Annotated in this window: 98 protein-coding genes, 2 tRNA genes and 1 pseudogene; 53 read left to right on the top strand and 48 right to left on the bottom strand. The window is 34.1% G+C overall.

All coding sequences use genetic code 11. The features are described 5' to 3' along the window. Positions 1-128 precede the first annotated feature (128 nt). Together GKZ86_RS20275 and GKZ86_RS20270 are read left to right on the top strand one after the other, a co-directional pair. A tRNA-Phe gene (locus GKZ86_RS20275) sits at positions 129-201 on the top strand. Positions 202-205: 4 nt separating this feature from the next. After that, positions 206-291: transfer RNA gene (locus tag GKZ86_RS20270), tRNA-Leu, on the top strand. 372 nt (positions 292-663) lie between these two features. Here GKZ86_RS20270 and GKZ86_RS20265 read toward each other — a convergent pair. Beyond that, the gene (locus GKZ86_RS20265) at positions 664-3,378 is read right to left on the bottom strand and encodes a S8 family serine peptidase (RefSeq protein WP_154784875.1); all 2,715 of its coding nucleotides are present in this window, start codon (positions 3,376-3,378) and stop codon (positions 664-666) included. A gap of 565 nt (positions 3,379-3,943) precedes the next feature. Here GKZ86_RS20265 and GKZ86_RS20260 point away from each other — a divergent pair. After that, positions 3,944-4,774, top strand: a complete 831-nt coding sequence (locus GKZ86_RS20260; protein ID WP_154784874.1) for a M57 family metalloprotease — start codon at positions 3,944-3,946, stop codon at positions 4,772-4,774. Positions 4,775-4,953: 179 nt separating this feature from the next. Here GKZ86_RS20260 and GKZ86_RS20255 read toward each other — a convergent pair whose 3' ends face one another. Both GKZ86_RS20255 and GKZ86_RS20250 read right to left on the bottom strand, forming a co-directional pair. Continuing rightward, positions 4,954-5,829, bottom strand: a complete 876-nt coding sequence (locus GKZ86_RS20255) for an AraC family transcriptional regulator (RefSeq protein ID WP_154784873.1) — start codon at positions 5,827-5,829, stop codon at positions 4,954-4,956. Between the two features lie 302 nt (positions 5,830-6,131). Then, positions 6,132-6,497 carry a DsrE family protein gene (locus tag GKZ86_RS20250; protein WP_154784872.1) on the bottom strand — a complete coding sequence of 122 codons (366 nt, stop codon included), beginning with the start codon at positions 6,495-6,497 and terminating at the stop codon, positions 6,132-6,134. A gap of 237 nt (positions 6,498-6,734) precedes the next feature. Here GKZ86_RS20250 and GKZ86_RS20245 point away from each other — a divergent pair, with 237 nt between their 5' ends. The 6 genes from GKZ86_RS20245 to GKZ86_RS20220 all read left to right on the top strand — a co-directional run bounded on the left by GKZ86_RS20245 (position 6,735) and on the right by GKZ86_RS20220 (position 13,299). Continuing rightward, positions 6,735-7,823 carry an NADH:flavin oxidoreductase gene (locus tag GKZ86_RS20245; protein WP_154784871.1) on the top strand — a complete coding sequence of 363 codons (1,089 nt, stop codon included), beginning with the start codon at positions 6,735-6,737 and terminating at the stop codon, positions 7,821-7,823. 140 nt (positions 7,824-7,963) lie between these two features. Continuing rightward, positions 7,964-8,845: an AraC family transcriptional regulator gene (locus GKZ86_RS20240; protein WP_154784870.1), complete on the top strand. Its 882-nt coding sequence runs from the start codon at positions 7,964-7,966 to the stop codon at positions 8,843-8,845. A 154-nt stretch (positions 8,846-8,999) separates the two neighbouring features. Beyond that, positions 9,000-9,671 carry a DsbA family protein gene (locus tag GKZ86_RS20235; RefSeq protein ID WP_154784869.1) on the top strand — a complete coding sequence of 224 codons (672 nt, stop codon included), beginning with the start codon at positions 9,000-9,002 and terminating at the stop codon, positions 9,669-9,671. A 104-nt stretch (positions 9,672-9,775) separates the two neighbouring features. Next, positions 9,776-10,420, top strand: coding sequence for a CoA pyrophosphatase (locus tag GKZ86_RS20230; RefSeq protein ID WP_154784868.1), 645 nt, complete (start codon positions 9,776-9,778; stop codon positions 10,418-10,420). A 159-nt stretch (positions 10,421-10,579) separates the two neighbouring features. Beyond that, the gene (locus GKZ86_RS20225; RefSeq protein WP_154784867.1) at positions 10,580-11,149 is read left to right on the top strand and encodes an NAD(P)H-dependent oxidoreductase; all 570 of its coding nucleotides are present in this window, start codon (positions 10,580-10,582) and stop codon (positions 11,147-11,149) included. 398 nt (positions 11,150-11,547) lie between these two features. Continuing rightward, positions 11,548-13,299, top strand: coding sequence for an alkaline phosphatase (locus GKZ86_RS20220; protein WP_154784866.1), 1,752 nt, complete (start codon positions 11,548-11,550; stop codon positions 13,297-13,299). A gap of 154 nt (positions 13,300-13,453) precedes the next feature. On the opposite strand, the gene GKZ86_RS20215 is transcribed toward GKZ86_RS20220, so the two are convergent. Together GKZ86_RS20215 and GKZ86_RS20210 are read right to left on the bottom strand one after the other, a co-directional pair. Further along, on the bottom strand, positions 13,454-15,214 hold the full coding sequence (locus tag GKZ86_RS20215; protein WP_154784865.1) for an alpha-keto acid decarboxylase family protein: 1,761 nt from the start codon (positions 15,212-15,214) through the stop codon (positions 13,454-13,456). 1 nt (position 15,215) lies between these two features. Next, positions 15,216-16,934, bottom strand: a complete 1,719-nt coding sequence (locus GKZ86_RS20210) for an FAD-dependent oxidoreductase (protein ID WP_154784864.1) — start codon at positions 16,932-16,934, stop codon at positions 15,216-15,218. Between the two features lie 998 nt (positions 16,935-17,932). On the opposite strand from GKZ86_RS20210, the gene GKZ86_RS20205 reads away from it, so the two are divergent. Continuing rightward, positions 17,933-18,283: a carboxypeptidase-like regulatory domain-containing protein gene (locus GKZ86_RS20205; RefSeq protein ID WP_255460125.1), complete on the top strand. Its 351-nt coding sequence runs from the start codon at positions 17,933-17,935 to the stop codon at positions 18,281-18,283. 81 nt (positions 18,284-18,364) lie between these two features. Here the strand turns inward: GKZ86_RS20205 and GKZ86_RS20200 are convergent, their stop codons facing one another. From GKZ86_RS20200 to GKZ86_RS20185, 4 genes are all read right to left on the bottom strand, one after another. Next, positions 18,365-18,943 carry a hypothetical protein gene (locus tag GKZ86_RS20200; RefSeq protein ID WP_154784862.1) on the bottom strand — a complete coding sequence of 193 codons (579 nt, stop codon included), beginning with the start codon at positions 18,941-18,943 and terminating at the stop codon, positions 18,365-18,367. Positions 18,944-19,627: 684 nt separating this feature from the next. Next, a complete protein-coding gene (locus GKZ86_RS20195) occupies positions 19,628-20,461 on the bottom strand; it encodes an SDR family oxidoreductase (protein ID WP_154784861.1) in 834 nt (277 codons plus the stop codon). Between the two features lie 44 nt (positions 20,462-20,505). Then, positions 20,506-21,303 carry an AraC family transcriptional regulator gene (locus GKZ86_RS20190; protein ID WP_154784860.1) on the bottom strand — a complete coding sequence of 266 codons (798 nt, stop codon included), beginning with the start codon at positions 21,301-21,303 and terminating at the stop codon, positions 20,506-20,508. A gap of 102 nt (positions 21,304-21,405) precedes the next feature. Beyond that, a complete protein-coding gene (locus tag GKZ86_RS20185) occupies positions 21,406-21,795 on the bottom strand; it encodes a DoxX family protein (protein WP_154784859.1) in 390 nt (129 codons plus the stop codon). 393 nt (positions 21,796-22,188) lie between these two features. Between GKZ86_RS20185 and GKZ86_RS20180 the strand changes: the two genes are divergently transcribed. Both GKZ86_RS20180 and GKZ86_RS20175 read left to right on the top strand, forming a co-directional pair. After that, complete coding sequence (locus GKZ86_RS20180; protein ID WP_228526631.1) at positions 22,189-23,241, top strand: alpha/beta hydrolase; 1,053 nt, start codon at positions 22,189-22,191, stop codon at positions 23,239-23,241. Positions 23,242-23,310: 69 nt separating this feature from the next. Beyond that, the gene (locus GKZ86_RS20175) at positions 23,311-24,063 is read left to right on the top strand and encodes an MBL fold metallo-hydrolase (RefSeq protein ID WP_154784858.1); all 753 of its coding nucleotides are present in this window, start codon (positions 23,311-23,313) and stop codon (positions 24,061-24,063) included. A 60-nt stretch (positions 24,064-24,123) separates the two neighbouring features. Here GKZ86_RS20175 and GKZ86_RS20170 read toward each other — a convergent pair whose 3' ends face one another. The 5 genes from GKZ86_RS20170 to GKZ86_RS20155 all read right to left on the bottom strand — a co-directional run bounded on the left by GKZ86_RS20170 (position 24,124) and on the right by GKZ86_RS20155 (position 27,497). Beyond that, a complete protein-coding gene (locus GKZ86_RS20170; RefSeq protein WP_154784857.1) occupies positions 24,124-24,972 on the bottom strand; it encodes a helix-turn-helix domain-containing protein in 849 nt (282 codons plus the stop codon). Positions 24,973-25,143: 171 nt separating this feature from the next. Continuing rightward, complete coding sequence (locus GKZ86_RS20165) at positions 25,144-25,947, bottom strand: AraC family transcriptional regulator (RefSeq protein ID WP_154784856.1); 804 nt, start codon at positions 25,945-25,947, stop codon at positions 25,144-25,146. A gap of 80 nt (positions 25,948-26,027) precedes the next feature. Continuing rightward, entirely contained in the window at positions 26,028-26,816 is a 789-nt protein-coding gene (locus tag GKZ86_RS20160; protein ID WP_317173645.1) for an SDR family NAD(P)-dependent oxidoreductase, read from the bottom strand. Then, complete coding sequence (locus GKZ86_RS25635; RefSeq protein WP_317173644.1) at positions 26,707-27,048, bottom strand: SDR family NAD(P)-dependent oxidoreductase; 342 nt, start codon at positions 27,046-27,048, stop codon at positions 26,707-26,709. The genes GKZ86_RS20160 and GKZ86_RS25635 overlap by 110 nt, the downstream gene beginning before the upstream one ends. Before the next feature lie 71 nt (positions 27,049-27,119). Beyond that, a complete protein-coding gene (locus GKZ86_RS20155) occupies positions 27,120-27,497 on the bottom strand; it encodes a VOC family protein (RefSeq protein WP_154784855.1) in 378 nt (125 codons plus the stop codon). A gap of 696 nt (positions 27,498-28,193) precedes the next feature. Between GKZ86_RS20155 and GKZ86_RS20150 the strand changes: the two genes are divergently transcribed. The 7 genes from GKZ86_RS20150 to GKZ86_RS20120 all read left to right on the top strand — a co-directional run bounded on the left by GKZ86_RS20150 (position 28,194) and on the right by GKZ86_RS20120 (position 37,301). Then, on the top strand, positions 28,194-29,561 hold the full coding sequence (locus tag GKZ86_RS20150; RefSeq protein ID WP_154784854.1) for a heme-binding protein: 1,368 nt from the start codon (positions 28,194-28,196) through the stop codon (positions 29,559-29,561). Positions 29,562-29,646: 85 nt separating this feature from the next. Further along, positions 29,647-31,365 (top strand): alpha-keto acid decarboxylase family protein, encoded by a 1,719-nt coding sequence (locus GKZ86_RS20145; RefSeq protein WP_154784853.1) that lies wholly within the window; start codon positions 29,647-29,649, stop codon positions 31,363-31,365. 46 nt (positions 31,366-31,411) lie between these two features. Next, the gene (locus GKZ86_RS20140; protein WP_154784852.1) at positions 31,412-33,406 is read left to right on the top strand and encodes a hypothetical protein; all 1,995 of its coding nucleotides are present in this window, start codon (positions 31,412-31,414) and stop codon (positions 33,404-33,406) included. A gap of 20 nt (positions 33,407-33,426) precedes the next feature. After that, positions 33,427-34,944 (top strand): ferritin-like domain-containing protein, encoded by a 1,518-nt coding sequence (locus tag GKZ86_RS20135; protein ID WP_154784851.1) that lies wholly within the window; start codon positions 33,427-33,429, stop codon positions 34,942-34,944. Positions 34,945-34,960: 16 nt separating this feature from the next. Beyond that, entirely contained in the window at positions 34,961-35,548 is a 588-nt protein-coding gene (locus tag GKZ86_RS20130) for a hypothetical protein (protein WP_154784850.1), read from the top strand. Further along, positions 35,538-36,449 (top strand): DUF692 domain-containing protein, encoded by a 912-nt coding sequence (locus tag GKZ86_RS20125; protein WP_154784849.1) that lies wholly within the window; start codon positions 35,538-35,540, stop codon positions 36,447-36,449. Before GKZ86_RS20130 ends, GKZ86_RS20125 begins: the two co-directional genes overlap by 11 nt. Positions 36,450-36,461: 12 nt before the next feature. Further along, a complete protein-coding gene (locus GKZ86_RS20120; protein WP_154784848.1) occupies positions 36,462-37,301 on the top strand; it encodes a DNA-binding domain-containing protein in 840 nt (279 codons plus the stop codon). A gap of 350 nt (positions 37,302-37,651) precedes the next feature. Here the strand turns inward: GKZ86_RS20120 and GKZ86_RS20115 are convergent, their stop codons facing one another. Further along, positions 37,652-39,547 (bottom strand): FAD-dependent oxidoreductase, encoded by a 1,896-nt coding sequence (locus GKZ86_RS20115; protein ID WP_154784847.1) that lies wholly within the window; start codon positions 39,545-39,547, stop codon positions 37,652-37,654. Positions 39,548-39,919: 372 nt separating this feature from the next. Between GKZ86_RS20115 and GKZ86_RS25630 the strand changes: the two genes are divergently transcribed. Further along, the gene (locus GKZ86_RS25630) at positions 39,920-40,279 is read left to right on the top strand and encodes a DDE-type integrase/transposase/recombinase (RefSeq protein WP_154784846.1); all 360 of its coding nucleotides are present in this window, start codon (positions 39,920-39,922) and stop codon (positions 40,277-40,279) included. Positions 40,280-40,329: 50 nt separating this feature from the next. Here GKZ86_RS25630 and GKZ86_RS20105 read toward each other — a convergent pair whose 3' ends face one another. Next, the gene (locus GKZ86_RS20105) at positions 40,330-42,006 is read right to left on the bottom strand and encodes a lipopolysaccharide assembly protein LapB (protein WP_154784845.1); all 1,677 of its coding nucleotides are present in this window, start codon (positions 42,004-42,006) and stop codon (positions 40,330-40,332) included. Between the two features lie 543 nt (positions 42,007-42,549). Here GKZ86_RS20105 and GKZ86_RS20100 point away from each other — a divergent pair. The 5 genes from GKZ86_RS20100 (at position 42,550) to GKZ86_RS20080 (ending at position 56,035) form a co-directional block, all read left to right on the top strand. Further along, positions 42,550-43,422, top strand: a complete 873-nt coding sequence (locus GKZ86_RS20100) for a tail fiber protein (RefSeq protein ID WP_194632609.1) — start codon at positions 42,550-42,552, stop codon at positions 43,420-43,422. A 10-nt stretch (positions 43,423-43,432) separates the two neighbouring features. Beyond that, a complete protein-coding gene (locus GKZ86_RS20095; RefSeq protein WP_154784843.1) occupies positions 43,433-51,988 on the top strand; it encodes a LamG-like jellyroll fold domain-containing protein in 8,556 nt (2,851 codons plus the stop codon). Between the two features lie 66 nt (positions 51,989-52,054). Continuing rightward, positions 52,055-52,963: a hypothetical protein gene (locus GKZ86_RS20090; protein WP_154784842.1), complete on the top strand. Its 909-nt coding sequence runs from the start codon at positions 52,055-52,057 to the stop codon at positions 52,961-52,963. A gap of 2 nt (positions 52,964-52,965) precedes the next feature. Then, positions 52,966-53,349: a hypothetical protein gene (locus GKZ86_RS20085; protein WP_154784841.1), complete on the top strand. Its 384-nt coding sequence runs from the start codon at positions 52,966-52,968 to the stop codon at positions 53,347-53,349. A gap of 1,417 nt (positions 53,350-54,766) precedes the next feature. Beyond that, complete coding sequence (locus GKZ86_RS20080) at positions 54,767-56,035, top strand: hypothetical protein (protein ID WP_154784840.1); 1,269 nt, start codon at positions 54,767-54,769, stop codon at positions 56,033-56,035. On the opposite strand, the gene GKZ86_RS20075 is transcribed toward GKZ86_RS20080, so the two are convergent. Beyond that, positions 55,994-56,278: a hypothetical protein gene (locus GKZ86_RS20075; protein WP_154784839.1), complete on the bottom strand. Its 285-nt coding sequence runs from the start codon at positions 56,276-56,278 to the stop codon at positions 55,994-55,996. The two genes, GKZ86_RS20080 and GKZ86_RS20075, sit on opposite strands and share 42 nt — an antisense overlap. A 1,228-nt stretch (positions 56,279-57,506) precedes the next feature. Here GKZ86_RS20075 and fabD point away from each other — a divergent pair. The 14 genes and pseudogenes from fabD (at position 57,507) to GKZ86_RS20005 (ending at position 116,404) form a co-directional block, all read left to right on the top strand. Then, positions 57,507-59,771 carry an ACP S-malonyltransferase gene (fabD, locus tag GKZ86_RS20070; RefSeq protein WP_154784838.1) on the top strand — a complete coding sequence of 755 codons (2,265 nt, stop codon included), beginning with the start codon at positions 57,507-57,509 and terminating at the stop codon, positions 59,769-59,771. An 11-nt stretch (positions 59,772-59,782) separates the two neighbouring features. Beyond that, a complete protein-coding gene (locus GKZ86_RS20065) occupies positions 59,783-64,915 on the top strand; it encodes an SDR family NAD(P)-dependent oxidoreductase (protein ID WP_154784837.1) in 5,133 nt (1,710 codons plus the stop codon). Beyond that, a complete protein-coding gene (locus GKZ86_RS20060) occupies positions 64,896-70,271 on the top strand; it encodes a beta-ketoacyl synthase N-terminal-like domain-containing protein (RefSeq protein ID WP_154784836.1) in 5,376 nt (1,791 codons plus the stop codon). The genes GKZ86_RS20065 and GKZ86_RS20060 overlap by 20 nt, the downstream gene beginning before the upstream one ends. A 5-nt stretch (positions 70,272-70,276) precedes the next feature. Then, positions 70,277-82,609 carry an SDR family NAD(P)-dependent oxidoreductase gene (locus GKZ86_RS20055; protein ID WP_154784835.1) on the top strand — a complete coding sequence of 4,111 codons (12,333 nt, stop codon included), beginning with the start codon at positions 70,277-70,279 and terminating at the stop codon, positions 82,607-82,609. 4 nt (positions 82,610-82,613) lie between these two features. Next, positions 82,614-89,780 carry an SDR family NAD(P)-dependent oxidoreductase gene (locus GKZ86_RS20050; RefSeq protein ID WP_154784834.1) on the top strand — a complete coding sequence of 2,389 codons (7,167 nt, stop codon included), beginning with the start codon at positions 82,614-82,616 and terminating at the stop codon, positions 89,778-89,780. 121 nt (positions 89,781-89,901) lie between these two features. Next, positions 89,902-102,801: an SDR family NAD(P)-dependent oxidoreductase gene (locus tag GKZ86_RS20045; protein WP_194632607.1), complete on the top strand. Its 12,900-nt coding sequence runs from the start codon at positions 89,902-89,904 to the stop codon at positions 102,799-102,801. A gap of 7 nt (positions 102,802-102,808) precedes the next feature. Further along, the gene (locus GKZ86_RS20040; RefSeq protein ID WP_154784832.1) at positions 102,809-109,438 is read left to right on the top strand and encodes an alpha/beta fold hydrolase; all 6,630 of its coding nucleotides are present in this window, start codon (positions 102,809-102,811) and stop codon (positions 109,436-109,438) included. A 23-nt stretch (positions 109,439-109,461) separates the two neighbouring features. Continuing rightward, complete coding sequence (locus tag GKZ86_RS20035; protein WP_154784831.1) at positions 109,462-110,271, top strand: sterol desaturase family protein; 810 nt, start codon at positions 109,462-109,464, stop codon at positions 110,269-110,271. A 117-nt stretch (positions 110,272-110,388) separates the two neighbouring features. Then, positions 110,389-111,096: an MBL fold metallo-hydrolase gene (locus GKZ86_RS20030; RefSeq protein WP_165769839.1), complete on the top strand. Its 708-nt coding sequence runs from the start codon at positions 110,389-110,391 to the stop codon at positions 111,094-111,096. Next, the gene (locus GKZ86_RS20025; RefSeq protein WP_154784830.1) at positions 111,096-112,286 is read left to right on the top strand and encodes an NAD(P)/FAD-dependent oxidoreductase; all 1,191 of its coding nucleotides are present in this window, start codon (positions 111,096-111,098) and stop codon (positions 112,284-112,286) included. The genes GKZ86_RS20030 and GKZ86_RS20025 overlap by 1 nt, the downstream gene beginning before the upstream one ends. Beyond that, on the top strand, positions 112,283-113,005 hold the full coding sequence (locus GKZ86_RS20020) for a 4'-phosphopantetheinyl transferase superfamily protein (RefSeq protein ID WP_154784829.1): 723 nt from the start codon (positions 112,283-112,285) through the stop codon (positions 113,003-113,005). The genes GKZ86_RS20025 and GKZ86_RS20020 overlap by 4 nt, the downstream gene beginning before the upstream one ends. A 366-nt stretch (positions 113,006-113,371) precedes the next feature. Continuing rightward, positions 113,372-113,965, top strand: a complete 594-nt coding sequence (nadD, locus tag GKZ86_RS20015) for a nicotinate (nicotinamide) nucleotide adenylyltransferase (RefSeq protein ID WP_154784828.1) — start codon at positions 113,372-113,374, stop codon at positions 113,963-113,965. Positions 113,966-114,101: 136 nt separating this feature from the next. After that, the gene (locus GKZ86_RS20010; RefSeq protein WP_154784827.1) at positions 114,102-114,977 is read left to right on the top strand and encodes a diacylglycerol kinase family protein; all 876 of its coding nucleotides are present in this window, start codon (positions 114,102-114,104) and stop codon (positions 114,975-114,977) included. A gap of 252 nt (positions 114,978-115,229) precedes the next feature. After that, positions 115,230-116,404: pseudogene (locus GKZ86_RS20005) on the top strand (IS3 family transposase). On the opposite strand, the gene GKZ86_RS20000 reads toward GKZ86_RS20005, so the two are convergent. The 24 genes from GKZ86_RS20000 to GKZ86_RS19885 all read right to left on the bottom strand — a co-directional run bounded on the left by GKZ86_RS20000 (position 116,401) and on the right by GKZ86_RS19885 (position 145,947). Beyond that, on the bottom strand, positions 116,401-117,096 hold the full coding sequence (locus GKZ86_RS20000) for a chromate resistance protein ChrB domain-containing protein (protein WP_154784826.1): 696 nt from the start codon (positions 117,094-117,096) through the stop codon (positions 116,401-116,403). The pseudogene GKZ86_RS20005 and the gene GKZ86_RS20000 overlap by 4 nt on opposite strands. A gap of 43 nt (positions 117,097-117,139) precedes the next feature. Next, a complete protein-coding gene (locus GKZ86_RS19995; RefSeq protein ID WP_154784825.1) occupies positions 117,140-117,319 on the bottom strand; it encodes a hypothetical protein in 180 nt (59 codons plus the stop codon). 99 nt (positions 117,320-117,418) lie between these two features. After that, positions 117,419-118,693 carry a hemolysin family protein gene (locus GKZ86_RS19990; protein WP_154784824.1) on the bottom strand — a complete coding sequence of 425 codons (1,275 nt, stop codon included), beginning with the start codon at positions 118,691-118,693 and terminating at the stop codon, positions 117,419-117,421. Between the two features lie 37 nt (positions 118,694-118,730). Then, positions 118,731-120,164: a TolC family protein gene (locus GKZ86_RS19985; protein ID WP_154784823.1), complete on the bottom strand. Its 1,434-nt coding sequence runs from the start codon at positions 120,162-120,164 to the stop codon at positions 118,731-118,733. A gap of 3 nt (positions 120,165-120,167) precedes the next feature. After that, positions 120,168-123,326, bottom strand: coding sequence for an efflux RND transporter permease subunit (locus GKZ86_RS19980; protein ID WP_154784822.1), 3,159 nt, complete (start codon positions 123,324-123,326; stop codon positions 120,168-120,170). Between the two features lie 11 nt (positions 123,327-123,337). Further along, entirely contained in the window at positions 123,338-124,492 is a 1,155-nt protein-coding gene (locus tag GKZ86_RS19975; protein ID WP_154784821.1) for an efflux RND transporter periplasmic adaptor subunit, read from the bottom strand. Between the two features lie 73 nt (positions 124,493-124,565). Further along, the gene (locus GKZ86_RS19970) at positions 124,566-124,958 is read right to left on the bottom strand and encodes a hypothetical protein (RefSeq protein WP_154784820.1); all 393 of its coding nucleotides are present in this window, start codon (positions 124,956-124,958) and stop codon (positions 124,566-124,568) included. A 141-nt stretch (positions 124,959-125,099) separates the two neighbouring features. Next, positions 125,100-126,203 carry an efflux RND transporter periplasmic adaptor subunit gene (locus tag GKZ86_RS19965; protein WP_370456777.1) on the bottom strand — a complete coding sequence of 368 codons (1,104 nt, stop codon included), beginning with the start codon at positions 126,201-126,203 and terminating at the stop codon, positions 125,100-125,102. 144 nt (positions 126,204-126,347) lie between these two features. After that, positions 126,348-128,186, bottom strand: coding sequence for a cation-translocating P-type ATPase (locus GKZ86_RS19960; protein ID WP_154784818.1), 1,839 nt, complete (start codon positions 128,184-128,186; stop codon positions 126,348-126,350). A 12-nt stretch (positions 128,187-128,198) separates the two neighbouring features. After that, positions 128,199-129,404, bottom strand: a complete 1,206-nt coding sequence (locus tag GKZ86_RS19955; RefSeq protein ID WP_154784817.1) for a TolC family protein — start codon at positions 129,402-129,404, stop codon at positions 128,199-128,201. A 2-nt stretch (positions 129,405-129,406) separates the two neighbouring features. Beyond that, positions 129,407-130,699, bottom strand: a complete 1,293-nt coding sequence (locus tag GKZ86_RS19950; protein ID WP_154784816.1) for a hemolysin family protein — start codon at positions 130,697-130,699, stop codon at positions 129,407-129,409. Between the two features lie 7 nt (positions 130,700-130,706). Beyond that, positions 130,707-133,835 carry an efflux RND transporter permease subunit gene (locus tag GKZ86_RS19945; protein WP_194632598.1) on the bottom strand — a complete coding sequence of 1,043 codons (3,129 nt, stop codon included), beginning with the start codon at positions 133,833-133,835 and terminating at the stop codon, positions 130,707-130,709. A gap of 30 nt (positions 133,836-133,865) precedes the next feature. Beyond that, positions 133,866-134,489: a hypothetical protein gene (locus tag GKZ86_RS19940; protein WP_154784815.1), complete on the bottom strand. Its 624-nt coding sequence runs from the start codon at positions 134,487-134,489 to the stop codon at positions 133,866-133,868. Between the two features lie 11 nt (positions 134,490-134,500). Further along, positions 134,501-135,184: a HupE/UreJ family protein gene (locus GKZ86_RS19935; RefSeq protein ID WP_154784814.1), complete on the bottom strand. Its 684-nt coding sequence runs from the start codon at positions 135,182-135,184 to the stop codon at positions 134,501-134,503. A gap of 56 nt (positions 135,185-135,240) precedes the next feature. Beyond that, a complete protein-coding gene (locus tag GKZ86_RS19930; RefSeq protein WP_154784813.1) occupies positions 135,241-135,426 on the bottom strand; it encodes a hypothetical protein in 186 nt (61 codons plus the stop codon). Between the two features lie 23 nt (positions 135,427-135,449). Beyond that, positions 135,450-135,845: a hypothetical protein gene (locus GKZ86_RS19925; protein ID WP_228526630.1), complete on the bottom strand. Its 396-nt coding sequence runs from the start codon at positions 135,843-135,845 to the stop codon at positions 135,450-135,452. Between the two features lie 275 nt (positions 135,846-136,120). Then, positions 136,121-136,417 (bottom strand): hypothetical protein, encoded by a 297-nt coding sequence (locus GKZ86_RS19920; protein WP_228526629.1) that lies wholly within the window; start codon positions 136,415-136,417, stop codon positions 136,121-136,123. 376 nt (positions 136,418-136,793) lie between these two features. After that, positions 136,794-140,009, bottom strand: a complete 3,216-nt coding sequence (locus GKZ86_RS19915) for a TonB-dependent receptor (RefSeq protein ID WP_154784811.1) — start codon at positions 140,007-140,009, stop codon at positions 136,794-136,796. A 295-nt stretch (positions 140,010-140,304) separates the two neighbouring features. Next, positions 140,305-141,672 carry a HAMP domain-containing sensor histidine kinase gene (locus tag GKZ86_RS19910; RefSeq protein ID WP_228526628.1) on the bottom strand — a complete coding sequence of 456 codons (1,368 nt, stop codon included), beginning with the start codon at positions 141,670-141,672 and terminating at the stop codon, positions 140,305-140,307. Further along, the gene (locus tag GKZ86_RS19905; RefSeq protein WP_154784810.1) at positions 141,662-142,354 is read right to left on the bottom strand and encodes a response regulator transcription factor; all 693 of its coding nucleotides are present in this window, start codon (positions 142,352-142,354) and stop codon (positions 141,662-141,664) included. The genes GKZ86_RS19910 and GKZ86_RS19905 overlap by 11 nt, the downstream gene beginning before the upstream one ends. A gap of 590 nt (positions 142,355-142,944) precedes the next feature. Further along, positions 142,945-143,631 (bottom strand): family 16 glycoside hydrolase, encoded by a 687-nt coding sequence (locus tag GKZ86_RS19900; protein ID WP_154784809.1) that lies wholly within the window; start codon positions 143,629-143,631, stop codon positions 142,945-142,947. A gap of 28 nt (positions 143,632-143,659) precedes the next feature. Beyond that, positions 143,660-144,697 (bottom strand): YncE family protein, encoded by a 1,038-nt coding sequence (locus tag GKZ86_RS19895; RefSeq protein ID WP_154784808.1) that lies wholly within the window; start codon positions 144,695-144,697, stop codon positions 143,660-143,662. Then, the gene (locus tag GKZ86_RS19890) at positions 144,669-145,118 is read right to left on the bottom strand and encodes a chromate resistance protein ChrB domain-containing protein (protein WP_154784807.1); all 450 of its coding nucleotides are present in this window, start codon (positions 145,116-145,118) and stop codon (positions 144,669-144,671) included. Before GKZ86_RS19890 ends, GKZ86_RS19895 begins: the two co-directional genes overlap by 29 nt. Before the next feature lie 172 nt (positions 145,119-145,290). Next, entirely contained in the window at positions 145,291-145,947 is a 657-nt protein-coding gene (locus GKZ86_RS19885) for a hypothetical protein (RefSeq protein WP_154784806.1), read from the bottom strand. A 627-nt stretch (positions 145,948-146,574) separates the two neighbouring features. On the opposite strand from GKZ86_RS19885, the gene GKZ86_RS19880 reads away from it, so the two are divergent. The 12 genes from GKZ86_RS19880 to GKZ86_RS19825 all read left to right on the top strand — a co-directional run bounded on the left by GKZ86_RS19880 (position 146,575) and on the right by GKZ86_RS19825 (position 166,842). After that, positions 146,575-147,735 (top strand): ComEC/Rec2 family competence protein, encoded by a 1,161-nt coding sequence (locus GKZ86_RS19880; protein ID WP_154784805.1) that lies wholly within the window; start codon positions 146,575-146,577, stop codon positions 147,733-147,735. A 680-nt stretch (positions 147,736-148,415) separates the two neighbouring features. Continuing rightward, the gene (locus GKZ86_RS19875) at positions 148,416-149,507 is read left to right on the top strand and encodes a metallophosphoesterase (protein WP_154784804.1); all 1,092 of its coding nucleotides are present in this window, start codon (positions 148,416-148,418) and stop codon (positions 149,505-149,507) included. A 2-nt stretch (positions 149,508-149,509) separates the two neighbouring features. Then, the gene (locus tag GKZ86_RS19870; RefSeq protein WP_154784803.1) at positions 149,510-153,091 is read left to right on the top strand and encodes an NACHT domain-containing NTPase; all 3,582 of its coding nucleotides are present in this window, start codon (positions 149,510-149,512) and stop codon (positions 153,089-153,091) included. 318 nt (positions 153,092-153,409) lie between these two features. Further along, positions 153,410-154,279 (top strand): hypothetical protein, encoded by an 870-nt coding sequence (locus GKZ86_RS19865; RefSeq protein ID WP_154784802.1) that lies wholly within the window; start codon positions 153,410-153,412, stop codon positions 154,277-154,279. Between the two features lie 143 nt (positions 154,280-154,422). Beyond that, positions 154,423-155,052: a hypothetical protein gene (locus GKZ86_RS19860; protein ID WP_154784801.1), complete on the top strand. Its 630-nt coding sequence runs from the start codon at positions 154,423-154,425 to the stop codon at positions 155,050-155,052. Continuing rightward, entirely contained in the window at positions 154,997-155,884 is an 888-nt protein-coding gene (locus GKZ86_RS19855) for an SEC-C metal-binding domain-containing protein (protein ID WP_154784800.1), read from the top strand. Before GKZ86_RS19860 ends, GKZ86_RS19855 begins: the two co-directional genes overlap by 56 nt. Positions 155,885-156,368: 484 nt before the next feature. After that, the gene (locus tag GKZ86_RS19850; RefSeq protein WP_154784799.1) at positions 156,369-157,418 is read left to right on the top strand and encodes a hypothetical protein; all 1,050 of its coding nucleotides are present in this window, start codon (positions 156,369-156,371) and stop codon (positions 157,416-157,418) included. Between the two features lie 5 nt (positions 157,419-157,423). Then, positions 157,424-159,328: an ATP-dependent endonuclease gene (locus GKZ86_RS19845; protein WP_154784798.1), complete on the top strand. Its 1,905-nt coding sequence runs from the start codon at positions 157,424-157,426 to the stop codon at positions 159,326-159,328. Beyond that, positions 159,312-161,318 (top strand): UvrD-helicase domain-containing protein, encoded by a 2,007-nt coding sequence (locus tag GKZ86_RS19840; protein WP_154784797.1) that lies wholly within the window; start codon positions 159,312-159,314, stop codon positions 161,316-161,318. The genes GKZ86_RS19845 and GKZ86_RS19840 overlap by 17 nt, the downstream gene beginning before the upstream one ends. 6 nt (positions 161,319-161,324) lie before the next feature. Then, positions 161,325-162,554, top strand: coding sequence for a Shedu immune nuclease family protein (locus GKZ86_RS19835; protein WP_154784796.1), 1,230 nt, complete (start codon positions 161,325-161,327; stop codon positions 162,552-162,554). Positions 162,555-162,747: 193 nt separating this feature from the next. Then, positions 162,748-165,909, top strand: a complete 3,162-nt coding sequence (locus GKZ86_RS19830) for an RNA-directed DNA polymerase (RefSeq protein ID WP_154784795.1) — start codon at positions 162,748-162,750, stop codon at positions 165,907-165,909. Next, positions 165,910-166,842, top strand: coding sequence for a hypothetical protein (locus tag GKZ86_RS19825; protein WP_154784794.1), 933 nt, complete (start codon positions 165,910-165,912; stop codon positions 166,840-166,842). Positions 166,843-167,175: 333 nt separating this feature from the next. Here GKZ86_RS19825 and GKZ86_RS19820 read toward each other — a convergent pair whose 3' ends face one another. Both GKZ86_RS19820 and GKZ86_RS19815 read right to left on the bottom strand, forming a co-directional pair. After that, positions 167,176-167,961 carry a hypothetical protein gene (locus tag GKZ86_RS19820; RefSeq protein ID WP_154784793.1) on the bottom strand — a complete coding sequence of 262 codons (786 nt, stop codon included), beginning with the start codon at positions 167,959-167,961 and terminating at the stop codon, positions 167,176-167,178. A gap of 4 nt (positions 167,962-167,965) precedes the next feature. Next, on the bottom strand, positions 167,966-170,821 hold the full coding sequence (locus GKZ86_RS19815; RefSeq protein WP_154784792.1) for a tetratricopeptide repeat protein: 2,856 nt from the start codon (positions 170,819-170,821) through the stop codon (positions 167,966-167,968). A gap of 506 nt (positions 170,822-171,327) precedes the next feature. On the opposite strand from GKZ86_RS19815, the gene GKZ86_RS19810 reads away from it, so the two are divergent. Continuing rightward, positions 171,328-172,101, top strand: coding sequence for a hypothetical protein (locus tag GKZ86_RS19810; protein WP_154784791.1), 774 nt, complete (start codon positions 171,328-171,330; stop codon positions 172,099-172,101). A 471-nt stretch (positions 172,102-172,572) separates the two neighbouring features. Here the strand turns inward: GKZ86_RS19810 and GKZ86_RS19805 are convergent, their stop codons facing one another. The 4 genes from GKZ86_RS19805 to GKZ86_RS19790 are packed head-to-tail and all read right to left on the bottom strand — an operon-like array spanning position 172,573 to position 175,077. Next, entirely contained in the window at positions 172,573-173,889 is a 1,317-nt protein-coding gene (locus GKZ86_RS19805; protein ID WP_154784790.1) for a PcfJ domain-containing protein, read from the bottom strand. Further along, positions 173,886-174,263 (bottom strand): Cas9 inhibitor AcrIIA9 family protein, encoded by a 378-nt coding sequence (locus GKZ86_RS19800; RefSeq protein WP_154784789.1) that lies wholly within the window; start codon positions 174,261-174,263, stop codon positions 173,886-173,888. Before GKZ86_RS19800 ends, GKZ86_RS19805 begins: the two co-directional genes overlap by 4 nt. A gap of 26 nt (positions 174,264-174,289) precedes the next feature. Continuing rightward, the gene (locus tag GKZ86_RS19795) at positions 174,290-174,649 is read right to left on the bottom strand and encodes a hypothetical protein (protein ID WP_154784788.1); all 360 of its coding nucleotides are present in this window, start codon (positions 174,647-174,649) and stop codon (positions 174,290-174,292) included. Positions 174,650-174,687: 38 nt separating this feature from the next. After that, a complete protein-coding gene (locus tag GKZ86_RS19790) occupies positions 174,688-175,077 on the bottom strand; it encodes a single-stranded DNA-binding protein (RefSeq protein WP_154784787.1) in 390 nt (129 codons plus the stop codon). Positions 175,078-175,395: 318 nt separating this feature from the next. Between GKZ86_RS19790 and GKZ86_RS19785 the strand changes: the two genes are divergently transcribed. Next, on the top strand, positions 175,396-175,830 hold the full coding sequence (locus tag GKZ86_RS19785; protein WP_154784786.1) for a DUF1810 domain-containing protein: 435 nt from the start codon (positions 175,396-175,398) through the stop codon (positions 175,828-175,830). A 50-nt stretch (positions 175,831-175,880) separates the two neighbouring features. Here GKZ86_RS19785 and mobC read toward each other — a convergent pair. Then, positions 175,881-177,707 (bottom strand): conjugal transfer protein MobC (gene mobC, locus GKZ86_RS19780; protein WP_305069145.1); only part of this gene is annotated, 1,827 nt, incomplete at its 5' end.

Genomic DNA, 177,707 nt, shown 5'->3' with positions numbered 1-177,707 from the left:
TTAAGCCCGCCTGCGCAGATGGTACTGCAGTTATGTGGGAGAGTATGTCGTCGCCTTTCTTTTGAAAACACCCTATTATACAATAGGGTGTTTTTTATTCTAATTTTGCTTATTAGTAAGTAAAATAAGGTACCTTAGCTCAGATGGTAGAGCAATGGACTGAAAATCCATGTGTCCCTGGTTCGATCCCTGGAGGTACCACAATGCTCGGATGGTGAAATTGGTAGACACGCTGGACTTAAAATCCAGTGAACAGCAATGTTCGTGCGGGTTCAAGTCCCGCTCTGAGTACTAAAAAACTTCAATTAACTAATTGTTAATTGGAGTTTTTTTTTGGAGTAAATCTAAATTTTTTATTTTCAATTTATTGTCTAGTTCTGAATTAGCGACACATAAAAAAGTCAGTATGAAAGATCAGATTAATCATGTAAAGCGAAGTCAGTGCGAAAGATTATGGAACTTTAAGTTTAATCAAGCTTTAAAAACAGAAAACCTTTTATAAAGACAGGCTTTTATGGCTGATGTTTGAAAAAATCTGACAGTAGAAAATTACCCATTTCAAAGAAAAAGAAAGACAGACAATAGTTATTTGTTTGGTGTAAACTTATTATTGAGGCAAAATTTAATTCCCTCATTTTTGTTGTTCAGGATTCTGCTAATAGCTTAAAAAACTGCAATTTTCCCTGTTTGCGTTCCGCCTGAACTTGTAATTATTTTGTAGATATAAATTCCTGAGACATGATTTTTTAGATTAATGTTATTGGTTTTAGAAAGCAAAGGCGAAGAAATAGTATTTTGTCCGTTAATATTGTATAGATAAAAAATAGCGCTTTCTTCTTTTTTGGCTTCAATACTTAATTCTTCATTTTTTCTCAATAGCGTGGGATGGACAAAAAATAAATCATTCGCTAAATAAGTAGTATCAAGAATTAAAGAACTTATTACGTTATTGTTTTCTAAAATTATATTTATTTTATATTTATTACTGCCTTTTATAGGAGTTGTATCTAAAAAAAATAATGTTTTTGAATTGATATTATTTATACTGCTAATGACACTTTCATAGTTATTAATTATTTTTACTAAGTCGATTCTTTTAATATTGTATATGCTGAAAAGACTTGCATCAATCTTTACTTTATTCTCTTCAAAAACTTCTGCTAAAGTCAATTCAAAATAACAATTTGAGTTTTGTGTATACTGTAATGTTGATTCGCTTTTTATTCCTTCGTTATTATCAAATACAGGAATAACAGTATAAATTTTCCCATCAGTATAGGTATAATTTGCGTTTATTGTTTGTTCTTTAAATTCTAAATGATCTCCTGTCAATTGATAAATATTAAATGAAGTAACATCTACAGGTTTGTCCCAATTAATTTCTGTTGTACCGTCACAAACCAGGCTGGTACTTATATTTAAATCATAAGAAATCGTAAAGCTATCAGAAATATAATCGGTATTATTGATAGTCATTTTTAATTTTGCTTTTGAAAATTTTTGTTCTGTTGGTGTATAAGTAAATTGTTCGCTATCCAGATTTATATCCTTTGCAATAATTTCCCAAGTTTCTCCATCATTATAACTAATAGACAATTGCCCAGAGATACCTGAAAATGAAGAATTCCATTTGAAAGGCGAAATAGTTTTGCCATCATAAGGAAAATTATCATTTAGAACAGGGTAATTCCATTCAAATTGATTTTCTAATTCATAATCATAAACGATGTTATATTCCTGAGAAGTATTCGAGATGTATGAACACATAACGTTGATATTATAAGATCCGGATACGGGATTTTCAATAGTCACTTGTTCTGTATTATTAATTTTATCTTTTCCTCTTACAGCTTGTTGTTGAGGAATATCAGGGTTGAGAATCCACGGTAAAAAAGTAGTATTGTCAGCAGAAATAACTTCCACATCTAAATCGTTTACCAAACTTATATTACTGTTGATTGCGGCGGGCAAATCGTTCCAGACTAATGTGATTTTTAAGTTTTTTGCATTTGCAGGAACTGTTATAGCATGTGAATTTGTTTGTCCAGATGTCGAATTACCAGATATAATTTTATTTTCGCTGATTACTTTTAAACATTTATCAGCATTTATATTACCATACCCGTAGGTAAAATCGGGGCCTGGGCTGCCTAAATCTTTTGCACTATTAATTAAAATTGCTTTTGTCAGAGCATTAGTTAAAGCGGTAATATTTATAGTTTTATAATGTTGTTTCATAAGCGTAATAATTCCTGTTGCTAAAGCTGTAGAATTTGAAGTTCCTTGAGTGCTAAAAGCAACTAACTCTGGTTTTATTCGACCATCATAAGCTGGGCCTTTTGAAGAAAACGGCATAATTACTTCATTTTGGTCAATACACCCCAATACGATACTATTTTTGGATTGTTTGAAATTACCAGTTATAGATTTATAACCCTCAAGTCCACTATTACCAGACGAAAAACAATGCGTCAGATCCGAATTTAAAAATAATTGAGCGTCATAAGCATTAGCAAGCGAACCATAAAAATTCTCAATCACTGTACCGTAAGAATGATTTTGAGTTAAAGCACCTTGTAAAGTCCCTACTTCATCAGGATAGATGTTCAAAAAGTCAGATGATTGTATCTTAGCTTTTTGAGCAACTCCTTTTCCTAATGCAGAGCTATTTCCTAAGCCCGAAACTATAGTCGCCATAGCTGTTGCATGACTCGATACAATAGCAGATTGTGTTGTGGAAGGAATGCTCTTATTTAGCAGATCAATATCATTTGCATCGAAAAAATCATCTTTGATAGCTACAATTTGATTTTCGCCTGTTAAAAGAGGAAAATTGGTATTGGCTTTATTTATAGAATTGACGCTAAAATTTTGATCTATTATTTTAGATTCCCCTTTTGGTTGCAGCGATTCTAGGGAAATAGAAGATACACTGCTCAAAGTTATAATTTCATCAATAATTTTTTGGGAATCACTTTTAATGACTACTAGACGAGGATTTAATATTTTGATATCAGAAATATTTTTTGATTTCAAGTCAGTAAGTAACGCTTTGATCGTATCAGTTGCTATTATATACAGCTTATCTTCCTGATGATTTAAAAAATTTGAGGGTAATTTCCACAAGCTATTAACGGGAATATTTTTTTTAAAAGACAGATTAGATCTTAAATTTTCATTTTTTACAATACAAAAAGTACTGTCCAGTTTTTTTACAACTTTGTAGTTATTTTGATGTGCATTTTCTAAAGATGTAAGATAGTATTTCTCAAATTTTCTTTCAGTTTCTTTTTTTATGTATTGCTTCCATTTTTCAGCACTTTGTGAGAGACTGATTGTTGTTATCATAAAAAAGAGAAAAGTAATTTGTGTCTTCATTTACTGTAATTGTTTTGGGGCAATTATAAACATCCATATCAATGATACAAAATTGACTATTGCAGCTGTTTATCATTTCTTATTTTGATAAAGCAATGATGGAATTTATGCTTAATGATTTCTATTTGAAATATTTATCCTTTCTGGGTAAATCAAAGTTATTAAAATATTTGTAAAAAAAATATGATTTTTTGTATCGTTCAGAGTCTTCAAAATCTATAGGAGTAATATTCTCTTTTATAACTCTTTTTTTATTTTAAATGAGTCAAAAATTGATTTCAAAATTTTAAGAACATGTTAAACCAAATAAAATATTGAAATAGAATTTTTGTGTGTAACAAGCTGATTTATATTTAATTATTGATTTTACTGGGCTTGCGATAATAATCAGATAATTATTATTAAAAACTCTAATAAAATAATGTAACAAAAAGTGTTAAATTTGTTAAATTACTATTTTATAAGTATTTTAAGATTAAAATTTATATAAATTTGATAATAAATATTACAATATTTTGTAGAGACCCCTTTTTTATCAACTTATTTAACAAACCAAAAAATTATTATGAAAAAATTTAAATCAATTTTAGCGTTGTCATTTATAGCGCTAACGCTGTTCTCTTGTAACAAAGAAGATGAGGCAGCTCAATCAAACCAAGAATCTCTAAAAGTAACACCTGAGGTGTTGAGCAAAATTAGATCACTTTCGTTAAATACCACAGATGTTCAGGTAATTAAGAATACTAATTTAGATGGTACCACTGAAGACGCATTCCTGATAGAAGGAGATATTGTCATTACTCAAGATCAATTAAACAAAATGGATCTTCACGGAGGTATTACAACAGAACAATACCGTACTACTAATTTAGTGTCTGCTCCAAGAACTATTAAAGTTGTTGGGTTAACAGGTACTGGTACAACGGCTCTGTCTACAAATATGCGTGCAGGATTGCAGGCAGCAATAAACAGATACAATAATTTAGGATTGTCTATTAACTTTACGCTAACTTTTAGTTCTAGTACATCAGGAGCAAACATTGTTGTCCGGAGACAAACCGGATCTGCCGGTGGAGTAGCAGGTTTCCCTTCAGGAGGCGCACCTTTTAATTCAGTTACATTATATTCCGGATTAGATACTTATTCAACAGGTGTAAATGCACACGTATCTGCACACGAAATAGGACACTGCATTGGTTTACGTCATACAGACTGGTTCAGCCGTCAAAGTTGTGGACAGAATTCAAATGAAGGAACTGCTGGAGTTGGAGCAATTCTAATTCCGGGAACACCTTCAGGATATGACGCAACTTCTTATATGAGAGCATGTTTCAGTTCAAGCGAGACTGGAGCTTTCAATGCTAATGATATTACAGCTCTGAATTATTTATACTAGAAGTTGAATTAGAGTTGTCTTTACAAGATATAAAAGGCTGTTTCATAATTTATGAAACAGCCTTTTTTTATTGGATGTCTCGCCCTAAATCGTGATCTTGTTACAAAATGTTTAATGGCGGCAGTTTTGCATTATAAAATCTACTAAAATTAAACTACTTAGTTATTTTGGTCAATCTATTATGCTCCTTTATTAAAACCTATTGTATCTCTGTAGAACTGGGGAGAAATTTCAGTTTTGCCTTTAAATACTCTGCTGAAATAATATTCATCATCATAGCCAAGTTCGTAAGCGATCTCTTTGATCGTTTTGTCTGTGAGATACAATTCTCTTTTTGCTTCAACAATGATTCTTTCAGTTATTAAGTCTGAAAGTGTCATATTAAAATGGCTCTTGGCTGCACGTGCAAGTACTACTGGCGATACATGTAGAATATCGGCATATTCACTTGCAGAATGTTTTGTTCTGAAATTTTCTTCAATAGCATTTCGTAAGTTCTGAATAATAAGAAGCTGTTTTTCATTACCATTTACTTCTTTAATTGATTGTTGTTCGAGTTTTATTCGAGTAGCAAATACCAAGAATATTTTTAAATAAGAAACAAGAACTTCATCTTTTCTCAAGGCTTCAATTTTCAACTCACTCACAATTTCTCTCACGATATTCATTAGTATCTGCTTATTATTTTGATCCAGAACAATAAAAGGTTGCTGATAAACATTATTAAATAAAATTCCATTAGCAGCAATCTCTTTATGATGTCTGTAAATACAGAAAAAATCATGATGAAACTGAATAGAAATACCAGTAAGCGGTCCTTCTGAAGCCAGCATAAAAGGTTGATAAGGATAAAAAGCAAATAACGTATTTTCTTTGAATGAATACTCGCAAAGGTCGACTTTTGCTAAACCTTCTCCCGAAGTAATAATGATCAGAGTAAAATAATTATTACGCTGAATATGATCAAAATAACTGCTGTTATCAAACTCAAATATTTTAAATGATAAGTTTCCATTTTGTTGATTAACAAGTGTATATACAGATTGAGATAACATGTCTAGAGTTTATTTATTAATTCTGAAAATTGAGTCCATTACGTTCTTCAATACAATTGCACCACAGGCGACTTAGCTGTTTTTAGAACACTTTTAGCTAAATTTAAAAATTGATGCATGTAATATTGAAAACTCTCTTGCATAAATTATAACTTAAATTTCTGATTTTATAGAATGCATCCAGCTATGCTAAAGTACTTAAAAAAGTAACCGTCTATTGCATTAAAATAATCTGAATTTAATTCTATAAAAATTTAAAAAACTGCCCTCTAAGGAAAAAAGAGGGCAGTTGGAGTTTTGGATTAGAAAATTAAAATATCGTAACCTTCTTTTCTAAGGTTAACAAAACTTGGTAAACCAGGAGTTCCCGGTACTTCGTTGTCGTTTAATAATTCATAACCAGATACTTCAGTACCAAATACAGCAACGCATCCTTTTGAGAGACCGTGAACATGATCTTTTACTTCTTTATAAAGTCCATGAACTGGATGCTCTGGTTTTTCTAGTTGCTCAGGCCATCTTATACCTGCTCCTTGAAAAATAATTTTTACATCTTCACCTTCGTGTTTGAATTCATAAGCTGATGCTAAGGCATTGAATACACGTCCTAACGCTTCTTCTGAACCTGCTTTTGGATCAGAAAGAATAATAATTGCTGTTTTTTTCATTTGAATAAATTTTATTAACATCGCAAAGATCTGACGGCAATGCGTGCTAAAGAATGGAGGAAATTTACTTTATGATGGAGAATTTTTTCTTAATGCAATTTCTCTAATGAGCCTTTGAAAAGTCAGGTTTAAAACGTCCATTATAAAGTAAAAATCATCCATTTTTCACGAACGATTATCTAGACAACTTTGCATCCAATAATAATTCACATAAGTAGAACTTTAAAAATTAACAATATGTCTGTTTCTGATTTATTTAAACCGCTTACTCTGCTGCACGGTCCGGCAATGAGAAACCGTTTCATGCTTGCACCATTAACCAGCCAGCAAAGCGAATTTGATGGCACAGCATCTGAATATGATCAATTTTGGATGGAACAACTCGCTCAAAGTGGCTATGGACTTATTCAAACCAGCGCATCAACTATAGAAGCAGGAGGTATAGCGTTTGAAAGACAATTAGGTATTCACAGTGATAATCATTTACCCGGGCTTACCAAAATGGCGTCGGCTATTCGAGATGGTGGTGCTTTGTCTGCCGTACAGTTGCATCATGCAGGACATCGCGCTAAACCTTCAATAGGAGGAATACCGGCTCCGGCTTCAGGAAAAACAGTAGAAGGAATAAGAGCAATTACAATGGAAGAAGTAGAACGAATTCGTGACAGTTTTATCGCAGCAGCAAAAAGGGCTCAATTGGCAGGTTTTGATGGAATCTCAGTACACGGTGCTTTCGGGTGGATTCTTTCTGAATTCATGTCGCGAAACTTAAACGATCGTACAGATAAATATGGAGGAAGCTTAGAAAACCGTGCGCGATTTACGATTGAAGTTATCGAAGGAATTCGTAGAGCCTGCGGTCCTGATTTCCAGATTGGCTGGCGATTGTCGATTGAACGATACGGACTGCTATTGGAAGAATTGAGAGAAGTTACGGCTGATATTTTTGATCGTGAACTAATCGATTATTTGGATTTAGCTCTTTGGGATTCAGCTCAATTAGTTCGAGAAGGAACCTTTAAAGGAAAAACCATGCTAAGTGTTTTTACAGAACTCCCGCGAAAAGGAGTTCGTTTAGGAGCGGCAGGAAAAATTATGAGTGCGCAGCGTGCCGGAGAACTTCTTGATGAAGGCTGTGATTTTGTACTGATTGCACGTGCCGCTATTCTTCAGCGTGACTTTCCTCTTCAAGTAAAAGCAAATCCGATGTACGATAGTCCGCAATTGCCTGTAATGGCCGATTATCTGAGACAAGGAGGGTTAAGCGAACGCTTTATTGAGACCATGCGTGGATGGCAGACTTTTGTAAAGGCAGGCTCTTTGTGAAAGTTTTAAATAGTAGAAAGTAAGACGCCAATTGAGCGTCTTACTTTTTTAAATATTATCCATCATAAAGTAAAATTCATCCATTTCCGTTCAATTTCGAACATTGTAAGTTTGTTGGCTGTTTTTTTAAATATGTCAATATGAAAGATCTTGATTGCAATGTTATTATAAAAGAGAGTCAGGATGTTTTATCCTGGAATGAAGATATTTATCTCTTTCATTATAAACAGAAAGAAGAAATAAAAAGAGCTAATATGTGCGTGCATATGAATCTCGTTAGTGTCGTATTAGAAGGAACAAAAGAAATTCTGGATCACGGCAGTAAAATTATTGTTCCTGCGGGTTCTGGTTTTTTTATGAAAAGAGGTTCGTATTTGATTACCGATAAGGTCGACGATCCGAATAAAGGATATGAATCTATTATAATTTTTTTCTCAGATGAATGGCTGCGCTCTCAAGTCGATAATATATTAGAAAATGTAAATAAAAACGTCTCAGAAAGAAAAACCCCATGCAGAAGTGATATGGTACTTCTTCCTGCAGATGAACTCATGTGTGCTTTAATCTCACAGCTTAAAACCTGCTTAACATTAAATACAGATCCTAAACGTTTAGAATCGATCTTGCCTCTAAAAATTCGCGAATTGTTTCAGATTTTAATTTCTGCACCTGATGGATCTTATTTTGAAGAGCAATTGCGTAGTCTAGACACGCATTTAAATCCCGATTTAGTGCGGCTAATGCAAAGCCATTACAAAGAGAATATTTCTTTAGAACAATATGCATTTCTTGCCAACTATAGTCTCTCAACCTTTAAACGTAAATTCAGCCAAACTTTTAAAATGAATCCGGGAAAATGGATTATGGAGCGTAGATTAGAAGAAGCATATAACTTATTGAGATCTGAAATGAATATTACAGAAATAGCGTATGAAGTAGGTTTTGAAACTCCTGCGCATTTTATAGCTTCCTTTAAACAAAAATATAAAAATACACCAAAACAACTTCAGCAGAAGCTTTAATTCTTCACTAACTCTAAACTTTATAGGGTATTTTTTGAACTTTTAAAGAAATAGGATTCTTTTCAACCACACTAATTTTGTCTTGTTAAAAGATGGTTTGTTATTCAATTGACATTCCTAAACAGAATTTTACAAAACTTTAAATTTTAGAATTATGAAAATGTTTTATTTCACAGACGCTATGTGTTCATGGTGTTACGGTTTTAGCCCAGTAATAAAGAAGTTAAAAGAGAATTATCCAAATATTGATTTAGAAATTGTTTCTGGCGGATTTTCACCAGGCAGTAAGCAGGTTGTTGATTATGAATATAGAGATTTTTTAGAATACCACTGGAGAAATGTAAACTTAAGAAGCGGTCAGTATTTTGATCATTCGATGAAGTTTGTCAGCGATACATTCAAATATGACACAGAACCAGCAAGCCGTGCTTTGATTGTAGTTCAGAAATTATCTCCAGAGAAAGATTATGATTTTTTGAATCTTATGCAAAAATCATTTTATTATGAAGGAAAAGATATAACAAATGAAAATATTCTGGCTGAACTGTCTAAAGAAATTGGAGTTGATAAAAATAGCTTTTTAGAAAATTTCAATTCAGAAGAAATAAAGCTTAAAACACAGCAAGGATTTGAATTTAGTAAACAATTAGGTGTAAAAGGATTTCCAACCTTGCTTACTTTAGAAAACGGAACAGTTAAAATCATCTCTAATGGATTTCAAAGTTTTGATAGTTTAAAACCAGCAGTCGACGATTGGTTAAAAAATGTAACGGTTTCAAAATTACAAACTGGACAATCTTGTACAGACACTTCCTGCGGCTGTTAAAATGATGAAGAGGCTGGATCTTAAACTGGAAGATTCAGCCTCTTTATATATTGGCTTTACACTTTAAAATTTCGATGAATTAGAATAATATAAATCGTAACCAAATGAAATCATTTTACTCATTCATAGAATACCTTACCAAAAACCTGCAAAAGCCACTTCCGGGTGAAGCAGCACATCAGGTAATTCAAAATTCTTCCAAAACAAGACTCAGCTTCAAACCTAATGAACACACGCGGAGAAGCGCAGTTTTGATTCTCTTTTATCCTTTTAAGGATGAAGTTTACCTGCCATTAATTTTACGTCCATCTTATGATGGTGTTCATTCTGCTCAAGTTGCATTTCCCGGAGGAAAATATGAACCTGCTGATGAAAACCTAATTCAAACTGCTTTACGCGAAGCAAATGAAGAAATCGGTTTAAAAATCAGTGATGTAAAAATTTTAGGCACACTTACAGAACTTTTTATTGGCCCGAGCAATTTCAAGGTTTTGCCTGTCATTGGGTATCTTTCGTATAAACCAGATTTTATTGGAGACAAAAGAGAAGTGGAAAAAATACTAGAAACAAAACTAAACGATATTTATAATCCAAACATCATTGGGTCGAGCGAAATGCTGATTCGTGGGGAACAAGTTACAGTACCGTATTATGAAATACATAATAATAAAGTCTGGGGTGCTACAGCGAAAATGATCAGTGAACTTTTATTCGTTTTAGACGATGGTTTATCAAGCAAAGAAAATTAATCGTTACTTATTCCTGTAATTATTTTAAAATTTCTACAATGTGATTGAACTTTTCGTGATAGTTTTTGAGCCTCTGATGAAATAAGCAGCTGTAATATCCAGCTAATTTTGGCTTAGAAAAACACAAAATATTTATTAATTACATTATTTCAATTTAAAATGAAAAAAACATTGATTATTATAACACATCCTGATATAAATAACTCAGTGATAAACAAAAGATGGCTTAACGAATTAGAAAAATTTCCTGAAAAGTTTCATATTCACCAATTACATGAAGTTTATCCCAATCAGCAGTTTGATATAGCAGCAGAGCAAAAATTGGTTGAAGAACATGATCACATTATTTTCCAATTCCCTTACTATTGGTATCATTCGCCTGCATTATTAAAGAAATGGCTTGACGAAGTTCTTACGCGCGGCTGGGCATATGGCAGTGCAAGCGGCTTTAAATTTACAGGAAAGAAAGTGGCACTGTCTATTTCATTAGGCTTGAAGGAAGAACATTTGCAGCATGGAACAGTTTTCAAATATACTCTTGAAGAATTAACCCGTCCGTTTGAAGCGTTATTTGATTATATAAAAGCCGATTACAAACCATTTTTTGCTTACTATGGAATGACATTTGAACCTTCAAAAGAATGGATTGAAAGGAGTGTTCCGTTATATCTCAGTTTTCTGGATCGCTTTAATTCTGAGAATGATGACACAAATATCTCTCTTGATTAAGAAAAGTAAACTGAATTTATAAATTAAGCTAAAGTATAACAAGATAAAATTAGTGATTAAGCAGCACTTCAATATCTGCATGATCAATTATGGCGAATGCATGCATTCGCCATTTAAATATAGTAAATATTCAAATCTAAATGCTCACGGAATTAATCTTTCAGAATTCTCAGTCAAGTCATTATTGTAAAAGTCACCTTTTTCGAAAATACCGCCTTAGTTTTTTGTGGCAGAAAAGATATCTACTCCATTCAAATTGCATATGAAAATTCTATTTATTAAAAAGATTGATAATTTATTATAGTAAATGGATTGTTAATATTAATGAAAGGTAATGTTAAAAATGCCATAACTTGAGTTGTAATATTAAATTGTTTTTTTGATATAAAAATTTTTTTATGGAAAATAACAATGATTTAAGCAGAAGAAGGTTTCTTAGAAATTCTTTATTGGTTGCCGGAGGAGTTTTCATCGCTCCACTTATTGAAAGTTGCAGTGACGATGATAAAACGGATAACAGCGGTGCTCCAGATGGAATGAAAAATGAAGGGTTTGAGACAGGAGTAGCCAGTTTTGACCCTACTGAAACCGGAGTGATTCTCTGGACAAGATATTCAGCAGGTTCAGATGCTGAAATTACCTGGGAGCTAAGTAAGGATGCCGCATTTTCTGAAGTAATAAGAAAAGGTCAGGCTGCAGCATCTTCTACAAATGATTTTACAATAGCGGTAGATGTTCAGAATATTTCTTCCAATACAAAATATTACTATAGATTTTATAATGCCAAAACAAAACAAGTAACTGTTACAGGAGAAACACGTACGCTGCCATCTAAATCAGATATTGTAAATGATGTAAAAATGGCTGTTGTTTCCTGTTCTAATTTTCCGGCAGGACTCTTCAATGTGTATGGAGCGATCGCTTCTTCGGATGCCGATGTAGTGGTTCATCTTGGAGATTATATTTACGAATATGCGCCTGGACAGTATGGAACAAATCCATTTACCAACCCGTTGGGCAGAGAACATAAACCAGCTAAAGAGATTACAAGCCTCAGCGATTATAGAGAAAGATACAGGCAATATAGAGGAGATAAAAATCTTCAGCTTCTTCATCAAAAAAAACCTTTTATATGTGTCTGGGATGACCATGAGTTTGCTAACGATGCCTATAAATCCGGTGCAGAAAACCATCAGCCATCTGAAGGAGATTTTCAGATGAGAAAAATGGCTGCTTTTCAAGCCTACAGCGAATATATTCCTCTTAAAACAGGAAAAGATCTTAGAATTTACAGAAGTTTTAATTTTGGTAATATTCTTTCGCTTTACATGATGGATACAAGAGTTATAGCAAGAGATAAGCAGATGAGTTATTCTGATTATATTGATAATGGTGGAAATTTTGATCAGACAAAATTTAGAACAGATTTGTTAAGCACAAGCAGAAAATTAATTGGAAGCGAACAAATGACATGGCTGGGATCACAGATCAATGCAGATACTGCTAAATGGAAAGTATTAGGCCAGCAGATCCTGATGACAAAAATGCTGATTCCTGCTGAGCTGCTTTTGCTTTTAAATCAAATTTTAGCAGAAGTAGATCAATTAGGAAGTGCACAACCTGCGACCATGCAGGCTCTTATTAATACAATCTCTGCACTTGTTGTTATTAAAATGAGATATAAACAAAGTGATCCTTCTTTAACTGCACAGGAAATTGCAAGAGTTACGACGACTTTGCCATATAATCTGGATGCCTGGGATGGTTATTTTGCAGAAAGAGAACAATTGTATGCAATGCTTTCCGGGAAAAATGTTGTGGTTTTAGCCGGAGATACTCATAATGCATGGCTGGGTAAACTTACCGATATGCAGGGAAATTATATAGGAACTGAAATAGCGTGCAGTTCTGTTTCATCACCAGGATTGGAAGCTTATCTTGGTATTACCGCAGACCCTTCAAAAGCGATAGAATTGGCACAAGCATTTACAGTACTGATAGATGATTTAGAATATGCAAATTTGTATAAACGAGGATATACATATCTTAAATTTACATTATCTGGTTCTGAAGCTGAATGGCGATTTGTAGACAATGTAACAACTGAAACTACCAATACTATTACAGAAAAAAAATATACGATAGCATAGAAATTTCATTTAGTATTAATTGATTTTTAAGAAGTTATCTCTTCACTTTTTAAATAAATACTAAAATTTTAAAAGCCATCTTAGTAATGAAAACTGAGATGGCTTTTTTTAGTTTATTCTGACGAAATGTTTCAAAAATTACTCCATTTTAAACCTAACATAGACTCCAGTCTTTATCCAGAAATTCATCCTCTCCAGGTTCCTTTGTCTTATAAGCAATTGCTTCCGGAATAGACGTCTTAGGTATGTTTACATGTACAATGGTATTTTCCTTAATGTTGTCAAGTTGTTTCAAAACCTCTTCGAGTTCGTCGAGACTACTGACTTCAAAACCTTTGCCTCCAAATACGTCAACGAGTTTCGCATATTTCCAACGGTGCATTTCGTTGTAATCATAAACGCTGTTTAAATCGGGAATGCTGTATTCTACCTTTTTTGCACCACGAAACGGGTTTGGATTAACAAGCATTTGTTCAATACCATAAATACCATTATCCAAAACAAAAACAATAGTGTCGTGTTTCAGTTTATTCTGTGTAGATATGGCCTGACAAGTTTCCTGAAAAGCACCGTCTCCAACAAATACTACCGCTCTTTTATCAGGTCTGGCACATTTTATTCCGGTTGCCGCAGGAACAGAATAACCTATCGAAAGCCATGATGCCTGTGCTACGAATCCGTTAGGTTCTGCAATACGAATACCCTGAGCGCCCAATAAAGGAAACCCCGCATCGGCAACGACGATATGTCTCTCATCTATAAAACTATTGATTCGGTTGAAAAATGAATCATAAGTAAGCTCCGGTTTCCCTTTTTTAAGCATTGTGTTATCAGCTAAGAAAAATGATTCAGGCAGCTTCTCTTCATCATACATTTCGTAAGCACTGAAATTAACTTTGGTAAGTTCTTCTTTCAGAAATATAATAAAATCCCTTAGCGATACATTGGCCACATAAGATGCACCAATCCTTACACCACTGTGATTGGCAAGTACAGTATTTTCTTGCCAGACATCAAAACCACCAAGATTTTTGCCGGTGGTCCATACACCAAGACCAATTTTTAGCCCGGCGTCTTTGAATTGGTCATAGACATCTATTGGCGATGCCTTGCCATTAAAAACACCTTTGAACTTAGGATGGTTTTCTGATACGATTGATTTCCCAAGTATAGAAGTCACAAATTCAGTATCGGTAGTTTCGATCAGATCAAGGAATTCCTTTTGAATACCATAACGCTGGATTTCAATACCGCCCCAGAAAATAATTTCTTTTCCTTTTGCCAATGCAGCTACTCTTTTAGCAGCTATGCGTGCACTTGATTGACATTTAGAGGATTCTCTTTCTACTAATGGAGCGTCAGGCGGATTACATTCCATTCGCCACACATCTTCAAAAACTTCAAGATAAACCGGTCTTCCATATAAAATACACGCATTTAAAACTGAATCAATTTTATAAGGAGCATCTGATGAACCTGTAACTTGTTCTGCTGCAACGGTAACATTTCGAAATACATTAATATTACTGTACATATCACCTGTCATGTGTGATGCCAGCATGCCCTGAACTAGGCTTCTTTGCTGATCTTTATTGGTCGGAGCTCCATTAATGACAAGCACGGGACAGTGTTCTACATAAGAACCCGCAACCGAATTGAGCAGCGTAAATGCTCCCACGCCATAAGTTACTGCCACTGCAGCGAAACCGTTTTGACGTGCGTAAGCATCAGTACAATGTCCGGCGTTTATTTCATTCGTGTCGTTAACGATTTTAATTTTTGCATTTTTGTCTTCTTGAATAGTATTCAAAAATGGCGCGGTATAATTGCCAGCAATTCCAAATAAATGGGTAAGTCCTAATTGTTCCAGACGTATTTGCAAGTATTTTGCAACGGAGATTTTTTTCTGTGACATCTTAAATTGGATTATTCAGGTTACCAGTATTTTTGTTGACTTCGAGTGCAGTACGAATTCCGGACTCAATTGCGCCTTCAATCCAGGCATGTTTCAGGGAAGTATGCTCTCCGGCAAAATGTGCTTTTCCTTCCCATTCGGTTGATATGATATGTTGCTGTAATAATTGTAACTGTCCGGGATTAAATATTGCCGCTTCACCATAAGCATACGGGTCGCGCATCCAGCTTTGTGTTGCCGCACCGATTAATCTTCCGCCTTTCTTTTTATAGTCCTTTATGCTCGAGGTAATTACGGCAAGGTCTATAATACGCTGCTGTTCCTTTTCGTCATCAGAGTGCATGATGGCAAGATTTTTAAGTGCATAAAAATACCTGTCGTCATCATCCATAGAATCCCAGCGGCTTGCTTCGTCAGACCAGCAATAAGATGCCAGCACAACACCATGGCCTTTACTTCCTAAATCATTGCTTGGATAATAGGTAAAACGGTTTGAAAAATCAGTAATAGTACCACCACCAACAATATTATAAGGTGCTTCCTGCCACCATTTTTCACGAAATTCCAATAATATTTTAGTAGCAGAATCATAGTGCAATTCTCGGATTGCTTTTCGTTTTTGCTGATCGAATTGAGGTGTTACGTACACATGTCTTAATGCAGAAAATGGTATGGTGACAATTATTTCATCAAATTCCAGATCACTAACAGGTGTTTTTAAAGCTTTGAATCCTGCGTCTTCATAAAACTGAAAGTCACGTTGAACTTCAATATCAACTTCTATTTTTACCTTGTTGTTAACGAGTTTCATTTTTGTCATTCTGCAATCAAAATAGGTGTTTTCTTCGAGATTATAAGCTTTAAAGAATGCATTTGGCAGCAAGTCGCTTCCGCCAACAATTTCCATAAAAGTGGTAGAATCCTTGATGATATTTTGCTCAATAAAACTCTGGATAAAATCATAGGCCATTCTGGATTCCAGATTTTGCATAACTCCAATCATTTCTATGGCATTCTCTGAATACTTTGAATTTTCCTTTAAGAAACGACGCATCGAATATTCTCCATAACGTTCGATCAGCAAAGGCCAGTTTTTCTCAGGATCTTCTGCAATAAAATTTTTAAGCGGATCAATGAGAGCGGCCATTAACTCGTCAGCACGTTTGTTTTCACTGCTTTCGAGATTAAATCCTAGTAGTTCGTTTACATCGACTTTCGTATCATCTTTTCGAATATATTGATTTTGTACAACACGTTTGCGGTTAACATAGAAAAGAGAATTTCTAGTAGTATCCGGCTCCGGCTTAGTTGGGTCTGCCTGATGTGCGATTGCCTGTTCTTTATCGACAGACTTATAATAAAAAGGCTCGGTTTTGAGTCCGAGTTTATCAATGTATTTGAGTACCATCTGGTGTATGGTTGGAATACGCATCGCACCAGCTTCGCCATAAACACTGTCGTCTTCAAAATATTTTTTGTTTTCAGAATTCCTGAAAGTCTTAATCCTTCCGCCAACACGCGTGTTTGACTCGACTATCGTAACATTATGTCCTGCCTCTTTTAGCATAGCTGCGGCCACCATTCCAGCCATTCCGGCACCAATGATTAATACGTCTTTTGGTTTATCCGTACATGGAATTCCCCCGTCAATGTATTTTAAGTATTGCTGGATAATATCGTCGTTCTCTTCGTCAAGTAAGCCGTGTAAGTAGTTTTCCATAATCAGCTGGTTTGGTTATTAGTTTATTTTTTAAATGATGTCGAATTTAAAGTCGAATGGACAGATTTTGTGCTTTAGTTTTAGGTTAACTTACCCTTAAGGCTGGTTTTCAGCATCGCGTTTATAATAAGCATCGTAAAGTGCTTGATGGGAATCTAAATTATAACAGATATAAAATAGACTTAAAAGAAATGACACCAAGCGGAGATTGTTTGGTATAAGAGTAATTTTATACGGAATAAGATTTTTAAAACACAAAATTCCAATTGATTCAGAAGGATTAAAATTTCTATTTAATTAGAATTTTAGTTGTGGTTCAGACTTATAAATTAGAATAAAGCTTTGTACAGCATAATATCGTGCAGTAATATGATAGTGATATTAGAGTATGTAGAATTAATATTCAAAAAGAGTTAGACTCTATATCTTTTGTCTCTCTGGGGAATAGCAAACCTTTTTCCTGTACACAAAAATGGGTTTCATGGACATTGTCCACTTGAATTATGACCGCAATTTTTTCTGCAAAGAAAGCTCTAAGCGGAATTTAAGCTGTATAGGTGCTTATAAAAATCAGATGATTAGAAAGGGGTATCTAAGTTTAAATCATTCTGTAAATTTACGGACTGATTTTTTAAATTAATTAAATTCTTTTATTTGATTGTGACAGATGCGCAAGAACTGCAATAAATTATTGCTTGCCATTTTTGTTATCTTCAGATTCATCAAAAATTTTATTATTGCAATATTCACAGTTTTTAATCTTTAACACTAACCTCAAATTATTTTGAGTGTTGGTCCCAACCTTTTATTTTAAATGATCATCTATTAAGTATAGGAAAGGTTAACAAAACAAAAGTTTAGTTTTTTTTTAAGCGCTATTTTCATCTGTTAATGATTAGATCAGAAGAAATACTGTTACGACTCAATATAGAATTAATCAAAAAATATATTGTAAATGAAACTCAGATTATACCTCATATTTTATCTTTCATCCATCTTTGTATCTTGTTCTTCTCAGAAAGAATCAAAATATAATACTAAAATCAATAAAAATAGTCAGTGGAGTTGTAATGGATGAAAGCGGTCCGTTACCGGGTGCTAATATAACGGTGAAAAATGAGAAAAGAGGAACGGTCACAGATATGGATGGAAAATTTGAATTGAACATGAATGAAGATGCTTTATTGATTGTAAGTTTTATAGGTTTAGAATCCAAAGAAGTTACTATTAGCGACAAAAATTACTATGAAGTAAATTTAGAGGCTTATAAACCTTTTGTCAGTCGTAAGGAAAAAAGAAGAATAAGACGGGAGCTGCGAAAAAATGGATTTTACATTTATCCGGATTAATGCAGACGGCACCCAGTCTGCATTCTTTCATACTTACATTCTTTCTTTCAGACTGTTTTTATTGTTGTGGAAGTAATAGTTTCAATTGTAATACTCGGATATTGTAATAATGGTGCTTTTTCCTTTTTCTGAAATCTGTATCCCTTCAGAGATTAAATTATCTTCTGGATCATCATCTTCAAACTCCAGAAAAATGGCTGAACTGTCGTTGTCATTTTTTTTAAACCGGCCTTCAATAAGCTTTTTACAGTAGTTGTCAAATTTAAATTTACACGCTATATCATTAATTTTTCCTATCAAAGTGCTGTCTGATTTCATATCGGGATAAATAGCTGTTTTAATTTCTACTGAACTGATAAAATGGTTACAGCCGCCTTTATATACAGTCAGAGTATCGCCATGGTATAGCAGTGTCGCTTTGTTATTTTTTGAATCCCAGATATAATTTTTGATGTCAACTTCCTGAAGCCATTCTTCTGTTATTTTTTTATAATTGTCATCAAATACACAATCGGAACTGTTTTCCGATTCCTGATCTTCTGTTTTAAGAACCGTATCGGGTTTGCTATTTTTTATTGTACTATTTTCTTTTTGCGTTTTCTTTTCTGAACAGGAAAGAGTGACAATTAATGAGAATGCATAACAGAATGTTTTTTTCATAAAAGTATTCTTAAATGGGATTTTGTCTAATGATTTCCAGCGTATTTATCCTAAATAAGTAGGGTATGTCTGATGGGCGTTAGGGCTTTTTAATTTTCAAAAATAGAATTTTTATTTCATAAAACTTCTGCCGTGCTGTTTATTACTTTTCGTATTAATATGAAATTAAATTTTGATGTTCTCGGTTTTTTGAAGAATCATTAGGGAGAAGAGAGACCTTCGAGAATTAGTTAGTTGATTAGTCTAATTCTTTTTAAGATAGCTTTTAGTATTGTTTTGACCGGTGATGGGGAAGATGGATGGAAAGGTTAGTTTTTTAAATTGAAGGATTATTGTAATATTATTTGATTCTTTGAGTTGAGTAAATTAAAGTCGGTTTAGGATTTTACTTAGTTATGTTGTATTTTACCTGTACCCTCAAATCCATTTTATTTTGTTCGTAGCTGAAAACTTAATTTAATACAGTTTCGAACCTAAGCTTCGTAGACCTTGATTTTGACTTACTTCTATTTTTCAAAAACGCCATGTGTCACGATTTTGTCACAAAACTCAGAACACTATTATTTACTACCTTCTATGTTAATAATGTTTAGAACACATTCTTTATAACATTACCAGTAGGTAGTCTTAGATCACATGAAATCAAAAAATATCCCGTAACATTTTTGAAACGGGATTTTTATTTTATTTAAAAGCTTTTGGCATAAATTGATTTCGCAAAGCTTCGATATATTCCTGATCTGGTTTACTATTTCTAAGAGCAACCAAAGGTTCTAAATCCGGACCAGCAATGTATCGCAAAGTGTGGCTTTCATCTGTAACAGCTCCATAAATAGTTTTGGCAACATCATCTGCCGTGGCTGTTTTTTGTTCTCCAAAGGAAGAAAATAACGAATTCATATCTTCCTGAAAAGCTGCATAATCTTCTAATGCAGGATCGAACGCATAATCTGCAGCAGCTCTTTCATAAAAAGGCGTCACTACATAACCCGGTTCAATGATTTTTACTTTAATGTTTTGAGATTCCAGTTCATACGAAAGTGATTCGGAAAAACCTTCAACCGCAAATTTAGAAGCCGCATAAACCGAAATTAAAGGAACAGTAACACGTCCGGCACCAGAAGTTATATTTACCAATGTTCCTTGTTTTCTGCTTCTGAAATGTGGCAAAATAGCATGCGTAACATCCATCAAACCAAATACATTTACTTCAAATTGATTGCGAATTTTCTCTGAAGAAACGGCTTCAAATAGACCTTGTTGTCCGTAACCCGCGTTATTAACCAAAGCATCAATATGTCCGAATTTTTCAATTCCTTCGCTAATTGCGGTTTTAATTGATTTATTGTCAGATACATCAAGTTTTGTTACGAGTATGTTTTCGTAGTTTTTAAATTCATTTTCTTTTTCCGGATTTCGCATTGTAGCGATTACATTCCAGCCTTGTTGTTCGAAAAATAAGGACGTAGCTTTGCCCAGACCGGAGGAAGCTCCGGTAATGAAGATTACTTTTTTCATAGTAAGATTATTTATGTTTAGTGGATTATTTCAATAAAATGAAATCAAATTGCAGACGGATTCACGCCAAAAAGTTTCTTGAAAGAATAAGAAAAATGAGAGATGCTTTCAAATCCCAGTTCGTGATATACATCAGATGGGCGTTTGTTTTTTTCTTTAATCAGATAATGTGCTTCTTCCAAACGTCTTTTCTGAAGCCAGCGATTGGGTGACATCTGGAAAATTTTTTCGAAATCACGTTTAAATGTTGCAAGGCTTCTTCCGGTAAGAAATGCCAGTTTTTTCAAATCGACATTGAACTTAAAATTCTGCTGCATAAAAACTTCCAGGTCAATTTTCCCCGGTTGATTAAAATCAAATACTACATTTTTTAAATCCGGATTAACTTGTAAAAGCAACATTAAAGCTTCTTGTTTTTTCAATAAAATCAATTGCTCCGGTAAACTAGAATTGAAATAGGGAAGAAGCGTTTGATAGAAGTTTTCAAGTAAAACATCTGTTTTTAATTTCAAAACAGGATCTTTTAATGCATAAGGTTTATCATAAACAATGTTGTATTGTTGGCTAAACTGCATTAAAACCTCCCTGTCAAAAACCACGGTAATCGATCTGAATGATTCTTTTTCATTAGGTATTTTGGTAAACTTAGACAGGAAATTTTTTCTGTAAAACACTAAATCGCCACTAACAAAGATTCTTGTTTGTCCGGCATCGGTAACTTTTAAACTTCCCGAAATGATATAACACAATCCATGTTCGAGAATAAAATGCTCGCCAATAACCTTTTGCGTTTCAAAGCTAGAATACACAATTCCCGGGATTTTGGTAATTTCCTGTTCCATTTTTACTAATTGTTTGCAGTACAAAGATCGATATAATTTGTTTGTACTGTTTTCGTGAAAAGCTCAAAATTACTTTATTGAAAAGCTCTTTTGCTGCATATATTATGAAGTAAAAATGCAAGTTGTCAATTGTTTACGATTTAAAATAACCAATAGAAGTGATGCAACGAAAATGACGCATGCGATAAAAAACAAAAAACTATCGCCATTTATAGCAATTCCAAGTTCCTTTAAATGATAAAAAATGACAGCCGTCATGGATATCATTCCAAGTAAACCTCCAAACACAGTAGCACGCGGATATAAAATCAATATTACTGTTATGAGTTCTAAAATTCCTATAGTAATTCGACCCCAAGGTTCCATATTCAGTGTTGTAAATAATTCGATGGCACTTGGCTGTCCGGAAAGTTTAACATAAGAATACTTTAGTAAGTAATACGCAATCAAAATACGCAATGCCCATTGAAAAATAAATGATAGTGTTTTCATAATAGAAAAATATTTAAGGATTAAAGGGCAAAAGTGAAATAAACCCACTTTTAAAAAAATGGATAAACTTCCCGAATAGTTGGCTTTTTAGTTTTGCTTTATTAAAATGTATTGAATCATTTTTTTGTCACAGATTCTACAGAAACTAACTATATGTAAACGCATTTTTTAAATCTAAAATCTAAAATCTAAAATCTAAAATCTAAAATCTAAAATCTAAAATCTACAATCTAAACTCAACCATTTTTCAAAAGTGGCAATCGTTCGGGAAGTTTGTCCATTTTTTCAGCTTTGTTATTGCCGCACCTTTGTCCTGTAGATTTAACGGTACGAAAGCAGAGAGCCAATTACCAATATAAGTCTTCAATGAATTTAATCTTAAAACAAGTAAAAATGAAAACTCAAATGATTACCAAAATTGGAAAAACAAAAGCTTTATTTGCTGCTGTATTATTAGCTGTACTTTCAGCAGGAAATGTAAACGCTCAGGCAGATTATGCCACAGATTCACACTTAAGCCCAGATGTTCGCAATTTTCTAAAAGCGATTCATGATGGTCCGGGAATCGAAACTTTATCTGCCGCAGATGCCCGTAAAGTATTAGAAGGCGCTCAGGCAAGTGTAACTTACGATTATTCGAAAGTAACCGAATCTCAAAAAACAATTACAGTTGATGGACTTACTATTTCGTTAGACATTATGCGACCAAAAGGTGTAAAAGGCGATTTGCCTGTATTTATGTTCTTTCATGGCGGCGGATGGATTATAGGCGATTATCCAACACACAAAAGAATGGTTCGTGATTTGGTTTTAGGATCTGGCGCAGTTGGCGTATTCGTAAACTACACACGTACTCCCGAAGCGCAATATCCGGTTGCAAATAATGAAGCTTATGCTGCCACAAAATGGGTTGCAGAGCACGGTCATGAAATTAATGTAAACGGAAAGAAATTAGCTGTAATAGGAAATAGCGCTGGCGGAAACATGGCTGCAGTTGTGTCTTTAATGGCAAAAGAAAAAAAAGGTCCGGAAATTAAAACTACTATATTAATGTGGCCAACAACTGCAATTGATTTTACTACAGAATCATTTAAAGCTTTTGGAAGAGACCGTTTTCTAACTGTTAAATTCATGGATAAGTTATATGATCTTTATGCACCAGATCATTCAAAACGAAATGATATTCATATTTCACCTTTATTGGCAACTGCAGAGCAATTAAAAGGTTTACCTCCAACATTAATTTTGGTTGCAGAAAATGATGTTTTGCGTGATGAAGGAGAAGCTTACGGACGTAATTTATTAAATGCCGGAGTAAAAGCAACAACGGTACGTTACAACGGAGTAATTCACGATTTCGGATTATTGAATCCATTATCAGAATTGCCACAAACTAAAGATTTGTTTATTCAAATGTCAGCTCAGCTTAAAGAATTTCTTAAATAATAAAAATAACTGCCAGGTATTAATTTCTCTGGCAGTTATCATTTTTAAACTTTTTAAATTTTATTTATAATGAAAATTACAAGACTTTCCTGGGCTGGCTTAATGATAGAAAGCCCTACAACAACATTATATATTGATCCGTTGCAAAACGTAATTAATATGGAACTATTTTTAGGAATACCAAAATTTCCAATTTTCCCAATTCCTTTGCCTAAAACAGGAAAAGCAAATGCTTTAATTACTCATATTCATCAGGATCATTTTGATCAGCCTTTTTTAAAAGAACTTTTATCAAATGAAGGAGAACTTTGGGGACCGGAACCTGTTTTTACCGAAGCTTTAAAAAGTAACCTAAAAGCAAACATTGCCAAATTGCATGAAACTTTTACGATTGGTGATTTTACAATTACGGCTGTTCCTGCTGTAGACTGGATTGGAGACGAACAAATATCTTATGTAATCAGAGATGGAAAACATACCATTTTGCATGGAGGCGACACGAACTGGCACGGATACTGGTGGCAAATTGCTAAAAAATACGGTCCGTTTGATGCCACTTTTTTGCCTGTAAACGGAGTTGTTGGAGCAGTTCCGCAAGTTGTTCCGGCAATCGAAATGTTCGGGACTATGACTCCGGCGCAGGCTGTAAGTGCAACTCGCATTTTAGGTTCAATACAATTAATTCCAATGCATTATGCACAGTTTTTTAATCCGCCATTGTATACACAATTTCCAGATATCGAAAATGCTTTGGATAATGCAGGTAAAGATCAGGAAATAGTTATTCGCCGTTTAAAAGATGGAGAAATTTTAGAATTGTGATTTATAATGATTGCTAATAAAAAAATAGCCACTCAATAAAGTGGTTATTTTTTTGACTTTTTATTCTTCCATTACAACACTTTTGCGAAAGCTTGAAGTATTTTGATTGGTAGCGTTTTTAAAGAAACGGCTAAAATGTGCTGCATCATCAAAACCCAATTCAAATGCAATTTCTTTTGCCGATTTATCGCTGTAAAAAAGCAAACGTTTTGCTTCGCTTATAACTCTGTCGTGAATAATAGACATTGGCGAATTGTAGTTGTATAAACTAAAAATATTAGACAACGTTTTAGGCGATTTGTTCATTAAATCGGCATAAAACTGAACTTTATGTTCTTTCCTGAAATTACCTTCAACATGAAAATTAAACTGTCTGATAAAATCAAATTTATCATCGGTTAAAGCTTCATCTTTAAAATGCTGTTGTTTTGCCAATCTTGTTAAAATGATTACAAAACGTTTTAGTAATGCCAGCAGCATATCAGTTTTTATATAATCTTCAGATTCAAATTCTTCTACAAAAAGCTGACTAAGAGTCGAAATTTTAATTCGGTCATCTTCCCGAAGTTCAAGGAACAAATTCTTCGAATATCCCAAAAATATTAATCCGATACAACTAATTTCAACGTGACTGTCGGCCATGCAATAAAATTCGCGATTGTAACGCCAAAAGTTAATTGTCTCTGTATTTTCAAAAGAAAAAACCTGATGTGCAACTAATGGAATAATACTCCACGAAGGAAAATCATAAGAAACCCCGTCGATTATAATTTTTTGGCTTTCGCCGATGTTAAGCGCAATGGTCAAAAACTGACTTTTAGGATTCTCAAATGCGTCTTTGATTTGTAATTCTCCACTCAGGAAATGTATTTCGCCACGGCCATCTTTGTCTTTGTGTTGTAAACGCATATATTTTTGAGTTTCTACATTACTGGTGCAAAAGTGCAACTTAAAATTTTATTCTGTTTTCTTGAAAAGCTCAAAATCACTTTCGTATAAAGCTCATAAAGACAATTGATGAACGTTTAACGTAAGTTCGATACATTTCTTAATGTATTATCTCATGAGTTTGTTTTTTATCTAAATTATCTCTGTTGGTGCATAACCAAAATGCTTTTTGAATGCAAACGAAAAATGCGAAAGGTTTTCGAAACCGGTTTCAAGATAAACGTCTTTTGGTTTTTGTCCTTTTTTAGTTAATTGATAATGCGCAAGTTCTAATCTTTTTTGGATAATCCATTTTTGAGGCGTGGCATTAAATGTCTTTTTAAAATCCCGTTTAAATGTTGTGAGACTTCTTCCTGTTAAATGACCAAACTGTTCGATTGTTATATTATGCATATAATTTTTTTCCATAAAACTGGCGATATCAATTTTATCCGTGTGAGAGAAATTACCAAAAAGGTTGTCTATGTTTTTATCAATCGTTCGAAGAATGGTGATGGCTTCTTCTATTTTAACCGAAATGATTTTTTCCGGTAATTCGCTTTCCAAATCAAAATAGGGAATTAACGACGCAAAAAAACTTTCTAATAAAGGATGTTTATCAAGCGTTTTGATATTATAACTGTTTGGCGCAGTAATTTGCATGGGATTTTTGAGGTAAAATTCCCGAAGTCTTTTTGGCGTCAAAAAAATGACCAAAGCTCTGTAAGGAAGTCCGTCTTTTGGATTTTTACTAAGTCTTGATAATTGATTATTTGGAAATATAAGAGAATCGCCGGGACCAAAAGTATACAATTTATCACCTTGTATCACTCTCATTTCGCCCGATATTACTCTTGCAAACGAATGATATTCTAAAATAGTCTCGTCTTCAAAGTATGATTCTTCTATGCAAGATAAAAGAATCTCGGCATATTTACTTTTTTCTTGTCCAGCCATAATAAGATTAAAAAATAAATATACGCATTAAAAAGAGGCGCTGTTAAAAACACCTCTTTATAATTAAAATTGTTTTAAAGTTAAATTTGAAAATTTACACCAGTTAGTTCTTCGCTTAATGTCCAAAGTTTTTTGGCTGCTGTTTCATCCAATGCAAAAGGCATGACGTCTTTCATCAGGGTTGAACCATCCAGATTTTCTTCTGACTTGCCTTCGGAATTGTCGAGATTTGCTATATCGGCATTTTCGCAATAAACACCGCCAATATCATTTAACTGTGAACTTACTGCACACCAAACCGTTGTGGAAGCTCCTTGCGAAAGTGATTTTAATCCTTTTGAAGGATCATTAATTACTTTGCCGTTTTCATCAAAAATGCCATAATTTACGAGATCTTCATGCGAAACATTTCTTCCAAGTTCGGTTTCTGAAATTATTCCGGGATGTAGCGAATAAGAACGAACTCCTTTATTTTTTCCTCTGACATCTAATTCTAAAGAAAAAAGAATACTGGCAGTTTTGGATTGTCCATAAGCCGAAAAAGATTCAAATTCTCTGTTGATAAAATTCGGATCTTCAAATATAAAAGGCGAAAAATGATGACCCCAAGATGAAACATTTACAACTCTTGCTCCATTTGAATTCGATAATGAGTCCCAAAGTTTTGCTGTTAATTGAAAATGTCCCAAATAATTGGTGGCAAGCTGCGATTCATAACCACGCTCATCACGCTCTAACGGAACCCACATAATTCCTGCATTATTTATAAGTAAATGCAAGGTTTTGTTTGAAGCCAGAAATTTTTCGGTAAATGCATCGATAGAATCTGGGTTCATCAAATCCATGAATTCGACTTCTACATTTGCAATATCTTTTAAGTTGTTTTTTTGCTTTCTCTGTATTTCTTGCAGGCACAATAATTTTGGCTCCTGCCGAGGATAATGCTTTTACGGTTTCTAAACCAATACCTGCGTAACCGCCAGTTACAATGGCTGTTTTTCCTGTAAGATCAATTCCTTTTATGATGTCAGCTGTCGTAGATGCTGCACTAAATCCTGAACCAACAGGATTTTGTAATGCGCCCTGATAATTATCTTTCATTTTTATTTGTTTGAAGTTGAGTTTTATCTGTTAATATTGCAACAGTAAGCTTCTTTAATTTAAAAATAGAATTAGCTTTTGTGAACCAGCTCAATTTCATAACCATCAGGATCTAATATCCATGCGGCATAATATCCGGGATAATATTCAGGAAAAATTCTAGGTTGTTCTTTATTTGTTGCTCCGGCTGCAATTGCTGCATCATAAAAAGCTTTTACTTGTTCATGGTCTTTGGCTACAAAACCAATATGTACGCCATTAGATTTTACTTCGCCTTCTTTTAACCAAAAATAAATAGTATCATCATCTCCAAATCCTTTTAGATCATGGTGATTTCCCGGACCTATAAAGTCCATTGTCATTCGAATATTTAAGGGTTTTAATGCCTTATTGTAAAATTCTACAGAGCGTTCAAAGTTTTCTACTGTAATAATAATATGATCAATCATAATTTTTGTTTGCTTTAATGTTTGAAACAAATTTAGATTGTATAAAAGATATAGACTTTGTTTTAAAGACCGATTTTACTTTGTTTTAAGGACCGCTTTATTAAAGTCTATGGAAAGTTTTTTATGGAGTAATATGGTTCAGAGTCTATTTCTTAAGCCATTTGAAAATGGTGTCTCGCAAAATCGTTAGAAAAGGTGAATCATTTGGTGCACTCAGAAATTAGTTTCTAAAAGTTTCGAACCTAAACTCGCCAGACCTTGATTTTGACTTACTTCTATTTTTCAAAAACGCCATGTGCCACGATTTTACCACAAAACTTAATTTAAAAGGTTTCAATATAGTTAAAGGGGCTTTTTTAGTAGCGGGAAGCATTCAATTATCTAACCAGTTTATTGAGAATTATTACAATGTTTTAACATGTGCATTTTAATTGTCTCTCCGCTTTTTTGCACATCTATTCTTTTCAGATTAAATACCGGGAAGCAGTTATTAAATATATAACGAAATGGTTTTATGCTTTTATTTCGACCTCTCATGGATAAAAATTCCGCACTCGTACCTTTTTTTTAATTTGAACTATAGCGTTATACTAATTTTATTACAGAAATGAGATAAGATGCATGCGCCAATGTGCCTTAGAATCACTTTCCTAAACGAGACGTAACTAACCTGAAAAGGATCAAATACATAACAAAATGGAAAATTCAAACGGTTTACAACAGCAAACATGCCCTTATCAGGCTCAACAAGCAGCAGCGGGGGCAACAGCAGCACCAGCAGTAATTCCAGATATTACAACTCCGCTTGTATCAACAACGAATCAGCCGCCGGTTGTTGGTACTAATAATCTCGGACTTATAAATAATTTTATTGGTACCTGGAACAGTCCTACGGGAGCAAATGCTACAGGTTACAATGTTATGCCTTTGCCTCAAACAGATGCTCCAAATGGTTACATCACTAAAAACTTTCCTTATTTTGAAGAAATCTCATTTTCGGCTATAGCCGGAGGTGCACCAAATAGAGAAGGACAATATACACAAGCAAGCAGCGTGTTGTTTTATGAACAAAGAGTTTACATTGCCAACAATGCCGATCCAAACGGAGCACAGCCCATTCAAAATACTTTAATTCATGCAGAGAACGGAACTTGGCTTTATCACGTAATACAAAACCAAGTTGAAGGTCCTTATGGTCCTGGTTTTGTTCCAGATTCAAATCCAATTCCGGTACAAAATCCGGCAACGCAGTATAACAAACAAATTTCTGTACCTCATGGTGTTTCCGTTTTAATGACGGGAGGGCCAGTTGCTTCGGGAACAGGAAATCCGGTTTTTCCAACCGCAGACAGAACTAAATTACCATTTACAGATCCTACCATAATTGATCCGTCAACCTATTTGACACAGCAATTAAATACATTGAACAGTCAAGGAATTACTGTTGACAGTTACTCAAGTATTACGGTAAGTACTAGTAATGAAGGCGGGGCAGTAAGCAATATAAATTTTGAAACTTCTTTTGGAAAAGTGCTTTCCATGACCACTACTTGGTATGTTGAAAATTTAAGTAACGGAACAACTCAGTTACAATACATTCAAAATATTGTTTTACAATTTTTGATTAATGGTATGCCAACTCAGTTTTTACATATTGATGCCAATACTTTGCAGCTGGTAGAAACTTTTGTTCCGGTTAATGCAAATCAAGCATGGCAAAATACCGGAATTGCCGTGCAGCCAGGTAATACAATAACAATAAGCTATGAATCGGGTTTATGGACAGCAGATCCGCAAACCAATAACGGTAACCTGTATGACGCAAATGGATGTCCGGGAATTATTATAACGCAATCGGGTTATCCTATTCAAAATGTAAATATGGGATCACTTATAGGACAAGTTGGAAATAATGCTCCGTTTTTTATTGGAAATGGGCCTGTTACAACTCCTGCTGGTCAAAGCGGACCATTGAAGTTATGCATCAACGATGATCTAAATGCTGAATACGGAGCTGGATTAGCCGATAATATTGGCAGTCTGCAGGTACGTATCAAAATTTAAAAGACTAACATAAATCTCTTCAGTTTTATTGCTGAAGAGATTTATTTCCGAAAACAAAAAAACTCCTAATTCTAATAACCAAAAAATGAAACCTACCAAAGAATTTACGGTCGCAGATTATCTGCTGACCCGACTCAAACAATTAAATGTCACCGAGATTTTTCAAATTCCGGGGGACTATGTAAAACATTTTACACAAGCTCTGGAATACTTTGATGGAATTGAAACCATTGGAACTTCAAATGAATTAGACGCTTCTTATGCAGCAGATGCTTACGCACGTACAAGAGGTTTAGCTGCAGTATCTCTACAATATGGAGTAAGTACTTTTAGCGCATTAAACGCTATTGCAGGAGCTTATGTAGAACGCAGTCCTGTTGTTGTAATTAGTGCCACACCCGGAGCAGATGCACGACAAATAGGAAGTATGTACAATGTACTTTACCATCACTCTACAGGTAATCTCAACGCAGATCAGGAAGTTTATGAAAGAGTAACTGTTGCTGCCGAAACCCTGAGCACTTCTGTAGATGCTCCTGAAAAAATCGATAAATTACTTATCGCAGCGCTTACACACCAAAGACCTGTGTACATAGCATGTTATAAAGAGGTGTGGGGTGAACCTTGTCCTAAACCTTCTAGTAAAAAACTAGAACCCGAAATAATAAAAAGCGATGCAGCAGCACTTGAAAATGCTGTTTCTCAGGCGTGGTCACAAATTAGTCAGTCCAAAACACCTATAATTTTTGCAGGAGTAGAGCTTTTGCGACACAAACTAACAAAGCAATTAGAAGAACTTATTAAAGCAAGCGGAATGTTGTACACTACAACTTCACTTGGAAAAACGGTTCTGGATGAAAAAGGCGATAAATTTATCGGTACTTATTCTGATCAGGCTTCAATACCGGAAGTTATTAAGATAGTCGAAGCCTCAGACTGTATTTTATCTTTAGGAACTATTATTACCGATGATTATTTATGGCTGGTAGAAAATAAATTTTCGAATATGATTCAGGTAACTACTCAGGAAACAAGAGTTGGTTATTTTACTTATTCGGGAGTAACTTTAAAAGACTTTATCGAAGCCTTAACAGAACGCTTTAAAAAAGCTTCTGGATATCCTTTAAAAGCAATCGCTCCGGCTCAGCCAAAATTCCCGGAACCATGGCGATCTAACTCAGATCCCAAATATGATTTAACTCCGGAAGTAATAACGTTTAACCGCTTTTTTGAGCATGCTACATCTTTTCTGAAAAAAGAAAAAATGCTGGATGATATTGTAATGACTTTTGGTGTAAGCTCGTCAATGTACGTGGCAACCAATATTTACGGATTATCTCAAAACGCCTATATTTCTTCGGCTGCGTGGCAGTGTATTGGTTTTGAAACCGGTGCAGCTTCGGGAGCTCAGCTAGGGAGCGGTAAACAAGCTTGGACTGTAGCCGGCGACGGTGGTTTTATGATGATCGCACAATCACTTTCTACTCTTGTAAAATACAACATCAACTCTGTAATTTTTGTAATGAGCAATGGAGTATATGCTATAGAACAAGTATATGTAGACATGGACTCGTTTAAAGCAGGACCAGATCATAAATTTGATGAATTTGATATTCTTCCAAAATGGGATTATCAGGCACTTGCCAAAGCATTTGGAGCAAACAGCTACCGTGCTGAAACTGTTTCAGAGTTAGACGAAGTACTTCTAAAACTTAAGAAAAAAACAAATCTGCCAACTCTGGTAGAAATTGTGATTCCTCAAAAAGATCTGGCACAGCAAATGGCAAGACTAGGAAATGAATAAAACCATTATTTATAAAAACTACTAAAAATTTAAAAACTATACTATCATGAGCAAAAAAACATACTCTATTTTTGGAGCAGGTGCAGCCGGACTCTATACGGCGTGGAGATTACTTGATGGAAAATCTAAACTCGCCAAAAACGAAAAAATACTCGTTAAGGGCGATGTATTAGAACTTTACGACTGGGGAAAATATGATTTTTCTAAAAAAAATCCGGGAACCAGAGAACCGGGCGCACGTGTTTGTACATGGCATTATAAAGACGACAAAGACAATTCGTACCTTGAATTAGGAGGTATGAGATATTTATATTGGGATGGCACTCCTGAAGGACCAGGGCATCGTTTAGTGACTAAAACCATAGAAGAATTAGATTTAAAGAAAGATTCAGTTCCGTTTAATGAATCAGCAGATCCTTTAATGTCTTTGCGTTCAAAAAACATGTATATCTCAGATATCAATTCTAATCAGCCAGCTCCATATTTCGCAAACAATTACGCTCAGGATGCTCCGCCAGATGATGGTTTTACAACAATACAATCTGTAGCGATCACTCAAACATCAGGGCCAACTACCCGAAGAGAATGGTGCAAATTTTATGAAGAAGGAAGAATCAATGTTGACATGCCTGATAGTTCTATCTACCAAAAAGGAGATTTACTAAAGGAAATTGGATATTGGAACTTAGGTTATGATATGCTTGGACAAGAAGGATTTGGTTATTTATCTGATGGAAATGGCTATAGCTCAAACGTAGTAAACAGTAATAGTGCCCAGTCATTTAATGTGAATGATGAATTTCTTCCGGGAACGGAATACAAAACTTTAATAAAAGGATATTCCAGCTTATTTGACAGCTTATTTGAAGAAGTTGAAAAATTGGCAAAACAAAAAGGAATCACTTTAAATTATTATCCAAATGTTAGGCTGCGTTCTATTGTGCACACTAAATCTGGAGTGAATTTTACAACTGCAACACGCAAAGACCCAGATGCACTTGCAGAAAGAAAAAAATGCGATGCAGCATTTCTTGCTATGCCAAGAGCAGCAATTGACTTAGTGGCACAAGCAAGCAGATACAGTGATGATGAAGGAACCGATGTATTAAACCATGAAAAAGTACAGTTGTATTTAGAGTCTGTATTGATGGAACCTTCATACAAAATAGGTATGTTTTTCGATACACCTTGGTGGAGAACAACTGAGGCCGGAAGCCCAACGTATCCTGCTAAACTAACCAGTTATTTCCTGACACAAGAAGGAATTGAGAAATTAAAAAAAGAGGGGTTTCCTTCTAACTATCTTAAAAAAATAGAATCGGCTAAAAATCCGGCTATCATTGTTAATTCCTTTAACGATAAGGTAAGCTTTATAGCTGCTGTAGAAAATGCAATTGAAGAACGTTTGACTTTTAAACAAGAAAAACAAATTTCGACTGTAGCCGAATTAGATACTATTGGGCCAAGTATTACAGATATGCCTATTCGTCAAGTAGTTTATTTTGGTGATAATGCCAGAGACGGAAAAGGAAAAAAAGTATACGGTATTTTGGCCAGTTATGATGATATTCTATACGCAACTTTCTGGAAAGCTCTAGAACTTGGACCAGATGCAACTCGTGAAATTCCTGAGTCAAGAGATTTACAGCCTCTCGAAGGGCCAAGAGACGCCACTCCGGTAATGGTAAAAATGCTTCGTTCACAATTAGCAGCATTGCATTTTGGACCACAAGCTGATTATTCGTATGTACCAGAACCTTTAGAAACGAAATATATGGACTGGTCACTTCCTCCATTTAACGCAGGATATCATGCCTATAAATCGCACTATAATTTAGGTGATGTACAAAGAAAAATTAGAAAACCTTCTCAGCTTGTTCCAAATACAGATTGTGAAATTTTTATCGTAGGAGAAACATATTCAAACGATCAGGCTTGGGTAGAAGGTGCATTTTGTACTGCCGAATCTGTTCTGAATGATTTCTTTGGTATCGAACCTATTATTGACGAAAAATACTATCCATTTATCAGTCCGGAGTAATCTATTTTAACCAAAAACAAATGAAAAACAAAAAACTATTTACCTATTCTACTTCGGTAACAAAAGAGAATATTAAAGATGTAATGCAGCAGGCAATTGCACTGGAGCTTGCTACTATTCCAACGTATTTATCGACCTATTATTCCATAAACAGAGCGCAGGATCAGGATAAACTGTATGCTAAACTTCATGCACAGCTTTCGCAATCTGGTGTGCGTACTGCTGCAGAAATTGATGAATTAGCGCAAGACCTGAAACTGGATATATTGGTTTATTCGAACAAATCGGCTGCTCTAATTATGAGTGTTGTTATTGAAGAAATGTTACACCTGGCACTTGCATGTAATGTGAAACAAGCAGTTTGTCAATCGGCACCGGATTTAATGGGAATTGGAAAAGTATTAACATTTCCAACAGAATTAGACGGACATATTCCTGAATTTCAAATTGATGCGGCAAAATTGTCATTGAAGCAATTGACTACATTTTTACAAATTGAAAGTCCTGAGCCGTTTAAAGATCCTTATGCAAATGCACAATTGCTTGATACGGTTGAATATCAAACTATTGGACTTTTATATGAAATGATTATTAAATGTATAAACGAGGATTTTCCGGGACCTTATAAGCATCATAGACCGCAATTGCTTCCTCCGGCTCACCCGGATCGCCCTAGACCGTATTATTCTCAAAATTCAATGAATACGGTACATTATGACAGAGATCACAATCCTCAATTTGCGAATACAGATGATAGTGAAGGACTTGTTGGTGTACACGACGCTCACTCGGCAATTGAAGCTATACAGCGCATCATTGAACAGGGAGAAGGAAAAAGTAAATCCAAGCAGCACATCTTAATTTGGGGCGAGAATAAAATGCCCGAACCAATGGATATTGTCGATGGCAAAGTAGTTTTTTGGGAAGGTGATTATGATGATTCTGGAAAAGAACCCGCTCATTTTGCCAAATTTCTCGAAGCCTATACACTTGGAGGACATTATCAGGAAAAGTTCCGTAATATTCAGGGCTTAGATGATTTCTTCAGCTATTTTGTATATGATACTGATGCTAATCCCAAAACGGCCGATTACACAGCTTCGGGGAATCAAGCATTGGCATTATGTTCAGAATTAGGTAATGCAGTTTTTGCCTATATTCTTTTAATGATTGAAGCTTGTTACTATAAAGACGAAAGTACACAATATGATTTATTCATTTTTGGTATTCATAAATCAATGATCTGGCTTTTGAGCGGTGTTGGTAATCAAATCAATCAATATACGTATACCAAAGGCAATCAAGCTTATAAAGGCGCTTTAACATTCGAACCTTTTTCGTTTGAGCAAAGTTTCTTAAGACCAAAAGCACAAATCATGAGTTTGGTGGATCAATTGGCAAAAGCCGACCCTAAAAATTGGGGCTGGGCAATTAAAAGCGAAAACTATTTCCCGTCTTTACCAGACGTAGGATTGGATTACAGCATTGAAGCCGATATACCAAAAGTACCAAGTACACCTTACAAACACCATCATTAATATAAAAATATACAACATGTCAGAATTAGTAACTAGAGAACTTCATGTATGCATGGGGCTTAATTCATGCAAAAATGCGGGATATTCAGGAGATAATGATTGTGCAGGCCAAGGCGATTGTTCAACAGCAGTTGGTCATCCTTGCCACACGTTAAACGCTTGTAAAGGGCAGGGAGGCTGCGGTATCTTTGGAACTACAGAAGAACTTTGTCATCCTGGCGAAAATGATTGTCGTTATCAAGGCAGCTGTGGTGTGCCTATTTTGTCTTCCCGTTTTATGGCACAAGGTCCTAATAAAGGACTTAGTGTTTGGCAATTAGCTAGAATACGTTTTGAAGAGAAAAGAAAAAAAAATAAAGAAACCTTTGGTAAGGCTCCACAGAAATACGGACCAAGCGATGATTATGTAAACTCAATTCGCGGAACCTCAGGAGTAGATTATTCTTCTTGCGGACAAAGTGGTTCAAGATCTTGTTCGTACATCAACGATCCTGCTGAAAGAAAAATTGCAGCAGCGGAAAGGGTTTTGAAAATGGAAGAAGAAAGCGCTAAAAAATTACCGGAGAGTCTTTCAAATTGTGAATCAAAAAATAATGGACGCTAGACTTGGATTACCCAATTTGGGATTGGGATTAGGACTCAGAAGTCAGCATTTTGAACATATTCTGGAAAAGAACCCAGCCGTAGATTGGTTTGAGGTAATTTCTGAGAATTTCATGGATTCACATGGACGTCCAAGATATATTTTACAACAAATAGCAGAAAAATATCCCGTGGTAATGCACGGGGTATCGCTTTCTATAGGCAGTACTGATCCCTTAAATTTTGATTATCTAAAGAGTTTAAAACAACTGGCAGCTGAGGTAAAGCCAGCCTGGATTAGCGATCATTTGTGCTGGACAGGAGTTTTAACAACCAATTCGCACGATTTATTGCCGCTTCCGTTAAACGAAGATTCATTAAAACATGTTTGTAACCGAATCAGACAAGTTCAGGATTATTTAGAACGACCGCTGATTGTAGAAAATCCAAGTACCTACGCAGCCTTCAATAATTCGACACTTCCGGAATGGGAATTTTTACGAATCATGAGCGAAGAAACTGGCTGTGGATTACTCTTGGATGTAAACAACGTTTATGTATCTTCTTTTAATAATGATTTTGATCCTGTAGAATATATCAACGGAATTCCACACGATAAAATAGTTCAAATGCATTTGGCGGGTCATCAAAATTGTGGCAATTATATTATTGACACACACGATAGAGAAGTAAACAGTCAGGTTTGGAAATTATTTCAACAAGCTTATCAATTGGCAGATCAAGCATCAATTTTATTAGAGTGGGACGGTAATATTCCGGATTTTGATGTCTACCATTCTGAATTGCTTAAATCAAAACAATATATGGATGCAGCATTTGTAGGGGTTGAAAAAGAAGTTTTTTCTATTGATAAAGAACAGGTTTCAAACCCATTGAATCTATTTGCCGTGAACAAATTTTAATAGACTCCAAAGATGCAGAAAACGGTAAAAATACCATTAAAAGACTTTCAGCAATGGATGCAGCAGCTTTTGCTCGATCCTTATCAGCAAACCGGAGTAAACCCTAATGATTTGCTTTCGAATGCAGAGAATGCAGCTTCAATTGAAGACGTAATTTGTCATTCAGAAAAACTTATGGCTCAGGAACATTTAGCTATTTACCAGCGAAGTTATATTGCACGATTACGAAATTGTATGTCGCAGCAGTTTAGTGCATTGGAATATGCTTTAGGAGAAGAGATTTTTTGTGCTTTCGCTGATGACTATCTTGCTTCAAACCCATCAAATAATTACAATTTATCTTTTTTGGGAGCCCATTTTGCAGAATATCTGGAAAACAACAGACCCGATGCCAATGAAGATATCAAAGAAGACTGGATTGATTTTATGATTGAACTGGCCCGTTTTGAATATGCGATTGGTGTTCTTTTTGAAGAGAAAGCAGAAGAAAATTACCAGGTGGCAGCAATCGATACATCCGAAGATCAACTAAAGTTGATACCTGTATTTGCTTTATTTAAGTTTCAGTTTCCAGTCCGAAAGTACTATTATGAATTCAAAAATGGGAAAAATCCCGCTCTGCCTTTTGGAAAAGAAAGTTATTGTGTGGTGTTAAGGCACAAATTTAAACTGTCCATTTACGATCTGCACGAAGAGCAGTATGATTTTCTGTGTTTTTTAAAAGAGAATAAGAATATGATTGAGACAAAAGAATGGTTTAATATTCATTATAAAAAGAATACAGTCCAGTTCGAACAGGTATGGAGCAATTGGAAAAAACGCTGGCTGGATTCTCATTTTTTTAGAGTGTAACGAGATTTTATGAGCTAAATCATAAAATGGACAGAAAATAAAAAAGCAGTATTCTGAAGAATGCTGCTTTTCTGTATTAATTAGCGGGAAAGAGACTCAAACCCTCCTGATAAAAAACTAAAAAACAACGTATCTAAAAGTTTCGAACCTAAACTCGCCAGACCTTGATTTTGTTGGATTTCTATTTTTAAAAAACTTCAGTGCCACGATTCTGCCACAAAACTTTAAAGTGGAGAAGTCGCTAAAAACCGCTTTAAAATTGTGTAGGAAAAAGTTATAAAAACCGCTTTTAATAAAAAAAGCGACGCAGAATACCTTCCACGTCGTTCCATTCATTTCTATTTAATTGATTAGATACCTTCCACCATCAAACGAGTGTCTGGTAAATTTTTCAATGGCTGTATTTTAACTTCTGGACTTGCCATTCTCGAAATTGCATTTAATGCAGCTGCAATAGCGCCTTCTTGCCAACCAGGAAGGGAGGAAATTTGATCACCAACAATAAAAAAGTTAGCATTGCTCGCATTTTTTGTTTTCGGATCTATAATTCCAGATCCTTGTGTAATAGCGTTGAATTGTTTCGTTGAGTAGTTCGCATCTCCAACGGCCTGCCAATATGCCCAGCCCCCCTTGATATTTGGCATATTTTGCCAAGCTATGGCAACTCCTTCTTCCAAGCCTTGGGCAAATTTCTTACCGAATTTACCGGCATCATTTCGTGCTTTGGTAAGTCGCTCATCAACGGGTAATTTTCCCCAATCATGTGCTACTTTATCAAAATTATAAGCGCCTGTGAGCACGCCTTTTTCGTCTTGATACGCCGTAGATGGATACCAAATTTGTTGAATTTCATTGTCTGTCCAAGAGATTCCTCCAAAAATAGGTACAACTCCCACTTCGGATTTTTCAACTGCCATTGTCTTGGGACTTATTGGGCTTCCCTGCCATAAAGATCGATTTGCTTGCCAACCCACTTTGGAGGTACAGGCTAAAAAACGCGGAACGTATCCGTCTTCTCGTGGTTTATAACCTGGAGCTTGTGCGGGTTCAAATTGTGCCACAAAAACGGCTTTTAATGCATCTTTAAATTTAGGTTCAAGTCCCGATTTTAGGAGATCAGAATCTAGAATGTTTTTCAAAAAAGGCATCGCAAGGTTGCAAACACAATAATCAGCTTCGTAATAGATCGGTTCTTCTGTTCCAACTTGTCCAACCGAAATGATGTACTTCTCTTTAGTTGAGTCCCATTTTATTTTTTTTACAGGACTATTCAAAAGAATGTTTCCTCCCAAAGCTGCCACTTGTTGAGCAAAAGCATGTTGCACTTGATCCATTCCTCCAACGGGTTGAAATAAAGTAGGCTGCCAAAGAAAATCTGTAGGTTGATAGAATTTCGTGCCTTCCCAAAATTTTGATTCGAGCAATTTATCAAAACTCAAAACATCGGCTACAATTCCAGCCGCAACACCAGGTAATACTTCATATCCAGCACGTGTTTTTCCATCCTCGAGGCCAGGTGATCCAGCCGTTGCGCTATAGATCCCATCTACATCAAGCTCGCCGAAACTGATCATCAAATCTTGTAATTCTTCAACGCGTGTTTTAAGATTACTTTCACTAATTCCCACTTTTGAATTGCGAAGTAATTCTTCCGCATTTTTGTATACCATGTGCGCCAGCCAACCTCTTGTATTATGATCCAAACGACGGTAAACCATAGGCCTACCTCCAAAACTTTCGTTCTTTTGAACCAAATTAGATTCAGAGTTCATTACATATATTTCAACGTCGACCGAAAAACGTTTTAAGTAAGAAAGAAGTCGTTTGTGACTGCTTGGAATACGACCAGGACCTGCATTAAGGTAAGGTTCTGAGTCTCCCACTGGGCGTTTAAATCGAACAACTTGTGGTTTTCCAGGTTTCGAATCGAACAAATCACTGTTTGCATCTTCGATGAGTGTATCCCCTGTGCGTAAGCTCATGCAGCGTCCTCCCGTTTTATGAGATGCTTCCAGAATGGTTACTTTTGCACCAGACTCTTGAGCGAGTAGTTCATACGCAGTGGTAAGTCCCCCAACACCAGACCCGATGATTATAACCTCCTTTCCTTCTAGTTGATTTGGACTAAGTTTAATCGCTTGACTGGTAATCTTGTCTTGCATTTTTGTTGCTTCAGCCAATGCGGCGAATGCAAATGATCTTGGATTGTTTTTTAAAAATTCCTGACGACTTTTGTACTGTCCCATTTTGTATAAATTTTATGTTAAAAAATAAAAAATTTTGATTTCTATGGTATTCGTATTTTCTTTTGGTTAACCTCGAAAACGCTTTCTAGCTCTAGATTTTATTTTCTGAAATGAAATTAATGATTGAAAATAAAAAAAATGAAAAAGATGTCGTTAATGAAGGTTTTTCTGTCGTGAATGGATGTTTTTTTGTTGTGAATAAATTGATTTATTCCAATAAAATAAATTACTTAAAATTATTGTATGAATGCGGCTTTATAAAGAAGATTAAAATATATAAAAGTAAAGCCTACAATTATTTTGTCAGCCTCTTATGGTTCTGTCATATCTAAAGCTAAGTTTTATCTTTGCCTTTTTTAAATTTTTAAACTGATGAATACGAAAGGTCATTGCTATCCGAAGTCTATTATACAGCAGGCAGTATATTTTAAGCTTAGGTTTACATTAAGCTATCAGGATCTTGAAAATATCATGAAAATGCCTGGAGTTCATGTTGATCATGCTACTATTCAACGCTGGGTTTATAAGTTTACACCTATCATTGAGTCAGAGATGAAGAAGAAAAAGGGTAAAGTAGGTACAAGTTGGAGATTGGATGAAACCTATATCAAAGTAAAAGGTATTTGGTGTTATTTATATCGAGCAGTAAATCTGCAAGCCAGTGAATGTTATTGTAGATGTAAAATATCCCAGTACCCACAGCAACGACATAACCGCTTCGCAATACTATAGTGATTCTGGAAAACGTTATTCATCTTGGAATGATTGAGGTAAAGATTCTATTATTTAATATCTATAATTTCAAATAATAAATCATATTTATCGCCTAATTTTTTCTTTAATCGCTGTTTGCTTTTTTTGATAGCATCAATCGTAACACCCAATAAATTTGACATTTCGTAGTTATTAAAATCTAATTTTTGGAGCATTATTATTTTTAGATTAGATTCTTTTAATTCTGGAAAATTATCAATTATAGTGTTATAAAAATCGCCATGCTGTTTTATGAATTCTCTTTTAAAAGCACCCCAATTTTCTTCTGTCATTAAATGAGAACTCAACATTTCCTGAAGTTTTCCTTTTTCATCTTCTAAATATATAGAATTAGAGTTTTTAATTTCTTCAAGTTCATTTTCTAAAATTGATATCTTTTTGTTTTTATTTTTAAGGTATTCCGCATAGGTATTGATATCAGAATTAGCATCCTTAAGCATCTTCTCAAAAAGTAATCGGTCATTTTCAAGTTTTATTTTTTTTGCTTTTAATTTTTTATTCAAAGAATTGTACGTAATAAAACTTAATATAATAGTTAAGAGTAAAATGACAATATAAATGTTTTTCATTCTTTCTCCTTGTACTAATTGTAATCGAATTTTTTTAGTATCATTCTCATATTTCTTTTTCTGAATAAGCCAATAAGATCTTTGTAGTACAGTATTACCGTTTGTCTTCAATAAATATTCCTCAATTCGTTTAAGCTGACGTCTTAATAGTAACTCTTTTTCAGCATTTTTACCGTTTAAAACAAGAAGTTTTAATTCAATTACCTCTTTTAATGAACTTCTGTAATACGATTTTGAACTTGCAATTTTTCCGGCTCTTGCTAAAATTTTTTCAACTTGAGTTGTTGCATTTAGTTTTAAAAGAATTCTGGCCAATAAGATAGAAGCATACATCTCATTTTTATCAATTTTAAACTTTTGAGAATAGGAAATATCTTGTTTTAAAAAATGTGCAGCATCTTTTAGGTTGCCTTTTTTTTCATAAACGAGTGCTTTATCGCCTAAGATTTTTGCATACCTGATGCTGTCACCTATTTTTAATGCAACGGCTTGAGATTGATTAAAATAGCGCATTGCACTTGCTAAATCTTTATTTCTAAGATAACAATTACCAATTGCATTTAAAACACCTGCAGATTCTGAAGAGGGTTTTTCCATGTATTGCATTGATTTTTTATAAAAGCTAATAGCAGAATTATCTTCTACAGTAGACATGATCCAGCCAAAGAATTTAAAAGTTTGTTCAGGTAAAATCATTTCTGAGGGATTAACCTGATTACTTTCTTCCATTGTTTTAAGTACAATCGGAATGAGTTTATCGATCTGACAATAATAATATAAGTATTGTGAATAATTTACTTGTGTCCAAATAATGAGCGCGGGATCATTTAGTTTTTTGGCTTCTTCTATTGATTTTAAAAAATAATGCTCGCTTCTGTTATTTATTCTGTCAAAGAAAACAGAAAAACCATTTGCCAGCAATGCATGATATAAAATATTAGACTTTTTATTGGATGATTTATTTAAATAAGACAGACGTTTTTTTGATATTACAGTATCTTTTTTAAAATTATTTTCCTTGAGAATTATAGATTCAATATTCTTAATTAAATCTGTAGAAGGAGAAGATAGTTCCTGGGCGTGTAATTTTGTAAAAAAAACAAAGATGGATAACACAAAAAATAGTGTGGCTTTTTTTGTACAGGAAATCATTTTGGAAAAAGGGGCTGGTTATTGTGACAAAACTATGAAAATAAATGCTTTACTAAAAAATAAATAAGCAGAAATCTTCATTATTCTGAAACACTATGCTGATTTTTTTCATCTTTAAATTCAGAAGGGAAAGTTTGTTTCTACTCTTTAAAAAAAAGCAAATTTATTACTACGATTATGATATTTTAAGAAAGATATTTCCGATGAATCGAATTTCATTTGAAGAAATAGATTTTATTGAAGAAATAACAAGAATTGCTGCTGATCATTTGAATATAAAGCCTGCAATTTTTGCTTAAATGCAGTTTTTGTAAAAATGAAAGAAGTGCTGTTTTGTGAAGTGTTTGTAAATTAGTTTTTTGTGAATTTGAAGTTGCTGATTTGTCCTCGTTTTGTCTCTCCTGATTATTTAATTAATTATTTTTTTTAAAATAAATTCGGCGTTTATTATAAAATCCAAAAAGGATCTTTAATCACTCGAAATTATTAATTTTTTAAATGATATCTATGAAATCAAAATTACTTTTAATGTTGTGTTTTTTTTGTGCAACAATATCAAATTACGCTCAAAGTTCAGCCACTCAGTCAGGAATTGCAGTGCAGGGTATTGCCAGAGATGCTAACAACACTGCTATCATAAATCAGACGATCAATCTTACCTTTACGCTGTATTATCTGGATGCGTCAAGTATTGAACAACCGATTTATAAAATAACCAAAAACTTAACGACTGATGCATTTGGAGTGTTTTCTGATGTGATTGATCCAACATCGGTTAATAACAATTTATTCGCTAATAATATCGCTTATCTTAGAATTGAGAAAGGTTCAGATGTTATTTCTGATGAAAAACTGAGACATGTACCTTATGCGATTTCTGCTAATAACGGTGTTCCAACAGGTTCTATTATGCCTTTTATTGGTACAGTTGCTCCAGAAGGATGGGCACTTTGTAACGGTGGTGCTTTGCCTGCAACAGCTAAGGCTTTAATCGCTTTGGTGGGAAATAATGCACCTAATTTGCAAGGTATGTTTTTAAGAGGTACGGGAACCAGCCCTGTAAATGGTCAGGCGGGACCGGCTTTAAAAGGAACACAAGATGATAGTTTTGAAAGTCATAACCATAGTGCATCGGTAAATGATCCGGGGCATACACATGGATATGGGGATATATTTTATTCTGAAGGCGGTAAGGGCGGTACTGTTAACGTAACTAGTGGTATAGGGATAAATGGTAATACAGATAATGATAATATGGGGCTTGAAATTAGAAGAACAACTGATGGTTCAGGAACAGGTATCTCTGTAAGCACAGGAAATACAGGAGGTAATGAAACCAGACCTGTTAACTACGGTGTAAACTATATCATTAAATTGTAAAGCTGTAATTATGAAAAAAATAATTGCAGTTCTCGGAATATTTTTTCTGGGAGCGGGACTGTATGCTCAAAATACCACTGGAGCAAAAGTAGTACCCGTTTCGCAGGCTATTCAAAAAAACGGTTTCAGCATACAGGTTGGTCTTCCTTTTTTAGGACAAAATAAAACAGGACCAAGACGTACAAATCCTGCTGATATTCGTTTTCCATGGAATACTTTATATTTATATAACACATTTGCTGAAGAATCTTTTGGTGTTTCAAAAGGTTTTTATGGTGATAAGGTTTTAATTACATGGGACTTAAGAGCCAATGAAAACCTGGTAAAAAGTATAAAGATATATAGAAGGATTTATACAGAGGCAGGAAATCTTCCCTACAGTTTAGTAGTGGGACTTTCTGCTACAGAAACTACTTATGAAGATAAATATGTAGAAGGTGGAGTTTTGTATGAGTATAAAGTAGAAGCTCAAGGTGTTAGTGCAACGCCAGGACTATATAGTACTTATATTACAGGTATCGGATACAGAAATCCTACGGCTGTTGTAACCGGAAATATTAGTTACAAAGGCGGAAATCCTGTTAAAGATGTTGTAGTTACAGCAACTCCAAGCGGTGGTGATACTGCAAAAGGAAGTGCTTTGAGTATTCCTGCTTCGGGTTTTATAGACATACAGAGTTTAAGTACAGCTATTTCTAATTCAGCCACTTTTCAGGCATGGGTAAAACCAAAAGGAGCTTATACAAGTGATTCAGAAGCTGCTATTCGATTGTTTAATATCTCTAGTTCTAAAAGTGCAGATAATATTGATGTTACAGTAAAATTAAATCCGGTTGCAAACTCCATAGATGTTGCTATTGGAAGTAATAAATATACCTTAACAAATTATTTTCCTTCTGGTAATTTAAACTCAAGAGGAAATGATTTGCTTGTGCCTGTTTCAGATTTTAATAAATCTTTTGTGCATTTTACAGTCGTAATCAATGATAATCAAACTCCTTTATTATACGTTAACGGAAGACAGATTACGCAAGCTTACAAAACAGAAGCAGACAGTAAATTAAAAGGCGTTGATGCATCTTATACCGCTCCTTATTTTAATGTAACAATCCCTACCGGTACAATAAAACTTTCTGGTGTGACTTGGGATAATGCTAAAGTTGGAGGAGGAAGATCTAGTTATATCGATGAAATAAGAATTTGGAAAGCGGCATTAGAATCGTCAGTAGTAAGAACTGATTATTCGAGATTTATAAGCGGAAACGATTCCAGAATGGTAACGTATTTGAGAGCGAATGAAAAAGCAGGAAGATATGCTTATGATTTGTCTCGCAGCGGCTTTAATTATAACCAAAACCATGGTAAACTTTGGGATGCCAATACAGTAGAAGCCAATAAAGTTTTATGGGCTGCAGATGCAGATAATTATCCAACAACATCTCAATTGGGTGTTTTGGGGGTAACAGACAGTAAAGGAAATTACCAAATTAGCGCGATACAATATTCTGGTTCAGGAGAATCTTATAATATTACTCCGATGTATGGCCAGCATAAATTTGAACCGAACCAACAGTTGGTTTATTTAGGACAAGGTTCTGAAGTAGTAAACAAAATTGATTTTGTAGATCAGTCTTCGTTTAGTTTTAAAGGTATTGCAATATTTGATACGCGTGGTGTTTTTCCATCTTACGTGGATGTAGATACTAAAAAAACAGAGAATAAAAATGATTCGTGGATTGACGGAGGTGCAAATATTCTGGATGAAGGATATAATTACTATGAAATCAATGGTGAAAAATATTCTAAAGGAAAATATTGGAAAAATGATGCCGGAACTCCTGCAGATAAATCGGATGACTATTTAGATCGTTATGCTGAAATAAACACAGTAGGTGCAAACGTATACATTGATGGAAATATCGTACTTGATGCCAATAATATTCCGGTGGTTACAGATGATAAAGGGTATTTTGATATAAGTATTCCTATTGGAAAACATTACATCACCATAAAAAAAGACGGTCACCAATTTGCTTATAATGGACGTTTTCCAGCATCTACAAGCGAATTTAAAGAGTTTTTTGAAGACTCTAATGATCCTGTTTATTTTGTAGATAATACCAGAGTTACTGTTGTAGGTAAAGTCGTGGGAGGATCTGTAGAAGCTGCCAAAAGCATTGGTTTTGGAGGCGCAGGTCTGGTAACAAAAACTATTGTTGATGCCGGAATTACAAAAAATCTTGAAGTAAGTGCTAAAAATAATGTTGGTAAAGCAGATTTCACATTAGGATATGCACCACTTGGCGCCAATGTTACCAATTACACGAAGTTTCCTTTTACGACTAATATAGCTTCGGGAGAATACAGAGTGGCACTTATACCTTTAAAATATAATCTGGAAGCAAATGATTTGGTTATTAAAAGCAACCCAACCATTTCGTTATTAAAAGCCGGAACCACTGAAACATTTGATTTTTCAGAGATTCCAGTTGTAAAAACGCCGGAATTTAAATACAAAGAAAATAACGTAGATAAATCGTTAACAGGAACACCGTACCATTACGAGAAAAGTTTCACGTACAGGTCAACTCCGGTATTGCAGGTAACAGAACAAACTTCTGATAAGACTATTAATGTTCGAGGACAATCAGTATCAACAGAAAATTTTGCAAAACCAATTTATACGCAGTTTATACCGTATAAAATTGTCATGAGTCGTTTTGAACGTTATTCCAATAAAGATTCAGGAACAGCTGTAGAAGTAAAAGTGCCGGTAACAGATGGTGAATTAGTAACAACAAATAATCTGGCTTTATCGGGTTCAGAGACAGTTACGGCAAATGAAAGTACCTTAACGTATGAATTTAAGGGAGGAATTCCATCAATTACACCGCCATTTGAGATCAAAAGTACCTTGAATTATCGATTAAACGAAGTGGATTATCCGGTTGAGAATTTTAAAGATACCGGAATTATTTTAGGAGGAAAAGCAGATGGAAGCCAGACTTTTGTAACAGCAGCACCAGATATTCCTGCGATTATTTTAAGAGATCCGCCAGGTTCGAATAGTTCTGCCACACTTGAAGCAGGCGAAAGTGTTTCGTTTACATCCGAAGCCTCTTTTGCTCATCAGGAAGGAGTATCGGAAGAACTTACTATTGCAGGTGGAATGTACTTTGAGCTTCAGGGAGGTTTAGTTCCTACGCCAAAAGTATCAATAGAGCAGGAAAATTCAGCAGTTACAGGTGTTGGTATTTCCAAAACTTCTCAGGATGGTAAAAGTGTAACAAGCACTTATACTTTTAGTAAAGCAATTTCAACCAGTGATGCCTCAGATTATGTAGGTTCAGATGGAGATTTATACATAGGAAACTCAAAAAATATATTTTATGGTTCGTATGATAACATCGAAACATCCAATACAATACCTAATAAATATGTAAATGGTGTTGCAACGCCATTAAGTCCTGCAGAATATGTAAACTTAGGTACTGCAAACGCTCCGATATATGTGAGTAAACAAAAAGCACTTAGTTTTGTTGATAAGCCTACCGAAACGTTTTTCATGTATTCGCAAAAACATATTTTAACCAGTTTAATTCCGGAATATGAATTGTTTATTACAAACAATTTAAACGGACCAGATCCTAATTCTGCAGCAAACGTACAGAAGAGAGCAGAATATGAAGAGAAGATAAGACTGTGGCGAAAAGTGATTCTGGATAATGAAAAAATTAAATATACCGCTAAAAATGATCGTGCGGCCTATAAAACAGGTTTGGCAAACGTTATAACAAACTTTACTAAAGGAGTTAAAGAAGCTTATGACGACATTAGCTTTGCCGCATCCAAAGAAAAATTGTCGAATCAGCTTAATCAGTCTAACCTGATTAAAGGTATGCTTGACTCTGAATTCGAGAAAAATATTTCTTTTGATTCAGGCTTGGGATCATATTCCCGTGGTATAGAAACAACCGTAGTATCGGCAGCGTCTACTTCATATAATGTAGTTATTGATCAGTCGGTAGCAGCGATACTTGGTACTTCAGTAAATAAAGTTGGTCTGGAATTTAATACAAAAGCATTTTTTCAACAAGATTTTACTTCATCATTATCTACAGAAAAAACAACGACTACCAAAATAAGCTATACCTTTAAAGATAATGATAAGGCAAACTTTTTAAGTGTAGATGTAGTAAATTCTTTTGATGGTAATGGTCCTGTTTTTATTACGCAGGGCGGAAGAACTTCATGTCCTTATGAAGATGCAGAATTAACTCATTTCTATAATAAAGCAACTTATAGCGATACAGCCACTGCCATTAATGAACTGGCTGATGACAAGCGTGAGAGATTAAGTTTTGCTACTCAAAAAGTAGAAGTTCCTGTACTTACAGTAACAAACAACAATGTTAGTAATGTAGTAGAAACTAAAAAAGCTGAATTTGAATTAAAATTAGAAAACAACAGTGCTTCAGGTTCTGATGCTGACTTTTTATTAGTTGTAGACAATACCACTAATCCAAATAATGCCTTAATTAATATTGAACCAAATGGTACTATTGTTAATGTGCCTTATGGAAAACAAGTTATTTATAAACTGACTTTAGGCAAATCTATTACAGATATTTATGACTATAAGGATATAAAAATCAGACTACAGTCATTATGTGACGGCGCAGATGTAAGCTCAGAAGTACTTATTTCAGCAAGCTTCGTTCCGTCATGTTCAAGCGTAACAGTAAGTGCACCGCTAACAAATTGGGTATACAATAGAGAAAAGGCTTATAATACAGATGGATCAACAAAACCATTAGCAATAAATCTAACGGGTTACAACACTAAGTTTAAGAGCTTCAAAAAAATTGATCTGGAATATAGATTAGCGACAAGCCCAAATTGGGTTCGTCTGCATACTTATTACGGAACTCCTGAGTTTTATGCTGAAGCAGTAAAAAATAACGAAACCGAAATTACATCTATTGGTGCAGCGGTGAGTTTAACGTACAATTTTGATATTGCAGCTTTAAAGCTTTCTAATGGAAATTATCAAATTAGAGCCAGAAGTACTTGTACTAATGATACAGAATTTATATCTGACGTTATTACAGGACTTGTAGATTTAAGTGCGCCTCAGTTATTTGGTACACCATTGCCAACAAACGGTATTTTAAGCGCCGGAGAAGATTTAAAAATAAACTTTAACGAAAATATTTTTTATAATCCGGCAGTAAGTACAATCGAAATAAAAGGACAAACAAATCAATTAAAAATTGATCATAACGTAAGTCTGCATTTTGAAGGAGCCAACAATACGGCAGTAATCAATAGTCCTAAAATTGCTTCAGGAAATTTAAGTCTTGAATTCTGGATGAATAATGCAACTGCGGCAGGAGCTTCAATTATTTCACAACAAGAAGGTTTAAATATCGGATTAAGTAACGGAAATATTTCGTTTACATTAGCAGATGTTACCGTTCAGGGAGGATTGAAAAACGATAACCTGTATCATCATTATGCCTTTACGTATAACAGCACTAACGGTGATTACAGAATTTTTGAAGATGATACCGAAATTGGTTCTAAAACAGGAAAAGCCAATGCACAATTTACCAATAATAATACTTTGGTAGTAGGAGGAAACACATTTGTTGGAAACTTACATGATCTTCGTTTATGGAATAAAGCCCTGAGCAGAGAAGATTCTTACTCAAAAATGTACGCTAAATTAATTGGTAATGAAGCTAATTTAGTTGGCTATTGGCCGATGAATGAAGGAAGAGATGCTTTAGCCAAAGATTTGGTACGATTTAAACATGCAACAGTAAATGCTTCATGGGATATCAAGCCAAAAGGTAATTCATATGAATTTAATAACGGACAATATTTGGTTATGGACAATGTTAATTTTGTTCAGTTAACTAAAGAAATGGACGCGACTATGGAGTTTTGGATTAAAACCGATACTGCGCAGGAAGCTACGTTATTTTCAAATGGAAAAGGTGATGGAACAGATGTAATTCAGAGCAACGGTTTATCTAACAAATGGTCAGTTGATATGAATATTTCAGGTAATCTTCAGCTGAAAAGCGAAGGACGTTCTTATGTTTTAACATCAAAAGGACTTACTGATAATGCATGGCATCATGTAACTTTATTATTCAACAGAGCCGGATCATTGAGAACTTATGTAGATACTAAATTAGTTTCTTCAAATGAAATGGCAGCTATTGGAGGTTTATCAGGAAATAAAATTTGGCTTGGAGCCAGAGGTACACGCGATTTATCAGGTATAGAAACTGTTGATCGTACCTTTAAAGGTAAACTGGATGAATTCCGTTTATGGAATACACTTCGTAACGTAGAACAAATAAACAGAGATAGTTACAATGAGGTTGATGTAGAAAGTATCGGTCTGTTGTTATATACAAGACTAAATGTTCCGGATCCGGTTACAACAAACGGACCAAGATATTATCATGCAGATGCTAATCAAACTGTAGTAGTAAACAACGCTAATTTAAGCAGCGGAACCTTAAATTATTCAAATGATACTCCGGCAATTCAGCCAGAGCGACAACTGACTAAATTTGTAACTACCAATGTTATTAAAGATGGCGAAATGATTATTGCACCGGTTATTACAGATTGGGCATCATTAGAAGGACAAATCTTGGATATAACAGTCCACAGAATGTTTGACAGTGCCAATAACATGCAGGAATCTCCAGTTACCTGGACAGCCTATGTGAATCGTAATGATGTAAGCTGGTTTGCAGAAGGATATAATGAGATTGTAGACCTGACAAAGAATAGCGGAGAAACAAAAACTTTTGAAATTACATTAGTTAATAAAGGAGGAAAACAACAGCCTTTTACCATTAACAATGTACCAAGCTGGTTAAGTTTAAGCAAAACAACAGGTTCTATTGATCCTAATACTAAAACGACCATTAAAGCTGTAGTTGATCAGGATGTTGCCGTTGGTGAATATCTGGAGAATCTGTATTTACAAACAGATTTTGGTTATGATCAAAAATTACAGATCAAATTAAGAGTATTGGCCCCGGAACCGAACTGGAATGTTGATCCGACCCGTTTTGATTACAGCATGAATATCATAGGAAAAATAAAAGTAGATGGCACGCTGTCTGCAGATTCTTACGATAAAATTGCGGCTTTTTATAATGAAGAACCAAGAGGATCTGTAAAGCTGGTATATAATGAAGCTTACAAGGAATATTTTGCCTTTTTGACGGTTTACAGCAATACAAATTCGGGAGAAAACCTGAAATTTAAAATCTGGGATGCTTCTCAGGGAAAAATTTTAGAAGCAAGTATAGAGACTATTCCATCTGTTACTTTTATGGATAACGAAGTACTTGGAACGATGAGTAAACCTTATATTTTTGTAAACTCAGGTTTAGTGGAGCAGGAAATTAAGCTGAATAAAGGCTGGACATGGATTTCTTTAAATACGTATGATCCAAGTTTTTCAGATTTAAATGCATTGACGAAGAATTTAACTTTAGAAACTTCTAACCGTATTTTGAGTCATTCTCCTGCACAGTTAGATACTTATTTTAAAGATAAATCAAATCCGTTAAACAGTGGATGGTCTGGTACAATAAGTGCAAATGGAGGACTTTCTCCTTCTAAAATGTATAAAGTAAACATAACAGAAGAGCAGACACTAAAAATTAAAGGAAAAAGCGTAGATGTTTCTACATGGAGTTTCCCAATTAAGGAAAACTGGAACTGGCTTGCTTATCCTTTAGCGTCTAATCAAAGTACAAACGAAGCTTTGGCTTATTTTGATGCCAATGATGGAGATGTTATTAAATCTCAAAACTTGTTTGCGATATACGATCCTATTATTGGATGGAACGGAACTTTAAAATATTTAGAAGCTGGAAAAGGATACATGATTAAATCAACCAAAGAACAAACTTTTAAATATCCTGATAATTTAGAGAAAAGCAAAACAGGAAAAACGGCTTCAAATACAGAACAGGAAGCAATTGCATCAGAGTTTAAACAATATTCGCAAAACATGAATGCGGTTGTTTTACTTCCAAAAGGATTTGATGAATTGTTTGTTTATGATGCAACAGGTGTTTTAAAAGGCGTTACAAGAAATCAGATAGTTGAAGGAAAAGAACTAAGTTTCATAACCGTTTTTGGAGAAGATGCAGAAGAACTGTCCTTTACTTTGGGAGATGGATTTACGAAAAAAGCAACCTCTAAATCATTCGTCTTTAAAGGAAATGAAGTATTGGGAACAATTGCTAATCCGATTATTTTGGAAGAAGTTTCAAAAAGAGAAAATAGCATTTATCCAAACCCATTTAAAACGACTTTGAACATAGAACTTAATGCAGCTAAAAAGCAAGAAGTAAAAGTTCAGCTTTATTCAATACACGGTCAATTGGTATTTAGCCAAAAGATGGTTATTGAAAGCGGAAACAATGTGATTTCAATTTTGCCAAATATAGCCGAAGGAGTTTACATAGTAGAAGTTGGAGTAGATGGAAAGCTGGTAAAAACGAAAGCTATAAAAAATTAAGAACAAATAATTGAGCTTCTAAAACATCTTTATAAGTTTGTTTTAGGAGTTTATAATCAATTAAAAATGAGAAATTATAAACATATAACATTGCTGCTTTTTATAATAAGCAGTACTGTATTTGGGCAATCACCAGACTGGTCAGTAAATGAAAATAAATTTCAATATACAATGTCATTTGAAGGTTTCCTGAATGCTGATGGAAAAACCCTAACAAGTGCCAATGATAAAGTGGCTGCTTTTGTAAATGGAGAATGTCGCGGAAGTGCCAGTGTTCTTTATGTAGCAACGGAGAAAAAGTATGTTGTTTATTTAACGGTTTTTTCGAATACCGATGGCGAAATAATTAATTTCAAAATCTACGATTCTGCAAATAATACGGTTAAAGAAGTAGCAAAGACAAAAGTATTTGAAAACAATAAACACTTTGGAGATTTATTTCAGTCTTATAGTTTTGCAAGCCCGGCATTGCGAAATGATGCCGAAATTGTAGATTTTAGTTTTAAGGATTTAAAAACTGCTACCAAGATTGTTGACGGTTCACAAATAACACTTTATGTGGCTAAAGGAGCAAATGTTTCTGCATTAAATGCGGTATTCGAATTAAGTGCCGGAGCCGGATTATTTATAGGAACTACGAATAAAATTTCAGGATCAAATACCATAGATTTTAATAATCCTGTTCAATTTCAAGTGCTTTCAGAAGATCAGTCAGTCCTGAAACAATGGACTGTGACGGTTAGATTAGGAAGCGCCATATTTTATAAAAAAGATGCTGTATGTTATGCAGGCGGTGTTGTTAAAGTTTTATACGATGAAAATGATACGCTGGCTACTTTGACAAGAGGCGGCGTTAAAATTACAGCTCAAACCATTCAGAATGGAGAAACTGTTTTTAATAATCTCGAAGCTGGAAAATATAATGTGAGTATAGGCGGAATCAATAAAGAAATAGTAATAAATCAAAAGCAATAACAATGAAAATTAAACAGTACTCGATTTTAATAGCAGTTATGATTGTATTTTTTGGTTGCTCACATTATGAAGACGAGATAGTTATTTCTCCACAAAGCATTTCTTTTGTACATGCTGATGGCTCGAAAATAGCAGAAAACGAATGTATTAGTCCTAATGTGAAATACGGAATAAAGATAGAAACTAATTATGTTGATGTAAATAGACCTTTTAGAGTAGATTATTCTGTAAATGGAGTTGTGTACACAATGACTTTTACGGTCAATACATCTCAAATTAATCCAATTACTTTGACCAATGGTGATAACTCTGCACAAATAATAGGAAGCAACTATAAAGCAGTTATTAAATATGTTGAGCAAGGAGATTTTGAATTGGTTGAATAATTATTTAAAAGTTCTAAATCCTTCAGTAAAAAAACGAATTCTTTACCGTCAGTATCACAAAAAAAAGCCTGAGAAATCTAAATTTCTCAGGCTTTTATTTATTCTAGAGTGGGAACCGGAATCGAACTCTCCTGATAAAAAAACTAAAAAAACAACGTTTAATAGAGTTTCGAGCCTAAACTCGGCGGTACTTAATTTTGCTTGATTTATTGTTATCAAAAACACCATGTGCCACGATTGTGCTACAAAACTTAGATGGGTGAAATATCTTTAAAAACCGCCTTAATTTTTTGTGGTAAAAAAGGTATCCCTTCCATGAATTTTTTGCCACGATTTTGCCATAGAGATTTTGAGCGGTTTTAAAAAATTTGAAAAGCAGTATAAAAGAAAAAAACCTGTGAATCCTAGGATTTGCAGATTTTACTATATTTTTTTACGAATTTTTTAAAGCATAAAAAAAGTCCTAATTTTCATTAGGACTTTTTTGGTGGGGAGAGCAGGATTCGAACTTTATGTGTTGAGATCCCGTCTTTGTTACGTTTTTATAAATGTCTTGAACCTAATGCACCGATTCTGCACCCAAATTCAATTTTGCTATTTCAATATTAAATCATTCACAAAAATTAAAATACTAACGAATTAACAGACAGTAGTATTATTCTTTTTTTTGTATTACAAATATACTATAAATAAGAATGCGTATAAAATATAAAACCATGCAGATATTAAAATCTGCAGTGCTTCCATAAATTTATATCTTTATTGTAAACTTTTTAAAGTCTCTTTTAAGCTCCGAGCGGAGAAAGAGGCTCCGTTTGTGTTATGTCAATCCCAGTGAATACAAGGGCTACAATATATTAATTATAAGAGGGTCACCTATAGGGTCACTTAACTTTCGGCGTATTAAATCACTACAATGTAAAGATAATGAATATCTGTTTAAACGTATAATTTTAGATACTCATTTTATTTTAATATATAATATCTATCTTGACAAGTTTGTTGATTATGTTAACTATAATTTGGATTGAGCGGGATTGCAATAGAATAACTTATTTCTTATTATTGATTTTTATGAAAAACAGGTAGAATTACCTGTTTTTGATGATAATTATTAATTTATATTTGTTTAGTTGTTGATAATTAAATACTTATGTTATGAAATATGCACTGGTCTTAGAATCCGAAATCTCAAGAACTACCTGGAACTGTTACAATATTGCTGATACTGTACAGGGATTAGTATCATTAAATTGTTTCTCATCGGAAGTACTTAAGTTACCAAAATCGCAATATGATGGTGAAGTTGTACAAAGTGGACTTAAGAAGGAGAATTGTTCAACAAGAAATAAATCAATTTTTTGTATTGTCAAGCTTCCCAATTTTCAATTATCTAATAAATTTAATTTACTATAATATGAAAAAAATATTCATTCTCTTTCTTATCACACTGCTGCTTAGTTCTTGTGGTAGTACACCAAAAGTAATGACTTATTATAAAGAATTAGGTAAAGCTGGTGTATCATACAATGATTTAGATTCAGCGAATAAAATAGTTAAGATTAATGCCTTTGTCCTTGATCCAGATACAAAGTCAGATAAAACGATATTTGATTTTTCCGAGGCAGGTCAAAGTGCTATTATAGAAGACTTAGGCAAGAAATCTACTAACGCCAAAGAACTGTTTGGCTCAATGGCACTTTCAGTTAAAGAATCCTCACAAAAAACAAAAGTCTCAGGGAATTTGTCATTTAAAAAGAGAATCGTAATTAATATTAATGTGATAGGAACTCAAAAAGCAGATCGACTTGAAAGAATAAATTTTAAAATTAGTATACCAGATGCCCTGAAAGATAAAATTGAATTTGTGAGTTGGGATAAAATTGCCACCGAGACTGTGACTATCGATCTAGGGAAAATTATAGGAGGTACTTCTACAACAACTTCTTTTTCACCTGAAATAGGGATGAGTGGTACTATTCAAGGCAAACTTGCAGCAGAAGTATCAAATACAAAAACGTTTAGTGAGGAGAAAAGTTTTTCAGAGAAAATGGCGGGATTAAGTGCAGCTTTAATTAATAAAAATGAATTTGAAGTTAATAGATCCTCACTGCCAAATGAGAATATTAGCGGAAATATAATTGTGGAAGTAACTCTAAAAGCAAAAAATGAAAAATCTCTGAGTTATTTTGATTTTGATGGTTTATATAATGGGACAATAGCGATTACCGATCAAAATAAAATTAGGGTAAATGAGATGGAACTCATGAGTCCTGATTTTGGTTATGATAGCAAAAAAGTATCCATAACAAATATACCATTACTATTATCCTATGATTTTCTACTTAGAAAAGTGATTGAAGGACAAAATACAGTACCGGAATATGACGACGTGATTCAACATGTAACTGGTTCTGTAACTGCAACTTCGCCTATAATTTTGTCAGATAGTGATAGCTGGGCTCCTAAACTTTGGTATATTGTTATAGAAGATAAACAATTAGGTATACAAAACATTGATATGGAAAAGCCAGCTACTTTAGCCTTTACGAGTTATGAAAAGGCTCAAGAATTGATAAAATGGATAAAAAAAACAAAGAGTCTAAAAGTTTCAGACTATAAATTTTATTTAGTAACTAACGCATTAAAAACAGACGACATAAAAAAACTTACCATAGGAATATAGTGATAAATATTGTACTTCCTCATTTTCATTTAGCCAAACTTCTTTTGCTATCATGATACCCGATGCATGGACGATTTCATCAATTTGTGATGAAGCATCTTTTATTATTTTAGCTGCAAAAAAAATATTTTCGAAATTAGAAAACGAAATGGTTTTCTCTAATCTCTCTAAATCTTTTAAGGTTTCTTTGACACTTTTATTTTTAAAAGTTTTAACGATATTCATAGCTTCAATAAGATCCATATTATAATCATTTTTGTTCGTAGGTCTAAATCGATTTGCTTTCAGAAATATAGGTAGATTTAATTCTAAAATTGAATGGGTTTAAGTTTAAATTATATTAGAAGATAAATATTGAATGCATTTATTTAATTCTCTACACTGTCATTTTTTTTCTCAAGTTTGTTTTCGTCTTTAAATTCTTTTTCCCTTTTTGTAGAATTCATTTGTTTCAGATATATTTCCCCTATTAATTCGGGTAATTTAATGATTTGAATAACAAAAAATACTCTTTTTACAACAAAACATTAAAATTTATTTTTGAACTTGAAAGGAAACTTAATAGAAATGTAATTGTTACTCTAATTTTGTTTGCAAATACATTAGAGAGTAATAATTATTGTTGCAAAAGATTCTAATCTTTAATAAGTTTTTATAAAAAAATGATCAAAATGAGGAATCCCGTAAAGTTTTAAAATTACAATTAGGTAGATTTGGCACGAATTCACTTATATCTAATACTATGAAAAACCTTTATCTATGTTACGTCTTTTTTATTTTGAAAAAGTTTTCATTTAAACCAGATTTCACGGTATATTTTAACCGATAGTATTTAGACTGTAATGATTACCATTTTGTAATTTAAACTGAGTATTATGATTAGGAATTCAATCTGTTGTAAATGATTGTTAATTACGTTTTCGCTGTTGTGAGGTTTTATGAATAGAAGATAAATTAAATAGTCATTCTATTTTGATAAATTATGGTTATTTCAATTGAGTTTTGCAATGTTGTTTAGTACTAACGTTTCGCTGCTTTTTTCTAAGATCTACATTAAATTAACAATGTCAGAAGTTTGATCTTTTCTTGTTGATTTTTTTTTGGTATTTTGATGAAAAGTACTAAGAAAAGTTATCTTTGAGATTTTTATAAATAAGGATATTACTATAAAATAAGCCCCTTTTTTTGTGTGATAAATAATGCTAATGTATAAGTCATTGTATTTGTTTGATATATAATTAGTTGTTAAATGGTTAAGTTGAGTAGAGAAAAATATCTGCTAAAAAAATATAATTACCATCCTTAACTTTTAGGACATATTTAATGTAAGAAAGTTATAAAAAATCTAGTTTTAAATATTTCAGATAATGCTGAAAAAAAATAAAAAATAAGAAAGAAGTTAGCTTGGAAATTAGTTAATCCATTTAATTTATTTCTGAAATTAATATATTGATAATAGAATAGATTTTTTATGAAAGCAGTTGTTTTTGAAGGACAAGGATCCCAGAGAGTAGGAATGGGTAAGGAGTTGTTTAATATGTATCCTGAAATAGTACAACAAGCCTCCAATATTATTGGTTTTGATCTGGTTGATTTATGTTTGCGCAACCCTGATAAAAAACTTAAAAATACTGAATATACTCAGCCAGCTATTTTTGTTGTTAATCATTTACAGTATCTCAAAGAATCTGAAGAAGGCTTGATAGCCGATTTCGCATTAGGTCATAGTTTAGGGGAATACAATGCTTTGGTTTTGGGAAAGGTTCTCGATTTTGAAACTGCTTTGCATTTAGTTAAACTAAGAGGGAAGTTGATGGGAAAAGCGGAAAATGGAGGAATGGCTGCGGTAATAGGGATTGAATCTCACCAAATTCACTCAGCAATTGTGCGCGCTTCTATGGAGAATGAAGTGTTTATCGCCAACTATAATTCGAAATTTCAAACTGTGATCTCCGGAATAGGTGAGAGTATTAGAAGTTTAGAGGAAGAAATCAAGAAAATTGGTGTAAAACTATTTGTACCTCTTAATGTTAGCGGTGCTTTTCATACGCCATTTATGGAACATGCCAAAATAGAATTTAGTTCTGAATTAGAAAATATTCACGTATCTAATCCTGAAGTACAGGTCATTTCAAATGTAACCGCGAGACCTTATGAATCAGATTCGTTAAAAGAGCTCATTGTAAGTCAAATTGTGAGCCCAGTTAAATGGAGACATAGCATAGAATACTTGTTGGAAAAGGGTGTTTCAGATTTTAGGGAGATTGGCCCATCTGGAGCACTTACCAAAATGATTGTTAATATTAAGCAGGATTACAAACCTTTGACTGAGAATCAGGCGCAAAAAATAGTTAATATTAAAAAACCAGAAGTGAAGAGATTTACTTTAGGAAACCCAGCTTTTCAGAAAGAATATAATACAGTATCAACTTATGTTGCTGGATCCATGTATAAAGGAATTTCTTCAAAGGAACTGGTGATTAAGATGGCCAAAGCAGGACACTTAAGCTTCTTAGGTACTGGAGGTATGACCATTTCTGAAATTGAGAATAACATTAAAACTATACAGGACACTATTGGAATTCATGATCGGCCATATGGAATGAATTTGATGTGCAATTTGATGAAACCTCAATTTGAGATTGAAACCATTCAATTGTATTTAAGAAAGGGAATTACAATAATAGAAGCATCAGCATTCTTTAAAGTCACGAAAAGCCTTGTTTTATTTAGATTAAAAGGGATTCATCTTGATGCAAGACAAAAAATTGTAGTTCCAAATCGGATTATTGCAAAAATTTCTAGACCGGAAGTAGCAGAAGCTTTTTTATCGGCGCCTCCTCAAAAAATAGTAGACGAATTATTTAGTGAAGGACTTTTATCACTCAATGAAAAATTATTGAGTGATAGGTTGATTATGGTTACAGATATATGCGTTGAAGCTGATTCTGGGGGACATACAGATCAAGCGAACCCATTTACAGTAATTACTTCTATAGGCGCCTTAAGACAACGATTGTCCCAAAACCCGCTAATTAGTGAAGTACGGATAGGTTCGGCTGGAGGAATAGGTACACCTCAAGCAATGGCAGCTGCTTATATGTTAGGGGCGGATTTTGTACTAACAGGATCTATTAACCAGGCAACTGTTGAAGCAGGAACAAGTGATATGGTTAAAGAAATGTTGGCCAATATCGACGTATATGACACAGCATATGCTCCAGCTGGTGATATGTTTGAAATTGGTGCAAAGGTTCAAGTACTAAAAAGAGGTGTTTTTTTCCATGTTAGAGCTAACAAATTGTACGAACTTTATAAGAATCATAGCTCGCTTGAAGAAATAGATCCTGATGTGCTTTCGATGATAGAGAAAAAGTATTTTAAGAGATCGATCGAAGAAATTTGGAAAGAAACTACAACTTACTTTGCTAAGTCAAATCCTTCAGAAATTGAAAAAGCTAACCGTGTTCCCAAACATAAAATGGGACTTATTTTTCGATGGTATTTTGTTCACACTGGTCGCTTAGCCTTGAGTGGAGATTCAAGTCAAAAAGTTGATTTTCAAGTACATTGTGGTCCTGCAATGGGAGCATTTAATCAATGGGTAAAAGGTTCTAAATTAGAAGATTGGCGAAATAGAAAAGTCGATGAAGTAGCAAATATTTTAATTAACGAAACTCATTTGTATCTGGAAGAAAGATTTGATACTATGTTGAGTCCTAAACAATTTTTATAAATCCCTTTAGAATGACCAAAAAAAACGACCAAAGAGATATTGCTGTTATTGGAATGTCGTGCAGACTTCCAGGAGCGTCTAGTTATCAAGAATTCTGGCAAAATTTAATTGATAAAAAGCAACACACAGGAGGCATTCCTTCAGATCGTGAATTTGATACCATATATAACAAAGAGGAACTAAAAGGTGTTTCTTTGGATTCTTTGAAATGGGGGGGCTTTGTTGATGATATTCATCGATTTGATACTAACTTATTTGATATATCAGTAAATGAGGCCAGTCAAATGGATCCCATGCAAAAGTCATTACTGGAAGCGACATACTCATGTTTCGAAGATGCAGGCTATGCACCCGATCAAATCAAAGGGAGCTCTACGGGGGTGTTTCTTGGAATAACAAATTTAGATTTTAAGGAAGTTAAAGAAAATAATAAGATAAAAAATAATGTATTTACATCACTAGGAAGTGCTATGTGTTTTTTACCAGGGAGACTGTCATATGAATTTGGTTTTAAGGGACCAAGTTTGGCCTTAGATACAGCTTGTTCTAGTTCTGGTGTTGCCATTCATTATGCCATTCAGGCTTTACTAAATGAGGAATGTAGTAGTGCTATTTGCGGTGGAGCAAATTATATAGGAACACCAACTCGTCATATTGAAAGTGCACGATTAGGACTGCTATCTAAAAAGGGAAAATGTGCGTCATTTGACCAGTCAGCAGATGGATATGTTAGAGCTGAAGGCGTTGGTCTTATTCTACTAAAAAAATTATCAAATGCAATTGAGGATAACGATCATATTTATGGCATTATCAAAGGATCTGGAGTTAATCATAGTGGAAAAGGCAAGAGTATTATAGCTCCAAATATTTTTGCGCAGTCTCAATTAATGAAAGAAACTCTTGAACGGAGTGGTGTAGAACCGGAAACTGTAGGGTATGTGGAAGCACAAGCAATTGGAAATCCTGATACCGATACAATGGAATTTATGGCACTAAAACGTACTTTCGATACTAAAAAGGCAGCTTTAGTAAAAGAAAACTCCTGCTTTGTAGGGACTTATAAACCAAATACGGGTCATGTTGAAGCGTTCTCAGGAACAATTTCAATTATTAAATCAATGCTAAGTTTTAAACATGAAATTTTGCCTCCTGTTGCTGGATTGAAAATACTGAATTCAAAAATAGAAAAGGCCTCAAACTATATGAAAGTTGTTAAAGAGGCTACCGCATTTCGAAAAACAGGAAAACAAGAATTACCTAGAAGAATTGCAATTAATAATTTTGGTTTAAGCAATACTAATTGTTGTTTTGTTTTGGAAGAGTTTGATCAAACGTTGCAATCAAAACTTCAATCTGAAGAATCAAATAAGCCATACCCATTTTTAATTTCAGCTCAATCAATTGATTCTCTTTTTCAGCAATGTAAAGCACTACTTATATCACTTAATAAGGAAAAGGCAGATCTTGATTTAATTAATTGGGCAGGAACCTTAATGTTTGGAAGAGATCATCAGAAGTATCGCTTAGGGATTGTTGCTAGTACTATAGCAGAATTAAAATTAGGAATTGAAAGCTACATTAGCAATACTAGTGCGGATCTGTTTTTTAGTGGCGAAGTTTGTAATAGTTTGGAGAGCAAAGATGAAAATGAGATATTGGAACAGATAAATTCTAAATTCAAGACTGCAGATTATTCTTGGTTATTGGTCAAATGGGTAAATGGAGGTTTAGTTGATTGGACAAAAATATTGCAAAAGGGTCAATGGAAAAAGATTCCTTTGCCTGGTTATATTTTTCAGGGGAATTCAATGTTATATCATGAACCCTCTAAACAAAAAGAATTCAAAGATGTTGAATTATTAAATGTTCAGTCAGATTTTGCAGAAACAATTCAAGTTTATACTTCTGTTTATAAGGAATCTAAAAATAAGACTGAAACTATCCTCTCTGGACCATTATATGTTTTTGTAAATTCGCAAGAACAAGAAGCTGAATATCGCTCTAAACTTGGGACTAATTATTCCCCCGTATTTGTTACTGCAGGGACAGGTTTTCGGATTTTGTGTGCGGATAAAATTGAACTTGAATTTAATAATCAAGAACATTATGCCAAACTTATAAGTAATATTGAAATATATGATAATTTAAATTTTATTCTATGTCCTCAATATCTTAACGATTCTGTTAATCAGGTAGATCCTATAGAAAACTCAGGTGTAGACCAAATAATATTTCCTATATTCTGTCTTTGTAAAGAGTTGAGCAAACTCCGGAAAACAAGATCAGCAATTGTGATACCTTATACTGAGGAAGAGGATAATTTTGTCTATATGGAAGCATTAAGTGGTTTTTCGAGAGCACTGAGCCATGAAACTTCTTCTTTGAGAATTCAGCCCTTAAGGTTAAATACATCTAAGGATAACATATCAATAATTACTTCCGTTTTAGCAAATTTATTTAATGATGATAACTTTATTAGTGGAGGTGCCTTTTTTCAAGAAGCATACAATAATAAGAAACTTCAAGCAGTTCAGCTACCATCTATATCTTCTGCAAATTGGTTAAAAAAGAATGGAACTTATTTGATTGCTGGAGGGTTTGGAGAAATATCCCAAATGTTGATAGAGTATATTCTTAAAAACGAAGAAGTGAATATTGTTCTTGTTGGTCGATCAATATTGGGGGACGAGCAAAAAGCTAAGATAAACCTCTTGAGAACTACTTACCTGCAAAAAATAGAATATTTTTCTGTGGATATTACAGTTCGAGATAATGTAGAACTATTGGCTGTTGCTTTAAAGTCTGAGTATGGTCAGATTAATGGTATTTTTAATACAGCTGGTGTATGTGAAGATAAACTTATTTCACATAAATCTTGGGAAGATTTCAAAAAAGTATTGTCGCCAAAAATTGAAGGCACCAATAATTTATGGGAACTATTATCACCAATCACAACTGATTTTTTTACTTTGTTTTCTTCTATCTCTTCAGTACTTGGAAATATAGGGCAAACTGACTATTCTTTGGCAAATGCATATCAAAATGCTTTTGCGAAATTACAATCAGAAAATCCAGCTAATACATTAAAAGTTAATTCAATTTGTTGGCCATACTGGGAGAAAGGAGGAATGCAAGTAAGTGAAAGCGTGTTGCATTACATGAAGAAAGAGTTCAATTTCATTCCTTTGGGAAAAGAGAAAGCATTTACTTTTTTAAATGCAGCCATGTTATCGGATTTAAACGAAATTGTTTTTTTTGAGGGAGACAAAAATCTTATAGATGAAGTTCTTGTGCAAAAAGGGTATTGTGAACAAAAGGTTAATAATGTAAGTGAAGTTCGGAGTAATGTCGAGATTCCAAATATTATAAAAAAGCTTAAGCAAATTTTTGCAGGCCTAATGGGAGTCAGTATTGATAGTTTGGACGAGCATGAATCTATTGAAAACTATGGAATTAATTCTATGTTAATGATGGGTTTGATGAATGAAATCGAAAGTGAATTCAACACCAGTGTTGATGTATCTATATTTACCAATTCATTATCGATTAGTGGTTTATCTGTTGAACTGATGAAGGATAGGCAATTAATGAAGAGAATTGAGTTAAGTAATCTCAGTTCGGACTCCTTAAAAATTAAAGACCAAAAAATATTAAAAGACTCTAATGATCCTAAGGAAGAGAGTCACTTAATCGCTGTTATTGGTATGGCGGGCCGATTTCCAAAGTCTGATAATGTTGACCAACTTTGGGAGAATTTATCACAAGGAAAGGATCTCACTGAATTATTACCAGAAGACAGAACATTGATTAACGAATACAGTAGTAGTTCAAAGGTTGGTATCCATAATCAGAAATATATAGGTGGATTTGTAAATAATGTCGCTGATTTTGATTCAGGTTTCTTCAATATAAATGATGAGGAGACTATGGTTATGGATTTTAATCAAAGAGTAATTTTGGAAGAAACTCAACATCTACTAGACAATAGTGGATATGATTCTTCTGAGATACGCGGAAAAAATGTAGGTGTTTTTATAGCAGGCGAAAAGACAGGATTTTCCAAAGAAAATATTGATGATTTTGATTCGAAGGAAGTCAAGCATTATGTAGTGGGGCAAATTTCAAATATGATTTCAGCCCGAATTTCTCATCAGTTCGATTTGAAAGGGCCATCTATCCTTATCAATACAGCGTGTTCAGGATCTTTGGTTGCAATTCATCAAGCATGTGATAGTATAAGGTCCGGAGATAGTGAAATGGCTATCGCAGGAGGTGTGTTTGTTTCTTTGCATCCCAATATTCAACGTAGTTTTAAAGAGGCGGGAGTAATATCACCAAAAGGAAAAATGAGAGTCTTTGATCAAGATGCGGATGGAATTGTGTTAGGTGAAGCTGCAAGTTTAGTTTTGCTTAAAAATTATAATCAAGCACTTAAAGACGGGGATAATATTTTAGGAATAATTCGTGGTTCGGCTGTGAATAATGATGGACATACAATGGGAGTGACCACGCCGAATTTACAAGCTCAAAAAGATGTTATTCGGTCAGTAATTAATAAGTCTGGAGTTAACCCTGAAAATATTGGCTATTATGAAGCTCATGGAACCGGAACTTTGCTTGGAGATCCAATAGAAATAAAGGCAGCAACAGATGTTTTTCGTGAGTATACTAGCTCTTCGCAATATTGCGCAGTAGGATCTGTTAAATCTAATTTGGGACATAGCTTGTCCGCTTCGGGATTAACCGGTTTTGTAAAGGTTTTGCAGATGTTGAGCCATAAGAAACTTATACCTACGATTAATTGTGATAACCCTCACGATCGATTCCGTTTTAAAGATTCTCCCTTTTATCCAAATACAGGTTTGAAAGATTGGGAAAGTAATGGAAATGCACGACTGGCAGCTATTTCTTCATTTGGCTTTGGGGGCACTAATGGGCATCTCATTGTTGAAGAGTTTATACCAACAATGGAATGGATTAAAAATAGAGTTCCAAAGCCTTTGACAATATTTTCTAGACGGCGATTTATACCTAAAGTAATGTCAACCGAGCAGAAAGTAAAAATAGTTTTAGAAGACCTTAACGAAAAAGTGATTACAGCTGAAGAAGCAAAGAGAAGAATATATGCTTATATCAAAGATTAATAAAATTATTGACCAAGTTGCGGCAAAAGAATTGGATTCGACAGAAGCTGCTGTACACATTTTTGATGCAATCAAATTTGATAAATTGAATCATAAATTATTCAAACATAATGAACCCTATCTAAAGGATCATACTGTTCGTGGCGATCAGGTTTTGATGGGGGTAACTTTCCTTAGTACATTTATAGATTATCTTATTTTGCATAATGTTAAGGATAAATGTCTTGAGATAAACGATGTGCTTTTTAAGCAACTGGTTAAATTCCATTATAAAGATGAGGTTAAACTGTCAGTTGACCAAAACTCCGATTTTTTACAGATTACTTTTGAGAGAAACAAGGATAATTATGCAACGGATTGTGCAGAAGGTTTCTTTTCAGTTAGAGACTCAAATCAAAAGGTTACCACAAGTGACTTCGATGATGTTAAATTTCAAGCAGCTGATAATCTTTATGAAGCCATAAAAAAAGCTGACATTATTCACGGCAAGTCGTTGCAAACTTTGACTAAAATAGCAATAAAGAAAGGGCGTGTATATGGACGTTTAGAACTAGATCAAGTATTGCAAAGTGGAGTTCAGTATCACATTCATCCTGCTTTTTTCGATGGAGCATTGGTTGCCGCAACGGCTGTAGCAGATACTACGGAACTTGATGATCCTTTTGTTCCTTTTAGCGTAAAAAGAATGATGGTTGATTTGTCAATTGATATTAGTACTGTTGCTTATTGCATCTGTTCTCTGGTGAAAAAGAATTCTGAAATAATAATTTTTAATGTAGAACTGTATAATGATAGTTATGAACAGTTTGCTGTAATGAAAGAAGTTGTTTGTAAAAGAATTCATAAAAGCAAAATAACAGATTTATCTGATTCAATCAATAAAACTAGCATAAAATCAACGAGCAAAATAGAATTTATCAATACTGAATTGGATGATCTGGACCAAATGTTATTTTATATTGAGGGGCTTCTGAAGAGGACAAATGGTTCGGAGAAAATATTTTTAGACAAAAATTTCATTGATCAAGGTCTTGAATCCATGCAATTGATCAATCTGGTAGGAATTATAGAAAAAGACCTTAATATAAAATTATTTCCAACAATATTGTTTGAATATCCGGACCCTCAGTCATTTGCTGAATATTTAATCACAGAGTTTCAATCAGAATTTTATAAATCTGTTCATTATAATGGAAGTCATTCCATCGAGAGTGATTATAAAAAAGAAAATTCTTCAGAAGGTAATCAAACTATTGTAAAGAATAATGAAGAACTAAGTAAATTAGAAATAAGAAATGATGATTCTGGAAGATTCGCCATTATTGGTATGTCAGGTCGGTTTCCTGGTGGAAATACTATTCCTGAATTTTGGGAAAGGATAAAAAATAATGAATCACTTATATCAGAAATTCCTGCAGATCGTTGGGATTGGAGAGAATATTATAATGAAGGGGCCCATATAGCAGAGCATACAGTTTGTAAATGGGGAGGATATATAGATAACGCAACTCATTTTGATAATGATTTTTTTTCCATTGGAGAAAATGAAGCTAAAATGATGGATCCGCAACTTAGGCAGTTGCTTGAAGTAGTACATGAATGTGCCGAAGATTCTGGGAAAATATTGCACTTAAAGGGGTCAAATACCGGAGTATTTACCGGAGTTTGTTTCCATGATTATTACGATGTAATGAATCGACAGCAGATACAAACTAATGAATATACTGGTACTGGAAATGCGGCAACGATTCTTTCGAATCAAATATCCAATTTCTTTGACCTAAAAGGACCTAGTTTAACTATAGATACTGCGTGTTCTTCTTCTTTAATTGGGCTGCATGTTGCTCTCCAGTCGATACAATCTGGTGATTGTGATATGGCTTTTGTAACTGGTGTGAATTTGCTTTTTAGTCCAGAGCATTACGTCTATTTTTCGTCCAAAGGTTTTTTATCGCCCACAGGGATTACGGATAGTTTTGGTAATAATTCTGATGGCTATGTACCAGCTGAAGCTGTTACAAGTATATTAATAAAACCACTTGCAAAGGCGATTACAGATGGAGACAGGATATATGCTGAAATATGTGGTACAGCTATAGCCCACACAGGAAAAACAAATAACGTTACTACACCCAGTACACGTCAACAAGCATGGGTTATGGAGCAAGCTTGGCAAAAAGCAAGAATTTCTCCTTCAAACCTTGCATACATAGAAGGGCATGGGACGGGAACGAATTTAGGTGATGCAATAGAATTAGAGGCAATCAAAATGTGTACACAGACTTTAAATTCCAATTGTTATTTAGGATCAATTAAATCTAATATTGGGCACTCTGAAGGAGCATCAGGACTTGTAGGTATAATTAAAGTTGTCATGGCAATGAAAGACAAAGTTTTACCAAGCATGCCAACCTATAAAAAGTTAAATGAAATAGTAGATGAGGCTACCATAGCTGTGAAGGTAAATGTTGAAAATATCCCACTGTTTGATCGTATTGCAGATCAGAATTATGCAGGAGTGAGTTCCTTTGGTTTTGGTGGTTCGTATGCTCATGTGGTTTTAGCTCCTAATGAACAAAGCGAAAAATTACCATCTAGTCTTATAATAGATAGCAATTACTTAATTCCTGTTTCTGCGAAAACAAAATCAAGTTTAATTTTACAATTAAAAAATCTTAAAATTTATCTGCTACATAATTTAGACAGTGATTTAACTCTTCAAGATATCTCCTATACCCTGTTTTCTTGTAGAGAAACATATGAAGAAAAGGTTATGTTGGTTGCTGAAAGTTTACATGATTTAGTAGATCTTATTGACGGATTACTAAAAGAGGTATCTGCAGACAATAAAAATGTAATAAGATTGTGTGTAGGAGAAAAGCAAATAGATGAGAATTTGCTTAATGATGCTAATAGCTGGCTCACTAGCAATTATTTAAAAAGAACCTCATGGACTGAAAAATTCAAAATAAAAGGAAAGCAAGTTGATTTGCCATTTTATTCATTTGACAGAAAGAACTTCTGGTTTGATGAAAAGACAATAAATCATCCAATGGAATTTTTAAGTAATCACGACAATAAAAAAATAAGTACAAAGGCTGATTTCTTGGAGAAACTTGACGTTGGTTCATTAAAAAAAGAGGTGAACAATATCATATCGGAAATTACAAAAATTGACGAAATATTTCTGGAAGAGGATATCGAATTGGCTGATTTTGCAATTGATTCATCTCAATTGTATGTTATAACAGATGAAATTTCAGAACGTTTAGGGATCTCTATAAATCCTACGCTTTTTTTCCAATTTAGAGTATATGGTGAATTATTAGCTCATCTGGTTACTTTACAGCCAAAGATTATCGACACTAGGGAGGAAAACATCACGGTTGTAAAAGAGCAGAAGGCACCTATTAAGCAAAATCATACTAGTAATGATGATGATATGGCCATTATAGGAATGAACGGTATATTTCCTGGAGCCCATAATTTAAATGAATTTTGGAAGATACTGGTTGAAGGTCGGGATGTAATAAACAAAGCTTCGAGGCAGCGAATAGAGCAACTGCAAACATTATCTCAAGCCTGGAATGGAGGATTTATCGATGGTATAGATGAATTTGATTATGATTTCTTTAAAATTTCAAAGAGAGAAGCCTGTACAATGGATCCTCAACAGAGATTGTTTTTACAGTCTGCATGGAAAACGTTGGAAGACGCAGGGATAAATTTAGTGGGCACAGAAGGGTGTAATATTGGTGTATTTGCAGGTGTATCTACTTCGGATTATTTGTCTTTGTTGATTAAAGCAGAAATTGAAGCCGATCCTTCTATCTCAACAGGTAATGCTCATTGTTCGATTGCCAATCGGGTTTCTTATTTGCTTAATTTGAATGGACCAAGCGAAATAATTGACACTGCATGCTCTAGCTCTTTGGTGGCAATACATAGAGCAGTATTGTCTATTAAAAATAAAGATTGTGAGATGGCTCTTGTAGGAGGTGTTAATTTGAATCTATCTGATAATCTATTTCATATATTTAGTAAAGCAGGAATGTTGTCTCCTACCGGAAAATGCAGGCCTTTTTCAGAAGATGCAGACGGCTATATACGAGGAGAAGGAATTGGTACAATTTTAATAAAGCCATATAATAAGGCTATAGCTGATAAAGATCAAATTTATGGAATAATAAAAGCAGTTGGAGTAAATCATGGCGGTAAGGCAAACACTTACACTTCTCCCAATTCTAGTCGTCAGTCCGAACTTATTTGCAATACAATGAGTAGAGCAGGAATTGATGTTAATACTATTCAATTGATTGAAGCTCATGCTACTGCGACAAAATTAGGTGATCCTGTAGAGGTAAATGGATTGAAAGAAGCCTATAAACAAAAAGAGATAGGAACTATTGAGAATAGTACAAAATGCTACTTGGGCTCTGTTAAAGGGAATATAGGACATTTAGAGTCTGCAGCAGGAATCGCAGGTTTAATGAAGGTTCTTCTTGCAATGAAATTCAAAATAATTCCTCCCAACTCTCATGCACAAAATTTAAATGGCCTTTTACAATTAGAGAAAAGTAATTTTCTTGTAAATACCAATGTTGTTAACTGGAATAAAAAAGAAGATATTCCTCGACGTGCTGCGGTTAGCTCATTTGGTTTCGGTGGAACAAATGCTCATCTTATAGTAGAAGAATATGAAGAATTAGCAGATGAGATTAAGCCATTACCAAAAGAAGGTATTTTGTTTGTACTTTCTGCGAAATCTGAGAAGACACTCCAAGCTTATTGTCAAGATTATCTCAATTTTTTAAGTGAATTAATTAATGAGGGACAGATTATTGATTTGAAACAATTAGCTTATAACTTGCAATGCAGAAGAACTCACTTTAGTTATCGTCTAGTGATTATAGCGCATTGCATAGATGACATTTTATTAGGTTTACAATCAGGGATGGATTCAATTGTTAAAGATTCAATTGCAATTCATAAGGGAGTTGTGAAAAGTATGGCTTCTCTAAAAACTATTCCAACGTTCCATGAGTTAAATTATTCCGAGTTAGCACAGGCTTGGGTTTTAGGCCAAGTTCATATTGATTGGAAGGAATTTAATGCGGGAGAAACCTTGCCAGTGATGCATCTTCCAACCTATCCATTCGCACGCACAACTGCTTGGTACACCGATTTGATTCCAGAAAGACAAAAAAACATTTACTCCACAACAGCTAATATTGAAAAAATAACAATGCCTGTAACTGTAGACGAAAGCGCCTTGAAGGGTTTTTTATTAACCCAGACAGATCGTAAAGGATTATTGGAGGGATTGGATTATGAAATTAGCTCATTTATAAATTGAATACAATGAATACAGTAGATAAAAAGAAGATAATAGATGGGGTAAATGATCTAGATAAATATGCTGAAAATGTTCTATTTTCCTTTTTTCAACCTTATTTTGAATCATTTGATGCCAATCGTTGGTATTCGAAACAAGTTTTGTTTGATACAATTGGTGTTTTGCCAAAATATAATCGCTTAATTGATTCATTTTTATTGATAATTAATGGAATTAACGATTTTCAATTTCAAGATGGAAAATTTAAGATTTTACGACTTCCTTCTCAGGAAGAGCTATCATCTTCGCTTGGCATTCTTAGGGATAACTTACTAACTCATTCAGTTAGTTTTGGATCCAATGTTGAGCTTTTAGATCATTGTATTTTATCATATAATAAAATTTTACGAGGAGAAATAAGATATGATGAAATGCTTTTCTCTGAGAAAGATTTAGAAATAGAAGGAAAAATTTATAGTGAGAATATCGCAGCAGTTTTTTTTAATGAATTTTTAGCAAATACAGTTTCTAAAATTGTTGATAGATTATCGACAAACAAAAATATTTCTCCGATTCGTATATTGGAAATTGGTGCAGGAACAGGTAGAACTAGTATAGAAGTACTAAAAGTTTTTGCAAAATCGGGTACGAAGGTAGAGTACATCTATACTGACGCTTCAGCGCGATTTGTTAATTTTGGACAAGAAAAATTTAGAAAAGCAAATCCGTTTATGGATTTCCGTGTTCTAGATATTCAAAAAGATCCTTCAGAATATAAAGAGCTAGCTAAAAGTTGCGATATAGTTTTCGCAAGTAACGCTATTCATGGAACTTCTGTGATTACAAAATCTTTATCTAATCTTAATTTTTTATTAAAAGATAATGGCATTCTTATTCTTAACGAAAAAACTGAAGTGAGCCCTTTTTTAATGATGACATCTGGGTTGGCAGATAGTTGGTGGTCTTATAAGGATGATCTTAGATTGCCAGGTTCTCCTCTTCTTTCGAAAGAAAGTTGGAGAATAGTTATGGCGCAACAAGGGTTTGGTTATTCGAAAGGATATGCTTTAAATAAGGAGTTCCAAAGTATTATTGTTGGTGAAAAACATCATAGTACTCATGAATTATCGAATGTTTCGAGCAATGAGAAATCTAAATCTGAATATCTTGATATTCAACATGATTTGATTAAATTAATTGCTAATCTTCTGATGGTTGACGAACAAAATATTGATTCATCACAGAGTTTTGCTGACTATGGGATGGATTCTCTAATTGGAGTTTCTTTTATTGATCAAATAAATGAACTATTCGATATCAACCTTAAAGTAACTCTTGTTTATCAATATCCAGATATAGATTCCTTGAGCCAATATATAGCCGACCATGTGATAATAACAAGGAATCCAATTTTTACGGGTACTTCCGAGGAGCATACACCAGTCTCCAATTTTTCAATGTCGCAAACATCATTTGAAATTAAACAAAAAAATGAATTGAGCGAGTTTAATGATAAAAAGGAAATAGAGCCAATTGCAATTATCGGTATGTCTGGTAGATTTCCAGGTGCGAAAAATCTGCAGCAGTATTGGGATAATCTCATTGAAGAAAAAATAGAATTTTCAACTGAGGTTGAACACTGGGATAAAGAAGATATAAAGGAATATGGATGTGATCAAGACGAAATGTTGAAGCGAGGAGCCTTTCTCTCTGATATAGATTTATTTGATGCCTTATTCTTTGAGATTTCTCCACTTGAAGCTCGTTATATGGATCCGCAGCAAAGGTTATTCCTTGAAGAATCATACAAGGCAATTGAAGATGCAGGCTATAGAGCAGGTTCATTGAAGGGGACTAATTGTGGTGTATATGTAGGAGCAGGATTGAGTGATTATGACTATTCCTCTCCAAATTCGATCTCCCATACAAGCTTAACAGGAAACATATCATCCATATTGGCAGCAAGAATTTCCTATTTTCTTGATCTAAAAGGGCCAAGTATATCCATAGATACTGCCTGCTCTTCATCTCTGGCTGCCGTAAATATGGCATGCGATAGTTTGAGAAATGGTTCCATAGATATGGCTCTTGCCGGAGGTATTTCTTTATTTCTAACTCCACGATTTCATAGCTTGGCAGGTAAAACTGGAATGCTATCAAAAACAGGTCTTTGCAAGCCATTTGATAATGATGCAAATGGTATTGTTCCTGGCGAAGCTGTAGGAATAGTAATGTTGAAACGTCTGAGTGATGCTATTAGAGATAAGGACAATATTTATGCAGTAATAAAAGGAAATGGACTGAATCAAGACGGTAAAAGTAACGGTATCACTGCACCGAATCCTGTAGCTCAACAAGAATTACAAGAGTCCATTTATCGCCGTTTTGATATTGATCCTTCCAAAATATCCTATGTTGAAACTCATGGGACAGGCACCGAATTAGGAGACCCTATTGAAATAACTGCATTAACGGACAGTTTCAGGAGTTATACCTCTCAAGATAAATTTTGTGCTATTTCATCTGTGAAAGGAAATATAGGACATACATTACAAGCTGCGGGTATTAGTTCTCTAATAAAATTGGTGTTAGCCTTTAAACATAAAGTAATTCCGGCTATTGCAAATTTCAGTACTGAAAACAGTCACATTAAATTTGAAAACAGTCCTTTTTATCTTGTAAAGAACAAGGAGCCATGGGTTGCTGAAAATGGGATAAGAATGGCTGCTATAAATGCATTTGGAATGAGTGGGACTAATTGTCATATGGTATTGGAAGAGTATAATAATTTTTCTTCTGAGCAATTAGAAGAGGCTTCATTAATTACTTTTTCTGGTAAGGATAAACGAGCTTTACTGCAGAAAATTACTGAATTTAAAACTTGGTTTGGAACCCATAAAGACAAGGTCAATCTTAATGACATTATTTTTACCCAAAATATTGGGAGAGATCACTTTAAACATAGGGCATTAGTTGTGTTTAAAGGGAAAGAGGATTTACTCGAAAAATTGATATCAGAAGAAATTACATACAATTCGGATAGTCTTGTAGTTTCACAAGAGCAGCAACAAGGCAATTGGTTATCAACTGTAGAATCGAAATTAGAAACTAGTAAGGATGATTTAGCTAACGGGATAGCCTTTCATTATTTAAATGGTGAAAATATTCGATGGGAAAATTTTTACTCTAATGATTTTGGTAAAAGAATAAGTCTTCCAACATATCCATTTCAAGGAGATCGTTATTGGGTCAAAGAAAAACAACCATCTATCAATAACGATGGATTTACTCAGAGAAAGTTTTCTATCCATGATAAATTTGTTGCCCAACATATTATTCATGGTGTATTTGTCGTGCCTGGAGTAGCTATTATAGAGTTTGTAAGAGAGGCTTATATTGCTAGGTTTTCAAAGAGTGAATACAATTGGAAGGATATTTTTTATATTGAACCAATAGTTATTGATGGTAAATACGGACATTCAGCAGTGCGATTCACGGAATTAGACAATAATGTAGTTCAATTTGAAGTTGTTTCCTTTGTTAATGATATAGCTCATCCAAACGCGAAGGGGATAATTTCTTCACAAGTTGAAAATTGGGATGAAACAATAATTCTTAAAAGTATCAAATCCAATGCAAATCGTACTATAGAAAATCAAAACATATATAAATTCTGGGAGAGAAACGGAATTAGTTTTGGTCCATCTTTCAGATTAATTAATACAATGTATGTCAGCGACGACTCTGCTTTAGCATCGATTGAAAGTGGAGACCAAGACCAAGACGATAAATATTTTTATTCTCCTTTTAAGTTAGATGCATGCTTTCAAACGATCATGGGAATATTTGATGCAGGAGATTCTCAAGGAGATTTGTTTGTTCCTGTAAGTTTTGATTTATTACAACTGCCCGATAAATTACCGAATAATTTCTTTGCGTATGCAACTAAATCCAACGATAAGTATGATGTTATTTTGTTTGATATTAATGGTTGTTCTATAGGAAGAATAGTAGGAATAAATGCAGGGCGATTAACCACAAAGCAACTTAGTGCTGATTCTCGATTGATAACAATTGAAAATAATTGGGTAATTAATAATTATTCAGATAATCTATCAGTACTAAAAGACGACGAAACTGTTCTTGTTTGCAGTCAAAATACTGCACATCATGACAGTATAGAATTGTGGTTGACTTCACATTTTCCTAAAGTTAAATTGATAAAATTAGCGAAAGGAATGCATTTTGAACAAAACGGGAATACTTTTTCGGTTAATCTAATGGACGAAAGTAGTATTACTATGTTATTTGAAAAATTGGGTCAAAATATTCCCGATTACATGATTTGGATTTCTGAAGATGGTAAGAGCGCCTCAAATGAAATGTGGCAAAATGCTTATGAGATACTTGATCGTGAGATTATAAGTTTTCATCATTTATTGCAGGTTTGGTATAAGTTTAAAAAGGGTTCGAAACGTGTACTTACTGTTTTCGAGTCAGGGGCTCTTTATAGACCTTTTTATGAAATGTATTCAGGATATAACCGAACTATAAGGCAGGAAAATCCAAATACGATTTGTAGTACATTACAAATGGAGGGAAATTTGTCGGACCATATATCTGAATTGTTTCAGGAACTAAAACAAGCAGATTTTGAAAGTAAGCTTAATGTCGATGGAAGATCGATCAATGAATATCTTGTAAAGAATATAATTGATCCAATAGATGAGACTAATACGATTAGAAAAAAAGGCGTTTATCTTGTTTGTGGAGGATTAGGAGGTATAGGTATTAAACTGTGTCAGTATTTGTTGAAGGAATATGATGCAAAATTAATCGTGGCGGGAAGATCATCTCTAGAAAATATTCAAGGGAAATTGACTGATTTAGGTCTTTCTTTTGAAGATTATGTGTGTTGTGATTTTACTAATATGAATGAAGTTGAACATTTGTATTATAATATTAAAAGTCGTTTTACGATTTTAAATGGAGTCTTCTTTTTACCAGGCATCATTCAAGACGAGTACTTATACCTAAAATCTACTGCCAATTTTAGAAATGTAGTTTCCACTAAAGTTAATGGTGTCTTAAATGTAGACCATGTTACACGTTTTGAACCTCTTGATTTCTTTTGTGCATTTTCATCTCTTTCATCCCTATATGGAAATGAAGGACAGGGAGATTATTCATGTGCAAATAGTTTTCTTAATTCGTTTGCTAATCATCGCAATAACTTTAAGAAAACAGGTGGTCGTTATGGAAAAACATTAGCATTGGCATGGCCTTTATGGAATGATGGCATGCAAGTTGGAAACGATATGAAGGATCATTTTTTGTCTAAAACAGGAATGCAGCCATTAGAAACTGACGAAGGATTTTCTGTAATGGAAACACTTCTTTCTCAAAAGGAAGGAATGGTTGGGATATTTAAAGGGAATATAAATCACTTTAATAAGATTCCGAAAACAAAGATCGATAGATCTTCTTCTATAAATATAGAATTAAATTCTGATCGCTTATTTGAAGAACGTGCTTTGAAATTAATTAGTTCGATTTTTTCTGAAGCGGTGGGACTTAATGTTTCTCAAATTGATACGGAAGCAAATTTCGAAATGTTTGGCTTAAACTCTCTTATTGTAGCGACTTTAAATGAAGCTTTTGAATTAAAATTTGGCTCTCTATCAAGAACCTTGTTCTTCGAATATTTTAATTTAACTGAATTAACAAACTATTTTATAGAAAATCATCAAAACAAACTGGAACAATTGTTGTCACAAGCTCAGGATAACAAAACGATTGAGAAGGAAAACCATAGGAATTCTGAATTAGATCCTAATGGTCAAGCTAAAGATTCTCAATTAAATTATTTAAGGGATCCGATAGCCATTGTTGGAATGAGCGGTAAATATGCTGGAGCAAATGATCTTGATGATTTTTGGAGCCAGCTAAGTAATGGAGGAAATATGGTTCATGACTCTGTTCCTGAAACATGGAAGTTATCAGGATTAAAGGACATGAATGTTTCCAATAAAGGTGGTTTTATAAATGAACATTTTCATTTTGATCCATTGTATTTTAATATTTCACCACGTGAAGCAAGTTTAATGGATCCTCAAGAGCGTTTGTTCTTAATGGAATGTCATAAAGCTATTGAAGCTGCTGGGTATTCTGCAGAAAGCATTAAATATTCTAATAAAGGTGAAAATCAAGTTGGAGTTTTTGCAGGAGTAATGTGGGGGAGTTATTCTTTTTTTGGAGTTGAAGAAGCTCTTAAAGGGGATAACACTTTTCCTCTGTCAACTTATTATGCAGTAGCGAATCGAGTATCTTCAAGTTTAAATTTTAATGGGCCATCTATTGCTTTCGATACAGCTTGTTCTTCGTCACTTACAGCATTACATTATGCTTGTCAAAGTATCTTGATAGGAGAATGTGATGTTGCTTTGGCAGGGGGAGTTAATTTGGCGTTACACCCAATAAATCATATAGTATTAAAAGAACGAGGTTTTCTATCACCAAATGGAAGATGTAATAGTTTCGGTGAGGGAGGTGAAGGATATGTTCCGAGTGAAGGAGTTGGTGTTGTTGTTTTAAAAAGATTATCTCAGGCTACATCCGATGGTGACAGTATTTATGGCGTAATCAGGGCGAGTGGTATAAATCACGGTGGTAAAACTACTGGTTATACAGTTCCGAATCCCACAAAACAAGGCACCCTTATTCGCAATGTTATTGAGAAATCTGGAATTGATCCTGCTGCCTTAGGGTATATTGAAGCACACGGAACAGGTACATCCTTAGGAGATCCAATTGAAATAAATGGGCTTCGACGCGCTCTTGAAGGGTATAATTTACCAAATCAAAAATGTGCTATTGGTTCAGTAAAATCAAATCTAGGTCATTTAGAAGCAGCCTCTGGAATGGCGGGCCTAATGAAAGTTATTCTTCAAATTAAGAATCAGATGCTTGTGCCTTCAATTCATGCAGAAAGGATCAATCCGGGAATTAATTTTGAAGAGTCAGAGTTTTATTTAAATCAAAAGTTACAGCCGTGGTTACGAAATGAGGATTCGCAAGGTAACAATTATCCATTAACAGCAGGATTAAGTTCATTTGGTGCAGGAGGAAGTAATGCTCATATAATTATTGAAGAATATATCGAAAAAAACAAAAATGTTTCAGATTCCAGCCATCAAGAAAATGGTTCAGTTGCCTGGATAATTTCTGCAGAAGATGAAAAACAGCTGATCGAAAAAGTTCAGAGTTTATTGAATCATGTCGAGCGAAATTCCTTTTCATTGGAGCAAATTGCTTATACACTTCAAACGGGAAGAAAGAATCTTGCTGCAAGAATTGGATTTATTGGTTCAAATAGAGATGATTTAATTATTCAACTTATCGAATTTATAGAGAAAAGAGGGGAAAGTTCAATTATTGAGCAATCAATTAATAAAGGACAATATTTGGAAGGACTTGAACAAGGTGATCTCAAATGTCTTATTGCTTATTGGACTCAAGGGAATAAAGTAGATTGGAAAAGCTTATATTCTATTCCACCTCAGAGAGTATCTTTACCTGTTCATCCTTTTAAACTTAAGAAATATTGGTTTTCAGATATCGAAACTCCCAATGAATCTAAAAGAGAAAAAGAGTTGAGTAAATTGAATCACTTGTTTAGAAAAAATTGGTGGACAAAAGAATTAGATTTCAATAGTAAAAGAGATGTAAGTGGGACTACTCTTGTTGTATTGACTGAAAATCAATATAATAATGAATTTGATTTAGTTGAAAATCAATTTGAAAATTTTCTCTTTGTAATTCTTGGTTTTGAAAATTTAATCTTAAGTGTGGGTAAAGCAATAGTCATAGATATACAAAATTTTGACCATCAATTTTTTAAAAATGTTGTTAATTCAATTCAAAATACAGAACATCTTATAGATCTTTCTAATCTAGAAACAGAGGAAACTGTTAGTGATTATGATGGGGCAATGTGTAAATTCCAATTGTTCCAGATACTAGTAAGAGAAAATAGATTAAAAGGTATGAAACTCCATTATTTCACTAGAGAATTGCTAATTTGTGAAGTAAGTTTATCTCATGTTCGAGGCGCTATGCTGATTGGAACTGTTAAGGCAATAGGAGCTGAATATAAGAAAATTGAGTCAAAAGTAATTGATATATCCACTTCTTCATGTACTGAAGCAATTAATATTGCTAAGTCAGAATTTCATTCAAATGATGGTTACACAGAAATCTGTTATCGAAATGGAACTAGATTAATTTCTGGTTTTGAAAAAGTTCCCTTAAAGTCAGAAATAAAACGACATGAAATTGAAATTAGTAGCGAATATTTCTATATTATAACTGGAGGAACTAGTGGTATAGGGTTATCTCTGGTTAAATATTTGATAGAAAAAGGAGCGAGAAAAATACTGCTAACAGGAACAGGTGCTTTACCTGAAGTTCAGCAGTGGTCACGAATTATGAATTCCCCGGATAAATATCCAGATGAAATTATAAAAAAGATTTCTTTATTATTAGATTATCAGAGTAAAAATGTAGAATTTGAAGTTTACAATGGTTCTTTAGTGGATACTCACCGATTTGGAAATGTTCTTGATAAGTTAAGTTTGAGGTGGGGAACATTGGGTGGATGTATGCATTGTGCTGGAAAGGCAAATTATGATGAACCCGCATTTATAAATAAAACAATTGGTAAAGTTATTGAGGTTTTTGAACCAAAGGTAAGTGGATTAATTAACCTCGACCGTTTGTTGGCACCTTTGAAACCTAAATTCGTAGTGTTGTTCTCGTCTTCTTCGGTTATTCCTGTACTGGGAGTGGGGGCATCAGAATATGCAGGAGCTAATGAATTTATGGATTACTTTGTTAAATCAAAGCAAAATGCAAATGGAACACGTTATTTATCAGTTAATTGGACTTCATGGAGAGCCTCGGGAAGTGGAGCGATTAAAGGAGAATTCTACTATAAATTTGGATTCCAAGCTTTTGATAATGACACTGGATTTGATTTACTTGAAAAAGCGATGTCCAGTTCAGAAGCTGTTGTATTTGCCGCAGAAATGGAAAACATATTGATACCGGCAGATAAATGGCTTACAGTACAACCATTTTCAAAAATTGAAATAGAATTGGTTAATTCACAGTCAGTTTCAAAAGATGAAAGGATTTATGACAAGATTAAAATGAAATATCTTGTTTCTATTGTTGCTGAGATACTAGAAGTTCAGGAAAGCGATATTGATATTAGTGTGCCTCTGGAGGAATTAGGAATTGATTTAATTAGCAGAGAAGTTATTATCAAATCTTTGATTGAATACAGTTATGATAATTTTGAGCTCGAAAGTTCTCTGACTTTATCATCTTCAATTATCGATAACTGCAAGATGACAATTTCCTCAAAAGTTATTAAAGATAATTATTGGAAGGATGAAATTAGTCAGAAAAGGAAGTTTGAAGATGCAGTAACGAAAATTCTAAAAGACACTTTAAATCTAGATGATGAGCAAATAGATTTCGATAGAAATTTTGCAGATTACGGAGTAGACTCTATTTTATTGGCGGAAATGGTGTCTAAAATAGAAGCGCTGGTAAAACATCCAATCGATCCATCCATTTTGCTCGATAATGATACACTAAGTCAGCTTATTGGCTATTTGTCAGCAGAGTTTTTGCATAAAATAAAAAGTATAACAGATTCAGAATCAAACAATATAAATGATGTGGAACTTTTAGTAAGTGAATCCGAAATTGCATCAATGGATATTAAAGATTTTGGAGAAGCCATTGAATCATATGCCTTTGAATTGTTAAAAAAGGCATTTTATCAACTGGACAATAGATTTGGGGAAAGTGGATCAATGAGTAAGAATGATTTCCAATCAAGATTGGGAATCAAGTCAGTTTTTAATCCATTATTTGATGCTTTTTTAGATATTCTCGAAAAGAAAGACGTAATAAAAATGGATGAGAACATTATTACATTTTTTAAATCAGAAATTTCGACAGATAACTATCTGGAAAGAACAAAACTTAAGTTAAAAAGTGCTAGTGTTTTAATGGAACCCCATATTAATTTTGTGACCCGCTGTATTTCGGCTTATCCTAAGATTTTGAAAGGAGAAATAGACCCAGTTGCTGTTGTGTTTCAGAGTGGCGACCTATTGGAATTGCAGAAAGTATATTCAGAGGATCCGCAACTTAAAGAATTGAATGGTCAAATTGGTAACTCAATAAGCGGATACATTCAACAAAAAAAGGGAGACGATGCAATTAGAATTTTGGAAATTGGAGCAGGTACAGGAAGTACAAGTTATCCTGTATTGGAACAATTAAAATCAGTTGATAAAACTATTGAATATTATTTTACGGATGTTTCATTATCATTTCTTAAGAATGCTGAGAGAAAACTTCAAAAAGAATTTCCGAATGTCATTTATAAAATATTTGATGTTGAAAGTTCAGGATTAAAACAAGGATTGGACTACGAAATGTTTGATATTGTAATTGCGTCAAATGTTTTACATGCTACTACTAGCATAACCAATACTCTTGGAAATGTAAATGAATTATTAATGCCAGGAGGGCGATTTTATGTTTTGGAATTAGTAAAGTATAGCAGCTTGTCAACCTATACGTTTGGTTTGCTGGAGGGCTGGTGGAAATTTGAAGATAATCAAAAAAGAATAGAGCACTCACCATTGATTAATATAGAAAATTGGAAAATATTTATTCAGAAAGCAGGAATGGAATTCTCAAAATTATATCCAGAAGTGATGGATATGGAAGGATATTTTGATTATCGAGTATTTATCTCTTCTAAACCGAAAATGAAGAAAGATTTTTTAAACGAGGAAAATTTAAATTCTGAGGATAATAAAATAGCTGTCGTTGGTCTGTCATGTAAATTTGCTTCAGCTAACAATCAGCAGGAATTTTGGGAAAGTTTAATTAATAATGAAAGTTTAATTTCTGAAGTTTTGCCGGAACGATGGGAAAAAGAAAAGTGGTATTCTGAAGTTAGTCAATCTGATAAAAGTGATAGTTGCTGGGGGGGCTTTATCAATGGCGTTGAATATTTCGATAATCATTATTTTAATATGTCTGAGGAATTAGCCAGAGAAGTAGATCCAGCGGCCCGTTTAATATTAGAACAATGTACAGAAGCTTTAAGTGATAGTGGGTATACAGCAGACGAAATAAGTAAACGCAATATTGGAGTATTTATAGGAGCAAGAAAATCAAGTTACAAACCTGACAAGATATCTGCCAATACGATTATTGGGTTGGGACAGAATATGATAGCTGCGCATGTAGCACATTTTTTTAATTTAAAAGGACCAGCTTTGGTAGTAGATACTGCTTGTTCATCTTCACTAGTTAGTTTACATCTTGCAGTACAGAGTATTTCCACAGGTGAATGTGATTGGGCAATTGCTGGTGGAGTAGATTTATTACTTGATGAAACTCCATACCTGCTTTTAAGCAAGGCGAATGTCATATCTAAATCTGATAAATCATATGCTTTTGATAAACGGGCAAACGGATTTGTTCCAGGAGAAGGAGCTGGTTGTGTAATTCTTAAAAAAATGTCTGATGCAATTAAAGATGGTGATAACATTTATGCAGTAATCGATGGTACTGCCACCAATAATGATGGTAAGACGATGGGAATAACAACACCAAATCACGTAGCCCAAACAGATGTCATTAAAACGGCAATGGCCAAGAATAACCTGAAGGGGATTGATATAAATCATATAGAAGCGCATGGCACTGGTACAAGTATAGGAGATCCAATAGAATTAAAATCTTTAACATATGCTTTTGAAACAGAAAAACGACAATTTTGCGGAGTGAGTACAGTAAAAACTAATATTGGGCATTTGTTATGTGGAGCTGGAATTGCAAGTTTTATAAAAATGTCTTTATGTCTTAAGAATCAGAAATGGGTGCCTACACTCAATGCAGAATTTCCTAATCCTAGATTCGATTTTGAAAATTCTCCCTTCTATATTCAGCAAAAAGTTCAGTCATGGAATTCAAATGATACACCAGTGCAAAGGGCTGGTATAAGTTCATTTGGCTTTGGAGGGACAAACGCTCATGTAATTATTTCAGAATTTAGAGATAAAGATCATTTAAATTATAATAAGGTTAGAACATCTTTATCTCCACCAAAATGGGATAAAAAAAGGCTTTGGTATGATTTTATTGATAAATATTCTGTCATAGAAGAGATTGAACCTGCAAACATTATTACTGAACCTGAAGTTGAAGAAATTAATATGGAAAGTTTTTTTAGTATAAAAGAATTAATTAACGATTTGAAATAGAATTATGGAGCAATTAGTAAATAAAAACTTTCAGATCAGAATTGACAAGAATAACCCTATTTTAAGGGATCATAAAGTAGACAGTATTTCTATCCTTCCAGGTGTTGTTTATCTTGACTTTATATATCGTGTATTAGAAAACGCTAAATATGAAGTATCTAATTTTAGAATACGACATATTACCTTTAAGCAGCCTTTGAGGTTAATTAATGATTTCGACCGCGTATTAACAATGAAATTGAACAGAAGCGAAAATGGCATGTCTGTTACAATCGAAAGTTGTATTCCTAATGATGAAGACAACTCAATAAAGCATTTTGAAGCAGAAATTATAGCTAGATCATTTGAACCATTACCTGATCTTGATCTTGAAGAGTTACAATTAAATAAAATTGGATCTATACCATTAACTGAAATTTATTCAATAGCTGAAAAATTTAAAATTCAGCATGGTAATTATATGCGTGCCCAAGGATTCCTTCATAAAACAAAGGATAAAGTTTTTGCAGAGTTGACAGTATCTGAATTACATGGGGCAAACAACAGATATGTTGCAAATCCGTGCTTAATGGATGCTGCAACACTCGTTGGATTGGTTACCTTCGATGTTTCTAAATTATCAAAACCACTTTTACCAATTGTTATTGAGGAATTTACCATGGGAATTCCTTTACCACGTAAAATTTTTGTTGTAGCTAAGAGGCTTGATGAGGAAATTATTAAAGTAAAAGATATTGTGACCAATAGCATCGAAATATACGATGAATTCGGAGTCAGTATAGCAACGATCAAAAATCTGAAAGGAAAAATTATCAGGAATCAGATAGATTTTAATGGAAAAAAACAAGAAATTAATATTATTCCTCAAAATATAGAGAATGGTCATATTACTCTAGATTTAATAAAAAGAGATTTCATTAAATTACTTCATGTTTCATATAAAATCCCTATTGATAATTTGAAGTCAGACGTTGGGTTTTATGACCTCGGTCTTGATTCAAACGCTTTAATGTCTATAGGAGAGGCATTGGAAAGTAAGGTTCAAACAAAAATTTATCCTACACTTTTGTTTGAGTACCCAACAATAGGTGAACTGGTAGATTATCTTTATGATAATTATAAGGAGCAATATATTCTTGATATTGAATTACCAATTATAAAAGCGCCTAAGCCTATAGATGTAGAAAAGAATATTGAGTTTACTAAGAATAATCAAACGTTAGTGACGGATTCCGATAGCGATAATTTTGCAATAGTGGGGTTGCAAGGTCGTTTTCCTCAATCAGAAAATATGAATCAATTCTGGGAAAACCTCGAAAAAGGAAAAAACTGCATTGAGTCTATTCCTCTGAATCGTTGGGATCATACGGAATTCTATTCTAACCAACGAAAAAATATTTATAAGACCAATAGCCAATCAGGAGGATTTGTTAAAGATATAGACTTATTTGATCCTTTATTTTTCAAATTGTCTGGAAGGGAAGCCGAGAGAATTGATCCTCAGGAACGTTGTTTTTTAGAAATGGCTTATGCTACGATGGATGATGCTGGTTATACTGGAAGCAAGTATAAGTCATTAATGAATGAACATGAAAATAAAATTGGAGTTTTTGTTGGTGTAATGTGGAATACATACGGCTGGAATGCTTTAGAGCAGAGTGTTGGTAAAAATTATGAAATATCTTCACCTTTCACCTTCTCAATTGCCAATAGAGTATCTCATTTTTTCGATTTCAAAGGCCCAAGCTATGTGGTTGATTCTGCATGTTCCTCTTCTTTACTGGCTATTCATAGGGCATGCGAGGAAATTAAAAGCGGTAGCTGTAAATGGGCTTTGGCAGGTGGTGTTAATCTGGCAACTCATCCATCAAAATATGTTTTTCTCAGCCAGTTTGGTATGATATCACCAGGGGATAAAAATTACAGTTTTTCAGAACATGCAGATGGATATGTACCTGGAGAGGGAGTTGGATGTATACTGATTAAATCTTTAACAGATGCGATAAAGCAGGGTGATCATATTTATGGAGTAATTAAAGGTAGTGCCGTAAATCATGGTGGAAAAAGCGCTGGTTACTCGGTTCCAAATCCCAATGCTCAAGAAGCTGTAATTCGTGAAAGTCTTGCCAAAGCAAATGTTTTACCAGAACAAATTAGTTATATTGAGGCTCATGGTACAGGAACATCTCTTGGAGATCCAATAGAAATAAATGCACTGTTAAAGGTTTTCAAAGATCGAGCTAATCCACTTTTGGTAGGGTCAGTAAAATCTAATATTGGACATTTAGAAAGTGCCTCTGGTATTGCAGGGGTAGCCAAGGTACTTCAACAATTCAAACACGGAAAAATAGCGCCCTCAATTCATGCTGATCAACTTAATAAGCAGATCGATTTTGGTAATAATGATATCGAGATTGCTACCAAACTACAAAATTGGCAACCCTCTCTTAATCCAAAAGGAGAACTTTCGCGTATCGCTGGAGTAAGTTCGTTTGGCGCAGGGGGAACGAATGTTCATGTTATTTTAGAACAGGCACCTGAAAAAAAACCTTTCCTGCAAAACCAAACAAAAGAAGAGATATTTGTGCTTAGCGCAAAGAATTATCGTACTCTGGAAAAATACCTTGACACGATAATTAGTCATATTCGTCTTGAAAAAAATACTATTAATTTCAACGATGTAATTTATACTTTACAACAAGGGAGAAAAGCAATGAATTGTCGATTGGCTATTGTTTGTTCAAATTTAACGGAATTAATAAGTGCTTCCGAAGTATTTTTGAATGGACAAATTTCAGCTAATATCTTTACGGGTGAATCACTTTCAACTTCCAATGAAGACATTGGAAATGAAATAAAAACACTTGCTAGATCTTGGGTGAATGGTCAGGATGTTGACTGGAGTGAAAAAGAGTGTACTAATGGATTAACAGTTTCACTACCACCATATCCATTTGATCGCAAACCCTATTGGATTAATGTTGCAGAGCAATCATTTAAGCAATCTGAGAATGCTAGTAACCCATTTGCATGTAAAAATGTCTCTACAGTAGAAAATGTAGTATTTGAATTTAACTTTTCTGGAAAGGAAAACGTAATAGGGCATCACAAATTTCAGGGTAATTCTGTTTTTCCGGGTGCTGGATATATTGCTATGGCAATTCAGGCAGGTAAACAGGCTTTAGGAATAGAGGTTTTTCCAATGGTTAAAAATGTTAAGCTTGTACGATCCCTTACTTTGGTTGGTAGTCCATTCTGTTTACGAGTATTTATAAAAGAATTGGATGGGATTGTCAGTTTTAGTATTTCAGATTCCCTAGATGAAAAAATAGTGTATTGCAAAGGGAAATTATTAAAATCAAATGTAACGAAAACTCAAATTAGTAAAAATGAAGTTTCTTTTGATTTAAGCCTTAATTCAAAAGAAGTTTATCAGAGTTTCTTCGATAATGGAATGCAGTATGGTTCCTCTTTTCAATTGATAGAGCAATTGTCTGGAACGAAATTAGAAGCTAGAGGAAGAGTTCGAATCCCACTTGAATTAATAAAAGAAAATCGAACTAATCCCTTTATACCACAACTTTTAGACGTTGCGTTACAAACTACTTTAGGGGTTGATTTTCTTCAGAACTCAGGCGGGGTTCCGGTCGGATTTGATTCGGTTGAACTTTTTAATGATCCAACTGAAGAGAATACCATAGTAGTCCAAAAAAAGGCTGAATTAAACAAAAAGCAATTTTATGATATTTCAATATTCAATATTCATAATGAAATCGTACTTCATATTGTTGGATATGAATGTTTAATTATAGATAAGAAAAATCTAACAGATAAGCAAAATAAGATTATTTCAGAACATAATGATGTTGTTTATTTTAATCAAAATTGGGAGAAGTATAAATTAACGGAGAACTCAGTAAGCGGTAATTTGGTAATATTTGTTCCTTCCATAGAAAATACAAAAGTTATAAATAGTGATACTCTGCCTCTAGAACAACAAATAATTGTCAAGCATCAAGACAATTATGAAGAAAAATCAAGCAGAGAATTTGGCTTAAATTTTCATGAACCAGCTGACTTTGATCGTTTATTTAAACAGTTGGTTTTATTAGGGATAGAGATTAATGGAATAATAAGTATATCAAAGGTTGATGATGATTCGTCAACTGCAGAGCAAGCTATCGATCAGTGTAGTATTGAAGAATTAGTGTGGAATAGTACTTTTGGTCTTCGTTTGTGTCAGGCTATTAACAGAAATAGAGTAAAGACATGTAAAAATCTGTTATGGGTAGGGAGTACTTCTTCAAATTATGCTGAACCAATGCAGGAAGCCATGATGGGAATGTTTAGAAGTTTTGAAATAGAGTTGCCAGGGATATTTTTCAGAGGATTATGGATCGATAATCTTAGAAGTGACGGAATTTCAATAAGACAGGCAGAAAATGTAATAAAGTCAGAAGCTAAATATATTAAAATAAAGAGTGGAGTCAGTTTTGCACCTCGTATAGTGGAAGATAATTTTTCGTCAAAAACTAGTGAAAGGATTGTTGAAAAGGGCATTTACCTAATTACTGGCGGAACTGGAGGAATAGGAAAATTAATTGCGCTGTTTCTTGCTGAAAAATATCAGGCAAAGTTGATTCTTGTTGGGCGAAAGTTGATAACTAGTGAAATAAACGTTTTTCTAGAATTAATTGAAAGTTTAGGAGGGGAAGCTACTTATTATTCATGTGATATATCGCGGACTCAAGATCTAAAAGAAGTTATAAATGAAGTAGAAAAACGATATCAAAAAATAAACGGAATAATTCACAGTGCAGGACTTGTTAAGGATTCCATGTTGACAAAAAAAGAACCTGAGGATATGTCCAAAGTTTTTGAACCTAAAGTACAAGGATTGTTAAATTTAGATCAGTTAACGAAACATCTAAATATTGATTGGTTAGTTTTATGTTCTTCTGTTTCAGGAGTTTTTGGAAATATAGGGCAAGCAGATTATGCAGTAGCAAATTGTTTTATGGACAACTTTGCATTATCTCGAAATATAGCTCAATCGGAGGGAAAAAGAAATGGGACAACGATATCGATAAACTGGCCTTACTGGAAGGAAGGAGGCATGCGAATATCCTCACAGCAGTCGGACCGTCTGGAAAGGATAATTGGGATGAAACCTCTGGAAACGTTGGAAGGGATAGGTGTATTTCTTGACGCTTTAAAAATGAATATTCCGCATACAATTGTTTTTAAAGGTGATAAATTAATTTACTTAGAAAATGTAATTTCAAGATTCCAGTCTTTCAATCTAGAAAAACAATTTGATAATGAATTGTATAAACATGCAAGTGTTGTTGAACCTGATAGTAATAAAAGGTTACTAAAAGATTTAAAAATAAGGCTGAATTCTATATTAGCGGCAGCACTAAAAGTTGAACTTGATGATATTGATTACGATACAGTATTAGAAGAGTATGGATTAGATTCCATTTTAATGACCCAAATTTTGGATGAAATGGAGCTTGAACTAGGGTTCACAATTGAACCTGGAGCCTTATTGGAAAACCCAACAATTAATTTGTTCGCAGATTATTTATTAGAGAATTATAGAGAAATATGTTTTACCTCTGAAAATGAAAATCAAAAAGAGAGGAAGGAAAAAATTTCAGCTATAGAAGATGATGCTTTAAATTCCGGAGATAAGGAAAGTGAAGATGATGAATATGCAGTTGTGGCAATGGCTAGCAGGTTTCCAAAGTCACCAAATATTGAGAAGTATTGGGAGAACCTCTGCAAAGGAGACAGTCTTGTCGATAAGATCGGTGATGATAGAATGGATATTGATGAATTTTTCGATCCCAAGGTACAAACGCATGGGAAATCCTATTCGAAATGGGCAGGAATGATCGAAGGAGTAGACCTTTTTGATAATGGTTTCTTTAATATATCTGAGGATGATGCTTTGGTGATGGATCCACAACAAAGAATTTTGATGGAATTGACCCAACACTTGTTTGATCATGGTGGTTTCAATATGGATGAATTAAATAATCAAAATGTGGGTGTATTTATTGGAGGAGGAGCCAATAACTACTACGAAAATGCTGAAGCCTTTTTAACTCCCGAGCAATCGAAGAAGTTGGTTATTAATAAAATCCCTAGTATGATTTCTGCAAGATTATCAAGCTATTATAATTTAAAAGGGCCTGCGCTTACTATCGATACTGCTTGTTCTTCTTCTTTAGTTGCTCTTCACCAAGCATGTAAAAGCTTAAAAGAAAATGAATGTAAAATGGCTATTGCTGGTGGTGTTTTTTTACCCATAGATAAACATCTTATGATTTCATTTAGTAATAGTAAGGTACTGGCCAAGGATGGAAAATGTAAGGTTTTTGATAAATCTGCTGATGGAATTGTATTAGGAGAAGGTGCCGGATTAGTAATGATTAAACGATTAAAAGAAGCCATAAATGATGGTGACCAAATTTTTGGAGTTATTAAAGGAAGTGCCGTTAATAATGATGGGAAGACTATGGGAATAACTGCTCCGAATATGAAAGCTCAAGAAGATGTAATTCGGGAAGCAATTAAGGATGCGAAAATTATCCCATCTACAATTGGATATTTGGAAGCGCATGGGACTGGTACATTGTTAGGTGATCCTATTGAAATTAAAGCTGCAGCAAATGTATATGGTGAACATACTGATGAAAAAGGATTTTGTAAAGTTGGTTCTGTCAAATCTAATATGGGGCATTTATTGACTGCCGCCGGGGTTTCGGGAGTTATAAAAGTGCTCTTGTCTCTACATCATAAAATAATCGTGCCAACGCTAAATTGTGATCTGCCACACCCTAGATTTGGTTTTGGAAAAAACCCTTTTGAACTTTCTCGGGAGCTACAGCCTTGGAAGGAAAAAAATCATCCAAGGAGAGCTGCAATTTCATCTTTTGGGTTTAGTGGAACTAACTGCCATGTTATTCTGGAAGAAATGGATTCTTCTTATAAACCAAGCCGTCAAAGTTTAGATCTTACAAAATTTGATAGAAAGCGGTTTTGGTTAGGAAAAACTGTTGTTCACTCATCGGAAATTGAAGTAGAAAACATTCTTAATGGAATCTTCTCAGGAAAGCTGAGCGAAGAGGATGCGTTAGAGAAAATTAATGAATTAATGTAAAATCACCATGTTGGAGGAAAGAATAAAATTAATAAAAAGTCTAGCGAAAAATGAGATTTCTGTAAGCGAGGCCTTGCAAAAATTGAAGTCAGGTGGGGATGAGGTGAGTTCAATTGAGCTTATGCTCAACCACAAATCACCAGTGATTAATGGACATGTTGTGTATGGAAGTAAAATTCTGATTGGTGTTACACATTTGGCTCTATTGTTGGAAGAAGAGTATCGAAAGAATTTCCAATTCCCAGTTGTATTGAAGAAATTTATGCTTCATGAGAGGGTAATTTTGGACGCAGAGGAAATAATAAAACTTCGATTGAAAATTGAGGATAAACAAACTCATGTACAATCAGATATCAATGATCAGGGGGTTTGGCGATCTATTGCTTCAGCCCAAACTAGTGTGGCTATAAATGGTATAAATCCTGAGAAGTTATCTCTTATAGATTGGGAGTCAAACCTCACTTATAAGGGATCTGAGCTATACTCAATTTTTAATAAAAACGGTATTGTTTATCAGGATCCATTGTTAACTGTGGAGAGAGTAACCATTGAGAATGATTTCACATACTGTGAAATGTTTAACGATTTTGAGTTTCCAGTCACGGGAGCTTTACAAGTTAATCCGGTCTTTATTGATGGTGCGATTATTAGTGCTTTTTTTGGAGCATTTTCAACCTCTGAAAATAGAAATGTATATATTCCTCTTTTTGTAAGTGAAATAATTTGTTTTAAAGCGACTTCTAATCATTGTTTTAGTAAATCGGTACTTAAAAAGGCCAATGATGAAATTGCCATCTTTGATATCTCAATATATGATGACAACCATGAAGAAGTGATTTGTTTAAAAGGAGTTAGCTGTAAGAAAATAGCTGATCCATCCTCTAAATCGACAAAAAATGTACAGGAGGATATCATTGAAAAGAGCAGCGTAAAGAGCAGTAACTTGGATAATGCAGGGGATGGTTCAATTAAAAAAGTAAGAGACTATTTGGTAGACAAAATTACGGGACTAATTCCTGATAATTCCTTGTCAGAAAATAAATTACTTAAGACCAATTTTATGGATCTTGGTATTGAGTCGGAAGCTTTAATTCATTTGACCGAGGAGATAGAAGAAGATTTGAAAGTTGAATTGTATCCGACAATATTTTTTGAATATCAAAATGTTAGTGAATTAGCCGCTTTTTTTGTTGAGGAATTTAAGGAAGACATACAGAGCTTCTTGAATAAATTTTCTCCAGAATCAAAGATAGGATTTATTGTAAACGAGCAAGTCAAAGAAATTGAGATATTGGAAGCTAAGCCAACTTTCATTCCTAATGTAGAATCAACAGAAACTTTAAAGTTGGAAGTAAAGCAGGAGCCTCGATCAAATGACATAGCAATTATAGGTATGGCGGGGAGATTTTCGAAGTCAAATAATGTCGACGAATTTTGGAAGAATATTGTCGATCAATCTGACATGATAACTGAAGTTCCTCCTTCACGTTGGAGTGTTGATAAGCATTACAGTTCAGATAAGAAAGCAAAGGATAAGTCATATTGTAAAGATGGTAGCTTCATAAATAATATTGACAAATTCGATCCATTGTTTTTCAATATTTCACCAAGAGAAGCGCGAATGATGGATCCTCAAATGAGGCATTTGTTGGAAAATCTATATCACACATCAGAAAACGCAGGTGTGGTAAGTCAGCTTCGTGGTTCCAATACAGGGATGTATGTGGGAGTTTGTTTTCATGATTATCAAACAGAGAGTTTACTCCATAATAAAGAAATTGATCCATTTGATGGAATTGGGAATGCCTTAACGATGTTAGCAAATAGACCTTCCTTCTACTTTGATCTTAAGGGACCAAGTTTGACAGTAGACACTGCTTGTTCATCCTCACTTGTTGCATTGGATTTAGCGTGCAAAGCAATTCAAAATGGATCTTGTGAAATGGCGTTCGTCTCAGGTGTAAACCTATTACTAAGTGCTTGGCATTATAAATATTTCTCAAGTATAGGTGCATTATCCGAGAGTGGGCGTTGTCACAGTTTCGATAGTAGAGCTGATGGATATACACCTGGAGAAGGAATTGCTTCGGTGCTGTTAAAGCCTCTTGATAAGGCTCTTGCTGATGGCGATCCAATTCATTCAGTAATCAAAGGGAGTGCAGTAAAGCATGGAGGATATACAAACTCAATAACAGCTCCAAGTGCAAAAACTCAAGCTTTAGTATTGAAAGAAGCTTGGAATAATGCCAATATTTTACCTGAGCAAATAGGTTATATAGAGGCTCACGGAACCGGAACTAAATTAGGTGATCCGATTGAAATTGAAGCTTTAAAAATGGCTTTTGGAAGTAATACAGAGCAGAAAGGTTTTTGTAGAATAGGTTCAGTTAAATCTAATATAGGTCATACCGAAGGGGCTGCGGGAATTTCAGGTATATTAATGGCGACCTTATGTATTAAGAATAAGTTTATTCCCGCCATGCCTAACTTTGAGGGATTAAATCCTTATATAAAGATAAAAAACTCTCCTTTTGTAATAAACAATGAGAATACTAACTGGCAATCTGATAAGCCACTTATAGCAGGAGTAAGTTCTTTTGGATTTGGTGGTACATATGCACATGTAGTTTTAGAGGAAGCTCCTGCGATTGATCGCATTCATTCTTCATCAAATAGGGAAGAACTTATTTTTATTTCTGCAAAGGTCAAGGACAGCTTAATTCGAAATGTACAGCAAATTCTTGAATTTATTGAACTCAATGAGAACAAGGATACTTGTACATTGACAAATATTGCATACAGTTTATTAACCGGTAGGGAATCTTTTTCAGAGCGACTTGTGATAAAAGTTAGTAGCATGGAACAATTAAAAAGGGCTCTGTCGAACTATGTAAAGGGAGACGATTCTGAGGTTGCTAGTAGCTCAATTGAAGATTCTGATTATGAAGATGTATTACTAACAGATATAGATCTAAATACCAGCCAAGAAAAATTCGTGGAGCTGTGGCTTGGGGGAGCAGGCATTGATATTGCTCAAATAAGGAGTTCTAATGAAGGTAAGGCTCAGATAATTTCTTTACCAGGTTATGCGTTTTTAAAAGAATCTTATTGGTATGATTTGCCAGCGATCAAACTAGAGAAAAAAATTAAGTATGCACTTTCACCGAAGCAGGCCGATATTCAGGAGATTTTTATCTTTTTATCGAAACACCAAGTTTTGGTTAATGAACATTTAGTAAAAGACACTTTTGTTTTACCTGGTGTAGGTACAATGGAATTGATTTTAGAGGGGGTTCGTACGGCTTTGCCTCAATATAGCGATCAATTAGTAGTAAATAATTTATTGCTATTGGCTCCGCTTGTTGTTTCAGACCACATTAAACTTTCTGTAGTTGTTGAGAAAGGTGAAAATCAAATTAAGGCAGAATTAAAAATTACTGATAGTAATAAGACTTTGGCAACCTGTTTAATTGGGACAAATACATCTAGCATTAAAGAGTTAATTTCTTTGGATTCAATTAAATCGCGGTCTAAATTTACAATGACACATGAGGAGGTCTATGAGCGTTTTAAAGCTGTAGAGATATGTTACGGAGAAAGTTTTAGAGGTATTTCTAAATTATGGTGTAGTGAAAATGAAGTTTTAGGGCTTGTTAATTTACCTGAAACTGCAGCTACTTTAGAAGAGGGCTATTTGTGGAATCCTTTTTTGATGGATGCAATTATTCAGTGTACTAGTGGACTACAGACCCCAAACGAGGCTTTAAATTTTATGCTGCCTCATAAATTCGAAAATGTTTGTTGGTTAAAAGAGCAACCTAAAAGTTGTTGGGTGCATGTTGAATTAATCGAAATAGATAGAGATCGAAAATCATGCTTTATCACACTTAAAGCCTACAATACACAATTTGAGTTAGTATTCAGTATTGAGAAGCTTACACTTAAATTTGCTGATAAATTATTCTTATCTGACAAGATTAATCTTGATACGGACTTTCTTCCTGGATACACTTATGCATGGAAAGCAATCAAAGAATTACCTTGTAAAGTTGGCTTTGAACAAAGCAGAGAGAAAGGGAAAGGACTTTGGGTATATAACAATCCGGATAATTTACCGCTATTAAAAAAACGTTTTCAAACCAGACCAGAGGATATGGTTTTTCTATATGTAGGAGCGGAAAATAGAGTTTATGAAAATTCATATGAGGTTAAATCACAGCAGGATGATTTCCTAGCATTTTTGGAGCTAAACGGTCACTTTGACGAAATTTGTTGGCTGGCAGAAAACAATGAAATACCGCAATCTCTTTCCAAAGTACAGGATCAACAAGAATTGACTACTTTTTCATTATTGCGTTTTATAAAAGCTCTTGCAGAGCGCAATAAAGAAAAAAAATTAGTTAATCTTAATCTGTTCACTTTAAATGCAGATACGATAACAGAAGATAATTTCCTAAATCCTAATCTTTCAGCAATGAAAGGCTTAGCTAAAGTACTGCCTAAAGATATATCGTGGTTGAAAGTAGGTCTTCTGGATCTTGACAAGAATGAATGGATACAGGGAAATCACACCGTTCTGGAGAATATTAAAAAATTAGAAGCAACTAAGTTATGCATAGATTATGCGGTACGAAATAAAATATTATTTCAATATCGGAAAATTGCACTACAAAATATTCCAATTACAGTTGATCCATCCACTAAAATCGCAATAGAAGGTAATTATGTTATTGTTGGCGGTATGGGGGGATTAGGATCTAAGTATTGTGAATGGCTGGTTTCCAAAAGCAATGTGAATCTTTTTATTTTAGGCTCTTCAGAGATGGACATTGAAAAGCAAAAGAAATTGGATAAGTATAAAGCGAAAGGATCAACTGCTAAATATATCCAAGTAGATATTACGTTAGAGAAGGAATGCCGATTGGCTATTGAGAAATTGAACCTTCAAGTAATTAATGAATTAGTCTTTTCCGTTATTCGACTAGATGATAAGCCAATATTGGAAATGGAGGAAGTATGTTTTAATACAGCTTTCTCTCCTAAAGTGATGGGGAGTTGGTCGATGTATTTTGCTACTGAAAATATTGATGTTAAGAACGTTTTGTATTTTTCATCCATAAATGCTGATATCGCAAGTAAGACACAATCAAACTATGTTGCTGCATGTGTATTTGAAAATAGCTTTGCAGAGTACTGGAAATTTATGAAGAAGAGTACCGTAAAAGTTATTAATTGGGGGTTTTGGGAACAGACCGGAATAGTTGCAGGAAAGGATCAAAGGGAGTTACTTGAAGCTGTCGGTATTATGGGAATAGATAATAAGGAAGGTATAAGGTTTCTTGAAACAGCATTAAGTACTTCTTATTCCAAAATATGTATCGCAAAACTTTCTGAAAATTTGAAAGATATTTTACAAATAATATCCAATGAAACATCTATAATATTAGATCAAGTTAACAAGGATGAAACGTTACGATTTATAAATGAGGGTTTTCCTATTTTGGATTACATCCAAAGTAAAGAACTTTTTCGTGACTATGTGGTCCTTTCGATTGAAGGACTATTTAGTAAATACCGAAACGGCAAAGTAATTTCTATCCTTTCATTTATGAATACTCAAGAAGTATTACCTGTCTACGAAGCCCTCATACGCTCTGCGTTTGAATTATTAGTTGACGAGGAATATCTGGTTAAAATTAACGAAGATGAATTTGAAGTAAGTACTATACTTAATTCTCCTATGAAAAATAGGCAGGAATCAATTAAGCAAGATTTGTTGGCAAGAGGAGGAGAGTATTTGCCTTATTTTGAGTTGTTTGATAATTGTATAAAGAACTTTATAGATGTTGTTAATGGTACAACTAGTCATGCTGAGGTCTTGTTTCCAAATGGTTCAATGGAGACGGTCAACAAAATTTATCAAGGTAATCGGATAATGGACTATTACAATACTTTAGTATCTAGAATTACCATAGATTTGCTAAACCTTCATGCTCAACGAAAGAATGATGGTTTCGTGTTCAAAATATTAGAAATTGGAGCTGGTACAGGAGGTACAAGTAAAACAGTATTTGAACTTTTAAAAGAAAGTCGATTAAATGTAGAATATCATTATACTGATATTTCAAAATCATTTATCAATTACGGGAAAAGAACATTTGCGCACTACGATTTTATAAAATACGATATTTTAGATATCGAAAAACCGTCCTCTTTTGGAGAACAATATTCTAATCATTTCGATTTGGTAATTGCAAGTAATGTAATTCATGCAACTTCTTCAATTTTTAGTTCTTTACAGAATATTCGTGGATTACTTTCCAAAAATGGAATACTGGTTTTGAATGAAATGATAGAAAATAACCCCTTTAATACTTTTACATTTGGGCTGACAAAAGAATGGTGGAAGTTTCAAGATAAAGAAAATCGTCTTCCTTTTTCACCTGTTCTTTCAATACCTCTCTGGTCTAAAATGTTGATCTCAGCCGGATATTTCAATACAGCGCATTATGGCTTAGGTGAATTTTTAGGACAAAGTGAGTCAATGCAAATTATGGTGGCTGAAAATAGTTCCATTTTATCTCTCAATTTTGATAAATTACCTACTCCATCTCACCATAAGAAAAATACAGTACCACAAAAAAATCAAGAAATATCAGATAAAAAAAACGTGGTAGTTAATTACATCAAGGGCATTTTCTCTGAAGTTTTGCAGATACCAGCACAACAGATTTCAATTGTGAAAAGCTATGATGAATACGGGGTAGATTCTATTACTGGACAAGAATTAATAGAACGTTTAAAGAAAGATATTCCAAAATTAAATTCGGTAATATTGTTTGAATGTACCAATATAGAACAATTAGCTTCTTTCTTTTTAAAGGAGTTTCCTGACTTTATTATGGAGTTAGGTTCTTTAGAAGAAGAGGTTAATTATTCTTCGGTACTGCTAAATGATGACGAAAAAGAAGTTTTTAAGTCTGTAAATAAGAAAATTATATTTGAGCGATTAGATAGTCCTGAATTACAAAAAGATTCATTTTTTTCTGATAATGAAGAGAATGAGATTGCAATAATTGGTATGGCTGGGAAATATCCACAGGCGGAGAATTTAGACGAGTTTTGGGAGAATCTAAAAAAAGGTAAGAATTGTATTGAGGAGATTCCAAAAGATCGATGGAATATAGCTGATCATTTTGATTCAGATCCCAAAAAAGAAACAACAAGTTATAGTAAGTGGGGTGGTTTTATTAAAGACATTGATAAATTTGATGCTCAGTTTTTTAAAATGTCTCCCTTCGAAGCTGAACTTACAGATCCCCAAATTAGATTATTTCTAGAGAATGCATGGACCTTAATGGAAAATGCTGGTTATACTGCAGATTCAATTGGACAAAATGTCGGTGTTTTTGTTGGTGTGATGTCTAGTCAGTACCAATTGTTGGGAGCTGAGGAAATGATGAAAGGAAATATATCATTACCAAATTGTGGGTATTGGGCGATAGCAAATCGAGTATCTCATTTCTTTGATTTTCATGGTCCTAGTATAGCCATTGATACGGCCTGTTCTTCTTCTTTGACTGCTTTACATCTAGCTTGTAGAAGTATTCTGGATAAAGAGTGTAATTCTGCTATAGTCGGCGGTGTTAATCTGATTATTCATCCATCTCGATACATTCAGTACAGTCAATTCAACATGTTGGCCAGCAATGGCGAATGTAAAACCTTTGATAAAGATGCTGATGGTTTTGTTGATGGAGAAGGAGTGGGTAGTGTGTTACTAAAACAAAAAAAACAAGCAATAGCAGACGGTGACTTTATTTATGGAACTATTAAAGGATCAGTGATAAATTCCGGAGGGAAATCAGCAGGATTTACAGTACCTGATATCGCGAGGCAATCAGAACTGATTGCTAAAAACCTAAAAAGTAGCGGGGTGAAACCCCAGGAAATCTCATACGTTGAAGCACATGGAACTGGAACGAAACTTGGTGATCCGATAGAAGTGAGAGCTTTAACCAAAGCATTTGAACAAAATCAATACAAAAAACAGTATTGTGCAATTGGTTCTGTTAAGTCTAATATTGGTCATTTAGAAGCGGCTGCAGGAGTAGCCTCGCTGTCAAAAGTTTTATTACAGTTTTATTACAAAACATTGGTACCGAGTATTAATTTCAGAGAAGAGAACCCTAAAATTGAATTTAAGGAAACACCCTTTTTCGTGCAACAATCTTGTAGTCCTTGGAACCCAATAAATCTTGATGGTAGACCTCTGCCAAGAATAGCCACAATAAGTTCGTTTGGAGCCGGAGGAAGTAATGCCAATATTATCATAGAAGAGTACAAAAACAAAGAATTATCAGAGTCTTCTACCATAAATCATTTGATTATTCTTTCTTCTGATAAAGATGATTTAGATGATAAAGTGGTTGAGTTAAACAGATTTTTATCCAACCGAAGCAGTTTAACCCACTATTCTTTGAAAAATATTGCAGGAACATTACAACTCGGACGTGTTCACCACAGGAATAGAGTTTGTTTTAATGTAAGTAGTTTAACCCAATTGCAAAAAGCCTTAACGGAATATTCAAAAGGGAATAAAGACAGCACTGATATATTTTTACAAAAAAACAAAACGGAACAGGATGATTTAGCGCTTTTTGAGAAACCAATAAGTAATAATAATATTAAAGAGATTGCAGAATATTGGATAAAAGGTGGAGATGTTAATTGGAATGAACTTTATTCTGAACAGAAATATTTGAAAGTACATTTGCCTGGTCAGTTGTTTAGAAAAGATAGGTATTGGTTAAAGCAGGTTGATCCTCTTATTGAAAATGTTAAGATAACAGACAACAGGGCTGAATTATGGGATTCTAACCATTCGGACCTTGAAAAATTTAGTTTTACAAAACAATTTTCAGGTCATGAAAACATTCTGAAAGATCACAATGTCTCAGGGCAAATGATTTTACCAGGAGTTGTTTATCTTGAGATGTTCCGTCAGACGATGAAGGCAATTTACGCCAATGATCCTGTGGTGAAGATTAATAATTTTATTCTAGCTTCTCCGATTGTTTATCATGAGCAATTAGGTGAAATTCGGGTTGATATCAAGCCGGGTAAAGACCGTTTTGATGTTGAGGTAAGTTCAGAGTCTGATGGCGTTAACCAATTACATGCAATGGGGAAATTGGTATTGAGATCACAAGTTAAAGAAAAACCGAATGTTACATTGGTTGATTTGAATTCCATAATAGCACGTTGTCCTAAAGTAGTTCAAGGGAAGGAAGTATATGAACTCTATGGCTCAGTGTCTCTAGTTTATGGAAAATCTTTTCGGGGAATTCAAAAAATTAATTGTGGAAATCTAGAAGCATTAAGTTTTATATCCATAGATGGCGAATCAAGTGATGCCGTAACTGGTTTTAATCATACTATTCTTGACGGAGCCTTACAGACTATAATGGGAGTCAACTTAAGTGCCGAAGATCACAAAATGTTTTTACCATTTTCATTTAAATCTTTTGAATGTTATGCAAACTTAACACGCGAGTGTTATGTCCATGCAAAAGTACTGACTGAAAAATATAGAAATGATGATCTGATCTTTTGCTTTGATATTGACATTTTTGATGTGTTTGGAAAACATTTGGCAAGATTTAATGAGTTTGTCGTAAGAGCATTTGATCCTAAATCTGTACAATCGATTATTACCGTGCCAGAAGAGGAGAAATTAAACCAGATTTATATACCCAAGTGGCACTGCGATGAAGCTTTCAGGTTAAATGACATGTCCTCTTTGAGCTTATCAAATAGCTTGATTTTCTGTAATTCTGAAGATTATTTACAACCAATTAAAGATCGGGGTGATATTATTACGGTAGTATATGGTAAAGAATTCTTGTGGAAATCAAAACATGAGGTTATTATTAATCCAGCTGAGCCAGCTGATTATTCTAAATTATTTAGTGATTTAGAACAGCAAGATATAAAGATAAACCAGATCATCCATTTGTGGAATTATTTGTATGTTAAAGATACTATCATTGAAAATGATGATCTTCTGAATATTGGGGTGCGTAGTCTGTTTTTGGGATATCAGGCTGTACTAAAACATAATAAAATCAAAAACATACCCTTTTTCTATTGTTATACTACCAGTTCAAAAAACCACTATAATCAATGTGCTAATGCGCTAGCTAAATCTTTTACTAAGGAAAGCCCCAAAGGAAAACTAATGGTGGTTGAATTTGATCATCTTTATCCATTACCTGACTTGTTAAGTACTCTTCATTATGAAAAAAATAATGTCGTTAAATTTAATGTGAAATTAGAAAAGGGCAAGCGCTATTTGCGTCATTTTGAGCGATCTGTTTTATCGGGTAAAAAATACAATGAACTGGAAAAAGGCAATAATATTATAATTGTTGGAGGTCATTCTGGAGTTGGTAAATTATTGGCTGAGCATTTGATTAAACAGTATCAGGTAAATGTTTTTGCAATTGGCAGAAGAACACTTAATGAAACGGAGATATCCCAACTTGAAATTATTGAGAATCATGACAGTTCTGTAAGATATCTTTCCTGTGATGTCAACAATAGGGCGGAATTGAAGGTGTGTTTGAATAATATTCGAGATTACGGAGGTATTCATGGGATTATTCATGCCGCAGGAATTGTCGAAGATCATTTTCTAATTCAAAAAAAATTAGAAAGTTTTAATAGAGTTCTTTTACCAAAAATTAACGGAACTATTAATTTGGATGAATTAACCATAAATGATGAATTGAAGTTTTTTATCACCTTCTCATCTCTGGCAGGAGTAATGGGAAATGTTGGTCAGGGAGATTATGCAGCAGCCAATTGTTTTATGGATTCATATCAGCATTACAGAGACGTTATGCATAAGCAAGATCAACGAAACGGAAAATCCATTTCTATCAACTGGCCTTATTGGAAAGAGGGAGGCATGCAATTGGAAGCAGAGTATTTAGCTATTATGCAAAAGCAAGGTCTTGAAGAATTGACAACTTCACTTGGGATAGCCTATTTTGATAACATTCTTAATTCCAATAATCTTCAATCAGTAGTAGCTATTGGAAATGATGATAAGATATTTGCTATGCTTAATGGTATTGAGTCTGTTGACAAGAATCAATTGTCAGATCAAAAGGCAGAAGTTAACGAAAAATACTCTCTAGAGAGGATGATTGAAATTGTGACATCATGTTTGGCTGAAACTTTAAAGATTTCTTCAGATGAACTTGATTCTCAGGTTAATGTAGTCGATTTTGGTATGGATTCGATTCTGATGATGCGTACCTTAGGTAAAATAGAGAGTAGTTTGGGCATTGTGATTGATCCTAATTTGCTAGTTGATAATTCTACTATCCATGGGATATCCGAATTTCTATTACAGAACCATCAAGATGAATTGCTAATGGAACAGTCAGAATTAAAGGATGGTTTTACTGAAAATAAAAGCCAAAATCAAGTTGAGGTAATAACTGAAATTAAAGATGGTTTTCCACAAAAGGAAAATTTTAAAGAAGAACGTGATGGCAAAAAAGAAGAAACTTCACGCGTGGCTGTTATTGGTATGGCCTGTCGTTTTCCGGGTTCTGATACTACGGATGAGTTTTGGGAAAGACTGGTAAATGGAGTTTCATCTATTGGAACTATACCTAAAAGCAGATGGGAAGTAAATAGTGAAAGTTTATCTGAAAATGAACAGCAATTTGGTGCTTTCATTGATAATTATGATGCATTTGATGCGTCGCATTTTAATATCACTGATCAGGAAGCCTTGGTTATGGATCCACAGCAAAGGATATTGCTGGAACTGAGTCAAGAATTAATAGACAATGCGGGTTATAGAAAAGAAGAACTGGATGGATCAAAAACAGCGGTATTTTTAGGAGGGACCTCAAGCAATTATATTGGGATTCACGAGGGGGAGATTACCAAAGAATTGTTAAAGTATTCTATCGTCAGTAATATTCAAAACATGATGGCTGCCCGCATTTCTAACTTTTATAATTTTAAAGGATATTCAGGAACAATTGATACTGCCTGTTCTTCATCATTGGTCGCGATTCATCAGGCAGTGGAATCTATTCGAGATGGTAAATGCGAATTTGCAATGGCAGGCGGAATATCATTACTTCTTGACGATCATGCCCATAAAGGATTCTCTGGTGCTGAAGTGTTGTCAAAAGACGGACGGGTTAAGGTTTTTGACCAATCAGCCGATGGATTTACCCTGGGAGAAGGGGGTGGGTTGGTTTTCCTTAAAGATTATGAAAAGGCAGTTCGAGATGGTGATCAAATATTAGCAATTATAAGAGGTAGTGCCGTAAATAATGATGGAAGAACTATGGGAGTAACAACGCCAAATAGAGATGCTCAAAAGGAAGTTATTAAAGCTGCAATTAATGAAGCAAATGTCAATGTGGAAAATATTGGTTATTTAGAAGCTCATGGAACAGGGACCTTACTTGGAGATCCTATTGAAATACAAGCTGCTACGCAGGTTTATCGGGAGTTTGTGGATAAAGAAGGGTTTTGCGCGACAGGATCTGTTAAGACAAATGTAGGACATATGTTGACAGCTGCGGGAGTTTGTGGATTTATTAAAGTTGTTTTATCATTAAATAAAGGAAAAATTCCGCCAACATTAAATTGCGATAATCCTCATCCAAGATTTAAATTTGATAAGTCGCCATTTTTTCCAGTAACAAGTGTAACAAATTGGACTCAGTCAGCAGGAGAACGATTGGCTGCAATATCTTCTTTTGGTTTTGGAGGGACTAATTGTCACATGATAGTGCAAGATTATCTTGGTAACTCTGCTAAAAGACTCCCTATAAAGAATAGGAAATTCAATAGGAGTAGATATTGTTTGGGTAAAGAAATTTTACCTGTTGCTGAATATGAATTACTAGATATTTTTGCGGGTCTTAGAAAAGGAGATATATCGATCGAGGAAGCGGAAAAACTGATAAAAAATTTAAACTAATAGAAAGATGAAAGACCTTACGGCCCTTTTAAAGGATATAACATCGCAAAGTATTAACGATAGTGATGCGCTTCAAATCTTGAAGCAAATTAAGAAAGATCAAGCACTCAAAATAAAATATCCGGTTAAGATTAACTATGCTTTTAACGATTCTATTTTAAGAAATCATACACTAGGAGGGGCTCATGTGATGATGGGTGTGACACATCTCTCTCTTATGATTAATTATTTAATTAATAATTCATCGGGAGATGAAATGTCATTGCAGTTTGAGAAGTTTAATCTGATTGAGCCATTTATTTTAAAAGAAGGTGAAACAGGCTCTATTGAGGTTCAAACTGAAAAAGAAACAATAAGTACAATCTGTAGAATCGGTGAGCAAAAGCCACCTTTTATGGCTAGTAGCGGTAAGTTTAATTTTCAGACTGACATTGTCAAAGCTGCTATTGATCCAAATATTTTTTCAATTGTACAGACAAATAAAACAATAAATGGACAAGCACTCTATGAGAAACAACTAAAAGTGGATGTAGTTTATGGAAAAGGTCTACAAAGTGTTACGTCATATATAATTTCAGAGGATAATCATCAGGGAGTCATTAATTTGGATGACGAAATCGTAAGCGAATTGAATGATTACTATTTACACCCTAGTGTGTTAGATAGTGCTTTTTTGATTGCTACTGCAGATCTAGAACCCGGATATGTTCCATTGTTCATTAAGAAAATAGTTGTTTTTAAAGGAGCAAAAAATGCAACAAGATATTATTGTAAGACATCAGTACAAAAGTATAATAATGAAATTCAAATCATGGATTTTGATATTTATAATGATACAGAAATTGTTATAAGTTGTTGGGGTTTTACCTCAAAAAAGGTTTCAGTACGCGAAGATTCGAAGGCAGATTTTACTAAATCCGAGCTGAGTGGGAATGATGTAATGATAAGTAAGGTTTATAAAGATCCAATTATGACTTCAACAATAAATACAGAGATTACAGATCTAACACCATCAAATGTTAATAGACAAAAGAATGATTTTAGTGAAGCAGAATTACTTGATATGATTCAAGAGTTTATTGTAACAAAAATTGGTTTAGCAACTGGTCTTGATCTAGATTTAGATCAAATTTTGGAAAAGAACTTTATGGAGATTGGAGCAGATTCAAAGAATTTAATTGGAATATCTAAGATTCTCGAAGATGAATTAAAGATTGAACTCTATCCGACTTTGTTTTTTGAATATCAAAATGTAAAGGAACTTTCAGAGTATTTTTTAGAAGAATATCGCTCAGGTTTTCAAGAGTACTTTAATTTGATGTCTCGAGTTTCTGATGAAACCCGCGTAGTTCAAAATCAGGAACATTCAATCATAAAAGAGAAGATAATTGAATCATCCATAAAGAATGAAAATATACCCCCTTCCATTTATAAGAGTACGAAAGAAAATGATTTTTTTCAATACAATGGAAGAGATTATAAAACTTCAGACATTGCAATAATTGGAATGTCTGCTAAACTGCCTAAGTCAGATACTCTCGATGAGTTTTGGGATGCTGTAAGCAAAGGAGAATCGCTTACAGGTGAAATACCCGTTTCTCATTTTGATTACAGACCTTGGTATGATGTTAATTGTTCAATGGAAGAGCGTAAAATAAACTGTAAGTGGGGTGGTTTTTTAAATAATATTGACAAGTTTGATGCTGGATTCTTTAATATTTCTCCGCATGAAGCGGAATTAATGGATCCTCAATTGAGAATATTGCTTGAAGAAATGTATGCTACAACTGAAGATGCTGGGATAATAAATAAGTTACGTAAAACAAAAACCGGTGTTTTTGTTGGAATCTGTTCACATGATTATTCAGATAATGCCAAAGCCGTTGGTAAAATCATTCATCCTTATGATGGAACTGGAAACTCTATGACAATGTTTCCAAATCGAGCTTCGTTTTTCTTTAACATATCCGGACCAAGTTACCCAATTGATACCGCTTGTTCATCATCATTAGTTGCTTTGTACTCTGCTTGTCGCGCAATACAGGCAGGAGATTGTGAAATGGCATTTGTAGCAGGAACTAATCTACTGTTATCTCCCGATCATTATGTGTATTTTAGTAAATTAGGAGTTCTTTCTAAAAAGGGATTAACAACTACGTTTGATGATCAAGCAGATGGCTATGTTCCCGGTGAATCGGTATCTGTTATGCTGCTTAAACCTCTAAAAAGAGCCATTGAGGATGGTGACAATATCCATGCAGTGATCAAAGGTGTTGCCACTGGGCATGGGGGATATACAAATACAATAACTGCACCGAGTCCGAATAAGGAAGCGGAGGTTATTAAAAGTGCTTGGGATGATGCAGGAATTGATCCTAAAACAGTGAGTTATATCGAAGCTCATGGTACAGGAACTAAACTTGGTGATCCAATCGAAATGGATGGCTTAAAGATTGCTTTTAAGGAACATACAACAGCAGAGTCTTTTTGTTATGTAGGGTCGGCTAAGGCAAACATAGGTCATACTGAAGGTTCTGCTGGTATCTCGGGAATGTTAAAGGTTGTAATGTCTATGAAAAACAAAACGATTCCTCCTTTAGCAAATTTCACAAAACTCAATTCATTCATTCAACTAGACAAAACGGCACTTAAAATTAATAAGGAAGCCTTACCTTGGAATCCTATTGCAGGAGTTCGAAGAGCAGGAGTGAGTTCTTTTGGTTTTGGTGGTTCATATGCTCATGCTGTTTTAGAAGATTTTGAGTTTCAAAAAATACATGAACCGGTTGCTGATAAGGTAGTAATATTGATTTCGGCACAAAATAAAAACTCTTTGTTAAATAATGTTAATCAGTTGATAGGATACTTTAATGTTAATAATATTGACCAGAGACAATTAACAGCAATAGCCTATACTTTACAGATAGGTAGAGAATCTATGCCACATAGAATAGCTTTTACAGCTGTTTCGGCTGAACAAGTAATAGAGAAGTTGACGACATTTATTGAAAAAGGAAAAGGAGTATATCAAAATGAATTAAGCAAAAATGAAAGCCCAATCATTACCAATACTGATGTCGATGATATAGCATACATTGATCAATTACTTCGAACAGGTAAAAATGATAAACTCCTTAAACTTTGGTTGGCCGGTACTACTGTGGCATGGGAGAAACTATATTCATCTCGACCTAAAATATTGTCGTTGCCAACGTACGGCTTTGATAGGAAAAGACATTGGTATGACCTGCCTCAGGGAATAGAAATGCAAGCTGGTAGTAAATCAGTATTAAATTCGTTGCATCCGTTATTAGACGAGAATGAATCTTCTCTTAAGAAAATTAGTTTTAGTAAGATGTTTTCTAATAGAGAGTTCTACTTACGAGATCATATTATTAATAATGTTTCTATTCTTCCTGGTGTTGCAATTCTAGAAATGTTTAGGGCAGCTGCCGCATTGGCTTCCGAGAGTTCTGTCCATAAATTGACTAATATTATTTGGAAGTCGCCACTCAAAGTTGATACCCCTTTAAAAGTTATTGAGGTAGAAATAAATTCAATTGATGATAGTACTATAAGTTTGAAACTACAATCGAACAATAACAATATAGTTGAAATTCATGCAATAGGAAATGTCGTCCTTGACTATTCTTTTAATCTGAAGGAAAACAAAAGATTTAATGTACAGGAGATATTAGATAGAACAGATTTGGTAAATAAAAAGGAGGAACTTTATTCTAAATTTGCAAATGCAGGTTTGTGCTTAGGTGAAAGTATGCAAGGGGTCTTGGAACTCAGGGGAAATGATAAAGAAGCAATATCCATCATTAAGTTGCCGAAATTAGATGGACTGAAATTTAGTGAATTCAAATTGCATCCTACTTTGTTAGACAGTGCTTTACACTCTGTCATTGGAATAAATCAGCAGAACGATCAGTTTATCGGACTACCATTTTCTATGGAAAGCGTTGAAATCAAAGGAGAGTTGACCAAAAACATGTATTCTTATGTTCAATTGGCGAAAAACAGCCGCCCTTCAGAAGTACATAGATCTTTCAATATATTTTTATTAAATGAGGAGGGTGAATGTGTTGTAGAAATAACAAAGTTTACTGTAGTAAATTTTAGTTTAGATACTCCTAAAGTCACTGAAGAGGTGGTCGAGTCTAATTTGCAGTATTTTGTTCCAACTTGGAAACTCAGTCCTATAACATCGCGTGAATTTACATTGCCAGATAATAAACTTTATTTTTACGGAGATCCTTTATTTTGGCAGGCTAGTAAAGAATTGAATTATGATATCATCGATTCTAATGCCGATAATATTAAAAATTGGAATCAGGATAAAGCTATCTGCCTATTTAATCTATTGCCGACTGAAAGCGAAAAAACAAACGCAATTTCCTATTATTTAAACTGGACATCACGTATTAGAAGGATATTACAAGAAAAGCCAAAGGGGAAAATAAATATCATGTTTACCTCGATTAATGAATCTCAGAGAACTCTTAACAATGAATTATTAGAACTTTTTACAGGCTTTTTCAATTCACTCAAGCTAGAAGAACCTAGAATTCAGTTCAAAGCTGTAACCATTAATGAATCAGATTCAAAAACGTATATAAAGATATTGCTGCAAGAACTCTTTGAAAATGGAGATATGGTATTATACGATAAAAATCAGCGACTAACTCCGTCTTGGAACACTTCGGTTGTTTCTGAACAGATAACTATTGGAATTCAAGCCGGAAAGATCTATCTAGTGACTGGTGGCACGGGTGCAATAGGTAGAACAATTATAAATCATCTGTTAGAGAAGAATGCCAAGGTTATTGTTGTTGGAAGAAAGGATGTGTCTGTGGAAGATTTAGATAGTTTATATTCGAGTGTTAAAGAAGGATTGTTGGATTATCGAAAATGTGACATTTCATCAGATGAAGATGTTCAAAATCTAGGGAAAGGCCTTGAAGGCTTTGAGATTAGTGGAATTATTCATTGTGCAGGCAGTAATTATGATAAGCCATTTAATCAATTATCTGTTGAGGAAGAGTTGATGGTATTGACACCTAAAATTAAGGGATTTGAATTGTTGGACAATGCGTTTAAAAGTCAGCCTCTAGATTTTATAGTTCTATTTTCATCTTTAGCAGCAGTTGTTGGAAATGTAGGACAAACGGTTTATTCTGCAGCAAATGCTTACCTGAATGTAAAGGCAACTAATCGTAATAAATTAGTTGAGCAGGGAAAACGATATGGTCATACCATTTCTATTAATTGGCCTTATTGGAAAGATGGAGGTATGAAGATTTCGCAAACAGGAGAACAATTGTTATTCAATTTGCTTGGTCAGAAAGCTTTGGATAATATAGATGGTATTTCTGCTTTTGACGATCTTTTGAAATCAGTTCATCATCAGGTAGTTGTGGCAACTGGCAATACTGTGAAGTTAGAGGCTATATTAAATCGTACGCATAAATTCGGCGTAGAAGCAAATGAAAAAGTTGAAAAAACTATTGTATATGACAAAAAGCAAGAGGTCGGAGAACTAACTCTTCAGCTAAAAAGAATTATTGCAGACATTCTGAAAATCGAAATAGAAGAAATTGATGACGAGATGGAATTTGCTGATTTAGGTTTGGATTCAGTAGTGGGAATGCAATTGATTGAAATTATGCTCAAAACATTCGGGAATAAATTATCTCCAACAATACTTTTTGATTATCCAACCATTAAGGCAATTGGAGAATATTTAGTTGATAATGATATTCAATTTGAGAATATTTCAATGCCCGCAATAGAAGTTTCAAAGCCAAATAAAGAAAAGGTTAATCCTCAAATAATAAAGGGGTATAATGTTAAAAATGATAAGTTTTTCAAAGAAATGAAAAAAATAATTTTTAATGGCCCAAATGGTGATATTGAAGTATTTATAAAAGGTAAAGGTAATCCTATCCTTTTCTTGTCAGGTTTTGGCATGTCAGCGAAGATTTGGGAAAAGCAATTACAACTTTTTTCAAAGAATAATCAATGTTTGTTTGTTCAGTTACCGCTTTTTGTTTCAACTACTCAAAAGATATCTTTTTTCGGGATAGCGGAACAAATTAAATCGGGTCTTGAGCAGCATGGATATTCTGAAGTAAATGTTATTGGTTGGTCAATGGGGGGAATGATAGCTCAAATTCTTACAGGTAAATATCCAAAGTTGTTTAAGAAGCAGGTATTGGTTAATAGTTCTGCGAATATTAAGGGAGCCAATATCTGGAGCGAAGAAAGTAATTTGTTAAATTTTAGGAAAGACCTTGAAGATTTACACGTGTCAGATGGGAATTTTTTACCTATAAGAGAGTACGCGTTGGAGTTGGTGCAAAATAGTCAAATACTAGACACTAAAGGTAAAATAGCATATGGTAAAGCTTTTCTTGATTTTGATAACTCGAATCAATTAGATGAAATAAAATTACCTACATTAATTACAGGTTCAAAATACGATAGTATGATCCCAATGGAAGAAAACCTAAATCTTTATCAGAATATTGATAATGCTGATTTTTTGAGTTTTACCCATTCAGGTCACTTCCCTTTTATTACCGAAAGTGAACATTTTAACGCAAAAATTTTAGATTTTATTAATAATTAATATTTTAAACAATCAATATCAACATGGAATTATTTTTTAAATATCAATGGCTTCTAATGCCACTGATTGTATTTTTATCATTCTGGATTCGTTATATGTTTATAGCGGGTCTTATGTATAAGTTTTTGTATGTGTGGAAAAAAGGGAAATATCTTAAAAGAAAGAATCAGTTAAATTTTCCAGAAAAGGAGCAAATAAAATATGAATTTAAGTGGTCGATTTCAAGTGCATTAGTAATGGGTTTTGTTGGGACAATTGTGTATTATTTTTACAAAAATGGATATACAAAAATATATGAAAATATTTCCGATTATGGATGGCTCTATTTTGTTTTTAGTATAATCATTATGATGTTTATACATGATATCTATTTTTACTTTGTACATCGATTGTTGCATACTAAATTTATGTGGAACGTTCACAAAATCCATCATTCTTCTCATAATCCTACTCCTTGGTCATCGTTTTGCATGCACCCTGTAGAAATGTTACTTAGCGGAGGTGTGGTTGCTCCAATGATCTTTATCATACCTGCGCATATGAGTGCTTTTGTAGTCTTTACTCTGATAATAATGTTTAATGCTATCTATGGACATTGTGGATTTGAATTCTTTGGTCCAGGGTTCAACAAAAGTATATTTTTAAAATGGATCAACACAGAGACGTTTCATAATATGCACCATTCTGGAAAACATGTTAACTATGGGCTTTATACAAATATATGGGATAGGATTTGTCAAACTGTGCATAAAGATTATGATATAGAATATGAAAAAGTAGTGAGTAGAACATCTGTAGAAGATCCTCATGAAGAGGAGAAAACAACAAAATAAACGAATAGACTAGGAGAAAAAGACTGCAAGAACCAGTGTCTTTAAAAGAGATAATGTATTTTGTGATAATTTCTGATGGATAATTAGGATAGAGATGAGGCTGAAAAAACAATGCATATGTCAATAGAAGTTCATAAAATTAAAGTAGAAATGGGTGACGTAATGATAAATTACTGTTATCTTCTGGTAGATAATGAAACTAGTGAAGCCGCCATAGTAGACCCAGCTTGGCAACTTGAAAAAATCGTTGCCGTAATTGAAAAGGAAAAGGTTAAAATTAAGTATGTTCTCATTACGCATGTTCATTTTGACCACATTGATTTGGCAGTTACTTTTGCAGAAAAATACAAAGTACCTATATATATTCATGAACTGGATTTAAAGAGATTTCCTTTTTCACCCTCAGTAGAATTATTTAGTATTTGCGAATTGACTCCTCTTTGGACAGGGGATGCCAATGTATATCCCATTCAATTAGGCAATGCAGAAGTGATTGCTTTGCATACTCCAGGACACACTGAAGGGAGTATGTGTTTTTATGCAGGATCAGCAATTATAACAGGGGATACCTTATTTATTGAAGGGTGTGGAGTTTGCGATGATATTACAGGTGATCCAGAGGCTATGTTTAGGAGTTTAGAATTTATAACCCGATTTATATCGGGAGATACTATGATATATCCAGGTCACTGTTATGGTATTGAACCAGGTGCCTATTATAAAGACATTGTCAAAAAAAACATATATTTACACATTCAAGATATCGATAAATTTGTTAAAATTAGAATGCGAAAGCATCAAACAAATATTTTTAATTTTAAGTAATGAAAAAGGAAATTATAGTTGTAGGAGGAGGTATTAGTGGAATTAGTTTTGCTCATTATTGCGCAATAAATGGTTACCAAGTGAAACTTTATGAAAAGAGGCAACTAGGAGGTTGCTTCGATAGTATAACTTTGGATAATAATTATTTTTTTGAGTTAGGCGGGCATACATTGACCTATAAATACAAAACATTGTTGGAAATTCTGGAGTATTATGGAAAGTTAGATCAACTTAAAGCTGTGCCTAATTTGAAATTCGAAGGATATAAAAACGGTATGTTTCAGACTCTTTTGAAAAATATTAATTTTGGATCATTGTTATTATCGTTGCCACGTATGTTTTTGGTTTCAAAACGAGACAAGTCGATAAGTAGTTATTACAGTTCTATATTTGGAGGAAAAAATTATAAACAGTTATTTCACTATTTGTTTAGAGCAATATTGTGTCAAAACCCAGATCAGTTTCCGGCAGAATTATTGTTTAAGGAGCGAAAAGCTGATAAAAAATTTCCCAAAAAATTTGTGTTAAAAAATGGTTTACAGCAATTTATGGATATTGTAAAGGAAAATCCAAATATTCAATGTTATGAAGGAACAAAGGTGTCGGCGGTAACTTTTGACCAAGGAATGTATCAAATATGGAATGATAAGGAGTTACTGGGGAGTAGTTTAAATATTTGTTTTTCCTGTCCGTCTGAAATAACATCACAATTGCTGGTTAATACAGTTCCAAAATTAGCTCAAAAACTTCAAAGACTTAAGTTAGCTCAGATAGATACAATGCTGGTAGGCTTCAGTGACCAAACAGCTTTAAGAAAGCGTAAGAAAAGTATTCTTAGTCTTAATGATGTTTTTTATTCTGCGATTTTTCATGAAGTTTCAGGTGAAAAATATTGGGTTTTCCATTTTAAAGGAGAAAAATATACCAAGGAAGAAAAAATACAGGCTATCGCAAATGTTTTTGATGTGGAAGCTCAACAAGTCAAGTTATTGGAAGAGCGAAGATCAGAGCTACCAATCATGACTTTAGAAGATCAGGCAGTATTAACAGGAATAGAAATGGATATTGCTAAAACGGGATTATTTATAGCTTCCAATTATATGGAAGGTCTCGCTATTGAAGATTGTTGTATACGTGCTAAGAAAGAAGCTCATAGGTTACTTACAATTGATAATAACGAGTTGCGATGAAGGTATTTGCAGTTCATATTGGTTTAACGGATGCTACAATTGAGGACTTGGATTGTCTGATACCATTTCTGGAAAAAGAAAGACAAAAAAGAATTTCAAATTTTGTTCGGTTTGAAGATAAATATCGGTCTGCAGTAACTGGTTTACTACAATATTATATGCTGCCTGAACATCTTAAAAACACCTTATACTTTTCTGGATATCAATATAATAAGTATGGGAAGCCTGAAGTTTCAGATGAATTTAACTTTGAGTTTAATCTTTCACATTCGGGAGAGTGGGTTGTTGGTGTATGTTCTGAAAAGAAGGTAGGAATCGATATCGAAAAAATAAATTACAATCGAAAAATTTTACAAAGTGTGTTATCGCTCAAAGAACAACAAACATTGGAATTACTTAGTAAGCAGGAAAGGATAAGTACTTTTTTTAATTTATGGGTACTCAAGGAAGCACATGTAAAGGCAATGGGAAAAGGATTGTATATTCCGCTTAATGAAGTTTCTTTTGAGATAAACTTAAATAACCAGATAATTGGTAAGAATAATGATATTGGTTCTTGGTACTATAAACTTTATGCCATCGATTCTGATTATAAAATGGCAATTTGTGTTGCCGAGGAGGGAGTGTTTCCAGAGAAAGTTTCGGTTTTAACAGTAAAAGATTTAATTATGGAGTTTCACGTAAAGGATAAAGATCAACTACATAACTCTCAATATTGACCAATTTTAAAAATTAAGTTATTGGTAGAGAAGGATGTAAAGTCATGCTGCTTTGTAGTGTTAAACTTTTTTTGATCACAAGATTAGAATTTTAAGTAATGGCTGATAAAAAAAGTTCCTGATTATTCTTTGGGTATCTTTTTATAAACTCACTATTATTGTTTTTTTACAGGTATTAATTTTAAAAACACTATAGTAAATTCTAAAATAAATAGTGTTAAATTTTTTAATACTGAAAATCATTCTCAATTTGTTTAAATGTAGAAAAAGCATTACTATTGTGTAAGCGAACTGTTGATTTTACTCACATTGGTGAAATTAGTACGGTCCAAATTTTGATTATTTTTTTTATAACTGTAGAGATCTATGAAAATCGGTTTATTTTTAGGTTCATTTAATCCTGTTCATATGGGACATTTAATCATCGCTAATACGATGGCATATACAACTGATCTGGAAGAGGTTTGGCTCATCCCGGCACCTCCAAGTCCGTTTAGAAGCAAGAAAACTACGTTACCAAAAAGTGCTCGTATAGAAATGATTAATATATCAATTTCAGATAATCCGAGATTAAAGGTCTTTGATTTTATATCATCTTCACCTACGGTATTTACCATGCTTAAGCCTAGTTATATTGTTGATAATTTAAATAAACTGTCGGATAAATTTCCAGAGCATGAATTCAAATTAATCATCGGTGAAGATGCGTTAGTAAAATTTAAGAAATGGAATGTTTTTAATAAAGTATTGGAAAAATATGAAATATATGTTAGTCCTAAAAATAATACTCCTGATAGCGATTTTAAAAAGCATCCAAAGGTTAAATTTATAGAAGTTCCATTGATACTTGATATTTCAGGTACCTATATCCGAAATGCTATTAAAAATCGTCATCCTATTAATTATCTGGTTCCTTCTGTGGTTCAGGAATATATCTACACAAATGAGTTTTTTATTTAAATAATTAAAAGTTAGTCTTTTGATTTCCCCCCAAAAAGTGGAACTGTATACTTTTGCCTTCAATTAGTAAGCTATACTGTTAGGATAATTTTGTCTTAACTTGAGTTACTAATTATAATACTTAAAAACAAGATTTATGAATAAACAAGAGGTTTGGTTTATAATTAACCCAATTTCAGGAACTAAAAATAATATTAATGCTCTTACAGATTATATAGCAAAATATATTTCATTAGAAAGATATAATTATTCTTTAAAGTTTACAGAATACAAAAACCATGCCTATGATATTGCTAATAAAGCGGTAGAACTTTCTGTGGATATTATTGTAGCAGTAGGCGGTGATGGTACCATTAATGAGATAGCAAAGGCATTAATTGGTCATTCAATTATTTTAGGAATCATTCCTGTAGGTTCGGGTAATGGATTAGCGAAACATCTAGGAATTTCATTGGATGTAAAACTGGCTATTGAAGGTCTGAACAAACAGAGATTAGAAAAATTAGACGTTGGTTATATTAATGATCTTCCCTTTCTAACAGCATCTGGAATTGGTTTCGATGCACATTGCGCCAAGATATTTAATGAGAAAAAACATAACCGGGGAATATGGAATTTTATTAGAATAGTGACTTATGAATATTGCTTTAACTACAAAGATATTGAATGCGATTTTTTGGGTTTAAAAAACAAATTTTTCAGAATTACATTTTGTAATGTATCTAAAGTTGGAAATAATTTATATCTAGCTCCTGACGCACTATCTAATGATGGTTTATTGGATTGTATCGCTGTTAAACCTTATCCGTTTTTGATGTTACGAAGGATTTTGGGAAATATATTTGGTAAAAAAATCAAACAATCATCCCATACTAGCTTATTACGTGCGGCAGAGTTTGATGTACATATTGATTCGGATACTTCTATTCATTGTGACGGAGAAATTTATATTTTAAATAAGCCTATTATTCAGGTACGTATTAAGCCAAGTGCATTGACTGTAATAGCTTAGTAAGTTATTGTATCATTGAGTTTAATCAGGATTTAAAAGGACAGGCAGGAACTGCCTGTCCCCATTAGCTAATTAAGAATCAAGGCATCCGAACCTTTAGTGGCAAAATCCAGACAAAGATTAAAAGCGGACTGTGTGCGAATCTGTCCTGTGCCCCCCATCAAAAGGGAAGTTAATTTAGCCTCTTCATCTTTATGGATGTGCTAACTTAGCATGGAGTTCTAGTTAAGAACTAAATCTTAACTTTAGAGCATGAAAGAGAATCGTAAAACTTATGACCGCAATTTTAAAGAGAAAGCTGTCCAATTAAGTTATGAAAGAGATAATATCTCACAATTAGCGAAGGAACTTGGAATAACAGCACCTTTGCTTTACAAATGGCGTCAGGATTACCAAGAATTTGGAACAGGAAGTTTTCCTGGGAAAGGAAAATTAAAACTTAGCCCTGAACAGGAAAAAATCCATGAGCTTGAAAAAAAATTAAAAGAAACAGAATTAGAACGTGATATTCTAAAAAAGGCTATAAGCATCTTTTCCAAGGGAGGTCGATGATTTATCTTTTCATAAAAGACCATGAAAAAATATATTCGATTGAAAAGATGTGCAAAGTTTTAAAAGTAAGTCCAAGCAGCTACTATAATTGGAAGCGACAGATTCTATCAGAAAGACAGAGGAAGACTGCTCTGATTAAAGAAGAAATTACGTCAATATACTTTAATGCTAAACAGCGATATGGAAGCCCAAGAATTACTCTGGAACTCCAAAGCCAAGGATATCAGATATCCAGAATAACTGTAGCTAAATACATGAAGCAGTTAGGATTGTACAGTAAATTGAGTAAAAAATTCAAAGTAACAACCAATTCAAAACATAATCATTTTGTTGTGCCAAATATCCTGAAAAGAGAATTTACGGCAACAGAACCAGCAAAGGCATGGGTTTCAGATATCACCTATATACAGACAAAGGATGGATTTTTATATCTGACCATCATTTTAGATTTATTTGACAGAAAGATAGTCGGCTGGAGTTTAAGCAATGGATTAAGTACAAAACAAACTACAATGATGGCTTGGAAAATGGCAGTCAAGAATAGAACAATTGCAAATGAATTAATATTCCATTCTGACCGAGGCATCCAATATGCCAATAAAAAATTTGCTGATGTATTGGACTCTTATAAAAGTATCACAAGAAGTATGAGCCGTAAAGGAGACTGCTGGGATAATGCGGTTGCTGAAAGTTTTTTCAAATCTTTAAAAACGGAATTGGTTTATGGAAGTAAATTAATTTCTAGAGAACAGATGGAACTTGAAATTTTTGAATACATCGAAATTTGGTACAATAAAAAAAGAAGACATTCGGCTTTGAACTATAAAACAATTGAAGAATTTAATAAACTAACTAATTATAAAAATGTAGCTTAACTTTTTCTCCAGTTTTTGTTTGCATATCCATTTAAATCTTCAAAGTATTTGGAAAACTCCCTTGATACATAGGAAGGGTTAAGCTCAAGATCATTTGAGATTTGTTTTAGGTCAAATGTAAACTGCGTATCTATCTGGTCCTGAATCATATTTTTTAAATCCTTGACCCACGCAGGTGTTTTTTTGCTTTTGGATTTCTTGTCACTTAAAAATTTGTTGTACACCTCATGTAGCAGACTCTCAAATGGACTGTTCTGCAGGTGGTTCTGCTTATACAAATGAGTTGCCCAGCTGTACAAGGAATCATAAAGAATCATTCCGGTTTCCAGTAGTTTATAGTCATCCGTAATATTATGGGAAAGTCCGGCAGAAATGGCCCAAAGCCCGGCAGATTCTTTTGCAATATCGTGTCTGTCCGTATCTGCGCCACGAACAATTCCTGCTATGATTAAAACAGCAGGATCATCAATTTTATATTTTTTTATGATGTAATCAAAAGTACACTGCTCATTGTAGTGCGTAAATTCAACCTCGGGAATATCAAACGCAGTGGCATCGAGCTCTTTTGCTTTTATCAAAACCTCATTATAAGGCACGTAAATAAATTCAGCTTCTTTGTCGACAAATCTACTGATCAGCCACGGACAGGCGATACGGTCAATTTTAGGTCTTTCTCTTGTTATCCATTTCATTTTGAGTATTCTTTTTTATGTCCAGCGCAATTGTAAACAAACATTATGGAGTACTACCATAATTATCGTCATTGTTTCTTTGATAAACAAAATCTAGTTTTACCTCCTGATCCAAATTTTCTAAAATAGAATCAAATTCGTTGTTCATATTTTTTAATTCATTTTGGATACTATCCAAAAGAGGTGTATATTTTTGATTGATATTATTGGCTGCACTTTCCATTTCTTCTATAAATTATTGCTGTGTAATTTTATATTTCTTTCTTATTTATTTTTTGTTTTTAAGATGGTATTTACCTTTTAGTAATGTAAAAATAGGAAACTATTTTTTATGAATCAATACTTTGTCTATTCGCTGTCCATCCTTATCTATGATTTCCAATTCGTATCCGTCGATGGTTATTTTATCGCCAACATTAGGCAGAGAATTGAATTTGTAAATAATCAGTCCGGCAATAGTTACAAATTTAGTACTGTAATCATCATCAATTTCCATATCAAAATATCTAAGGAATTCGATTACGGGATATTGACCATCAACCAGCCAGCTCGATTCGTCTCTTTGCGTAATTTTATATTCCTGCTGGTCCATTTCAGTTGCATCTCCCACTAAGGCATCCACGACGTCGTCCATCGTTACGATTCCTTCGGTAGATCCATATTCATCAATGATTATGGCGTAATGCATTTTTTCCTTTTTAAACTGTTCCAATAATCTATATGCTGTAGTATTTTCATTTAGAAAAATAGGCTGTTTAAGGTAGTGTGCCAAATCAAAGTCTTCTTCCGGATCGGAGATAAATAAATCCTTTAAAAGAACAAGTCCCTTTATATCATCAAGATTATTATTGACGCAGACCGGATATGCAGAGTGTTTTTCCAGATTGATCTTTCTGCGAATTTCGGACAGATTATCTGTTTCATTAAAAAATACAATATCCTTGCGGTGCGTGATAAGTGAATTTACTTTTCTATCGCCTAGCTCGAATACCCTTTCTACGATATCCTGTTCAATATCCTGAATTTCTCCGCCTTCTGAGCTTTCCTTTATAATAGATCTAATTTCTTCTTCTGTTATTTTACTTTCCATGGAGCTTTTTATACCTAATATTTTTAAAATAATATTGTTGGTGGATGTCAATAACCAAACAAATGGAGAAGTAATAATCGACAAAATTTTCATTGGTTTTGCCAGTGCAATGGCAATAGATTCTGGAAAAGTTAATCCTAATCTTTTAGGCAGCAATTCACCTAGAACAATAGAAACATAAGTAACGGAAATTACAATTATCCCAACAGCAATATTATGTGCAAAAGGTTTTACCGTTTCAAATTGTGAAAAGAATACTTCTACGGAAGTAGTTAAGTTTTCGCCGCTGTAAACTCCCAATAAAATACCAATCAAAGTAATTCCTATTTGAACCGTTGATAAAAATTTAGTTGGATTTTCTGAAAGTTCAATGGCGGTTTTAGCACCTTTGCTTCCTTTTTTACTTGCACTTTCTAATTTGAATTTTCGTGATGAAACCAATGACATTTCAGACATTGAGAAAACGCCATTGAGCAGTATTAATGCGATGATAATTATAATTTCCATTTCTATGTTTTTAAATGTATAACTGTTCTAATTTATATTATTTCCAACCGCCACCTACTGCTTTGTAAATATTAACGATAGATTGAAATTGCTGTTTTTTAACGTCAATTAAATCCAATTCAGCCTCTAGTGCATTTTGTTGCACATTTAAGACTTCTAAATAATTTGCTCTGCCAAATTTAAATAGATCTGTTGCAATATCTATAGATTGATTGAGTGTATTACTTTCATCAGATTTTAATTCAAAACTACCTTTTAAATTATTCATTCTCATCATTTCGTTATTGACTTCAATGTAACCGTTTAAAATTGTTTTTTGATAATTGTACATCGCATCTATTTGCGAAGCGTTGGCTTTATTGAAACTGGCACGTATCGCTGAACGATTAATTAACGGTGCAGTTAATCCGCCAAGAATATTGTAGGCAACTGATTGTGGATTGAATAACAAATCGGGTTTTAACGCTTGATAACCAACACTTCCTGTAATGCTCAAGGTGGGGTAAAACGCTGCTTTTGCAGATTTAACATCGGCTTTTGAAGCCAGCATGTCAAATTCAGCCATTTTTATATCAGGGCGATTTTGTAACAATGCTGACGGAATTCCGAAATTGATTTCTTTAGGCAGATTTGCATCTATAAAAGAGGTTTCTCTATCTATCGGTTTTGGATAACTGCCAATAAGAAAATTGATTTTGTTTTCGGTTTCTGTAATTTGTTGTAGTAACTCAAATTTCATTGCTTTTATATTGAGTAATTGTGCTCTGAATTGTTTTACTGCTAATTCATTGCTAACTGCTGTTTCTTTCATTATCACAACCATTTCAAGTGCGTTTTCCTGGATTGCAATGTTTTTATCAATTATTTTGATGGATTGGTCAAGTGATAATAACTCATAATAATTCGTTGCAATTTCGGCTATAAGGTTTGTGGTAACAACATTTCGCATAGCTTCACTTGACAAAACTCTGGCTAAAGCTGCTTTTTTCTGGTTTTTAAGTTTTCCAAAGACATCCAGTTCCCAGGAAGTTTGTAATCCAATGAAATAGTCGGTCAAGTTTTTCGGAATATCAGTTCCGTTGTAAATTTCGGTACCATTATTTCCTGCGCCGTCCATGGTGTATTGCCCAAATCTTGATACACCTGCAGTAGCAGCAGCTGAAAGATTTGGCAGCATTGCTCCTTTACTAAACAAAACATCAGACTGGGCTGCTTTTATTTTTTGCAAAGACATTAAAACATCGTAATTATTTACTAAAGCAGTATCAATAAGTTTTATTAGATACGGGTCTGTATAAAATGTTTTCCAACTTTTTGTAGCAACAGTATTAGTGTCTATACTTGAAATCGCAAAACTTTCAGGAAGTGGCTTTGATTTAATTTCAGTGGTATTTTGTGGCGTCTTGCAACTGATTGCCAGAAGGCAAGCAGTTACAAATGAGAACACCACTATATTTTTATAATTTTTCATAATTTAAATTTCTTCTGTTAAAGGTGTTTCATCTTCTTTTGCTTCTCCTTTATGGGTAAATTTTTGAGCCAAAGTGGCAAAAATGAAGTACAAGCCAGGCACCACAACAATTCCAAAAACAGTTCCTATCAACATACCTCCACAAGCAGCAGTACCAATAGTTCTGTTTCCAATTGCACCCGCACCTGAAGCAATCATAAGCGGAATCAATCCTGCAATGAAGGCAAAAGAAGTCATTAAAATAGGGCGTAAACGTGCAACAGCTCCTTCAATTGCGGCTTTAAATGGAGAAAGACCATCTTTGTGTTTCATTGCCGCAAATTCTACAATCAGAATGGCATTTTTACCCAAGAGCCCCACTAACATAATCATGGAAACCTGGGCATAAATATTGTTTTCTAATCCAAAAAGAAATAAGAAAAGAAATGCTCCAAAAATCCCCACAGGCAATGAAAATATTACTGTCAGGGGCAATAAGAAACTTTCGTATTGAGCAGCTAATAACAAGTACACGAACAATAAACAGATTAAGAAAATATAAATCGCCTGGTTGCCTGACTGCACTTCGTCTCTTGTCATACCTGCCCAATCAATAGCATAGCCTTTGGGTAGTTTTTGCTTGGCAACTTCCTGCACGGCATTAATGGCTTCACCACTGCTGTAACCTGATTTTGCTTCACCATTTAACTCGGCAGAAGGATACATATTATAGCGTGTAATTTGGTCAACTCCATATATTTTGTTTATTTCCATAAAAGCAGAAAGCGGTACCATTTCATCTTTGTCATTTTTGACATATAATTTTAAAATATCTTCAGGTTTGGCTCGATATTCTGGCGACGCCTGCACCATTACTTTATACATTTGTCCAAATTTGATAAAGTTGGTTGCATATTCACTACCAAGTAAAGTTTGCAGACTGCTCATAGCATCATCAACTGTAACTCCTTTTTGGGAAGCTTTGTCAATATCAATGTTGAGCATATACTGCGGATAGCTGGCATCAAAGATGGAGAATGCGGAACCTATTTCCGGACGTGCCTGTAAATCTGCTTTGAATTGATTCACAACAGTTTCCATTTTCTTGAAATCGCCTGCACCAGTTTTATCTAAAAGTCGTAATTCAAATCCACTTGCATTTCCGTAACCTGGAACAGCTGGTGGTGGAAAAAACTCCAATTTTGCGTCTTTGATGTTTTTAGTTCTTTCCTGAACCAATGCCATAATATCCTCTACAGTTTGAGTCCTTTCATCCCAATTTTTGAAATTTACAAGACAAGTTCCATACGTTGCACCTGTACCATCAGAGAGAATATTTGTTCCCGCTAAAGTTGATATTGATTCTATTGCCGGAATGTCTTTACAGAGCTTTTGAATTTTATTTACGACTTCTTTTGTTCGCTCTAAAGTAGAACCTGATGGTGTAGTAACACTTACATAAAATGTTCCCTGGTCTTCATTTGGGATAAATCCGGTAGGCAATATTTTTCCAAACAATCCAATTCCTGCGCAAAAAACAAGTAAAACAACTAAAGTCAGCGTTTTTCTGTTTATTATGACGGTCAATATCTTTTGATAGCGCTCAGCTATACTATTATACTTACTATTGAATATATCAAAAAATCGATCTAAACTATTTTTTTTCTTTTTGTGTGAGTGAGGTTTCAGCATTAACGCACAAAGGGCAGGTGTTAAGGTTAAGGCGCTGACTCCGGAAAGCACAATCGAAATTGCCATGGTTAAAGAAAACTGTTTAAAAAAGATTCCTACCGGCCCGGTCATAAAAACAGCCGGGACAAACACGGCTGCCATAACCAATGTAATGGCTATAATCGCACCACTAATCTCTTTCAGCGCTTCAACAGTAGCATTTAACGGCGCTAATCCTTTTTCCATTTTAGCATGTACGGCTTCTACAACAACAATAGCATCATCTATGACAATCCCAATGGCTAACACCAATGCAAAAAGCGTTATTAAGTTGAGCGAAAAGCCAAACATCTGCATGAATAAAAAAGTTCCCACAAGTGAAACAGGCACTGTTATTGTTGGGATAATTGTAGAGCGCCAGTCCTGCAGGAAAATAAAAACTACCAACACTACCAGTAGTAATGCTTCAAACAATGTTTTGATAACTTCGTGAACCGAAGCATCCAAAAATCGAGATACATCGTAACTGATTTCATAATCCATTCCTTCAAGAAAGGCAGTATCTTTCAGTTCCGCCATTCTTGCTTTTACTTTTGCAATAACTTCACTGGCGTTGGAACCCGGTAGTTGCTTTAATTGAATTGCAGCTGTTGGCTTTCCATCAATTTTAGCTTCTACGTCAAAATAAGTAGTTCCAAATTCGACATCGGCTACATCTTTTATTCTTAAAATTTCTCCACCTGAACTAGAACGGATAGGAATGTTTTCGTATTGTTCTTTAGTATTAAAACGTCCTGTATATTTAACAACATACTGCAGGGATTCTGAATTTGGCTTATCGGAACTTTCTCCCACCTTTCCTGGTGCTGCTTCTATATTTTGAGCTTGCAACGCATTAATAACATCATTGGCAGAAACTTTGTAGTTTAGCATTTTGTCAGGCTTGAGCCAAACACGCATGGCGTATTCTTTTGCGCCTACAATATCAGCATAGCCTACACCATTTATCCTTTTCAAATCGGCTAAAATATTAATATCGGCAAAATTGTAAAGGAATTTTTCTTCTACCTTTGGGTCGTTGCTGTAAATGTTGAGATACATCAGCATAGCATTTTCTTCCTTGGCAATTTTAACCCCGTTTTTGATCACTTCTTCGGGTAATTCTCCCATTACTGCAGCGACACGGTTTTGCACATTTACTGCGGCAATATCAGGATTGGTTCCTACTTCAAAAATAATCTGAACCACACCAACACCATCATTACCAGCATCACTGGACATATATTTCATTCCGGGAACACCATTGATGGCTCTTTCTAACGGAACAATGGCTGCTTTGGTTACGGTTTCGGCATTGGCACCAGTAAATTCAACTGTTACGTTAACCTCTGGCGGGGCAATACTCGGGAATAAGGTCATAGGCAATTGGGTCAAAGCCAATAAGCCTAAAAGTGTTATAAATACAGATATAACAATCGATAGAACGGGTCTATGAATAAAACGTACTGTCATTTCTAGCTGGATTAATGGTTAGTTAATATTGCAATTACTTCTTGGAAAGACTTTGTCTCAGGAATGATTTTCATTCCTGATTTTACATTTTGAATGCCCTCGTAAATAATTTTATCATTAACTGTTAATCCTGAAGCTACAACATATAAATTAGGCATTCTCGAAGAAATGGTAATTTCTCTTTGCGCTACTTTATTGTTTGCATCAACTACAAAAACATATAATTTTTCTTGTATTTCAAAAGTTGTTTTTTGTGGAATTAGGATGGCGTTTTTTAAGGGGACAGGTAAAACGATTTTAGCACTGGAACCGTGCTTTAATAAATTATCAGGATTCGAAAAACGCGCTCTAAATCCAATAGTCCCTGTTTCGCCATCTAGCTCGCTTAAAATGGTTTCAATTTTTCCGTTTTGTTTCAAAAGTTTATTATTGGCAAGAAGCAAGGAAACCGAAGTGTTTTTATTGGCTTCATTATTTTCTTTAAAATCCAAAAATTCTTTTTCGGATACATTGAAATACGCAAAAACGGCAGAGTTGTTAGAAATGGTAGTCAGCAAGGTTCCTTCTTCAACCAAAGTTCCTAATTTATTTGGAATTCTATTAATCACTCCGCTAAAAGGCGCTTTGATGTTGGTAAAAGATAAGTTGAGTTTTGCAGTAGCAATATTAGCGTTGGCTTCATCTATGTTGGCTTGTAATGCCTCTATTTTTGATTTCGCCATAACTAATTCAGAACTTGATACAATATTTTTTTCAACTAATGTTTTGGTATTTTTAAGTTGTACTTCTGCGGATTTTAAATCTGAAACAATCGATTTTAATTGGGCTTGTGTTTTTAGCAGTTCTAATTTATATTCACTATTATTTAGTGTAAATAAGGTTTGATCAGCCTGAACAATTTGCCCCTCATCAACATAGATTTTGTCGATAAATCCTTTGAATTTAGCCCTTAATTCAACATTTTGGATGGACTGAATTTCAGCTACATATTCTTTATTATAAGTGGTGTCAATTTGAACAGGATTAATCACAGGAAATTTTTCCTGAGTGATTGTTCTCTCGTGATTCTTTTTACAAGAAGAGAAAAGAGCTACCAGGATTACAGGTATAACAAGTGACAAGGCAATATTGACAAAAATATTGCGTCTTGATTTTTTACAGAACATACTTTTTTTTTTAAATTATAAGATAAGTGGATACAGTCCGCATAGGGGCGGACAAAAAAATAATTAGAAAAAGCTATGCTTCGGGTGGAGGATTAAACACTTCCAGGTAAGGAATACCAAGAGAAGGTCTTTTATAATCTACAAAGGTGTTATTAGTTTGTGCAACAGGATAGAAAAGATTCTTGTATGGAGTGTTGAAAATCATTTGACAGAATTCAAATGCTGTTGCTTTTTTTGTAAAACTGAAATCGTCCTGATCATTTTCATCTTTCTCAGAAAAGGCATCTTCAATCTGCAGCACATCTTCTGCAAACCATTCTGCAATACTTTCAATTTCGTTATAGGATAAATCCTCTGCAATAGAATTATCTTGAGCGTCAGGTGCATCAACACTAAAGTTCAGGATATGTAAGGCCATTATGACCCAAATCACTTTATAAATTCTATGCTGGCTGTTTTTTTTCATTGACAGGTCAAAAGTAATGACAATTTGGCTCTGCCGCAAATTAAATAAATGTAAAGTTTTATCAGTATAATGAACTGTTCAATAAAAAATGAAACTCTGAATTGATCTGGTATTCAGAATTTCATTTTAAATAGTTGATTTTTATTCTTCTATATTTTTCATTTTCATCAATAGAGAATAAGCTCCTTTTGTCACTATAGCCGCCCCGGTTAAGTCATTTGACATAATTTCAGTAAACCCATTTTCAGAATTTCCTACTGTGACTTCTTTCATTTCAAACTGTTTGTTGCCTTTGTTTATGAAAACGAAGTCTTTGTTTTCAAAATTTATGATGGCATCAGATGGCAGAACATTAGACTCTTGGCTGTTGAGTTCAATTACAGCATTCATGTACATCCCCGGCAGAAGTGTTTTATCATAATTGGTAAAATGACAATGCATTTCGGTACTTCTGTTTTGCGAAAAATCCTTGCCAATCAAGATAATCTTACATGGATATTTTTTATCGGGATTGGCATTGGTGTAGGCTACTAATGACTGGCCAATAGCTAGTTTATTAATATCTTTCTCAAAGACAGTCAAGGCCAAATGAATGTCCGATGGATTGACTATCTCAAATAAGATGTCACTAGGATTTACATATTTTCCTGTATTTACATTCACCTTGGATACATAACCGCTTATTGGAGAATAAATATTAACGCTTTTGGATATGTTTTTAGCGGATATACTGTTTGGGTTTATACCTGCAAATTTTAATTTTTCCCCATAGGATTGTACCATCACAACAAGTGAATTGTATTCCGTTTGGGCTTGCTGGTATACTTTGTCACTGCTGGCTTTACTTTGATTGAGTTCTTTTTGTCTTTCAAATTCAGCCTTGGCGTAACCAATTTTTGATTTGGCTAAAAGATAATCTTCCTGGAGTTGGATGTACTGTTGGTCTTCAACAACACACAATACCTGACCTTTGGTCACAAACATACCCTCTAATAGTTTGGTACTTTTTAGATAACCTCCCATTGGTACGCTAATCGATACTAAGTTTTGGGGAGGTACATCTATTTTACCATTTAGTTTTAAGGTCGATGAGATTTGTTTTTGTTCCATTTTTCCTGTTTGTATGCCTGCATTTTTAATCTGGACATCTGTAAGGGTAGTGGTATTTTTTATTGGAGCGGCATCACTCTGGGACTCTTCTTTTTTGTTTGTACAGGAGGCTAAAAGCAAGAGTAGGGTCATCATTAGCAGTATGTCTTTAGTTCCCTTTAGCAGCGTGTTATCTCGGAACTGTTTCTGGGATTTTCCAGCGTTTATATTTTGAATTTGTGATTTCATAATTGAATTGTTTATTTAATATGTTCAGAAGCCAGTTGTTTGAAACTGGTTTTAAATCTTAACTCTAAGGAGTTTTATCGAATTAATAAAAACTAATGTATCGGGGAGGAGATGGATCGCAGCAGCCTCAACGGGCCCGATTATCTTTAGCAGTACCAAAGTAATTCCAATAACGTGAACGACACCTACACCCACAAAAATATTTTCACGAATGGTACGATAGGCTCTTTTACTGATGGCACGTGCCTTGGCAATCTTTTCCAATTTGTCCTGCATCAGTACAATATCTGCGGCTTCCATTGCTGCCTCTGTTCCCATAGCTCCCATTGCAATACCGATATTGGCCTGAACCAGAGCGGGAGCATCATTAATTCCATCTCCTACCATGGCTACTTTAGTACCACCTTTCTGTAATTCTTTGATAATGTTAATCTTATCTTCGGGCAATAAATCTGCCCTGTAATCGGTAATGCCTATTTGATTGGAAACATATTGGGCAGTTTGGGGATTGTCACCGGTGAGCATTACAATATTTTTTATACCACTTGATCTCAGTCCGGCAATCATTTCCTTAGCGCCTTCGCGTATGGCATCTGAGATATAGAATATCCCTGCGAGCTTATTTTCAATGGAAAGATAAAGGACAGTATCGGCAATATTTTCTGAGGTTGCAGGCAATGTAATTTTGTTTTCTTCCATGAAAGGTTTATTGCCTAAGAGCACCAGTTGTTTATCTACTTCGGCCGAAACACCACGTCCTTTGATGACCTGAAAATCTTTGGGTTCCCCATAAGTAAGCTTTAACTTGTCTGCATGGCTTAAGATGGCTTTAGCCAGGGGATGACCCGAGCGCCTGTCTACTGTGGCTGCAAATTGAAGGAGCTGGTTTTCATTGTAAGAGGGATCAATGATCTCTATTTTATTGACTACCGGACTTCCCAGGGTTAATGTTCCGGTCTTATCAAAAACAATAGTGGTCACTTTAGCGAGCTCTTCGAGAAACAAGCCGCCTTTAACCAAGATTCCTTCCCGCGCAGCACGTGCTATGGCAGAAATGGTGACCAAAGGTGTTGCCAAACCTAACTCAGCTGGAGAAGTAAAGATTAATAATGCAATTACAAGCTTGACATCCCTGGTGAAAAAATATACGGTTCCAACGAAAATAAATACCACAGGAATCAGCCATGAGGCTACTTTATCGGTAAATTTTTCGATAGGTGCCTGCTGGCTCTGGGCATCTTCAACCAAGGCAATAATTCTTGAAAAAACAGTATCCTGTCCTGCTTTTGTCATTTGAATGTCAAGGGCGCCAAGTTCGAGTATCGTTCCGGCAAAAACATCATCGGCTTCTTTTTTTTCCTGAGGAAAACTCTCCCCTGTTATCGGGGCCTGATTGACAGAGCCTGATCCGCTGACTACTTTTCCATCAACAGGAATTTTCTCACCGGCTTTTACCAAAATGACATCTCCAATTTTCAGGTCTGTTATATCGATTATTAATTCGGAATTATTTTTTTTGATTATAGCTGTTTTAGGAACAGAGCCGATAAGTTCTTTGATAGAGGATCTGGCTTTTTCTGTACTTGCACTTGCAATATATTCAGCAATTAGAATGATCATAAGCACCACTGCACCAGCAAGATATTCTTTTCCTAAAATAGAAATAACAACAGCAATTGTTATAAACAATTCTGTACCTATTTTTTTTTCTTTAATCAAGTCCAGTATTGCTGTTTTGACCAGAGAAAAAAGTCCAAAAGCCATTGCAATAATTAAAACTGGCAACGGGATACTATCGAGATAAAACAGTAAACTGGCCATCCCTACAGTAATGATCCGTACAATTTCCCAAAGGAACTTGCGTGAGAAAAAGGTTTGTCTATAATTCATAATCCAATGTTTTTAATTCGTTAATGAATTGATTTCAATAATGCTGCTGTTGAGGCTTTTAATAGCTTCAATATAGCTGCCTTGAATCTGGGTATTTTGATTGATCAGCATTACCCATTCCAGATAGTTAATATCGCCATTGATAAATTTTTTATTAGCCGCATCGGTAATTAAATCTACGTTTTTTAATGCTTTGGTTTCATAATACAGGGTAGTTTCTTTATTTTTTTTGTATTCCAAAAGCAGTTCCTGATAACGATTTTGCAATTTTAGTTTTTCGAACTCCAGATTGTTTTGAGTAATCTCCGTGCTTGTTTCCAGTGCTTTTTGCCTGTTTGCAATCGACGAGTTAAATAAAGGAAAGGCCACACCAAACTGGCCGTAAACGCCGTTATAGCTGTCCTGGAAAGCTGTATTGGTTTTGAAGGTCTGCCAGTAAACGCCTCCGATAAGTTCGGGCAGTTTTTTTGATTTTTCCAATGAAATTTCGGCTTTATTGATAGTTATTTCCTGCTGTTTCATTTTAATGATAGGCTGGTTATCAAGGGTATTTTGGTCTAAATTATCCTGTAATTCCATTTTAAATGTATTGGATACCGGTACAAAATCAGTGTCCTGATTCAGTAAATACTTAAATTGTATCTGAAGCATTTTAAAATCATTTTGCAGTTCCTGCAGTTGAACCTGTATTTGCCCGGATTGGTTCTCGGCGGTTGATTTTTCTAAAATATTACTTTCCCCTTTATTAAAACGCAGGGTTGATTTTCTCAGGAATTCAGAATAGATACTATCGCTTTTAAGCAGGAGTTTTTCTTTTTCTTTGAGATAAACCATTTCATAGAATACAGTAGTAACATCTTTGGTTATTTCTTTTTTTAATAGGGCTTGGTTCCACTCTCCGGTTTTGGCCTGCTCGATCAAAAGCTGTTTTTGCCTTTTGTAGATTGTAGGGAATTTAATGCTTTGGGAAACACCAATTTTGATATCGTTCATATTGGTATTAAACTGGCCGTATTCTCCCACTATGCCAGTGTTGGAAATATCATACCCTGTCCTGGTCATTTTTTGAAGATAGTCAGAATTGAGCTTTGCGTTTTTTGCTTTTACGTTGTTCTGTAATGCTGTTTCAAGAGCCTTATCAATGGATATTTGTTGCTGGGCATTGCCGGAAATAGTCATGAAAAAACAAAATGAGGCAATTATAGATATGCTTTTCATTTTTACTTTATTTTAGTTAGATCCCGTAATTGTACGAGAATTATCGAATGTTTTACCTTCTTGAGAATAGTGAATTCATAATCATCAAATGTTATTTTGTCCTTGACATCTGGTATTCTTTTGAACTTGCTATTGAGTACCCCTGCTAAGGTTTCATTTTCCCCATCATTTTTTATAGGATGCGGCAGATCATCGTTGATATCATTTAAATGTGTTGAAGCGAGTACTTCATAAACATTGTTTTCTTTTTTAATCACATTAGCTGTTTCATCGTCTGTCTCGTCCTGTATTTCACCTACTAACTCTTCAATTATATCCTCAAGGGTGACAATGCCCTGCGTACCGCCATATTCGTTTACAACAACGGCCAATTGGATGTGTTTTAGCTGAAACTCTTTTAAAAGAGAGCCGATTTTTCTCGAAGACGGAACAAAAAGCACAGGGCGCATCATTTCTGCGATTATAATGGGCTGATTCTTTTTAGCTTTTAGCAGAAGATCTTTTAGGTAGACTACACCGATGATATTGTCAATATTTGTTTCATAGCATGGTATGCGGGAAAACCCCTGATCAATTACCCGGTCCAGTTCAGCATCATCAAAATTATCGATGTCAATAGAAATTACGTTTGTTCTGGACACGATTATTTGTCTAACGGTTCGCCCGGAAAAATCAAAAGCATTGTTGATAATATCATAGTCCATTTCTTCAATTACCCCGTCTTCTTTTCCTTGTTTGACTAAGTACTTTAGTTCATCACTGCTATGGGCTTCCGAGCCATGGGAAGCATCAATACCAAAGATTTTAAGTATTGTGTTTGCAATTCCGTTGAGCAGCCATATAAAAGGCCTAAATATGAGATAAAAGAACTGAAGCGGATAGGCGATAAAGAGTGTCGTCTGTTCTGATTTTTGAATGGCTATAGACTTAGGGGCTAATTCCCCGAAGACGATATGCAAGACTGTAATCAGTGCAAATGCTGTTGGTATGGCAATTTTATGGGCGTATTCAGGACTGAGTTCCAATCCGATCAAATCAACAAATTGCAGAATCAATTTTGAAACAACAGGTTCTCCAACCCATCCCAGTCCAAGACTTGCCAGGGTTATCCCAAGCTGTGTTGCTGCAAGATAACCGTTTAGATTGTGCAGGATGTGTTTGGATAAAACAGCGCTTTTGTTGCCTAATTTTGCTTGTAATTCCACTTGTGATAAACGAACTTTTACAATTGCAAATTCAGCTGCCACAAAAAAGCCATTAAGAAAAACCAACAGTAATGTTATGAAAATATCCATTATGGTCCTATTTAAGTTTATTTGATTTAAAGTTAATTCCTTTTTCGAACATAATGTAAAGGATAGGCAGCACAAATAAGGTCAGGAAAGTTGCAATTAAAAGCCCTCCAATGACTACAGTGGCTAAAGGCTTTTGTACCTCTGCACCCGAACTATTGCTCAGTGCCATAGGCAGGAATCCTAATGAAGCTACCAAGGCAGTCATCAGTACAGGTCTCAATCGTATTCTGGTTCCCTGTAATACGATTTTATTTAAATCTGTTTCACCTGATTTTCGGATGCTGTTGAACTCTGCAATTAAGACTAAACCATTTAAAACCGCTACACCAAATAAGGCAATAAATCCAACTCCGGCGCTAATACTAAAGGGCATTCCTCTAAGGGCTAAAAAGAAAATTCCTCCAATGGCGGATAGGGGGATAGCAGAATAAATCAGCAAGCCCTGTTTTACGGATTTAAAAGCAAAGTAGAGTAAAAGGAAAATTAAGGCCAGGGAAACCGGTACAGCAATCATCAAACGGGTTTTGGCTTCATTTAAATTTTCAAATGCTCCTCCATAAGTAGGGTAGTAACCAGCAGGAAATTTAATTTGTGTATTGACTTTGTTTTGCAATTCTTTAACGATGCTCTGCACATCGCGTCCACGGACGTTGAAACCCACTACGATTCTCCGTTTGGCATCTTCTCTTTGTATTTGGTTTGGCCCTTCTGTTATTGCTACTTTTGCCAATTGTGATAAAGGAATCTGTGTTCCATTTGGTATGGGAATCAGAAGGTTCTGAACATCTGCCAGATCCTGTCGCTTTTCACCTTCCAGACGTACCACAAGATCAAAGCGTTTTTCTCCTTCGTACACCACTCCTGTGCTTTGTCCTGCAAATGCGGTATTTACGATTCGATTGATATCCTCAATGTTTAAATTGTATTGTGCAATTGCGGCGCGATCGTAATCAATAACGACCTGAGGCATCCCGGTAACGGTTTCTACATACAAATCAGAGGTACCTTTTACCGTATTTACAATTTTACCCATTTTATTAGCATATAGCGCCAAAGTATCAAGGTCTTCTCCAAAGATTTTACAGACAACATCCTGTCTGGCCCCCGTCATAAGCTCATTGAAACGCATTTGTACTGGATATTGAAAGCCATAGGAAACACCCGGTACTGCTTCAAGTTCTTTGGCCATTTTTTCGGAGAGTTCCTCAAAAGTGGAGGCTGATGTCCACTCACTTTTATCCTTGAGTATGACCATCATATCACTGGCATCAATCGGCATTGGGTCGGTAGGTACTTCACTGCTTCCGGTTTTACCTACTATTTTTTCTACCTCAGGGAATTTCTCCAAAAGGATTTTCGAGCCCTGAGAGATCGCTGTCATGGAAGTCTGCAGGTTACTGCCGGGTAAAACCCTGGTCTCTACTGCAAAATCTCCTTCTTCCAATGAGGGCATAAATTCTCCACCCATAAAAGAAAGCGTGATTAGTGCCAGGACAAATAAAGATAATGTTATGGTAATGATCGTTCTTGGAATTGCTAAAGCCTTGCTTAGGAGCGGCTGGTAAAAATTCTCTAATTTCTCCATCATTCGATCAGAGAAGTTTTTTTTATGGCTTATATTTTTGCTTAAAAATAAAGCAGTCATCATTGGCACATAGGTAAGGGACAATATAAAAGCGCCAAAAAGGGCAAAAGCTATAGTTTGTGCCATCGGAAGGAACATTTTGCCTTCAATGCCGCGAAGGGTAAAGATTGGAATGTAGACAATCAAAATGATAAGTTCTCCAAAAACCGACACATTACGCATTTTTATGGAGGTCTTTAGCACGGTAGTATCCATATCCTGTTGTGAAACCTTGTTGCTTTTACGACTGTGCAGGCTAAAGAGACAGGCTTCGACAATAATAACAGCACCATCGACAATTAATCCAAAATCTAAGGCACCAAGGCTCATCAAATTTCCGCTGACCCCAAAGAGGTTCATCAAGATAACAGCGATAAGCATAGCCATAGGGATAACCGAGGCAACAATTAATCCGGCCCTGATATTTCCTAAAAAGAAGATCAGTACAAAAAGGACAATAAGAGCCCCCTCGAGCAAGTTCTTTTCTACCGTTGAGATGGAATTGTTTACCATTTTGGTACGATCCAAAAAGGGTTCAACAACGACTCCCTCGGGCAATGTTTTTTGAATCTGTTCTATTCTTTGTTTGATATTTTTAATGACAATATTGCTGTTGGCGCCTTTAAGCATCATTACAACAGCTCCGGCAACTTCGCCTTTTCCGTTGTAGGTCATCGCTCCGTATCGGATGGCACTTCCGATTCTCACATCGGCTACATCACGGATAAACAAGGGACCGCCGGTATTGGTGCTTTTAATGGCAATATCTTTAATATTATCGATAGTGCCGATAAGACCTTCGCTTCGGATGTACAAAACTTTCGGGCCTTTTTCAATATAGGCGCCTCCCGTGTTTTCATTGTTTTTCTCCAGAGCTGTAAACACATCGCTTATGGTAATGTTGTAAGACTGCAGTTTATTGGGATCAATGGCAATTTCAAACTGCTTTAGTTTTCCTCCAAAGCTGCTGACTTCTGCCACGCCCTCTACACTTAAAAGCTGACGGCGCACAATCCAGTCCTGAATGGTCCTGAGTTCTGTGATATCATATTTTTTTTCATAACCTGGCTTGGTCTTGACCATATATTGGTAAATTTCACCAAGACCTGTAGTAACGGGTGCCAGAAAAGGTTCTCCAATTCCTTTTGGGATCTGGTCTTTAACCGCGCTCAGCCTTTCGGTTACCTGCTGTCTTGCCCAGTAAACATCTGTTGCATCATCAAAGACAATGGTAACAACAGATAACCCAAAGCGGGAGAAACTACGTATTTCCTTTAGTCCGGGAATATTGCTGTTGGACTGTTCAATGGGAAAGGTAATGAGACGTTCAATATCAGTAGCACCCAATGATGGGGCTGATGTAATGACCTGTACCTGATTGTCGGTAATGTCGGGCACGGCATCAATGGGCAGTTTTGTAAATTGATAGCTGCCATAGCCGATAAGAACAAAGATAAAGAGGCCTATGATAAGCTTATTTTTTATCGAAAATTCTATGATTTTGTTTAGCATATTTTTTTAAGTTTAGCAGGTGCTCAATAATTATATTGAATATTCTCCTTTTAGCTTTAGCGTAACTTTGATATCCCTGGTATCGTTATTTTTAAAATACCAGCCATGTTTTCCTTCAAAAGGGGCATAAAATGTACCCACCATATTATTGGCATATGCCAAAGTATAACTCTCGAAATAGACATCACTGGGCGCATGCTTTTGGTTTACTTCGCCATGAAAATCCAAATATAGGGTTCCTTTATCAGTTGTCCATTCATATTTCATCATTCCGCCTTTGAGCATATAGGTCTTATATTCAATCCCTTTTCCTGCAGGAACCAGTACTTCCACTATATCTTCTCTTTGGTCATATTGTTTTGCAGCAGGCGGATTATCGGCTTCAATGGGTCTTTTAACCTCTGGACCTGAGCCTGCTTTTTCCATTTTAATAAGTGGGAAGGATTGCTGGGGCGTACTTGCAAGATCCTGATCAGCCTCTTGAGGAACGTAAAGTTTATTGAAACCAAATAATTTTCCTGTTCCTGCCGGATCGATCCCGTATTCAGCAGGAAGAACAGCAGTTACTAAAATAACTGCTGCCAGTATAATGGCAAATGCAACTGCTTTGATAATTTCTTTCTTTTCTACTATTTGATGATTTATTTCTGACATTGTTTGTTTTTTTAAGATGTAAAATAACCGGTTAACTGAAAGCCTAATAAGACAAATCCGGCCGCGATAAGCATTGTATTGGTTAGGGTTGAAAATCGTACGAAGCTGGGATATCTGCGCCATATCGTGATGAGGATCAGTACAAAAGTCAAGGCAATAAACTGACCGATTTCTACCCCTATATTGAATCCAAGCAAATTGGTAAACAATCCTTCTTTATCAAATTTGAAATCCTGCAGTTTACTGGCAAGTCCCAGGCCGTGGAATAATCCAAAAATCAGCACGGCGGCTTTTGCATTGGGCTGTTTGCCAAAGAATCTCTGGAAACCTCCTAAATTATCGAAGCCTTTATAGATAATCGACAAAGCAATAATGGCATCGATTAAATAGGCATTGATAGCGATGTCACACATCACTCCTAATAGGAGTGTTATACTATGTCCAATGGTAAAAAAGCTGACATATAGCAGTACTTCCTTTGGGCGGTAGAGGAAAAAAAGAACACCAATTAGAAAAAGGATATGATCATAGCCTGTAAGCATATGTTTGGCCCCGATGTATAAGAACGGACCGAAGGCTGCTCCGTCATTTCCTGTTAGGAATGTTTGTGTGTTTTCATCAACACCATGGGCGAAGAGTGTATTGACTCCCACTAAAAGCAGGATGAGGAGCAGTATAATTTTTTTTGAGTTCATAGTTGTATTTTTAATGTTTCCCGTACAATAATACATACGGGAAACAAACTTGATCTTTAGTGAGTGTGCCCGTGGGCTGCATCTGTTTTTTCCTGTTCTGTACTGATGGTATCTTTGCTGATACTGTCTTTACTTATTGTAGGAGCTTCGGATTCTGAAGAGTGCTGATGTTCTTCTGTTGTTTTTTTATTACAGGAGATTGTCAGTAAAGTAAAGCATGCAATGGCTAAAATATGTTTCATAATAGTGTTTGTTTAAATAGGGATTAATGTTGGTGACCGTGGTTGATATCCTGCTGGGAAACCTGTGTGTTTTTAAATCTGGCAGTAATGGTTTTTCCTTTTACAACTGCGTTAAGGGTACAATGGGTATAGACATTTGCCTTTGGGACATCTACAAACAAAGAATTGTTAACATCAGGGGATATAGGGTTGTCTGCTTTGGTTTTGTTGAAAAATTCAAAACTTACAGTTCCTGTCACTCCTTTATTGGAAATCGTTTTGCCTTTAGAATCCAGTATGTAAAAGCTGCAGTTATGTTCTCTTTCCACCATTTCGATTTTATATTCTCCAGCATTTTGCACTAAACCATTATGAGGTCCTTGAGTATTGTTTTCCTTTTGTTGAGCATTAGAAGTTGTTGCTCCGGCTATTAGCAGCATAAGGCCAATAGCAATAGATTTTATTTTTTGCATTTGGGATTCCGGGTTAAATAGTTATTGAATTACTTGCAGGATACATCAAAACGCCTCAACGAGAGCTCTTAAAGATTTTAAGCTATAACCTAAAATCCAGTTAGACTTTGATGAAAAAAATAAGTAGATTGTTGATACGCAGTATCATTTTGCTGTGGAAACAACAAAGTATATTTTAAAATAAGAAATCAGGATTGCTTTTTTAATAGCAAGCACTAATCAGAACTTAAAAATAAAATAGATTAACTCAATTTAGGAGGGAGCCATATAGAGGCAAAAACAGTAGAAATGTAAAATTCCTTATGAAAAGGCACAGTTCTTTTTGTAGAGATAATATTGGGCTTGCTAAGAGAAAACATAGTTTCGTTTTCAAAAGCAAGTACGGTATTCACATTAGGATTAATGGTTTTGAAAGGCAGGTTTTGATGGTTTTCTTTACCTTTCTCGGAATGTTTTTCTGTATTGTGGTAGTGAAAATCAATAAAATCAGCAAATGAAGAAGCAATACCATCCTTGCTGTGTTCTTTGAAATGCTCCATTAAGTTAGCTAATTTCAATAATTGCCCTATTTCTGTGTTGGTACACAGGAATACTACAAGTAATGATATGGCAATTGTTTTTCTTAACACGTAACAAATATATAAATAAAGTTTTTAATTTAACTTTTAGGATAAATTTATTTTTGAGAAGTTAATTTTAGTGGTGTTTTTTTAATGTGCTATCAGATTTTACAATACTAAATTTTAAAATAAGAATAGGCAGGCTTTTAATCTGTAAGGTTTAAGGTGAACGGTATTTAGTTTTGTCTGGTGCGTATTGCTTTTTTTTTGAGAATACTTAACCATAAAAAAAGTCCCCCAGTTTCAAATCTTTGAAACTGGGGGACAAATAAAAAAAATAAATAAAACACAATTTTTAGAACGAATACCTAACACCAAGCTGTCCTTGGAATCTTGAGGCTAACTGATCTACAGTATAAGGCGCCACGCTAGGTTTCTTAAAAGTATACGTTGGATCACCGGTAGCAACTCCTCCAATATTTCCTGATTTTGTTAAACCAAGATTTGCTGTTGAGTTGTAAGTGTTTGGAACGAAGTAACTTCTTCCCCAATCTTTATTGATAAGGTTTCCGATATTGGCCATGCTAAATGAAATTTGGAATGTACCCACTTTTGAAACTTTGATTTCATCCATTAATTTCAAATCAGCCTGAATGTTCCAAGGTGTAGTGTCACCATTTCTTTGAGTGAAAGTTCCTCTTCTACTTTTCAAATAATCATTTCCGTTAACAAAAGCTTCGTAATCTGCCACTTGTTGTGCTGCTGTTGCAGATGGAACTCCAGTTGAGCTTACTCCAATGTATTTAGCTGCTTCTGCTGCATCTTTAAAGATATAAGCCAATCCTGCTGCTTGTCCTGTTCCTGCGATTGTCGAGTTAACAAATCCCCATGAGAACGGATTTCCTGATTGTGCATTAAAATACACGTTTGCAGAGAAAGTATTGTTGTCAGCCAATTTTACAGCATATCCTACATTAGAAACAATTCTATGTTTGATATTAAAGTTAGAAGTTGCCAATTGCGGATCATTTGGTGTCAATGATTGGTTCATTTGGAAGTTACTTTCCATAGAGTTACGAATTCCGTTTGTAACGTCACGAGAATCTCCGTAAGTATAAGCAACCATAAAATTAAGACCAAAATCATACGTTTTTGAGATCATCTCAGTAATGCTATATCTATATCCTTTATTAGTATTTGATAATAAGTAAGCATTTGAAAAAGCCGGGTTTATATTAGCGGAATAAATTGGCATTTGGTGCTTGGTATCATAAGAGAAATAAGTAGGGTTATCCAATTTATTTACCTGTTGAAATTCAAGATCACGAATCACTTTTGTATAAATACCTTCGGTTGTAAATTTATATCCGTTGATTGTTTTATCAAAAGCTAATGAGTTTCTTAAAACTGCCGGCATTTTGAATTTGTTATCTACTAAATCTGCCTGTACTTTTGGAGTTGCATCATGATATCCGTTTAATCCATTAGGAGCCAGAGGATCACCAGCTGCTGCAACCTGAGCAGGAGTTAGATTGTTTTTATCATAACTTCCGTAACCTACACCGTCATTATAATAAGCATACCCTAACCATGCAAAAGGAATTCTTCCTGTAAACACTCCTGATCCGCCTCTAATAACTAATGTTTTATCTTCGTCAACATTATAAGTAAATCCTATTCTTGGCGATACTAATGCAGTGCTGAAAAAGTTGTTCTTAATTTGACTCAATGGTGTATAAGTATAGGTCGTACCATAGTTTGGATCTGCAGGAGAATTTTGTACCTGTTGGCTTAATTTTGGTTTATTTGGTAAATCTGTATAATCCACTCTCACACCAGGAGTAATTTTTAATTTATTACCAATTCTAATCTCGTCTTGTACATAAACACTATACAAGTTTACTTTGAATTTAGCATAAGGATTGTTGAAAATCTCATCTCTTGTAGAGCCGTCAAAGGGATATGTTCCACGAACACGGGTAGGAAGTTTATTGTAGAAATCTGCAAGGGATTTGTATGATATTCTTCCGTTAAGGGCATTTACAAATCCATAATTGATATCATAAAATTCGTTGTGTGTACCAAATAAGAACGTATGATTTCCTGTTTTGTAAGTAAGGTTGTCTGTGATCTCAGTAGTATTTTGTTTCATATTAAATACTGTTGCTTCACGGTCATTTCCTAAGAAAATTGTTCCTCCATTGTAACCAATTTCTGTTTGGGGAAACATAATATTGCTTGATTTTGGATCACGGTAATCTTTAATGGCAGAATAACTTGCAAGAAATGAGTTTGACCATTGGCTGTTAAAGTGGCTTTTTAATTCTAAAACGGTACTAATTGCCTGGTTTTTTTGATTGAAATCCATGCTGGCGAATCTGAAATTCGCAGCATCGCGCTCCAGGTTTGAGGCTTGAGAAATTACTGTGTTATTTCTTAATGAAAGCGAGTGTTTGTCATTAATTTTCCAATCTAATTTGTTGAAAAACTTTTTACTATTTGCAAAATTGTTGTAGGCACCAGAAGTTCCGGTATCAAATCCGTAATTTGCTTTTACAAAAGCAGAGATTTGATCTGCCGTTGCAACATCAACTAACGAAGCTACGTTTCCGTTTGCGTCTTTTTGACCGGCATTATAAAAAATAGGGTCTGTTCTTTCAGCATACTCCATGTTGGTAAAGAAGAACAATTTGTCTTTTATAATTGGCAAACCCAATCTAAATCCGATTTGATAATCACCAAAAGCACTTGGCATTTTAGAACCGTCTCCCGCATTATTGGGACCCGTAATGGCAGCGCTTCTTGCGTAACTGTAAATAGATCCGCTCACTGTGTTTGTACCGCTACGCGTAACAGCATTTACACTTCCACCTAAAAAGTTACCTAATTTAATATCATAAGGAGCGATGTAAACTTGTATATCTTGTATTGCATCTAAACTGATTGAGTTGGATCGTGTACTGCTTCCCGGCATACCTGAAGTTCCGCCCTGACCACCCAAAGATGGACTAAAACCAATGGCATCATTGTTTATAGAACCGTCAATAGTTACGTTATTGTATCTGAAATTGGTTCCTGCAAAAGAGTTATTAGAACTCTGCGGAACCAGTTTTGTAACATCCTGAATCCCTCTGTTGATGAGCGGAAGACCATTTACCTGTTTTTCATTGATATTGGTGCCATTGTTTTTAGAAGAGGGTTTAGAGCTTGTAATTATTACTTCTTCCAATATATTGTCTTCTGCTTTACCCACTACAATGGTTGGCAAATCATTATCGCCAAGGGCTAAATGTATTTGTGCGTTTGAATAATCTTTGGTAGCAGCGCTTTTAATTTCTAATTCGTAAGGTCCTCCGGCACTTAAATTTTCGAAACTAAATCGACCTTGTTTATCCGTTGTTGCTTTGTAAACAGAGTTGGTAGGTAAATGTGTTAAGGTAACCTCAGCATCATTAAGCGGATTGGTTCCATCATTAACTTTTGAAGATAAGGACGAGGTTGTAATCTGGGCAAAAATGTTTCCTACAGTAAGGAGCATTAAAGCCGAAAAAAAGAGTTTTAGTTTTGTCATGTTATTTCTATTTTTTATTTGACAAAGAAACTCAGTTGATTTCAATAAGATTTAACGTTTTTGTTAACTTAAAATCATAAAACTATTCAGTGTTAACTTAAAATTAGGAACAAGTTTTTTAAAAAAAATAGTTTAGTTCTTTAAAATCAGTTAATTGCGTAAAAAACTGAAAATTAACAGATTAGAGTTGTATTTAAAGTAGATTAGAAAAAGATTAGAATATTAACTTAATGTTACCAATTGTAAAAATTAGTATTCTCGGATTTACTTATTCAGATGTAAAACATGAAATCTTTTAAGGAAATACCAAAGAAAATGTAGTTCCTTTTTCGAGCTCAGAATCTACCGTTAAATTAATATTGTGCAGTTTAAGAATCTGCATGGTTATAAAAAGGCCTAATCCTTGTCCTTGAATATAACGTGTACGGTCGCTTCTAAAGAAAAGGTCAAAAATAAACGCCTGATCTGTCTTTGAAATTCCGGGTCCCTGATCTGTAATTTTTATCAAAAGTTTACCTTCTCTCGAAAAGGCAGAAATATCAACTGGTTTAGCAGAGGAAAATTTAACTGCATTGTCTAGCATATTATACAACGCAATAAAAAGCATGTGTTTATTGCCATGAACAGAAAGCAAATCTTCATGATCAGCAATGGCATTCAAATTCACTAAAACTTTAGCTTCAGGATATTCAATGGTTTTCTTTTCCAGAACATTCCAGAGTATTTCATCTATACGGATAGTCTCCATTTGCTGTGGTTCAGAGAGTTCAAGTCCAGATAATACCAAAAGTCCTTCTAAGATAGATTTAAGGTGGAAGGTGTCTTTTCTGAGTGATTTTAAAACTTCTTCATATTGCTGATTTGTTCTTGGCTGTTGCAGCGATACATCAATATCTCCAATAATAATGGTAAGGGGTGTTTTTAATTCGTGCGAAGCATTTTTCAGGAAGTTGTTTTGAATCATTATGCCGCTTTCGAGTCTTTCTAAAAAATAATTAAAAGTGGTAATGAGTTCCTTAATTTCATCTTTTCCGTTTGTTTTAGGGAGTTCAAGTCTTGAGTGGAGGTTCCCGGTTGTAATGGTGTTTACTTTTGCAATGACTTCCTTAAAAGGCCGAAAGGTCTGTTTTGCCAGGAATGTTCCTAAAAGATAATTGATAGGAATTCCTGCCAGAAAGAAAAGAATAAGCATACCTGCCAATATTTCTAATTGACGGTTTCCAGCGAGATTGACCCCTGAGACTACTATTATAAAGTCTCCTTGGTTGTCTTTATAAAACAGTCCTACAAATTGTCTGTCTGCTATTGTGAAAGGCATTATCTTTTTCTTAATAATGCTTTTTAGATCTTTATCACTCAAATGCACATCAACATCATCGTGGATAAAAAGTTTTTTTGTTTTAGCGTCATAAACCCTTATAGATTCGTTACTTATCCGTTTGTATTGAAGTTCTATTTCATGGTAACGGGCGCTGTCAATTTCTTTAATTTCATCTTTCTCAAAATAGAAGAGTGCAGTTATCATTGCATGGTCTTCGAGTTTTTCGAAGTAGAGGTCTTTCATATACTTTTTAAAGAGCAGGAAACATCCAGACATTACCAGACCAACAGTAAAGGCAAAAAGCAAGGTAGAATTGGCAGTGAGTTGTCTTTTAAGATTCATGTAATTTTCTTTTGAACATATATCCGGTTCCTTTTACGGTATGAATGAGTGGAGTGGGGAAGTTTTTGTCTATTTTATTCCGCAAATAGTTAATGTAGACATCTACAGTATTTGAGGTTGTATCAAGATCCATATTCCATACAGCCTGTGCTATGGCTATTCTGGATAAGGCTGTTTCACGGTTTTTCATAAAAAAAATCAAAAGCTTTAGTTCTCTCGATGACAGATTGAGTTCTTTTCCGTCTCTTGAAGCACTTTGTTCTTTCATGTTAATCTCGATTCCGGCATAGGACTGAAAGTCTAATATACCATTGCTGAATTCAGCACGACGAAGCTGCGCTTTTATTCTTGCTAAAAGTTCCTCGAAGATAAATGGTTTTGCCAGGTAGTCATCAGCTCCGGCGTGCAGTCCTTTAACCTTTTCATGAGCAGTATCGAGCGCACTTAGAATGAGTATAGGTATTATTATTTTTCGGTTTCTTAAAACTTCACAGACTTCAAATCCATTAATATCAGGAAGCATAATGTCAAGGATGATAATATCAAAATCATTTTCCATAACTTCTTTGATCGCTTCATATCCTTTTGAAATTGTCTTAACCTGGTAGAGATTTTCTTCAAGTCCTCTTGAGATAAAAGAAGAGACTCTTGAATCGTCTTCAACTAATAATACTTTGCTCATAGCTGATTGTTTTATTGTATGCAAATCGGATTAGCGAATATAGCTGATTTTATATGTTTTATCAATTAAAAAAATGTCAAATCTTTTACTTTGAACATTTCATTTTGTGTTGGTTATCCTAATGCTGGTTTATGTATAAATAGCAGTTCGAAAGAATTGATATCGGGAATGTATTTTTTAGGGCTATAATATAATTCTTTTGTATTATAGCTATGGGAGTTAGTTTCTTTAGAGTATTTTTAATGTTATTGCATTAAAAATACCATCTTTGAATAACAGGTAAAATTCATCTAATTATTTTTACTGAAACAAATGTATTATCTATAAATGGATGTGCAAATAAATATTTAAAATATATATTGCAAATCAAAAGCGTTATTCTCAGTGAGTTTAAATCAAGAATTGATTGTAATGCCAAAATTGCAATGGCATTGTAATTTTAAAATAAATCTTGAGACAATTAAAAACTTCGCTATGCAACAAAGCAAAAAACATTTAGGCAAATGCTTTAGTTCTTGAGAGTATTGACACAGCTGCGCCTAGTAAAGTCCCTGACTTTTATAAACTCTTTTTTGTTCATCTTAAAATATTTAGTATAGGGGTCTAATGTTTAAATCATCAAAATAAGATTGCGCATCGGCTTTTGTCCAAAATCCAACTCTGCCAGCTTTTGTAAAAGTATCATCATTGGTTTGAATCATTACTTTATCGTTTAATGAACAAGAAATTTTATTTCCATTCATTTCCACTTTCATAGTAAACCATTCACCTGATTTGATATTGATATTAATACTTTTCATTTTTACCCTATTTCCTTTAACAACGTGATATAATCTGAAATTATTCTCGAGTGGATTGTATCTGGCCATATAATAATTGTTGTTGTCTATATAACGCCAAACCAGTCCTCCGCCTTGGTCTTGATATCCGGCTATGGCTTTTGTTTTTACAGACATTATTAAATTTTTATAACTGGGTTTATTTAAGATAAGCAGATTATAATGATCATCATCGTTTTTAGCCAATTGCGCAACTGATTTGTTTCTCAGATTTGTTTCCACTTTCCAGTTTAGTGCTTGGGTTTCTCCTGTTGCCGTTTGTGTAAAGCCATCAGGAAGTTTGCCTGACTCATTCCCTTCAAAATTAATAATGGTATCTTTGGTTGCAATATTTTCCGAAGATAAAGGCTTTGAAGTTTCTTTGCCGTCAGGAATTGAATTGTTACGGCAAGAAATAAGTGTTAGTATTACTATTGCTAAAATTAAAACATTTTTCATTTTAATATTTGTTTTTGGCTGATTTAAATTATTTCAAATCATAAATTAATAATGAAGCATCGTTGTTGAAATTTGAAGGTGAAGCTATGACTAATTGATTTAATTCAGCAATAAAAAGAGAAGTTCTTGCTCCCCAATGCGTTGTGATTTTTGCATTTTCTTTATAGGTATTGGGATTTGTTTGTTCAAAAACATCAATGTGACCATTACCACAACTTAAGTAACTTTTTTTTGTTCTACTGTCATAAAAGATATCATCAACATCACTATCAATATCAAAAGAAGAAATTGATTTCCCTGTTTGGGTGTCAAACACTAAAAGTTTAGCAGGGTGACGACAGCCAATAAATAAGCGATGATTGGTTTGGTCCAAACTCATCGGGAAGTTTGATTTTGCCTGAGTTAGTTTCCATTTATCGGATACCAGTTTTTTTTCCAAATCAATAACTACAATTTGTTGTTCATCCGGAACATTTATATAGATCTTTTTCGCAGATTTATCAATTTGAAAGGATTCTGGATGTCCGGAAAAATTTATTTCAGAGATAAGTTTGAATGTATTGGCATCAATTATTGCAATACCACCATTGCCATAACCAACATAAATTTTTTTGTCTGCGGCATCGTAGCGTACATTATCGGCATCACCTGATAATTTTATAGAAGCAGTTTTTTTAAATGTATCTTCGTTAAAAACATCACATTGGCCGTCACCTCCATTGGCGATAAATATTGAATTGCTTTCGGGAATATAAACTATTCCCTGTGGCTCGTCTAAGTCTTTTATGGTGTGTATTACTTTTTTGGCAACGAAATCAATCACTTCTACAGTATTGTTTCCTAATGCAGCAACAAAAATTAAGTGGTGCTTGCTGTCATAAGCTAAATGATCCATTCGACCGCTTATTTTTGGCAATGGAATTGAAGCAACAAATTGCAGCGATTGATTTTGAGTTGTGGTCTGTGAATTGCAGCCGTTGAGACAAAAGCAAAAAGCAATAATGGTTTGGCAAAATAGTTTTATTTTTATTCTATTTTTAATTGGGATTCCAGTTGTGTCTTTCATTGGAAACATATTTTGCCCAGCTGTATAGCGCATCATAAATTTTCATTCCGATTTCCAGCATTTCGAAATCATTTTTGTAATTATAAGAAAGCCCTGCGGATATTGCCCAAAGTCCGGCCGATTGTTTTGTTAAATCAAAACGATCAGTATCAGCTCCACGAACAATAATTGCAATTTGATGCAATGCAGGGTCGGTAAGCCTGTGTTTTTTGATTATTGTATCAAAAGTGCAAAACTCTCCTTCGTGTGAATATTCAACTTTAGGAATATCATAGGGAATTGCATTTAACTCTTTTGCCTTAGTGAGTACTTGGTCAGCCGGGACATAAATAAACTCAGCAGCAGCATCCACAAAGTTTTTAATAAGCCATGGACAAGCAATGCGGTCAATCTTTGGCTGTTCTCTAGTTATCCATTTCATAAAATTAATTTTTTATAGTAATGCCTAAATTATATTGATCTTCTAAAATCCATTGGCAGTTTTTGATCAAAGTTTTGTGCATATAACCTACCAAGTGCAAAAGGGGGGCAAAACTAATTGTACCTAATTTAATAAATAAAACATTAATTCTTTTAAAGCATAATTTTGGCATTTATTTACAAGGGTTGGCTCTTATCCTTTCTCTCTGGTTTTCGAAATTTTGCTTTTCAGTTTTGTTCAATTTTTCTAAAATATATTTGTAGTTATAGTTTTGATCATCTAATTCTTTTTGTAAATGATCAAAGCTAACTTTATATTTTTCCTGCACACCGTTTGTAGTTTTAGCAATTCGTTGTTTTAAACTATTTTGTTTTAAAACCAACTCCTGATAATTAGTATTGTTATTTAATTTGGATTGTAAAACGGCTATTTTATTCTCTAAAATTAGAACTTCACGATTGTTATTATCGTTATTTTGTTCTTGTTTCTTTTCAAATTCCGGTGTTGAAATATGCCCATAAACTTGTTCTTGCTCCTCATAAATTTTGCGGCTTTCGCTCAGGTATTTTATTCTAACATTGCTTATTTTATTTTTAAGTACCTCTGTTTGATATTGAACAGGTTTACTAATTTTATCAATATCCTCTTTTATTGAATTTAATTCATCATTTAATTTTGTAATGCTTTGAATGCTGTCGTTTTTAAATTTTATATGAACTTTAGCCCAAGCACATTTTGTGTTTTGATATTTTTGCAGCCAGCTATCTCGATTGTCCGCACAAGAGCAAATAAAAAAAAATGTAAATGATATTAAGACAGATTTATACATTGAGTTTCTGCTTTTGCTGACTTTTAGGTCAGTATTAATTTAAGTTATTATTCTTGTACATTTTTATCAAAAAAGAATATGCATCTTATAACAATAGTTATTTTTTAAAATTCTCATTTAAGAATCCTGGTAAGAATTTAATTAAAACAAAATTATCAATATTAGGCGGATATAAATAGAATACTATTTACCTTTTGTATCTGGTTTACTTTTTTGGTAGATTTTTTAGAAAATAGATGCAATTTACACTTCTGTATCTTTATCGAAAAACCCACCAGGGCATCAACCAAGTATTATAGACTAGTAATGTTTCGAACTTAACGTTTCAAGTGATTGTTGTACAGGATTGTAAGTTTTCTTTTGAATCTAGGTGCACCGATTCTGCACCCAAATTCAAATATATCTATTTCAATTAACTGCCAAAAAATGTCTTTACTTAATGTAAATAGAACTCTGTTGTTGTATTTGTTTAAAAAACAGGTGGTTATACGTGTTTTAAAACTACTGCAGTTTATTATATTTGTGTTAGTGTTTTAAAGAGACACTATTTTTCGGATTGTTAACAAAATGCTATGAAAGCCAGGTTGTTTTTTTTTTATTAGCTTTAAATAATCAAGTAAAATAATTATGGATAATGTATTTAAAGTTGTTAGCACACTTTACGCTAATACGTACCCATCTGTCAATGCAGCTGGGCCGACAGGGAAGAAAAACAACACCATTTTAATGGGCTCTTTTGTCAAACTGCTGGATGATAAGGTCGGGCAATGGCAGAAAATTTATGCTTTCGGAACAGAAGGCTGGATAGACGAAAATCAACTCAGTAACACCAGTGGGTTTAAATGCTTTTTTGTTGATGTGGGACAAGGAGATGGCGCGTTAATTGAAATTGGAAATGAACAACAAGGTATGAAAATACTCATTGACGGTGGACCGTCCGATAATCTTGCCCGATACCTTAATCACTATCAGTATAAATACTATTTCAATAACAGTAAAAAGGTTCGTATCGATTACATCTTTATCAGCCATTTTGATAAAGACCATTACCAGGGACTTATCGATATTATTAATGATCCTCACTATGAGTTTGGTACAATTTATCATAATGGTATCGGTAAGTTTGATATTGATAAAAAACCTTTCCCTGCAGAGTACAATACCACATTAGGCGCTACCACGAATGAACAGGGAATAAGATATTTGAAAACACATTTTAATGACGTTGACGACTTAAATTCCCTGCAAGCTGCTGGAGGCATGCAAAACCTGCTTGAAAAATTTTTGTTGGCGGTCAATTCAGCTTTCACGCAGGGAAGATTGGAGCATTTTAAAAGAATTGATTATACTACAGAAGATTTGTCCTGGGTTATTAACGAAGTTCCATTTACGATAAAAATTCTTGGCCCCGTAACGTCACAAATATCGTCCGGCTTAGCATACAAATATTTTGATGATCCTGCGCATACGGTTAATGGTCACAGTTTAGTTTTAAAGTTGATTTATGGAAACAGGAGCTTTCTTTTTGGAGGAGACCTCAATATACCTTCAGAAGATCATTTATTAAAACACTATCAGGATGAAAATCCATTTGAAGTTGATGTGGCGAAGTCCTGTCATCACGGAGCTTCTGAATTCACGACAGATTATATGGCCAAAGTAAATCCCTTGGCTACAGTTATCTCCTCAGGTGATAATGAATCCTATTCACATCCACGAGCCGATGCTATTGGTTGTGCGGGCAAATATTCGAGGTCCAATAGGCCATTGGTATTTTCACAGAACTAGCAAGATCCTCAAATGTCGAAACAGATGAAGTGCTTTATGGAATGATCAATCTTCGTTGCGACGGGGAAAGAATTATTATGGCTCAAATGAAAGAGTCTCATTCTAAAGGAAATGTATGGGATCTTTATGAAGAAGAATTGAATCCCTAATCAATTTCCAATGGTCGGCCAAAATGTCTCAGTCGATACTAAATAGAAGATCATGGCAACAGTTTTAAAAATTTATATAATCAACCTTTCACGGTTTTTATTTATAAAAATGGAACGAGATTTTCCGAACCATAAAAAAGCCTTAGAAATCTAGATTTTCTAAGGCTTTTAAATTTTACCAGAGCGGAATAGGGATTCGAACTATTGCTCAAATTCCATCTATATACTGCAATTTTTAATATTTTGTTTATGTACTGCGCCACGATTCTGCCACTAACTTTTTATGCGTTTTTTGCATATTGAATGTTTCAGACAGGTTTGATCCCTTTATATTTACGTTATAATTCTTAATTGATTGAAAGACAAAGTTAAGAATTTATATAAAAAAATAGGATAAATTTTATGAATATGAAGATAATTGAAGTAAGTTAAATAGTATTTTTTTTGGCAAAATCGAAGGTAGCTCCAATTTAGAGTTCTATTTTTTTATTACGTAAAATACTCTATTTTTGCGTTTCACTAAATTTTTCCATGAGAATAGTCCATCTTTCAGACATACATCTATCCAAAGACAATTTTGATGAATTAACATACAACTACCTGGATGCTTTAATCAGGGACTTAAGCACTTTCAATTCGCCAATTCCTATTGATCTTATAGTCATCACAGGTGATCTGGTTGACAAGGGAGGGCATTCGCTATTGGGAATGAAAGGCTTTGAAGGACATACCAATCCGTATCATATCTTTAGGAAGGTTTTCATTGAACCCGTTGCCGAACAGCTTGGAATACCATTGCATAGGTTTTTGTTCGTTCCAGGCAATCATGACGTCGATGAAAGGGAAATCAGGCTGTATGATGAGCATATGCTTTGCAAAGATATTAATCTCCAAAGCGTACATGGCTACCTGGAGACAAATAGTGGTTTTGTCAATAATCTTAGAATCAAAAAATTCAAGGATTTTGAGAAAGAATATTACCATGGAAACGATGATTATAAATTTGGAGTAAACCAATCCACATTTTTCTTTGAAAGGTCAGGATTCAAGATCGGCTTTATTTTGGTAAATGATTCGTGGCGCTGCAAAAGCATAAAGCTGAAAAGTGATTCTGAAAAACTTTTCTTTGGAGCGCGGCAGCTCAACGAAGGCCTTCAGGATTTGGAAGGCAAAGGCACAGATCTGAACATTTGCCTGTTTCATCATGCTGTGGACGATTATGCTGAAGAGGCGGCTGTCAAGGGAATCCTGCAACGGAAGAATATCGAACTTTTCCTTTACGGGCACTTTCATAACGCCCAGACCAATGTATATCATACTCCCTATGGCAGTTGTCTGGGTTTTAGGACCAGAGCTGCCTTATTCAAGCCCGAAGAGCTGGTTTCGGAATATCACTGTGGATATCAGATCCTGGATTTTGATCTGGATGCATACAAAGTGGTGCAGGTGCATTACAGGAAGTACAATTATCAGGAATCCGGGAAAAATTTTAACCCAGACGTTGAGACTGCCCCTAATGGTGTAGACAAAAATGCCCCAAATGGATCTAACGGATTTATTCTAAATCGAGAAGGAAGAGAACCCAAAGCACCTGAATTACCTATAGAGGAATTCATATCATGATTATGGAAAATACAAATTATTATGAGCCAAGATACGTAAACAAGTCTCAAGGCCATACAACAAATTGGTTCGGAGAAGCCAAGGATGACAAAACATTATTTGACGCTGTTTTTACGGAGAGCAAAATAGTTCTGCTTGGCAATCCCGGCGTGGGAAAAACGAAAGAGTTGGAAATGCTTTTTCAAAACCTGTGGAAGAGCAAGGAAACCACAGGCTTGATTCCGTTCTCTATCAATCTGAAGAATTTCCGGAAGATAAATAAATTCGAAGACCTTATAACCTATAAGAACTGGAAGGCTCTGCCTAAAACGATATTCATTCTGGATGGACTTGATGAGATTGCCGAAATACATGATTTTGTATCCGCTTTTGAGCTTTTTGTATCGCAGAATAAAAAGCTGAATATCGGATATGTGATCAGCTGCAGGACAAACATATATGAAAAGTACCTAGTAAATATTGCAAATTTTGAGTCGTTCTACCTTCAGGATCTCTCTGAAGATCAGGCTGCCAGTCTTCTGGTCAATAAATTTGGGGTTCGCATTTCCGATTTTGCGCTTTCAGACAGACATTCAAGTTATTTGAAAACTCCGTTTTTTTTGGAACTCTTTGCAGGTTATGTTTTGGAGAAGGGCATTCTTCCCGCATCGGATTCCGTGATGTGGGAACTGTTTATCGACAGGACCTTGGATAGGCATGAGCAAAAACAAGCCAAAAAGAAGCCACTTAACAAATTAAGATTGCTAAAGAACCTTAAGAAGGTGGCCTTTACCAATGAGCTGATGCAGCAGAACTATTCCTCGGCGGATGAATTGGAGTGCATTACGGGAGATTATCTGGAATATATCGAAAATCCTTTCACAATTGAGATGTCTGGAGAACCTAAACGCTGGAATTTTACCCACCGCCAGATACAAGAATACCTTGTTGCGAAGATTCTCGCTGAGAAGCCTTTTGAGGACATGCTTTCCATCATAAAAATCCACGATATAAGCAAGGAGGTGGTGCATCCATCACTTTTTAATACCATAACGTTTCTTATAAATCTTCTCGATAAAGAGTCCGATGAGTTTAAACAGCTTGTTGGGTGGCTGAGTGCAAACCAGATTGAAATTCTTTTCAAAGCGGATTCAGACAGGACATCTGCATTTCAAGAAAGGGTTTTTCAGGATTATTTTTACAGGCAGTGTCTGAATAAGAAACTGTGGATCAGCACAAACAGGGCTTTTACAGTAAAGGAAATAGCAGAATTCGGAGACAGCGATGGGAATTTCATTTATTTGATAGGATGGATAAAGGAACAGAAGAGTCATTTCCGGGTGGTAATTTCTGCCTTGAATCTATTGGGCTTTTTCAGACCTACCCACAAAAGGATGAATGTCCTTCGTCCTTTATTCTTGGAACTGCTGAGATCGAAAGAGGCTTCTGTGGCTGTAAAATCAGAAGTTATCCGCTGTATCACTTCGCTTAAGATGGCGGAGCATGATGAGGACTATCTGGATGAAGTAATGACGGTTTTCAGTACGGAGTGCAATAAAGAGATCAATGCGGCACTGCTCTTTATGATTTACTTTGTTAAAGATATAGACAGGCTGTTTTGGTATATAAAGGCTGAGTTTTTAAGGAATGCAAAGATTGAAAAGAGAAAAGATACGGACGATGTACACAGAGGCAATGACTGGAAACTTATGGATCTTACGCTGAGGCTTGAGGATTATGATCACTTTGTTGAGATAATTTCCTATTATTTCGATGATTCGCTGCATCTGGATATTTACGGAGGCCAGGAAAACAATATCCTGGAGAGATTCTTGTCATTTTCCAATTCGGAACCGGATTTTATAGTGAGATTCTTAAAATCGATAAATAAAAAAACTCACTACCATAATCGTGAACAGCTTTTGCTGAACATAGTAAAAGACAGTGGGAATGAGCTGGAAGCGGCGAAGTTTCTAATTGGTAACAATGAATTTTCAGATGTCAGATCTTTCATTTCACGTTTCGCAAATAAGGAGATACTGAATTATGTTATAGAGAAGCTTTATAAAACCGGTCTGCTGAATTCCGATGAAGTCCTTTTCTTTAGGAACAATTTGTCGCATTACAACCTTACATTTGCAGCTTTATTCGAGAGGATGATGACAGAATCAGGATTTGAATTTGGATCTGATATAATGACTGACGCTGAGCTTGATCAGCGCAGAAAAACGGCAATCGGCAATATGCAACGTAATTTTGATATACTTTTTGATAAGAAGGAATTGCTCCAAAGGATAAAAAAAATGTATGAAGAGCATAATATTGAGGTTTTAGAGAACAATAAACTCTATGAACTAGGAAGCATTTGGCGAAAAGAAAACGACTATCCCGCCTATTTTGACAATTCGCTTGCTATACTGGAATTACTGCTCGATACATACGGATTCCTGACCTATGATCAGGTTTTGGAACATTTGAAAGACAGCGTTTTTATCTTCAAAATTATTTTGGATAGCATAAAAGGGAACAACAGAGAAAATCTTCAGTTTGCCGTTTCTTCCTATCAGAAAGACAAAATTTTAGAATGGACGGTTCAAACTTCGGAAAACATAAATTTTGAAGAAGTTATTACGAGCCTTAACGGTGACGGTTTTAGCTATGGGAGCGATTTTGCGGCGTTTAAGATAGCGCTTTCATTCCAGAGGCTGTTTAAGATTCCTTTATCGAAGGCTTTTCTGTTGGATTGCCTTCAGTTCTACGAGATTGATAGCTTTAATGACAAGGAAGAGCCCTTCATTTACCTTTTTAATGAAATTGGTGACAAGAAAGCATTTGACGATAGGGTGACGGACAATATCCTGAACAAGAAACTTTTCAAGTTTATAATGGACAGGCACGTGGATTATGCATTAAGGCACAATCTAAGGACTGCATTCCCAAAAATTAGAGAATACTTTTTAAAGCAGAATCCTGGCTACAACATGGATGAAAAATTGGAGATCTACCAAAAGCTGACCGGGGACAACGATCTGCTGAAGGAATGTACTTCGGATGTGCAGAATCCTATCTGCTGGTCGGCAGTAAAGCTACTTGTATTGTTAGGCGAGCAGGAGTTCAGTACAACTAAGGCGGTTGAATACCTTGAACTGGATGAGAACGATAAAAAACATTATTATCTGTCCAATGCTATGTGGGTGTTGTTCCATTTCAATGACATCAAAGCTTTACAGTATTATCTGGAAATGAAGAGCTTTGATTTCCACGGTGTTAATTTTTCAGAGTATACAGCTATTAATAATTATGATGTGCTCGAGATTCTGTTCTTCCGAATTTATAAGGAAGTATATGACCGCTCAGATTTTAGCAACGGTGCTTCATTCTTTGATGCCTATATTTCCAATTTATCAAAGGATGATGATTCGTACCCGAAAGTTCAGAAAGCTTTAAAAGGTATTAAGGACAAATTGATTTCGGAAGGATCCGATACGCGTCTCTTCAGCATAAATCTGCTGATTGATATTTCAGACAACAGTTACATCAACGCTAAATCAGTCCCTATGCCTTTTACAGATGCCCTAAGCAGAGTTGAAGAGATATTGGTTTAATGGAATGTATCAAGAACCTGCGATACCTAAGGTTATTAAAATCTAGATGTGGGCATTGCATTGAAGAGGTAGGTAGGTTTGTTTGGGTTTATGATTTTAGATTTTGGTGAAATACTCTATCAATATTTTATATTCCATTAGTTTTCTGAGGTAAAAAGTGCTACTGATGTTAACCGCACAGATTTAAATTACGAGGTTCTACGATTTGAGAATATATAAAGTACAAAAACGGTAAACTTAAAATTTTAATATCTTTACAAGTAGCTTAACCGCACTTCGTAAAGCCATGTAACATTATCAAATATTTTACTGTGTAAGATGATAAGAATAGCCACATTTGAAGATAATAATTTGCTTCCGTTTAAAGAAATTAGCCAAAAGCAGTATGATCATTTTAAAACTGATAGTAATTTAGTTCAAACTGTATACACACAGTATGTAGTATTCAAATATTTGCAATTAAACTTAAAGGAGTATTTCGATTTTATAAAAAGATGGGAAAAAGTTCCTGCTAATGAGATGCATTTCACCCTTGGTACAGATATTAATTTTATTCTGCAGTCTAATAAATTGGTGCTTAATGTTTTGATAGGCTTTAAATTTTTTTTAGATAATGCGGAGTTTTATTTAAAACGGAAATTCGGAAAAAATTCACATGAAGTTCAGGGGCATATTAATTTAACGCACTATTGCTTTGATAATTCGTTTGCATACAGGTTTCTAAGTAAATTAAGAAATTATTGCGCTCATTTAGGATTTCCTTTAGAAGTTGTTAATTTCGATATTGAATTTAATGATGAAAACCCTGAAATAAGCGAGCACTCTTGTAAACTAATAGTTTATGCAGAAATGTTGAAAAAAGAACGGGATTTGTTTGGAAAGATTGTGATGAGCGATCTTGAAAAAATGGACAATGAAATTGATCTAATTCCCTTAATTAAAGAGCTAACTAATTCAATAAATGTAATTCAAAAAAATATATATTTGATTCAACAAGCTGAAATAGAAGAGGCAATAGAAAACATAGATTTTTTTGTAGGGACTAAAAAGACTGCAACTAACGAAATTAAAGTATATCATAATTATAGCAAAATTGATAACAAGATTTCTTTTGAAGTATTTCACGTTCCAATGGAAATAATTGAAGAATTGAAGCACTATAAAGAAAAATCTGACTTACTTCAGTAAGTCACTAGCATACTTTAACTAACATTGACTTAAACTTTGCAGTGTTTTTTGTTAAAAAAGTAGTCTATTTATAATTTTTTATACAGTTAAGAATAGTGGATCTTTACATTAAGAATTGGTAAAATGAATAAAAATACCCTAATATGAATATTGAAGTTTTAGACAGCAGTGAAAATTTTCAAACTTGGATAAGTCGCGATTATATAGCAGAAGAATTAAAAAATGAACTTCAAAAGGCATCTGTCCTAATTGTACCTTTTGAAAAACTTAGAGATTTTGAAAAACCTTTATTTCCTATTGAAACCAGTAATATACTTAGGTATTTTCAACAAAATTTTGATAAAGATTTTACTGTTGATATTTGCATCACAGATGACTTGTACACTGAGTTTGGTTTTTATAACAATTACAAAAGACTAGGGAAATTTGTAGTGGCAACTGTTGCTATTCCGACCTTTGTAACGATATTATCTGCATACGTATACGATAGATATATTAAAGAAGAAGAATCAAAACCTGAAATAAATATAATAGACAATTCTACTAAAATTGTTGTAAATGATACCCATATTAGTACTGTCTCACAAAAAAAATATTTGCAGCCTGTTCAAGTGAAGTTTTCCGTAACGGTAGTTGATTCCTCTGGAAATTCAAAAGAAATAAAATTTGAAGGACCTGCAAAAGAAATTAGCAGTGCACTTGAAGCTTTAAAAAAATATGAAGAACCCAAAAAAGAAGTTGCGGATGATGAAGAATCAACAAGTTTGGAATAAAATTGAAGAATTAGGAGAACCGGATTTTCCATATGAAGATGTAATTGTAAAATTACAAAATTTAAAGGAACTGGCTGTTAAGAAAGATGCCCAAGAACAAGCCAAAGAAGTTTGGATTTGTCAAACTATAATAGGAGTACATAAGCTATATTCGGACGCTTTTAAATTATTGAAAGACAAACAATATTACCAAGCTTGGTGCCAATTGGAAAGAACAGAAAAAACAATGAGTTCTCTCAAAAGGCATTTTCCATTTAAAGAGAATAAATATTTCTTAAATTTTATTGAAAGATCGGTCAGGAATTTGCAGGTAATCTTTCCTTACCGATTCTTCGCCAGTATGGAGATTGTTAAAACAAGTGTCCTGTGCAGCGTTTGTAGCAAAAAAGTATCGATAAGAAATTCATGCGTTCATATTGTTGGCGAGATTTATGATGGCGAAATGTGCTATAGGATAGTTGATAAATCTGAAGTATTGGGAATTTCATTGGTTGATGACCCAGGAAATAAATACTCAGTGATGTTCATAACAGATTCTTCTACAGGAGAACAGGTTGATCATTATAGTTATGACATAATTGATTATCTTTTTGATCACTTAAGCTCGCCTTATGAGTTTTGGGATTTAAGAGTTCTTCAAAAAGAAATCAGGCAAGAAGATTTTAAAGACGTAAATCAAGATGATAGGTGTACCTGCAACTCAGGATTGAAATTTAAAGAGTGTTGTCAAACTAAAATAGGAGAGAAGTATCCTCATTACGAATTCTCAGTGAAAAACCCTGGATTGCAAAAAAGTTTTAGAACAAATACCACAAAACGTGCCATTCGTTAATGCGTTTCTGCGCTACAGACTGTGTTGTGGGCAGTTGAAAATTACCAGCAGTAAACCTGAATATCTTGGCAAGTAATAAGCAAGGTCTACAACTGTATATAAAGATTTATCGATTTCAAAAATGCCATTTTCTCAGATCCTGCAACTAAACTCAAATTAATTTTATTCGAATTATTTGTTAGTAGTACCATATCGAAGCTAGATTTTACACCGTTAGTGTTAGAGAACTTTTCGCTTATATAGTTTTTCAATATTATATAAGAAAAATAAATATATTATATTTCTTAATTGAAAGGCAAGATTGTCTTTTCAACTGAAATTATAAAGTAAATCTAAAACAAGTAGAAATACTTAATGATTGGAATTTGATATTTAATATTTTTGAAATGTCCCGCCAAAATATTCTGTTACGGTTTTCCGTAATGTATTGTTGTATTTAAATTGTAATATTAAATCCAATTCTTTTAAGATAAAAAATTAAAATATGACATTAATAATTGGTTGCATTACTTCGGAGTTTGCTGTTTTGGCAGGAGATACACAGCTTACAGTAGGTGATCTGCAACGTGGAACTGATTTGAAAAGAGAAGTTGAGATAAAAGTTAGTAAATATTCTCATCGCTTTATGATGGGGATTTTAGGAAAATGGAGCTGGTTTTCTTGTGCGGAGAATGGTACTGCAACATATATAAATGATTTAGATATACTAAAGAGAAGAATTCAAAACAATGATGATGAAGTAGGTTACTTGAAGGAGTTTCTTCCAAATAGACAAAATCTGGATGCAACTGCTATTTTTATTGATAAAAAGAATGATCAATTCACATTGGACTATGTATCAAGTAAAACTGATCAAGATTTGTCCAGAATTAAAATGGAGCAAATTGAATTGATGTTTAATGAACCATTTTTTTATTATCAAAAGCAATTTGTACAGAATAAAATTTTGGAATTTTCTAAGTCTAATGATTTGGGGAATACACTTGGTGATGTTATCTTTTTGGTTAATAATATCATACTTGAGATTATAGCTGAAGGGAGAGTTCTTGATGTTGTACAGGATGATGGTGTGCCAATTTTCGGTATAGCTAATACAGTGGGGGGATATGTTACAATCGAGGTTATGACAAAGGATGATCATCACATAAATTGTCTTTATAGACCATACATTTATGATTATAATACGCTTCTTGATAGGAGGACATATCCATTTTGCTTGTTTCTAGACAAGCATAAAGAAATTCGTTATTTAGATAACATGGTTATGCTTATTAAGGGCAGTTTAGCTGTAGATAACGATAAACTCGTTAGAAACGAATTGTTAAAATGTATCGTCAAACAGTTGACATATTTGAGTGACTCAGGTATAATTAAAAATTATATCCTGAATAAGTTTATCGATTTAATAAATGAAAAGTACGATATTGAGTTAGATAAAATTGCAAAAGAAGAAAAAAAAGAGGCACTCAATTTAATGTTGTTTTTAGATGAGAAAGAGGCTGTAGATTTAGATTATATTAAAAATTTTATATAGATAAAATGTATTTACAAAACATCAAATTATGGAATTTTAGGAAATTTGGTTCAGATAGTCATTTTGATTTAGAAAAACCAAATTTAAATTTAGATTTTACGTCAGGACTCAATATTTTAATCGGTGAAAATGATTCAGGGAAAACAGCAATTATTGACGGGATTAAACTTGTTTTGAAAACACATTCGTATGAATGGTTAAAAATTGAGAAAGATGACTTTTATAGAGAATCTAAAAGAGTTCGGATTGAACTACTATTTAAGGGATTAAGTGATGAAGAGGCTAAAAATTTTACAGAATGGCTAAGCTGGGAAGGTACCGGTGATGATTTAGTGCCAACATTAAAATTGTTGTATGACGTAACAAGTAATGATGGTAAAATAGTTCCTTCAGATATAAAAGCAGGACCAGATAAAGAAGGTTATATGCTTACGGCAGGAGCAAAGGAATTTTTGAAAGTAACTTATCTTAAACCCTTAAGAGATGCAAAAAGTGACTTAATACCTAAAAAAAATTCAAGACTTTCTCAAATTTTTCAAGAACATGAAGCCTTTAAAGGCAAAGAGGATTCTCATCATCTGATCGGCATTTTTAATCATTTTAATGAATGTGTAAAAGAATATTTTGAAGGGAATAATGGTGAAGGAAAACCATTGGATAGTGATTTAAAAGGTAAAGAGCTAAAAGATGAGATTGATAAGTATCTTCAGTCTTTTTATGATGAAAATAAACAGACCCATATTAAAGTTTCCGAGGGGAGGCTCAAAAATATCCTCGAAAAATTGGAACTGCTGGTCAAAGATGAAATAAATGTTGGATTGGGAACACTAAACAGATTGTTTATGGCTTCAGAATTATTGCATCTGAATAAAAAAGACTGGGATGGAATCAGGCTGGGACTAATTGAGGAGTTAGAAGCACATCTTCATCCACAGGCTCAAATGCGTGTAATCGAATCACTTCAAAAACAAAATAATATCCAGCTGATATTAACAACGCACAGTCCTAATCTTGCTTCAAAAGTCAATTTAGAAAATCTTATTCTTTGTATAAATGATTATGCTTTCCCTCTAGGAAAGAAGTATACAAAACTTAAAGCAGCTGATTATCCTTTTCTGGAAAGGTTTTTAGACGTTACAAAATCTAATCTTTTTTTTGCAAAGGGATTAATTTTTGTGGAAGGGGTCTCGGAAGAATTAATAATTCCGTCCTTAACGGATAAATTATTTGAACTGAAATACTTAAATAATAATTTAACATCGTCAGGTACATCAATAATTGCTATAGGTAATACAGCGTTTATAAGATATTCAAATATATTTTTAAGAAATCAACTACCTTATTTAGGTATACCTGTAAGTATAGTGACTGATTTAGATTTAAGACCTGTCGAGTTTTCGGATAAGTATAGAATTTCAGCAGATAAAAAGAAAGAGAAAAATATAATCACTGAATTTGATGTTCTAGCATTTAAAGCAGCTAAGACTACAATTTATAACAAGCAGTCAACCAAAATTTTTACAGGTGATTTCTGGACGTTAGAATATTGCGTTGCCCTGCATCCTTTTTTAAGTAAAATTTTGTACAAGTCAATTGTGCAGAGCATAGAGGAAATTAGATCTGATAATTATAAAGGGACTAATAATAGTTATAAAGGAATTAAACCAATATCACAGCTCAATTATGAAAGAAAATGGAAGGCTTTTATCAAGGACAAAACACAGGAAAAGATAGCTTTTGATATAATGTATCACTTTATTATAGATAATAAGAAAATATCGAAATCTATGATAGCAATGTATTTTTCTCAATTTTTAAAGACTGATATTAAAACTTTGGATGAGATTATAATTAAAGACAACCCTATTCAATATTTATTAGATGCAATAGAATATGCAACAAAAAATTAATATTCAAACGGAAGATATTAAATATGCAGAACGTATTTTACTTCCACCGGGTAAAACTTTTGACAGGGAGAGAGTAGCTTTTATTAAAGATTTTCAAACAATTGATCTGCAGGCTGTACCAGGTAGCGGTAAAACTACAGTACTTCTAGCTAAGTTGCTTATTTTGGAAACGAAATTACCATTGTTTAATAATAGGGGTATCTTGGTGCTTTCTCATACAAATACAGCAGTTGACGAAATAAAAGACAAAATCGGCAAACACTGTCCAAAATTGTTTTCTTATCCAAATTTTATCGGAACAATTCAAAGTTTTGTGGATCAATTTTTAGCAATACCTTTTTACACGCAGCAATTTAAAAGAAAAGTTATAAGAATTGACAACGAAATTTACAATGAAAGAATTGCTAAGACTTTAGATAGTTTATGGTTATATAGATATAATTGCTCAAACGAAACTTGTAGGCACATTTCGCATATAAAAAATGCCAATCAAGTATTATTCTTTAAGTATCGATTTGGATTAGATGGAAAATCTAATATCCTTGTAAAGTATTTTAACAGTTCAAAACTCGAAATAACAAAACCTAGAGGTAATACCCGCGCAAACAATTATAATGATTATGATCAGAATGAAAAAGAAGCTATATATAACTGGCTTTTTAGACTCAAAAGTGAAATTTTAAGACAGGGAATTCTACATTTTGATGATGCTTATTTTTTAGCAGAATGCTATATAAATAAAGTGCCTACTATTAAATCTGTTTTACAAAATAGATTCGAATATATATTTATTGATGAGATGCAGGATCTGGATATTCATCAAAACAATCTTTTGGAAAAAATATTTTATGATGAAGGAAAAAGTTTGTCGAATTATCAACGGATTGGAGATAAGAACCAGGCGATTTATAGTGGTGATGTCGGTTTGGATGAAATTTGGGTGTGCAGAGATAATGGAAGAACAAAGAATATCAACGGAAGTCAACGGTTGTCTAAAAATACTGCTGAGTTGGTAAACTGTTTAGCTTTGAGCCGTGACGGGGATTTTAAAGTTATAGGAAAAAACAAAGAATGCAATTTAAAACCTCATTTACTAGTATATACATTGGAGAATATTTCAGGTGTAATTCCAAAGTTTTCGGAATTAATTAGTAATTATTTAGCTTCAGCAAAGATTAATGATAATCCAAAGAATAAATATAAGGCAATAGGTTGGTCAAGGGATAAGGGAGATAGCAGTTCTAAATTAGGAATTAAGGATTTCTATCAAGAATTGATAGTCGACAGTCCTAAGCAAAAAATTGATTACGATAATCTGGATTCCTATTTATTGTTTTTTGATCGAGATAAAAAAACTTTAGAACCAATTAGAAAAAACATTTTAAATGCTTTAATTAAAATATTAAGACTAGAGGGGATTTATTATACAAAAAGAGAATTACTGGTTTATTTGTCGCAGAATAAAAATGAAGACTATTTAGTATTAAGTAAGAATTTATATTTATGGAGTATAGATATTATCAAAGGTAAATTTGGTGACGTATATGTGTCCATAAAAAAATATATACCGGAATTTTTAGCTATTTTTAACAAAAGTATTACGATTTCTACATCGTTTATAAATACTCCAACCAATGCTTTTTTACTTAAAGAAGAACCAATAAAAATATTAAATAAAGAAAATATTCATGGGTTCGATATTGATATTGCAACTGTTCATTCAGTAAAAGGAGAAACGCATACAGCCACTCTTTATTTAGAAACATATTACCAGAATGGGAATGATAATTATGAATCAGAAAGATTATCGGATCAGTTCAAATATAAGAATTTCAAGAAAACTCAAAAATATCATAAACAGTCGGCAAAAATGGCCTATGTGGGCTTTTCTAGGCCAACACATCTTTTATGCGTTGCAGTTTGCAGATCTAGATTTGATTCACATCTAAGTGATATTGATACAAAAAAATGGAAGATAATTGAAATATAAGATGGTATGATCAGATTTAAAAAAAATGATGGTTTAATAATATTGAACTACCAAACTGATAATGATATCAATTGGCTGAAAGAAAAATTTGAAGATGATGAAAGTTATTCATTTAAAAGAACTTATACCTTAAATTCCAGTAACATATATCAGAACAATTTGAATGAAGAAACACAAGAAATGGAAGAGGATATAATTTTTGATTTTATACAAGAAATGGATTTTGTTTTTGCAAGGTTCGAAGAGGAGTATTATAAAGTCGAAAAAGGAATTTTAGTAGACAAATTTGATATTTATTTTTATAAGGATTTTGAGTTTGATAGTAAGTTATTTATTGCAGAACGAGATGTTTCAATTTTTAGAAAAATTGAAAAATTAGTTAAGGAGGATATATACATCGGCGGCCCAAATTCAAATGCAATTTCAGAAATTGATTTTAGAGGCATTATCGAAGATTTTCCGAAGCAATATGAAAAAAAACTATATTCTGAAGCAAGACTGTCTAATGTGATTAAAGAATTTTTTTCAAGCACTATAAATGCAGAAAGGAAGTTTGAAAATTACATTGAAAAAAAAGCGACTACCAAAGGAGAAGATCTAGTTAAACTTTTCAGTGAAATTGAATTGTTTAAATATCAGACTATTTTAGAGAAACTGCAGTTTATGTTGGCAAGTACAAATTCCTATAACGAGAATCAATGGCAAGATGAAATTCTGCAGATAATATTGTTATTGTATCCAAAGTACTTTTTGGTTTTTAAAGAAGCACCCATTAGGGCAAGTTATGATAAGGAAAAAAATATCAGAGATGAAAAATTTATTGATATTTTATTGGTAGATTCGGATGGAAATATTGATATAATCGAAATAAAAAAGCCTTCCGATTCTTCCTTGATGACCAAAGGACTTTATAGAAATAATCACATTCCTTTAAGAGAGTTATCAGGGACTGTTATGCAGATTGAAAAATATATTTATTATTTAAATAGATGGGGGGAGAATGGAGAAGAGTTTTTAACGAAGAAATATAAGGAGCAGATGCCAGATGATTTTGAAATAAATATTACAAATCCTAAAGCCTTTATAATTATGGGAAGGGAAAGTAATTTATCAATTGAGCAAAAGAAAGATTTTGAAGTTGTTAAAAGGAAATATAAAAATGTTATTGATATTATCAGTTACGATGATCTATTAAACAGACTAAAATTTACTATCGAACAAATCAAAAGAAATTAATATTTTTAAAATGTAACGGCCTAGATATTTTTAGAGAGTGGAACGATTCTTTATAGTGAACTTTTTCCATTTATACCTAAAGTTTTTTATGTTTTGGATCATATGTTGATAGTTGAATTCAATATTCGTTGCGATCCTAATGTTGAAGGTAGAGCCTATGTACAATAATACAATGAAACGCCAATAATAGTATATGAATGACCTTGAATCAAAGTTTCTTAATGAAGAAAATTTTTATATAGCTTTTAAAAAGCTTAATAATTATTTAAAGCAATCAAATGAATGGTACAATCCAGTTGAACTCTCTACATTTGAGGCTAATCTTTCTACTAATCTATCAAAAATTAGAACTGCCTTAAAAGACGGTAACTATCAGCCATCTAGAATTGAACCGCTTCCATTTCCAAAAAAGAACGATAGCGATGGTAATAGCAGAATAAGACAATACTTCAGAATTAGTTTATCTGATCAGATTGTTTGGATTGCGATAACAAATATTATTGGAGTTTATCTCGAACCAAAAATGCCTTTTTGGAGTTATGGGAATAGACTTTTTGTACCTACGTGGTTTGAGGAACAAGATGGTAAATTAAATATTAAAAGAGGGGCATTGCGAAATACTTCTGCTAATTATTATCGTAAGTGGAATCAGAGTTGGCCTTTATATCGTAGGCATATTTCAATGACGATTAAAATCATGGCACTCAATAGTGGTTTTAAATCAGAAAATTTAGAAACAGATATTGAACGAGATATTTATAAGAACGAGTCAGATAATAATTTTTTAGAATATCCTTTTCTTAAAGAGGAATTTTGGAAAAAAGGAAAAAAGAAGGAATTGTTTTGGACCGGACTAGATTATGAAAAATTTTTCCCATCGATTAATCCTGAAAAAATTATTTCCATTATAGAAAGTAGTATTGTTAGGCCTGATGGAACATCTAGAGATGATACTCATATTCTATTTGATACTATAAGAAAGATGCTTCGATTTCCAATTGATCTTTCAGGATGGAATGTGGATGATTTAGAGGTGTTTGATAATAATTTTGCTGTCAATCGAGAAGAATTTTATGGAGTTCCAACTGGATTATTGTCAGCTGGTTTTTTAGCTAACGTTGCAATGATAGATGTTGACCAAGCTTTAATGGAATATATTAATGATAATCGTGACGTAGCCATTTTTAAATTTGTTGATGATCAAATAGTACTTGCTAAATCGAAAAAGTCACTCCTTAACTTTTTGAATTATTATAGTGTAATTCTGAGAGAATCTGAAACGGGTGTAGGATTCCAAAAAGAAAAAATATTTCCTGAAAATTCTTTTATTATTTCAGACCGAAATCAATTTTCATATAATAAAAAAGATGATTTTAAAGTTCCGTCATTAAATATTTATTTTCCAGAACCTTTAATGACACACACTTTGCAAAAAATGTCAAATCTAAATGAGGCAGATTATGAGCTAATCGATGATGAAGAAGTATCAAACATAGAATCTGATTTAGAACACTTTTTGCTAGCTGATTTCCCAGATTCTGAAATGCGAAGAGATACCCGAATGGCGTTCGCTTCATATAAACTTTGTCAGCTCGCCAAACAAATCAAACCCAATTTTAGATTACTAGATCCAACAAGCAAAGAAAATTTAGAACAAGCGAGAGCCATTTTTGCAAATTACGCTGAAAGTAAAAAAGCTAAGTTTAAGACTCTAACTAATAAGAATGAAGAGGTTTTAAATATTTCTAGAAATATCGTTGAAGAAAAATTAACATGGGAAATAGTTCGAGTTAATAAAAGATTTGCAAATATTTTTAATTTACTGTTAAAGGCCTCCCAAGAAAATCCGGATAAACTTAAATTGTGGAAAAGGTGTATTGAATTTTGTGCTTTGAGTGGATATGACGGATTAAAAAAACTTTTCAAAACTATTGAGAGTGTCAATTTAAATTATTTAGGCAAAAAATATATTATTGCGTATTGTCTCCTTAATATCAACGAAAAATTATTAAGCTGTTATAATAAAGCGGTTATTGAAGATAATTCATTTTGGCAGGACTATACAGCCAATAAATTTATTGATGATGCAATAAAATTAAAACTAAACTTATTGTATCAAAGTGATATGAAAAGTTTTATATCCGGAACGCTTTTTAATTTTAGTTTTTTGAAAAATTTCATAAATGAAGTCAGCATCGACGATTTAGAATTGCTTAATAGTTATAAAACTCTAGGTCCTCAAGGAAATTATTATTCGTTTGAAGAATACCTATGGTTTTTACTAGATTGTATTAATAAATCCTCTAAACAAGAACTATGGATTGCCAACATTAATTTTGCTGACATATCGGAAAAAGTTACTTGGAGTCTTTTAAGTATGTTTCCAAGTAAAATACCATCCGACATCATTGATAAAATTAAAGATTTACGTACGGAGGTTGCCACAATGAATGATGTAATATTTGAAAATTTTGAATTTAGAAATAAGGAGAACGGGATTATTTATGAAATGTTTAATGGTCGCACAGAAATACAAGATAAGTATTTGAAATATTATCCAAAGATTGAAAATATCATTACGCATAATGCTGATAATTATATCCCCTTGGATGGATGGTTAAACGAAATATATGTACAAACCCAAAATAGTCCATGGATTGATGTGAGATTTTCCGAATGGACTTGCCTCGAAATTATTATTCAAGTTGCTAACCAAATACATGAAAAGCAAATTGCGGCGACTATATTTGATTCAGCTGAGGATATCTACAAAATTCACCCTGTCAATTTTTTAATACCCGTGGGATGGCTCACGAAAGAAAAATTAAGTTGGGATGACTGGAAAAAAATTGTCAGAGAACATCCAATTAGAATAAATGAAAATGATTTATTACTAAGTGATTTTAGATATCTGCCTATTTCTAAGTTGTGGAAATCTGGAGGTTACCATTGGATTTTTGGATTAGGAAATTTTAGTTTGGTAATCGGGTTATCGGTTTTGCTTACGCAACTTATTACCAAAACTTTTGAATGGCCAGCTTACGCTAATAAACTATCTTTTATTGACCAACTGTTTTCACAAGTTGTTAATTCAATAGAATCGCAACCGATATCCTCAGAATTACGAATCGTTTTAATGACAATATTTTCAAAAAACGATGTTGATTTCTTTTCGAATTCCAACATTAGTATTGATGATGATCGGGTAATCTCGAGACTAGAACATTTTATCTCAATTTTAGAAGATTTGCAACTAGGGCTAGCGAAAGATCAGTTGCAACTACTGAATAATGCTCCACGCCAATTGACTACTATCGACATTGACTTACTTAACCAATCAAAAGATATATATTAAATGCGTAATTATTTAAAAATTGGAATGATCCAACCAGTAATTGATCCCGATTTATGTTGGAATGAAGAACCTGCCTTTGTAGCGACAGAAATGCTAGCAGGTAAAGGAACTCCATACAAGTTAAATATTGATAAATTAACTGCAGAACGTGTTTGGCAAGAGATTACAGATGGCTTACGTACAATGATCAAAAGTGATAACTGCCCAGAAATCATTTTAATTCCTGAACTTCATTTACCCCCAAGTAAGGTATCGGACCTTAAAAAAATTTCGAAAAGACATAACGTAATGATTATTGCTGGTATTGATTTTATGAGGAATCCAGTTCATCCTACTAAGATTAGAAATAGAGGTATTATTATAGTTCCCAATAATTGGGGTATGGCAAATTTGTCGACACAATATACTGCTCTTTATTTTGGGAAAACATATTTCACCTATATGGAAAGGGCAATGTTTGGTAATATTGAAGGAACAAAATGCTATGAAGATCCAGAGCAAAATATGTATGTCTTTGAATCAACAGAATTTGGGAATTTTGGTATTATGATTTGCTCAGATATATTTGATATTGAACGAATGATGCTTTATCAAACAAGAATTCATCACCTATTTATTATTTCATTGAATAAAGATTTAAATACTTATTTTGCGATGGGAGAAACGCTAACACGACTACTTTACTGCAATGTGGTTATCTGTAACACTGGGCAATATGGTGGATCACTTGCAATTTCACCATTGGAAGATACGAATGAGCGTACTATTTATAAATATCACGGACAACGAATGTTTAACACTCAAGTGGTTAATTTACCAGTTAGTAGTTTGGAAGCAGCACATCGATTTGATTTTGCAAATCAAAATAAGAAGGCACATAATATAAAATTTAAAGCTTCACCTCCTGGTTTTTTTGACAAAATTTCTAAGTAATGAATATACTTTTGTTTTTACAATTAATTGTAAATGATGAATATTTTATATTTAACATGAATTATTGATTAGAAGTGCTAACACAAATTAAAGATACAGAGAAGGGCATTTTGGGTTCCTAACATTGTTTTTTGTGAATTTTCACATAGGATGTTAAGTAATTGTTAGATGGTTTCTTGGTTGTTTTTTGTAAAAAAAAACTCTCAATTCCAAAATTAAATTCGAATAGTAGAATTTTACTTTATTTAAAATTAATAAATTTTGGTTTGAAAAATACATTAATAAATTCGAAACTTTCAAAGGAGATAAATTAGTTTCCCTATGTCTAGAAAATTAATACGTATTTTCGTCTTTAGGTAAATTATACTTTTCTTTTTTACTATTTTGGTTTTTATTTTGGCTAAAATCAAAACCCCAAATCAAGGATATTTTGGATAGAAACAATTTTGGGTTGAATTCGAAGAGGTTTTTGTTACTAAGAAGTCTGTCAAAAGCTACATAAGTTGCAAAAGTCTGCATTATTGCCACATTTGTATTTTTAACTGTGAAAAGTTCGATATTATTTAGTGATGCTATAGAATATAGTAGTAAATAACAGAAAAATGAAAAGAAAATAGTATATCTTGTCCGCTGCTTGTTTATCAGTAAGTTTCCTAGATCATTGTACAGATGCAATAGTTCACGAGGATTGTCGCTATTCATAGTCTTACGACACCATATCATTAATTTTTCACTGCAAAGTGTTATGAAAATTGAAGTTGTAGTTAACGTTAAATAAACTTTCGCAGCAAAAGCTATATTGATGTTAAAAAGTTGCTCTGGAACATACTTGAACAACATTGCAATAAAGCCCAGAGGTAAGAAATAAGCAAATATAAATTCAAATAATATTTTTAGTAGTGGTCCAATAACACCAATGATTCCGGCAGGTATTAAAACTATAGCTTTAAACCAGTTAAAATATTTATTATCAGGCAGGGTAATTATAATAAATACAATTCCCATATAAGTTATAATATATAAGTAAGCTGAATTTTCTTTATTAAAATAGATGGAAAATGTGATTGTAATAATCCCTAAAACAATCATGAATAAATTTGTTTTTTTCTGATCAGTCATAGTATTAAGCTTTGAATGCTTTAAATTCTTCAATTTTCCTTTTTACGATTTCTTCTTTAGCTGACACTCCCAGCGATCTGTACAAATGAATTAAGATTTCGTACATAAGAAGTAAATATCCACTATTGTGAATTCCCATTCCTTCCATTATTTGAACAGCTTTTTCCTGATTTATTAGCCCCATTTCAAGATTGTTATTCAGCAGATATAATTCTGATAAATAATTATAACAAGCACTTAGAATGAAATCATTTTTCGCTTCAGATTTTAGAGAGCAATGGATAGCAATTCCAGTAGACATTATCTCGATAGATTTGTCTATTTTGCCAACAATTCTGTATGTCTGTGCCAAAGTTCTATACTCAATAACAGTTTGTTGGTCATCCTGCAGATTATATTTTTTTCTAAAATTTTGAGCTTTTTTAAAGTTAGCTACTGCACCTGCAATATCTTTTTTCATCAACAATACGTTAGAAATGTTGTTAAAAGCAGTAATTATCGACTGTTGATGTAAGATTTCATTTTGATAAAATAGGTCAATACCTTTCTGAAATGTTTCTAGAGCTTTATCATTATCTGTTTTGGCATATGCCAAACCTAGATTATTATAAATGATACCTAAATTGGATTTATCCAGCATTGGATAAATCTCGGCTCTAGCGGCTAAATCGATCCAGCGATCCAGTTCATTTTCTAGCTGGATAAAAAAGCGATATGTATAGAGCAATTCATTTTCTAGGAGTATTAGTGGCTGGTATACCGCAGTTCTGAATCGTCCTTTTATATTATCCAATATCGATTGCGCATATCTAAGATATTTATATGAAATTGCAGGGTTATTTTGCCCCTCTTTAATTCTTGCGGTTAAAAATGAAATATAGAATATATTGTGAACAAATGGCGAATTACCTTCTCGCTGTTTATATATAATAACCTCCTGAATAATTTTATGGATTGTTAACCTTTTTTTATCTGAGGAAAGTTCAACCAAACCTTTTTTATCAAGGCTAATTAAAGCATTCATAATAGGAGTTTTGTTTTGGTCATAGTAGTCTTTTCCATTAATCAGTATTAGATCATCTATAACAATATCGCTGGCTGGCAGTAGAGCTAAAAAATCTAAATAATTAGCCTCAAATGACTCTAAATTATTAATGCTAAATTTTTGGAGTAAGTAATTGAAAATCTCGATCGAATTATTTTCTCCAGCCACATCAATCTCAACCTTAAATTCATTGCCATTCAAATTCTGCTCCTTTAAAGAAGATATAAATTGAGAAAGATTCAGATCAAAACTATTTTCAATAGTTTTGGCCGTAAGTTCAATGACTAAAAGATTGTAATCTATGTATTTAATGAATTCTTCCAGCTTATTATCATCAACTGCTTCTTTCTTAAGGTGGGAACGAAAAATACTTTTTGCATTTTCTAAATCAATGTGAGGTAATTTCTTAGATCTAGCTGTCTTGATGTGATTCCTTGTAAGTACTAATATCCTCCAACTTGTAAGAGTGCTTAACAAATTAAATGATGACTTGTCGTAATCAATTTTTTGAATATCAATAATAATAAGCTTACGGCCTTTTACATTGTTTAAGGCATTGAGCATAATGTTAAATCTCTGCTCGATTTCATCTTGTTCTAAAAAAGCAATATTTAGGTTTTTAGACAGAACTTCGTCAAAGACAAAAGAATAGTCAATTGATTTTTCTACTGTTATCCAAACTATATGATCATATTCTGAATGCGTTTTTAGATATTTTTTTGCAAATGAAGTTTTACCCATTCCTCCCGGACCGTATACAGAGACCATACCTGAAATATTTAGTTCCGAATGAACTTCATCCATAAATATATCCCAGTCAAGGAAGTTTGTAAAGTTGTAATCTGGGATTTGATTTAAAAATTTTGGAAATTTAATAGCCTTTGATTCTACAGATGATTTTTCTAATGTATTTATTCGAAAGTCATGATAATCAATTTTTGACTGTATGTTTTCAATATTGGATCTTATTATTTCGATATCAATATTGATAAGCCTGAAGAATTTATCATTCTGATAATTTTGCAATTCATTGTCAGAACGCTCTAGTAAATCAGAAATCATTTCCTTTGTCAGTTTTCTTTTTGCAACATCTTTGTTTTGGGAACACCTGAAAATTTCAGAAATTAAAACACCAAATAGGATAGAGATCGGTTTATTATTAAACTTTTCATTTGTTAGCAAAAGTTCTATCTCAGATTTTATCTTTTTAATTGCTTCATCTGGAGATAAACTTTCAAATTTCCATTGGATTTTTTGAGTAAAATTTGCAACTTCATCCTCAATAATCAAATTTAAGGCCTCAGAGGACGACTTTATTAAAGAACTCTTCTCAACAGAGATTTTCTGACTTAACTTTTTGTTTTTACGAATCTTAATTTCCTTGCTTAGAATTTCTCTAATTTTATTAATGCAAATTTTTTTTAATTTGCTATCATTGAGACTTTCGTCATCAATCCACTGGATTAATAATTTTTCTCGAACAGCCACTTTTGTATTTGTTGCAAAACAAAATTTAGGTTCGGCAAACAAATTCTTATTTTTTAAGTAGAGGAGAAAAAAGTTAAAAATAGTACTTTTAACTTCTTCAGAAGCCAAACTAAATGTTGATGTGTAGCATTTAACCTGAGTGAAAACCAAATTTTCGCCAACCTCTTTAATATCCTGGTCAACTTCGGAATAAGCTTCAATGTCATTATCTTCAATAAAATTGGTAATCCATTTTTTTAAAATTGTTAAATATTGATAGTAAAAACCTTTATTTGTGGCTACAGCATCTGTATTAACATCAAATACATCTATAATTTGTTCAAGCATTTTATTGGAAATAATGTGAGTTTATTTATAAAAATGATGGCTGACTACTAGACTTAAAAAAGTTTAAGTTCTTTAATCTTTTTACGTCTTCAAAATCAGATAAATTACAATTTAACAATCTGTTCGCTGTTGAAGACTTTTTTTTGCAAGCTAACGAAGGTTAAATGTAGGGTTTAAATGATTAAAAAGTTTATTATAATCTGCAGTTTTTAAAAATATTTTTGTTTTAAACTTATATATTAAATTAAAAAAAGTGTGAGGTATATTTTTTTTATTTTGTGAGATCGGATATGAACCTTGGAGAAAAGAAACATGAAATAAAATTAAAATTTTGCGAATTTAAAATTATTTGTATATTTGTTAATGCTTGTTGGCAAGCTCGCCCGTTCGTGCAAAGATTTCATCAGCCAATAGTTTAATAATGCTAACCTTTCAGCTTATTATCCAAACAAAGATTACGGACGTTTTTATATAGGGTAGTTAAGCTGATACAAAAGGATTGTATTATGAAAACTATTAATTACTTGAAACTTCAAGCAAAAAATCTGTACAAAGATTTTAAAACACAAAAAACTTATTTTGATTCTTCATTAGACGGTGATTATTTTGGATATACTCCAAAATATTTCGACGTTGATGCTCTGGTTACCGACTACAACGTCAATGAAAAGAAATTTACGCTTATGAATGCCCAGCATATCATTGCTAAATTAGCAGGTTTTGATAAATGGACTGAACTCTCTGATTCGTCAGAGCCAGCTATTGAATTGGGTAAGCTGCTGTTTGACAACATGCATAAGCTTAGAGCCGAGGATTGGCAATACTACATTAGAGATGTGGAAATTGAAAATGAAATTTTTCTTCACGACGTTGATAAATTAGGCATTTTTAGACAAGTTTTTGCGGATGTTGAGGGGCATCAAACTGATGGTTACGATTATCGTTTGCCAAAAAGTGAAAAATTGCCGGATGAAGAACCTAAAATTAAAAAAGTAAAAAAGAAAAACTCTAAACAGATAACTGTTTTACCTCTAACAGGTGCATTAAGGATAAAGTTTATCAAGACAGCTAATTCCGTTTTTGAGAGTGATTTGGAAAGGCTTGAGGTGGAGAATCCTGAAGTGGTAAGGAAGCTGTGGGATCCGGAAAAATATATTGATGAAATTCTTTTGAAGCCTGATATGCTTCCAATAGATCAAGATTACGCACTTTCTCTTGTTGGTGCATTCTTGGTTCATCACGTTATTGCTTTATTAAATGATGAAGATAACATGATGTAGATCTCCGGTAAGATTTGCATGAGCTTTTAAAGGTGGGCGTTACAATTTAATTGGAATGTCCGCTTTTTTTGTAAATAAGAATTTTAAATGCTACTATAATATATAGTAGAGTGTGGCTGTATTTATCCCGTTTAGACTTTTTATGTCTTAGATTCAATCTTAATTCAAGGATAGTATGATTTATTTATTGTTCAGGATCTTCTTCAGAGCTAATGTTAATTGTATTATCAAGTGAACGTGCGGGCAGGGACGAGCGAACGCAGAAAGCAAAGCAATAAAGCAGGAGCGCAGCCCTGCATTTATGGGGGAATTTTTTGCGGAGAACCGAAAGCCGTGCCCGAACTTTGTGATGAAATTGACTTAACATTCCCCAATGCCTCCTAAGCCAGAAATGCTCCGTGTTCCTTAAAGTGTCTGCGCGCGCAAAAAAATACCGCAGTTAAAAATCTGCGGTATCAATAGTTAAATGGGTTAAGCGGGAGCAGTCTGCTTTTTCTGTTTTTTCAACCGCCCTGCAATCTCAGGCATATTTCTGCGGATAATCGTCAGAATCCTTCCGTGATATTTAGTGGCTTTATTGCGATGTCCCCTGCACTGGATAATTTCCATTCTCGAAAGCGATACTTCAATGGTTTCTACAGGTCTGTTTTCAATCTGCGCCGAAAGGATTAAGGAATCTTTCTTTTTATAATACTCATTGGTAAATACGCAGTGGTGGAGCATGTCGCCCTCATAGAGAAAATCCTGCACACGATCAAGGACTTTTACGGTAAGGTCATTGTCGGTAAAAGAAAGTCCGAAGAACTGTTTTTTATCATTTTCATAAATCGGCTCTGCTTTCTGTATTTCTGCACGCATCTGCGCAAGATGCTTTCTGCGCTGAATATCCCTTTTTTTGGAAACAAGCCTGTCATGCGCCTGGTCTAAATTTTCGGGGCAGACAAGCGCAGGGGAGCTGAGGTCTTTTTTAAACCATCGGAGCAGGGCAATATAATCCTCCCAAATTTTTATGTCCTGAATCTGATAACGCTGTTTAAGGCAGGTTTTTACTGCCTGCCAGTTTTCGCGCAGGTGCTGTTCATGGGAAGTCAGATAGTGTTTTAGCAGGCTGGTCTGAGTGGATTTTATAAGGGTTTCTGCAATGCAGTCCTTTAACAGGGCGGTAAAGAGTATCTGCGGGGCAATGCCGTGCACGGAAGTCTTAAAACCGTTTCTTTTCAAAAGGGGAATCATTTTCATGTGCGGATAAACCTTATAGGGATTGATGCGGTACTTTGGGGAGTTCTGAAAATCCTTTGGGCGGATTTCTAAAGGGGAATAGTACTGCCATGCATCATAGGCATTGGAAAAAACATTGGTGCTTCTTGAGATGGTGCGCACTCCCCCTTTTGGATTTATCCAATGCTGCATGACTTCCGTGTGGGAATAGTCGGGAAGAAAATTCTTTTTCATGTTCTTGTGCGAGCAGATGATGCGCACCACCTGATACCCAGAGCAGGTATCGGTGAGGGCGAAATATTCGATTTCTTTGAAATGCACCTGATTGTGCTGATGCATTTTAAGTTTGCCCTGACAGGCGGTGCAGTTAATATAATTTTTGCAGGACTGGCTTTGGCTGTCAGGCTTCCACGAATGGGTGCATTCCAGACAATGGAACTTTCCCCTTGAGAGCACCGCCCATTTCAGGAAAATATTTTTTTCCGCCCACTGATGCATCTGCGCTGTGATTGGGGCTAGGGAGGTACTTAAGGCGCTGATTTCTTTTTCTATAACTGTTTTGGGTATCATAAGTCAAAGAGTGTTAGGGTTTGTACAGGCTTCACGGGTTGCACTTTTTCTATTTTTGGAACTGTGCTTTGAGATACTGCGGGAGCAGTTGAGAACAAATCAGGTTTGGCAGGGGAACTTACTGCTACTTTGCATTGAACAGGGGCAGGCGTTCCAATCGTGTCGTCTGTGTAGTACTTCACAGCCATGTCAAAGATTTCCTGATTGTCAAAGGCGCATTCCCCTGTTTTTTTGACCTCGCCGAAAATGTAATGGAAACAGCTCTCAAGGTTTTTGCTCTCTTTTTTATAGTCCGCTGAAAAAACGGTATCGTTCTGCGCTTTTTCGCTCAGGTAGCTTTCTATGGCGCTTTTGAATTTATCTGATGCTTTCATAAAGGAAGATTTAAGATTGAAAAGCGTTATTCAAAACTGTTTCTATAGATGTCAAAACAGTATTCTTCAAAGCAGAGCCAGCATACAAAGGTGTAATGGGGCAGTCGGTGGCGGTTTTTGACAGATTCCCCAAGGGAATCTTCAATTTCATATCGGATATTTTCCAAATCATCCAAATGCTGGATATAGAATTTTCTGCATTCCGAGTTGTAGACAAACTCTGAAATCATCCCGCAGATGCATCCGTTTTTCTGCAGGTCTTCCAAGAAAGATTTTAACTGCTCTTTTTTTGTCCCGTCATAAGATTCCATATTGGAGAGGACTATTTTTTTGAACTGGGCGGATACGGGATATTCTATGTAAACTGATTTTTCAAAGGCTTTCATGGCGTATAAATTTTGATGTGAAACGGTATAGATTCCAATTAGAAAGGCAGGTCGTCAGGGGTGTCTTGATCCGTATTTTTCTTTTGGGATGCGGGAACTTCAGCAGTGTTTTCTGTTTTCGGGAAAACCAGTATTTTAATATTACTGGTGTGAAAGGTCAGCGAACCGAGCGCTTTGCCCTCGGCATTATTGTAGACATTCAGACCTATGCGCCCGAAGAGTTCAACCACAGTGCCTTTTTTAAGCCACTTCGCCATTTTGGAACCCATCCAATAGGAGCAGTCGATATAGGTTACAATTTTTTTAAATTCGTCAGCCCCTTTTGGTCTGTAGCTGTCGTTTATGGCAATGGAGAAATTTACCACCTCCCTGTCATTTGAAACTTTTGCCGTTACGGCATCTTTTGTGATTCGTCCTGAGATTTCCATGATGTAAAATTTTAAGTGAATATTTTTTCTGTTTTTTCTCAAGCCCCGCATAAAATTTTTCAAAAGAAAAACGGGAAAAAAGAAAGCACAAAATCAAGCGCCCGATAAAGGATCCGGAGTGCTATAAGTCCCGAAGGGCGGCAAGGCCGTTATGCGCATGCAGGATCCTGCGGGTGCTATTTTCGCGGCTCTTTTAATCCGTTTTCATTGAAAATTTCCTTATCAATCTTTACAGCAGGCTGAACCCCTATTTCAGATGCCTGTTTTGGGATCGGCATTGAAATATTTTGTAATTTCAGGTGACAAAAAAGCAATGCAATGGAAAAGCGATATGATCTGAACCGTTTTTTAGAGGCACAAAGGGAAACGTATAACAACGCACTGCGCGAGATCAGGCAGGGCAACAAACAGACCCACTGGATGTGGTTTATTTTTCCCCAGCTAAGAGGACTGGGATTCACGGATTATAATATCTTTTACGGCATTGAAAATCTGCAGGAAGCCTCACTGTATCTAAATCACCCCATACTGGGAAAACGTCTGGTGGAAATTACCCAGGCAATGCTTGAGATCGAGAATAAAACGGCACTGGAAATTCTGGGCAGGCCAGATGAAAGAAAACTGAAATCCTGCATGACCCTGTTCGGACTTCTGCCTGAAACGCCTGAATGTTTCAGGCAGGTGCTTGTGAAATATTACAATGGAGAGCAGGACGAAAAGACACTGCAGCTAATAAAAGAATCCGGCAGCTAAAAAAACATTTCTTTTTTCTCTGCCTCAAGAAAACACCTAAGGATTAAAAGTTATTTTTCTTTTTTGAGAACCAGTGATGAAAGCGCAGGATTTTTGATTATCCTTTCCATTTCACTGTGGATTATTTCCTGAATTTCAATTTTGATCTGCAGATAATTTTTCTGGATGATAACATTATCAATTGTCCGTATGATCGGAATTTCTTGGTAATTATCTGTTTCTTTTTTAATTTTTTCGTGATCGTTGATGATCTCGCAGTGAAAGGTTTTAAGCTCAATGCGACAGTCCGGGTTATCGGCTGTCATGCCTACAAATTCTCCCGAACTCAGTGAAGAAATCTTCGAAGGCGGCACTGCTGATTCGAGCTGTCGCGAACGGCTGATGGAGGTGTCGCTGCTGTTTATAGAGAGGCTTTCGCGGTCCTGCATTATCTTTCCGAAACGTTCTGAGAGCTGTTTTGCAGTATCCCCGCTGACCTGTCCGCAAACAATATTTCCGACTATATTAATGATCACATCAGCCTGCTCGCGGCCGTAGTCTTTACGAAGCTGGCTGAAGTCCTGTATACCCAGACAGGTGCTCACTCTGTTGCTTCTTGCTGTTGCAATCAGACTGTCAATATTATTGAGATAGATAGTGGGGAACTCGTCAAAAACAAGACTGCTTTTAAGTTTTCCTTTCTGGTTTACCTGCTTGATAAGGCGGCTGACAAAAAGGGAAAGAACTGCCCCGTAAGTCTGTATCTTCTGCGGATTATTTCCCATAGAAACAATTTTTGGATCGGACGGATTATTGATATCGAGTGTAAAATCACTGCCTGACAGCACATAGTAAAGCTGGGGTGAGGAGAGTTTTGCCAGTGAGATTTTAGCAGAAGCGATCTGCCCCTCCAGCTGGTCTACAGCCTCGTTCAGGAATGCGCTGACAAATGGATTGATAAGCACCTCGATCTCTTTTTCGGTTCTCAAAAGCGTGAAAAGGCTTTCATAGTCGGTCTGAATCATTTCAATGACATGGGGCAGGGTGCAGAACTCGCCGTCGTTGTATTTTCGAAGGTACCAGATGACGGCTGTCAGGAAATTTATGGGGGATTCCACAAAGAAATCGCCCTGTTTTTTAATCCACTCCCGGTTGAGTCCCATAAGGATTGTGCGAGCAGATTCAGCAGCATCGGTAATGTCGGTCATTGCCGCAGGATCAAGAGGATTACAACGGTGGGTTCTGGAGAGGTCGTCAAAATTTATGATGTAAAATTTGGGCTCCACGGTATAAAGATGACGGAATTTCAGCCAGGCATTATAAGCGATAACGGTGAGGTCGTCGAACTTGAAATCATAGATGAACATGGAAAAGCCTTTGGCAATATGCTGGCTGATTATATGGCGGATTACAAAGTATGATTTTCCCGAACCCGGCGTGCCTGGAACCAGAATGCCTCGGAAGGGATTTATAATGTTAATCCAGCTGCTGCGCACTTTGTCTTTGAGGTGATAACGGGCGGGAAGGTTAACGGAATATTCGTTTTCAATAAGCCTTTCCTCCTGAGGAAAAGTTTCGTTTTCCTTATTAAAAATATCTGCTGAACTAAGCTTTCTGCGGATAATGCGGGAGAGCAGGGTGCACCCGGAAAGCGTCATCAGATAGCCCAAAGAACACAGTGAGATATATAGTACGGAGCAAACCTTAGTATCTGCAAATATTACAAAAGCCAGATAGGAACCAAAGTAAAGCAGAAGCCCCATTGAGATATAATTAAAAGCAGTTCTAAAATGGAGCTTTTCATCTTTTCTTCCTCTGGCCTGTAAAAACCAGTGATATTGACCACCTATTTTCAATTTAAAGTGACCATCTAATTTTGGTTTAAATTGACCACCTAA

It is taken from the genome of Flavobacterium sp. LC2016-13, from assembly GCF_009707955.1.
In the GTDB taxonomy this organism is placed as follows: Bacteria; Bacteroidota; Bacteroidia; order Flavobacteriales; family Flavobacteriaceae; genus Flavobacterium.
Note: the sequence above shows the minus strand (reverse complement) of the source record. Positions and strands in the feature narration are given on the sequence as shown.

Bases quoted from the DNA above. Each gene is read 5' to 3' on its own strand.
- GKZ86_RS20085 (WP_154784841.1), top strand. From the start codon at position 52,966: ATGAAAATTAAACAGTACTCGATTTTAATAGCAGTTATGATTGTATTT.
- GKZ86_RS20235 (WP_154784869.1), top strand. From the start codon at position 9,000: ATGAAAATGTTTTATTTCACAGACGCTATGTGTTCATGGTGTTACGGT.
- GKZ86_RS20170 (WP_154784857.1), bottom strand. From the start codon at position 24,972: ATGCGTTTACAACACAAAGACAAAGATGGCCGTGGCGAAATACATTTC.
- GKZ86_RS19845 (WP_154784798.1), top strand. From the start codon at position 157,424: ATGTATTTACAAAACATCAAATTATGGAATTTTAGGAAATTTGGTTCA.
- GKZ86_RS20155 (WP_154784855.1), bottom strand. From the start codon at position 27,497: ATGATTGATCATATTATTATTACAGTAGAAAACTTTGAACGCTCTGTA.
- GKZ86_RS19890 (WP_154784807.1), bottom strand. From the start codon at position 145,118: ATGAAATGGATAACTAGAGAACAGCCAAAGATTGACCGCATTGCTTGT.
- GKZ86_RS20050 (WP_154784834.1), top strand. From the start codon at position 82,614: ATGGAGCAATTAGTAAATAAAAACTTTCAGATCAGAATTGACAAGAAT.
- GKZ86_RS19805 (WP_154784790.1), bottom strand. From the start codon at position 173,889: ATGATACCCAAAACAGTTATAGAAAAAGAAATCAGCGCCTTAAGTACC.
- GKZ86_RS20260 (WP_154784874.1), top strand. From the start codon at position 3,944: ATGAAAAAATTTAAATCAATTTTAGCGTTGTCATTTATAGCGCTAACG.
- GKZ86_RS19785 (WP_154784786.1), top strand. From the start codon at position 175,396: ATGGAAAAGCGATATGATCTGAACCGTTTTTTAGAGGCACAAAGGGAA.
- GKZ86_RS20165 (WP_154784856.1), bottom strand. From the start codon at position 25,947: ATGGCTGGACAAGAAAAAAGTAAATATGCCGAGATTCTTTTATCTTGC.
- GKZ86_RS19875 (WP_154784804.1), top strand. From the start codon at position 148,416: ATGAGAATAGTCCATCTTTCAGACATACATCTATCCAAAGACAATTTT.
- GKZ86_RS20035 (WP_154784831.1), top strand. From the start codon at position 109,462: ATGGAATTATTTTTTAAATATCAATGGCTTCTAATGCCACTGATTGTA.
- GKZ86_RS20055 (WP_154784835.1), top strand. From the start codon at position 70,277: ATGAATACAGTAGATAAAAAGAAGATAATAGATGGGGTAAATGATCTA.
- GKZ86_RS20090 (WP_154784842.1), top strand. From the start codon at position 52,055: ATGAGAAATTATAAACATATAACATTGCTGCTTTTTATAATAAGCAGT.
- GKZ86_RS19790 (WP_154784787.1), bottom strand. From the start codon at position 175,077: ATGGAAATCTCAGGACGAATCACAAAAGATGCCGTAACGGCAAAAGTT.
- GKZ86_RS20120 (WP_154784848.1), top strand. From the start codon at position 36,462: ATGCAGAAAACGGTAAAAATACCATTAAAAGACTTTCAGCAATGGATG.
- GKZ86_RS20060 (WP_154784836.1), top strand. From the start codon at position 64,896: ATGCTTATATCAAAGATTAATAAAATTATTGACCAAGTTGCGGCAAAA.
- GKZ86_RS20225 (WP_154784867.1), top strand. From the start codon at position 10,580: ATGAAAAAAACATTGATTATTATAACACATCCTGATATAAATAACTCA.
- GKZ86_RS20250 (WP_154784872.1), bottom strand. From the start codon at position 6,497: ATGAAAAAAACAGCAATTATTATTCTTTCTGATCCAAAAGCAGGTTCA.
- GKZ86_RS20190 (WP_154784860.1), bottom strand. From the start codon at position 21,303: ATGGAACAGGAAATTACCAAAATCCCGGGAATTGTGTATTCTAGCTTT.
- GKZ86_RS19830 (WP_154784795.1), top strand. From the start codon at position 162,748: ATGAATGACCTTGAATCAAAGTTTCTTAATGAAGAAAATTTTTATATA.
- GKZ86_RS19865 (WP_154784802.1), top strand. From the start codon at position 153,410: ATGATAAGAATAGCCACATTTGAAGATAATAATTTGCTTCCGTTTAAA.
- fabD (WP_154784838.1), top strand. From the start codon at position 57,507: ATGAAAGCAGTTGTTTTTGAAGGACAAGGATCCCAGAGAGTAGGAATG.
- GKZ86_RS19920 (WP_228526629.1), bottom strand. From the start codon at position 136,417: ATGGAGCATTTCAAAGAACACAGCAAGGATGGTATTGCTTCTTCATTT.
- GKZ86_RS19960 (WP_154784818.1), bottom strand. From the start codon at position 128,186: ATGAATTATAGACAAACCTTTTTCTCACGCAAGTTCCTTTGGGAAATT.
- nadD (WP_154784828.1), top strand. From the start codon at position 113,372: ATGAAAATCGGTTTATTTTTAGGTTCATTTAATCCTGTTCATATGGGA.
- GKZ86_RS20010 (WP_154784827.1), top strand. From the start codon at position 114,102: ATGAATAAACAAGAGGTTTGGTTTATAATTAACCCAATTTCAGGAACT.
- GKZ86_RS19950 (WP_154784816.1), bottom strand. From the start codon at position 130,699: ATGGATATTTTCATAACATTACTGTTGGTTTTTCTTAATGGCTTTTTT.
- GKZ86_RS20135 (WP_154784851.1), top strand. From the start codon at position 33,427: ATGAAAAACAAAAAACTATTTACCTATTCTACTTCGGTAACAAAAGAG.
- GKZ86_RS19860 (WP_154784801.1), top strand. From the start codon at position 154,423: ATGAATATTGAAGTTTTAGACAGCAGTGAAAATTTTCAAACTTGGATA.
- GKZ86_RS20210 (WP_154784864.1), bottom strand. From the start codon at position 16,934: ATGGAAAACTACTTACACGGCTTACTTGACGAAGAGAACGACGATATT.
- GKZ86_RS19795 (WP_154784788.1), bottom strand. From the start codon at position 174,649: ATGAAAGCCTTTGAAAAATCAGTTTACATAGAATATCCCGTATCCGCC.
- GKZ86_RS19985 (WP_154784823.1), bottom strand. From the start codon at position 120,164: ATGAAAAATTATAAAAATATAGTGGTGTTCTCATTTGTAACTGCTTGC.
- GKZ86_RS19900 (WP_154784809.1), bottom strand. From the start codon at position 143,631: ATGAAAAATGTTTTAATTTTAGCAATAGTAATACTAACACTTATTTCT.
- GKZ86_RS19955 (WP_154784817.1), bottom strand. From the start codon at position 129,404: ATGAAAAGCATATCTATAATTGCCTCATTTTGTTTTTTCATGACTATT.
- GKZ86_RS19965 (WP_370456777.1), bottom strand. From the start codon at position 126,203: ATGATGACCCTACTCTTGCTTTTAGCCTCCTGTACAAACAAAAAAGAA.
- GKZ86_RS19800 (WP_154784789.1), bottom strand. From the start codon at position 174,263: ATGAAAGCATCAGATAAATTCAAAAGCGCCATAGAAAGCTACCTGAGC.
- GKZ86_RS25630 (WP_154784846.1), top strand. From the start codon at position 39,920: ATGAATACGAAAGGTCATTGCTATCCGAAGTCTATTATACAGCAGGCA.
- GKZ86_RS19990 (WP_154784824.1), bottom strand. From the start codon at position 118,693: ATGGAAATTATAATTATCATCGCATTAATACTGCTCAATGGCGTTTTC.
- GKZ86_RS20030 (WP_165769839.1), top strand. From the start codon at position 110,389: ATGTCAATAGAAGTTCATAAAATTAAAGTAGAAATGGGTGACGTAATG.
- GKZ86_RS20215 (WP_154784865.1), bottom strand. From the start codon at position 15,214: ATGTCACAGAAAAAAATCTCCGTTGCAAAATACTTGCAAATACGTCTG.
- GKZ86_RS19930 (WP_154784813.1), bottom strand. From the start codon at position 135,426: ATGAAACATATTTTAGCCATTGCATGCTTTACTTTACTGACAATCTCC.
- GKZ86_RS19815 (WP_154784792.1), bottom strand. From the start codon at position 170,821: ATGCTTGAACAAATTATAGATGTATTTGATGTTAATACAGATGCTGTA.
- GKZ86_RS19940 (WP_154784815.1), bottom strand. From the start codon at position 134,489: ATGTCAGAAATAAATCATCAAATAGTAGAAAAGAAAGAAATTATCAAA.
- GKZ86_RS20130 (WP_154784850.1), top strand. From the start codon at position 34,961: ATGTCAGAATTAGTAACTAGAGAACTTCATGTATGCATGGGGCTTAAT.
- GKZ86_RS20080 (WP_154784840.1), top strand. From the start codon at position 54,767: ATGAAAAAAATATTCATTCTCTTTCTTATCACACTGCTGCTTAGTTCT.
- GKZ86_RS19935 (WP_154784814.1), bottom strand. From the start codon at position 135,184: ATGAACTCAAAAAAAATTATACTGCTCCTCATCCTGCTTTTAGTGGGA.
- GKZ86_RS20025 (WP_154784830.1), top strand. From the start codon at position 111,096: ATGAAAAAGGAAATTATAGTTGTAGGAGGAGGTATTAGTGGAATTAGT.
- GKZ86_RS19880 (WP_154784805.1), top strand. From the start codon at position 146,575: ATGGATAATGTATTTAAAGTTGTTAGCACACTTTACGCTAATACGTAC.
- GKZ86_RS20195 (WP_154784861.1), bottom strand. From the start codon at position 20,461: ATGAAAAAAGTAATCTTCATTACCGGAGCTTCCTCCGGTCTGGGCAAA.
- GKZ86_RS19835 (WP_154784796.1), top strand. From the start codon at position 161,325: ATGATCAGATTTAAAAAAAATGATGGTTTAATAATATTGAACTACCAA.
- GKZ86_RS20100 (WP_194632609.1), top strand. From the start codon at position 42,550: ATGAAATCAAAATTACTTTTAATGTTGTGTTTTTTTTGTGCAACAATA.
- GKZ86_RS19980 (WP_154784822.1), bottom strand. From the start codon at position 123,326: ATGACAGTACGTTTTATTCATAGACCCGTTCTATCGATTGTTATATCT.
- GKZ86_RS20020 (WP_154784829.1), top strand. From the start codon at position 112,283: ATGAAGGTATTTGCAGTTCATATTGGTTTAACGGATGCTACAATTGAG.
- GKZ86_RS19825 (WP_154784794.1), top strand. From the start codon at position 165,910: ATGCGTAATTATTTAAAAATTGGAATGATCCAACCAGTAATTGATCCC.
- GKZ86_RS20075 (WP_154784839.1), bottom strand. From the start codon at position 56,278: ATGGATCTTATTGAAGCTATGAATATCGTTAAAACTTTTAAAAATAAA.
- GKZ86_RS20140 (WP_154784852.1), top strand. From the start codon at position 31,412: ATGAGCAAAAAAACATACTCTATTTTTGGAGCAGGTGCAGCCGGACTC.
- GKZ86_RS19905 (WP_154784810.1), bottom strand. From the start codon at position 142,354: ATGAGCAAAGTATTATTAGTTGAAGACGATTCAAGAGTCTCTTCTTTT.
- GKZ86_RS20150 (WP_154784854.1), top strand. From the start codon at position 28,194: ATGGAAAATTCAAACGGTTTACAACAGCAAACATGCCCTTATCAGGCT.
- GKZ86_RS19975 (WP_154784821.1), bottom strand. From the start codon at position 124,492: ATGTTCTGTAAAAAATCAAGACGCAATATTTTTGTCAATATTGCCTTG.
- GKZ86_RS19850 (WP_154784799.1), top strand. From the start codon at position 156,369: ATGACATTAATAATTGGTTGCATTACTTCGGAGTTTGCTGTTTTGGCA.
- GKZ86_RS20125 (WP_154784849.1), top strand. From the start codon at position 35,538: ATGGACGCTAGACTTGGATTACCCAATTTGGGATTGGGATTAGGACTC.
- GKZ86_RS19945 (WP_194632598.1), bottom strand. From the start codon at position 133,835: ATGCTAAACAAAATCATAGAATTTTCGATAAAAAATAAGCTTATCATA.
- GKZ86_RS20180 (WP_228526631.1), top strand. From the start codon at position 22,189: ATGAAAACTCAAATGATTACCAAAATTGGAAAAACAAAAGCTTTATTT.
- GKZ86_RS20045 (WP_194632607.1), top strand. From the start codon at position 89,902: ATGCTCAACCACAAATCACCAGTGATTAATGGACATGTTGTGTATGGA.
- GKZ86_RS20220 (WP_154784866.1), top strand. From the start codon at position 11,548: ATGGAAAATAACAATGATTTAAGCAGAAGAAGGTTTCTTAGAAATTCT.
- GKZ86_RS19870 (WP_154784803.1), top strand. From the start codon at position 149,510: ATGGAAAATACAAATTATTATGAGCCAAGATACGTAAACAAGTCTCAA.
- GKZ86_RS20240 (WP_154784870.1), top strand. From the start codon at position 7,964: ATGAAAGATCTTGATTGCAATGTTATTATAAAAGAGAGTCAGGATGTT.
- GKZ86_RS25635 (WP_317173644.1), bottom strand. From the start codon at position 27,048: ATGAAAGATAATTATCAGGGCGCATTACAAAATCCTGTTGGTTCAGGA.
- GKZ86_RS20265 (WP_154784875.1), bottom strand. From the start codon at position 3,378: ATGAAGACACAAATTACTTTTCTCTTTTTTATGATAACAACAATCAGT.
- GKZ86_RS19925 (WP_228526630.1), bottom strand. From the start codon at position 135,845: ATGCTGCTAATAGCCGGAGCAACAACTTCTAATGCTCAACAAAAGGAA.
- GKZ86_RS19895 (WP_154784808.1), bottom strand. From the start codon at position 144,697: ATGAAAGACACAACTGGAATCCCAATTAAAAATAGAATAAAAATAAAA.
- GKZ86_RS19820 (WP_154784793.1), bottom strand. From the start codon at position 167,961: ATGACTGATCAGAAAAAAACAAATTTATTCATGATTGTTTTAGGGATT.
- GKZ86_RS19810 (WP_154784791.1), top strand. From the start codon at position 171,328: ATGAAAACTATTAATTACTTGAAACTTCAAGCAAAAAATCTGTACAAA.
- GKZ86_RS20175 (WP_154784858.1), top strand. From the start codon at position 23,311: ATGAAAATTACAAGACTTTCCTGGGCTGGCTTAATGATAGAAAGCCCT.
- GKZ86_RS20145 (WP_154784853.1), top strand. From the start codon at position 29,647: ATGAAACCTACCAAAGAATTTACGGTCGCAGATTATCTGCTGACCCGA.
- GKZ86_RS19855 (WP_154784800.1), top strand. From the start codon at position 154,997: ATGAAGAACCCAAAAAAGAAGTTGCGGATGATGAAGAATCAACAAGTT.
- GKZ86_RS20255 (WP_154784873.1), bottom strand. From the start codon at position 5,829: ATGTTATCTCAATCTGTATATACACTTGTTAATCAACAAAATGGAAAC.
- GKZ86_RS19995 (WP_154784825.1), bottom strand. From the start codon at position 117,319: ATGGAAAGTGCAGCCAATAATATCAATCAAAAATATACACCTCTTTTG.
- GKZ86_RS19840 (WP_154784797.1), top strand. From the start codon at position 159,312: ATGCAACAAAAAATTAATATTCAAACGGAAGATATTAAATATGCAGAA.
- GKZ86_RS20200 (WP_154784862.1), bottom strand. From the start codon at position 18,943: ATGAAAAAAACATTCTGTTATGCATTCTCATTAATTGTCACTCTTTCC.
- GKZ86_RS20065 (WP_154784837.1), top strand. From the start codon at position 59,783: ATGACCAAAAAAAACGACCAAAGAGATATTGCTGTTATTGGAATGTCG.
- GKZ86_RS20185 (WP_154784859.1), bottom strand. From the start codon at position 21,795: ATGAAAACACTATCATTTATTTTTCAATGGGCATTGCGTATTTTGATT.
- GKZ86_RS20095 (WP_154784843.1), top strand. From the start codon at position 43,433: ATGAAAAAAATAATTGCAGTTCTCGGAATATTTTTTCTGGGAGCGGGA.
- GKZ86_RS19915 (WP_154784811.1), bottom strand. From the start codon at position 140,009: ATGACAAAACTAAAACTCTTTTTTTCGGCTTTAATGCTCCTTACTGTA.
- GKZ86_RS19910 (WP_228526628.1), bottom strand. From the start codon at position 141,672: ATGAATCTTAAAAGACAACTCACTGCCAATTCTACCTTGCTTTTTGCC.
- GKZ86_RS19885 (WP_154784806.1), bottom strand. From the start codon at position 145,947: ATGTATAAATCTGTCTTAATATCATTTACATTTTTTTTTATTTGCTCT.
- GKZ86_RS20040 (WP_154784832.1), top strand. From the start codon at position 102,809: ATGAAAGACCTTACGGCCCTTTTAAAGGATATAACATCGCAAAGTATT.
- GKZ86_RS20000 (WP_154784826.1), bottom strand. From the start codon at position 117,096: ATGAAATGGATAACAAGAGAAAGACCTAAAATTGACCGTATCGCCTGT.
- GKZ86_RS19970 (WP_154784820.1), bottom strand. From the start codon at position 124,958: ATGAAAAAAAACAGCCAGCATAGAATTTATAAAGTGATTTGGGTCATA.
- GKZ86_RS20245 (WP_154784871.1), top strand. From the start codon at position 6,735: ATGTCTGTTTCTGATTTATTTAAACCGCTTACTCTGCTGCACGGTCCG.
- GKZ86_RS20115 (WP_154784847.1), bottom strand. From the start codon at position 39,547: ATGGGACAGTACAAAAGTCGTCAGGAATTTTTAAAAAACAATCCAAGA.
- GKZ86_RS20230 (WP_154784868.1), top strand. From the start codon at position 9,776: ATGAAATCATTTTACTCATTCATAGAATACCTTACCAAAAACCTGCAA.